Raw genomic sequence first — 201,059 nt, forward strand, 5'->3', positions numbered from 1 at the left:
TCTGCCATCCGCTGCCCTGGGGCACCGGCGTGGTGGGCGTGGGCGCGGCAGCCCCCGTGCGGTCGGCCGACGTCTGGTCGCCGCGAGCCTGCTGGGGCAGACCGATCGTGCTCTGCGACGCGGTGGGCGACTTCTTGGGTGCGGTGTGGTTCGTCCACGACACGCCGTCCCAATAGCGGAGCATGTCGGGTTGGCTCGGGTCGTCGTACCACCCGGAGGGCTGCTGGCTCATGACCCAACTCTGCCACGAGCGTGTGTGGTCTCCCGGAAGCGACCCCCCGGGCTCGTGTGCTGCCCGCCTTGCCCGGCGAATCACGCCTATCGGTGGATATCACGCAATCTCAACACAAGGTTTCCTCAAGGCCCTCTGACGACCATGAGCGTGCGGGTGGGCTCGTCGCCGTCGGGGGGACGAGCCGTGGCCGTGGCTCGACCCGCCACGGCGATGACACAGGAGGATGGCCATGTCGCGAAGGCGCCAGATCAGGTTCTTGACTGCAGTGACCGGATCGGTGGTGATGGCCGCGGGCCTCGGTTCAGCCTGGCCGGCGTTCGCCGCCGGCATCAACGAGCCCCCGGTGGCACCCCACTCGATCATCGTCTTCCCCGAGCGTGACTTCATCTCCGCGGCGGGCTATCCGCAGGGTCAACCCACGACGGTCAACGTGGTGCGGGCCGGCTTCGTGGTCGGCACCGCGGTCGTGGACCCACGGGACGACCCGACCACCGTCGGTTTCGACGGCATCGTCGAGGTCAACCACCCCGGTGGCGGCTGCTGGGCCGGGGTCACCCCCGACATCCGCCCGGGCGACGTCGTGCAGGTGCTCACGGCACCTGACACGGGTGACCAGACCACGACGGCGGACGTGACGATCACCCAGAAGGCGACCCTGAACCCGCTCGACGCCACGAGTGTCATCGTGAAGGGCACCGCCACCTCGGCGACCGGCGGCCAGATTCCCGTCGATCAGCTCGAGGCGCGCATCGTCGCCACCAAGCAGTCCTTCCTCATCAACGGCAAGCGGACCATCCGGGCCACCAGCACGGGCGGCGAGGGCACGCTGGCCTACGACGGACCGACGGTCAACACGTGGACGGCGACCTTCACCAACCTCGGACAGTTCGACCCGGTCGCGGGCCTCACCGACGCCCAGCGTGCGGTGGCCAACGAGACCCGCGGCATGTGGCTCGGGAGGATCCCTGCCGCGGCCGTTCCGCTCGAGTCCACGATCTTCGAGTTCGGCCAGGTGGGCGGCCCGGGCGCGCCGTGCACCGCACCGGCCGACAAGGGCCCGAGCACGCCTGACCTGGCTGCGGCGAGCGACACCGGAGCCTCCAACGCCGACAACGTCACGAGCAGCACGACGCCGACGTTCGGCGGTGTGCGGGGGCTGCCGACGGCCGACACGATCAACCTGTACGTCGACGGCGCGCTCGCGGGCACCACCGCACCGGCCGCCAACGGGACGTGGTCGATCACCCCGGCGATCCCGCTCGCCGACGGTCCCCACACGGTCACCGCCGGTGAGGTCTCGGGGGCGAGCCCCGAGACGATGGGCCTCGGCTCGCTGCCGATCACGGTCGACACGGTCGCTCCGGCGACGAGCATCACGTCCGGGCCCGCCGTGGCAGGAACGGCACGCACGGTCGTCTGGCGCTTCACGAGTGAGGCCGGGTCCACCTTCACGTGCTCGCTCGCGCCGGGTTCGGCAGCGCAGCCCTGCCTCACCGGCACGAGCTACGGTCCGCTCGCCGACGGGCGCTACACCTTCACCGTCGGCGCCCGCGACCTGGCCGGCAACGTCGGCCCGGACAAGTCGCTGGCGTTCGCCGTCGGTGTCGCCCCCACCGTGAGCACGCGGTCGCCCCTTCCGGGCCAGAGCCGCATCGCCCAGACGGCCAACGTCACGGCCACTCTCAGCAGTGCGGTGACCGGAGTCAGCGGCACGTCGTTCGTGCTGCGCTCGCCGAGCGGGGCGGTCATCCCGGCCGTCGTCACCTACAACGCGACCACCCACGTGGCCACCCTCGACCCGAGCGCCACCCTCGCCGCCGACACGCGCTATGCGGCGAGCCTCACGACGGCCGTCAAGAGCGCCGACTTCGGCGTGGCGATGGTCTCGACGACGTGGACGTTCCTGACCGGCCCCGCGCCGGTGGTCAACTTCCGCAGCCCTGCCTCGGGAGCGGTGGGCGTGAGCCGGGTCAGCAACGTGACGGTCGGCTTCACCGAGCCGGTCGCCGGTGTCAGCACGGCGTCGGTGGTCCTGCGCTCGCCGAGCGGAGCGACCGTCCCGGCCGTCGTCACCTACAACGCGACGACGCGGCGCGCGACGCTCAACCCGAACGCCACTCTCGCGGCTCGGACGCGCTACACGCTCGGCCTCACCTCGGGCATCCATGACACGGCAGGCAACATCCTGACGCCGAGCACCGCAGCCTTCACCACGGGAGGCTGATCCACGACCTGACCGGGACCGCGGTCGCCCCCCTCGCGTGGGACCGGGAAGAAGGATCCGCCCCCACGTCCGTCAACGGACGTGGGGGCGGACTCCTGTTGCGGGAGCGCTCAGAGGTTGCCGCGCTTGTCCTGCTCGCGCTCGATCGCCTCGAAGAGCGCCTTGAAGTTGCCCTTGCCGAAGCCGAGCGAGCCGTGCCGCTCGATGAGCTCGAAGAACACCGTCGGCCGGTCGCCGAGCGGCTTGGTGAAGATCTGGAGCAGGTAGCCGTCCTCGTCGCGGTCGACGAGGATCTTGCGGCTCTGCAGCTCCTCGATCGGAACGCGCACGTTGCCGATGCGCTCGCGCAGCTCGGCGTCCTCGTAGTAGCTGTCGGGAGTGTCGAGGAACTCCACACCGTTCGCACGGAGGGCGTCGACCGAGGCGAGGATGTCGTTCGTCGCGACGGCGAGGTGCTGCGCGCCGGCACCGCGGTAGAACTCGAGGTACTCGTCGATCTGGCTCTTCTTCTTCGCGATCGCCGGCTCGTTGAGCGGGAACTTCACGCGGTGGTTGCCGTTGGCCACGACCTTGCTCATCAGGGCGGAGTAGTCCGTGGCGATGTCGTCGCCGATGAACTCGGCCATGTTCACGAAGCCCATGACCCGGTTGTAGAAGGTGACCCACTCGTCCATGTGGCCGAGCTCGACGTTGCCGACGATGTGGTCGAGGGCCTGGAAGAGCCGCTTCGGCTGTCCATCGCGCTTGACGTGCGTGGACGTGGTCGGCACGTAGCCGGGGAGGTAGGGGCCGGCATACGTCTGGCCGTTCACGGTGCGCTGCACGAGCGTGTGGCGCGTCTCGCCGTAGGTCGCGATGGCGGCGGTGCGCACGGTGCCGTGCTCGTCGGTGTGGTCGGTCGGCTGCTCGAGCACGGTGGCACCGGCCTTGACGGCCTGGGCGACGCACTTGTCGACGTCGGGCACCTCGAGGGCGATGTCGACGACGCCGTCGCCGTGGCGACGGTGGTGGTCGGCGAGGGGGCTGTCGGGGTCGACGGCACCCTTGACGACGAAGCGGATCGAGCCGCTGCGCAGCACGAACGCCTTGTGGTCACGGTTGCCGTTCTCGGGGCCGGAGTAGGCCACGAGGTCCATGCCCCACGCGCTCTGGTAGTAGTGGGCGCTCTGGGTGGCGTTGCCGGCGACGAAGACGATCGCGTCCCAGCCCGTGACGGGGAAGACGTCGGTGTTCTCGTCGTACTCGACGAGGCCGACGAGCTGCTTGAGCTGGTCGAGGTCGAGGTCGGCCTCGCGCTCCTGGGCGGTGAGGTCGACGGCGCGGTCGGCGGCCTGAGACGGCATCGTGTCAGTCATGGAGCGAGAGTGTCCGACGCTGGTCCACTGTGCAACAGGACGAATTTCTGCTGGACACAGTGCGCAAAGTGTTGCTCGTATGCCGTCCGGTACTGGACACTTTGTTCATGACCTCGACCGCCGGGCTGGGATCGCGTGCCGCGGTCGACGCGCTCGACTGCCGCATCGTGCTGCTCCTGCTCACCGAGCCCGGCGTCGGGGTGCTCGGCGCCTCACGACGGCTCGGCGTGGCCCGCGGCACCGTCCAGGCCCGCATCGATCGCCTCCAGCGCACCGGAGTGCTGCGGTCGATGGCCCCCGACGTCGACCCGGCGGCGCTCGGCTATCCCGTGACGGCGTTCTGCACCCTGGAGATCCGCCAGGGCCGCGGCGGCCACTCGCCCGTCGTCGAGCACCTCGCCGCGATCCCCGAGGTGCTCGAGGCCCACACCATCACCGGGTCCGGCGACGTGCTCATCCGCATCGTCGGGCGCGACAACGCCGACCTCCAGCGCGTCATCGACCGGGTCGTCGACGACGCCCACGTCACCCGCGCCTCGACCGTGATCTCGCTCGCCACCCGACTCGACCACCGCACCGTCCCGCTCGTCGAGCACCTGCTCGACCTCGCCCAAGGAGACCCACAGCCGTGACCACCGAACCCGTGAGCGCCAACCCGTACGCCCCGAGGGCCGAGATCGAGCTGTCCCACCCCGAGTGGACCCGCAGCGCGACGATCTACCAGGTCAACCAGCGGCACTTCACCCTCGAGGGCACCTTCCGCGCAGCGGAGGCGCACCTGCCACGTCTGCGCGACCTCGGCATCGACATCGTCTGGCTGATGCCGGTGCACCCCATCGGCGAACAGAACCGCAAGGGCGTGCTCGGCAGCCCGTATGCCGTCAAGGACTACCTCTCGGTCAACCCCGAGTTCGGCACCCTCGAGGACCTCCGGCACTTCGTGGCGACCGCCCACGACCTCGGTCTGCACGTCATCCTCGACTGGGTGGCCAACCACACGGCCTGGGACAACCCGCTCGTCGAGGAGCACCCCGAGTGGTACGCCCGGGACTGGAAGGGCGACTTCCGCCCCACGCCGTGGTGGGACTGGGACGACATCATCGACCTCGACTACGGCAACGAGGACCTTCGCCGCTACATGACCGAGGCGATGGCGTACTGGGTGCGCGAGGTCGACGTCGACGGGTTCCGTTGCGACGTGGCTGGATTCGTGCCTGTCGACTTCTGGGACACCGTGCGCCGCGAGCTCGACGCGATCAAGCCGGTCTTCATGCTCGCCGAGTGGGAGGCCCGCGACCTGCACACCCGCGCCTTCGACATGACGTACGCGTGGAGCTGGAACGACACGCTCCACAAGATCGCCCACGGCAAGGCCGACGTCGAGGCGCTCAAGGTCTACTACGCCTGGAACGACCGCTTCTACCAGCGCGACGCCTACCGCATGCTGTTCGTCAGCAACCACGACAAGAACGCGTGGGAGGGCACCGAGTACGAGCAGTTCGGCGACGCCCTCGAGCCCGCCATCGTGCTGTCGGTCGTCAGCGAGGGGATGCCACTCGTCTACAACGGACAGGAGGCCGGCAGCGACAAGCGGCTGGTGTTCTTCGACAAGGACGAGATCGAGTGGCGCGACGACGAGCAGGGCGAGCTCTACCGTCGGCTCTTCGCCCTGAAGAAGGCGCACCCGGCCCTGTGGAACGGGGCGGCCGGCGGTCGCATGGTGCGGGTGCCGAACTCCGCCGAGACGGCCGTGCTCAGCTTCGTCCGGGCCGTGGACGACGACCGGGTCTTCGGGGCCTTCAACTTCTCGGGCGACGAGCAGACGGTGTCGCTGGGCGAGGGGCCCCAGGCCGGGTCGTGGCGCGACGCGTTCACCGGGGAGCCCGTGGAGCTGGCCGTCGGGCAGCCGTTCACGCTGCCGGCCTGGGGCCACCGGGTCCTCGTCGGTGCATCTGCCGCCGAGAGCAGCTGAAAAAAAACTCCCCAACCCGCGAATTCTCGGCCGAAACGCGCCGAAACCACGGACGCGGGAGGGGTCGATCGGCGAGGATGGAGCTGCGTACCCGTCGGTGCTCCCCTGTCCCGGCGGGTACGCCCACGTGCTCGTACGACGGCCCGCGGTCGAGGCATTCCTCGGCCGCGGGCCGTCGGCGCACCGGGCGCCGTCAGCCCGTGACGGTCACCGGGCTGCCGTTGCGGACGAGCTTCCAGTCGGTGCTGGAGAACACGGCCGGGTCGATGACCTTGTTGGCCGTGGCCCAGTCGATGAGCAGCTGGCGGATCTCGATCTGGCGGTTGTAGACGACCGGAGCCGTCGTGACGCCCGGGAATCCGCCACCGCCCGACTGCCGGTAGTTGTTGATCGCGACGACGAACCGTGCGTCCGCAGCGACCGGCGCCCCGCCGTAGGCCAAACCGGTGATGCGCGAGCCGACAGCCTTGGCGATGTCGATGTCGTAGGTGAGGTCGGCGTCGAGGCCGCCCATGATGTCGTAGTTGTAGTCGGGCGTGCCGCCCGCACCCGTGATGGCGTCGGCGGAGACCGGCCCGGTGCCCGAGTAGGTCTGGAAGTACGACGCGCTCTTCTCGAGGTAGTCCTTCACCTGGGCGCCGGTCAGCACGATGCCGAGCAGCGTGTTGTCGTAGATGTAGAGACCGGCGACGTCGCGGATCGTCACGTCGCCCTTCGGGATCGCCGCCAGCTTGTTGAACGGTGCGGCGATCGACAGCATCGGCAGGGCGCCCTCGGGCGTGCCGGCGAGGGCCTTCTTGACGGCGTCGGCCTGGACGTAGTTGATGAAGTCCATGGCCGGGGTGTCCTCGTAGCGCGAGGTGGCCGCGGACATCGCCTCGGTGCACGTGCCGATGACCCCGTTGACGTAGGCGAGCACCTTGTCGTGGGCGGCCTGGACCGCACGGGTGACGGCCGGGTCCTCGGGCACGGCGTTGGCGTTCCAGAGCCGCCCGGCGGAGTCGACGACCTGCCACTGGCCCCGGACCTTCTGCAGCGAGATGGTCAGCTCGGCCACGCGCATGCCCCAGTAGAGCGGCTCGACGAGGAGCACCGGCTTGCCTGTCTGGGCGTTCGTGGCCTTGTCGACGACCTCGACGTGCGAGTGCCCGACGAGGACGGCGTCGATGCCGGGCACCTGCTCGGCCATGAGCCGGCTGGCGTTCTCGACGTAGGGCAGGGCGTCGCCCCACGACGACTTGCCGTTGGTGCCGGAGTGGCACGACACGATGACGACGTCGGCGCCGGCGGACTTGAGGCGCGGCACGAAGACCTTGGCCTGCTCGACGATGCCGGGGAACTTCATGCGCCCCTCGACGTTGGCCTTGTCCCAGATCGCAACGCCCGGAGTGACGAGGCCGAGGATGCCGACCTTGATCGGCTTCTGGTCGGGCAGCTTGACGGTCTTGATGACCCACGGCTTGAAGGCGGGCGAGCCGGTCTTCCAGTCGACGGTGTTGGCCGACAGGAGGGGGAAGTCGAGCTGCTTCTCGAACGCCCGGAGCGTGTCGATGCCGTAGTTGAACTCGTGGTTGCCGAGTGCGGCCGCGTCGTAGCCGACCGCGTTCATGGCGGCGGCCATCGGGTGGGTCGAGCCGCCCGTGATCGGGTCGATCTTCGCGTAGTAGTACGCGAGCGGCGTGCCTTGGATCGTGTCGCCCGCGTCCAGCGTGAGGCACGAGGCGGCGCCGAGCTCGGCCCGCCGCATCTTGATGATCGAGGAGGCCTTTGCGACGCCGATGTCGTTGTGCGTCTTGTCGTCGTACTCGCGGTTGTTGAAGTAGTCCCAGTTGAAGACGTTGCCGTGGAGGTCGGTGGTGCCGAGCACGGTGAGGCGCACGGTCGCGCCGTTGGTGCCGGGGCCGGTGGCGGCCGTCGCGGGCGCGGCGGTGCGGACCGTGGCCAGGCCGACGCCGCCGACCGCGGCCAGTGAGAGCAGCTGGCGCCGGGTGGTCGGGGAGGTGAGGAAGTCGGGTGTGGAGGCGCTCATGCCGCAGACCCTAGCGGGATGAACCGACACGAATGGGCACAGAAGGGGCCCACTTCCGGGAACGGTCAGCGGCGGCCGACGAGCCAGAGGCGGATCTTGTCGATGCGCTCGCCGACCTGGTCGGAGGATGCCGCGGCGAGGTCGGGGCCGCCACAGACGCGGCGGAGGTCCATGTGCACGTTGGCGTGCGGCAAGCCCTTCTGCCGGGCGTACGTCGAGACGAGCGTGTTGAGCTCCTTGCGCTGGGCGGCGAGGGCCCGGTGCGCGGCGACCGGCGTCGGCCCCTGCGCCCCCTGTGGCGCCTTCTTCACCTGGCGGCTCTGGCGCTCGCGCAGCAGCGCCGACACCTGGTCGGGCTCGAGCAGCCCGGGCAGGCCGAGGTACTGCTCCTCGTCCTCGGATCCGACCTGCGCGTGCATGCCCCACTGCTGCTTGTCGAAGAGCACGTGGTCGAAGTGGGCGTCGGACTCGAGCGCCTCGAACGCGCCCTCGTCGAGGGCGCCGCTCGCCTTGTCGGCGCGGTTGGCCTCGTCGAGGAGCGACTGCTCCTCGGCCCACATCTGGCCGATGTCGTCGGGGTTCGGCTTGCGGTCGAGCGCGTGGTCGCGCTGCTCCTCGAGGCGCGCGGCATGGTCGAGCACGACCGGCACCGACGGCAGGAACACCGAGGCCGTCTCGCCGCGCTTGCGGGCCCGCACGAAGCGGCCGACCGCCTGCGCGAAGAAGAGCGGCGTCGAGGTCGACGTCGCATACACGCCGACCGCGAGCCGCGGCACGTCGACGCCCTCGGACACCATGCGGACGGCGACCATCCACCGCTCGTCGCTCGTGCCGAAGTCCTCGATGCGCTTGCTCGCGCCGAGGTCGTCGGAGAGCACGACCGTGGGAGCCTCGCCGGTCAGCTGACGGAGGATGGCGGCATACGCCCTCGCCTGGGTCTGGTTGGAGGCGATGACGAGGCCACCGGCGTCCTCGACGTGTCGACGCACCTCGGTGAGGCGCCGGTCGGCGGCGGCGAGGACCGCCGGGATCCACTCGCCCTTCGGGTCGAGCGCGGTGCGCCAGGCGTGCGCGACGAAGTCCTTGGTCATCGGCTCGCCGAGACGCGCCTCGAGCTCGTCGCCGGCCTTGGTGCGCCAGCGCATGCTGCCGCCGTAGGCCATGAAGAGGACGGGGCGCACGACGCCGTCGCGCAGCGCTTCTGCGTAGCCGTAGGTGTAGTCGCTCGAGCTGACGAGCGTGCCTTCGGCGTCGAGCTCGTAGGTGACGAACGGGATCGGCGAGGTGTCGGAGCGGAACGGCGTGCCGGTGAGGCTGAGGCGCCGCGTGGCAGGCTCGAACGCCTCGCGGATGCCGTCGCCCCAGCTCTTGGCGTCGCCACCGTGGTGCACCTCGTCGAGGATGACGAGGGTGGGGCGCGTCGTCGTCAGCTCGCGGTGCAGCGAGGGGCGCGAGGCCACCTGCGCGTAGGTGACGGCCACGCCGTGGTAGTCGTCGCTGTGCCGGCCGATGCTGTTGCTGAACTTCGGGTCGAGGCTGATGCCGACCCGGGCCGCTGCGTCGGCCCACTGCGTCTTGAGGTGCTCGGTGGGCGCGACGACGGTGACCCGCTGCACGATGCCGGCGCCGAGCAGCTCGGTGGCCACCCGGAGCGCGTAGGTCGTCTTGCCGGCACCCGGCGTCGCGACCGCCAGGAAGTCACGCGGCCCCTTGCCGAGGTAGAGGTCGAGCGCCTCCTGCTGCCAGGCGCGCAGCTTGCTGGCGGTACCCCACGCTGCCCGCTCCGGGAAGGCGGGAGGAAGGTGGAAGGCAGCCCCTGAACTCATAGGCCGCCCACGGTATCCGGTCGGTCTCCACGACATGCCGAGGCCCAGCCAAGTTGGCGGGGCCCCGACAGGTTTGGTATGGCTACCGAGTTCGTATGCCGCAGAGAGGTTTTCGCAGGTCAGCCGCCTGCGAGTCCGCTCACTTGCCGGCGCGGTAGGCCGTCCACTGGGCCTGCATGCGCGAGACCTGGCCGGCCGTGAAGGTGTTCATGCACGAGTCGTACGTGTAGTCCATGAAGTTCTTGATCGGGTCGAGTCCCGGGCTCGTGCAGGTGTCGCGGCCGGTCGGGCACTGGTAGGCCGCGCTCGCCTCGGCCGGAGTGTCGGAGACGTAGTCGCCGTTGCCGTTACAGCCGCCCTGGAACGTGTGGTAGAGCCCGGCCCAGTGACCGACCTCGTGGGTGGCGGTGTCGCCCTGGTTGTAGTTCGTCGCGTTGCCGCCGGGCAGCGAGCCGGTGAGCACCACGACGCCATCCATCACGTCGTAGCTGTTCTTCGGGAAGGTCGCCCAGCCGAGCAGGCCCTGACCGATGTTGGCCGAGTAGAGGTTGAGGTCGGCCATCGTGCCCTTGCGCAGCGCCGTCTTCATGCTGCGCTCGGCCGAGGAGCCCGGGGTGACGGTGTACCAGGAGGCGTTGCTCGTCGAGTCGCTGCCGACGAGCGTGAAGCTGAGGCCGGTGCCGGAGTAGGCGTTGTTGAGCACGGTGATCTGGCTGCTGATCTTGCTGGCGCTCACCGCGCCCTGCGAACCGTTCGTGATGGTGTGCCAGTAGACCTTGACGTTGGCCGCCGCGAACGCAGCGCCCGCGCCGGGCTTGCCGTTCTGGCCGCTCGCCTTGGCGAGCTTGCCGGAGGAGTCGCGCGTCAGTCCCTTGGCCGCGAGAGCCTTCGTCAGCGCCGCCTCGTTGGCGCGGACCTGGGCGTCCGAGAGCTCGTGCGGGTCCTTGGCCGTCCCGTGCGCGCCCCGGGCGCCCACCGCTGCAGGGTCGACGCACGCGGCCTTGTCGTGGCCGTCGGCGGCTGGGACCGCCTGGGCCGGTGACCCGAGTGCCAGGGTGGCGAGCGCGAGGGGTGCGGCAAGGGCCAGGGAGCGGAGCTTCATGGGGAGACCTTTCTCGTCCGACACGGCTCCCGATCGGGCGCCGACCCCAGCGACGATAGGTACGCGAGCGTCAGCGGCGGAGCCACCGCGAGTAAAGAAGCCGTAAGGAATCGCACTGCGAGCCGTGCTCGTCAGCAGCGCTGGCGAGGAGGTCAGGCGTCCCCGTTGTCGCCGTCGCCGCCGTCCTGGGGGTCGCGCAGACCCTCGTAGATCTCCTTGCAGACCGGGCAGACCGGGAACTTCTGCGGGTCGCGCCCGGGCACCCAGATCTTGCCGCAGAGCGCGACGACGGGCTCACCCGACAGGGCGCTCTCGAGGATCTTCTCCTTGCGCACGTAGTGCGAGAAGCGCTCGTGGTCGCCAGGCTCCTGGAGCTCCTCACGGACCTCCTCGCGCTCGATCGTGGCGGTGCTCGTGCGACGCAGCGGCTCCGGCTCGAAAGGGTCGGGAGGCATCGTGCTCATGACGAGAGTGTATGCCGCCCTGCCGCGCTCCCGAGGAGCCGCTCCCCCGCCGGGTAGGCGCGCCACGACGCAGGCATCGCGGCCGGTCTGCCACTCAGCAGCACCGCCTCCACACCGCCCCCGGCCCTCTCGGCACCGCCGGCACCTGCGGAGGGGTCGGGCTCGAGACCGATGCGGCGCAGGGTCTGTCGGGCGACCGCGACCGGGGAGTCGTGCACGACGACGCCCTCGCCCAGTGCGGCGACGATGCGGTCGACGACGAGCCCATAGTGGGTGCAGCCGAGCACGAGCGAGCGCACGCCCGCGGGAGTCTGGGACGCGGCATACGCGATGCACTCGTCGACGAGGTGGGCGTCGCCCGCCTCGATGGCCTCCGCGAGGCCGAGCGCAGCCACGGCATACGTCTCGACGTCGGCGGCGAACGCGTCGATGAGGCCACGCAGGTAGTCGCTCGAGGTCGTCGCGGCGGTGGACCAGACCGCGACCGGCCCGCCGGCGGCTGCGGCCGGGCGGATGGCGGGCACGGTGCCGATCACCGGCACACCCGGCTCAAGCTCCGCGCGCAGGGCGCCGAGACCGTGCACCGAGGCGGTGTTGCAGGCCACGACGATGGCGTCAGGGGCATACGGGAGGGTCGCCCGCGCCGACGCGAGGATGAGCGTGCGCACCTCGTCCGGCGTTCGCGGGCCGTAGGGCATGTTGTCGGGGTCCAGCGAGAGCACGAGCCCGAGATCGGGGCGCACCGAACGCAGCGCGTCGGCGTAGCCGAGGAGCCCGAGGCCGCTGTCGACGAAGGCAACTCGCCTGGTCGATGCTCGGGCCTCGGGCTGCCGCTCTGCCGCGGGCGCGGGTCCGGGGGTGACGCCCACCTCAGTTCATCGAGGGGTCGTCGGGGAAGTTCGCGACGTACGCGAGGCTGTCGCGCTGTCGACGGAGCACCTCGCGCCAGAGGGTCCCAGGGTGGGAGGTAAACGCGTCGCGCACCTCTGCGTCGACGACGTACCAGTCGCCGCGGGCGATCTCGTTCTCGAGCTGGCCGGCCTCCCAGCCGGAGTAGCCGGCGAAGATCCGCAGGCCGGCGAGCTCGGCCGCCACCACCGGGGTCGGCACGTCGAGGTCGACGAGCCCGATCGAGCCGAACAGCCGCTTCACGCCGAGCGGTTCGGGCTCGTCGCCGGGGACGGTCACGAGGCCCAGGGCCGACGAGGTCGACACGGGTCCACCCTGGAAGAGCACGTGCGGGGCCGTGACGACGCGCTGCCAGCCCGGCAGCACGGAGTCGACCTCAGCGGTCAGCGGCTTGTTGAGCACGACGCCCTGGGCTCCGCCGTCGTCGTGGTGCAGCATGAGGATGACGGACCGGTGGAAGACGTCACCCTCGACGGACGGTGTCGCCACGAGCAGGCGGCCGGTGTGGAACGTCGAGCTCACGGAGCACAGCCTTCCACAACGGCGACCCGTCAGAAGCGAGCGCCCCGGTGACCGCCACGGTCGTCGTCGCTCCAGCGAGACACGAGACCGTCGCCTCGCTCACCGCGACGACCACGACGGTCGTCGCGGCCGCCACCGTGGTGCGGGCGCGAGCCGCCACGCTGGCCCTGGCGCGGGCCGCGCGGGCCGGCCGGCCCTCGACGGTGCTGCTTCGGACCTGCGATGAGGCGCTGGAAGTCGTCCTCGGCGATGGCGACACCGCTGGGCGTCGTCGCACCGGTGGCCGCGATGATCGCGTCGCCGGGCGTGGCCCGGACAGGCGAGATCTCGAGCCCGGCGTCCTTGAGCTGACGCTCCATCGTCTTGCGCTGGTGCGGCAGCGCCAGGGTCACGACGGTGCCCTTGTCACCGGCGCGGGCCGTGCGGCCCGAGCGGTGCAGGTAGTCCTTGTGGTCGGCCGGAGGGTCGACCTGCAGGACGACCGACACGTCGTCGACGTGGATGCCGCGGGCGGCGACGTCCGTGGCGACGAGCACCGGGAGGGTGCCGTCACGGAAGGCGCCGAGGACGCGGTTGCGCTGGCCCTGGTTGAGCCCACCGTGCAGCGCGGCAGCCATGACACCCTGCTCACGCAGCTGCAGTGCGATGCGGTCGGCGCCCAGCTTGGTGCGGCAGAAGACGACGGTGCGCCCGTCGCGGTTGGCGACCTCGGCCGTGATGACCTTCTTGTGCTGCGGGTCGATGAGCAGGACGTGGTGGTCCATGCCCTCGACCGAGGCGGTGGCGTCGTTCGTCGAGTGCGTCACCGGGTCGGTGAGGTACTTCTCGACGAGGGCGTCGATGCCGCGGTCGAGCGTCGCCGAGAACAGCAGGCGCTGACCGTCGGCCGGGATCTTGTCGAGGGTCGTCGTGATCTCGGCCATGAAGCCCATCTCGGCCATGTGGTCGGCCTCGTCGAGCACCGTGATGGCGATGTCGTCCATCTCCACGGCGCCGCGCTCGAGCAGGTCGTTGAGGCGGCCAGGGGTGGCGATGAGGATGTCGACGCCCTTGTTGAGGGCGTTGATCTGGGTCGTGTAGCTGAGACCGCCCGCGACGAGCTTGTGGCGGAGGCCGACGACGTGCACGAGAGGCTCGAGCGCGTCGGAGATCTGCATCGCGAGCTCACGGGTCGGCGTCAGGATCAGGGCGTGGGGCTTGCGCGGGCGACGCTGCAGGTCGGCCTCGAGCAGCCGCGCGATGAGGGGCAGACCGAACGCGAGCGTCTTGCCGGAGCCGGTCTGGCCCCGACCGAGGACGTCCTTGCCGGCGAGGGCGTCGGGAATCGTCGCGGTCTGGATCGGGAACGGCGAGGTGATGCCTTCACGGGCCAGGCGCTCGACGACGCGCTCCGGGAGACCCAGGGCGGTGAAGCCGTTGTCGGCCTCGACGGCGACGGGGCCGTCGGAGATGTCGGCGCGGGTGGCCTTGGTCCAGTTGTCGGCGTCCATGCGCTCGGCCTCGGCGTCCTCGAAGCTCACCGGTGCGCGGTCATCGAAACGGGGACGGTCGTCACGACGCTGGAAGCCCCGGTCACCGCGGTCGTCACGACGCTGGAAGCCCCGGTCACCGCGGTCGTCACGACGCTGGAAGCCCCGGTCACCGCGGTCGTCACGACGCTGGAAGCCGCGGTCGCCGCGGTCGTCACGGCGGTCGAACGACGGGCGGTCGTCACGACGCTGGAAGCCGCGGTCGTCACGGCGCTCGAACGACGGACGGTCATCACGGCGCTGGAAGCCGCGGTCGCCACGGTCGTCGCGACGCTCGAACGAGCGACGCTCGCCACGGTCGTCACGGCGCTCGAACGACGGGCGGTCGTCACGACGCTGGAAGCCGCCACGGTCATCGCGACGCTGGAAGCCGCGGTCGTCACGACGCTCGAACGAGGGACGGTCATCACGGCGGTCGAACGAGCGACGCTCGCCGCGGTCGTCACGGCGCTCGAACGAGGCACGGTCATCACGGCGCTGGAAGCCGCGGTCGCCGCGGTCATCACGGCGCTGGTAGCCGCCGCGGTCGTCACGGCGGTCACCGCGGTCATCACGGCGCTGGTAGCCGCCACGGTCGTCACGGCGCTCACCGCGGTCGTCGCGGCGGTCGAACGAGCGGTGCTCGTCGCGCGGGGCACGCCACTCGCGACCCCCTACGTGGGAGGTGCCCGACGAGGTCGGGCGTGAGCTCTTGGGACCGGAGAAGGAGCCGGACTTCGGTCCGCCCTGGCCGCCTTGACCACGGTGCGGCTTCTTGGCCGCCGCGGACTTCTTCTCGGTGGACCAGCGGGCCTTCTTGGGCGCGCCGGAGGGGGTGTTCTTGGGCATTGCGTATTCAACTCTCTTGGACTCGATGCAGACTTCGCCTCGAGCCGTGAGTCACAACACGACCATGCAGACGAGCCTCAGGCGCAGAAGTGTCTGCGCCCCATGTGTACCGGTGCCCGGCATCTGTGCCGTCCGGTGTTCGGATCCGCTCCGCGTCGGTGCCGGGCCGCGCTGTCTGCGCGGGCTTCCGGTGGGGCGTCACCCCGTCGGACGAGCCTGCCCGCCGGGCATCCCCGGCGCCATCTCGTCCGTCGTGATCCGAGGAGACCTCGGAGTCGGATGCCCGCCAGTCTACCAGCGGCGCAGCCGCGCCCCGACCACGAGCGCTGCCGCGGCGACGCCCACCCCGACGAGGTCGACCACGGCGTCCCAGACGTCGCCGGAGCGTCCGGGCAGCAGGAAATGCTGCACGAGCTCGCTGACGGGGGCATGCAGCGCGAACGCGATGACCGCCGTGCGCACCGACCCGATGGCCCTGGCCACGGCATACGTCGGAACCGCGAAGACGAGCAGGTGGACCACCTTGTCGGTCCAGCTCACGGGCCCCTCGATCGTCACCACCGGCCAGTACAGGACGCAGAGCTGCACGACCACGGCCAGGCCCGCCAGCGTGACGAGCACCCGAGAGCCGCGCTCAGGCCCGCGCACCGCCAGGTCACGAGGGTCACGTCGAGGGCTCGTCATGTCTCCGGAGTCTAGGTAGGTTGCGACGAGGACCACGAGCCGCCCCGGCGGTCGACGAGAGGACAGCCATGGGCAAGCGCACGGTGACGGTCAACGGCAGCGGCCGCGCATCGGTCTCCCCCGACGTGGTGCGGCTCGACCTGCGCGTCGGCCATGACGCCGACGACGTCGCAGCCGCACTGGCCGGCGCCACCGACGGCATCAGGAAGGTCGGCGCCGTCGTGCGCGACCGCGGCGTCGCCGATGCCGACATCCGCACTCTCGACGCGGGCGTGAACCAGCGTTGGGACAACACCGGCACGGCAGTCGGATTCACCGCGCAGCAGCGGCTCGGCGTGACCGTGCGCCAGCTCGAGGCGGTGGGCGAGATCCTCGAGGCCGCAGCCGCCGCCGTCGGGAACGCCCTGCTCGTCGACTCGGTGCGCCTCGACGTGGCCGACCGTTCCGACGGACTCCGCGCCGCCCGCGACGGCGCGTTCGCCGACGCTCTCGACAAGGCGCGGCAGTATGCCGGCCTGTCGGGTGCCGAGCTCGGCGATGTTCTCGGGGTGGCCGAGGGCGGCGTGATGCCGTTCGAGGGGCGGCGGTCGAAGTTCATGGCCGTCGCGGCCGATGCGGCCGGCGGGATGCCGGTCGAGGGCGGCGACCTCGAGCTCGTGGCGAGCGTCACGGTCACCTGGCAGCTGGTCTGAGCCGGCGCGGGCCCGGCCACGCACGGAATACCCACCACCGCTGATCCGTTGGGAGAGACATGGCTACCACTGACCTGACCGCGCAGTCCTTCGAGAAGACCGTCCTCGACAACGACATCGTGCTGGTCGACTTCTGGGCGTCCTGGTGCGGCCCGTGTCGCCAGTTCGCGCCGGTCTACGACGCGGCGTCGCAGAGCGGCGACAACGACGGCATCGTGTTCGGCAAGGTCGACACCGAGGCCGAGCAGTCGCTCGCCCAGGCAGCCAACATCACCTCGATCCCGACCCTGATGGCCTTCAAGGAGGGTGTGCTCGTCTTCGCCCAGCCCGGCGCGCTTCCCCAGTCGGCGCTCCAGGACGTCATCGAGCAGGTCAAGAACCTCGACATGGCTCCGATCAAGGAGCAGATGGCCGCAGAGGCCGGCGCGGCCGCGACGGCCCCCGAGCAGGCCTGAGAGCGGGCTAAGAGCAGGCCTGACGGCAGGCCTGAGGCCGACGACGCTCGACGGCCACACGGCATACGCAAAGAGGGCTCCAGTCTGACAGTGCGCCCTCTTGGCGTACTCGGCCGTTTCGGCTGTGCGCCGACGCCGACGCCGCGATACTTGACTCCAGCGTGGACACCGGGTGGCGCGGGGAGGCACGGATGCGTGGGCGAATGCGGGAGTACGCGGTGGCCGTCGGCGTGGGGGCTGTCGGTGCGATGGCGCTCGGTGCCTGCGCACAGGGCTCCCCGAGCGCGGCGCCCACCGTCACGACGACGGTCACGGCTGCACCGTCCGTGGTCGTCTTCAACCCGGCGACGAGCGGCAAGGCCCTGGCTGCCCGAATCGTGGCGCGGGCCAAGGCCAACTCCCCGACCGACAAGGTCTCGGGCGTCACGTGCGCGAACTTCCCGAACCTCAAGGTGGGCACGCACACCGACTGCCACCTGACGCTCAACGGCGCGAAGGTGACGGTGCGGGCGACGTTCACCAAGACCGACGGGCACTACGTGCTGACGCGCGTGAAGTCGTGACGCGTCGGGTCGGCCGGATCGAGTCGTGACAGCGTGACGTGGCCACCACGAGGTGGTGGAGGTGGCGGGAATTGAACCCGCGTCCGATGACGAGAGACCAGGACTTCTCCGGGTGCAGTGCGCTATGGCTTTTCTCGGCCCCAGGGCTCGCACGCACGCGTCCCCTGACAGGCCCAGTTGAGTAAGAGTCCCGCGCAGCCCCCCAACATGACTGCGCAGCAAGTTTCCTAGCTGATGCCAGACACTGAGTCGGAAACTAGCTCAGGCTGACAGACTTCGAGGCTCGCTCAGGCGGCGAGGGCGAAGTCGGTGCGCGAAGAATTGGCACCTATTGTTGTGCAAGGAGCGTTTACGAGATAACCCTGCATCCTCGACCCGCTTCCCCTGATGTGTCGACCACCGTCGAAACCGATCACCCCCATGGGGGTGTCCACGTCACGCTGTTCACTTCTCAACCTGCAGCTCCACCGGAGTGGAGTCCACAGTATGCAGGAGAAACGCTCGGCCGGTCCAAGCCATTCCCCGAGCGTCCCCTGCGAGCCTCCCCTGCGAGCGTGCCCGCCACCGTCCCGCCCTGTGTCGCCCTTGTCCGTCGTCTCGAAGGCGCCACTAGGCTTCGGGACGTGGTCGTCGTGGACCACCGAGCAGCCCCGACCTGGAGGTCCGATGTTCCGCAAGGTCCTCGTCGCCAACCGAGGCGAGATCGCCGTCCGGGCCTTCCGAGCCGCGACCGAGCTCGGCGCCCGCACCGTCGCGGTCTTCCCCTACGAGGACCGCAAGAGCGAGCACCGCCTCAAGGCCGACGAGGCCTACCAGATCGGCGAGCCGGGGCACCCCGTCCGCGCCTACCTCGACCACGAGGCGATCGTGGCCCAGGCCGTCGAGGCCGGCGCCGACGCCATCTACCCCGGCTACGGCTTCCTCTCGGAGAACCCGCTCCTCGCCGAGGCGTGCGACGCCGCCGGCATCACCTTCATCGGGCCGCCCGCCTCGGTGCTTCACCTGACCGGCAACAAGGCACGCGCCATCGCGGCCGCTCGCGACGCGGGGCTGCCGACCCTGCGCGGTTCTGAGCCGGGCACCGACCTCGACGCCCTCGGGGCCGCCGCCGACGAGATCGGCTTCCCGGTCTTCGTCAAGGCCGTCAGCGGAGGCGGGGGCCGCGGCATGCGTCGCGTCGAGTCGAAGGCGGCGCTGCGTGACGCCCTCCAAGCCGCTCAGCGCGAGGCCGAGTCGGCGTTCGGCGACCCGACCCTCTACCTCGAGGAGGCGGTCGTCAACCCGCGGCACATCGAGGTGCAGGTCCTCGCCGACGGCACCGGCGAGACCGTCCACCTCTTCGAGCGCGACTGCTCGCTGCAGCGGCGCCACCAGAAGGTCGTCGAGATCGCGCCCGCACCCAACCTCGACGCGACGATCCGCGAGCGGATGTGTGCCGACGCGGTCGCCTTCGCCCGGTCCATCGGCTACGTCAACGCCGGCACCGTCGAGTTCCTGCTCGGCGAGGACGGGCGCTACGTCTTCATCGAGATGAACCCGCGCATCCAGGTCGAGCACACGGTCACCGAGGAGGTCACCGACATCGACCTGGTGGTGACGCAGATGCAGATCGCGTCGGGTGAGACGTTCGCATCGCTCGGGCTGCGCCAGGACGACATCCGCACCAAGGGCTTCGCGCTTCAGTGCCGCATCACGACCGAAGATCCCGCCAACGGGTTCCGTCCCGACGCCGGCACCATCACCGTGTACCGCTCGGCCGGCGGCAGCGGGGTGCGCCTCGACGGCGGCACCGTCTTCGTCGGCGCCGAGGTCAGTGCCCACTTCGACTCGATGCTCGTCAAGCTGACGTGTCGCGGCATGACGTTCCCGATCGCGGTGCGGCGGGCCCAGCGCGCGCTGGCGGAGTTCCGCATCCGCGGCGTCTCGACCAACATCCCCTTCCTCGAGGCGGTGCTCAGCGACCCGGTGTTCCAGGAGGGCCTGGCGACGACCTCGTTCATCGACCAGCGACCCGAGCTGCTGGCGGCCCGCGTCAGTGCAGACCGGGCGACCAAGCTGCTCAGCTACCTCGCCGACGTCACCGTCAACCAGCCCAACGGACCCGTGACGACGCGAGTTCGCCCACGCCACAAACTCCCCCAGCTGCCCGACACGCCCCTGCCGCACGGTTCGCGGGACCGGCTCGTCGCCGACGGACCGGCGGCGTTCGCGCGGGCCCTCCGCGAGGCGAACGACGTCGCCGTCACCGACACGACCTTCCGTGACGCCCACCAGTCGCTCCTCGCCACTCGCATGCGGACTCGGGACCTGCTGCACGTCGCCCGGCATGTGGCGCACCTGACGCCGCAGCTGCTCTCCATGGAGGCGTGGGGCGGCGCGACCTATGACGTAGCCCTGCGCTTCCTCGCCGAGGACCCGTGGGAACGGCTCGCAGCGCTGCGCGAGGCGATGCCCAACATCCCGTTGCAGATGCTGCTGCGCGGGCGCAACACCGTCGGCTACACGCCCTACCCGACCGCCGTCACCGACGCGTTCGTGCGCGAGGCGGCGTCCACCGGACTCGACATCTTCCGCATCTTCGACTCGCTCAACGACGTGTCGCAGATGCGCCCTGCCGTCGAGGCGGTGCTCGGGACCGGCACCGCGGTGGCGGAGGTCGCGCTCTGCTACACCGGCAACCTCATGTCGCCGGGCGAGAAGCTCTACACGCTCGACTACTACCTGCGCCTCGCCGAGCAGATCGTGGGGACGGGCGCCCACGTGCTGGCCATCAAGGACATGGCGGGGCTCCTCCGTGCCCCTGCCGCCGCACGGCTCGTCACCGCCCTGCGCGAGCGCTTCGACCTGCCCGTTCACCTGCACACCCACGACACGGCCGGCGGGCAGATCGGCACGCTGCTCGCGGCCATCGACGCCGGCGTCGACGCCGTCGACGCCGCCACGGCGACCATGGCCGGCACCACGAGCCAGCCCTCACTGTCGGCCCTCGTGGCCGCGACGGACGACACCGCGCGACCGACCGGCCTCGACATCGAGCAGGTCTTCGCGCTCGAGCCCTACTGGGAGGCGGTGCGCCACCTCTACAAGCCGTTCGAGTCGGGCCTCGACTCCCCCACCGGCCGGGTCTACTTCCACGAGATCCCCGGCGGTCAGCTGAGCAACCTGCGGCAGCAGGCGATCGCCCTCGGTCTCGGCGACCGCTTCGAGGCCATCGAGGACATGTACGCCGCCGCGAACCGCATCCTGGGCAACGTCGTCAAGGTGACGCCGAGCTCCAAGGTCGTCGGTGACCTCGCGCTCGCGCTCGTCGGTGCCGGGGCCGACCCGCAGGACTTCGAGGACGACCCGCAGAAGTACGACATCCCCGACTCGGTCATCGGCTTCCTCAACGGCGAGCTCGGCGACCCTCCCGGCGGCTGGCCCGAGCCGTTCCGCACCAAGGCCCTGGCCGGGCGGCAGTCCAGGCCGCGCCTCACGGAGCTGTCGGCGCAGCAGGAGCACGACCTCGACCAGGCGCCACGACGCACGCTGAACCAGCTGCTCTTCCCGGGCCCGACGTCGGAGTTCGAGGGATCGCGCGAGGCCTACGGCGACCTCTCCGTGCTCGGCACGGTCGAGTTCCTCCACGGCCTCGAGCCGGGCGAGGAGTACGAGGTCGAGATCGAGCAGGGCAAACGGCTGCTCATCGGCGTCCAGTCGGTCGGCGACGCCGACTCGAAGGGCATGCGCACCGTCATGTGCACCCTCAACGGCCAGTTCCGTCCCATCCAGGTGCGCGACCGGTCGGTCGAGGCCGACGTGAAGTCGGCCGAGAAGGCCGATCCCGGCGCGAAGGGTCAGGTGGCCGCACCATTCGCCGGTGTCGTGACCCTCGCGGTCGCCGAGGGCGACACCGTGGAGCCGGGTGGCGTCGTCGCCACCATCGAGGCCATGAAGATGGAGGCGAGCATCACCAGCCCCTCCGGCGGCACGGTCTCACGGGTGGCGATCGGCGCCCACCAACAGGTCGAAGGTGGCGACCTGCTGGTCGTCATCGGCTGAGGGGCACCATCCCGCCCGGCCCGCGCGTGGGGGCGGGCCGGCATACCCGCTGTTCACCTGTGGCGGCCGCCCAGGCGTGGGTACGCTCGAACGGTCGGGACATCTGGGCAGGTGCGTCATGGTCGGTCGGCAGCAGCCAGGGAGGTCCGCGGCCGGGTCGGGGCGCGGACCTGGACTCAGCGCGGCCGGCTGGGCCCTCGTCATGGCGCTGTGCGCGCTCGCCATCACGGGCGGAGTCAGCGTGCTGACCCGCCTGCTGCCACCGGCTGCCACCGCTCCGGACCTCCCACCGGGCGCCTCGTCGAACATCGCGGCCACCGCCTCGAAGCCCAGCACGACGGCCGACGACGCCGTCCTCACACCGGCGCCCGCGCCTGTGCCTCCGCCGAGGGCGGCAGCCCTCGAGCAGCTGGCCGGCACGTGGACCGGTCTCGCCCGGGTGGGTGCGCAGCGGATGCCCATCACCCTCGTCGTCACGGACTCGTGCTCCGAGGGAGAGCCCTGCGGCACCCTCTCGACCGACGCGCCCGCCTGCGTCGGCAACCTCACGCTCGTGAAGGTCACCGACGGTCCGGTCTTCGAGTTCGGCACCAGGACGTACGCACCCGGCAGCTCACCCTCGTGCGTGCCCCACGAGGCTGGCGAGCTCTTCGTCATGGGCGAGAACGTGCTCGCCTACCGCACGGAGCTCGGTGACGGAGCCTTCGGAAGGCTCACCCGCGTGCGCTGACGCCGTCGGGTGCGGCGTCGTGCAGGCGGCGGACGATCTCGATCGCGTCGCCGACCGAGCCCGTGATGTCGGGGATCGGGAACAGCGTCGCGCGCACGACGCGCTCACGGTCGACGACGAGGGTCTGCCGCTTGAGTCTCGTCGTGCCACCGGCTCGGAAGGTGGGCAGGCGCAGCGAGGTGGTCAGCTCGAGGTCGGCGTCGGACAGGAGCGGGAACCGGATGTCGTTCGCCGCGGCGAATTCCGCCTGCTCGCCGGGGCGCTGCGTGGAGACGCCGACGACACCGGCACCGAGGTCGGCCAGCTCGGCCAGACGGTCACGGTACGTGCACGACTCGAGGGTGCAGCCGACGCCGCCGGGGATCTCGTCGGCCCCGGGGAAGGCGTTGCCCGGATAGCAGTAGACGACGGTGAAGGGGTGCTCCGTCACGGGGTCGAGGGAATGGAGCTGCGGGATCACCTCTCCGACAAGCGATCTCACGCGTACGGCCTCGTTGGACTCCTCAGCTGCGTTCGCCCGGGCGCTGCCGTCACCGAGCAGCCAGGTGTCGCCGAACTCCTGCAACGCTCCCAGCACGGGCAGCGCGGCACGTCCCAGGTCGGTGAGGAGGTACTCGTTGCGGGGCGGCCGGTCGGAGTACGGCCGCCGCTCGAGCACCCCGTCGGCGACGAGCGCGGACAACCGCTGGGTGAGCACCTTGCGCGAGATGCCCGTCTCGCCCACCAGCTCGTCGAACCGGGTGCGGCCGCCCGCCACGTCGCGCAGCACGAGCAGGCTCCACGGGTCTCCGAGCACCCCGACGGCCTGCGCGATGCCGCACGGGTCGTCGGGCCGGGTCTGCCGTCTCGTCACCGTCCCAGCGTAACCGAGTTTCCAAAGGAGACTTACTGTGGTCGGATGGTCGCGTGCGAGAGCTGCGAGATCTCCCCCGCGTCGTCTGGGTGCTGGCCGCCGGCCGGTTCGTCAGCTCGGCCAGCGCGTTCCTCATGCTCTTCCTCGTGCTCTACCTCACCGGCCCGCGTGGACTCGACGTCGTGCCGGCCGGCGTCATCGCGGGGTCGAACGGCGTCGGCGCCCTGCTGGGCAACCTCACCGGGGGCCGGTTCGGCGACCGGCACGGCCATCGTCGTGTCCTGCTCCTCTCCGCCACCGTCGTTGGCGCACTCACCCTGCTCATCCCCTGGCAGCCCATGTGGCTGCTCGCGGCCACGATGCCGGTGACCGGCTACCTGGGCGCGCTGGCCTCCCTGAGCCAGGGTGCGCTCGCGGCCCTCGCCGTTCCGGCCGGTTCGCGACGGTCGTCGGTGGCCGTGAGCCGTGCGGCATCCAACGCCGGCTTCGTCATCGGGCCACCGCTCGGGGCGCTGCTGGCGAGTCGCGGCTACGACGCGCTCTTCGTCATCGACGGTGCGCTCACCCTGGTGCTGCGTCACGTGACCTCCCGCTTCCTGCCGGACGAGGTCCCGGTGCTGCGCGACCCTGCCACGCCGAGCGGCCTGTGGCGGGCCGTGCGCGCCGACCGCTCCCTCTGGCTGCTGCTGCCCGCTGTCGTCCTCGTCGACCTCGTCTACCGACAGCTGTACTCGACCCTCCCGCTCCACCTCCGCGACGCGGGTCAGCCCTTGGGTCTCTACACCGCCGTCATCGCCGTCGGCTCGGGCCTGATCCTCGCCCTCGAGATCCCGGTCGCCCTCTGGCTGCGCCGCCGCCCCGCGGTGCCCATCATCGCGACGGGCTACGCGCTCGTCGCGGCCGGCTTCGTCGTCTTCGGCCTCACGTGGCTCGGGGTCGGGGTCGCGGCGGTCGCCGGGATGGTCGTGCTCACGGCCGGCGAGATCCTCTACAAGACGACCGCGACGGCCCACGTGCTCGATGCCGCCCCAGCGCACCTCGTCGGGCGCTACCAGGGCCTCTACACCGGCGCCGCCACCAGCGGGAGCATGCTGTCTGCGCCGCTGGGTGGCATCGTGTATGCCGCGCGGCCGGGACTGCTCTGGCCGCTCTGCGGAGTCGTCGCGGGGGTCGGCGCCCTGCTCGCCCTGGCGTCACGACGCGTCGCCCCCGGCCCCCGCGTGGACCCGATCGGACTACCAGGAGCCGGAGGAGGAGCCCCCGCCGCCGCCGCCGGAGAACCCGCCCCCGCCAGAGAACCCTGACGAGCCGGACGAGCCCGGCGTCGACGTGAACGTGCCGGTCGAGGTCGTCGAGAACGAGTCGACACCGTTGGCGATGCTCGTGAAGTCGGGGAAGGTGCTGCCGCTCCAGACGTACCAGGTCGGCATGATGAGCGGCTGGTTCGCGGCTTCGGCCGCCCGCGCCACGTCGGCGAACGTCGTGGCCCACCGGTCGGCGACACCGAAGACGACGGCATACGGGAGGTAGCGACTGAAGATGTTGCTCGCCTCCTCGAACTCGATCTGCCCCGCCTCGGCGGTCGTGAGGTACTCCTTGAAGCCGAGCGACTGGGCCAGCACGGCCGAGCCCTCGGCCGTCTTGGCCGCCATCCGGCCCCCGAGGAGCCACACGATCAGACCCGACAGGACCAGGCCGACCCCGAGCGCGATGCCACCGGTGAAGCCACCGCCGAGGACCGCGCTGAGCGCGGGGCGACCGTAGAAGAGCACCAGACCACCGAGCACCGCGATGACGAGGCCGAGGCCCTGCCAGACACCGCGCTGCGTCTGCGGCGACGAGCGGAACCAACCGCGGGTGACGACCTCCTGGTACATCTCAGACTGGATGCGCTTGAGAGTGCTGGCGAACGTGTTCTTGAGCTCGGAGAGACGGACCGTGTCGCCACGGCTCGAGAAGACGCCGTCGAGCAGCTGGCGCTCGTAGGGCAGGAGGCGCTCGGTCGCCGGGGGCACGAGCCGGGTGAGTGTCCAGTCCGTGCGGCTGAACATGCCGCCGGCGTCGTTCTCCTCGATGCGGAGGAAGCCACGCACGGCGAGGTCGATGAGGGTCGCCGAGACGTCGATGGGGTTGGCGGTCTCGTCGATGATCGTGCCGACCATGCCCGGCTGCACGCCCTTCGGCGGCTGGAACTGCACGGCGATCGTGGTCGACCCGCCGCGGACCGTCGCGGCGCTCGGCGTGCCGTCACCCGTGGCTCCGGTGCCGAACGACGGGGTGAGCCCCGGCGTGACGTCGGCGTAGCGCTCGTCGCGGCCGCGGGTCCACACGAGGGTGCCCATCACCGCCAGCGCGAGCACCGGGGCGCCGATGCCGCCCAGCCACGCGGCCGCATTGGCGGCCGGCGCGGCGGCCGAGCCGACCGACGAGCCCGAGCTGCCCTGACGGACGTCGGCGCGCACGTCACCGAAGGCCGACACCGGGTAGGAGGCGAGCACCGACATGGCCTCGCCCGACGTCAGGCCCTGCGCCGAGAACTTCGCGGGGTCACCCGAGGTGGCCTGGCACGGGGTGTCGGACCGGGTGACGCCCTGGTAGCAGGCGACCTTCGTCGACCCGGTCGGGGCGTTGACCGTGATCGAGACGCGGTCGCGATCCGTGAGCTCGTTGGGGCCGAAGACGTTGTAGTAGAGCTCCACCGTGTCGGCGGGCGCTGTGCCCGTCGCGGGCTGGCCGTCGACGGTGATCGGGTTCAACACGTCGTGCAGCGTGTAGTGGATCTCGTACACCTGCGTGCCACTGGTGAACTCGTTGGACGAGCCGATGCGGATCTCCTTCGACGCACCGTTGTCGCTCACCCGGAACGCGGCGGGCGCACCGCTCGGGCTCGAGACGTCGACGTCGGTGAGGTCGAAGAACCGGTAGCGGTCGGCCTCGTCGTTCCAGCCCATGCGCACGACGATGTTGCGGAAGATGCCGTGCTTCTCGGTGCCGGTGGGAAAGCGCCACGTGATGGTCTCGGTGACCTTCATGCTGCCGTCGGGCTGGAGGTCGTAGACCGCGGCGAAGGAGTCCATGCCCTCGCCCCCGGCCGCCCGGGCGCTCAGCCCCGGACCGGCCAGCAGCACGGCGGCGGCCAGGAGCAACGCCAGGACTCCGAGGCGCCTGCCACGCCGCACGCTCGAACCGCTCGATCCGCTCGATCCGCTCATCGGGTCCCTCCAGGTCGTTGTCCCTGCATCCTCACACCGGACGCGCACCGGGCGCGCGAGGTTCCGACGGGCCGGGCAGACCGGGTCAGCGGCGGCGGTTGGCCGCGCTCATCGCCCGGTCGGCCTCGCGGTTGTCCTGCCGCTCACGCAGGGCGTGCCGCTTGTCGTACTCCTTCTTGCCGGTCGCGATCGCGATCTCGACCTTGGCGCGGCCGTCCTTGAAGTAGAGGGACAGCGGCACGATGGTGCGCCCGCTCTCACGTGTCTTGTGCGCGATCTTCTCGAGCTCGGCGCGGTGCAGGAGCAGCTTGCGCTTGCGGCGCGGTGCGTGGTTGTTCCACGTGCCGTTGAGGTACTCGGGGATGTGGACGTTCTCGAGGTAGAGCTCGTCGCCGGTGAACATCGCGAAGCCGTCGACGAGCGAGGCACGTCCCATCCGCAGCGCCTTGACCTCCGTGCCGGACAGCACGATGCCGGCCTCGAAGGTGTCGTCGATGAGGTAGTCGTGTCGGGCCTTGCGGTTGCTCGCGATGAGCGACCGCCCCTTCTCCTTGGGCACCGGACCGTCCTTCCGACATCGGGCTGCACTGGTCTGCCTGGCCGCGGGCGCGGTCGGCGCGACAACGCTACCCCGAAGGTGTGCTGTTCTCAGAGCCGGTTTCGGTGCCGGGAGGCACCACGGCTCAGAGCCACTTGCGCGGGTCGACCGGCGTGCCGTCCTCGTAGGTGCCGAAGTGCAGGTGGCAGCCGGTCGAGTAGCCGGTCGTGCCGGAGTAGCCGATGAGCTGGCCGCGCTGCACGCTGCCGCCGAACTTCACGATGCTGGTCAGGTGGTTGTAGGTCGTCACCAGGTCGACTCCACGATGCATGCCGTGGTCGATGACCACCTGGTTGCCCCAGCCGCTCGCCCGCCAGCCGGCTCGGATGACGTCACCCGGCGCGGCGGCATACACGGGGGTGCCGCAGGCGATGCCCCAGTCGAGGCCGTCGTGGAGCATCCACTTCTTCAGCACCGGGTGCCAGCGCATGCCGAACCCGGAGGTCGTCGGCCCGTTGGCGGGGTAGGTGAGGTAGTTCGACGGGGTGTTGTCGGTGTTCTGGACCGGCGGCGGCGTCTTCGGCACGTAGACCTGGCCGCGCTTCTTGGCCGCGGCCGCCTTGGCTCGCTCGGCGCGGATCTTGGCCGCCCGCTCGGCGCGGAGCTTGGCCAACCGCTTCTGCTCCGCGATACGGGCCTGCCGTGCGCGCTCGACGAGGACGGCCTGCAGGCGGGCCGACTCGGCGCGGGCGGCGGAGAGGTCGGCTGCCTCGCTCTTGCGCTGCACCGCGAGGTCGGCGGCGTAGGTGGACTGCTTCGACTTGAGCTGGTCGAGCTGCGTTTTGGCCGCCGCGGCGTTCTGGGCGGCGGTGATGGCGTTGTTCTTCGCGACGATCGCCTGGTTCTTGGCGTCGGTCGCCGCGGCTGCGGCCGCCTCGGCACCACGCAGGGCCGCCTCGGCCTGCCGCTTCAGCGCGGCGATCTCGCCGCGCACCGAGGTGAGGTAGGAGCGGGTCGAGGTGTTGTCGGCCGTCATGGCGGCGAGCGTGTCGATGGTGTCGCTCGCGACGGCGCTCGCGGTGTCGGCCATGACGAGGCGGTCGGCGAAGTCCTGCGGAGACGTCGACCCGAAGACCATGCCGAGCTGCGACTCCTGGCTGGAGCCCTGGAAGACCTCAGCCGCGTAGGAGTCGAGGGCGTCCTGGCTGGAGACGAGGTCGGTCGCGCTCTTCGCGAGGCGCTCCTTGGCGCGCTGCTCGTTGGCCTGGGCCACCGCAAGCTTCTGGGCGACGTCCTCGTTGTGCGCGCGGGCCTTCGCCTCGGCGTCGATCGCACGGGCCTCGGTGGCCTCGGCGGCCACCTGCGCGGCCTGTGCGCGCGCCTGGGTGGCCTGCGCGGAGACGACCCGTTGCTGCGCGACCGGGAGAGCGGCGTTGGTGCGCTCGAGGTTGACGTAGGCCCGGGCGAGGGCGGCGTTGGTGCCCTCGAGCTGCTGGCCGAGCGCGGCGATGCGCTTGTCGTTGCGCTTCTTCTGGTCGGAGACCGAGTCGGCGCGCGCGGCGAGTCCCGTGCCGACCGAGACGGTGCACGCGACGACGAGGCCGGCGGCCGTCAAACTGGTCGCTGGCCTGCGCAACGAAGAACGCCTCATGAGCCACATATGTGTCATTGGTACCACACGCCACTCGCGTTGGGGAGGGTTCGGGACGATTGCGCCGATCCGTCGGTTTGTTGGGTCTCGGGGTGGCTGAGTCGCCAGGTCGCCGGAGTCGGCCGGCTCGGCGGGGGTCGCCGGCGTCAGACGCGCAGGTAGCGCCGCAGCGTCACCCACGAGGTGAGGCTGGACAGCACGACCACGCCGAGCACGACGAAGGGCGCGACGTAGAAGACGTCGGCCACCCCGATGAAGGCCGTGTCGGTGAGGGTCTGGCTGAGGAAGCCGACGACGCCGTAGCGCACCGTGGCCCAGAGCATGCCCATGGCGAGCACCGCGCCGAGGACGCTCGAGAGCACGGTCTCCATGACGAACGGGAAGCGGATCGTGAAGTTCGAGGCGCCCACGAGGCGCATGATCCCGGTCTCGCGGCGTCGGCTGAACGCGGTCTGCCGGATCGTCGTCGAGATGAGCATGACCGCGGCGAGCACCATGAGCGACGACAGCGCGATGGCGGCCCACGAGACGGTGTTCATGAAGGTGAAGAACTTCTCGAGGAGCTTCTTCTGGTCCTGCACGTCGGCGACCCCGGGCATGCCCTTGATCGAGCTCGCGACGACGTCGAACTTCCCGGCGTCGTTGAGGTTCACACGGTAGGAGTCGGCGAAGTAGGACTCCCCCGCCCGCGCGAGCGGAGAGTTCTTGTAGGTCTGCTTGAACCGCTCGTACGCCTCGTCGCGCGACTCGTAGTAGACCTCCTTCACCGTCGGCTTGAGCGCCTCGAGCTCGCCCTTGATCGCCTCGCGCTGTGCCTCGGTGGTCGCCTCACCCGCGCAGTTGGTGAAGCGGGTCTTCTCGGCGCACAGCAGGACGGTGACCTGGACGCGGTCGTACCAGTAGTCCTTCATGGTGTCGACCTGCCGCTGCCCCATCAGGCCGAGGCCAAGCAGGTACATCGAGATCATCGTGACGATGACGACGGAGACGGCCATCGACAGGTTGCGCCGCAGGCCGTTGCCGATCTCGCCGAGGAGGAACTGGAATCGCATGTCGTGTCTGGCTCCGTCTCGCGGTCAGCGGTCGCTCGTCTGGACGGCCTTGTGCCGGCGGAAGATCCCGCCACGTGACCGCGGTGCGTCGGCGTCGCGGCCGATCGGCGGCAGGCCGTCGGGGTCGTTGTCGAGGCCACCTCCACCGCCGGCGTATGCCGTCGGGTCGGCGTCGTCGTAGCCGTCGGGCACCTCGGGGGCGTCGGCGACGAGGGGCCGGGGCGCCTCCGCCTCGTCGTCGAGCCGGATGCGCTGGATGGAGCCGGTGGTGTAGTCACCGGCCTCCATGTCGCTGACGAGCACGCCGCGGTCGAGGCGCACGACGCGCTTGCGCATGGCGTTGACGGTCACCGTGTCGTGGGTGGCCATCACGACCGTGGTGCCTGTGCGGTTGATGCGGTCGAGCAGCTGCACGATGCCGAGGCTCGTGTCGGGGTCGAGGTTGCCGGTCGGCTCGTCCGCCAGCAGGACCGGCGGCCGGTTGACGAAGGCGCGGGCGATCGCGACCCGCTGCTGCTCGCCACCGGACAGCTGGTGGGGCAGGCGCTTCTCCATGCCGGCGAGGCCGACCAGCTCGAGCGTCTCGGGGACCGTCTGGCGGATGCGGGCGCGGCTGCTGCCGAGCACCTGCAGCGCATAGGCGACGTTCTGGAAGACCGTCTTGTTCGGCAGCAGGCGGAAGTCCTGGAACACGCAGCCGATCTCGCGGCGCAGGGCCGGGACCTTGCGCTCCGGCAGGCGGTCGAGCTCACGTCCGCCGACGAGGATGCGTCCGCGGGTGGCGTCCTGCTCCTTCATGACCAGTTGCATCATCGTCGACTTGCCCGAGCCGGACGTGCCGACGACGAAGGCGAACTCGCCGCGCGGGATCTCGAGGCTGACGTCGTCGAGAGCCGGACGGGTCGTGCGGGGATAGGTCTTCGTCACGTTCTCGAAGAGGATCATGCGTCGGGCCTCGACTCGTACTGGACGGCAGCGGGACAGCGGCTGGGCTGGGCGGCCACCCGACGGCATACGTGGCGACGGCATACGCGGGCAGGGGCTCAGGACCGCCTCCGAGGCTACGGGCCGCGAGACGAAACCCGTGGAAAACGTGCGTGCCCGGCGTGGCGTCCCACGGGCCACGCGACGGTCAGCAGACGAGCGTCGTCAGCCCCTGGACGGTCTCCGCACCCGACCGGGCCAGCTTGCCCCAGCCCTGCGTGCACAGCGCGGTGGTGGGCACCGGCGCCGAGTAGCTCAGCTGCTGCCGGACGGCGCCGGTGGTGAAGCCGCGTGTGTCGGGCTCGCCGCGCACGGCGACCCCGCCCATGGACCGGTAGGCCGTGCCTCGGGAGTGGTACTGGTCCCACACGTAGACCGAGGTGAAGTTCATCCAGGACGAGCCACGGGAGTCGCGGCACCAGCCGATGTACTGGCGCACCGTGAAGGCCGGGATGCCGAGGTCGGCGACCACCTTCTTGTCACCGATCTGGCGCACGCTGCTGCACGGCGCGGACGTGGTGGAGACGACGCTCGGGGCAACCGGGGACGCGGGAGTCGCCGACGCCGGGACGGCTGGCGCGATCGTCAGCAGGGCGGTGGCGGTGACTGCGGCCAGGGCGGTGCAGGCGTGCCGGACAAGGCGGTGGAGGGAAGACATGGGCGGAGCCTCTCGGGTGGAGCCGATGACGCGACCCTACGAGCGAGAAGGTTCCTCCGCCCGCCGAAACGGACCTCCGGTGCTCAGTCCTGCCGGCGGTTCTCGCCGATCTGCCAGCGGATGCCCGCCTCGATGAAGCCGTCGATGTCGCCGTCGAAGACCGCGCTTGGGTTGCCGGTCTCGAACTCGGTGCGGAGGTCCTTGACCATCTGGTACGGGTTGAGCACGTAGGAGCGCATCTGGTCGCCCCAGCTGGCCTTGACGTCGCCCGCCATCTCCTTCTTCACCGCGGCCTCCTCGGCCTTGCGCTGCAGGAGCAGTCGCGACTGGAGCACGCGCAGGGCGGCGGCGCGGTTCTGGATCTGGGACTTCTCGTTCTGCATCGAGACGACGATGCCGGTCGGGATGTGCGTCATGCGCACGGCCGAGTCGGTCGTGTTGACGCTCTGCCCGCCGGGGCCGCTCGAGCGGAACACGTCGACCTTGAGCTCGTTCTCGGGGATCTCGATCGAGTCGTCGCTCTCGATGAGCGGGATGACCTCGACCGCCGCGAAGCTCGTCTGGCGGCGGCCCTGGTTGTCGAACGGGCTGATCCGCACGAGACGGTGGGTGCCGCCCTCGACGGAGAGGTGACCGAAGGCGTACGGCACGTTGACCTCGAAGGTCGCGGACTTGAGGCCGGCCTCCTCGGCGTACGAGGTGTCCATGACCTTCGTCGGGTACCCGTGCCGCTCGGCCCAGCGCAGGTACATGCGCATGAGCATCTCGGCGAAATCGGCGGCGTCGACGCCACCGGCTCCGGAGCGGATGGTGACGACGGCCTCGCGCTCGTCGTACTCCCCCGAGAGCAGGGTGCGCACCTCGAGCTCGCCGACGTCCTTGCGCAGGGCGGTCAGCTCGCGCTCGGCCTCGTCGAGGGTGGCCTGGTCGTTCTCCTCCTGGCCCATCTCGACGAGCGTCTCGAGGTCCTCGATGCGGGCGTCCATGTTGACGACGCGGTCACGCTCGGAGTTCGCCCGGCTCAGCGCGCTGGTGACCTGCTGGGCCTGGTCGGGGTCGTCCCACAGGTCGGGGGCGGAGGCCTGCTTCTCGAGGTCGGCGATGGTGACCCCGAGGGCGTCGAGGTCGGTGACCCCACGCACGGAATCCATCGTCGCGCGCAGTTCCTTGATCTCTTGCGTGAAGTCAACAGCCACGATCGAACAGCCTACGGCAGCACGGCGGGAGCCGTGCACGGCCACGGTGATCGCTCGGCGGGGACTGCTGCCCATTGCCCCCGGCGCCCTCGTGGGTCAGGATGCCCACACCGGGTGAGCACCGTGCCGCCCGGGGTATCAGGGGAACAGGGGAAGGACAGTGGTATGCGCATTCGTGCTGCGCTCGTGCGGCTCATCGCCGTCGTGGGGCTCGTCGCTCCGATGGGAGTGGTCACGTCGACCGCGTCGGAGGCCGCGGTGGTGTGTCCGCCGCGGCTGGGGCTGACGTGGTTCAACAACAACTTCGACGCGGGAACGACCATCCCGTACACGAACACCGACTACGTGTCGCAGGGCCTGGCCTACTGGCCCGCCAAGGACTGGCTCATCACCTCGCTGAGCGACGACACGTGGCTCCCGGGCCGAAACATCCTCGCGGTGAAGAACCGCTCGACCGGTGCGCTCGTCAAGAAGGTCTTCGTCCAGTACACCAACGGTGCCGAGATCGAAGGGCACATGGGCGGCGTCTCCGTCGCCGGCAGCAGCCTGCTGGTCTCGACGAGCTCCGGCGGCAAGAACCTCTTCCGGTTCTCCCTGCGTGCGCTCGAGCTCGCACCGCACAACACGGCGCTGAAGACGAACGGCAGCTGGTTGGTCAAGGCCAGCTCCTACAACACGGCTGCCGGCGGCTACCTCTACGTCGGCACCTTCAGCGACGCCCTCAACGGCAGCTCGACGATGTGGCGCTACAAGCTCAGCTCGACGCAGGCCCCGACCGGCACCCCGGTGGCGATCAGCACGCCCACTCGGGTCCAGGGAGCCGTCGTCGCCGACGGGCAGTACATCTTCAGCACCTCCTACGGCCGCAACTGCTACAGCCGCCTGAAGTTCAGGAAGATCGGCTCCTCCAGCTACGGGCGGCCCATCGAGATCCCGCCCATGAGCGAGGGCATCGTCAACGTGCCGCGAGGCGCGGCCGGCCCCGTCAGCGACTGGGTCTACGTCAACTTCGAGTCCGGCTCGGACCAGCACAAGGACGCGACGTTGCGCCAGTTCCGCTTCCAGCACGCGTACCTCACGGCGTTGACGCCGTGACGCGCTGACGGCGTACGCCCCTGTTTCGGTATGCCGGCACGTGACGACGGGCCCGCGGTGAGGATGTCGCGGGCCCGTCGTGGTGAGGGCACTCCCCCGTCGGGACTGCCTACCGGTAGTTGGCGCCCATCCACTTCAGGTCGTCCTTGGTCGGGCTCGACAGCGTCGACGACGAGCTGGTGTAGGCGTACATCGAGCTCTTGCTCGAGGTCGAGTGGGGCAGGCCCCCGCAGTGGCCCAGCTCGTGGATCGCCAGCTGCTGGCCGCCCTTCATCGTCGCCCACGACGGCGACAGGTGAACGGTGCAGGACGTGATGACGCCGCCGCTGCTCGCGGGGCTGGCGTCGCCGACGGCCCCGAAGATGGACGACTCCGCCTCCACGACGGTGATGTTGGCCAGCGCCGGGTCGCTCGTGGTGACGACGTTCCAGCCGGCGGTGCGCCACTCGCTCACGGCCTCGGCGACGCGGAACCAGTTGCCGCCGCCGGTCGAGTCGTAGACGACGGCCTGGGTGGCCCAGTGGCCCAGGTAGGCGGCAGTCGGGGCTGCCGGGGCCGGCTTGGCCGCCTGCGAGGGTGCGGCTGGGCCGAGGGCGATTCCGACCGCTCCGGCTGTCGCGAGTGCGACGAGGACGATCCGCTTCATCTAGGTGCTCCTGCTCGTGGACGCCGCGTGCGCCAGGTGGGATTGGCGCTGTTTGTCCAAATTATCGATTTCGCCCGAGCGTGAGGCATTTTTGACGATCTCTTGACCATTCCCGGTGGTGCCGCGCGTTGTCGGTGACGGCGGTAACGGCGAAGGCCCACCCCAGGGGATGGGCCTTCGTCCGTGTTGGCGTGCCGTTCGTCAGCAGAACTTGGCGCTGCCGGAGCTCGTCCACGAACAGGTGTGGACCGTCGTGCCCGCGGCGGTCTTGAGGTAGGCCGTGTCGCCGGAGTTGTTCCAGACGTACCACGTGTAGCCGAAGTAGCGGTTGGTCGCCGTGGCGGTGCCCCGACCGGTCCGGACCGTGACGGTGGCGCCGGCCTTGAGGGTGAAGGCGGGGAACTTGTACGTGTAGCCCGTCTTGTCCCGAAGGGTCCACCCGGTGATCGACCGGTTGCTCCGCGTCGTGTTCTTGATGACGACGTACTCCGCGTTGAGGCTCGTGTTGCTGCCGGTGTCGGAGCCCGGGGAGTTGTACTGGACCTTGTAGATCATGATCGCCGGCAGGGCCTGGGCCGAGCTCGCTGCGGCGATGGGGGCGCCGACTGCCAGACCGAGGCCGGTGGCTGCCACGAGGGCCTTCTTGACGTACGCGTGCATTCGATTCCTTCATCCGTGCGGCTCGGCGGCCGCGTCACATGCCAGTGGCGCCGTCCGACGGACGGCGCCACGGTTCCCTGTCCTGACGCACCGCACCGGCCGGCCTTGGACGTGCTGGGACGGCGCGGGCGTCGAGACGGAGATTACGGCCGGACCGCGTGCCCTGTGAGCGTTTTGCGCGAACTGCCCCCTTTTGCCCGGCAGGTTCAGCCCAGCGGAGCCCGTGCACGGGAGGTGACGGTGATCGTCACACTGCCGCCGAGCGACTCGAGGACCCATCCGCTCATGGGCAGCGTGGCGGTCCCTTGGAGGGTCACCACCGCGGTGGCGCCGTCGGAGGTACCCGTGTCGGAGACGACGCTCCACGAGGTGATGCCCGGCGGCAGTGGGGTTCGAGCCAGGTGCGCGCGTGCCGCGGTGGCGACGGACTCGTCGGTGACGGCGAGCCGGTCGAGAACACCCTCCTCGTAGGCGGCACGCTCGTCGAGGGCGTCGGCGGCATCGAGCGCCGCCGCGTCGGCGGTGTCGAGCAGACGCATACGCGCCAGCTGTGCGGCAGTGACGTCGATCCCGCCGAGGACGAGCAGCGCCACGAGGACGAAGAGGCCGAGCACGAGCACGCCGATCTGCCCCTCGTCGGCGCGACGCGGGAACCGGGGGCAGCGTGGAAGCACACGGCTGACGCGGGCCAGTCGGTTGGCATACGAGCTCGTCATCGCGCCACGAACCTGTCGACGGACGCGACGTGCGTCGAGGTGACCGTCACCGACGAGGGCACGTGGTCGGCGATGAAGTCGGGCACGAGGGGCAGCTGCACCTCGATGCTGGCCACTGACGTGACGGCCCCCTCGGGACGCAGGCACGGCGTGCCGTCGCAGGTCACCGTGACGCGCGCACCCTGGTCGAACGAGAAGTCGCCGAACGCCAGGGACGCTGCTGCCCGAGCCCGGGCCAGGCCGTCGTCGTCCGACGTGGCGGTCACGAAGGCCCGTCCTGCCTCGCGGCCGGCGAGCGAGGCCGAGAAGGACGCCGCCTGGATGCGCGCGACCGTGAGGACCAGGTAGGTCAACGGAAGCAGGAGCAGGATGCCGAGGAAGATGAACTCGATGATGGCCCGGCCGTCGTCGGCGACGGGGCCGCCCAGGCGGCGCTGGACGCGGGGCCGAGCGCGGCGGCGGGCCACGCAGGCGAGAAGGTGCTCGGCTCGGATCACGGCGTCGCTCCCGCGACAACCTGCTCCTCGCTGAACGCGCGACCCGACACCGTGAGCAGACCCGCCGGACCCACCGGTCCGATGACGGGCAGTGGCGCGGTCACCTGGACCTCGACGACGCGTACGCCGGATGCGGTGACCGACCGCTCCGCGCGCACGTCCTGGGCGAACGAGGCGCCCAGAGAGGTCGTGATGAGGGCCTCGGCGCGCGCGGCCCCGTCGCCGGGCGAGGCGTCGGCTCGCGCGCCGTAACGCGCCCCTTCGGACGCCGAGGAGATGAGCGTGTTGCGCACGTAGAGCGCGAGGCCGAGCTGGAAGACCCCCATCGCGACGAAGAGCAGCAGGGCTGCGACCATGACGAACTCGGGGATGGCGGACCCCCGGTCCCTCGGTTGGCACGGCCGGGCGCGCCGCCCGGCACGCGCGAGCAGGGCCGCCGGGGTCTGGAGCGTGCCCAGGCAGGGCAGCGTCACGGGCCCTTGACGTTGGAGATGGCGTCGCTGAAGAGCTGCCCGAGCTGCGGGCCGGCGATGGCCCAGAGGGCGGTGACAAGCCCGGCGGTCATGATCGTGATCAGGACCCAGCCAGGCACGTCGCCACGGTCTCGCGGGCCGGCGATGCGGTGCGCCACCGTGGTGAGCGCCGCGCGGGCCCGGGTCTGGGCGGCGATGATGCGGTTCATGTCGTTCTCCCTGTGAGTGGTGTGGTGGGTGCGCTGGGGTTCGCCGTGGGTTATGTGTTCGAGCTCAGAGCCGGAAGTGCAGGAAGCTGAGGCCCGGGTAGAGGGCGAAGAGGACCGTCACGGGCAGGGTGAGGAAGACGATCGGCAGTATGTTCTTCTAGACCTTCTTCCTTGGAGCGTGTCATGACTCTGCCGGCGGGCATCTACGTGCGGATCTCTCGCGACTCCGACGGTCTAGGCCTCGGAGTCAAGCGCCAGCTCGCCGACTGCGAACTGCTGGTCAAGCGGTTGGGTTGGACGGTCGCTGGCGTCTACGAAGACAACGACGTAAGCGCTACCAGGGGCAAACTCCGGCCGGCCTATGAGCGGATGATGGGCGACGTTGCGACGGGCCTCATCAAGGGTGTCGCGGTCTGGGACGTGGACCGACTCACCCGTACGCCAAGAGAGCTCGAGGACGTCATTGATCACGCGGACCGGCTTGGGCTCAAGCTCGCGTCCGTGGGCGGCGACATCGATCTGGCCACCGAGCAGGGCCGCATGATGGCGAGGATGAAAGGCACGGTGGCTCGGTACGAGGTCGAGCAGCAACGTCGCCGGCTCAAGGCGAAGCACCGGGAGCTTGCTGCCAGCGGCGCCCATATCGGCAAGCGACCGTACGGATGGGACTTCCGTCCGGACCGAACGCTCGCGATCAACCCGACGGAAGCAGAGATAGTCCGCGAGTGCGTCGACCGCGTCCTCTCCGGTCATGGACTCTGGAAGATCTGCAACGACCTGAACCGCCGCGGCATCGGCACCAGCACCGGAAAGCCTTGGCAGACCGTCGTCCTGCGCCAGATGCTGCTGCGCTGGCGCAACTGTGGCGTTCGGACCCACCTGGGCAAGGAGGTCGGACCAGGACAGTGGGAGCTCATCATTGACCGGCCGACCCACGAACGCGTCGTCGCCCTCCTCACCGACCCCGGACGGCGAAGCAACAACCGCGGCACTGAACCCAAGTACCTGCTTACCTCGATCGCATACTGCGGCGTCTGCGGCGGCCCGCTGGTCGGCACCAACGAGTACACCTACGTCCTCAAGTCTGGCCGCCAGCGCGTCTACCCCCACAGCTACACCTGCGCCCACGCCGGATGTATGAAGGTGCGCCGCCGCATGGCCAACGTGGACCAACTCATCACCGGCGTGGTCCTAGGCGTTCTCGAGCGTGACGGCGTCCGACTTCTCGGTGGAGATCCCACTGCCGCGAAACGCGCACGGGAGCGAATCGCAGCCCTCGAGGCAAAGCTAGCCCTCGCCGCCGACCAGTTCGCCGACGACGTGATTACCGGCGATCAGCTCCGCCGTGTTTCGGAGCGCCTCAAACCGCAGCTCGCCGAAGAGCGTGCCCAGCTGGCGGCGGCCCAACCCAACCCAGAGCTGGCCTCCTTCACCGGTACGACGGTCGAGGATGCCTGGAACGCAGCCGACGTCGATACGCGTAAGCGCGTCATCAGGCTCCTCGGCATGCGCATCACCGTCCGCCCGGTTGGTTCGGGGAAAGGACGCAACTTCGACCCTGAATCGGTGCAGATCGAGTGGTCGACTCCAGTCCTTGCGTAGGCGGCCCACTCAGCCCCCAGTCGGCGCGCACGGGTTCCTGCCTGTCAGCGCTGTCGCCGCGCAACGTAGCGAGGCTGTCGCGGCGGTGCCATTTGTCTAGTTTGGTTATCAAGACTGACGACGTACAGATGCTTGGCCTACCTCCGATCGAGGATGTCTCGACAGCGGCTGGACTGAAAGGACGGTTGCGAGGAACTTGTCGCCGGCGGGAATCGGCACTCCGAGGAAGACGGCTGCCAACCACGGTCTCAGGCGCGTGGTAGAAACGGGACCTGACGGCACGGAGGTGGCCGCGGAGATCGGAAATGGACGTGTCATGGTTGACACAGGGGGGAAGGGTGTTCGTGATCCAGCCGCTTAGGGCGCCAAGGTGACCCATGGGCTCCGCCGGCAACAACCCCGCCGCAGCGCGGGCTTCGCTCTCGATCCGGCCCCTTCACCCTTGTTGATGGGTGCGCGACCATGAAGTCAATCGATGCGCCGCCCGACCCTGCCCTACTTGAGTCCATGAGATCGATCGGCTACACCGTGGAATCGGCTGTAGCGGACGTGATCGACAACTCGATCGCAGCGGGTGCGAGCCAAGTGGACGTCCTCGTAAGCGCCGACGGTCCCTTCCATCTCGCCGTGGTCGACAACGGCCGCGGCATGACTCGTCCCGAGGCTGTGGACGCCATGCGCTTGGCGGCTGTAAGCCCGAGCAAAGCGCGAGGGCCTGAGGATCTTGGCCGTTTCGGGCTTGGGCTCAAGACCGCTTCGCTGTCCCAGTGCCGAACGCTGACCCTAGTGACGAAAGCGAAAGGAACTGTCACTGCCCTGCGGTGGAGCCTTGATCACGTCATGACCACGGGAAACTGGGCACTGATCGAGTTGGAGAGCGCCGAGATCACGGGCCTCTTGGGTTGGCATGAACTCCACGCAGCCAGCGCAGGCACGTTGGTGCATTGGGGAGACCTGGATCAACTCGCCATGACGGAGGGAAGCGAGCAGGAGGATCTGGACCGGGTCGCGCTGAGAGTGAGGGACCACATCGCGCTGGTCTTCCACCTGTTCATCGCCGGTGACGGGGCCCGGAGGGTCGCCTTCCGTATGAACGGGGGAGCAATTGCTCCACTCGACCCGTTCATGTCGGCCTCACCAAAGATCCAGCGCACTGAATGGGAGCCGATAGACGTCGAAGGGGAGACAGTGCGACTGATGGCGTTTACGCTGCCCTACCTCAATAGGCTTTCGGCAAAGGAGCGCGACAACGTCCTGAGGCTCGGTGGCCTGCGTGAAACCCAAGGCTTCTACGTCTATCGAGGTGGTCGTCTGGTGATCTGGGGAACGTGGTTCCGAGTGATGCCCCGGAGCGAGATGGCTAAGCTCACCCGCGTTCGGGTGGATATCCCTAACTCCTTGGACCACCTCTGGGCCCTAGATGTCAAGAAGTCGACAGCGGACCCGCCCCCGAAGGTGCGGAACCGTCTACGGGAGCTCGCGAGAACCATGACGCTTCCCGGGGAGCGAGTGCAGAGATTCCGCGGCCGCAAAGTCAGCACGTCGCTGGACATCGACTACCTGTGGAATGTGATTGAGGAAAGCACGTCTTTCCGGTACGAGATCAACGCGGCGCACCCGACGATCGAGGCCTTCAAACAAGGACTGTCGGAGGCTCAGCGCAGGCAGTTCGAACTGGTGCTCTGCGACGTCCAAGCTACCTTTCCGGTCATCGATGCGCACAACCGTATGAGCGGCGACCGGGTGCCCACGCTCACACCCAGCGACGAAGACCTGCTGAAGCGCGCGGAGAGTTCTTGGGAGCTCATCCGGCAGCACGGGCTTCCTGTGGACAGCTTTATCGCCGGGCTCGCCAGCGCTGACCCCTACTGCGAGGTCCCGAACTTTGCTCAGATCATGAAGGAGCGCCTTACCCCATGACCGGAACCGACCACAAGCATGAGTCAGGCCTACTGAGCCCCAACCTGGAGGGCGCTGTCACGATCTTGGTCGACACAATTGTCGTTCGGCATGGCAGCCCAGCTCCCCTTACCGCGGCTGAGGAAACCATCGAGGCAATGCGACCTGCTATCGAGAACATGTTTCCGGAGTCAGCCGATCCGGCGGTCTTCAAACTCCTGAAGCGCAAGGCGATCCAGCGCATTGCCGTGAACATCGAGCCACCGGTGGTGATCAAAACCCACTATCGTCCCTGGTTCGTAGACGCGGTGACTACGGGCGAGATCCAGCTCGCCCGTTGGTACTCCTACAAGCAGCACTTGATGATTGACAAGGGACTTCCCCCTCAGGTTCTCGACTCAATCGATCAGTCCAGCTCTGAGGTGGTCGACCTCCTAGGCGACCCCCGGCAACAAGGGAGTTGGAAGCGCCGGGGGCTGGTTATCGGCGAAGTTCAATCCGGGAAGACGGCCACGTATATCGCCATCGTAAACAAAGCCGCAGACGCAGGCTACAAACTGGTGGTCCTTCTGACGGGCGGAACTGAGTCACTGCGGAAGCAGACTCAGTTCAGGGTCGATGAAGGCTTCCTCGGCAATGACTCCTCAGTAGTCGGTCACGACAAAGTGCTGGGCGTGGGCCGCCACGCCAAGGAAAAATTCCTTCGGGGTCAGGGCATGACGACATACGCGAAAGACTTCGTCGAGACGTCCCTCGGAGGTCAGAACGTCCAGATCGATCCGAACGCGGATCACCCGTATGTGTTCGTGATCAAGAAGAACAAGACTCCATTGACAAACTTGATAAAGTGGCTGTCAGGACAGTTCCACGGGGCCCAGTTCGACATCCCTATGCTTGTCGTGGACGACGAATCTGACTATGCGTCGGTGAACACGAATTACGGCACGAGCGGAGAACAAAAGCCCACACTGATCAATCAGAAGATTCGTGAACTTCTAGCGCTCACCACCCGGTCTTCCTACATGGCGTTCACCGCCACGCCTTTCGCCAACGTCTTCATCGACCACGAGTCCTTCGATGAGGCCCTCAGGGACGATCTCTTCCCCCACCACTACATTTTCTCCCTCTCCGCACCGTCCAACTATGCGGGCGCCGAAAGGTACTTCGGAACAACGGAGATGGCACTCTCGGCGGCACTGGTGGACATCACCGATGCTCACGATGTGTTCCCGCCCAAACACAAGTCCACCTTGTCAGTGCCGAACCTCCCCGAGAGCTTGGAGGAGGCTGTACGGGGCTTCGTCGTCGCTAGCGCCATCCGCTTGGCGCGAGGAGACAAGGGAAGTCGCTCGATGCTTGTGAACGTGTCGAGGTTCAAGCATGTGCAGAGTCAGGTCCACGAGCTTGTGGCCGCCTACTTTGCGGCAATCAAGAACGCCATCGAGCTTCATGCGCAACCACCAGTTCGGGGCGCTGACAGTCACCCGCAGATCAGGGCGCTCGGCCAGACGTTTAATGTCCACTTCAGCGACGCGGGTGTCAGTTGGGAGCAGGCGCGGGACAAGCTCCTTGCAGTGGTCATCGATACCACGGTTGTGCTTGTCAATTCGTCCAGGGACAAGGCCAGCGACGACAAGCTACACAACATGATCGCGGTCGGCGGAGACGTGCTGTCTCGAGGGCTTACCCTGGAAGGCCTGACTGTCAGCTACTTCTTCCGGGTCGTCGGTTCGGCCGACACACTCCTCCAGATGGCCCGCTGGTTCGGTTACAGGCCCGGATACGAGGACCTGGTGCGCATCTGGATCACACCCGACGTGTCAGATCAGTTCCGCTTCGTCGGTGATATATGCCGAGAGTTGACGGATCAGGTCGCAACGATGCGCGACCTTGGGCGGACTCCTGCAGACTTCGGGCTCTTGGTCCGCAAGCACCCTGAGAGCCTAGCCATCACCGCCAAGAAGGGGGTGGCCGAGACGAAGTCATTGGTCATTTCGCTGTCCGGCCGACGTATCGAGACGACCAAGATTCCAGCCGCCGAAGATGTTCTCGAGGGGAATTGGGCAGCAGTTCTGAAATTCCTGAAGGAGATCGACTCGGCAAACCCCGGTGTCTGGGACCAGCCGGACCAGCAGTTCAAAGGCAAGACAGGCATCTCCAAGGAGCAGATTGCGCAACTGCTGGCTGAGTTCCGATACGACCGAGGCAACCTGATCATGGCGAATTCACTGGACAAGATCATTAAGAACCAGTCGGGACCGGCTTTCCAGAACTGGACGGTCGGCGTGGTCCACGGGAGTGGCCAGGACCTTCAGATGCTCCCCGGTTTGGCGGTGCGACAGCCGAGGCGCGCCGTTCGTCACTCGAACGACGGCGTCTCCAGTTCCTTCCGAGTCTCCGGGAGTTCTGCGCGCTTGGCCGGTAGCACCGACCTGGCTCGTACGTACAGTCATGATGGGAAATCCCTTACAGAGCCCGACGTGTATGGCGCCTTGCCCAACCCGACGCTTCTCATCTACCCTCTCGAGCCCAGTTTCGACGGCGTGCAAACGAAGGCGACACTCGGCAAGGCTGGCGCCGAGGAGGAACTGCAGCGCGCTCAGACGGTGTGGGCGTCGCTACAAGCGCGTGACGTCGCTGGACTCATGGCGCTGAAGCTTGCGATTCCTGGCAAGCCGGGTGCGAAGGCGGGCGATGTTCAGTATTGGCTGAACGGGCCCGCCATTGAGGAATTTGCAGAGGATTTCAGGGTCAGTACTTTCGACGCCGACGACTTGGACGAGTGAAATGACTCTGATCGACGTGTGGCGAGAGTATTTGACGTCATCCGAGCATGGTTTGCACCTCGCCGACGCCGGGCACCCACTGGAGATTTTCGTGGGCACGACTGAAGCCGGGGTGGCCCGCATGGTCATACGTTCCGAGGCGAAGCCGCCCAGGCCGCAACTTTCGGATGTGGTCCTCGTCGAGCGGCGCCAGGATCAAGGCAATAAGTGGAACCTTGTGTTTACACTGCAGGACCGAAAGTTCGACGAAGTACTCCTCCGCCTCGCAGACGACGTGCACGCTCGCTCGGCGGGCGCATTAAGCGAGGCGGCAGCGTTGGACCGTGTTGGAGTCGTCATCGGTGAGTGGCGTCGACTCTTGACGGCCCGCCCTACCAAACGACTGTCCATGGAGGAGCTGCGCGGCCTGATAGGGGAACTGTGGCTCCTGCTGAATCGCTTCACCGCGGACCACGGCCTTGCTGGTGCCGTCGAAGGGTGGCTAGGCCCGATGGGTCTCCCGCAGGACTTCTTCTTCGCCCCCGACACGTATCACGAAGTGAAGGCCATTGGTCCTGGCACCGTGCGACTAAAGGTCTCATCGGAGCATCAGCTTGACCTCGAGGCCATGCAACTACTCGTGCTGCGAATTTCGAACTCCGATGAAGGCGCCGTCGGGGCTCTGAACCTCGTACAGCTCGTGGATCGCGCTCGGAGTGGTCTGGCTTCCTCTGGCGACAGCACGGAGGGCTTCGAACAGCGTTTGTCTCGGCTCGGCGTGGACTTAACGGACACGTTTTACGAAGACACGCACTTCGTGGTTTCCCGAGTATCGTCCTACGCGGTCGCGCCGGACTTTCCGGCCCTCCGGGCGTCGCAGATCCCTCAGGGTTTGAGCCGTGTCAGATACCAGATCGAGCTCTCTGCAATCGAACAGTTCCGCACCCACGACGAGACGGTGAATTGACATGGACGTCGAGGAGTTCCGAGCCGACCTACTCAATCGTGCTGCCACACGCGCCTCTGTCGATGGGATCTTCACCTCAGACGCCTTCCTAGAGGAGGTCTGCGACCTGCTGGTCAGTGCAAACGAGGTCGGCTATGTCGATCGCCTATCGTTCACCGGTTGGGGTCGTCGTCGTCAATCCTTGGCAGTTCATGGGTATGCACATGACGAACAGGATCGGTCGATCTCCTTGTTCGTTCAGCACTTCACCGGAGGTGCCGCTGTACCCACCCTCACATACACCGATGCGGTGGCGTCCTTGCGCGCATTGGAGCAGTTCCTCAAAGAGGCGCTGTCCGGAGACTTCATCGTCGACCGCGAGCCGTCCTCGGCGGAGTACCAGCTGGCCCAGACTCTGCGCGAGCTGCGCGATCTCGGTGCAAAGCACGTCGAGCACAAGGTAAGCCGCTTTCGGCTCTACCTCCTCACGGATTCGGTTCTCAGTTCGCGCGCCAAGGCTGTCGAGTCGAGTTCCGCGGACGATACCCCTACCGAATCCCACATCTGGGACATGGGTCGGTTCCTTCAGATCCACGAATCCGCGCAAGGACGCGAGGCACTGGAGCTGCCACTCAAGGAGTGGGGTGTGACAGGCATCCCGGCTTTACGTGTTAAGGACAGTTCGCGCGACATCACGACCTACCTCGCCGCCGTGCCCGGTGGCCTCCTGGCCTCGTTGTATGCGAAGCACGGGAGTAGATTGCTCGAGGGAAACGTACGGTCGTTCCTTACGATCCGCGGCAAGATCAACCGCGGCATAAGGGAGACGGTTCTACAGGAGCCCGGTCACTTCCTTGCCTACAACAATGGGATCAGCGCCACTGCCTCAGGCGTCCAATACTGCGATGGTTTGATCACGGACATCACTGACCTCCAGATCGTTAACGGCGGACAGACGACGGCCTCACTCTTCTACGCGACCCAAGCCAACCGGGACGCCTCATTGACGGATGTCTTCGTGCAGATGAAGCTCGTCGTGGTGTCACCGGGAGAGGCCGTGAACATGGTCCCGCTCATCAGCCGGTACGCCAATAGCCAGAATGCTGTTCGCGAGGATGATTTCTTCTCGAATAGCCCCTTCCACGTCAAGATGGAGGGGCTCTCCAAGAAGGTCCTCGCTCCGGCGCGAACCGGTGTGAACTTCCAGACGAAGTGGTACTACGAGCGGACCCGGGGTCAGTACCTGAACGAGCGAAACCGTCGATCGCTGAGCGAGCAAAGGAAGTTCGAGGCAGAATTTCCCCGCAACCAGGTGATCACCAAGACCGACGCCGCCAAGTACGTCGTTTCTTGGGAGCAGCAGCCGCACCTCGTGAGTGCGGGCGCCCAGAAGAACTTCAAGGCGTTCGCGGGCGTCGTGGCCGATAAGTTCCAGAAGGACCCCGAGCAGTTCTCCGAGGGGTACTTCAAACGGCTCGTGGCCAAGGCGATCTTGTTCAACGCGGTCAGGTCGGCGATCGCGAAGGCGGACTGGTACGAGTCGGGTTACTTGGCGAACCTGACGGCATATACGGTCGCGAAACTGGCTCGTGAGATCGGACGTGAACCGCGCGCTTCATCCTTCGATCTCCTTATGATCTGGGAACGCCAGCAGGTGGGAACGGCCATGCTGGCCGAAGCGGTCTCCATCGCGCAAGTGGCCTTGGACATCCTCACGGGTGATGACAGGTTCGTTGCGAACGTGACCGAGTGGGCGAAGCGTGAGGCCGCGTGGAAGCGAATGGCAGATACGCCTTACCGGCTGAGCGAGGCGTTCTTGGGGGAATGCATTCCCATGAAACTCAATAAGCTTGGCGAGCGTGAAGTGACCATAAATTCTCGCTTCAACCCCGTTGTGGAGGCTTGGCTCCACGTAGAGGAGATCGAGGAGTCCACATGGCGGGACCTATACGCTTTCATGCGTGAATCGGCGTCCGGCAACCTGAATACTTTGGAGAGCCGCCTTCTGACAGAGATGACGAGGGGACGTCGCGCAGTCATGGACGCAACCGGCTCACGAGTCCTTCTCGGCGCCTATGTCAAAGGGCTAAACGCCGGCTGGCAGGAGCCGGCCTGACCCGACGGCGCGTGGAATCGAGGACGCGGGGTCACCCTAGATGACCCCGTGAGCGACATTCCGGGGCCCAACCAAGTGGTAGTCGAAGATTCCCCCCGCCGTTCGAGTCGTCGAGTCGTTTAGTGGCTCGCCGGCGCCAGTCGTATCGGTCGATCTAGTGAAACCTGCCTGCTGCATTACATCTCACAATCGGTCAAGACGACAGGTCTGCCCCGGAGCCCCGTCGAAGTGACTGCGCGAGTTCGGTTTAGGCGATCGTAGCGGCGTCGCACCAGACATCACTCTGGCGTCGGCGTCAGACGCCCAAGTAGACAGCACGAACCTGATGATCGAGGCGCATCCGGCGCATCTCCTACCCGGTTGGCTCTTCGTTACTGCCACCTGGCCCCGCTCGGGACTTACATTTCAGGTGGAGCGGACCCGAACTTGATCTTGCGCGCTGTTCGCACTACTTCACACACTAAGTCGGCGGCGTCATTAATTGGCATGTGTTCCCAGATGCGGAGCACTTCCCACCCCTGCTCCGTCAGAAGGGCGTTCGTTTCGGCGTCTCTCGCGCGATTCTGCTGCACCTTGTCGGCCCAGAAACCCACATTGGTTTTGGAGTAATTGTGGTGCAGTGGGCAGCCATGCCAGAAACATCCGTCTACAAAAACCGCCACTTTCAGACTTGGAAACACTAAATCGGCGGTGCGCCGCAGGCGCGGCAGAGGTCGACGGTTCACAAAGTAGCGCAGGCCTCGCCCGTGTACAGCACGTCGCAAGGCGAGCTCGGGCCCAGTGTCTCGACCACGGTTGGCCTGCATCGTCGCGCGTGCCGCTGGCGAGGAGGCCCACGACTCGCGTGATTTCATTGCCCGAGCCTAACGAAGCCCGGTGGCGCGAGTGCAACCGCGGCCGTGACGCGCAGGCGTACGAGGCGGCCACTGGGCGCCGAGGGTCGGTGGCAGGAGTGTGGGCGTCCACGGGTACCCTGGGGGCTGGCACTGCCGCCCGCTAGGCGGAATCACTGATAGAGAGGTGCACATGGGTGCGATCCCGGTTGTAGACGTCTTCGCGGGCCCCGGGGGTCTGAACGAAGGCTTCTCTGGAGTCACGGATCAGAGCGGGCGTGTCTTCAACACCGTCGCGTCCATCGAAATGGACAAGGAGGCGGTCGAGACACTTCGCCTCCGGGCGGCTCTGAGGAAGTCGATCGACCTAGATGGCAGAGTCCCCGAGATCTATCAGGACTTCGTCTCGGGTCACGAGACTCAAACTCGACTCACCTCTCACCCCTCGTTCAAGCCTGCCTGGGATCACGCTCTCGCTGAAGTGCACAAGCACGAGCTTAAAGAGAATACGCGTGAGGTCTCCGACCAACTGGTTAAGTCAGCCCTGAAGGACACGCTGGATAAGGATGAGCCTTGGGTGCTAATAGGTGGACCTCCCTGCCAAGCCTATTCACTAGTCGGACGGTCGCGGCGCAAGCATGACTCATCGTTCAAGGATGATCACAAGCACACTCTATACCGCGAATACCTGCACCTCATCGAGACGTTTCGACCCCACGTGTTCGTGATGGAGAACGTCAAAGGGCTCCTGTCCTCTCGGCATGGCGGCGGATCCATATTCAAGGCCATCGAGTCCGATTTGACGCACCCCGCCCCCGGCCTGACCTACGTCCTAAGGTCCTGTGTCGTTCAGGGAGATCCAGACACTCTCTCCCCCTCCGACTTTATCGTGAGGGCGGAAAAATTTGGCGTTCCACAGGCCCGACACCGCGTTATCCTTTTGGGCTTCCGAAGCGACATCGACACATCCATGTTCTCGCCTTTGTCGGAAATGCCGCCCGTATCGCTTGAGTCAGTCATCGGAGACATGCCTAGAATCCGATCTGGAGTAAGCCCTCGGAGTCGGGACAGCGATTCGGACTGGATCGAAGCGCTTAGGCTGGCTGGGAGGGAGGCGGAGGTGGACCTTCCCCGCAAGATCTCGGTGCCCGAGCTGTCACATGGACACATTAGCGCGTACACATCCCGCCTCGACGGTGAACTGGGTGATTGGCTCTCAGCGCATCCTATTAAGGGCATCTCGCAGCACGAATCCCGTCACCATATGCAACTCGATCTCGCGCGGTATGCATTCCTAGCCTTCAAGCTCCAGCAGGGAAAGAAGCTCCGTGTTGGTGAGTTCCCTACCAAGCTTGTCCCAAAGCACAGCAATCTCGACGCGGAGCGCGTGCCGTTCACGGATCGATTCAGGGTGCAGGCGCCAAAGGGCCCTAGTGCTACCGTGACTTCGCATATCTCCAAGGATGGCCACTACTTCATTCACTACGATCCACTGCAGATGCGCAGTTTGACCGTACGTGAGGCCGCCCGCTTGCAAACCTTCCCCGATAACTACTACTTCATCGGCGGGCGTACAAAGCAGTACCACCAAGTCGGTAACGCGGTACCTCCGTTTCTCGCCCGACAGATCGCAGAGATCGTCGCCAGGACTCTGGGAAGGTCCTCGCAGACCGCCAAGTGAGGCAATGCCCTGATGGCCGGTCTACATCGCCCGCCGTGCTCGCGAGACCCAACGGTGTTTAGCGAATCCCGGGCGCGCGTCCCCGCTCGCTCGGGCGTATGGCGCCGCCGCAGACGGTGTCATGGCCTCCGAGCGTTCGAGTTGCCCGACGCTGGTTCTGACCGCGGGAACGGTTGAGGGCATGTTGTGGCGGACTCAGACATAGAGATGTCGCGGTCGCGCCAGGAACTGGCGGCGTGGTTGTGCGCCGGGGGACGTGGTCGAGTGGACGATCCCTTCGGTTGCGGCAAGATCGAGGTATGGCATTCGAGGATCAGACTGACGTTGTGCCCCCCGGCCGGAAGAAGGGAGCCGGTCAACCCCGTAGTCAAGCGATGGTGTTGGCTGGCTACTTCCTCAGCCGCCTCACGGAGGCCGACGGAACCCCTCCAGCAATCCTTGGGGTGCAACGTTGGCACGAGGCGTACGAGCTGTTCCGGCTTTCCTGTGGGGAAGGAAGGGAGGCCACGCCGTTTGGGAGGTCGCTGAAGAACACTCGTGATGCTTTCGACAGTCACCTCGGCGGGATCAGGGTTGGATGGAGGCACCCTAATGGTGGACCCAACCAGCTGTCGGCTGTTGAGGACCACGTGCTATCTACTTGGGCTGTCCGCTCCGATGAAGATCTCGTGGAGGCGGTGGAGGAACTCCTGACAACACCTGTCGAGGCCGCCCCAGGTGATGCAGAGCAACTCAGCCCACTCCGCACGACGCACTTGGCTGAAGGCATCGTGCTGGTCGCCACTGACCCACATGGAAGTTCGGGCGACGTCCAACTGAAGTCGCCACGTCGTGCGGGTAGAGAGAAGCAAATCGGCGACCGAGCCGAAGCGCTCGTGAGGGACTACCTCCTTGAGACGCTGGGGTCGCCCGCTGACGCGACAGTCATTCATCACGCAGCGTTGGGCGAGACACCCGGCTACGACCTCTCATACGTCCGAGGCGGGATTATGCACTGCGTGGAGGTTAAGGGAACCGTCGGGCCAACCATGGCGTCCTTCGTGCTCACCAAGAATGAGTGGAACGCTGCTGAGAAGCACATGTCCCGCTACCTTCTCTACTTAGTCAGCGATGTCGAGGGCGACCGGCCTCGCCTCCAAATACTCGAAGGCCCAGCATGTGCAGGCGCCGACCTCGTGAGAGAACCGGTCGCTTGGCAAGTGCGGTTGCCTTAGTTGACAGCTTTCACGCCTAGAGCGACCTGGGGGCCCGCGTGCAGCATTCCGGGCCCGCCCAGTCTGCTCATCGAGCACCGCCAGATACAAGCCCCATTTGAGCGCTCGGTCGCAAAGTCGTCGGCGAGCGGGGACCACGGGGGGCGTGCTCATGCGAAGTAATCGCCTCGTTTGGCAGTACCCTGCCGGGGACATGGTGCGGCAGGTCGCGTGGCACATATCGGAGAGAGTCCGCAACGTCAAAAGGAGAAACTGCATGACCAAGAGCGCAGACGAGTTCTTCGAGTCACTCCAAGCTATCGCGCATGGCCAGGCAGCGATCCCGTTCGATCCTGAGACGGAACAAGCGCGGGACGAGGCCATCGCAGCCGCTCGCCCACGCACTCATGCATACATGCGCTCGCTCCTTGAGATCCATGATGCACACGAGGCGGAACTGTGTTCACGGAGTTGTTTGCTGCAGGGATGGCCGACACGATGACGCCTGCCGCGGTCCGCCAAGAGCTTTCACAGCGATGGGGCGTCTCAGATCTCCGGATGCTCGACTATCTCAGCGCCCTACCGCCCACCCCGTTCGCCGAACATGTCGACTTCCGCGAAGTGATCACCGAACGTCTCGACGCCGGCCCCGTGCAGAACATGTTGGTGAACCTGTGGGGCGAGGCAAATGGAGCATCAACGGCTTCGAATCACGCCAGCGCTCCCGAGTCGGTGTCACGGCCCCACCACCTTGTTGACCTCGCGGAGCAAATGCGGCTGTGCTTGGCGGTGGAGAGCAAGGCCAGGGCCATGCGTCGGCGCGCTCCATCCGGACACGAGTTCTTACCCGCCGTCGACTGCGCGATCGAGACTCTCGTGGGGCATCGGCAGCACCTTGCGAAGGTCATGACGGGCCTCAGCGCCTACGAGGTGAAATTCATCGAGGAAGAGCTGGTTCCTGCCTGAGACGCCTCCGGTGGGTACCTTGAACCGATGAGGGCCGCACTGTCCAATCACGGGGTAGGCCACGGTCACGTGTTCCTTGCGCAATCGCGTCTCGAGCACGTCGTCCACGACGCCGCCATAGTCCCGACCGACCGTCGTTTCAGGGTTCGTGAATACTGGGGTCCGGTGATCGGGGACGCACCTGAGAAGGCGAAGCCGCGTGAATGGCCAACTGAGTTCGCGCGCAGCTCAGCGGATGCGCCAGTCTGGTTCATGGATGTTGGAGACATCACCATGGGCGGCGGTGCCAGCACGTTGGCAGACAGGGCAGTCCGCGCCGTCGCGGCGATCAGCTCGAGTGGTTTACGAGTCGGTCAAGGACGGACCAAGCTACGGATCGCCATGCCAGTCCTCGGCGTCGCCGGTGGTGGTCTCGGTGATCAGCGTGGCGAAGTCATTAGAGCCCTCATCGACGCATTAGTCGATGCTGCGAAAGAACTCGAGATCGACGTCATGTTGGTGACTCCGAGCGCCTCTGTGTTCAGCGCCGCTCAGCACGTACGACGGGCGAAGCCGGCATGGCACTTGTCCCAGCAGGACCTCGCGCGTGCCCGTGATCTTGCCGAACTCATACAGAAGGGGCACCTGGCCCTGTTCTTGGGTGCCGGAGTCAGTGTCCCGGCGGGACTACCGACGTGGGGCCACCTCGTCGAGGAGCTCGCCGCCAGTGCCGGCCTCACAGCGCAGGACCTCAAAGACCTCCAAGACCTCCATGTATTAGACCAAGCAGAACTCCTGTCATCCCAAATGCGCGACTTAGGCAAGGCAGTCGCAGCGATCACGGCGCGAGCAACTCGGCCGTCGCTCGCTCATGCCCTCCTGGCTGGCTTCGGGTGTCAGGAAGTGGTCACCACGAACTACGATGCTCTTTACGAGACGGCCGTCAGGGCAAGCGGCCGACCTATGGCCAGCGTCCTTCCATGGCAACCCGCCGTTCCAGAGCATCCGTGGATCCTCAAGCTGCACGGAGACATCAACCGACCAGAAAGTATCGTCCTAACCCGTCGGCACTTTGTCGGCTACGACGCCAACACTCGGCCCGCTGGCGCGATGCTGCAGGCATTGCTGCAGACTCGGCATTTGCTGTTCGTCGGCGCGTCCCTGAACGATGACAATGTCTCACGGCTTGTCTATGAGGTAGACGGGTTTCGTCGCAAGCGTGGACTCACAGAAACCTTCGGTACATACCTCGACATCGACGGGATACCCGCAAGACAGGCCCTCTGGAGCAGACAGTTGGAATGGATAGAGGTGCCTGGAGAGTCCTTCGAGGGTCGCGCTCGGACAATGGAGGTGTTTTTGGACGCCGTGGCCGCCTACGCAGCAACCGACGCGCCGTGGCTCCTTGACAAGCGGTTCTCCGGTCTTCTTTCCGACGAGGAACGCACCTTGGTCGGCGAGGCCCGCGCACTGCACGTCCGCGCACGCAAACTAGGCAAGGCCTTCACCCCATTGACGGAAACCCTGAAGGATCTGGGAGCCGCAGAGGACCCGGGGGCTGAGACGATCCGACACTGACACGAGCCCGAGCGGGCAGGCCGTTGGAGACATACCGCTCGGGCGCCAAAGCCCCTTGCGTTGGGGCGTCCCCGCCAGGAAATTCGCGTCGCCAGACCGAAGTTAGCGGCCTGGAGGAATGGACGCCATAGTCGCGCGCCGCCCCGGCCACTCCGCCGCGCTGGTGTTCGGGCCCTGGCGATAGGGTCCACAGCGTGAACCACCCTGCACTTCTTGACTTGCCCTACGACGAGCGACGGATCGTCATCGTCTCGGACGAGGTGCCCGCCGCTCTGGCGAGGTCGGCCAAGGGAAAGCCCGACTTCCTCCACGTCGTGGGCCGCGTGGCACTCACCGGTGTCATGGGCGCGCCAGGGCTAGCGGCCGCAGTTCTAATCGACCAGTTGAACCGGTTCAAAGAGGACGGAGAGACGTTCTATCCGATCAGCTGGGAAACCGCACGGAGTCTCCGCTTCCCGCCCGGACACGCGCGCAAGAAGGTGGTGTACATCGGCCACCCAGTCGACGCCGGCTCATACATTCCCGCAGCCGACTTCCACCGCTTCTTGTTCGAACACAAGGTCGCCGAGGCACTGCGCCTGATCCGCTCACTCGCGGCCACCTCGATCAAGGTCATGCACATCGAGGGCTGGGACCGGAAGGCTGCCGCTAAGCTCGGCCTCGGACTTCCGCAAGCAGCGGCTGGGGTCGACATCAAAGCAAATGCGAACGCGGAACGAACCGAGGCGAGCAACCGTCAGGTGCTCACTGAGATGAAGCTAACCGCTGCGGGTGAACCGTACATCCCGTCCGACCTCGTTTGGATGGGACATGAGCCCCTCTGGGCTGAAGTTGCTGCAGCGCGGATGGAATCTGGCCTGAAGGAGTTCGTTATCGATGTCCGGTCAAGCGATGACTTCGGCGTAAACGCTGGCCTGAAACTCGTCATCGAGAAAGCAGGCTTGGAGGCGGGCGGCGACTTCGTTGAGCACCAAACCACGACTTGGCGGCTCGAAGGGACCTTCGCGTAGCAGCAGGTCACATGCGGCAGGATGGCCGGGTGGCTATCAAGACCTTCGGTCATCCTCAGCGCGCCCGGGTAGGCGCAACCTTCTCAAGCCGCGCGGCCCTACGCGATGCCGGCGTCCACGCCCCGCTCATGCAGGGCATCCACGGTCCGAAGGTGGATGGTGCCGACTCGATCGTCATCTCCGGCGGCTAGTCCGGCGGGGATCGGGACTCGCACCCCGACCGCGATTTGGGCGGCTACGCAACCGCCATTGTTCCGCAAGAGGCATACTCTCGGCCACGTCGAAACACGACGCGCACTTCCCGAGACAGGAGCAACCGGGGATGACGAGGCAGCTGGAGCACCGAGGGCGTGGAGCTTGCGGCATCCGGCAGCGCGTGACAGACCACGCCCCGCTCGCGAATCTCCCCTCACTGGCACGGAGGTGAGAAAGCGTGGGCGCTGGCCGGCGGGGGGCTCATGCGGGCGCTCGCTGGCGAAGGGGTGCAGGAGCGCCCTTCAGAGGCTGAACTAACGGGCGCCTACCCGTTACCCGCGCAATCTCGAGCCAGTCATGCTCGCGTGGGCGAGAATCATCGCGGACTTCCAGCGCAAGGGCTGGTGGCCACCAGGTAAGGGGATCAGGCATGGCTGCTGACAGGGTTGAGATCAACGAGGAAGGTCTGGGTGAGCTCCAGGCTGACCTGGCCGAAAAGTTGAAAGCCGCAGTGGCGAAGGGCGAGGCTGCTGCCCACGGGGATGGCCCGGATGAGGTGGCGGCGTCGGTCGCCAGCGAGTTGCGCACGCTGGGTGTCGAGGTGAACGAAGACGCTCTTCGGGCTGAATACCGCGCTCGGGTTTGACGGCCCTGGCCGGCGCGACGCTTCGATCGCGCCGGCCGGACTCGCCTCCTAGGTGTACCCGGCCATCAGGTTGGTAGCAGTCGGCTGATGGGCGGGTGACCTCTCAGGGCGCTGTGGTGGCGTTCAGTGTTGTAGTGCTCGAGCCATGGTGCAAGGGCAGCGACGCGTTCGTCGTTGCTGGTGTAGGCCTTGCGGTAGGCCCATTCGGTGGCCAGGGTGCGGTTAAGTCTTTCGACCTTGCCGTTCTGCCAGGGGCAGTGCGGCTTGATGAACTTCTGCACGATGCCGCGCTCGGCACAAACGGCTCGCAACGAGTGGCGGTAGGCCCAGGCGTTGTCGGTCATCAGCCTCTCGATCCGGGTGATGCCGCGGTCAGCGAAGTAGGCGATGGCGCGCTCGAGGAAGGCCGCGCAGGTGACGCCCTTCTCGTCGGGCAGGACCTCGCTGTAGGCCAGCCGGGAATGGTCGTCCACGAGCGAGTGCACGTAGTCGTAGCCGGGGCCGTTGACGCGGTTACGCGCAATGGTGCGACCGTGCACGCGCCAGCCTCCGCCATCGGGAATACGGCCGATCTTCTTGACGTCCATGTGCACCAGCTCGCCTGGCCGCTCGCGCTCGTAGCGGATCGCGGTCTGTTTCGAGGACCGGATCACCTCACCGGTGATCGGGTCGCACTCACGCAGGTAGGGCACGTGGTGGCGGCGCAGGATCCGTGACACCGTCCGGGCGGGCACCCCGACCTTCGGGCCGAGGACGTCGGGGCCGTCACGATGCGTGGCGCGGGCCGCCAGCACCCGCTGCTCGACCTCCTCGCTGGTCCTCGTGGGCATCGTGTGCGGCCGCGAGGACCGCGTGAGCAGGCCGGTTTCGCCCTCGGTGGCGTGGCGGTCGATCCAGGTCTTGACACACTTGCGGGATACGCCCATCGCGGCCGCGATGTGTGCTTGGGGCCAGCCGGCCCGGTGACGTTCAACGATCAGGCGCCGACCATGGACGGTCAGCCGGGCACTACCGTGGGACACGAGAACCTCCGGGTTGGAGTGGGCCTTAGACAAGCCACATCCCATTCGGAGGTTCTCGTTCGTTCAACCAGGCTCGCCGCTACCAACGTCGTGGCCGGGTACACCTAGGGCGTGTGTGCAGGAGGCCGCAACCCAGTGCATGCAACGCGCACATCTCAAACACCGAGCGCCTCACGGTCCTCGGCCGACAACACCACCGTCCGCGGTGCCCACACCTTCGACCGCTTCGGGCCCTGGTCCAGCCCGAGCAGCCGGCACCGAGCCATGATGACCGCGCGGACCTCGCGAGCCGCCTCCACGTCGCCTGCCATGGCCTTGTCCCACAGCGCAGCCTGCAGGGAGTCCAGCCTGGCCAGCTCGAGTTGATGGTGATCCTCCACCGCGTCCTTGCGGTCGCGGGCCAGGGCGTCGTGGACGATGTGGTGCACCGTGCCGCGGTTGGCATAGCCCAACTCGTCGGCGATCTGCTGATAGGTGCGCCCCTCGGTCGCCAGCTGGACAGCGCGGGCCTGCCGAGCGGCGGCGAGGGCGCGGTTGCGGTGCCGGCCGGTGACCAATGGGATCGCCGCGGGGACACTCATGGAAATCATTCTCACCTCGCGTTGTCTGGCAACGGAGCAGACACGCTTCGCATCCAGCCAGGTCGTAGATTCCCCGTTTGCAGTCCCTGGTCCAAAGGACCGCGAGTAGCGGCGCAGATCCTCCTTTTCCGCCACAGACCGACCAGCAGCGCTGCTACGTTCGCCAAAGCGAGCACGGGTGGCGTGCCATAAGAGGGGAAATCCATGGGGAACAGGGGCTCTACCGGCGCGCGCGCTCGCGACGCCTTGCGCAGGCTCGCGGCCACCGTCGCTGCGGTCGCGATGGTCGCAGCCGGGACGGTTGTCGCTGGTGCTGCGGTCGCGAATGCGGCGGCAAACGCGACCGTCATGGCAACGACGCAGCGGATGTCTGGTCCGGCGCTGACCTCGACACAAAACGGTTGGTACGACAAGGGCTCGGTGCTGTCGCTGGTCTGCCACCAGCGAGGGCAGGCGGTGAAGGGCTACTACAGCCAGTGGCTCCCGAACGGCGGCTGGGACGATCTCTGGTACGTCGTGTCGGACGGGTACTTCGTCGCCGACGTGGACATCAACACCGGCAGCGTCGACCCAGTCGTCCCCGTGTGTCCCTTGGAGTTCGGGCTTGCGCCGACCCCCGCCATGACGGGCACGGCACGAGTGGGCTCCACCCTGTCGGTGTCAACGGGCACCTGGTCGCCGGCCGCGAATCTTGGCTACCAGTGGAGACTTAACGGGACCGTCGTCTCCACTGCCTCCACGTGGGTCATCCCGGCCACCGCGAACGGTGGGGTGGTGGCCGTCTCCGTCACCGGCTCCCTCATCGGGTACGCCACCACGACCCGTGCCTCCGCTACCGCGAGGATCGCAGCGGGCGCGCTGACTGTCCCGACGCCAACCATGACAGGTACGGCCACCGTCGGCGTGACCTTGAGCGTCGTTCCCGGCAGCTGGGCGCCTGCTCCCGTCACCCTCCGCTACCAGTGGCTCCGTGGCAGCGCAGCCATCGGCGGCGCCACCACATCGACGTACAAGCTCGCGCCCACGGATGCCGGCAAGCAGGTCAGCGTCCGGGTCACCGGCTCCAAGAGCGGCTACACCACGGCCGTCCGGACGAGCGCCGCAAGGACCGTCGGCAAAGCCTTCACCAGCGCACCGGTGCCCGCCGTAAGCGGCTCCGGGCGAGTGGGTCAGACTCTGAACGCGGCGTCTGGCACCTGGTCGCCTGCACCCGTCGCCCTCACCTATCAGTGGATGCGGAACGGATCCGCGATCAGCGGTGCGACAGGCACCTCCCACAAACTCGTGACGGCCGACGCCCGCTCGAACATCACGGTCCGGGTCACCGGGACGAAGACCGGGTACACCACGGTCGCGAAGGTGAGCGTCGCCAAGACGATCGAAGGACTACTCGCGGCACCAGCACCCAAGGTCACGGGAACCCCTACAGTCGGCCGCACGCTGACCGCGGTGCCCGGCACATGGGGCCCGGCTCCCGTAACGCTCACCTACCGGTGGCTCCGGGACGGCGTAGCCATCACCGGCGCCACCTCGGCGAACTACATCGCCGCTAGTGCTGACGCCGCGAGGAGGATCTCCGTCCGCGTCAGCGGCTCCAAGAGCGGCTACACCCCTACTGCCCGAACAAGCGCCGCAGTCCTCCTCGGTAAAGCCCTATCCGCGACACCCGTCCCTACCGTGGCCGGGACAGCGATCGAGGGCCAGACACTCACCGCAAGGGCCGGCTCCTGGAGCCCGGCACCGGTCACCTTCGGCTACCAATGGTTGCGGCGCGGATCCGCCATCAACGGGGCAACCTCCACGACATACAAGCTGACCAGTGCCGACATCGGCCAGGCCCTCAGCGTCCGGGTCACCGGCTCGAAGAGCGGCTACACCACCGTCACGAGGACGAGCCCGACCGTCATCCCGGTCGGGTTGAAGATCACCGGCACCGCACCGACCATCACGGGCACCGCCCAGGCCGGGGCGACTCTCACTGCGCAACCCGGGACGTGGGCACCCGACCCGGTCACCCTCGGCTACCAGTGGGAAGTGGACGGGTCCGCCGTCAGCGGTGCGACAGCCCCAGCCTGGACCGTCCCCGTTTGGGCAGCGACACGGTCCGTCACCGTCACCATCACCGGTTCCCGCGCGGGCTACCCCAGTGCGACCTACCGGTCAGCGGCCGTCCGAGTCTCGGGCGTCATCGGGTCCGCGGTCGGACCCGACAACGTGATGCTCCCGGGCACCTCCCTGCACTCGGCCAACGGACAGTACGCGTTCGAGGTTCAGACGGACGGCAACCTCGTGGTCTACCGCGGCGCGACCGCGTTGTGGTCCAGCAACACCGGCGGTCAGGCGATCCGCTACCTCGCCGTCCAGTCCGACGGCAACCTGGTCATGTACCGGACCGACGGCGCCGTCGGATGGGCCTCAGGCACCAACGGCAAGACGTTGGGATACCTCGCCATGCAGGACGATGGCAACCTCGTCCTCTACAACAGCGGCAACGCAGCCATCTGGGCATCGAACACGACCCAAGGCGCCGGCGGGGCAGGACCGGGCGGCCCGGGAGTCAACGGCTGGGTGTACCCCATCCAGCCGCACTCGACCCTCACCACGTACACCGGACACAACGGAGACGACTTCCCCGTCCCCACCGGCACGCCCGTCTACGCGATGAGCGGCGGCACCGTCCGGATCAGCACATACGCCGTCACCAGTGCGTGGTGCCCGGTCCCGTCGGCCATCGGACGCATGCAGACGGACCTCGTCGTGACCGGCGGACGAGACGGCAAGACCTACGCCATCGACTACGCGCACCTGTCGTCGTTCGCGGTTCCCAACGGAGCCACCGTGCAACCCGGACAGTTGCTCGGCTACTCAGGGGCCAACGGCTGCGTCACCGGTCCGCACCTGCACGTCGACATCAAGGTCGACGGGATAGCCAACGTGCTTTATCCGCACAACCTCTTCGGGTGGAGCTACTAGCTTCCGGGCGCGCCGACGCCGGAGGTCTCCCGCGGCCGGTCCACTGCATCGCATCGCAGCGGACCGGTCCAACCGGCTGCCACCTCGGGAACAAGCCGAGTCGCTCGGTGGCCCACCGGACCTGTGGCCAACCACTTCGGACCGGGCGCAAATGCCCTCCCTTAGGTTCGCGCTCGCGGCGTGAAAATCCCATAACGACAAATCACCAGCTTCTGCGGTGCGACGATCAGTGGACAGGGGGCCAGGGATCTCGAGGCCCGGATTTGCCGTGTGGAGGATCTCGTGAGCACCAACCCATATCAACCCGCTCGCGAACCGGAAACGCTGAACGGTTCGTCGTTGCCGGAAACCCATTTCCTGGGGCCCGACCGAGGTCGAGGAAGAATCGCATCCTGGCTGGTCGCAGCTCTCCTGCTCGTCAACTTGGGAGCCTTGGGCTACGGCGTCGTGCAGCAACGTCAGGGCGATGCCAAGGTCAACGAGCTATCTGCGGCTCTGGCTCAGCAGGCCTCACTGGTCAAGGATCTGCGCACTGACCTCGGGACCGTGAGCAAGCGAGCCGCGGGAGCCGAGGCTGCAGCCAAGACCGCCAGTAACGACGCAGCGAGTGCGAATGACGCCGCGTCCAAGGCCAACAGCGAGGCCTCCAAAGCCAACGACCAGGCCTCGAAGGCGACCAAGGCGCAGCAGGAGGCAAAGGCAGCAACGCTCGATACGAAGAGCGTCGCCGGTAAGGCGACGCCCTCGATCGTCACCGTCCACTGCGGCACGGCCCTCGGGTCAGGATTTGCCATCAAGGCGGCGTCACCCGGCGGTTACCAGACGGCCATCCTGACCAATGAGCACGTCGTCGACGAGTGCACGCTCGTCGGCGGGCCCGACCCTTATGCCTCGCAGGGAGACACTAAGTTCGCCGGCACGCTGGGTGAGTTCGACACCTTCAACGACCTTGCGATCATGTACATCAAGCCGAAGCTCTCGCCACTAGAGGTCGCTTCCTCCGCGGCCGTCGGCGACCCCGTCGTCGCTATCGGCTCCCCCTACGGTCTCGAGGGGACTGTCACCACCGGGATCATTTCGCGCATCGAGCAGGACTGGTACCAGACCTCCGCGCTTATCAATCACGGCAACTCAGGCGGACCGCTGCTCGACCGGAAGGGTGACGTTCTGGGTGTGAACACGATTGACGTCGGGGGCGGGGGCACCGGGCTCGGTGGCTCGATCAGGTTCCGTCTCGTATGCCAAGTCATTGCCAAGTCGGCGTGCAGCTGACATGTGCAGGTCGTAGTGGTTCGACCTCCCAGATTGGCCACAGGCCAGGTGCTGGTGCGGCCCGACGGTCACTGCCTGAAAGGAGAGCCCAGTGGACGAGGTGAGCTACACCATCGTGGAATTGCGCGCCGAGTTGCGCCGATTCGAGACGGAGCTACGGGAGGCGGGCCTTCGGATGAGCACCGTGCAGACATACGTGGGGCGCAGCGCTACCTTCGTGGATTGGCTAGCCGGTGACTATGTCCCTCGAGGCCCGATCTCGAGTTGAGAGCAGAACAGCCTCTTGCAGACCCACCCCCACCGACGGCCCTTCGGCTCCTTCAGCCTCTCCCCGGTCCGGTGAACAGCTCCGTCGGCAGGCAAGCCGACCGCGTTGGTCTGGGGCGACCTCGAATCCCACGCCGTTGAGGAGTGGTGCCGAAGGACTCAAGTCATCAGAGTGCTGCCCGTCTAGAAGACGTTCCTACACGGAGTCGTCGATCACGTTGTCGACGCCGCTCGAAAACGAGGCCGTTCCGACGGTCGAAAACGAGGCCACCGGTTCGTCGGTTCTAGTCTGCCGGGTCTTGGGTTCTGATGCTGGGCAGAGTGTCGATTCCGCGGTTGCGTAGCCGGTAGCTGGCGCCCTTGAGGGTCAGCACGTCGGCGTGGTGGACGACGCGGTCGATCATGGCGGCCGCGACGGCTTGGTCACCGAAGACACCGCCCCAGCCGCTAAACGGCAGGTTGCTGGTCAAGATGAGCGAGGCGTGTTCGTAGCGGCTCGACACGAGCTGGAAGAAGAGGTTCGCGGCGTCTTGCTCGAAGGGCAGGTAGCCGACCGCGTCGACGATGATCAGCCCGTAGCGCCGCAGCCGTGCGAGCTCGTGCGGGAGCCGGCCGGCGCGGTGCGCGTCGCTTATCGCATGGTGGTGCGCGGCTCGCTGTGGCGGGCAAGGTCCATGACCTTCCTGAGCCACGGCCCGACCTCCAGGGCGTTGGTGATGGCGCTGTGTGGCAGGACGTGGGAGCTGATCCGGTGCTCGAGGCCGGCTCGACGGGCCATCGCGGCCACGTTGGTGTTCAGTCCCTGTCGGGTGAGCGGCCGGCCATCTCGGCGGAGCAGGATGGGTCCGTCGCTCCTGTCGTCGGCAGCTGCGTCGAGCGCCCGGAGCACGGGCACCGGAAGGGGCATCTGGGGGGGAGGCCTTTGCCGACGAACCAAGACACGGTGCCCGCGCGCGGTCTGCTGGTAGTCCCGGCCTCCAGGGAGCACGCCTCACTGGCCCGGATGGTCAGGCGGGGCAGTGCGACGGTGCGCACAATGGAGAGGGCACTCCCGACACGATCAAGGACGAGCTCGATGTACAAGACCACTTACACCGTCGCCGAATTGCAGGCGGAGCTGCTCCGGTTCGAGGCTGAATTGCGCAAGGCAGGCCTGCGTTCAACCACCGTCCAGACCTACGTCGGACGAAGCGCCACGTTCGTGGCTTGGCTCGCCGGCGACTACACCCCGAGGGGGCCCGTCAGTCGCTGAATCATCCCAGCGCGACGGCCGGGCGCAGACTTCTTGGGATGTCCGCGTGGTGTCCTCGCGAAGCGTGAGTGCGGACAGATTCGCGCAAGTTGCCCCATCTTTCCCATTTGCCACGGAAAATGGGCGATGCGGGGACTATGAGCACGTCCGAGATCCATGGTTGTCAGGGGAAGCATGAACGCAGGTTGGTACTACCAAGCGAACGAAGGGCGGCTCCGATTCTGGGACGGCCAGGCATGGACCGATCTGTATCGCAATTTGGATGAGCCCGCAGCTGAACCGGCGTCTGACCTGGCGGTGAAGAGGCCTCCAGCACCTCCAACACATGCCCGTCGTCGTCGTCGCTACCGGATACCGTTGCCTGCGGCACTGGGCTTGGCAGCGCTGTTCGGCACCGGTGGCATGTTCCTCTCCGGCGCATTGCACCGTAACGAGGGCCCAACCTCATTGGGCGTCGCCGGGGTTTCGGCCGCTTCTAACGGGCCGGCGGTGATGAGCCGCACTGGGGCCGTAGAGGTTCCGACTGAGGTCAGTCACTCGCCCGGAGCCAGTACCGCGGAGCCGAATAGCGCGCCTGCGACGTCGTCGTCAGCAACATTCTTGCCGGCGCCGATCGCGACGGCTCAGCCGCAGCCGCCCGTGATCACTGGCACGATCACGGTGATGAAGTGGTCGGGAGACACGCGAGGCGACGGATCCCCGGCCGCCCCGCCTGATGACTGCTCCCCTGGTGGCGGGTACGAAGACATCCGTAAGGGCGCGCAGGTGATCCTGTACGACGAAGCTCAGTCCGTGATCGGTTCTGGATCACTTCTCCGTGGCTATCTCGTTGATACGAAGCGAAGTTATGTGCCAGCGCAGGCCGGCCTATCAGGAGGCTTCGTCAACAATGGTTACTGCCAGTTCACGTTTGCCTTGACGGCCGTCCGGTCAGCCTCGTTCTACGGCGTTGAAGTCAGCCATCGCGGGCCAGTGATCTACCCCGCCGAGCAACTGAAGCGAAGCGGCAATCGAGTCGCGTTCACTCTCGGATAGCTGTCAGCTGACCCGCGCTAGATGCCAAGACGCTCGCCTGCGTCGGCGGACAAGACGACCGTACGAGGCGTCCAACCCACAGGCGCAAATGGCCGACTCTCTGAGCCCAAGCAGGCGGCACCGGGGGCGGTCCACCCGTTCGTGCAGCAGCAGACACCAGTCCTGAACTGATGGCCTCCGTCCGACCCCGACGGGACCCGAGCCTGCCCGGTCATCACGAAGTCATCTGCCCGGTGTGTCGCAAATGCCATTCATGCCCCGCTTCATGCGGATACCGTCGCTGACGGCGCAGGGCCATGTGCTTCCCTGATGACCGAAATCGAGACCCGAGCCCGGACGAAAGGCTAACCCGATGCTATGTCCCAAATGCGGACGAGGTGCTGCTGGCCAATTCTGCAGCAACTGCGGATCACCGACATCGCCTGCCGCCCAAGCGGCAGGTGTCACCACTCTGCCAAAAACCGGCGTGCCACAGCGGCCGCGGTCGTTCGCTACCGAATGGCGGTCGTCTAGGCGGTTCCGCATCGGGGCGCTGTCCCTCTTAGGCCTAATCATCATTGTGATTGGCGTGGCGATAGGGGCCGGCTCGTCCTCCAAGACCTCATCCAGCGACCTGACACAGAACAGCGGCGACGCCGGGTCGGAGAATTTCGCGCAAGGCTACGCGCTGCCGAGCGACGTAGACCGTGCCCTCACCAAGCATTTTGAGGACCGGGGAAGCACGGTCGAGTACCACAAGTGCTCCTACTTCGCTCCGAACCTCGGTGGTGCGCCCGTGTACAACTGCACGTTCAAGGTAGACAACGTTTGGCACGACGACATCCAGGGGACTGGCCACCCGGACGGCACGTTCTCGTGGGACGACTACACATCTGGTCTGCCTTCGCTCCGCTGACCCCTCCTCCTATGCCGGCAGCATGGCGGCGTCCGTCCGTGCTGCGGGCGCGTCAGAACCGGCCCCTCGCATCAGGGTCATGTTCCGCCGTCAAGGCCGCGACCGACTCGACGCTCGGCCTCGCATATTGCTGCAGCGTTGGGAGCGACGAATGCCGAGACTTGGCCGTCAACAGCGGCAGCGGCACTCCCGCTTTGGCCAACTGGGTGTTGCTGACGGGCGAAGCTGATGGGTCCGTCCCTCGCTGGCGTCCGAGAAGACCTCGGCGGCTCGCCGGTGGGACAGCCGTGCCCGCAGTAAGTCCGGGCCCGGTCCCCGACTTCCGGGGCGCGCGTCGGTGACGGAAGCCGGTCAGGGAGGAAGAGCGGCCCCCTCGTCCGCCCTTCGATCAACCTAGGCGCAGACGCGCCTACCCGGTCTGGAAGTGCAGCACGTCGCGGTCTCCCCTGGTAGGTGCGCCCCTCGGTCGGGGTCCTGTCGCAACGGTCCGACTAAGCGACCGTTAAGACAGAGGGGCTTGGCTCGTCAGCTGGCGCACACGGCATAGGCCTTTGGGCTGTACGACGCCGTTCGGTACGTGCGGCTATCGGTCGCGGCGTTGTAGGTTCCGTATATGCCCTTTCCCGTAACCCTCCACGATGTAGCGGAGTAAGGATAGGAACCAGTGACCACATACTCTGCACTTGAGCTATGGAAGTAGTCATAGCCAGCAGGCAGTGGGTAGAATCCACCGCCCGTTACTCTCCAGCCAGATGGACAGTAAGCAGTCCCAGTTCCGTTGACGATACGGGTCGTATCGAAGTAGTTCACAGCAGCCTGAACGGCAGCCGGCGAAATCAACATGCCCAACGACAGAGAGGCCACCGCGACAACTCCCAGCTTGAGGTGACGCTTCCTCACAGCCTTCACTGATACCCCCTGACCTAGCTTGAAATCGCCCCGGTCTCGCTATGTTGGGACGGGTCGGTAACCGGACTTTCTTGACGTCAGATGAACGCAGCCTGTCGCCGCGCTCGTCCCGTACGCTAACCGAAACGAACCGACCTTCGCTGGAGATCCTTCACATTTCGTCGCGTCGAGCGCAGAGACTGACCTATTAGGCATTCATTGGCTCGGCGGTGCAGCGGAGCCCCGGACCGAGCACGCCCTCAGACGCCGAGCACCTCGTGGTAGTCGGCCGTCAGCATCACGGTCCGCGGCGCCCACGCCTTCGACCGTTTCGCCCTGTCATCCAAGCCGAGTAGTCGGCACCGAGACATGATGACCGCGCGGACCTCGCGGGCCGCCTCCCCGTCGCCGGCCATGGCCCTGTCCCACAGCGCGACCTGCAGGGCGTCGAGCCGGGCTAATTCAAGCTGATGATGATTCTCGACGGCGTCCTTGCGGTCGCGAGCCAGCGCGTTGTGGACGATGTGGTGCACAGTGCCCCGGTTGGCATAGCCCAGCTCGTCGGCGATCTCCTGGTTGGTGTGGCCCTCGGCGGCGAGGGCGCGGTTGCGGTGCCGACCGCTGACGGGAGGGATTGCCGAGGAGACGCTGATGGAAATCATTCCCGCTTTGTGAGTTCTGCGGGACGACTCGCCTTGCAGCGACCTTGGCAGTGGAGCGGGGTGGTGACCCACCCCCCGGTGACACCAGCCCGCTCGACTGCCGACGCGACCGACGCACGGTCACAGACACGTCGGCCAGTCAGGTCAGCTGCATGAAGGGGCGGTTACGACGGCGGCGGCGCAAGTTGTGGTGTTGTCGAATTCACTGCGCTCCGCGATGACGTTCGAGGGGTCAACCGTTGAGGTAATCGCGTACTTCGTCGTGAGCGAAGGCGGCTGTGCCCTCATTGTGACGGCTGCGGCGACCCCGGTTGACGGCACGCTGCCGGTGCATGTCACCACATTCGCGCTCCGGCCACACAAGAAGCCGCTCTGGGCCCCGAAGGTGAAGTTCGACAGCGCGGGCGGTACGACGGTCCGGATGACAACGTTGCTCGCACTCGCCGGCACGAAATCCGTCACGTAGCGCCTGGTCTCGACATCGAACACCTGGACCCGACGATCCGCCTCAGCAGAGGCAGTCCACACCAGCGACCACGGGACGCGCCCGTCTGGAAACGGCACGGTGACGCTCAGTCCGGCTGTCAGGTTGAGGTCGGTGGCGGCGAGTGCGGGCGCTGGCGCGGCCATCGCGGTGATAGCTGCAACCACTACCGAGGCGGCGGCGAGTGCGGTTCTCTTGGCAACCGCGTTCGGGAGCCGCGCAGGCTGCGGGGCTCTGGTTGCGGACATCGGTGGTGCCGGGGTGCGGCCGGCGCGGCATGCGTGCCGGGCGGAACGGGTGCGGACTGAGCCGGTGAGCTCTGGGTCCCGGGTGCGGGCGAGCATACCGTTCAGGGCGGTGTTCATATACATGGCGGTGAGCCTCCGATGGGTGGTGCAGTCCTGTGGGTGACATGTGGCCAGCTGGCCGACGTCCTCAGGTTCCTGCGATGGCCCCTTGACCGGATCTGCGGAACTACGTATTCCGGATGTGCAGATATGCGTACTCCACCGACGAGGCTGGCGGCGTCACGCCTCGGCACCTCGGAAACCGGGAACGGGTGTGGGATGTGAGCCACACTGGTGCGGTGGCGTCCGAACCCACGGTGGGACTGGTCGGCCGGGACCGCCAGCTGGAGCAGCTCCGGTCAGCCTTGACGAGCCGCGTTTGCGCTGACCCTCCGTTCGGGTCGCCGGTGGTCGTGGTCCTTGGCGAGGCCGGGATCGGAAAGACCACCCTAGTTCGGGCCGTCGTCTCTAAAGCCGAGGGGGCTCTGGTGCTCACTGGCGCGGCGGTGACGATCCCCGGCCTGCCCGGACTGCACACCCCGTTCGCGGTCATCAACGAGGCACTCGGGAACGCGGTCCCGAGCGTCGGCCCCGGGTTGTCCACGGCGATCAGGACGTGGATCGAACCCGCGACCGACGACGGCTCTCTGGACCCAGCCCTGGCTCGGCACCGAGGGCTGCTCAAGATCCTCGGTCGGATCAGTGCCCATCGGCCCTGCGTGCTCGTGCTCGAAGACTTGCACTGGGCCGACCCGTCCAGCCTCGCTGCCCTTCTGCACCTGGCTCACCACGTGCGGGATGAACGGCTCGTCGTCATCGTCACCGGCCGGCCGCCCGAAGGCACGCCCAACGACCCCGCAGCCCAGGCCTACCCGGACGTTCTCGATCACCTGCGCCGCCGGGACGCGATCCGCCTCGAGCTGACCGGTCTGGACGACGCGGCCGCCTCGGCTCTCGCGCGATCCCGAGGACCTGTGCCCGAGCGCCGGGCCGCTGCGATCGTTGGCTTGTGCGAAGGGAACCCGCTGGCGATAGTGGAGATGGCGGCCGCCACAAGCCACGCGGGCTCGCTTCCGCCGGGCGTCGCCGCGGTCGTCGGTTCAGCGTGGCGGCGGACGAGCGGGGAGGGTAGGGCTGTGCTCGCCGCCGCTTCCACCATCGGGCTGCGGGTCCCGCACACTCTCCTGTTCCAGGTGATCCGCTCTGGCCTCGACCGACCCTCAACCGGCAACCGCGCACTGACCGATGCTGCCGGTGCCTACGAGCGCGGGGTGCGTGACGCGGTCGACGTCGGTCTGCTCTTCCATGACGGTGACACGTACAGCTTCCGGCATGCGTTGCACCGTCAGGCCATCTACGACGCAGTGCTACCCGCGGAACGGGCCGGCTGGCACCGCGGCACCGCGCTCGCCTTGCAAGCCCTCGCTAGCGCGCACGGCGACCGGTCCGCTGGCACCCTCGCCCAGGTCGCGGCACACTGGGCTGCCACTGACGACCACGCCCCCACTGCCGCGGCGTGCGCTGACGCCGGCTTGGTCTCCTTCGTGTCCGGGTCGTTGGCCGAATCGCTCAGCCTGCTAGAACAAGCCCTCACCAGCTGGGCGCTGCTCGGGGGTGACCCACCGGGTTGGGAAGGACGCTGGTCGCAGGTGGCAGAGCGCTACGGCGCGTGCGCCCGCAGTCAGGGCCAGGGGCGCAGGGCGCTGGACCGGCTCGAGGGCGCTCATAGCAGCGGCACCGCCGATGAGCGCGCTGGGCTGCTCGGGCTGCTGGGCTGGCTCCGATTCGAGGTCGGTGACCAAGACGGCGCCCGGGAAGCCGTCGACGCGGCCGTGGCCTTGGCCGATAGCGACATGGGCCGGGCCAAGGCCCTGCTGCAGCGCAGCTGGATCCTCTGGTGGACGGGCGCCACCGTGGACCGCGACCGCGACGTGACGGCGGCCCTGACTTTGACGGGAGACCTCCCGTCGGCCACCCGCGCCGGCCTGCTGGAAATGGCGGGCGCATGCTGTGACGACTACGAACGGGGCGTGCGCCTGATCGAGGAGGGCAAGGAGTGCGCACGCCGGGCCGGAGCCCAACCGGAATTCTGGGCCTCGTACACCCAGGCGATCAACGTACCTTTCCGAACAGGGCACTGGGCAGCGGCCGAGCGTGCCTGCCGAGAACTCATCGAGGAGGCCAGAAGAGAAGGCCTGATCGGCTCACCGGCATTGCTCACGCCCTTAGGGCAGGCCACTGGAATCCTCGTGGCCTTGGGCGCATGGGACACCGCCCTCGACGCGCTCGACGAGGCGGTCAGCCTCGGCGTGCCTCCGTCAAGGTTCGGCGGCTGGCTGCTGGGCAACAAGGCCGAGATCCACGTGTACCGCGGCGAGCGAGTGGAGCTGGACACCTGCCTCACCGAGATGCGCCGCCTCGGCCGGCACGAGGCCACCCTCGAGGCAAACGCCAGCCTCCATGAGGCGGACATGCTCACCTGGCGCGGCGACTACGACGGTGCGCGCTCGGCCGTGAGCCGCTGTGTATCGCTGATGCCGCCGACCCACGACATCAGCTTCCTGGACGATCTTCTAGAAGTCACGCTGCGCCTCGACGCCGACCAGGCGAACGACCCCGCCCGCCCCCACGTCCAAGTTTTGAGTGAGTCGCTCCTCGCGCGCAGGTCCGCAGAGGACTGGATGACCGTAGGCCTCGAGGAGACCATCATCGCCGAGACCGCCCGACGAAACGGCACGGACACCCCCGAGCAGTGGGCGGCCATCGTGGCCATACGAGACGGCATGCCCAGATCCCGCTCGTATGCGCTGCTGCGTGAGGGGGAAGCGTTCCTACGTCAAGGCGCGCGGGCTCCTGCGACGAGAGCCCTGCGGGAAGCGGCCGCCATTGCGAAGGCACTGCGTGCGAACACACTGCTCGACCCGATCAGGGCTGCTGCCGCGCGCGCCCGGATCAGCGTGGAGGGGGACCGGCCCACCCGCCCGTCCATCCCCGCAGGAGCGGCCGCTGCCGGCCTGACCGAACGCGAGACGCACGTGCTGTCCCAGCTGCTGCTGGGAAGGACCGATCGACAGATCGCCCGGCACCTCACGATCAGTGAACGGACCGTCCAGGTGCACGTCTCCCACCTGCTGGCCAAGCTCGGCGCCTCATCCCGAATGCAAGCGGCCGCCACCGCCCACCGACTACACCTCCTCGACAACGCCGATTCGGACCAGCCGACGCCCACGCCCTCCGGTAGGGCCTCACCGCGCTGACCGGTTCGGTCCCCGCCAACTTATATGTAGTGGCTTCGTGTCAACGGGAAGGGCTGAGGCTCCGCCGGGACCTAGGGTCTCCACGGCGCCCCTGCTTCGTCGTGTCGGTGGTCTGGCGAGCGTGTCCTTGGCGACGCCGGTCAGACGGATAAGCGCGGGTTGGGTAACGCGGCATCAGCTTGCACTCGTCCGGTGGCAGCGCCTCCCGGCGAATCGTATAGCGCTCGAGGCGCTGTCGGGACCCTCACCTGCCGGGCTCGGTGCTGGTAGGTCGCCTCCGGAGCGACGGTGTCGTGGCACTGCCGGGTGAGCTCGAACCAGGCTGCCTCGAAGGCACGGGCGCGGCTTACCAGGAGCGGGATCAGTCGCCGTTGCCACTCGCCGACGTCGACGTATCCGCTCGACATGCCGCCGAGCGAGCTCCTCCCGGTCGACCCGCTGGCTGCCTTCCGGAAGTGGTTTCTGCGTGACGTCGGACCCGACGATGGTCGAGAACGTGTCGGTGAGCAGTCGCTCCACCGCTCCGCGGCTCGAGGGGACGGGCGTCTCAGCGAGTTGGGAGCTCATCGCGGCCCACACCCACGGGTCGCCGCGCAGCCCCCACTGCTTTGGCTCGGCCGCGAACAGGTCACGCATCACCTTGGCCACTCAACTCTCCCTCCAGTCCGCGACTTGCCAACCCCTGAAGGTCAGCGTTGCCTCTAACGTGTCAGGCTGGGTTCGTCGGGACGCTGGGATCCGTCGGCGGATCCGAGGGGCTCGACGACCCCCTCTGCATGTCGTTGAAGGCGTAGCCCCAGTGCTGGCGGACCGCGTCCTCGTGCCAGCCGCCCTGGAGGCGGTTGTAGGCCCGGCTCGCCAGGACGTGTAGGGACCGCGCCACCTCCACAGGCGGGTTCGGGTCTTTGCCGGCGATATAGCTGATGACAACGTTCACTGCGGTGGCCTCCGAGGGCGTCATGCGTGCCATGTGCTCAAGGTAGGCGGCATGGATGCTGGGCCGGTGTCGAATTGCGCCCTTCCCGCACGACGGTGACCCTCGCCTCACACGTTCCGCCGCGGGCGACGTCTAGTACGAATGCGGAAGTTGTCGCTGAAAGCGATTACCGACGGAGTGCGATGAGCTCGTCCAGCGCTTGGGCGAACCTCCGCTTTACCTCGTCAGCGTGATCCAGACCTTCGCGCCGAAGGTACTTCTGAAGCAATACCTCCGGGACATTCTCTCGCGTGTTTGTGACGGCGTGCTCCTTGTCCTGCCCAGCTATTACGTCCGCGGTCCGCTGGCCCGGATAGCACTGGTGAAAGTACAGCAGGGTGAGTAGATCGAGCACGCAGTGCCACACCCAACGAGACGTGACTTGTTCGTCGCCCTGGTCAGTAACACGCAGTCGCGCCTCTATCGTGCGCGCAGCGACCCGAAACTCTTGATATGCCGACTCCAGGACCTCGAGACGCGGATCCGGCGTCCCATAGTGAACCCGCCGGCGTGCGTCTTCAATCGGAATGTAGAAGCCGTACGCGACCTGGAACATCTCAACCGTCAACTGATGACGCTCAACGCGAGTCTCACGGCGTCGCTGCAACCAAGACACAAGGCCGCCCACGGCCACGGTGCCGACGACCAACGTCAACGCGGGCCCGACAAGGTTCAGGACCATCTGTTGCGGAAATGAGAACGTGAGGCTCACCGCAGCATCATCCTCGATCAGGCCGTCGACGGGGGACGAAGTCGAGGACGGCGCGCGTGGCCAGGTCACCCGTGCTGCGTTCGATGAGTGCTCAGTAGGGTGGCTGTGCACCAGCCCCTCGCATCGGCACACCGATCAGTCAACCGGCGACCGGACTGGGGATGGGCGAAGCACGTGTGGCCCGGTGCTCAGCGAGTGTTGTTGGAGATGTCCGCCGAGGCCGGCGCAATGAACGACACAAGGGCGTGGACAGCGTGGTCGTCGAGCTGTGTGCGGTTGCGGTCGTAGCGCATGGTCGTCCTTGGCTCGCTGTGGCGGGCCAAGTCCATGACCTTCCTGAGCGACGCGCCTGCCTCCAGAGCGTTCGTGATGGCGCTGTGTCGCAGCACGTGGGAGCTGATCCGGTGCTCGATTCCGGCTCGTCGTCCAATCGTGGACACGATGGTATTCAGGCCGGATCGGCCCAAGGGCAGGCCGTCGAGGCGGAGCAGGATGTGACCGTCAGTTCGCTCGCCGACGGCGGCGTCGAGGGCGCGGAGCACGGGAACGGGGAGCGGCATCTGGGCGGGGAGGCTCGCCTTGCCGATGAAGTCGAGGACGCGGTGGCCGCGCACCGTCTGCTGGTAGTCCGCGACCTGGAGGGAGCAGGCTTCGCTGGCGCGTAGGGCCATGCAGCCGAGGAGGAACGCGGCCGCGTAGTAGCGCCCACCCATCGACGCCCCTGCAGTGAGGAACGCTGTGAGCTGGGTGCGCTCGAGCCCCAAGGTGTCGCTGGGGCGGTAGTAGTAGCGGGGGCGCCGGGCGTGGACGGCAGGGTCCCGGTCCATGGCGCCTTCGTGGTACCCGAAGCGGTAGAAGCCGCGGACCGGGGTGAGGCCGTCGCCACGGTCGAGGGCTTCAGCCCGAGCTCGACGTGGACGTGGTGGACGTAGCGCTCGACGTCCGCCCGCGTTACCGTCAACGGCTCGTACGCCTGGAGGTGACACCAGTCGAGATAGCGGTCGAGGTAGTAGGTGTAGAGCTCGCGTGTGTGGCCGGTGTAAGGCAGCAGGTACTCGTCGCGTAGCACTTGGACATCAAGGTTGAGGGTCATCTACCGATGGAACTCCTGACGGACCTCCCGAGCCAGACGCGAGCATCTCCAGAGCGAAGAGGGACCAGTGGACCGCTCAGCCTCTCTAGGCGGCGCAGCCCAAGGAGGCTTGCTCGTCAAGACCGGCGCGTGCAGGCCTTGACGAGGACCAGCACAGGCTCAGCTCCGGGACGCCACGTGGGTGTTCCTCCTCCTCTCCGCCGCACGTTCTTCCTCGACCATCGCCGCAACGGCGAGCGCTGCCCGGTCAGACCATCTCGACCAAGCTCGGCGCCATTGCTCCCACCGCTGTCTAACCTCACGCATGAGCCCACCGTAGAGGCACCTTGGTCGACTCAGGAAGCGGGCTCGCCACCGGACGCCAAACCCGAATCGCTCTGCGAGTCAACGGGATTGGGTGGTACAATAGGTGTCACGAGGAATGGGATAACCACGTCCACCGCCGGACTGGAGAAACCCCCTCGCACAGAGTTCACGAAGGGCCCGCCACAGTTCTGTGGCGGGCCCTTTCGCATGCCCGGAGCTTGCCGGGCCTCATCGAGAGGAAGATCATGACCGCACCGCCCGTCACCCTTCGCAGCCCCGAGGACTTGCTCGCCGTCATCCCGCACCTGCTCGGGTTCCAGCCGCAGAGCGCCATCGTCGTGATGGGACTGCGCAACCGCAAGCTCGGCTTGACCCAGCGGATGGATCTCCCCGAGCCCGTCCGGGTCGAGGAGGTCGCCGAAGCCCTTGTCCGGCACCTGCGCAAGGACGCTGCTGAGGCTGCCTTGCTCGTCGGCTACGAGGACACCGCCGGCGAGAGCCTGACCCTCATCGACGCCCTCAGCGAGCAACTCGTCGCTCGCGACGTTTCGGTCCGTGACCGGATCGTGGTCCACGGCGGGCGCTGGCGCTCCCTCGACTGTGACCAGCCGTCCTGCTGCCCACCCGAGGGGAGACCACTACCCTTAGCAGCGGAGGTTCCCTTCGCGGTAGCCGAGTTCATCGGCGTGGGTAGCGCGCCCCTCCGCGACCGGGAGGCTCTCGCGGGTCAGGTCGAGCCTGGCCCGGCCGCTGATGAGGTCGCTCAGCTGCTGCGCCGGGAACGGCCCGAGCCAACTTCCCTGACCGACAGTGCGGGCCGGGACCGACTTGCCCACACGTGGGCCCGGCTGCTCACTACCAGGCCAGGGTTGGTCACGCCGGCAGACGCAGCCGTCGCTCTGCAGTCTCTCGCGGACATCCGCACGCGGGACGGCATCACGTGGCTGCTCATCCCGGACAGCCTCGACCGGGCGGTGCTGCCTGCCGACACCCAGGCGCTGGTGCGCCGGGTCGCCATCATCCGCGCCGCGCGCGGATCCAACGACGCGGCGCCCAGTATCGGGGACGTCAAGGCCCGGCTCATCACCTTGTGCCAGCACGCCACCGACGAGCATGCCGCACCGGTGCTGACGGTACTTGCGACGTGTTCGTGGTGGCACGGTGACGGCGCGCTCGCCCGGGTCGCCCTCGACCGGGCGCTGCGGTGCGACCCGGAGTACCGCCTCGCGCGACTGCTGCGGTTAATGATCGACGAGGGCATCCGACTCGACCGCCCCTGACCAGCAACACCCACCAGACCCCCGGCCTGCCGCTCACCGCGGTGGGCCTTTGTCATGCCTGGACGCGACCCCGCGGCCGGCTCATCACCAGAAGGAGATCCAGCATGTCCGCTGTACCCATGGATGGGGGGCTCTACGCCGTCCCCGCTCCACCCCAACGGGAACGGTTCTCGCTCCTGCTCCGCCTTCGACGCGCTGCTCGGCAAGCCTTCGACACCATGCTCGCGCTGCCCCGGAGCGCCGCCGGCTGGGTCCTTCGCCAAGCCCGCATGGTCCTGTCCGCCCTCGGCAGCAACCCGTTCCTCAACCGGCTCGGGACGCGACTGGCGGGCCTTGCCGACGTTATCCGTGCGGTCGGGCCGGTAACGGTCACCGCAGCCGTCCTCAGCATCCCGAGCGTGTGGAACACCACAGTCCGGGCCGCACAATGGTTCGGCTCAAAGATCGCCGCAGGCGCAAGCGCCCTGTGGCGACACACCCATTCCCTGCTCGCGAAGTGCGGCCCGACCGGTACCCGCATCGCCACGGGACTCGCCACGGCCGGCGGGGCGTGCCGCCGACTGTTCGTTACCGTCTGCGGCCACCCGGCCACACAAGCGCTCGTTCGCGGTGTGGCCTCCCTGGCGGTCCTTGTCCGACCGGTCACCCACAGCACCGTCGTCCACCGGCTCTTGGGCCGGCTCGTCGGCGCCTCGTGGCTCCGGTGGAGCCTCGAGCTGCTGATCCTTCCCTTCGTCATGGCACCCAACCTGGTGGCCGACCTAAGCGGCGGACTGCGAACCGCGGCAGCATCGCCCGCCCGTCCGTCGTCGCCGCCAGCGCGGGGTGCCTCTGCCTTCGTCGTTCCGCCGGAGACGTCCGGGAGCGAGGCCAGCGAGGATCACGAGCCGGTCGGGCCCGACGACTGGACCGCCGCGTTCCAGCCAAGCAACCGGGCCGAACGTCGCGCCCAGCAGCAGGCCCGGGCGCACGCCAAGCGAGACCGCGCGCAGCGGTGACCGACACTCACGGCAGGAGGCTCGTCGCCCTTCGGCGGGCCTCCTGCCCTGTCTCAGAGGAGAACCCATGCTCATCGTTCTGTCCGTAGCAGCGGCCGCGGCCCTCATCGTCGTCGCCTACAGCAAGGTCCGGGAACACGAACCCGCGACTGCTACTGCTGGGCTCCGCGCCGTCCGCGACCTCGCAGACGTCGTCCTCGTCTGCGTCAAGGCCGTCGAAGGTGTCGTCGACGTCCTGTCACGCACCGCACGCGTGAAGTCCTCCACCAGCCAAGGGTGGGTTGACGACTCCGAGTACGAGATGGAATATGACGCCGAAGACGAGCCGCTGTGAACGGACCCAGCTCCCGGGGTGGCGGTGTCCAATGGGATAGACCCCAACGAGACACCACGGCACCACACCCGGCACGTCGGGTTGGGGTCCCCAATGATGTTGCTGGACACATTCGAGGCGGTGGTCTAGAGATGCTTGGACGGCTCTTGGCCTACGTTCGAGTCTCCCCCCAGATCAACACCTCGAACCGCAGATCACCGCCGTCCGTGACGCGCTTGGGGGCGACCCTGCCCCATGGTTCACCGACCACGTGAATCCGGATGGCAACTTCGACGACGAGTCCTCGCTGTGTCGTCCTCCCCACGCCGCGAGGCTGGAAGAAAGCGCCATTGCTAAACCGTCTCGGGAGGATCCTCCGAGCCGTCCGCTGAGAGCTGAGGGAAGTTCTTGCGCGCGTACCGGCCCACCATCCTCATGCTGGCGACGTTGATGGCGGAGCCAGCGCCGGCACCGGCCAGCGGGACTAGCTTGCTCATGTTGACCACGCCCTTCTCGCCGGCCTTGGTGACGAGTCGAAACCCAACCTTCTTGTTGATCTCGATGAACACCTTTCCTGGCACTCGTTTGAGTGCCTCCATGGCGGCCTTTTCCCCCAGTTTGATACCGAACTCGGCAGCGATCTCGGTTCCTGCCGCACCGAGGAGCGTTAGGAGCACAACACTGCGCACTTCCTCCGAGTGGACGTCGTACCCCCGTAGGTGAGCGGTAGCCGCGGCCAGTCGTCCCTCGTAGATATAGAGGACCGCCAGATCGCTAGGAATGGCTAAAGGAAGCGTCCACAGGCCGCCGAGGCCAGCGACAAAACCAGTCGCTCCCACCTTCCGGCAATGAGTGGCGGTAAGCCTCTGGATCGCGCGCTCTACGGAACCGTGGTGGCTTAGGTGTTCACGAGCGACTTCGACGGACCCCTTGATGGGTCCGAGTCCGTCCACCCCCGCGCCGAGGACGCGCCGAACGATCTCCTGTCCTACCGAGGCGGCGTCGGGAAACTGCACGGCCTCTCCGTTCTGTGAAGTTCGGGGCCGGTTGAGTTCTCAGCCCGATATGCCGAAAGTGTGTGCGCTACCCATCATGTCCGGTTCGCCGGGCCAGAGGGGGCAAGCCCGGTCCCACAAATCAGCGAGGTACGTGGCGGCAGCCGTGCCAACCGCAGCGTCCAGCAAACGAGCGTTTCTGAACACGCAGGTTCCCCCGCCTCCAAGCGAGGCGGGGGCGTCTGTCCTTTTCCCATGTCCACAAACAACGTCTCAGAAGGAGGCGCACCCATGAGTAGTGACACACCCATCGCTGGCTACCTGGTCGGGTACGCGCGCGTGTCCAGCCTTGAACAGGACTCGGCACTGCAGCGCGATGCCCTCGAGGCCGCTGGGTGCCAACGCATCTTCACGGACAAGGCCTCCGGCAAGCTTGAGCACCGGCCGGCGCTGGACACCATGCTCGACCAACTGCGATCAGGAGACACGGTGGTGGTGTGGAGACTCGACCGTCTGGGCCGCAGCCTGCGCCATCTCATCGACACGGTGCAGACGCTCGAGAGCCGGGGCGTGGCGTTCCGCAGCCTCACCGAAAGCATCGACACCTCCACCCCGGGCGGGAAACTCGTCTTTCACGTCTTCGGCGCTCTCGCCGAGTTCGAGCGTGACCTGATCCGCGAACGAACCTTGGCCGGCCTAGCAGCGGCCCGCGCCCGTGGCCGCAATGGCGGCCGACCGACCGTCTGGACACCAGAGAAGCTGCAGGTTGCCCGGAGCATGTACGACAGCCGCGAGCATGACGTCGCCTCCATTGCTCGCGTGGTCGGTGTCAGCCGGGCGTCGGTGTATCGAGCACTGTCGCAGTCCAACGCAGATGAACCCAGCCCATGACCAGCCCTGGCCGGCTCCTCTCGTCCTAGGGACGAGCGGAGCCGGCCAAGCCGCCCTTTTCTGCGTTCAGGTCCTCGTAGGCGCTTCGAGCCGAGCGCGAGGGGCCATGAGCGATGAGCCTCCGGGAGGCGGGCCGAGAAACTGTCGCTCTCCCGGGCCAGCGCCGGGGGTGCGGTGCAGGCGCGAGTCTGGTCGGCCTGGGACGCGACGTGCCGCATGCCTCGGGGGCACGCATGGCGACCGCGACCCCGACCGACCCCTATAGGGGATCGGGTCGTGGTCGTGGTCGCGGTCTTCGTCAACGGTGTCTAGCGCCCGGACACGCCGAATGACCGCGCGTCGCTACAAAGCGGGACGGGGGCAGTCTTCCGCTCATGCCGATGTCAGGAGGGAACGAAAGAGCTCGGCGGCCGTTGATCTGTGCAGGTCGTCCGTCGCGATAGCGACCACACCCGGGCTGAACCGATGGCGCCAACCGGGTCCGCGCCGGCCCCGGCTCTCCCGGACAGCGACGGTGCCGGTCGGTGTCGGTGTCGCATGCTTTCATCAGCACATGCCGCGCGACACGAACCCAGGTCCCGGGGCGTCGCATGCCAAGTGGCGGTGCCCCATGTGTGCCGAGCCCAATGTGCGGACGAAAGAGCACGTCTGGCCGCAATGGCTGCGAGAGCACCCCTGCGTCAAGAGCGAGCTCGAGCACTGGCATGGCGAGCGCGCGGAGCGGCCGCAGCCCATCACCACGCTGGGCGAAGACGGCCGCTACCGAACCGAGCTCAGCTCCGTGGAAAGCGTGGCCCGCTTCTTGCCACAGGTGACGGTCCCGGTCTGCGACCCCTGCAACACCGGCTGGATGAGCCGTATGGAGACCGAGGTCAAGACGCTGCTCGGTCCTTGGGTGTACGACGCTCAGCCAGTCCGGCTACGGCCGGAACACCAGCGCACCATCGCGACGTGGGCGATCAAGACTTTCATGACGTACGCGTTCACCCTGCCGCCCCAGAGCAACCCCTTCACCGCGGATGAGTATACCGAGCTGGTTCGCACCCAGATCGCCCCGTCGCGAGCCCACATCTGGATGTACGCGTCGACTTCCGTGCGGTCGGCAGTCGGCATGGGAATCAACCCGTACACCCTGTCGGACGGGTCGTTCGACCCGGCGACCGAAGCCGACAACGCGGCCGTGGGCTTTCTTGCCGCAGGACACGCCATGTTCCTCATGGTCCTTCTTCCCGACACCGTGCCCGAGGCCATGGTGCAGTCATGCTCACCGCCCCCCGCGCCTCGTCCCGCGTTGATGCGGCGCATCACAAAGCCGAAGAAGGGATGGCTCTTCCCCGCCGGAAAGTGCGACGAGCAGCACATGGACGCCGTGATGGCATGGATGGACCTGCCGAAGCATGTGGGCTTGCCCTTTGAGGGCTTGACCCCGCAGGAGAAGGAGCAGGTCGGCAAGCGATTCTTCGAGGGGGCATCTCCGGATGAGCTTCGTAGGGACCATTCGAGCCGCGTCACACCGCCGGCACCGTTGCCGGCCCAGTTGACCGCATCCCAGCGAAACGCGCGCCGCGACGCAAAGCGGCTGCAACGGCGGGGCCAGAACCAGGACGCTGCCGACGGGCTGCTCGAGGCTGCCGATCTGTTTAGTGCCGCGAAGGACTGGCAGAGCGCCCTCGATCTCATCGAGGAGGCCCTCGCCATCAAAGGCACGTCTCTGAGCGCGAACGCGAACGTGGCGTCGGCGCGCGGCGTGTGCCTTACCTACTTGGGCCGCTGGCCCGAGGCGGCCGTAGAACATCAGCGGGCCATTGACCTGGGCCGCGACACCCCCGAGGGGCGTGGCGACCTCGCGTACGCCTGGGCGAACTGCGGCAAGTACGCGCGGGCGTTGGACCTGTTGGAGGCGCCACAGCCAGACCCGGAAGTGCCGGAACTTCCCCGGTCAGAGCTGACCCGCGAAGCCTTGGCGTACCTGGTATACGAGCTTGGCGTCACCGAGCAGGACCGGCAAAGGGCGGCAACGCTGCCCAGTGACCTCGACGCTCTCAGCGACCAAGAGATCCGCGGGCTGCAGGTCGCGGTGGACGCACTTGCGCCGGAACTGTGGGCTCGGCGAGACAACACCGAGAATACGATCGGTTTCTATGTTGCGCGCGCCTGGTGGGGCGGCCAGGGGCACGACTGGTTTGGGGCCGCAGCTGTGCTGCACCATCACGGGTTCACCGAGCAGGCGCGGCACCTGATTCGTTTTGGCTTCGAGCTGAGTAGCGACATGGTGGATGCGCACGAGCAGTTCCTGGCGGCGATGCGATCAGCGGGCGCTCCCGACGTCGAGGACCTTACGGCGGCGTGGTCCGATGAGGCCGAGCGCGTTCGCGGCCGGTTCAAGGTCGGGTCTCAGAGCTGACTACAACCGGGGACGCGACGCCGGACTCCGGGAGCCTCCGACGAACGCTCGGTCATGCCGCCGCTCGGACGCCTCGGGGAAGCCTTCGCACCATTCATGCTTGCAGGCCCCGACCATCGGTGAGCTCAGCTTTGGCAACGCCGAACCCGGTGCCAAGCTCGAGGATGCATCTGCGGGTAGAGCCATCCCCGGTGGCGACGATGCCTCGGAGGAGGGCGGCGCCCCGACCTTCGAACAACTGCGAGACCAATACGAAGTGCTCCGTGGCGGCATCCGAACGGACGTGCGCAGGTCGCTGGGCCGTCGGAACTGAGCGACCCCATGCCCGGCGCTCTCGCCCCGCTGCGGGGGGACGTAATAGTGCAGGTCGCCTCGAGCTGCGGTGAGGTTGACCCCGTTCGGCGGACATCCTGACTGGCTCGGCCTTGGTGGGTCGGGCGGGAGAGGATGCCTTCATGGGTGCCAAGAGGAAGAGCTACACCCCGCAGTACCGGCGTGATGCCGCTCATCTGGTGATCGACTCGGGCCGCACCATCACCGCTGTCGCCTCCGAGATCGGTGTCGGGGAACAGCTGCTGGGGCGCTGGGTGGCCCAGGTGCGGGCCCAGATGGACCAGCCGCCGCCGGCGGTCGACCTCAATGAGCGGGCCGAGCTGGAACGGTTGCGCGCGGAGAACGCGCAGCTGCGGATGGACCGGGAGTTCCTGAAAAAAGCAGCGGCCTTCTTCGTGGCGGAGAACGCGTCGAACCAGACGCCGCGTTCGCAGTGATCCACGCGGAGAGGGCCAGCGCTGCCGGCACACGGGCGACGGTCGCGGGCATGTGTGACCTGCTCGGGGTGTCCCGCTCGGGGTTCTACGACTGGGCCAGACGCCAAGCCGGCGGACCGGGGCCGCGTCAGCGGCGGCTGCTCGAGCTGGCCGGGAAGGTGCTGGCCGCCCACCAGGACTCGGATGGCGTGTACGGGGCGCCGCGGATCACGGCCGAGCTGCGTGAGGCCGGCGAGGTGGTGTCCTGCAAGACGGTCGCGAAGGTGATGCGGGTCAACGGGATCGAGGGCATCAGCCCTCGCACCTGGCGCCCGGTGACCACGATCGTGAACCCGCCCCCGCACGCGATCCCGGACCTGGTCGAGCGCCGGTTCGACCGCGGCGAGCTGAACCGGGTGTGGACTTCCGACATCACCTACCTGGCCACCGGGGAAGGGTGGCTGTACCTGTGCGCCGTGCGGGACGGCTGCTCCCGCCGGGTCCTCGGGTACGCGTTCAGCGACAGCCTGCACACCGACCTGGTCGAGGATGCCCTGCGGCGCGCGGTCACCTTCCGTGCGGGTGACACCACCGGCGTCATCTTCCACGCCGACCGCGGCTGCCAGTACACCTCCGACCAGCTGGACCGGGCCGCCCGAGACCTGCGGGTGCGCCTGTCCGTCGGGCGCACCGGGGTCTGCTGGGACAACGCCCAGCAGGAGTCGTTCTGGTCGAGCTTGAAGACCGAGTACTTCCACCGGCACGCCTTCACCACGAGGGCCGCCGCCATCCGCGGGGTCACCGAGTGGATCGAGACCGTGTACAACCGACGCCGGCGCCACAGCGCGCTGGGCAACATCAGCCCCGTAGCCTTCGAGCACGGGTCCACAACGGCGGCACAAGCCGCTTAACCGATGTCCGCCGAACGGGGTTAACCCCAGCGGCCGCTGTTTAGGGACGTATTTGACTGGTTGCCACGACCTCCTTTCCCCCCGCCACAATCGCTGAGTGGTGTTGGGAACGCACGCTCATGGCACCCCTTTAGGTCAAGACCTGGCGGGGATCGGGGTTCTACGGTGGGTGGTGACGGGTCCGGGAAGAGGCTTCTCCGAAGAGCCGGTGTGGGGTTGTGAACCGGTCGCGCTGGAGCCAGAGTCGTTGCGCCGGTACCCTCCCCGGCCCGTCACCTCACCCGCCTGACGGGGCAGCTCGCGTCGAGTCTGGTCGGCGAGCATCCGCGTGTACACGATGTTGGACATGCGTCGTTTGAGGGACCGCATCGCCATCAGCGAGGGCGTCCCGCCACCTTTGCGGGGGTCGTAGAACTCCCGGCCGGGGGTGGGGTTGGGCAGTTGCACGACGGCCATGATGTTCAGCGTCCGGTTGATCCGACCGTTGCCAGCCCGGGACAGCCGGTGGCGTTTCTGCGCCCCGGACGTGGCGTCCAGCGGCGCGGTCCCGTTCCACGAGGCGAAGCGGTCCTTGTCCCGGAAGCGGTGGATGTCACCGACGTCTGCCAGCAGCCGGGCGGCACCGGTCGGGCCCATCCCGTTCAGCTCCAGCAGGGTCGAGCCACGCTCCAGGACCAGGGCGGCGAGCTCCTTCTCGCCGGCCTTGATCTTGCGGTCGATGCCCTCGAGCTCCGTGATAGCTCGACGACGAACCGGCGTCTGGTCTTGCCGACGAGGTCCCGCGGCTTCACCGAGGCGGCGAGTACGCGGGCCTGCGGCGCGGACAGGAACGTCTTCGCACCGCCCGGAATCAGTTCCAGCAGAAGCCGATGCAGCCGGTTCAGCGTCTGGGTCCGGGGTCGGCCCAGCTCGTCACGGCGGTCGACCATCAGGCCCATTACGACCAGGTCGTCCTCGACCACCAGGGGCCGAAGCCCCGGGTTGGCTGGCGCGTACAGGGCCGCCAACGCCCCTGAGTGCGCGTCGACGGGTGCGGAGGAGCGTCGCCGACCACTGTGCAGGCGCCATCGTCGTCGTTTGGCGGCGCCCCTCTGTTTCGCAGATGTTCGCGGAGCAGCGTGCACGAGAAGACGATCACATGCCGCCGTTCAGTGCCTGACGGTCGGAGGCAGAGTCGGTCAAGCAGAGGCCCCCGCCCACCGGGGAGGTGAGCGGGGGCTTGCTCCGGCCGTGTGCTGGCGCGGGGCGCCTGGCCCGGGGGTGTTGCGATGTGGCTGCAGGGGCGACGCTACGTCACCGCAGTGACCGCTCTTCTAGTGGGCGCTGCTCGCCCAAGGAGCGGGTGCGGCCCCACGTAGCCGATACTGTCGGGCGAAGCCACGGGCTTGCTTCGGCGTAGCTCGAGCCCTGCGGGAGGGCCAGATCGGAGCACTAGACCCTAGATGAGGTGTCGTCGCACTCGAGTAGTCCCTCGATCATGGACGCCTCGTCCTGGGTGAGCGTGGTCGGGAACGGCTCGCGCTTGTCGAGCAGTCGACCAAGGCTTGGCGGTCGGACACGGACGCATGTGACATCTCGTACTCCCTTTTCGTGGGCAACTTGGACTGGATCCCTGAGCAGTGACCGAGCACCGAGGGCCACACGGCTGGGAAGCTGACCAAACCACGAAGGACGAGCATGCGGTGCTCCGTTCATGGTGACTGCTCTCGGACCTGACGACGAGCACTTCCTTAAGACGACCTCGCCGGCCGCAGGCATCCAGCGTGAGCGGCGCTTGCAGGCCAGTGGCACTTATTGGAGAACCGCCTCGGCAGGGTCCAGGTCGGGCCGGGCGCGGTGCAGCCGGGCAGCATGGCGTAGCACCCCGGCGGCCGCCGACGCATCGGCCTCGACCTCGACGACGAACGGCGCCACGACCGTCACGAGGGTGGGCGCTGCTGACCCCCAGGCGAAGGTGCGCTCGAACGTCTCACCCGTAGGGTGCAGCAAGGGCGACAGCGATCTGCTGACGGCCTTCGGCAGGGATGTCGTCGAGCCGGCCGTGACCGGGTGGCCCTCCTCGTCGACGTCACTCCGGAACGCGAGCACCAGGGCGGTGGGCGTGGCCCGGTCACCCGTAAACCCGATCGCGAGCATGTCCAGCGTCCGCTTGGCCTTGACCTTCCACCACACCCGTTGACCGGGCTCGGTCGGGTAGGTGCCGCTGGCATCCTTGATGATCAGACCCTCGATGCCGCCAGCCGTGAGGGTCTGGAACCACTCCCTGGCTAGGGCCACATCAGCGGTCTGCTGGCACAGCACGATGGGCGACGCCATCCCGGCAAATGCCTTCTCGAGCACGGCCCGGCGCTCCCGCAGCGGTTGCCCCCGTAGGTCCTCGGATCCGGCCGCGAGCACGTCGAAGACGACGAGCTGGGCGGGGCGTCGGGCGGCGACTGCGCGGATCCGCCGGCCGGCGGTCATCCGTGCCTGCAGGCCCTCGAAGTCGAGCCGGCCGGCAGCCGCGTCCCACGCGATGACCTCACCGTCGAGCACCAGGTCGTCCGGCAGCCGCGAACTCAAGGCGGGCGTGAGGTCGGGGAACAAGGGCGTCAGGTTGGTGCCGTTGCGGGAGAAGATCCGTCCGCCGCCGACGAGCGCGCGGTACCCGTCCCACTTCGGTTCCCACACCGGGTCCTTGACCCCAAAGAGGGTGAGGTCATCGACGGGCCGCGCGAGGGCAACCGGTGCGTGAAGGGACACGACAGCCATGTAGATCACCTTGCACTACTTCGGTGGCAGGGCAGGAGGATGCGAGTCGCGCCCAGCCCGGACGCCTCCTGGGCGTCCATCGGCGACATGGGGTCCGCGCGTTGGAGCAGGTGAGCGCCATGCGGGCGGTACGGACGACATCGGACGCCTTTCGACCAACTTGGGGCTGGTTCCTGCCATGGCGCGACCGACGGTTTGAGCTTCCCGGCGACACAGGAGGACGGGCCCGTTCTGGATGTGGTCCTCCTCCCCCACTGCCTCGTTGGCGCCCTTCAGGATCGCGAGGATGTACTGAGAGAGCTGCGTGGCTGACGCCGCAGCGGGCCAGACTTCGATAGATGCGCCGCACGCAGCTCCGAGCTGGGAGCAGGACACGCCCTTGTCCTGCAAGGTGGCGGCCGAGACGTACCCGCTCGGACGACCGATCTTGTTGTTTTGGGTCGTTGTCCTTGGTGATGGTGACGACCTTGCTCACGGACGGCACCGCCGCCTTCAGCACGGCGCGTCGTAACCGATCTTGCGTTCCGCGCTCGATTCCTTCACCGGAACCGGAGGAGCGAACGTTCCACGCGATCGGCCGAAGTGGAAGTCGTTACGGGTGCTGGATTCTCCAACTCAGCCATTCCGCACGACTATTTACTTGATCGATGGGGATGTTCTTCACAATGAATTCTCGAAGCTCTTCCTGCGTTGCAGCGAGTGTTTCAAATGACCGTTCAACCTCCGTCACGAGATCACGCAAACCTTCAGGGCCATCTCTGTCATACCTGTCCTGCGCGGTCCTGACCAAGTCCTTGACTAGTACGCGTCGATCAGAAAAGGCCCTTTCGAAAGCATCCGCGAACTCTGGGGCGTAGACCTGAAAGAGACCGACCACTGCCGGCACGCCTATGTCCCTCTTCCCTGCCTTCGTCATCGCTTCAAGGCTGGCGAGTTGGTTGCGGGAAACCATCCGGACGCGTTTGCCTCCAGAAGCAAACAGCCTCCGGCGTTTAGCGTCATTGTCAGCGTCGAGAAGTTCGGTGACCCAGGCGGCAAAGCTCGCGTTGGTCGCTTCTGCCCTGTACTTCCAATCCGCAAGCCCGTGGAAGAGAGCCAGTAGGCCCCGCACCGCGGTGCCGTCGCCCTTCACCTTCTCCCGGCGGGCGGACAGAACCTCGAGAAGCAGGCTCACCCCGCTCACGACAAGCCCAAAGATCTCGACCATGAAGCCATCATGACTGCTCCGGCGGCTGAAGTTGGAGCGCTATTGGCCAAGCTCTTCGCGTGCCTCGGCCGAGAGATCCTCGATTCGGGGGACTCGCCTCATGCTGGCGCCTCGAGCCGCACATAGCACCCGCCCATGTTCGACCTGCGAACCGGCCTCCAGGGCAGGAGTTTCCGTTCCGCCGCCCCTACCTGCAGTTCTGCTCAACAAGATGTGTTGACTGCGGAGGGATCTCCCGGCCACCTTCTAATCTCGCGGCTGGTACCAACCTCCGGGAGGCCTGCGGGTGGCGCATCGACGGCTGCTGCGACGCGTTATCGGGCGTCACGGTTCTGACGGGCCCGGGCGGCCATGTCTCAATCGGTCCTCGTCGCTCCACTCCGGCACGTCGTCAGCCGGCAGCGTGGCGGTCAGAATCGGGTGGGCGCCGCTTCCTTGACGAGCGTGTGCAGAATGAGCTGGCACCGACGCCCATGCGGTCGTGGAGGCGGGGCAGGCCTCTGGATGACTTCGACGACGACACGGTGCTGTCGACGTAGTCATCGACATTGGCAGTGGCGGCACCCGTTCCTCCTGTTCATCGTGCGTTGGGCGTGGCAGCGGCGGTGTCGGGGCCGCCGGCGTCGGGCGGTCAGGTCCGCGCCGACCGGGGCGAGTCGGAGCGGACGTCGTCCGGTAGTCCCCGTGCTGGAGGAGGTGGAAACCCGCGTGGGTGACAGCGGCCGTCCAGACGCCGCCAGATCGGCGCACCTGCAGCAGGCCGCATGACCTCAAGGCTGCGGCCGAGATCTTGTCGCTTCCGATGGTGGATGCCCTGCGAGCCGGCTGCGACCCGCGCCAGCACGGACTTCTGAGCCTCGTTCAAGGGTCGATTCATGGCCAAGACGCTAAGTGCACGTATGGACACTGGCGCCGACCTCGACCACGACCGACCCCTAAAGGGGCTCGGGTCGTGGTCGACGTCGAACCTCCCGCGTCGCTCAGGCCGGGTGGTACATCTTCGAACTACGTGGACCTGCTTCCACCCGCAACTGGCCTTGTGCCTCGAGATGGTTAAGCCGCGCGGTCGACGTCGGGCGGTTGCCGCCGAGACGCTTAAGGAGTTTGGTCTGTGTCAGCCCCGGATGGGTCGAGACCGTATCCAAGATGGACTGGTCGACGTCGCGGTCGCCGTCGCCGCTGCTGGTTGAGTGCTCGTCGTGCCCGGGTGGCTCGAAGTCAACGGCCAAAGTCCTTTCCAGGCCTGCCTCGGCATGAGGAGTGATCCGGGCTCGGGCAATCATTGGCAACCGGCCGGTCCCCGAGAGCGCATGCCGGACAATACCTCCCGGGCGGTCCTTCGCCATCCGCACCAAGAACTCGCCATGGCGGCCTCCGACGAGCCGCTGGGTTGTCTGGACCGAGTAGGCGGCACCGGTGATGGCCGAGAGCTTCGCCTGCGCCCCCACCGGAAACCGGCCGCGGCCCTCGCGCGACTTCGTAACGTGATCGATGAGGGCGACCGCTGCCCCGGTCCGCGCGGCCAACTCTCTGGGGACCGTACGCATCCACCTGGCCACATTGTCGTTGTCGGTCGACTTGAACCCGAACAGGTCTAAGCTCTCGGTCACTCCGTCGATGACTGCCAGGTCGAACGACCGAGCCAGCAGCTGTTGCCACATCTTGCTGTCCTTGTCGCTGGACAGATCGGCCTCCGGCCGGACGTAGGTGAACCGCTTCTGGATACGTTTCGGCCTGGCCCGCAACGCCATGAGTCGACGCAGGATGGACTGCTCGTCCGACTCGAAGTCGATGTAGAGCACATCCAGTCCCCCCTCGAGCGCGTCCACACATGCCCACTGCAGTAGAAGTGACTTGCCGGACTCCGGTTCGCCGAAGAACGTGTGCACCATCCCGGGGTACAGCAGCCCCACTCCGTCCGTCCGCCTCATGAGCGAGGCCTCAAGCGGTTCGAAGGCGCCTTCGACGAGACTTGAAAGCTCCTTCGGCGCCCAAGTGGAACCCTGGTGCACCGGCGCCCTCAGAGCGTGGCGTCTGGGTGCCCGCGCCGCTGTGGCACTTGCACCTGGGGCATCTCGCTCAGCGGCCACATGTTTGTCGGGGATCGGTCTCCGTTGCTCGCCTGCGGCCAGAAGCGCCCTCTCGAGATCCTGTGGCAGGGCTTCCAGTCTTCCCGCGGGGCGCCACCGGTAGACCTCGTCATCACCGAACCCATCGGTCGACGGCAGCGTGACGATCTCCCCAGCACACAACACCGTGGCCTCGCCCTCGAATGGACCATAGTCACCGCTCTGCAGGGACAAGTCCCCTTCTAGCGCAAGGACATGCGTACTCTGGTCGCACCCTGCAGCCCGGAGACTGGACGCTCTGGCCATGATCATGAGGAACTCCACCGATGGGGGTTCCGGGGCGTCATCGAGGGGCCTGAACGCCACTGCACGCGAGCGGGCGAGGTCGAGAGCCAGACTAGCGTCAGGCCACTTTGCCCACCACTTCCGCACTTTGCTTGGCTTCCGCGTCGACCGCTTCGCCCAGTCCGGTCCGAGCAGCGATGCCGGGTCACTCGACCCAGCAGCGACGGGCAGCACATACCACCCTGCCTCGATGTACAGATCAGCATTCTCCAGTACCGAGTGACTCAGCCTCCGAGGAAGTGACAAACGGCGCCGCTGAGTGGCTTGGCCGGGGCTGCCGTCGGATGACCCTGAGTCGTTGGGACCGTCGCTTTTGCGTGGCCGTCTTGGCGTCACGGTTGGTCTTCTCTCCAACAGGTGTGGCGGCGCGGCACGAAGCGGTCGGCCAGCTCGACCGGCACCGTGTAGAAGCCGCCGCTGGCCCAGTGCCGAGACATGGCCCGAACGCGCCCCGCCTGCAACGCGGCACAGTCCAGACTGCGATGGCTCACCTGACCTCGTCCCGCCACGACGACGTCCCCTGACCGGGCCTCCTCCCCGAGGTAGATACGGAATCCTCCGTTCCACGACCAGCGAGTGTGAGACGGCGGAGCTCCTCCGCGTGTCATGAGCGCTCCCCTGTTTCAGCCACACCTGACGCTTCGGGGTGCGGGGGGTGCTGGCGGGACCATGGGGATGATGGGTGACGTTGCAGATGCGAGAGGCGGGGTCGGAGGCGGTCCAACACTGTCTTGTCGATCTGACGGATGCGTTCTCCGGTGACTCCCAATCTCCGTCCGACGTCGTGCCGGCTCAGCGGACGGTCGTCGTCGAAGCCGTATCGGAGCCGAGTGACCTCTGTCTGCCGGGGTGTGAGCACTGACATGGCGGCACGAACGTCCGGGCGGCCGGAGACCACTTCGCTCGGAACAGGATCGATGTTGCGTTCGATAATCAGTTCGTGGAGCGGCGCGAAAGTCTCCCCGTGCTCCCCCTCGTCGTTGGAGGGCTCACGCAGCGTCCCGTTAAATGGCCACAACACGTCAAGAGACGCAACAACGGTGGGCAGGCTGAACAATGCGTCCAACTCCCGGCGCGAGCGCCCCACGCGTTCAGCGAGCTCCTGACGTGACGCGGTTCGGCCCAGCTCCTGCTGAAGCGACTGTTCGGTTCGACGGATCGCCGTCAGGGCTTCATCGACATGGTGCGGGAACTGAATCAGACGCTTCTGTCGACCACCTCGCTGCAGGGACAAGCGGATCCAGTTCGTCGCGTACGTCGAGAACCTGTAGCCCTTCGTGTAGTCGAACTTCTCGACCGCATGGATGAGGCCGAGATTGCCTTCCTGAACGAGGTCGACGAGGTCCATGCCCGCGCGGGGGTACCGCTTGGCCAAGTGCACGACTAGCCGAAGGTTCGCCTCGATGATGCGCGCATTGGCAGCCTGGCCCTCCTCGGCGATCCGCGAGAGGTCCCGACTGAGGTCCGGGTCGATATCGCAGCCGACACTCAGCTTCTTCTCCGCGAACAGCCCAGCCTCGATGCACTTCGCCAGGTCGACTTCCTGCTCGGCATCGAGCAGGTCAACCTGGCCGATCTGCAACATGTAGAGGTCCAAGGCAGACTGGGTCCGCTCGCCCACCGTTCCGCCTGTGGTCACACCGTGGCGTCGTACTGACCTTGGGGTAAGCGCGAGGTTGGCGGCCGAGTCACCCTGCAGCGCGACTGATTTGGGTCCGGGGTAGGCCCGCATCTCCCTCATCCTCGACCACCGTCGCCCACGCGGCCCAGCCGCGAAGGTTCCGAGGGTTGCTCGGCCGGCGCGCCGCCGAACAGCGCCTGCAGCCGATCGATCCGATCTGGCGACAACGTCGGCGCAGCGGCGACAACGCGCCGGATGTACGCGTCTAGCTTGGTCTCAGCCGGATCCTGGCGTGCGGCGACAGCCTTCGGCTCGGTCGGCGGGTCGAGAGCTCGTCGACGGGCCCGAAACTCTTCTTGCGTTCCGGCGTCGAGTTCCACCTCCGACACTGGCCTGTCCACCAACTGACGGTCGAACTGGTCTTCAGCCATCCGGGGATAGCGCTTCAGGCTGACTCCCCGGGCAATCGCGGAGGGGGGCTCTGGGTCAAGCACTTCGTCCATGAACTCGCTGACTCGTCGTTCGACGACCCTCTTTGCCTGTCGCCCGCCCACGTCGTTGGCCGCCGTGGTCGGCGGAACCCTTGTGGTGCGCGTTCTGGGGTTTCGGTCCTTCCGGCTCATCCGTGTCCCCCGGAAGAACCAAGCAGCGTCAGTACCCACTCCTGCACTCCGTCACGGGGATAGAGCACGTGGCGTCCTGCCTTGAAACTCGGAGGCCCATATCCAATGTGGCGCCAGTAGCGAAGGGTCTGCCGGTTTGTTCTGAGCAACGCGGCCGCCTCCGCCCCCGTCAGGTAGGGGTTGTGGGCCGCGTCCTCCGGCCCTCCTGGGGGCGGCGGGTTGGTCATGGTTGAACACTGACCACTGATGGTCCATAGTGGCAAGAAACACGAACCCGGATTGGAACGGACCATGCCAAAGACAGGACCTCGCTCTTCACGCTCAGAGGAGTCCACCGTCAGACGACGCTTGGAGTGGGAGCTGCGCCATCGGAATCTCTCCTACGGAGCGTTGGCTGCCCGACTGACCGCGTCTGGTCATCCGACCCATCCCTCGGCGATCAACAAGCTGCTTCACGGCCGGCCCCGCCGCCGAATCACCGTGAACGAATTGGCCGCCTTGGCCGACGTGCTCGAGATCTCGCTCACGGACCTGCTCACCTCGCAAGACGTCGTGCTGTCGGAACAGGCAAACAAGTTGCTTCAGGAGTTGGAATCCGGATCGGAGGACCTCGGGGGAGCCCTTTCGAGGTACGAGGGAGTACTCAGTCGGATAGGCGCCTACGTTGAAGATGGTGACCTCATGGACGAGGGGGCACAGGAGACGTTGGCCAATCTCAGGAACGCCGTCGTTCAGGTGGCCGCGCTGTATGAGGCGGCCGTGGACAGGATCTATGGGCTCGACGACTTTGAGGCGGGGCACTCGAACCCTTCGGCACTGAGACCGCGGAAGGCCGCTGTTCCGCGGAGCCGACGACACAGCAGACCTGAATCCACCGATTGACAGCGCCAGCATGGGCTGCGCCCCTACGCAAGGCCGCCGCCGCAGCGCGAGCGGCAGTGAGCTCTATCAGCTGCCCGCGGGCGGGCCCCTACGTTGCCTCCACATCGCCCGCCATCGCATGGTCCCACCAGCGCAGCGTGCAGCACGTCCGGCCTGGCCAACTCCAGCTGCCGGTGATCCACAACCGCGTCCTCGCGGCCTTGGAGGAGGGTGCCGCGTTTGAGCCCGATGCCCTCACTCGCGCCGCGGCATGACCGGGCGATACCCGTATTTCCTCTGTGAGTTGTGGTACACCGTGTGGGGTGTGGCATAGAACGACGTCATCACTCGCGAAGACGTCGAGGCTGTACTGCCGCTCAAGAAGGCAAGCTCGACCCCTCCTTCTTCAGAGTGCACCTAGACCGCGCGACCGAGATGCAGCGGGTCTACCTGCCCGCCATGGCAGGCCTGCTGCTGGCCGGGGCCTCCGAACTGCGGGTGTTAGCGGGCAAACTCGGAGCCGGAGGACACCACGCAGGTGCCTGAGATCAAGGGTTCCCGCCGACTCGCTACGGATTCGTCCATCTGCCGCCTTTTAGGGCGTAAGTGACGGTCACCTTGGCGTACGGATCGCCGCCCACTTGCTCCGGCGTGTACTGCTCGTTGTAAATGATGTACTCGGTCGTGACAATCGTGTTGCCTCGCAGCCTCACATCGGAAATGCCTCGCTGCGCAGGTCCGTACTGGTCCCCGGGCAGGGAAGCGCCGCCGAAGATCATGGGCGCAATGCGTTTCAGAGCGCCGCCCCGTTGAGTCTCGAACACTCCGACGAAGGTGAGCGCCGATGATCGTCCGGCGCAGCACGACTCGGGTGCGCTGCCCGAGCAGACCATGCGCAGCACCACGTCCGCTGCACCGTCGCCGTTGAAGTCGGCTCGCCCAACGACAGAGCTTTCGATGACACTCGAGCCTGCGAATGAACCATCTTGATTACGTTCGATCCCGGTCCCCTTCACCAACCGGATCGGCCGCTTGTTGTACCAGCCAAAGTCTCCTTGGGTGCCGCAGGCGCCCGGAGGTATTGAGGAGTCAAGCAATTGAGCGGTCGTCAGGGTGGGGTTGATGTCGTCGTCGACGAGGCCTACGACCTCGTTCGTGAGCTCGATGCTGCGCATGAGACTTGTGTGGAAGCAGGCACCCGTGAAAGACGCGAGTGGTTGTTGCGCTACGTCGTTCTTGGCGGTCAAACGGACCCACATGCCAACTGTGTCTCCTACCCCGCGCACCGCGCTCAGCTGGTACTTGCAGGTCACCATCTTTGAGGTTTGGGAGCCGAACACGGCTGAGTCCCGCGTAACTATTACGTCGCCTACAGGCACGGGAGTCGTCGACAGGCCGAACCAGCCGATGGGCGCCATGAACGTGACGTCGCCAGCCAAGGCATGGACCGGGATTCCTTGCGGCACTGCTTTGAGGGCGCCGAGTTGTGCGGACCCTGCCCGAAGTGCCCCACCGGCCGAACCGTAGAAGGCCGCCGCGAACGTCGGCAGCGTCGCGCAGAAGCCCCCAGCCTCCATCGAGTTGGTGGTCACTTGGCCGCAGGCCGACAGCAGGAGACGCAAGATGGCTGTCGGTTTCGACAGCGCCGACGAGGTATCGATCCCAGCAGCTGCGAGCCCGGCTGCCAGAGAGCCGGTGTTCGGAGTGCCAAGTGTGATGATCCTGCTGATGGACCTGCTCCGGTCTGGCATCGCTGCGGCATATCGTGCGGCGAGACCTCCCATGGAGTGTCCGACAAGTATGACTTTCTGACCCGAGGCCGCCGCGAGACAGTCGATCACCTTGCCCAGAGCTGGACCGATGTGCGGGTCTGTGACCCACCGGCCGGAGTAGGAGTGATAGTCGAAGGTAAAGACCGCGGCTCCGGGAATGTCTTGCAGTTGGCCGATGAGGGACCGGGGAACGGTGGCCATCCCCAGCCGGTTCGCCGTCAAGTCGATGAGGTGTGAGAAGGCTCCTTCGGTGCCATTGGTGCCGTCAGCGTTAGGGTGGGTGGATCTGCTCGTCCACCCATGCACCAGGATGACCGGCACCCACAGTCCTCGAGCCGGTTTCCGAAGTACTGGACCGCCGTTGGGTGCGCGTTCCGTCGAGGCAACTGGTGCCCACTCCACGCGATCCTTCTCAAGACCGAGGCGAGCGCTAGAGCAATCCCACAAGGCGGGCCCGGACGCAGCCGCACTTGGGCCCGTGGGTGCTACAACAGCCAGAGCCGCGATCATGACGGCCACCATGGCGCCCCCACTTAGCTTGATCGCCTTCATGGAGTGTTTCCAGCGGCCGAGGGCTCTGCGACCGGCACCGTTGCCATGACCCGCCATAATCCCGACTCCTTTACCATGATGGCGAGATAACTCCTGGGTCCACGTCCCGGTGGTGTCACGGTCACCTGAATAACCCCCCCGGATCCGGTCCCGTCCGGCGCCCAGGACTGCGGATGGGCCACAACGCGGGTCGCCCCTGGAAAGACTTGGCGTGCCTGCTTCGCAGTGATGCCGGCGCCCGAGGCGATAAGCGTTTCGGGGCTGGTTGCTAGGGCAGAAAGCGCGTTCGCCACATCGTTGGACTCCGTTGCAGGAGTCGGTGGTGTCGTGGTCACCACTTCCGACCGAGTTGCTGGTGCCGGGGCCGGGGCGTCCCCACCCGTGCATGCCGTCAGAACCCCACATACGAGGATTACATGGGCCGCCGCTTGCGGTCTAAGCATGTTCAGTGACGTCTCCTAGCGCTCGTCGTGGAACATCGGGCGGTCGAGAGTGGATGCAGGAGTATTGGGGCCGCCTCCCGGAGGCTCGGACTTCACATCCATCTCGCCGGCTGGGGCGCCGCGTGCTGTACGAATCTGGACGCCAGATGCCCGTACAGTCGAGGTCCAGTGGTGCGCCAACTCCGTTGACGCGCAGGCTCTTTCATGGCTATCCCCGTGCGATCCGACGCGTTCTGTGGCGACATAAGCTCAACACCGGGTACCGCGCCCGTCGTGATTTCTGCTGGGCCGACTGTCACGGTTTTGCGTGCAGCCGCGATGGCCACTAGCCAAGAAGGATTCACCCCTGCCGCTCCCAACTACCGCCTCCAGATACCCGCAACTACGGGCCCGGGAGCCGCTCAATGTCTACCCCGATCTCGAGTGGCACAGCAGTTACCCCTTCGTCGCAGGGGACAAAAATAAGCCTTGCACCGTCTCGATGGCGTTGAATGTCATCCGCGGCGCGTCTTAGCAGCGACAGGTCGATGACCGGCGATCTCGCCAGTAGCCCGAGTCTCGTCATCAACGCCAATATTTCGTCGTGCCGAGACGCCCCCAGCACGCCGACACGGCGGGCGTAACGTACGCACCAAGCGATCTCGATGGCCACCGCCTCGCCATGCGTAAGGCGGGGCCTGACAACCTGTTCAAGATACCGGCTAAGGGTATGTCCGAGGTCTGTAGGGCTGGGTCCCAGCAATTCGAACGGGTCCTGCTCCAGATGACTCACCATTGCTCGGGCGGACCGCGCGAGCAAGTGGATGCCCCCGGGATCCTGGAACTTCTTGGCGAGGATGGCTGGCCCGCGCTCCACCAAGGCGCCATAAACTTTTGAGTCCAGGGCAAGCCCAATCTTGAGAATCTCGGCCATTCCCGCGACAAGGTGCCGACGCGGTACCGAGGCGAGCCAGTCCACGTCAGAGTAAACCGATACGGGAGGACTAAAGGCGCCGACCAAATTCTTCCTTCCGTCGAGGTTGATGGCTGACTTGAGACCCACGCCAGCATCCACCATTGCTAAGGGCGTTGTGGGAATGCGCGCGAAGGAGATACCTCTCCTGTACATAGAGGCCGCCAATGACGCCACATCTGAGACCGCTCCCCCGCCCACAATGACAAGACACTCGGATCGACGGCCAACCTTTCGAGAATCCAACCAGCGGAGGATTCGAGACAACGTCCCCAACGACTTTGCTCGTTCTCCACCCCCTAGAACCAATAGATCCCTATCGTCCTCGAGAAGACCCCGCAATGACTGCATCTTCTTGGGATGGCTCACAGCCGCTTGACGGTCAACAATGATCCGCAAACGGCGATTACCAAAGAGATCGGTCCTGGACGGGGAGTCCCGGCCAAGGAAGAGCCCGCGCCCCGTGGTAACCGGAAAGGAGATCCGGTTTGCACCGAAGTGGACGGTTTGCGGCAGGGAGATCATGGTGCTCATCCGTTGTGAACCAACTGGTGAGCTAGTCGGAGCCGCGCCGCGCACGTGACTCCCTAGCGCTCCAGAAGCCGCGCATGCTCTCAAGGATGACCCAAGGCATCACTTTGACTCCGCCGGCCACGTAATGAATCGGCTCAACGTCCACTGGCGACCTCCCAGCTCCACTTCGATGCTGATACAGAACATGCGTATCTATGTCCGCGCGCGGGATTCCCAGGGCAACCAGATGATCCACGCATGCCTCAAGACTTTTTCCCGTATACGACTGATCATCAACCACCAATATGCGCTTACCCGCGAGGTCCCACCCGGTCGCATCGAATTTGTCTTGAACACGCTTTCCGTCAACATATGATGGCAGAGCAGCCAAGAACCGGAGTTCGTTAACGCGCAAATTCAGGGCCATTATCGATGCGGGCACGATGCCGGAGTTCACTCCAATAATCACATCAGGCTTAACATCCTTGGCAGCCAACTTTGTGACACTACGGCGCACCGTCGTGCCAAATGCCCTCCAGGTGACGCGTCGACGCCAGCGCTCTATTCGGTCCTGACCTGGCTCGCTCAGAATGTAGGACACGACAACGCCTGCAAGAAAGAACATGATCTCGCTCACTCGAACCGCTTTCCTTGCCGTAAGAGGATACCTTTCAAGTCATTAAGGTTCACAACCGTATGCAACGCACCGCTCGCCCTTAACTCATTAGAACCGAAGTCGCCAGTCTCAACTCCGATAGGAGTCAGACCTGCTCGCGTCCCGGCAGTCATGTCATCGACTGAGTCACCGACCACGAAACCCCAACTTGAGGCGTCTACATGGAGCGCTTTCAGAGCAGCCACTATGGGACACGGTGATGGCTTCATGCGTTCGGTTTCGATGGGAACAGATCGGCCGATGATGACGTCAACATTGCTCAGAAGACCATGCATTTCCAACGCCTTCGAGGCCGGGATCGGATGGTTCGACGTCACAACCCCAGTCGGCACGGACAAGGCTGTCAAAGCAGAAAGAATTTCCCTGGCTCCAGCTTTCAGCTCCGAGCGTCCGACTGCGTTTATTTCTGCTTCGAGGAAAACTTGGTCCAAGTCAGACAAGGTGCTAGAAAGCGGCGATGCCTGCCACGCAGATGCGAGTTTCATCCAAAGCGTGTATCCATCTTGGATGGGGAAAAAGGGTTGGAGATCCTCTTGGCCGACACCTCGTTCTTCAAGTATGCGCAGGACCGTGTGCCGCATCGCTAGCGGAGTTTGCCTATCGGGAAACAAGTCCACCAAGGTGCGATCAAGATCAAACAGCACCACTCGAGGCCGCTGAGCACTCAAAGACGCGACTGACGCTAGGTCGCTCATAGTGCTAAACCCAATCGAATTCGGCCCGAAGCTGCTGCAAGATCTCGCCGTTGCTGGGGCCGCTCACGATGGCGACCAGATCAGTGCCCGCGAAGCGTCCGAATTGGGATGCAGTAAGATCGAGAGCGAGCCAAAAGTCCTCTTGGCGAAAAAGCGAAATTCGGTGTTCGATGTAGTCGCCCGGCCCTAACCGGACCTCACCCTCGACGATTGCTGGAACGTGCTCCCCACCCATCAAAGAGTTCTTCAACATACGCGTCGCCGTGACACATAGACCGTGAGGTTGGGCTAGTCCCAGACGACTCATCTCAAATCTCAGAAACAGTTGCACCTCGTCCAGATGAGGGATGACATCCTGTAGCCCAACGTCTCGGAGGAGAGGGTGGACCTCATCCGATCCGACAAATAGGCCGCGCTTGATCAATGACATCGTCTACCAACGTTTCTAAATAACGAACCAAGAGGCGTGCTCGACGCGGGACGGTGTTGGATACCCCGTCAGAGTCCGACCCTCACTCACGTAAGACTGTATCCGCCGTCCATTAGGAGTTCTGCGCCGACGAAGTAGCCGGACTCTTCGCTGAGCAGGAATGACACTGCGGCCGCCACCTCTTTTGGTTCTCCCATGCGGCCGAGAGGTGTAAGAGCGGCCCAAGTACTCAAAAGATCTGCGCGGGCTCTGGTCATCGGCGTGCTGATGTATCCTGGCGCAACGCTATTAACACGCACTCCTCGCGGGCCCCATTCCGTCGCCAGGGTTTTCGTCATGGCCCCCATCGCGGCCTTGGAGACGTTGTAGGCAATCTGTCGCTGGGGGACGTTGACGACGTGGTTTCCCGACATTGACGTGATGTTCACGATATCGCCCTCGCCTCGGTCGAGCATGTATCGCCCAAAGACGCGGCAGGCACGAAATGCCCCAGTTAAATTTACTGCCATGACCCGCTCCCATGCGGCGTCGGTCACATCCTCTGCGGCGGTATCTGCATCTACCACTCCTGCGCAGTTGACCAGGGACACTCGAGCCCGCGACTCCGCGAAGATCGACGCAGCCAATCCTTCGAGGGCACTGAGGTCTGTCACGTCCACTTGGCGTAGCTCGTATTCCGTCGACCCTGCGACTTTCATCCGGGGCCCGCATCCAACAACGTCTGCCCCCTCCTGCGAGCATCGCTCCGCAATCGCGGTTCCGATCCCCCCCATAGCTCCCGTAATGACGATCGTCCTTCCCTCCAACGCTGGCATTGAGGCCCTCCGATCCCATGGACGGCCCTCGATGGGTCCCCCGTCGTTGGTGGAACACTACTTGGCGCAGCCCACCGCTCTGGGCAAACACGCGGCCGTGGATCTGCAGCGACCTGGCCTAGATGGACGCGGAGGTTTCCGGAGCACCAGACCTTCGTGCCCTCATGGGAAGCTCGGAAGACCGGGTAGGCCGCCGGACCGATTGACTATGTCGAAGGCGGCTCTGCGTGAAGACTCCTGTGCGATTCGATTTGACCCCGTAGCCCGCCCACCGGGAACCAACCGCGCTCAGTCCGGTTTGTGGCGATTCGTATCGTGCGAGATCGCCAGTCGACACCCGCGCGGCGTGTGTGCGCGGGTCTGCGACCGCATCGTGGGATGCCTGCAGGAGGTTTGCCCGGAGCGACGACGCCAGTCGACTCGCGGCCCGAGCCCCTGACGCTCTCCGTGCTTGCACCGCCCCTTGCTGCGCCTAAGCTCAGGCCCTCGGACTCCACGCTTCGGCGGAGGCCGTACCTACGCCAGGCACCTCGCCACCTCTCGTTGGCGATCGCCCCCGGGTGGAGTGCGACCAAGGTCCCCGCCAACCTAGACGTGCGCTAGCCTCTGGCGAGTCCGCGATCGAGAGCAGGGTGCCGTCAGTGCCACATGGTCCTAAGCAAGCAATGAGCGATGGCCTCTGGGCGCCATCACGGCCTCCGGCGTCTCCCGAAGCCGACCCCTCAGATATGGCCGGCGCCATATCAGCACTGCCCCGACAGTTGCGCTTGGGTCAAGACATCGGTGCACAGGCAGGAAGCCGACTGGCGAAGCCCTCCGGAATTGTCATTGCCGGCATGGGGGGCTCGGCTATGGGTGGCGAGCTCCTAAGAGCCATCGTGGCCAACGACTGTGACGTGCCCATCACCCGCGTTCGCGGTTACAGCATTCCACGGTGGGCCAAGAGCGGAACGCTGGTTGTGTGTGTGAGTTACTCAGGGGAGACCGTCGAAACTTTGGAGTGCGCTCACCAAGCCGTGAGGCAGGGAGCCTCCGTCCTCGTTGTGACGTCCGGTGGCAAGTTGGCCGACTTCGCCCAGGATCGTGGGCTGGCGTGCGCGTTGGTTCCCGGCGGGATGATGCCCCGCGCTGCTCTAGGCTATTTGTTTGGAGCCACGGCCGGCGCCTTTGCGGCCCGGGGTCTCGCCGACCCCGCGATCGTCGAGGAGTGCGCACGGGGCGCCGAACTCTGCGACATAAGCGCTGCGGAGAAGTTGGGCAGGTCGCTAGCTGAATCGATTCCGCTGGTTGCGGGGGCAGGGCCTCTAGCTGCTGTTGCTTATCGTTGGAAGACTCAGTTCAACGAGAATGCGAAGATCCACGCTTTTAGCCATGCGTTTCCTGAACTGGCTCACAATGAAATTGTGGGCTGGGAAGGCTCTGAGGGCCTGCCATTCGCCATGGTTACGTTGACCGATCCGTCAGATGGTCCGGATGTAGTGAAGACGATCGCGGCCACACTGGGCATCGTACGTGGACTAACACCAAGAGTCAGCGTCGTGGAGGGGCAAGGCTCGACTCGGAGCATGCGCGCCTTCAACCTTGTTGCGGTAGGAGATTGGGTTTCCTACTACGCGGCCTTGGAACGGCGTGTCGACCCCACCCCGATCAACTCAATCATGGCCCTTAAGGGCAGCTAAGTCGTTCTGCTCACTCGCCCCACCCCTTGGATTCGTCCCGAAAACCGCGCTCGCGGCGTGGCCAAGGACAGCGAGGCCGACACGGGCGGACTGACCCAACCTCCACCTCTCGCGATCGGCGACCTGCTCCGTTTCGCGCCCAGATCTTGGCGGGACGGTGCACGGGAAGAGGGGTCTATGCAATCATGCTCGGCTCGTTGATCCAGATCTCCTCGACCGTCGGGTCGTCGAAGTACTGCTGGAGCGGGCCGTAGCCCGCGACGACCGCGAGGATGGAGTGCACCGCGAGGCGCTGGTCCCCGAGGGAGGGCAGGCCGCCGTGGAGCGAGCGCTCGTCGTAGTCCTGGACGGCGTCCTGCACCAGACGGCGTACGGCCTTGGCGTCGCTCGCGGGGTCGAGCCCCGAGCGGCGGATGAGCTCGCGGACCTCGCCCTCGACGTGGCGCACCGCTTCGTGTGTCGACATGCGTTCCCCTGAAACCCTGTGAGTTGCTTCGCGGCCATCCTGCCCGGACTCTCCGGATCTGGCGCGTCCAAGCTAGGCGACCCGGGCGGACGGCCGCTCCGGTCATCCACAGGCGGGGCCAGCCCGGCCAAGTCTGGCAACCGGACCCTCGGCCAGGCCCGGCAACCTAGCCCCTCGCCTTGATGCGTGGCCGGCGTCGTCCACAGCTGTGCATGAGAGAGCGGGCACCAGCCGCAGAAGCGGTGTCATGGGTGCCGACACGAGGAGGCACCCGTGCACCTGACGGTGACCGTCATCGACCCCGAGTACCTGGACCCGGCGCCACGCCACGTCACGATCGAGGCTGCCGAGGGCACCCCGTTCGCCGAGGTGCGCGGTCCGCTCCTCGCTGCCGCCGGCTGCGCGCCCGCATGCGAGCAAGGGGCATTCAGCGTCGACGGGGTCGCCGTCTCCGACCACGACCGGGTCGGAGACCTCCCGCTGGTCCGCGGAGCACTGATCACCGTCAGCAGGAAGGGAACGGGCCCGAACCCGAGGCAGGAGAGCCGCGCGGTCGAGCTGCGGGTCGTCGGGGGCAACGGCGCCGGCCGGCTCATCCGCCTTGGCCGAGGCGAGCACGTGCTCGGACGAGCCGCCTCGGCACACGTCCGCCTGGACGACCCCGGCATCTCGCGAGCCCACGCCGTCGTCGAGGTGCGAGCCGACGGCATCCTTGTGCGCGACCTCGGCACGACGAACCCGTCCCGACTCGATGGGGTCGTGCTCCCGCCCGAGGGCGCCGCTCTCGGAGCGGGCCAGCACCTTCGCCTGGGCTCGACCACGCTAAGGCAGGGACCCGTCGACGTCCGCGCCGGTCACCACGAGCTGACCGGAGGCCAGGTGCGGATCCACCGCCAGCCCCGTTTCGTCGACACGCGGCCTCCCGCAAAGGTCACGTTTCCCGCGGCGCCCACCCGGCCCGACCACGGACGGCTGCCACTCCTCGCCTCGTTCGCACCCCTCGCGCTCTCAGCAGTACTGGCGCTGGCCCTCTCCTCCCCTGCACTGCTCCTCTTCGCCCTCATGTCGCCGGTGCTGCTGCTCGGCCAGTGGTGGAGCGACCGGCGGGCCGGGCGCACCTCATACCGTCGCCAGGTCCGCGAGCACGTGGCCGCGCTCGAGCGCGCCCGGGGCGCCCTCGACGAGGCGGCGGCCGAGGACGTGCTGCGACGGCGCCGGGAGCATCCCGACCTCGGTCACGTCGAGGCGTCCGTGCGCAGGCGTGCCACGCGCCTCTGGGAGCGGCGCCCCGGCGACCCCGACCACCTCGTGCTGCGTCTCGGGTCGGCCAGACAGCCTGCGCGGGTCGAGCTCGAGGGGGAGGTCGTGGACGCCCTTCCGGAGGTGGAGGACGTCCCGGCCCTCGTCGACCTCGGCCGGTCCGGGGTGCTGGGCATCGCTGGACCCCGCGAGCACGCCTTGGCCCTGGTCGGGGGCCTGGCCGTGCAGCTCGCTGCCTGGCACACGCCGCGACGGCTCGGCCTGCACGTGCTGGCCGCGTCACCGCAAGCGGCTCGCGACTGGGAGTGGGCTGCCCAGCTGCCGCATGTTGCCGACGCCGACGAGGCGGCGCCACGGATCATCGGCGGCGCTCGCGCGGTGACGCAACACGTGGAGGCTCTTCGGCTCATTGTCGAGAGCCGTCGAGCGGCTCGCGACGGACAGCGGCCCACCGACGCCCGCCCGGCCGACATCGTGGTCGTGCTCGACGGTGCGAGCGCGCTACGGTCCGAGCCGGGCGTCTCGGACCTTCTGGCTGAGGGGCCGGGCTGCGGGCTTGCCTTCATCTGCCTCGACGACGACCCGACCTCCCTGCCGACGGAGTCGCGGGCCACGGTCGAGATCGACCCGACGGGGCTTCGTGCCACCGTCCGCGGCGACTCCGGAAGCCTCGACGGTGTCGTCCCCGACCTGCCGTCCCTCGGCTGGCTCGAGGCGGTGAGCCGCGCCATGGCGCCACTCGTCGACGCGACCCCCGATGCCGGGGTGGCCGCACTGCCACGCGAGGTGTCGTTCGTCGAGCTCCACCGCGAAGCTGGAGTCGACGCCGTGAGCCCCGCGGGACTGGCCGCCTCCTGGGCCGGCGGGCGACGGCGTCCGGTCGCTCTCGTGGGTCGCGCACCGCAAGGTCCGTTCCGCATCGACCTCGCCGCCGAAGGGCCCCACGTGCTCGTCGGCGGCACCACGGGATCGGGCAAGTCCGAGCTGCTCCAGGCGCTCGTCACCGGTCTGGCGGTGACGAACAGGCCTGACGACCTCACCTTCGTGCTCGTCGACTACAAGGGCGGGTCCGCGTTCAGCGACTGCGCGCGCCTCCCGCACACCGTCGGTCTGGTGACGGATCTCGACGCCGTCCTCACCGCCCGGGCCCTCACCTCCCTCGACGCCGAGATGAAGCGCCGCGAGCGCCTCCTCGCCGAGGCCGGTGCGAAAGACCTCGACAGCTATCGTCGAACCGCTTCGGTACGCGGGCAGCTACCTTCGCTGGGGCGCCTGGTCATCGTGGTCGACGAGTTCAAGGCGCTCGCCGACGAGTTCCCCGACTTCGTCAGCGGCCTCGTGCGAGTGGCGGCACTGGGGCGGTCGCTGGGGCTGCACCTGGTCCTCGCGACCCAGCGCCCGGCCGGCATCGTCTCCGCCGACATGCGGGCCAACATCTCGTTGCGTGTCGCCCTCCGGGTGCGCGACCGCAGTGACAGCACCGATGTCATCGACAGCCCCGACGCAGCCGGTCTCGACCCGCGCGCCCCCGGGCGGGCCTGCGTCAGGGCCGGCGACCACGCGCTGACCGCGGTGCAGGCTGCGCACCTCGGTCGGCGGCTCCGTGACCCGAACACGTCACCAGAGCGCACGCGTGCGGTCCCTCGCGACCTGCTCGCCGAGGCGTGCTTTCCCTCCCTCGGTGACGGGCCGGGCAGCGCCGCCGCGTCCGAGCTCGAGGCGGTCGTCGATGCCGCGGTGGCGGCGGCGCGCAGCCTCGGCATCACGCCGCCACCTGCGCCGTGGCTGCCCCCGCTCCCGCTGACGCTGCCCGTCGCCGAGCTCGGCGACGATGCGGGMAGCGGCGATCCACTCGGCCCGACCGTCGTGCCGATCGGTGTCGTCGACCTGCCGGTCTGCCAGCGCCGCGAGCCCTACGTCTGGCGACTGGGGGACGGCCAGCACCTGGGCCTCGCGGGTGGCCCCCGTAGCGGGAGGTCGACGATGCTCGTCACCCTGGCCCTCGGTCTCGCACAGCGCATTTCGCCGGCGGACGCCCACATCCATGTGCTCCAGGGCGTGGTCGGCCCGTGCTCAGCGCTGCGTCGCCTCCCCCACGTGGGCACGGTCACCGATGCGACCGACCCGGCGCTCTGCCGTCGGCTCATCGCCCGCCTCGGCCGGCTCGTCGACGGCGACGAGGCAGGGCCTCGCCACACGGTCGTGCTCGTCGACGGCTGGGAATCCCTCGAGGAGGCCCTCTCGGTCATCGACCACGGCGCCACCGTCGATGTCCTCCACCGGCTGTTGCGCGACGGCCCCTCGGCCGGCATGCAGTTCGTCGTAGCCGGTGGGCGGGCCGTCGTCTCGGGTCGCCTACCGGGTGTGCTCGCCCGGCGGCTCGTCCTCAACCTGCCCGACCCACTCGACCTCACGCTGGCCGGAGTGGCGCCCGCGCAAGCTGCGGCCGCTCGCCCCGCTGGCAGAGCCGTCGACGTGCTCACGGGTCACGAGGTACAGCTGGCTCACCCCGGCCCGGGCCCATCGACCGGGGAGACGACCGATGCCGTCGTGCGGGCCGCCGGCGCGATGCTTCGGGCCGAATCCCCAGCGGTTCACCCGTGGCGCATCATTGCCCTTCCCGTGCGCGTCGACGCGACCCCCTTGCGCGGCGGCCCCGACCAGCTCGTCATCGGTGTGGGCGGCGACGAGTCGGCCCCGCTGCCCATCGCGCTCGGGTCGGTCGACCGCTTGCTCGTCGCCGGCCCGAGCCGGTCCGGGCGCTCCTCCGCGTTGGTCACCATCGGCGAGGCGCTGCTCGCCCGCGGGCGGTCGGTGCTGACGGTCTGCCCACGCCGCTCCCCCGTGTCGGCCTGGGCCCTGAGCCGCGGGCTGCCCCACCTGTCGCAGCAGGACGCCAAGGAGCTGGTGGCGGCACGGCGCCTCGATCCCGACCTCTGCATCCTGGTCGACGACGCGGAGTCGGTCGATGGCAGCGCCGTCGAGCCCGCGCTCCTCGAGGCTGCCCGACTCGTCGAGAACACGGACGGGTTCATCGCCGTCGCCGCAGACCTCGCCCGGGCCAACGCGGCCTTCCGGGGTCTCGTCCCCGAGGTCTCTCGGGATGGGTGCGCCCTGCTGCTCCAGCCCGTCTCCCCCACCGACGGCGACGTCGTCGGCGCTCGCCTCGACCTGCCCGTCGAGCGTCGACCGGGTCGCGGCTACCTCGTGCTCGACGGGGTCGCCGAGCCCGTGCAGGTCGGCCTGGTCGGCGCGACCGGCGCGCTGGGCCCGGTCAGCCCGGTCAGCCCGGTCAGCCCGGTCAGCCCGGTCAGCCCGGTCAGCCCACTCGGACCCGAGGTGCCGGCCGCCACCCTCACAACGGCGACACGCCTGTAACGGCGGCAGACCCGCGCGCGCCCACCGGCTCGGGGACCGGACGCGCGCGCAGGCAGGCGTCCCGCTCTGCCAGTGTTTCCTCATCACCGTTCCCCATCACCCGGCTCGAGGAGGACCACCATGCCCCGCCGTGCCCGAGAGATCACGCTGCGCTTCCTCGCCGCCCCCACCGACGCCGGCTACTCGGGCACCGTGGGCGGCGGCCGCGTGCTCGAGTGGATCGACAAGGCCGGCTACGCGGCGGCCGCGGGGTGGAGCGGCACCTACAGCGTCACGGCATACGTCGGCAACGTGCGCTTCGCGCGACCGGTGGACGTCGGCGACCTCGTCGAGGCCACGGCGCGGGTGGTGCACACCGGGACCACGAGCATGCACATCCTCGTGACGGTCGCGGCGGGCAACCCGAAGGACGTCGACCTGCAGCCGACGACCGACTGCATCATGGTCTTCGTCGCCGTCGACGAGCACGGCAAGCCCACCCCGGTGCCGCAGCTCGTCGCCGAGGACGACCACGACCGCGAGTGGCAGGAGAGCGCGGTCACGCGCATCGGGCTGCGCAACGAGATCGCCGCCGCCATGGCCGCCCAGACCTACAGCGCCGCTGGCACCGCGCCACGTGCGGTGCTGCGCTTCCTGGCTGCCCCGACCGACGTCAACTGGGGCGGCAAGGTGCACGGCGGCATCGTCATGCGCTGGATCGACGAGGCCGCCCACGTGCTGGCAACGCAGTGGACCGGCTCGGCGGCCAACGTCGCCGTCTACGCCGGCGGGGTGCGTTTCTACCGTCCGCTGCGCATCGGCCACGTCGTCGAGGTCGAGGCACGGCTGCTGCTGACCGGCACGTCCAGCATGCACATCAGCGTGCACGTGCGTTCGGGCAACCCGGCGACGGGCGAGCTGGCGCTGACCACCCACTCCCTCATCGTCTTCGTCCCTCTCGACGGCGACGGCAACGCCGTGCCCGCGAGGCCCTGGACCCCGGTCAGCGACGAGGACGTCGCCCTGCGTGACCACGCCCTGGCCCTCGTGGAGATGCGCAACCGGGTCGACTCCGAGCGCCACATCCCCTGAGCGGCAAGGCGACTCAGACCGGGTCGCCGACCGCGAGACTCTCGACGCGAGCAACCATCTCGGCGACGTCCGGGAGGGCTGCGACCTCGTCGGCAAGCCGCCCGGCACCCGCCCGCAGACTGTCGTCGGCGAGCACTCGACCGACCGCCGACGCCAGCCGGGCCGGGGCCTCCGTCCTCCCGTCCAGCCGGATGCCGGCGCCCGCCGCCTCCACCTGCGCCGCGTTGACCTGCTGGTCGCCCGCGAAGAGCGGGATCACGACCTGCGGCACCCCAGCGGCGATCGCCGACATCGTCGTGCCGAAGCCGCCGTGGCCGACCATCGTCGCGGCGAGCGGCATGACGTCGTCCTGGGGCCACCACGTCTCGACCCGGGCGTTGGCCGGCCAGGGCCGCAGCGCCTCGGGATCGCCGGCGTGGCCCGTCGTGAGCAGCACCCTCACCGGCGAGCCGGCGAGCGCCTCGAGTGAGCTCCTGAACACGGCTGCGAGGCCGTCGAACCCGGCCGTGACCGACCCGAACGTGACGTAGACCAGGGGGTGCGACGGGTCACCCCACTCCCCCGGTAGGGAGCCGCCTCGGCGGGAGGCGTTCCCGTCACGGAACCGCATGATCGCTGGATCCGCTTGTGGCACAGTGGCGCTCGCAGTTCCGCCACCGAGAAAGGCCCCGTCGGGTATGCCGTCGAGCGAGGCGGGGACGCACGTGAAGACCGGCGCGGTGGCCATCGCCTGCGCACAGGCCCCGACGGACAGGCCCGCGAGCTCGTCGAGCTCGACGAGCGGCTCTGCGAGCTGGGCTCCCGTCCACTGCGCCACACGCCCCATCCCGATCGCCACCTCGGCGTGAGGCACACCGGAGGCCAGGGCCGCCGCGAGCGAGCCGAGTTCGCAGGGTTCGCGCAGCACCACGTCGGGCCGCCACTCGTCGACGATCCGGCGCACCCCCGGCCACGCCGCCCGCGCGTCGAGCCTGCCGAAGACCTCCCGGATGACGACTCCGTCGGCCTCCTCGGGCGACATCGAGCTGAGAGAGGCGAACAGCGCCCTCATGACCTGGGGGTCGGCGTCGTCGAAGGGGGCGTGAACCAGCCCGGTGCGCGTCACGTGGTTGGCGAACGACTCGGGAGCCGCGACCCTGACCTCGTGCCCGGCGGCAGCGCAGGCGCGGGCGAGCGGAACCATCGGCGTGAAGTGCCCAGTGCCCGCGGTCGTCGAGAAGAGCAGACGCATGTCAGCCAGCGTGCCACCGCGGCCGCACCCTGGCGGAGCTTCGCTCTGGAAGACCGCGACGAGCAGACACGTGGAGTTCACCGGATGGCCACCGGAGCAGCACCGGCGGGCGCCCCGGACACGCCTAGCGTCACGAGCGGTCGACGCGGTGCCGAACCCGCGTCCCTCGACCCACCTGCTGAAGGAGCACTCACATGACCCCCAGGCTTCTCCCCCTGGTCGCGACGCCGCGCCACGGTTCGCGCAGCCGCATGACGTGTCACTACCGCTGCAACGACGCGTGCGACGCTCCCGTGCCCAACGAGTCCGAGAACCCCGCCATGCGCGACCTCGTCGAGGGTGCCCTCGGCCGCCGCTCGATCATCAAGGGCGGCATCGGCGCCGGCGCCCTCGTCGTCGGCGGTCTCACCGCGGCCGCGACCCCGGCTGCCGCCGCGCAGGGCACTGCCGCCCAGGGCGTGGCAGCCGCCGCCGGCGGCTCGGCAGCCCGGTCGCGCCACGTCGGTCGCGCCGCCTTCACGCCGGTCGCCCCGAACCGCGCCGACGCGATCACCAACGCGCCCGAGTTCACGCACAACGTCGTCATCCGCTGGGGTGACCCGGTCGAGGCGTGCGCACCGCGCTTCGACGTGCACGCCCAGACGCCGGAGGCCCAGGCAACGCAGTTCGGCTACAACAACGACTACGTCGGTGTGCTCCCGCTCAGCGGCCGCAGCGCCCTGCTCGTGACGAACCACGAGTACACGGACGAGAACCTCATGTTTCCCACCGGCGAGTACGACGACGCCAGGATCAAGAAGATCGCGATGGCCGCGCACGGCATGGCCGTCGTCACCATCGAGCGGGGGCGCGCCAAGGGCTCGTGGATCCGCTCGGACCACCGCAAGGCACGCCACAACCGCCGCATCACCGTGCACACCGAGTTCGCCTTCCACGGCCCGGCCGCCGGGCACGAGCTGCTCCGCACGGCGGCCGACCCGACCGGCACCCGGGTCAACGGCACCTTGGGCAACTGCGCCGGCGGCACGACCCCCTGGGGCACCGTCCTGTCGGGCGAGGAGAACTTCAACGGCTACTTCGACGCCTCCGGCGCGGTGGACCCGGCGAACGCGACCTCCTTCAAGCGCTACGGTCTCGCCACCGCGGCCGCCACGAACCGCGGCTGGTCGACCGTCGACGAGCGCTTCGACCTCGCCAAGCACCCGCACGAGGCATACCGCTTCGGTTGGGTCGTCGAGATCGACCCGTTCGAGCCCGACTCGACGCCGGTCAAGCAGACGATGCTCGGCCGCTTCAAGCACGAGGGCGCCAACGTCACCATCTCCAAGGGCGGCCACGCCGTGGCGTACATGGGCGACGACGAGCGCGGCGACTACCTCTACAAGTTCGTCTCGGCGGACCGCTTCCGCAAGGGTGAGTCCCGTTCGGCCCGCTCGCACAACAAGACGCTGCTCACCAAGGGCACGCTCTACGTCGCGAAGTTCACCGGCGACGGCACCGCCGACGGCGAGTTCGACGGCGCCGGCACGTGGGTGGCCCTCACGTCCGACACGACGTCGTTCGTCCCCGGAATGAGCGTGGCCGAGGTGCTCGTCAACACGCGCCTCGCCGCCGACACCGTCGGCCCCACGAAGATGGACCGCCCCGAGGACGTCGAGCCCAACCCGGTCAACGGCAAGATCTACGCCGCCCTGACGAACAACTCCGACCGCGGCGTGAAGTACCCGACGGACGAGACGAACCCGCTCGCCTCGAGCCTGGTCCGGTCGGCCCTCGGCGCCCCGCTCACGAGCAAGTCGGGCAACCGCAACGGCTACGTGCTCGAGCTCAGCGAGCGCCGGGACGACCACACCGCAACGACGTTCACGTGGGATCTCTTCCTCGTCTGCGGCGATCCCGAGGCCCCCGAGACGTACTTCGCCGGCTACGACAAGGCGAAGGTCAGCCCGATCAGCTGCCCCGACAACGTCGCGTTCGACGGCGTCGGCAACCTGTGGATCTCGACGGACGGCAACGTGCTCGGCTCCAACGACGGCCTCTTCCGCGTGCCCGTCGCCGGCCCCCACCGCGGCAGGGTCCAGCAGTTCCTCACCGTGCCGTTCGGCGCCGAGACCTGCGGCCCGCTCGTGACCGACGACCAGCTGTCCGTCTTCACCGCGGTCCAGCACCCCGGCGAGACGGACGGCGCCACGTTCGAGACGCCGTCGAGCACGTGGCCGCACACCGACGGTTTCCCGCGCCCGAGCGTCGTCGTCTCCTACCGCAGGTGAGCCACCGGTCCCGGTTCGCCTGACTGCGGACGGCCCGGCACCTCTGGGGGGTGCCGGGTCTTCGCACGTCCGGGGGCGTATGCCGGCAGCCTCAGCGGGTGCGCGTCGGCAGGTGGGTGCGCGGAGCCATCCGCGGCCCGCGCCGTGGCCGGTGGCGACCGGCCATCCCGAGCAGCTGCTGCACGCGGTAGCGGTGCCCGCGGTAGGGCTCGAGGAGCTCGGCGAGACCGTCGTCGTCGACCGGCGAGCCGGTGAGGGCCCAGCCGATGTCCTTGGCCACGTGGTAGTCGCCGAACGAGACCGAGTCGGGGTCGCCGAGCGCACGCTGGGCCACCTCGGCGCACGTCCAGACGCCGATGCCCGGCAGGGCACGGAGGCGCCGGTGCGCCTCGGCGACCGAGGTGCGCGCGCCCTCCTCGAGCCGGCCGGCATACCCGGCGGCCCGGACGACGGTGCGGGAGCGCGCCCCGTCGACCGATGCCTGCAGCCACGCCCACGACGGGATCGCCGCCCAGCCGGCCGGCGTCGGCGGAGCCATCAGCCCCGGGAACGGGCCCGGCGCCACCTCGCCGAACCGCAGCACGAGGGCCCGGTAGCCGGCGAAGGCCTCCTGCCCGGTGACCTTCTGCTCGATGACGGCGGGAGCCAGCGCGTCGAAGACCAGGCCCGAGCGCGGCACCCGCCAGTGCGGGAACCGGCGCCACGCCTGCGCGACGAGCTCGTGGTGCGGCACGAACCCGGACGGGTCGTCCTCCTCGCCGAGAAGGGCCGGCACCGACTCGAGCAGCCAGGGCCCGCCCGGACCCCAGGCCCGGGCCTGGACCTCGGAGTCGCCGGGACGGCACACGAGGTGCAGGGTCCCCACTCCCTGCGGCGTCTGGACGGCCCGCGTCGCCGAGCCCTCGCGGCCGAAGCGCGACGTCGGGTCGCCGCCCCCGCGACGGAACGCACCGAGCTGGCCGCGCAGGGAGATCTCACGCTCGCTGCGCCAGGCTCGGGTGACGGGTGCGGTCACGGGTGCGGTCACCACAACATCCTCGCCTACACTCGGCTCGGTCGTTGAACGCGACGACACCGGCACGACACACGGCCCGTCGGCACCCGCAACTCACTCCTGCACCGCCCGACCCCGGCCCCGCGCCGGCTGGCCCCAGGCCAGCAGACCGAGAGCCCCACAGGAAGAGGAACGATGGCCCGCGAGACGAGCCGAGACCGCCGCGAACGCGTCGCCCAGATGCAGGCAGCCCAGAAGAAGTCGGAGCGCCGCCGGCTGTTCGTCGTGATCGGCGCCTGCATCGCCGTGATCGCCATCATCGGCGGCGCCGTCGCCTGGGCGATCGTCGGCGAGCAGAACAAGAAGGCAGAGGCCCTCCAGAGCATCAGCGGCGACGTCGCCGCGGCCTCCTGCGACCCGGTCACCGACGACGCCGCCAGTGGCTCCAGCGACCACGTCGGGCCGGGCACCAACCAGGCCGGCGTGACGAAGATCCAGTACTCCACCGTGCCGCCGTCGAGCGGCCAGCACTTCGCCGTCCCGGCCGTCGACAAGCGCCGTGTCTACACGGTGGCCGACGCCCCCAAGATCGAGACGCTCGTGCACAACCTCGAGCACGGCTACACGATCCTCTGGTACGACCGCTCGGTCGAGAAGGAGCAGGCCGCGACCTTCGAGGCTCTCGCCACCCGGATCAACGCGATGAAGGAGTCGGCGAACAAGTTCATCATCAGCCCCTGGGACCCGGCCTACGGCGCGTTCCCCGCGGGCAAGAAGTACGCCCTGTCGCACTGGTCGGCCGACTTCGACCAGGCGAGCGGCAAGATCTCGAACCAGAAGGGCCACCGCCAGCTGTGCGGCGGCCTCAACACGGCCGTCGTCGAGGGCTTCGTCAAGACGCACCCGTGGAGCTCGGCTCCCGAGCCCGGTGCCGCCTGACGCTCGGCCTCTGGCGTCCCCCGCAGGCCCCCTGTCACCGACCGGGGGCCTGCGGCGTACCCCCACCCGGGAACAGCCAGGCCGGGGATTTGGTTGTCGCACGCATGACCATCACCGGCGACTACGCCCCGAGCCCGAGCGACTGGGTGCGCAAACAGGTCGAGGAGATCGAGCGCACCGGCACCACCGACTCCGTGCACATCATGAACCTCCCCGTCGTGCTGCTGACCATGCGCGGCAAGAAGAGCGGGAAGGTGCGCAAGGTGCCGCTCATGCGGGTCGAGCACGACGGCGACTTCGCCGCGGTCGCGAGCAAGGGTGGGGCGCCCGAGCACCCGAAGTGGTACCGCAACCTGCAGGCCCACCCCGACATCGACCTCCAGGCCGGCACCGAGACGTGGGCGGCCCGGGCCCGCGAGCTGTCCGGCGAGGAGCGCGAGCAGTGGTGGGAGCGGTGCGTCGCGGCCTACCCGCCCTACGCCGAGTACCAGACCAAGACCGACCGGCTCATCCCCGTCTTCGTGCTCGAGCGCGTCTGACGCACGCCCTCACACCGACAGGTCGTCGACCTGCTCGGTCTCCGTCTGGCGCGCGCGGAGCAGGTGGTGCGACCGGGCGTACAGCCAGCCGCCGAGGGCGGCGAGCACGTCGACCACGGTGACGATGAAGCGCGACATGATCGCGACGGCGGCCGCCGCGGGCGTCGGGATCGCCGTCGAGAGGATCAGCGTCAGCAGGCCCTCACGGGCGCCCAGCCCCGCGGGGAGCACGACCGTGAGCATGCCGAGTGAGACCGACAGGGCGTAGCCGGTCATCGCCGCCGTCGTGAGGTCGGGGTGCGCACCGTCTCCGGCCACCGCCCGCGCGAGCAGCAGCGTGTGGACGCCGAAGGCGACCCAGACCAGGACGAAGATCACGACGGCGCGCAGCACGGCGCCTCCCGACAGGTCGTGCTCGAGCGGATCTCGTCGCAGCGTCCTCAGCATCCGGGCGATGAGGGCGTTGAGCAGCCGCGGCACGCAGAGCACCACGAGGATCGGGATGCCGAGGAGCAGCCACCAGTCGAACCCCGTGGACGCACGCGTCAGCAGGTAGGACGCGGCTGGCAGCCCGACGAGGAAGCCCGTGGCCAGCGCGAGGCCAAGGGCGAGCAGGCCCGTGACCGCCGTGCGCCGGCGCGGCACCTTGAGCGCGCTCGCCATGTCGGCCTGCACGAGCACCGACCACAGCGAGCCGGGGAGGTACTTGCCGAGCTGGCCGACGAAGTAGACGCCTGACGCGGGCGCCAGGTGCAGGTCGGAGCCGAGGTCGCGCAGCAGGGTCTTCCAGCCGATCATCGTCAGCCACGTGCCGACTCCGGCCGCGAGGGTCGACCAGGCGAAGGTCGACCACGAGATCTTGTCGAGGTGGACCGACATGTCGGCCCAGTTGCGCACGACGGCGTAGACGACGGCGGCGAGGGTGATGACGGCGATGCCGACACGCAGGACGGTGAGGATCTTCTGTCGGGTCATGTCGCCACCATCATCGCAGTGTCTGCAGGTCGCTCAGCGCCGACGCAGGGTCAGGCGCACGAGGCCGTATGCCGCGTCGTCGGCCCGGGCGCGCGCCGCGGCGTCGCGCATGCGGGCGTTGACGTCTCCGTCGAGGTCGCCGATGAGCACGAAGCCGAGGTCGTGGGCGCGCGCCAGGATGCCGCGCACGTCGGCCGGCCCGACCGCTCCCTCGGCCGCGCGCGGCCCGATCGGGATCGTCACGACGAGCAGTCCACCCGAGCGCAGCGCCCAGGAGGCCTGCTCGAGCACGTGGTCGACGTCGCCACCGTCGCAGCCGTCGGGGTGGATCCGCACGATGACGTCGAGCGAGCCGGTGTCGACGTCGAGCGCGGCGACGCTGGGGTGGGTGCCGGTGAAGTCGATCTCGACCGGGGCGAACCCCACGGCCCGTGCCCAACGGGACAGCAGGGACCGGGTGCCGCCCTCGTCGACGATGACGGCGCTGCGGCGTCCGTCGTCACGCACCCTGACGATCGCCGCGAGAGCACCGAGCGCCGCCCACGCGGAGACGCTGTCGAGCGAGCGCGGCAGCCCGAGCAGGCGGGCGAGGCGGCGGGCGTCGTCGGCCTCGTCGGGCTCGCCCAGCACGTCGGTGGCGAGCACCCAGTCGGGCAGGTCGTCGGGCCGCAGCCCCACGAGGGGTCGACGGGCGACCACGGCCCGGGAGGCGGTGTGCCGGACGCGTCGCACGAGACCGGCGGCCCGGGCGCCGACGCGGACAGCGGCTCGCCGGGCCGTCGAGGAGCCGCCCGTGGCCCTGGCCCTGGTCTCGTCGGGCTCGTCGGGCTCGTCGGGCTCGTCGACGTCCTCGAGGTCGTCGGTCTCGTCGTCCGGCGGGTCGCCCGCCCTGCGGTCGGGCTCTCCCGGCGCGACGGCATACGGCCCCGGCTCGGCGAGCAGGACGCTCTCGTCGAACGACAACGCCTCGACCGTGCCGAGGTAGTGTGCCCACGGACCGGAGAGGTCGGGCGTCTGCACGCCCTCTGCGAGCCGCCGGCGCACCTCGGGGTCGCCGAGGCGACGCAAGGCGCCCGCGAGCGCCCGTTCGTCCTCCGGCGGCACGAGCAGACCGTTGACGCCGTCGTCGACCTGCTGCGAGAAGGGCGAGATGTCGGAGGCGAGCACCGGGAGCCCGTGGGCGTGCCCGAGGATGACGTTCTGCGAGGCCGTCGCCGAGCGGTACGGCAGGGCGAGCACGTCGTGGTCGGCGAGCAGCGAGGCCAGGGCGTCGGCCGGGACGTAGCCGTCGCGGATCTCGACCCGGCCCGCGAGCGCCGGGTCCGAGGCGAGCCGCCCGATGACGCCGCGGTTGGCGCCCCAGATCTCGCCCGCGATCGTGAGGGTCACCTCCGGCACCGTGCGCATCGCGCGAAGCAGCACGTCGATGCCCTTGTACTCGCGGATCAGGCCGAGGGCGAGCAGCCGGGTGGGGCCGGTGCGCGGGTCGCGCGAGATCGGGTCGCCGCCGGGCAGGTGCGGGGGGAGGTCGGCGACCGACACCCGGCGGGCGCCGAGGTCATGGGCCACCCGGGCCTGGTCGGTGCTGTGCACCAGCACCGAGTCGACGCGGGCGAAGAGCAGCGACATCAGGCGCGCGTCACCGGCGTGCGCCTCGTGCGGCAGCACGTTGTGGCACACGACGACCGACTGCGGCCGCGGACGGGCCGCGCCGGGCACCGCCCCGGCCGCCCGCAGCAGGGCCAGGTGCGCAGGGACCACGGCTGGCATGACGTGCACGACGAGGATCGCGTCGACGTCACGCAGCCGGCGACCCGCCCGCACCCACGTGTCGGGCCTCGCCCAGCTGAGCGCCCGGATCGTGCGCGGGAACGGCGGCACCTCGGGCACGCCGTCGGGCACGGTGGCGTCGGCATGGTGCAGCTTGGAGGGGTAGAGGTGCGCCCACGACACGAGCGTCACGTCGTGGCCGGCGTCGGCCAGGTGGTGCGCGAGCATCGTCGTGTGGGCGGCGACCCCACCCTTGTGCGGGTGGCTGGGGCCGACGATCGCGATGCGCAGCGCAGCCGACCCCGTCGTTCCTGCCGCCTCGTCCGAAGCCTGGCTGGCCCCCGGCTGGGAGCCCTGTGACAACGCGTCCGTCATGGTCCCCCGACTCTAGTTCCACGCGTACGCGCTTCGGCGTGCTCCCACGGCCACGTCGCGTGTCGGGCGGGGCACGCCGACCGCTCTAGGCTGGACGCATGCAGAACGAGGACGTGTGGCTGGTGGTGCCGCTCTACGACGAGGCCGCCGTCATCGCCGAGGTCCTGGGCGAGGCCCGCGCCGTCTTCCCCAAGATCGTCTGCGTCGACGACGGTTCCCGCGACGCGTCGGCCGACCGCGCCGAGCAGGCGGGCGCCGCGGTCGTGCGGCACCCGGTCAACCTCGGCCAAGGCGCCGCCTTGCAGACCGGCTTCGAGTACGCCCTGGGCGACCCGGCGATGCGCTACGTGGTCACCTACGACGCCGACGGCCAGCACCAGCTGCACGACGTCGAGGTCATGCTCGACCGCATCCGCCAGGGCGACGTCGGCGTGGTCTTCGGCTCGCGGTTCCTCGACGAGCGCACCGACGCCTCCGCCCTCAAGAAGCTCGTCCTGCGCGCGGCGGTGGCCTACACCAACCTGACGACCGGGACCCGCCTGACCGATGCCCACAACGGTCTGCGCGTGCTGAGCCGCGACGTCGTCGAGCGTCTCGACATCACCCAGAACCGGATGGCCCACGCCTCCGAGATCGTCGCCCAGATCGGCTCGATGCGCTTCGACGGCGCCCGGGTCGCCTATGCGGAGGAACCCGTGCACATCCTCTACACCGACTACTCCAGGGCCAAGGGCCAGTCGCTCTGGAACGCCGTCAACATCCTCGCGGAGCTGATCTGGCGATGAGCCGGCAGAGCGTCATCCAGATCCTGCTCATCGCAGCGGTGCTCGTCATCGCCTGGCGGCTGCTCATCGGCTCGGGGCAGCGCACCCAGGCCCTCCGCCGGCTGGGGCTGCTCTTCCTGCTCGGCCTCGTCATCTACTCGATCATCGACCCGAGCAAGACGTGGACCAACCTCGCCAACGCGCTGGGGATCGGCCGTGGAGCCGACCTCATCCTCTACGGCCTCGTCGTCGCCTTCCTCGGCTTCGTCGTGACGACCTACAAGCGGTTCCGGGCGATGGAGACCCGCTACACGCGCCTGGCCCGCCGCATCGCCCTCGACGAGGCACGGCCCGTGTCGGCACACGGTGGTTCGACAGGAACTCCTGACACACTGACCGGCGACGTTCCCCCGACCCCGAGCGTGAAGGCAGCCGATGCCGACTGATCCGACCACTCCCCGCCGCCCGGCGCGCGACGACTCCTACACCGTCGACACCCGGCGACGCGTCAAGAGCGCCGGAGGCGGCGGCATCTCCGCGCCGCCGCGACGCGACGCCGGCGACGGCCGTCGCGACGAGCGCCACGACGACACGGGTGGTCCGGCACGCGGCCGCGGGCCGCGCTACCGCTGGCGCAGAGGCCGCATCGCCCTCGTCGTGCTGCTCGTGCTGCTCCTCGCCTGGGTCGGCTTCCTCGTGTGGGTGCCCATGCAGGCGTGGGGCGCGGTCAACAAGGTCGACAACATCCCGTCGGGCGATCGGCCCACCGACACGTCCGGCTACAACTACCTCCTCGTCGGGTCCGACAGCCGTGAGGGCCTCACCCAGGCGCAGAAGAAGAAGTACGCGACGGGCAGCGCCGAGGGCAACCGCACCGACACGATCATGCTCGTGCACGTCTCCGAGAGCGGCGGCAAGCCGGTCATGGTCTCGCTGCCGCGCGACTCCTACGTGCCCATCCCGGGACACGGCTCCAACAAGATCAACGCGGCGTACGCCTTCGGTGGTCCGAAGCTGCTGACGAACACCGTCGAGCAGGTCACCGGCATCCACGTCGACGGCTACATCGAGATCGGCCTCGGCGGCTTCGCTGGCGTCGTCGACAGCATCGGCGGCGTCGACCTCTGCGTGGCACGCGACATGAAGGACAAGCTCGCCGGGATCGACCTCAAGAAGGGGTGCCAGACCCTCGACGGCGGCAACGCCCTCGGCTACGTCCGCTCCCGCCACGAGGACCCCCTCGGTGACATCGGCCGCGCCGCCCGGCAGCGCCAGTTCCTCGGTGCGCTGATGAAGAAGGCGGCCACGCCGTCGACGATCCTCATCCCCTGGCGCTACAAGAGCTTCGCCGACGCCTCGGCCGCCGGCCTGGCCGTCGGTCGCGAGACCGGCATCATGGACGCGGTCCGCGTGCTGCAGGCGATGCGCTCCGTGAGCAACGACCAGGGCCTGTCGCTGACGGTGCCGACCTCCGACCTCTCCTACCGCACCAGCGGCGGCGCGCTCGCCATCAAGTGGGACACAGAACGGGCGAAGGCGCTCTTCAGGTCGCTCAAGGACGACGAGCCGCTGACCGAGGCGCCGGCCGGCACCACGGTCGAGGGCGCGAAGAACAGCTGATGACGGCTCCCCTGCTGCCGGCCGACGTGCTGGCCCGGATGCTCGCGGCCGACCCCGGCCGGCCCCGCCTGACGTGGTACGACGACGAGCCGGGTCCCACCGCGGGCGAACGCATCGAGCTGAGCGCCCGCGTCCTGGCCAACTGGGTCTCCAAGGCCGCGAACCTGCTCCAGGACGACGCCGCCGCCGGCCCCGGCACCACTGTCGGCATCGACCTCCCCGCGCACTGGCGCTCGCTCTACTGGGCCCTCGCGGCGTGGTCGGTCGGCGCGACCGTCGTGGTCGGCGACGAGGCTGCCGGCGCCGACGTCCTCGTMACCGGGTCACCGACGGCTGCGGGCGGGCACGGGGGCGACACGGTGCTCGTGGCGCTCCCCGCCCTCGCCCGCAGCCACCCCGAGGCGGCCACCGCGCCTGGCGCCGTCGACGAGGCGCGCGAGCTGTCGACGCACGGCGACCTCTTCTCCCCCATGGCCGACCCCGAGCCGGGCGACGTCGCACTGGTGGGCCCGGGCTCGCGACCGCGCGAGACGGCATACGGCGACGTCGTCGTGGGTGACCCGTCCTGGGGTGGGGCGCCACGCGTCGTGGTCGGCGGCGCGCTCGAGCGGGTGCTCCGCCAGAGCCTCGCGGCGTGGTCGGCCGACGGGTCGGTCGTGCTGGTGCGCGGCTCGCGTGACGACCTGTCCGACCGTTTCGCCTCGGAGGGCGTCACCCACGACGCCCGCGAGGACGCCTGAGCCGCAAGGGACTACGCAGACAACCGGTCGAAGAGCGACCACGTGCGCGACGCGACGACCCCGGTGCTGGCCAGGCCGGCGCGTGCCTGCGCCGACTTGACGGCCTCACGCGTGGCGAGGTCGAAGACCCCGGTCTGGTCCACCCCGAGCAGGCGCTGCACGGCGACGACCTGAGGCCCGGTGTCGCCGGCGCGCAGCACGGTCGAGCGGTCCGCGACGAACGGGAAGTCACGCGCCTCGAGCACGTCCCACAGCTCGGGCGTCACGACGCCGGTCTGCGGCAGCGCGAGCGAACGCTGGAGCGAGGCCACCTTGCCGCGCGTGACCGAGCCGAAGACGCCGTCGACCGCCAGGCCTCCGAGCGCGCGCTGCAGCACCCGCACCGCGGCGCCACGGGACCCGGTCGCGAGCGTGAGGCTCTTGTACGCGGTGTAGCTGGTCGCGACGTCGACCCTCGCGATCGCGGGACTGGCCTTCGACGACGTGCTGGCGTAGGCGGTCATGGCGGTGTCCCTCCCAGAGGTGGTGCGGGTGGTGCGCAGCTCGGCAGTGGCGAAGGTGGGTGCTGCCGCTGTAGTCGGCTCGGTCAGCGCGACCGGGCGCGCCGTCGCCGACCAGCCGTGCGTGAAGAGCGCCTGCTGCGTGCGCGCGTCGGCCACGCCCGTCTGCGGCAGGCCGGCGAACGTCTGGTAGGCCGTGACCCTCGCTCGGGTGAGGGGGCCGAAGTAGCCGGTGACGGGTAGCGCACCCAGCCGGGTCTGCAGCACGCGGACGGCTGCGGAGGTCGTGCCGAACCTCAGCGTCGGGTAGGTGGTCGTGCCCGTGCTGCCGGGCGTCGCGGTCGCTGCAGCGGCGCCGGTCCAGCCGCGCACCCAGAGCCTCGCCTGCGTGACCGGGTCGGCGACTCCGGTCTGTGGCAGGCCGGCGTACTTCTGGTAGGCCGTGACTCTCGCGCGCGTCAGGGTGCCGTAGTAGCCCGTGGTGGGCAGTGAGCCGAGCTTGCCCTGGAGGGTGCGCACGGCGGTGGAGGTCATGCCGAACGACAGGGTCGGGTAGGCGGCGGTGGCGCTCTTCCAGCCTCGCGTCGCCAGCAGCTCCTGCGTGTGCAGGTCGGCGACGCCGGTCCGGGGCAGTCCGACGAACGTCTGGTACGCGATGACCCTCGCCTTGGTCTGGTCGCCGAAGAAACCGGTCGTCGGCAGGTTGCCGAGCCGCGCCTGCAGCTGGCGCACGGCCTCCGAGCGCATGCCGTTGGAGAGCGATACCGGGGTGGTCGGCACGGGGGTCGTCGGTGCCGGTGCCGGCGGGGTGGCGGGGGTGGCGGGGGTGGCCGGCGTCGTCGGGAGGGACGTCCCGGCCCGCGGCAGCGTGGTGAGGTAGCTGTGGGTCGGTACGCCGGTCCACCACGACGTGCGGCCGGCCGCCCCGTCGTAGTTGAAGCTGAAGTGGATGTGGTCGGTGTGCGGCGAGACCCCGGAGTAGGGCGCCCAGCCGCGCTCGGTCGCATAGGCGCGCCACATCTTCCGGTTGTGGATGATGTACATGATCCCGAAGCGCCGGGCCATGGCGCCCTCGACCCCGTTGGCGTCGGGGGCCGTCAGCCAGTTGAGCACCGACTGGGCGACCGCCTCCTGGGCCGGGTTGTTGACGTTGAGCATCCAGTCCCAGGCTCGGCCGTCGTAGTGCTCGGACGGACCGCTGCCACAGGTGCGGCCGATGAGGCCGGTCGAGCCCATCCCGTAGTGGGAGGTCATCAGGTGCGCGAAGGCCAGGACGCCGGGGCGCGCAACGGGGTCACAGACCGTCTGGCCCTGGTAGGGCACGTACACGTCCAGACCGATCGGGAGCGGGCGGGTGGGAGGCGCTTGCACGGCCGCCGCGGGCGTTGCGGCCATCGGCACGGTCAGGGCCGGGAGGGCGAGGACGAGGCCCAGCGGGCGTCTGCGCAGGGCCATGGAGAACCTCTTGTCGTAAGGGAAATGGAGGCGGAATCAACAACTCCCGCACCATTTAGACACTCCAGTCACACGCCTCACAAGTTGGTTGGCCGAATTACATCCCTGTTCTTTTCGGCGCCGAGGAAATCACACCGATGTCATTTCCGTGGCCAATGTCAACAGGCCCGAGGGTGAGGTCGATGCAGCTGTCGTGACCCGGCTCACGTGTGCTGGGGCCACAGGTCCGCCGGCCCTGTGGGGCGACCCCACGGCACCGGCGCAGGGCAGCGCGGATAGAGTCCGACGCATGGACAAAGTCGTCTCCTCTCCCCAGGAGGCCATCGCCGGCATCAGTGACGGAATGTCGCTGTCAGTCGGCGGTTTCGGCCTCTGTGGCATCCCCTCCGTTCTCATCGCAGCGATCCACGAGGCCGGGATCAGCGACCTCGAGGCCGTTTCGAACAACTGCGGCGTCGACGACTGGGGCCTCGGGATCCTGCTGCGCGACAAGCGGATCCGACGGATGGTCAGCTCGTACGTCGGCGAGAACAAGGAGTTCGAGCGGCAGTACCTCTCCGGCGAGCTCGAGGTCGAGCTGACCCCGCAGGGCACGCTGGCCGAGCGCCTGCGCGCCGGAGGCTCGGGCATCGGCGCCTTCTTCACCATGACCGGCGTCGGCACCCAGATCGCCGAGGGCGGGCTGCCCTGGCGCTACGACGACGCCGGCGCCATCGCGGTTGCCTCGCCCCCGAAGCAGACCCAGGACTTCGAGTGGATGGGCGAGACCCGGACCTTCGTGCTCGAGCAGGCCATCACCACCGACTTCGGCCTCGTGCGCGCGGCGAAGGGCGACCGCCACGGCAACCTCGTCTTCAACCAGTCGGCCCGCAACTTCAACCCCCTCTGCGCCATGGCCGGACGCGTCACCGTGGCCGAGGTCGAGGAGCTCGTCGAGCCCGGCGAGCTCGACCCCGACCAGATCCACCTGCCGGGCATCTTCGTCCAGCGCGTCCTGCCGCTCTCCCCCGAGCAGGCCGCCGAGAAGCGCATCGAGCGCCGCACCGTCCGACCGCGCCCCGACGCCTCGGCTCCGGGCGACCAGAGCATGGAGGCCTGAGATGGCACTGACCCGTGAGCAGATGGCGGCCCGTGCCGCGGCCGAGCTCTCCGACGGCGCCTACGTCAACCTCGGTATCGGCCTGCCGACCCTCGTGCCGAACTACGTGCCCGAGGACGTCGAGATCGTGCTGCAGTCCGAGAACGGCATCCTCGGCGTCGGTGCCTACCCGTTCGACGGCGAGGAGGACGCCGACCTCATCAACGCCGGCAAGGAGACCGTCACCCTCCGCAAGGGCGCCGCGTTCTTCGACTCCGCCACCAGCTTCGGCATGATCCGCGGCGGCAAGGTCGACGCCGCCATCCTCGGCGCCATGCAGGTCTCGGCCGGCGGTGACATCGCCAACTGGATGATCCCCGGCAAGATGGTCAAGGGCATGGGCGGCGCGATGGACCTCGTGCACGGCGCCAAGAAGGTCATCGTGCTCATGGAGCACAACGCCAAGGACGGCTCGTACAAGATCGTCAAGGAGTGCTCGCTGCCCTACACGGGCCGCGGCGTCGTTCAGCGCATCATCACCGACCTCTGCGTGCTCGACGTCACCGAGTCCGGCCTCGTGCTGCGCGAGCTCGCACCCGGCGTCACCGAGGACGAGGTGCGCGAGAAGACCGAGCCCGAGATCACGGTCGAGCTCACCGCCTGAGCCCACCGACTGAGCCCACCGACCGAGCCCACCGACTGAGCCCACCGTCTGAGCCCACCGACCGAGCCCACCGACTGAGCCCACGCGACATCCCAGCGGGGCGGCCGGCGCTGAACCCGCGCCAGTCGGTCGTGCCGATGAGCTGGCTGGACTGCAGCGTCCCGTTGCCGAGGCCGGCGTAGAAGTACAGGCGTCCGTCGCTCGACCGGACTCCCGCCACGTCGGTGCGCCCGTCTCCGTCGAAGTCCCCCGCCGTGATCTGGCTGAACATCTGCCAGCCGGTGGTGAGCTGGCGCGAGCCGGCGAAGCCGCCAGCGCCGTTGCCGAGGTAGAGCATGAGCGTGCCGCTGGTGGTGCGCGCCAGCAGGTCGGTGTGGCCGTCGCCGCTGAGGTCGCCGGCCGGCACGAGGAGGTTGAACCCGCCCCAGCCGGTGCCGATGCGCACCGGCGCCCGGTCGAGCACGCCGGTGGCGCTGCCGGACCACAGCCACAGCGAGCCGTCGCTGCGTCGCGCGACGACGTCGGCGATGTTGTCGGAGTCGAACGGACCCACGCCCGTCAGCAGGCTCGTGCCCGAGAACCCGGTCGTGGTGAGGGTCCTGAGGGTGAAGCCCTTGTTGCCGGAGTACGCAAGTGCGGCTGCCCCCGATCCGCTCGGGGTCAGCGCGTCACCGAGCGAGTCCGCCGTGAGGTCGCGCGGCAGGGTCCGGCTCGACACGGCCGGCGCCGACGTCACCGTCCACCAGGTGCTGCGCAGCCCCATGACGCTGCGGAACGAGTCTCCGCTGACGGTCACCGAACCGGTCGACCCGGTGACCCGCACCGAGACGACGCGCCCGCCCCAGTCGCCGCCGCCGGAACGGCTGAGGACGGCCAGTGACGCCAGGGTGCCGGTGGTCGGGTAGGCGGCCTCGATGCGCGAGATCGCGAGGGTCCCGGTCCACGAGTGGGTGTTGCCCGTCACGGCGACCTCGTCGTAGGGGTCGACCTTGGACACCTGGTAGGGCAGCGACGACGCCACGGTCATGCCGCCGTTGGAGGCACCGAACTCGGTGAGCGCGGGCGAGCCGCTGTAGCGCACGACCGAACCGGCCGTGGCGGTCGTGGCCGCGGTCGAACGTGAGTCGAGCCGCGCCGTGCGAAGGGTGCCTGCGGAGTCGTAGTCGGCGATGCCGCGGTAGACCTGGCAGCTCGAGGAGTCGCACGTGTCGTAGGAGGCCGAGAGGGGGTGCGCGCGGGCGTATGCCGCATAACTGCGGGCGGCGATTGCCTGCGCCTGCAAGGCCGCCGCAGGCCAGGAGGGCGACATCTCGTTGGGCACGACGGCCCGGGCGTGCGACTCTGCGGTGGTCGTGTTGACCGACCGGGCGGCGGTGCCCCAGGCGTGCGTGGTCACCGAGCCCGCGTAGTCGCGCTGCAGGCCGGACGGCAGGACGACCCGCAGGACGCCGGTGGTGGGTCGGGACAGCACCAGCGGCGCCGTCTTCCAGGCCTTCCAGTAGCCGCTCGAGGTCCAGGTGGTCCCGGTGCGCCACTGCAGCGTGAGGCCACCGGCCTCGGGCACGATCCGCCAGGACGTGGCCCCGCTGAGGACGCTCGTGGCCTTCCCGTCGAAGAAGGTGAGGCCCGCCTGCGGCGGCACCGTGGTGCCACTTGAGCCGAGATCCGACAGGTAGACGCGCAGCTGTGGGTCGCCCTGCGAGGTCAGCGTGGTGCCCGGGTAGTAGAAGGCCGCGATCTGGGCGGCCGTGAGGCCGGCGCGGGCGGCACCGTAGGCGCCGTACTGCGACATGCCTCGACCGTGCCCGGACCCGTGGCCCGACAGCGAGAAGGAGGTGCCGGCGGGGCGCGTGAAGGTCTCGACGACCGGGGTCGGCGACATCGCCGAGAAGGACTGCTGCCCGGCCGACCACGTGCTTGCGGCGGCGCTTCGGATCGCGGCGAGCTGGGCGTAGCCCGCGTCGCCGGGGCAGTCGGTCTGGCCGTAGTCACGGTGCGCGCTGACCCGGCTCTTGGTGACCACGGTGCCGGCGGCGTACTTCGAGTTGCCTGCCGACGTGAACGTGGTGGTGGTCGACGGGTCGAAGTGGGCCCGGTCGGCCAGCCATGCGATGGTGTTCGATAGTGCCGCGGCCGTCGCCGACGTGAAGGGCGTGGTCGTGTGGTCGCCGATGACCGAGACCCCGACGGTCTCGGTGTTGAAGCCCGCCGTCTGGGCGCCCTGCACGAACGAGGTGAGGCTGCCGAAGCGACCCTCGTAGACCGTGCCGAAGCGGTCCACGAGGAACTGGTAGCCGATGTCGCACCAGCCGTTCGACTGGACGTGGTACGCGTAGATGCCGCGCACGAGCGACGCTGCCTGCGCCTGCGTGTAGGTGTTGGAGTTGACCGTGTGGTGCACGACGGCACCCTTGACGCCGGTGATCGTCTCGGGGGTGCAGGTCCTGATGCTCTCGTCGGCGCCCCACTCGGTGCGTGTGACGATGGTCGGCTGGCGAACGGCCGCCTCGGCCGAGGCTGTGCGCGACCCGAGCTGGCTGTCGGCGGACGAGGACCCGGCGTCGACGAGCGAGGCGGTCAGCCCCGCCGGCGCCGCCGTGCCGTCCGTCGCGACCCTGACCTCCAGGCCGGTGGCACCGGCGGCGGTGATCGGCTCGGTGCCCTTGCGTGCACGCCTGGCGTCAGCGGAGCCGGCGTCGGGGCCGTCTGCGTCGTCGACCGCGAGCTCGAGCCACGGGCTCCATCCGGCACTCGTTCGGGTGCGGGCCTCGACCGTCATGCCGGCCGGCGTCGCACCCGTGAACGTCACCCCGGCGACGTCGAACGGCGTGCCCGTGGTCGTGAGGGCTGCCACGACTCGCCGGTCGGCGCCCCGGGCGGCGGTCGACCTCGGCGTCGTCCCGGCGAGGGTCCGCTGCTGCGCGACCGGCACCGCGGGGACCGCGACGCGGACCACCTTCGGCTTCACCGGGGCGGGTTTGGCGCTCACCTCGACGGTGGGGAGCACGACGGACGCACCGGTCAGGCCGAGCACGGCGACGAGCGTGAAGAGGCGTTTTCTGGCAGCCAAAGGACACTCCTTGTTACTGGAGTGACAAATGTCGCAAATGTCGAGGCGTTCGGCAAACAGTTCGGGAAAAGTGTTCGCAACGTGACCTTTGCGGTCATTTCGGCACGCTCAGAGTCAGCCTCGGGAAAGCAGCGTCCCGACCTTTTCCGAAAGGGCCTCAACCGGCACCGTCCCCGGCAGAAAGCTGTCGAGCAGCCTGCGCTGGCGCTGCGTCAGCGCAGCCTCGAGCGGAGCGAGCTCGGGCGCAGTCACCCGGAGCGCCGGAGTGCCGTGCACGGCCGAGAGGTTGAGCAGGGCGGTGCTGTTGGAGCCGATCACCATGCGAGAGCCGACGACCTCACGCGCGAGCTCAGCAGGGGCGTCGCCCGGCAGGACGTCGAAGCCGCCATAGCGTGCGAGGTCCTCGCTGGGGTGTGGCCGCAGCACGAGCCCGATACCGGCAGCGGCACACTGCTCTCGCACCGCCTCGAGGTGGGCGAGGTAGCTCGCCTCCGACATGACACCGATGTCGGGCCACGGCTGCGTCAGGTAGACGGCCCGCGCCGTCGAGGGAGCGCTGCCCGAGAGCCGGCGCCGGAACTCGTCGGCCACGTCGTCGCGCACGAACCATCGCGCACCCCGGGGCTCGTAGAGCGACCAGTGGACGTCGGTGAGCACCGTGCCCGCCGCGCTGACCACCCCGGCCCGCACCAGTGTTTGCAGGGCGCCACCACCCTGACGGAGGTACGCGTCACGCCTGCTGCGCAGGTTGCCGAAGGACCCGATGCCCTCGTCGACGACGACGACCCGCGGCCGGCGGCCGCGGCCGGCCAGCACCAGTCGGGTCCACGCGCGGGTGCCGGGCAGCCCGATGGACAGCAGCGTGAGGTCGACCTCTCGCGGCGCCCGCCAGTGGTCCTCGCGAACGACGGTCTCGACGCGCAGCCGGGGGTCGGCGGGGAGGTACGCGCGGACCTCCGACTCCCCCACCCGGGCGTGGCCGAAGCCGGCGCCGACGTCGAGGACGACAACCTCCACCACACCGTCTGCCTGCTCCACGTGGTGACGCAGCCAGGAGGTGGCGTACACCAGGTGGGTGACGCTGCGGACGCCCGTCAGGACGACCCGCGACGCAGGCGCGAGATCGGTCATGGCCCTCAGACGATCGGCGGCCGGCCGGCGCGCGAGAGCCTCGCCACGGTCGACCAGGTCATCGGCCGCCGGGCGCCGGCGTCCTCACGGACGCCGTCGCGCAACCCGCGGAACCACACGCCGAGCTTCTCGCGGTCACGCACCCGGGCCACCGTGATGGCCGACCAGACGGCGACGTAGACCTCGGCCACCGGGTGCGGGAGGTTGCGCTTGGCCACCCAGACGCGGTTGCGGGCGTTCATCCGGTAGTACACGGCGTGGCGCGTCGGCTGTGTCGCGGGATGGTTCACGACCACGTCGGGTCGGTAGCGCAGGCGCCAGCCGGCGTCGAGCAGGCGGTAGGCGAGGTCGATGCCCTCGTGGCCGTACCAGAAGTGGCCGGGCCAGCCGCCGACCTCCTCGAACGCCGAGCGACGGATCGTGCACACGCCCTCCCAGAAGACGACGACGTCGCCGCTTGCTCCTCCGCCGCCCGTCTTGAGGTGCGGCACCCAGCGGCGGGGCGTGGGCAGCCCGGTCGGGTCGGCGCCCCGCGGCTGCACGACGGCGATCCGGTCGTCGACGGCATACTCGGCCGCGAGGCGGGCCAGCACGTCAGTGGTCGGCAGGAAGGCGTCGTCGTCGTAGAAGAAGAGGATGTCGCCGCGGGCCTCGCGGGCACCGATGTTGCGTCCCTCGGGGATGCCGACGTTCTCCTCGAGGTGCACCGTGCGCACGGCCTCGGGGACGCCCTCGGGGCGCCAGCCGTTGCCGACCAGCACGACGTCGAGCTCCACGCCCTGCTGCGCCAGCAGCGTGTCGAGCGCCTTCTCCAGCTCGGCCGGGCGGTTGCCCATCGACAGGACCACGGCGGCCACCTTGGTCAGCGCGGGCATCGATGCTCCTTGCAGGCGTCAGGCACCTCGGGGGTGCGGGAGTCGGGGGCGCGCCCGCTCCCGGACGGCATCGCTATTGTAGTCGGGTCATCCGGACAGCCCCGCGGCCGCCGGAGACCCACCACGAGAGGACCATGTGTGACCGCCCACCTGAGCGAAAAAGACATCCAGCGCGACGCCATCTCGGGGGCCCGGATCCTCGTCGGCGACATGCTGATGTGGTCCGACCTCGACTCCCTCGACGTCCCACTCGCGGCCCGTGAGGTCGTCCGCGCCGCCATCGCATCCCAGCGCCCCCGCCGCGTGCTGCTGGCCGGCCCGCGTGCCGGCCTCCTCGTCGACGCCGTGCCGACCGACGTTCCCGTCGACCTGCTCGTGCGCGCCCTGCCCGACGCCCGCGTCCTCGGTGACCACACCGGGCTGCACAAGTCGGCCGACCTCTACTGCGGCGGCCTCGACGTCTTCGAGCCCGCACACACCTACGACCTCGTCGTCGCGCTCGGCGGCCCCGAGCGGCTGCTCGGCCCCGACTCCGAGGGGCTCACCGAGGCCCAGGCCGTGGCGCGGCTCTCGGCGCTGCTCGACGACGGCGGCCGCCTCGTGGTCGACCTCGCCAACGAGCTCGGCTTCACCGACCTCGTCTCGGCCGTGCCCGACGAGACCCTCGAGTCGGACGCGGGGTGGCACATCGGGGCGCAGGGCTTCGCCACCCGCCACCTCTTCGCCCGCGAGCGCGGCGCGATCCTCGAGGGTGAGGGCCTCCAGGTCGAGGCGACCTTCGCAGCGATGCCCTCGGTCGACCAGCACCGCGTCCTCGTGCACGACGGCGCGCTGGGCGACGGCTCACTGCGCGACCAGGTCGGCTTCCACTCCGGCAAGGCCATGGACGAGCACTTCGCGACGACGCCGATGCTGCGCGAGCCCCGCAACGTCGTGGAGCGCGCCGTCGAGGCCGGGATGCTCGACGAGCTGGCCCCCGGCTGGCTCGTCGTCGCGACCAAGGGCACACCCAGCGGTGGCGCGAGCGGCGCCGCGAAGGGCAACGCCAAGAGCAACGCCAAGAGCACGGCCAAGGACGCCACCCCGGCCGCCCCTGTCTACCCGGCGCTCGTCGTCGCCGAAGCAGACGCCGCGAGCCCGTGGAGCACCGTGGCCGTCATCGCCCCCGACGCCTCGCAGTCGGTGTCGTGGGCCGGCTCGCGCACCGACGCCGAGACGAGCGAGGGCACCGTGTCGCGCAGCCTGGCGCCCCTGGCCCCTGGCCGCTCGTTCGAGCTCGACCTGCGTCGTGCCTGCGCGACCCGACGCCACGCCGCCATCCGCTCCCGCGTGCGCCAGTACGCCGCGTGGCTCGCCGACGGCAAGGTGTGGACCACCCAGACTGCCGAGCAGCGCTTCTTCGCGACGCCGGCCAACACCCTCGTCGACGGCGACCGGCTGCGCCTGGCCGACCCGTCCTGGCGACGCACGGGCGTCGTGTCCGCCGACGACGCCCTCGTGCGGGGCCTGCGTGACTTCGCGCGGCGGCTGCTCGCCTCCGGCTCGGCACACCCGTGGCGCGTGACCGTCACCCCCGACGAGCTCACCATCACGCTCGCCTCGATGGCCGGCCTCACGGTCACCGAGCCGATGATCGCCCGGGTGGCTCGCATCGAGGCCGAGGTCGCCTCCACCGTCGCCGGTCGCCCGGAGGAGATGGGCGAGATGCTTGAGCACAACCTCGAGCTGGGACAGTTCGCCCGCGACCTGCCCGCTCCGGACGAGATCGGCTTCCGTGAGCTGCTGACGCACCACCGCGTCATCTCCCGCGAGCTGCGCGAGAAGCAGGGCCAGGTCAAGTGGCTCGAGGGCACCCTGCGCCACCGCGACCGCTACATCCGCACCCTCGAGCGGGTCATCGAGCGCTACGAGGACACGCTGACCTACCGCGCGGTCGAGGCCATGCGGGCGCCGCGGCGCATCGCCACCGAGAAGGCCGTGGCGGCTGCCAAGTCGACGGCCCAGGACGCCCTGCCGCCCGGCGCGCTGAGCAAGGCGCGCCAGCTGGCCGCCCGCGTGCTCAAGTAGCGCGAGTCTGATCGACGACGGTGGCCCACGAGAGTCCGTGGGCCACCACGACGTCGTCGACGCGGTGCACGAGCCAGTGCACCTCGATGCCCGACCGGGTCACGGGGCTCGCTGTCACCGGGGCCCCGTGGGCCAGCAGGACCATCGGCACGTCCGCGAGCTTGGCGAGCACCTCGGTGGCGCACCACAGCGCCCAGAACCGGTCGGTGCCCTCGGTGAGGGCCCCGGACCAGCGCTCCCGCAGACGCGGCGGAACAGGCTGGAGCGACAGCTCGGCGTCGACGGCGTGGGCCCTGGCCGGGTCGTCGGCCGAGGGACGCGCAGGCAGCACCCAGCAGACCGCCCGCCCGTCGGCGAGGTAGGAGTGGGCTCCTGCCACGCACCGGTGGTCGGTGCGCTCCTCGATGACGAGCGGGTGGTCACGGACGGCCCTGACGAGCCGATCCGCGCGGGTGTCCATCAGATGCTGTTGCCGCCGTCGACGGTGATGACCTGACCGTTGATGTTGGTGTCCTGGAAGAGCAGCGTGTGCACGACCGGCACGATGTTGTCGGGCTCGACGAGACGCCCCGACGGGGTGCGGCGGGTGATCGTGTCGAGCTGCGTCTGGCCGAGCACCGAGCTCATCTCGGACGCGAAGAAGCCCGGCGCGACGCTGTTGACCAGCGCGCGGCCGTGCATCTCGCGGGCGAGGGTGCGCATGGCGCTGTCGAGCCCACCCTTGGTGGCGGAGTAGGCGACGAGCCCGGAGTAGCCGCGCTGCGCGCAGACCGAGGTCACCATGACGATGCGGCCACGGTTGCCCTTGGCCATGATGCGACGCAGCACCGCGCGGGCCAGCAGCAGCGGAGCGGTGAGGTTCGTCTCGATGATCTTGGCGATCTGCTCGGGCGAGGTGTGCACGTGCAGGCTGTCCTGGCCCATCGCGGCGTTGTTCACGAGCGCGTCGATGGGGCCGAGCCGGCTCTCGGCGTCCTTGAGGAAGGCGTTGATGGCCTTGACGTCGGTGACGTCCACCGAGGCGGCGACGACGCGGTCGGGGTGCGCGGCGGCGACGGCCTCGAGCTCGGGCGTGACCGTGCGGGCGAAGGCCGCGACCTTGGCTCCCTGCGCGAGGATGTCCTCGACGATGGCCAGGCCGAGACCGCGGGAGCCGCCCGAGACGACGACCACCGTTGCGGGGCCGATGGGTTCGGTCTTGTCAGACATCGCTCTTCAGGGTCTCCTTGATCGGGATCTGGTCCAGGAACCGCACCCGTCGGGGCACGGAGTAGTCGGGAAGGCGCGCGGCGCACCAGGCGGTGAGCTCGGCGTCGGTGACCTCGCCCGACAGCACGACCTCGGCGGTCACGATGCTGCCGACGATCGGGGCCTTGCGTCCGCGGACGGAGGCCCACGCCACCGCCGGGTGGGCCTGCAGCACGTCGCGGACAGCGGAGGCGGACGCCTTGGCACCGCCGACGTTGATCTCGTCGAACGCGATGCGGCCGGTGATGAGGACGCGGCCGTCGACCACCTCGACCCGGTCGCCCGTGCGGAGCACCTCGTCGATGCCCTCGCCGCGCTTGGGCGAGGCGATGAGCAGCTCACCCTCGTCGATGGTGAGGGTGGCCCGGCCGTCCATCTCGCGCCCCAGCCACGGCTCGGGGAAGCCGGCTCGCCCGTCGTGGACGGCGATGGTCGCGCCCGCCTCGCTGGAGGCGTAGATCCACGAGACGCGCGCCTTCGGGAACATCTCGGTGAGGCGGGTGAGGATGGCCTGGTCGACCGGCTCACCGCCGAGGGTCACCTGCTCGAGCGGCAGCGCGGCCACGCTGTCGGGGTCGCGGTAGAGCGCCTGGCGCCAGAACGTGGGCGTGCCCGAGGCCGCAGTGACGCCGACCTCCAGTGCCCGCGCCGGCCAGGTGTCCAGCTCGTCGGGCTCGATGAAGAGGACGTCCTGCCCCGGGTGGGCGATGCTCAGCGTCACGACCTGCCACCACGCGTACGCGCCGTGGGCGTACGGGCACAGCCAGGTGCGTCGCGGCTGGTCGCCGGCGACGGTCGTCAGCGACGCGAGCGTGTGGGCGACCTGCTTGGGGCGTCCGGTGCTGCCGCTCGTGAGCAGCCAGACACGGCCGGCGGTCGCGTCGCGCTCGGTCGTGGCGGGTGCCACGTCGGCGCCGTCGACGACGGACAGTCCGGCGGCGCGCAGGTCGTCGGCGAGGTCGGGCGTGACGCGGGTGCGCGAGGCCACCAGCACCTCGGTGCCTCGGGTCGCGGCCGCCCACACCGCGCGGGCGGCGTCGTGGTTGTCACGGACGAGCACGGCTGCGGCGTCGGGAAGCTGCAGGTCCTCGAGCTCGTCCCAGCGGCCGTCGAAGCCGCGGGTGATGATCCGGTTGGCGGCGCCGGCGAGTCCGCCAGCTCCCGCGCTCACGCGGCCTGGAGCTGCTCGAGGAAGTCGAGCACGTCGGAGATCGTGGCGATCTGGCGCAGCTCGGGGGCGTCGAAGTTCAGCTCGTCGCCGATCTCGTCCTCGACGCGGAGCGCCAGCTCGGAGAAGTCGAGCGAACGGAAGCCGATCTCCTCGAGGTTCGCCGAGTCGTCTGCGGGCATCGACTTGCCCTGGGCCTGAAGGACCTCGGCCATCATCGTCCGGATCGCGTCACGGCTCAGTGCGCTCATGCTTGTTATCCGCCTTGGGCTGGGGGTTGGGGGCGTCCGGTAGTCTAACAACGAATCCCCCACCGACCGCCGCGGCCCCATGGAGCCCGCGGCGTCCTCATGAGGAGGGCCAGATGCTCCGCCCCGCAACCGATGCCGACAGCGAGAACGTGCTCCGGTGGCGCAACCACCCGGAGGTCCGCGCCGTCTCGCTGACGCAGCACGAGATCACCGACGAGGAGCACGCCGCCTTCTGGGCGGCCACGCGTGACAACGACGCCCGCGAGATCTGGATCTACGAACGCCACGACGTGCCGTCGGGTGTCGTCACCTACTTCGACATCGACCGCGATGCCGGCAGTGCGTGGTGGGGCTACTACCTCGACAACGACGGTCTCAAGGAGCGCGGCGAGCTGCTGCCCGCGTGGATCGAGATCCAGCGCCAGGCCAAGCGGCTCGCCTTCGACGAGCTGGGCCTCTCCACCCTCGAGGGCGAGGTCCTCGAGGCCAACGAGGCCGTGCGCCGGTTCAACCGCCGAAATGGTTTCGAGGAGATCGAGCGTTACACCCAAGACATCGACGGCACCCCGACACCCGTCCTGCGGGTTCGAGCCACGAAGGACTGAACGACAATGAGCACCCCGGTCGAAACCCCAGCAACGACGTCCCTGAACATCGGCGGCATCACCGTCGGCCCCGACGCACCGCCGTTCATCATCGCCGAGATGTCGGGCAACCACGACGGCAGCCTCGACAAGGCCCTCGAGATCGTGCGGATGGCCGCCAAGAACGGCGCGCACGCGATCAAGCTCCAGACCTACACGGCCGACACGATCACCATCGACGTCGACAAGCCCGAGTTCCGCCTCTCCGAGGGGCACGAGCTGTGGGGGTCGCGCCGCCTCTACGAGCTGTACGAAGAGGCGCACACCCCGTGGGAGTGGCACCAGCCGATCTTCGACCTCGCCCGTGAGCTCGGCATCCTCGCCTTCTCGAGCCCCTTCGACCCGACTGCGGTCGAGTTCCTCGAGGGCCTCGAGGTCCCCGCCTACAAGATCGCCTCGTCCGAGATCGTCGACCTGCCACTCATCCGGCTCGCCGCGCAGACCGGCAAGCCGCTCATCATCTCCACGGGCATGGCGTCGGTCGGCGAGATCGCGGCAGCGGTCGAGGCCGCCCATTCCACCGGCAACCGCCAGGTCATGCTCCTCTCCTGCACCGTCAGCTACCCGGCTGACCCCGCCTCGTCCAACCTGCGCGGCATCCCGGTCATGCGCGAGGCGTTCGGCGTGCCCGTCGGCCTCTCCGACCATACGATGGGCATCGGCGCCGCCGTCGCCTCCGTCGCGTTCGGCTCGGTGCTCGTCGAGAAGCACGTCACGATGTCCCGCGAGGAGGGCGGCGTCGACTCCGCCTTCTCGCTCGAGCCCGACGAGCTCGCCGCCCTCGTGCGCGAGACCAAGGTCGCCTGGCAGGCGCTCGGCGAGCCGCGCATCGGCGCGCGCGAGGCGGAGCGCGAGGGCCTGCGCTTCCGTCGCTCGCTGTTCGTCGTCGAGGACGTCAAGGCCGGCGACCCCGTCACGGCGGCCAACGTCCGCTCGATCCGTCCCGCGAACGGCCTTGCGCCCGATGCGTTCTCGCTCGTCGAGTCCAAGCGGTTCACGCGCGACGTCGAGCGCGGCACCCCCATGTCGTGGGATCTCGTCTGACACGTCGGACCCAACCCCGCGAACCCAGCCCGGCTCAGCACGACGAAGGGCCCCGACCGCAGTGCGGTCGGGGCCCTTCGTCACGCGGGGTCAGTCCTGGCCGTCGATGGCGGGGTCCTGGGCCGCGTCCGAGACCGGCACGGCCGCACGGGCAGGCTCCTTCTCCGTGTCGACGCCCGACGGCTCCGCCTTGGCGGGCGTCTTCGACGACGCGCTCGGCTCGCGGTCGTGCTCGTCGGCGGCGGCATCGACGGTGGCGTCCACCGAGACCAGCTGGTCGGAGGGGTCACCATCACCCGGGGCGCGGTGGCTCTCGGAGCGGTGCCGGCGCCGACGCCGGCGGTCGAAGGCCGACGGCTCCTCCTCGAGCGGGGGGGCGGGCGGCGGCGTGCCCGGCGTGGAGATCTCGGGCGCCCAGCCGAAGGCGTCGATGACCTCGGCCGGCGACAGCATCTCGTCGGCGCCGAGCTCGCGGTTCGCGACCTGCGCCGCGTAGTCCATCGGCACCGAGAACTGGTGCATCTCCGGCCAGATGCGGCGCGGCTTGTTCACCCCGCCGAGCACCGCGTGGTCGGACTCGAGGGCCATCGGGTCGCCGTAGATGCCGACCTCGACGCCGGCCGAGGCGGCATACAGGATGGCGCTGCTCATCCGGTTGCTGACGACGCGCTTGTGCTGGCGCATCTCGTGCAGCTGGCGGTAGAGGAAGGCGACGTCGGTGTCCTGCCACAGGTAGCCGCGCTGACCGTGGGTGACGACGCGGACGCCGGCCTCCTCGTACTCGCGGCGCACCTTCGGGTTGTCGTACTCGTTCCAGTGCAGGCAGACCGTGATGGGCACGTCGCCCTCGGCCTCTTTCACCTCGTCGATGTAGGCCGTGTGGCTGCCGAGGACCTGCTGGCCCTCCCACCCGTGGAACGGGTAGACGATCGTGCCGGTGCGCGGCTCGGTCGTGGCCAGCCACTCCTTCTGCCGCTCGAGCTCGAGCAGGTAGAGCCACGGGGCGGCGACGACCATGTAGTTACGCAGACCCGCGGCCCAGCCGCGCCGGGCGCAGGCCTCGGACCAGACGAACTTGGGGTACTGCGGCGTGAAGACCGTGCCTACGGCGAAGCCGTCGTGCATGTTCCAGCCGTGCTGGAGGTAGCCCCAGATGCGCGGCGGGTGCTCGAGGCCGACGTAGCGGGCCATGATGTGGGCATGCCCGTAGAAGTGGTTGGCGTGGTGCATGGGATCAGCTCCCGACGGCGGCGCGGACGGCGTCGATGACCTTGTCGACCTGGGCGTCGGTCAGCTCGGCGTGCATGGGCAGCGAGAGCTCCTCGGCGTAGAACTGCTCGGCGTTGGGGCACATCCCCCGCTTGAAGCCGAGGTCCTCGAACAGTGGGTGCCAGTACACCGGCATGTAGTTGACCTGCACGCCGACGCCGTCGGCGCGCATCGCGTCGAACACCTCGCGGCGGCGGCCATCGAGCACCCGCAGCGGGAAGAGGTGCCAGATCGGGTCGACGTGGTCGCGCTGCGTGGGCAGCCGGATGCCGTCGACGCCGGCCAGGCCGTCCTGATAGCGCGTGAAGATCGCGGCGCGACGCTCCTTGAAGGCACTGAGCCGCCGCAGCTGGCTGATGCCGAGCGCTGCGAGGACGTCGGGCAGGCGGTAGTTGAGGCCCCACTCGTGGACCTCCTGGTGCCAGGGGCCCTCGTCGGGGTAGCGCATCCGCGCCTGGTCGCGCACGAGACCGATGAAGTGGAACTCGTGCGCGCGGCGTCCGAGCTCCGGGTCGAGCGTCGCCACAGCGCCGCCCTCGGCGGTCGTCATGTTCTTCGTCGGGAAGAACGAGAAGGTCGTGAGGTCGGCGAGCGAGCCCACCGGGCGACCCTTGTAGGTCGAGCCGATCGAGTGTGCGGCGTCCTCGACGACGAGCGCCCCGACCCGGCGCGCCGTCTCGGTGATCGCGTCGATCTCGATGGGGTGGCCGGCGTAGTCGACGCCCGCGATGACCTTCGTGTCGTCGGTGACGGCGGCGTCGAGGGCGACGGGGTCGATGTTGGCCGTGTCGTCCTCGACGTCGACGAAGCGGATCTTCGCCCCGAGCGCGACCGCGCACGATGCCGTTGCGACGAAGGTCATCGGGGTGGTGACGACCTCGTCGCCGGGACCGACGCCGGCAGCGGCATACGCGATGTGCAGGGCGGCGGTGCCGCTCGTCGCGCTGACGCAGCGGGTCGCCCCGGACAGCGCCGCCAGCTGCTCCTCGAACGCCGTCACGGTCGGGCCGGTGGTGAGCCAGTCACCCCTCAGCACCTGGGCGACGGCTTCTATGTCGTCCTCGTTGACCGACTGGCGTCCGTAGGGGATCACCTCAGATACCCGCCTCGAGCATCTTGCGGATCTCGTCGGCACCGATCCAGATGTCGTTCTTGTCGGACGCGCAGTGGAAGCCCTCGGGAACGGGCTTGCCGTCGGTGCGCGGCACGTAGCCCCACGTCGCCAGCTCGGGCTCGAGCACGTAGTACTTGCCGTCCATGATCATGATGGCGCGGCGACCCTCCTCGGGGCTGATCATCTCCTCGTGGAGCTTCTCGCCGGGGCGCAGCCCGATGTCATGCATCTTGGCGCCGGGGGCGATCGCCTGGGCGAGGTCGGTGACCAGGTGCGAGGGGATGTGCGGCACGACGAGCTCGCCACCCTGCATGAGCTCGAACGTGTCGAGGACCATCTGGACGGCCTCGGGCAGCGTGATCAGGAAGCGCGTGCAGCGCAGGTCGGTGATCGGCAGCGACTCCCCGGCCTCGTGCAGGGCACGGAACTTGGGGATGATCGAGCCGCGCGAGCCGGTGACGTTGCCGTAGCGCACCACGGCGAAACGGGACGGGTACTGCGCGGCGTAGTGGTTGCCGAGGATGAAGAGCTTATCGGCGGTCAGCTTGGTGGCGCCGTAGAGGTTGATCGGCGAGCTCGCCTTGTCGGTCGAGAGCGCGACGACCTTCTTGACACCGGCGTCGATGCACGCCTCGATGACGTTCTGGCTGCCGAGGACGTTGGTCTTGACGAACTCGTGCGGGTTGTACTCGCCGGTGTCGACCTGCTTCAGGGCGGCGGCGTGCACGACGTAGTCGGTGCCGTGCATGGCGCGGCGCAGGCGGTCGAGGTCGCGGACGTCACCGATGAACCAGCGCAGGCGGGGGTCGTCGTTGAACAGCTGACGGACCTCCCACTGCTTCAGCTCGTCACGGCTGTAGATGATGACCCTCTTGGGGTTGTGGTTGTCGAGCACCTCACGGATGAACGCCTTGCCAAAGGACCCGGTCCCACCTGTGACGAGGATCGACGACCCTTCGAGAATGCTCACCCTTTGACCTCCTGGTCATGTTCTTGACTACGTGCTGCGGGCGCCGCTCAGAGGGCACCACGCACTGAGACGCTCGACCAGCGCCGACGGCGAGATTAACACCTTCGAGGTGCCGCCCGCCCCTCCCCGAGGCCCGGGCGAGGGGCTCGCGGCCGTCCCGACGGCGCCTGCGGCAGACTGGGCGCATGCCCGTGCACATCGCCCTGCGCTGCGACGCCAGGCCCGAGACGGGCACCGGCCACGTCGTCCGCGCCCTCGCCCTCGGCGACGAGCTGGCCTCCCGGGGCGTGCACGTCACCGTCTTCGGCGAGGTGACGGGGGTGCCCTGGCTCACCGACCAGATCGAGCGCCGTGGCCTGTCCGTGGTCGCTGCCCCCGACGACCCCGAGGCGCTCGCGGGCCTTGCGCGCGACGCCGCGGTCGATGCCGTCGTGCTCGACGGCTACCACCTCGACCCGGCTTGTGGCCGGGCCCTGCACGACGCCGGCATCACCGTGCTCTCGGTCCTCGACGACACCTTCGGGGGCGGCCAGGAGGCCGACCTCTACCTCGACCAGAACTTCGGCGCCACCCCTGCGCCAGGGGTCGATCCGGACCGACAGCTGCTCGGCCTCGACTACTCCCTCTTCCGCGACGAGGTGCTGCGGCACCGCCCGACCACCTCGCGGCCCGCGCCCAGCGCCACCCCCCGCGTGCTCGCGGTGTTCGGGGGATCCGACCCGTATGCCGCGGCGCCCGTCGTCGTCCCGCTGCTGCTGGCGTCCGGCCGGCCCGCGCACGTCGTCGCGGTCGCCGCCCGACCTGAGATCGCGACCGCGCTGGAAGCACTCCCGACGGCTCCGGGTCAGCAGGTCGAGGTCGTCGCACCGACGCCCGATCTTGCCGCTCTCGCCGCCACGTGCGACGTCGCCGTGACGGCCGCGGGCAGCTCGGTGTGGGAGTTCCTCTGTCTCGGTCTGCCCTCGATGCTCGTCTGCGTCGTCGACAACCAGGCCCCCGGCTACGACGCCGTGACCCAGCGCGGCCTGGCCGAGCCCTTCGGCCACCTCTCCCGGCTGCGGGGCGACGAGGCGGTGCGGTCGGCGGCCGTGGCCGTCGCCGAGGCGCTGCTGTCGGACCCGGAACGGCAGGAGTCCCTCGCAACCGCCGGGATGTCGCTCGTCGACGGGAGGGGCCGCGCCCGCGTGGCCGATGCGCTCCTCGGCGCGGTCGCGGCTCGTCGCTAGCCTGTTCCCACACCACCATGGAGGTCTCCACCGTGCCGCGCACCCGCGTCGTCATCCAGTCGCGTCTCAACTCGTCCCGCCTGCCCGGCAAGGCCATGCTGACGATCGCGGGGATGCCGCTCATCGAGCTGGTGGCGCGCCGCGCGAGCCGCAGCGGCCACGAGGTGGTCGTGGCCACGAGCGAGGAGCAGTACGACGAGCGCATCGCGGGGCACCTGTCCGCGGTGGACATCCCCGTCGTGCGGGGCTCGCTCGACGACGTGCTGGGACGGTTCGTCCAGGCTACGGCCGACCTCGCGCCCGACGACCGCGTCGTGCGCCTCACCGGTGACAACCCGGTCGCCGACGCCGACCTCGTCGACGAGCTGCTCGCCGCGCTCGACGCCAGCGACCACACCTACGGGCGGGTCGACATCGACCAGGTGCCCGAGGGTCTCGGGGCCGAGGCCTTCAGCGTGGCCGCCCTGCGTGAGGCCGCCGACACCGCCACCGACGCGTACGACCGTGAGCACGTGACCCCGTGGCTGCGGCGTACGTTCGGTGAGCTGCTCTTCGTGCCGCAGGGGTGCCCGGGCGACATCCACGCCTACCGGGCCACCGTCGACACCCTCGGCGACTACGTACGCGTGTCGTCCCTCTTCGACGACGTGAGCGACCCGATCGGGCGGCCCTGGCTCGCGTTCATGGAGGACCTCGCTGCCCGGGTGGACGCAGCCGGGGCCCGCATCCCGGCCACCTCCTCGGCCGCGGGCCGGGTCTCGCGAGTGGTCCTGTCAGCTCGCGCGTTCGACGACGGCGAGGCCGGCGGCGACAAGCCGGCCGAGCGCGCCGAGCGGCTGCGGGCCCTCATCGCCGACGCCATCGAGCGCGGGGTGACGCACGTCGATGTCGGCCGCGCCGACGGCCGCAGCGAGGAGCTGCTGCGCAGCTGCGCCGAGCCGGCGCTCGTCAAGCGCTTCGGCGTGATCTCGCGTCTCTGGGCGCCCGCGCTCGAGGACCCGTCCGCCACGGATGCCCACGACCTGGCGGTCGAGGCATCGGCAGAGCGCAGCTTCGCCAACCTCGGACGCCGCGGCGTCGACGCGCTGGTCTTCCCCGACTCGCTCACGGCGGCACGCGGCTGGGCGCGCGCGCAGCGCTACCGGAACGACGGAGTGGCGCGGTCGATCGGGCTGGTGGCGCGGTCGGAGGCCGACCTCGAGTGGGCTGTCGCCACCGCGGACGTCGGTTTCGTCGAGGTGCACACCCCGTCGAGCCCCGCCACCGATCGGTTGCTCACCGAGCTGGCGGCCCGAGGCGCGACCCTCGTCGCCGGCGACGACGCCTACGCGGGCTCCCACTCGGACTCGCCCGGCCTGCCGTCGTGGGCGGCCGCGGTGCTCGTCACCGCGCTCGAGCCGGCCGCCTTCGACGACGCCGTGGCGGCCGTCAACCGCTGATCAGCTCGACGAGCTGTTGTACTGCTCGAGGATGTCGTCCATCGACCCGTCGGCGACGAGACGACCCGACTGCAGGTAGAGGCCGCGCGTGCAGAAACGTCGCAGGTCGGCCTCCGAGTGCGACACGAGGAAGAGGGTGCGACCCTCGGCCAGGAGGTCCTCCATCCGGCGGTAGCACTTCTCGCGGAAGTCCTTGTCGCCGACCGCGAGCACCTCGTCGACGAGGACGATCGGCTCGTCGAGCGTCGTGATCAGGGCGAAGCCGAGGCGCACCTGCATGCCGGAGCTGAAGTGCCGGAAGGGCATGTCGAGGCCGGCCCGCACCTGCGGGCCCGCGAAGTCGACGATCTCGTCGAAGCGCTCGGTGATCTGGGACTTGCTCAGCCCGTGCAGGCCTGCAGTGAGCAGCACGTTCTCGCGCGCGGAGAGCTCGCCCAGGAAGCCACCGGTGAGCTCGATGAGCGGGGCCACGCCGCCGTTCACCGCGACCTTGCCCTCGTCGGGCAGCAGCACGCCGGCGATGGCCTTCAGCAATGTGCTCTTGCCACCGCCGTTGGAGCCGACGAGGCCGACCGCCTCGCCGGGTCCGACGCTGAACGACACGTCCTTGAGGGCCCAGAAGGTCTCCTTGGGCGCGGTGTTCTGACGGCGCAGCACCATCTCGCGCAGCGACAGCTTGCGGCGGCGGGACCGGTAGAACTCGACGCCGAGCCCCTCGACCTTGATGACGTCGGCGGTGCGTCTGGCGTCCCAGACGCGATCGGCAACAGGTGCCACGTCAGATCTCCTTCAGGACTGCGCGCTCCATGCGCGCGAACGTGACGGCACCCCAGGCGAGGAAGGCGAGCGACATGAGCGCGCCCACGACGAGCGGCGCGACCTGGAGCTTCTGGGGGAAGAACCCGGCCCGGTAGAGCTCGAGGATGCCGCTCATCGGGTTGAACCACAGTGCCGTCTGCAGCCAGTCGGGAGCCTTGTCGAGCGTGTAGATGATCGGGGTGCCGTAGAAGAGCATGCGCAGCGCGATGCGGACGACGCGGATCGTGTCGTCGGCGAGCACCGTGGCCGGGGCGAGCAGCAGCCCGATGCCGGTCTGCAGGATGAACTGCAGTGCGAGGCCCACCGGGAAGAGCACGATCCGCCAGTTGAGGGTCGTCTCGCCCCGGATCACGTAGATCAGGACGAACGCGAAGAGCACCGGCAGGGAGAGCAGGAACTCGATGCCCTTGGCGATCACGACGCGGATCACCCACAGCTCGCGGGGCAGGTTCGTGGACCTGACGAGCTTCGCCTCGGAGACGAGCGCTCGGGCCGTCTCGTTGATCGACGCGTTGAACCACTGCCACGGCAGCAGGCCGACGAGCAGGAAGAGGAAGTACGGCTTGTGGCCCGCGTCACCGCGCTGGAAGATCACCGCGAAGACCATGAAGTAGATCAGGGCCATCGCCAGGGGGTCGATGACGGTCCACAGGTAGCCGAGCCAGCTCCGTGCGTAGCGCACGCGAAGGTCGCGCCGAACCAGAGTCAGCAGGATGCCCCGCTGGCCCCAGATCCGGGAAAAGCGCTCCACCATCAGAACTCGTCTCCTTCGGGGACCAGCTGGTCCGGCCTGCTGGTGAGGAAGCCCCAGCCCCAGCTCATGTGCATCGTCGCGAGCACCGCAGGCACCCGCATCGCCACCTTCGCACCCTCGCCACGGGCGATGGCCACTCCCCCGACACCGACGCCGGCGGCATACGCAGCCGGGATGGCCCAGAGGGGCCGCCACACCAGCCCGCCGACCACACCGGCGGCCACGGCCACGAGGGCCGTTGGCGGGGCGAGGTAGCGGGCGTTGATGGAACCCTTGTGGCGCGTGGCGACGACCCGGCGCCAGCGGCCGTAGTCGCGGTACTGCCGGCCGAGTGCGCGAAGGCTCGGCCGCGGGCGGTACTCGACCGTGAGCGCCGGGTCGAACCACACGACACCGCCGGCCTGGCGGATGCGGTAGTTGAGCTCCCAGTCCTGGGCGCGGGTGAAGCGGGGGTCATAGCCGCCGGCCTTCGTCAGCCACTCACGGCGGAAGACGCCGAGGTAGACGGTGTCGGCCGGTCCCGCCTCTCCCCCCGTGTGGAACCGCGCGCCGCCGACGCCGAGCGGCGACGTCATGGCCGTGGCCACGGCCTTCTCGAAGTCGGTGACGCCGGTGGCGTGCATGACTCCGCCGACGTTGGCGGCGCCCGTCTCGACCAGCACGCGAACGGCACGCTCGATGTAACCCGCACTGAGGAAGCCATGGCCGTCGACGCGCACGATGATGTCGTGCTCGGCAGCGGCCACTGCGAGGTTCAGCGCCTCGGGGGTGCGGCCGGAGGGGTTCTCGACGACGGTGATCCGCGAGTCGCGCTCGGCGAGGCGGCGGGCGACGCCGAGGGTGTCGTCGTGGCCGGGGCCGACGGCGAGCACGACCTGGATCTGCCCGGGGTAGTCCTGGGCGACGACCGCAGCGACAGCGTCCTCCAGGTGCCTCTCCTCGTTGAGCAGCGGCATGATGACGCTGACCGGAGGTGTTGGGTCCACGCGTTCGGATCCTTCTCGTTCGGGTCGATGAGTTGGAGCAGGCGATCGCGACCCGCACCGGGCCGGGCCAGCCTACCGCCCCGAGAACCTACCCCTGCCACGGCGGAAGTCGCTGGGAGGGCGATGAAGGCCCGCCGGAAGAGACGCCACCGCAGCGGCCACCCGCGTCTACTTGAGCAGCTGGCGGGCCATGACGACGCGCTGGACCTGGTTGGTGCCCTCGTAGATCTGGGTGATCTTCGCGTCGCGCATCATCCGCTCGAGCGGGAAGTCGCGCGTGTAGCCGGCACCGCCGAGCAGCTGGACGGCGTCGGTCGTGATCTTCATGGCCGCATCGGAGGCGTAGCACTTGGCAGCTGCGCCGAAGAACGAGAGGTCCTTGTCGCCGCGCTCGGACTTGGCGGCCGCGACGTAGACCATCTGGCGCCCGGCCTCGAGCTCCATCGCCATGTCGGCGAGCATGAACTGGATCCCCTGGAAGTCGGCGATGTGCTTGCCGAACTGCTTGCGCTCCTTGACGTAGGCGAGAGCCTGGTCGAGCGCGCCCTGGGCGATGCCGACCGCCTGCGCGCCGATCGTGACGCGCGTGTGGTCGAGGGTGCGCAGCGCGATCTTCAGGCCGTCGCCGACCTGGCCGACGACGCGGTCGCCGGGGATGCGGACGTTGTCGAAGTGCAGCTCGCGCGTCGGGCTGCCCTTGATGCCGAGCTTGCGCTCCTTCTCACCGAACGTGAAACCGTCGTCGGACTTCTCGACGACGAACGCCGTGACGTTGCCCCCACGGGGGCCCTCGGGGTCGGTGACGGCGAGGACGGTGTAGTACTCGGAGACGCCGGCGTTCGTGATCCACGACTTCTGGCCGTTCAGCACCCAGCCGTCGCCGTCCTGGCGGGCGCGGCACTTCATCGACGCCGTGTCGGAGCCGGCCTCGCGCTCGGACAGGCCGTAGGAGAAGGTCGTCTCGCCCTTGGCGAGCGGGGGCAGGTAGCGCGCCTTGACGTCGTCGCTGCCGTCGAGGATGAGGGGCAGCGAGCCGAGCTTGTTGACCGCCGGGATGAGCGAGGCGGACGCGTCGACGCGGGCGATCTCTTCGATGACGATGCACGTCGCCAGGGCGTCGGCGCCCATGCCGTCGTACTGCTCGGGCACGTGCGGTGCGAAGAAGTCTGAGGCGACGAGGGCGTCGTGCGCCTCCTGGGGGTAGCGCGCCTCCTCGTCGACGGCGGCGGCGTACGGGGCGATCTTGTCCTCGGCGATCGCCCGGATCGCCTCGCGCAGGGCCTCGTGGTCCTCGCTGGTGCGGAACAGGTCGAAGGCGTCATTCGTGCTCACGGCGCGATCCTACTCGCCAGTTCGGATTAGTAGGACGTCCTAGTGATCGACGCCACGGAGTGGTGCGGACGAGGCCGTGAGATGCTCAGAAGGGCGGCGGTTCGGGGCCAGGTGGCGGCCCGGTGTCGGGTGGCGGGCCGAGTCCTTCGCGCCAGTCCTTGGGGTAGGTGGTGTAGCTGCGGCCGGTGAGGGTGGTCCACTCGAGGCCGTCGTCGGCGACGGGGGTGCTGGTCCAGATGCCGTGGGTCTTGACGTTGTGGTGGCGGCGTTCCTTGGCGTAGAAATTCGTCACCGAGGTCTCGCCSGCCGGCCACGGGATCTCGTGGTCGAGGTCGCACCGGGTSGCGGGGACGTGGCAGTCGGGGCCGCGGCAGGTKCCGTCGACCGCTCGGACGTGCTCAACCATCGCGAGTGTGGGCCGGTAGGCCCTGGTGGGGCGGGTGATCGCGTGGCCGTCGCGGATGTCGACGGGAAGGGTCTGCCAGACCGAGCCCGGGCGGGTCATGATCTCGCGGGCGTGGGCGGCGGTGACCCAGCGGTGCCCGGGCAGCTCGCACGCCGCGTCGCTCTGGCCGGTGGCGACCTCGAACGGCACGACGAGCCACACCCGCGCCGCCGCGTCACCGGTGGCCGGCGCAGGCGCAGGCCCGTCACACGCGTCGGCGAGGACGTCACGCAGCAGGGCCTCGGTGGCCAGGTCGCAGCGCAGCTGGTCCAGGGTCCGCGRGTCTCCTCCGCCTCGCGCGGCGCGAGCACGGGTGTCGAGCCGGTCCAGGATCGCCGCGACCGTGCCCGCATCGGCCGTCAAGCTCAGACACCCCATCCCGTCACCGACCATCCGCCCGAACACCCCACGCCGCGCTTTCGCGTGCGCCCGCCGCTCCCCCGCGCCCCTCGTGTCCACCGACGCGATGGCGCGAGTCAACCGGGTCGTGAAGGTCCGCTGCCCCACCACCCGCCCGTCCCGCGACGGAGCCAGCACCGACTCCTCCACCACCGCGACATCCACATCCGACAGCTGAACCGTGTCGCAGGCGAGCTGCACCGCCCGGTACAGCGACGTGCCACCGGCCCGCAACGCGGCCAGGACGCGCCGGTGCCGCCGCGGTGCCGTCGCCAACGCCAGCCGCCGCGACACCTCACCGACCCCGACCCCGGTCGCCAGCGCGATCTCCTCCGCGACGAGCCGCTCCGGCGAGGCCAGTGCCGCCATCCGCACGGCACTCCCACCGGCTGGCAAGGCGGCGACCTGCTGGGCCTCGATGGTGTGCAACGCCCCGTACGCAGCGAGCAGGTCGGCCTCGACGCGCGCCTTCGCCACCTCGAGCGCCTCGACCTGCGCCATCACCCGCTCACCGTCCCGCAACAGGCCCTCGGTCACCTCCACCGACCGCGCCCGCTCGATCTCTTCGGTCAGCACGCACGAGTGAGCGACGTCCGTCGCCTCGTACAACACCTCGCCGGCAAACCGACTCGACAGCACGGACACGACCCGCCGCGCGCGACCACCGGACGCCCCTGGATCGTGGACCCAGGTCACGTCGACCACCCGCGGCGGGCGGCCACCGAGCAGCCCGAAGGAGCCTCGTGACGACGCGACGTACGGCATACGTCCCCTCCCTCAGCAGCACTTTGGACTACTCCAGTAGAACATGTGTTCGACTCGATGGGAAGGGCTCGCGCGCACCTGTGGACAACGAATTGCTCTGCGCAACAGCAGGGTTCACCTGAGGCATCACGAACCCAGAAGCGGAACGACCCCCAAGCACGTCCACCATGAGGACACGCGCTCCCATCTGCCGGACACGCGTACGTACACTCGCGAGTAGGTCATGAGTGCCAGCGCCAAGCCCCGGCTCGCTGGCCGGCAACCCTCCCACCGCGGCGGGGTGCCCCGGGTGAGGACCTGGCCCGTCGACGCCCTCGGCGCTCGGGCAAGCGCGGAGAGCTCCTCTCCCGCACCGACCCGTCGGTGCGCCGGCCGGTCACCTCGACGCAGGCCCGGTCATCGACACGACTGAGGAAGAGCACACGAGAGATGACCGAACCCAACTGGTCCTTCGAGACCAAGCAGATCCACGCCGGCCAGAGCGCCGACAGCGCCACCGGGGCCCGCGCCCTGCCTATTTACCAGACGACCAGCTACGTCTTCAACGACACCGACCACGCGGCAAACCTGTTCGGGCTCAGGGAGTTCGGCAACATCTACACCCGGATCATGAACCCGACGACCGACGTCGTGGAGCAGCGCATCGCCGCGCTCGAGGGCGGCGTGGGCGCGCTCCTGGTCGCGTCGGGACAGTCCGCGACGACGCTGGCCCTGCTCAACCTCGCCGAGGCCGGCGACCACATCGTCGCCTCCCCCAGCCTCTACGGCGGCACGGTCAACCTGCTCAAGTTCACGCTGCCCAAGCTCGGCATCGAGGTGAGCTTCGTCGAGGACCCGACCTCGATCGAGTCCTGGCGGGCCGCCGCGCGCCCCAACACGAAGGCCTTCTTCGGCGAGACCATCGCGAACCCGAAGGCCGAGGTGCTCGACATCGAGGCCGTGGCGGCGCTCGCCCACGAGCACGGCGTGCCGCTCGTCGTCGACAACACCATCGCCACCCCGTTCGTCATCCGCCCGATCGAGTGGGGCGCCGACATCGTCGTGCACTCCGCGACGAAGTACCTCGGCGGCCACGGCACGTCCATCGCGGGCGTCATCGTCGACGCGGGCCGGTTCGACTACGCGAAGGACCCGGAGAAGTTCCCCAACTACAACACTCCCGAGGAGAGCTACCACGGTCTCGTCTTCGCACGCGACCTCGGCGTCGGCAGCGCCCTCGGCGCGAACCTCGCGTACATCCTCAAGGCTCGGGTCCAGCTGCTGCGCGACCTCGGGCCGTCGGCGGCGCCCTTCAACGCGTTCCTCATCGCGCAGGGTCTCGAGACGCTGTCGCTACGCATCGAGCGCCACCTCGAGAACGCCGCCAAGGTGGCCGCCTACCTGCAGGGCCAGGAGCAGGTGGAGCGCGTCGTGTGGGCCTCCCTGCCCGACAGCCCCTCGTACGCCACCGCCCAGAAGTACGCGCCCCGCGGGGCGGGTGCCGTGCTCTCCTTCGAGATCGCTGGCGGCCTCGAGGCGGGCAAGAAGTTCGTCGAGGCGCTGACGCTCCACAGCCACGTCGCGAACATCGGCGACGTGCGCTCGCTCGTCATCCACCCTGCATCGACGACGCACTCGCAGGGACCCGAGGAGGACCGCGTGGCGGCCGGCGTGACCCCGGGTCTGGTGCGCCTGTCGGTCGGGATCGAGAACATCGACGACATCGTGGCCGACCTCGAGCAGGGATTCGCCGCGGCGAAGGCCTGACTCCTCGGAGTGCACGAACGGCACGGTCGGCCTGCGCCGGCCGTGCCGTTCAGCGCCCGGCCGCGGCTGGGGTGCAGCCCAGAACGCACGTCTAGGACGTATGCCGAGGACGTATGCCGCCCGCCGGGGCACGCACCCCCGGCTGGGTCAGCCGACGACCTCGTCGACGAAGCACCACCGCCACGACTCGCCCGGCTCGAGCGAGCGCATCACGGCGTGGGAGGTCTCGGCGAAGTGCGCGCTCGCGTGCTTGAACTCGGAGGAGTCGCAGCAGCCGACGTGCCCGCACTCCAGGCACATGCGCAGGTGCACCCAGGTCGTCCCGTCGCGCAGGCACTCCTCGCACCCTTCCGGAGTGCGGGGCTCGGCGCACGCGCCACTGTCCTGCAGGTGCTCACAGGGAGCCTCGATGGTGTCCACGGGCAACATCTCACTTTCTGCCAGTCGGGTCTCCTGGTCCTCGAGACGGTCGAGCATCGTCTCCTCGAGGTCGAGCGCGCCGAGGACGGTGCGCAGCACGACGTCGTCGGCGCGTCCTTCGTTGCGCAGTCGCAGCACCTCGCCGCGCTCCGCTTCGAGCATCGTCAACCGCGCTCGCCGGTACTGCGTGCTGGGGGTCTCCGCCCCGTCGAGCCCACGAGGGCCGAGCCGCTCCCACAGCTGGTTGACCCGGTCGGAGGCACGTTCACGGAGCATGTCCTTCGTGGACTCGTCGACGTCGGGCATCTGCGCGAGCACGTCGAGCCCCGACCGGGTGGCGGCCTGCAGCACGGTGGCGGCCTGCAGCGCGTCCTCGCGCGGGTCGGGCCCGCGCACCCCGAGTCGGTGGGCGACCCACGGCAGGGTGGTGCCCTGGATGAGGAGCGTGCCGATGGTGACCACAACGGCGATGAGGATGAGCACGGCGCGCACGGGCGTCTCGGGCAGCAGCAGCGCGGCCGCGAGCGTGACGACGCCGCGCATGCCGGCCCACGACAGCACCGCGGAGTGCGACCAGGGAGCCTCGGCCTCGGCGCGCATGACGTGCGTGCGCAGGTAGCGGAACGGGAAGACCCACAGCGGGCGGAGCAGCAGCACGGCCACGAGGGTTCCCACCGCGGCGAAGGCGATCCGTCCCGCCGAGAGCTCGGAGCTCTGGACGTTCCGGACGACGTAGAACACCTGCAGCCCGATGAGCAGGAAGACGGCGTTCTCGAGGAGGAACTGGATCGATCCCCAGTTGATCCGCTCGCTCAACCGCGATGCCCCCGACTGCGTCGTGGGCGACTTGTGACCGAGGATCAGTCCGGCCGTGACGACGGCGATGACGCCCGAGGCGTGCGCCTCCTCGGCGGGCACGTACGCCGCGAAGGGCACCATGAACGAGAGCACGGTGTCGAAGGCCGGCTCGGTCGAGAAACGCTTGCGCAGCACGACGACGACCAGTGAGACGACGAAGCCGATGACCGCCCCACCGAGCGAGGCCCAGAGGAAGTCGAGCACCACCCCGCCGAACGTCACCTCGTGAGTGGCAGCGGCCGACGCCAGGCCGGTGGCCGCGAGCGCCGTGCGGAGGGCGACGAGGGCGGTGGCGTCGTTGACGAGCGACTCGCCCTCGAGGATCGAGACGAGCCGGCGTGGCAGGCCGATCCGGCGGCCGACCGCCGTGGCCGCGACGGCATCGGGAGGTGCCACGACGGCACCGACGGCGAACGCGAGCCCGAACGAGATGTCGAGCACCTGGGTGAGGAAGAGCGCGACCCCGAGGGCGGTGAAGAGCACGAGCCCGACCGAGAGCCCGAGGATGGTGGCCCGGTTGTTGCGGAAGTCGACGAGCGAGGTCTGGATGGCCGCGGCATACAACAGCGGCGGCAGGATGCCGAGCAGCACGACCTCGGGACTCAGCGCCACCTCGGGGACGAAGGGCAGGTAGGACCCCGCGATGCCGACGACGATGAGCACGAGCGGGGCCGGCAGCTCGAGGCGGTCGGCGAGCCACGCGCCGCCGAGGACGGTGGCCGCGATGGCGAGCAGCCCGATGGYGATCTCCACGACGCCATCCTGCCGTACGCCGCGCCCGGGCAGCTGATGCCGTTCGCGTCAGGCGAAGAAGGAGCGGACGGCTTCGATGACGCGCTGCTGGTCCGGCTCGGTCAGGTCGGTCGCGCACGGCAGCGACAGACCACGTGCGAAGAGCCCCTCGCCGACCCCGCCGGCCAGGACCGGGTCGCCCATGAAGGGCGGCTGCGCGTGCAGCGGTCGCCAGAGTGCCCGCGCGCCGACGCCGCGCGCCTGCAGGTGCGCGAGGAAGCCGTCGCGCCCGCGGCCGTCGCCCTCTGGCACGAGCACCGAGTAGAGCCAGTACGTCGCATCGAGCCCCTCGACGCGGGGGGGCAGCACGAGCGGCAGGTCGACGAGGGCCGCGTCGTAGCGAGCTGCGATGCGGTGCTTGGCCGCGACGAACTCTTCGAGCCGCTCGAGCTGCGCGAGGCCGAGGCCGGCCGCGATGTTGGTCAGGCGGTAGTTGTAGCCGACCTCGTCATGCAGGTAGCCGACGTCGGGCACCTTCGCCTGGGTCGTCAGGTGCCGGGCCCGGGCGGCGAGGTCGTCGTCGTCGGTGACGATCATGCCGCCACCGCCGGTCGTCGCGATCTTGTTGCCGTTGAAGGAGAAGCACCCGATGCGGCCGACCGTGCCCGTGTGCCGGCCGGCATAGCGCCCCGTCGACCAGGTGGCCCCGAGCGACTCCGCGGCGTCCTCGAGCACGGGTATGCCGTGCCTGTCGCAGGTGTCCATGAGCGGTTCCATGTCGGCGGGCTGGCCGAGCACGTGGACGATCTCGACGACCTTCGGCTGGGCCTCCCCCGCGGCGGCGCGGCGGTCGAGCTCTGCGGCGAGCAGGGCCGGGTCGAGGTTCCAGGTCGTCGTCTCGGAGTCGACGAGCACCGGACGGGCGCCGCAGTAGGCGATCGGGTTGACCGAGCCGACGAACGTGAAGTCCGAGCAGACGACGTCGTCGCCGCGCTCGACCCCGAGCAGCAGCAGCCCGACGTGGATCGCGGCGGTGCCGGTGGCGCAGGCGATGGCATGCTTGGACCCGACCCGTTCGGCGAAGCGGCGCTCGAACTCCGAGACGAACGGTCCGACCGACGAGACGAACCCGGACTCGACGGCCTCGAGCACGTAGCGCCGCTCGAGCTCGCCGATGTTCGGGACAGCCAGCGGGATGGTCCCTTCGGGACCGCGCGCGCCCGGCGCGTGCGCCTCGCTTGGCTGGGTGGGCTGCGCCTCGGCCGTGCCACTCACCGGTGGTACCGCCCGGCGGTCTCGGGGTCGACCCGCGGCCGCAGCCACTCGGCCGTTGCCGACAGGCCCTGCTCGAGCGAGACGGTCGGCGCCCAGCCGAGCACCTCGTTGGCGCGCGAGGGGTCGGACAGCAGGATCTGAACCTCCGAGCCCTCGGGCCGGATGCGGGCGCTCTCGGTGACGATCTCGGCGTTGCTGCCGGTCACCTTGCGGCACAGCTGCACGACGTCGCCCACCGAGACGGTGCGTCCGGTGCCGAGCTGGATCGTCGTGCCGGGAGCGACGTCGGCCAGGGCGGCCCGCACGAACCCGTCGGCCGTGTCGGTGACGAACGTGAAGTCGCGCTTCGGGCTGACATCGCCCAGCTTGAGCTGGGACGCGCCCGCCAGCAGCTGCGAGAGCACCGTCGGGATGACCGCGCGGGTCGACTGCCGCGGCCCGAACGTGTTGAACGGGCGCAACGTCGTCACCGGCGTCTCGAACGACAGCGCGTACGACTCACACAGCTTGTCCGCGGAGATCTTCGTCGCCGAGTAGGGCGACTGCCCGCGCAGCGGGTGCTCCTCGGTGATCGGCACCGACTCCGGCGTGCCGTAGACCTCGGACGTGGACGTGTTGACCATCCGAGGCGTGCCGTGCCGACGGACCGCCTCGAGGACATTGAGGGTGCCGATGACGTTCGTCTCGACGTAGGAGCGGGGCGCCACGTAGGAGAACGGGATCGCGATCAGCGCCGCCAGATGCAGCACCACGTCGACACCCTCCGTGCTCGCCATCACGTGCTCGGGGTCGCGGATGTCACCGAGCACCACCTCAGCCTGCCCGTCACGCACCGCCTCCCGGAACGTGTCGGACTCGTCGAGCCAGCCGGTCGACCCATTGGAGTTGTAGAGGCAGAACGCCTTGACCCGCGCACCGTCGGCGACGAGCCGCTCGACCACGTGCGACCCGATGAACCCGTCAGAGCCCGTCACGAGGACCGTCTTGCCGGCCATGGACCCGGCCATCGGCTTGGGCGTGAGTTCTGTTGTCACATCTGCCTTTTCGTCATGGTTTGCCATTTTTCGTGAAGCCGTCCGCGCCGTCCTCAGAGGAGACTTCCTCGCCGCTCACGCCTCACCTTTGGCGCGGGCCAGGTCCGTGGGCGTGCCGACGTCGATCCACTCGCTCTGGATCGGCCACGCCGTGACCCGCTCGTCGCGCTCGAGGCACATCTCGACCAGGCCCGGCATCGTGCTCGCCCGCCCCGCCGGCAGCCACGCCAGCGCGCGCGGCTCGACGGCATACACGGCGGCGTTGATGTCGAAGCTCAGCGTCGGCTTCTCCGAGACCCCGGTGACTCGGCCACCGCTGCTCTCGACGACACCGAAGGGCACCTCGTGCTGGTAGGTGCGCGTCGCCACGGTGACAGCCGCACCCGTGCGCCGGTGCGCCTCGAGGAACGCGGCCGCGTCGAACTCGACCATCAGGTCGCCGTTCATCACCAGCACCGGGTGCTCCAGGTCGGGCCGCTGCTCGCGCAGCAGCGTCAACGAGCCCGCGGTCCCGAGCGGAAGCTCGGGGTCCTCACGCAGGTAGCGCACACTCACCCCGAGGCGCGAGCCGTCACCGAGGTGCTCCTCGATCTGCTCGGCGAGGTAGTTGACGCTCACGTAGACCTCACGGATGCCGTCACCGACCAGGCCCAGGACGATCCACTCGAGGATCGAGCGGCCGGCCACCGTCATCAGCGGCTTCGGGGTGTCCTTCGTCAGCTCACCCAACCGGGTGCCCCGACCACCCGCCATGACCACCGCCACGTTCGGCAGCGGCGCCGAACCGACCACGTCGGACAGCGTGTGCAGGTTGACCACCGTGCCGTCCTCGTCGAGCTCGGGCACCGCCGAGATGCGAAGCGCCTGCATGAGGTCGAGCACCAGGGCTCGCGGCGACCCGGCCGCGACGAAGTGCGGCGAGCGGGTCGCGTAGTCCAGGGCCGGCGCGTCGAGACCATCGCCCTTGAGCACCGCCCGACGCAGGTCACCGTCGGTCAGCAGCCCGGCAAGGTGCAGGTCGTCGTCGACGAGCAGGCACACGAGGGTCGCGCTGCGGTCGACCACCTCGAGCGCGTCACGCACGGTCGCCGTCGTCGGCGCACACGCCGCGCGCAGGTCTCGCGCCGTCACTCGGGCCCTTCCTCTCCGTCGTCCGCGCGGACCGGCAGGTCCACGAACCGCTTGACCCGGCTCTCGCGGGCCGCTGACCGAACGATATCGAGGATGCGGGCGCTCGCCTCACCCGTGCCGTAGGGGTTGGCGACGGCAGCCGCACGCTCGCGCCAGCTCGGGCTCAGGGCGGTGCGCACGGCAGCCTCGACCGCGGCGCGCCCCTCGTCGGCGTGCACGACGTTGTCTCCGCGCAGCCGGCCCCGCTGGCGTTCGCCGATGTCGACCGCCGGCACGTGCACCGTGGCCGCCTCGATGACCCCGGAGCTCGAGTTGCCCACGACGACGTCACTGGTCGCGAGCACCCGGGGGTAGTCGCGTCCGAGCGCCGGGACCAGCCGCAGCCGGGGCTCGTGACCCGCCAAGCCGGTGAGGGCTGCGAGCACCTCGTCGCGCCCCTCGTCCATGCCGGGGTGCGTGGCGACGACGGTGCCGCACACGGCCAGGGCGGCCTCCGCGGCCTCGCGCGCCCACTCTCCCACCGGCGCACCGGGCTGGGCCGTGGGCGGGTGGTAGGTGAACAGGCCGATGGGCCGCCTCACCGACGGCACCCCGAGCAGCGTCGCGAGCTCGGAGTCGGGCATCGGCTCGGCCCCGGCCAGACGGTCGAGTCCAGGCGCGCCGGTGACGTGGATGCGGTCGGCCGGCTCGCCGAGCTGGCGCAGCCGGGCGGCGGCGTCCTCCGACGCGACGCAGTGCTGGTCGGCCAGCTTGGTCACCGCGTGGCGCACCCGCTCGTCGACGGCGCCCTCGGTGACCTCTCCCCCGTGCAGGTGCACCACCGGGACGCCGAGCACGACAGCAGGCGGAACGACGTAGAGCAGCTCCCACCGGTCGCCGAGCACGACGAGCACGTCGACGTGAAGCTCGCGCAGGACCTGCCCGGTCGCCCGCGCGAGCAGGGCCCCCTGCTCGACCTGGGCTGCTGCCGTGACCCCGCCCATCGGGTCGGCGAGCGGCACGACGGCCTCTCGCCACTCGTCTGCGGGGACGCTCGCCGGCAGGGCAGCCACGAGGTCGTCGGCGGCATACATCACCCCGGTCAGCACGCGGAGGGCCACGTCGTCAGCGGTCTGCAGCGCCTCGAGCACCGGCGAGAGCGGGCCGAGGTCGGCGCGGGTGCCGACGAAGACGGCGACAACACGTGGCTCGTGCGCGGTGGTCATCGACGGACGCCTCAGCGGGCGAGGTCGGCGTCGGTGACGGGAGCGCCCGCCTCGACCGCTCGGGCGAGCACCCGCCCGCGGATGTCGACGGCCGGGCTGACACCACCCTCGGGCCGCAGCAGCTGCAGGTCGGCCCCGGCCAGCTCGGCGCCGGCCGGCAACGCACGCGCGGCGTGCCACGAACGGCGGACGAGGACGGCGTTCTCCTCCTCGGACGGCATACGCACCTTGACGCCGTCGCCCAGGGCACGGGCGAGCTGCTTGGTGGCGGCGACGTACTCCGTGAGGGCGTCGGGCTCGAGGCTGGCCAGGTGGTCGGGGCCGGGCAGGGTGCGGTCGCTCGTGAAGTGCTTCTCGAGGATGGGGGCGCCGAGCGCCACCGCCCCCAGCGCGGTCGTGAGGCCAGGCGTGTGGTCCGACCAGCCCACCGGTATGCCGTGCAGCTGGGTGAGCCGCGGGATGACCCGCAGGTTGCACTCCTCGACGGGCGCCGGGTAGGCCGAGACGCAGTGGAAGAGCACGAGACCGGGGGCTTCGGCGCACGCCTCGACGGCTGCCTCGACCTCGTCCTCGGTGCCCATGCCGGTCGAGACGAGCAGCACGACACCGAGGCGCGACATCTCGCGCAGGTAGGGCAGGTTGGTCAGCTCGCCGGAGCTGACCTTGAGCGCCGGCAGACCGAGGTCGACGAGCATCTCGGCACTGTCGAGGTCGAACGGCGTCGACAGGAACGTCGTGCCGGCCTCGGTCGCGTGGTCGCGCAGCTCGACCCAGGCCTCCTTGGGCAGGGTCAGCGCCTCTAGCAGGCTGCGCTGGTCGGCGCTGCCGCCGCGGTCGCGCTGGTAGGGCGTCGTGGCCGCGGCCGACGAGACGAGCTTGTCGGGCGAGAACGTCTGGAACTTCACGGCATCCGCGCCCGAGGCGACCGCGATGTCGACGAGCCGGTGGGCCAGCTCGATGTCGCCGTTGTGGTTCACTCCGGCCTCGGCGATGACGTAGACGTCGTCGGGGGTCGGCACCGACGCGGCGCCGATGCTGACGGGGTGGACGGCGTTCAGGGGGTCGATCACGGGTTTCCTCCGGTTCGGGAGGCACGGCCGACGCCTCGGGTGACGGCGGGGACGCCGATGACGGTCTGGCCGTCGGCCACGTGTCCGGTGACGACGGCGCCCGCACCGATCGTCGCGCCGGCGCCCACCGACACACGGGGCAGCACGCGAGCCCCGCTGCCGACKAGCACGCCCCCGCCGACGGAGGCCCCGCCGAGCAGGACCGCGCCGGGCGCGACGTGCGTGCCGGCACCGACGCGGCAGTCGTGCTCGACGATGGCGCCGGTGTTGACGATGACGGCCTCACCGACGCGCGTCGCCGGACCGACGTGGGCGTGCTCGAGCACAACGGTGCCGGGACCGAGCACGCTGCGCGGCGACACGGTGGCGGTCGCTGCCACGACGGGTGGTGCAGCGAGACCGCGCTCGAGCAGCTCGTGCACGAGCGTGCTGCGGGCGTGACCGGCTCCGATCGCGACGACCGCTTTCAGGTTGCGGGCGGCGATGAGCTCGAAGGCCTCGCGGTCGTCGGTGAGCACGTCGACGTGCCACGGCTCGCCGCCCGTGTCGGCGCCGCTCACCGCGACGACGGTGTGGCCGGACCGTTCGAGCACGTCGACGACCGAGCGCGCGTGGCCGCCGGCGCCGAGCACCACCCAGCCGGGTGAATCGTCAGCCATCTCAGGCCTTCCCGGCCGTCGCGACACCGGACCGGTGCCCGAGGGAGGCAGCCGCCTCGCGCAGTGCGCCGCCGACCTTGCGGATGTTGTCGGGCTCGAGGACCGCGGGCACGCGCGGCGGGTCGAGCACGAGCCCCTCCCACGAGTTGCGCACGTAGTCGTTCACGAACCACTCGTCGATGTCGGCCCGATCGGCGCGCAGCGACTCCCAGCCGCGGTCGGTGACGAACCGGGTCAGGTCGTCGGGGGTGTCGAGCCGGGCGATGTTGCCGAGGCCGCTCCAGGGCATGTCGGCGCCGGTGACGACCGGCAGCCCGAGCAGTCCCGCCTCGAGACCGACGGTGCCGGTCGCGGTGACGGTGAAGACGGCCTGCTTCATCAGCTCTCTCGAGTCGGCGAACGGGTCGATCGTCGCGATGTTGGGGTGCGCGTCGAACTGCGGCCAGTAGTCGGGGTCGCGCCGCCACATGAAGTGGGCGTGCTCCTTGACGGCGACGCCGATGCCGAGCGGCGAGAGCGCCTCGGCGAGGACGCGTGCGGTGTAGGCCTGGTCGCGCCACTCCTGACCCATGACGTCGGCGCTCGACTCGGGCTGGACCTGCAGCGGCAGGAAGACGAACTTCTCCGGCACCGGGTCCCACCGGCGCGACTGGTACTCGCGCAGGTTGAGCCGCGCCTTGACCGGGTTGAGCCACGGCAGGCGGGCGTAGTCACTCGGTCGCGGCAGCTGCAGGTTGGCGCCGCGGTCGACGGCGAACTCCTTGATGCGGTCGCTGGCGAGCCGCCAGATCTCCTGGCCCGTCTCGACCTTGAGGTTGCGGGCGAAGCCCATCGGCCGGCCGTGCTCGGCTCGCCAGGTGTCGATGAAGTCCTGACCGGCCGCGAGCGCGGAAGGGTCTTCGACCTCGCGCTTCCAGAGCGTGGTGCCACGCGGTGCGCCGATGAGGCCGAAGCGGTCGGACGGCAGCCGTATGCCGCGGGGCCAGGTCGCGAGGCCGCCGTGGTGGGCGACGAGACCCGCCGTCAGCAGCTCGGACGTGACGGTGAACTCGACGAGGGCGAGCACCGGGCCGCGCCCCTCCAGGGCCGCCTCGAGCTCCTCCGCCGCGAGGTTGAGGAAGTTCATCGCCGTGTCGACGCGGTTGCGCCGCAGGGCGCGCTCGGAGACCAGGAGGTCCAGCACGTCGAGCCCGACGCCCGCGCAGGCCCGCTTGAGGGCGGCGTGCGGCGCGAGGCCACTGACGACGTTGGCCTTGCGCGCAGCGGCATACGGAAGCCGGACGGTCGTGGCTCGCGGGGCGTGCTTGCGCACCCACGCGAGGTTGGCGTCGGTGCGCACGACGAGGACGAGGTCCTTCGTCTCGAAGCCGGCGTGGACGAGCGCCGGCACCAGCAGGTCGTCGTAGCCCAACCCCATGTGGACGAGTGGTGTCACCACGAAAACGTGTCTCCTGCGTGTCGTTCGGTCGGGTCTGCGGCGGGCGAGCGGTCCATCCTATCGACGCAGCGTGTGCAGCACTCTCGGCGCGATGATCGCCCCACCGATGAGCAGCACGGCAGCGACGCCGATGCCGAGGTCGGGCCCCCCGACGGTGGACACGGACGTCGCGACGACCGCCACCCCGAGCGCGACCCACGCCGCGACAGGCCAGCGGAGTGTGCGGCGCGAGGCGACGACCGTGGCACCCGCGAGCACGGCATAGCCGGCGAGCTTGGCGACCGCGACACCGGCGAAACCGAACCTGGCCGCCAACGGGGCCGAGACGACCACGAGGACGACGACGCCGGCGAGCGCCGCCAGGGCCAGCCGACCGGTGCGCTCGCTGTCGAGGACCGCGAGCGAGGAGCCCTGGTAGAGCATGTAGAGCACCGCCACCAGACTCAGGACGGCCACCGTCGCACCGATGCCGTCGATGTCGAAGGCGCCGCCCGCGACGACGCGCGCCAGCCAGGTGCCGGTCGCTCCGACGAGCCCCGACCCGACGACGACGACCGCGAGCAGTGCGGTGCCGGTGCGACCGGTCCACTCCCAGCGCTGCTCCTTCGGGTGCGAGAGCACGAGCGGACCCCAGCCGTTGAAGAGCGCGACGGCGAGGACGAACGGGATGTTCCCGAGCTGCAGCGCCACCTGGTAGTTGCCGGCTGCGGCATTGCCGAGCAGCCGGTTCGCGAGCAGGACGTCCCCCATGAGCAGCCCGAGCATCGCCACGGCCTGCGGCAGCAGCGGGGCCGCCAGCCGAACGCCTGCCCGCACCCGCTCACGCGCGGCCGTCGGCGGCAGCGGCCGTCCCACCACGACCGCGAGCACCCCGGCGAGAACCAACGCCGTTGCGTATGCCGTCAGGTACGTCCGCGAAGACCGGTCCCCTTGCGCTGCAAGTAGACCCGACAGGTGGGCGACCACGGTCGAGGCGACCGCCAGGAGGAGGAAGTGCAGCGGCCGCAGCCGCGCCCGCGAGAGCGACTGCCCGGCCACCACCGTCGTCAGGGCGGCACTCGCGACCACGACGAGGCACCACTGCACCAGGTCGACGCGGCCGGCTGCGGACAGCACGACCCCGAGCACGACCCCGACGACCCCGAGGGCCACGGCGAGCCCGACCATGGTGCCGGCCAGGGCTCGGCCGGCGGTCGGCCCGTCGTCGCCGCGGTGGTACTCGCGGAGGATCACCTGCGGCAGTCCGGCGGCCGCCACGGTGCCGATCATCTGGACCACGACGAGGGCGGTGGCAACCTTGCCGTACTCGACCTGGCCGAGGAGCCGGGTGGCGAACGGCAGCACGAGCAGCACACCGAGGCCCTGCAGGGCGGTGCCGACGAGGTAGACCACCGAGTGCGCCCCGAGCGAACGAGACCCCTGTGGAGGGTTCGCGTCGCCCTGACGACCAGAAGGCTCCACGCGGCCGGTGTCGGGCGCGGGAGGGTCGGGGTGATCTGCCACGATGGTGAACCTACTAGGACGAAGGAGGGCCGGGTGAGCGCGTCGTGAGCGCGAGCGTCGTCGTGCGCGGGTCCGGCTCGATCGGGCAGCGGCACGCGCGCGTCTTCCGCCAGGTCGGTGCCGACGTCGCCCTCTGGCCCGTCCGCGACCGTGGCCCCGCGGGTGCCGGCACCGTCGACGAGGCGACGGGCGCGCGTCTGCTCGACGACACCACCGGCCCCGATGCCGTGCGTGGCGCCGCCCTCGTCGTCGTCGCGACCGACACGTCGCGGCACGTCACCGACGCGCTCGAGGCCCTCGACGGAGGCGCCGAGAAGGTCCTGCTCGAGAAGCCGGTCGCGCCCACGGCCGCCGAGGCGACCGCCCTGTCGGAGCACCTCCGGCACACCCTCGTCTGGGTGGCGGCCCCCCTTCGCGCCCAGGAGGGCTTCCGCCACCTCCGCCGCCTCGTGCGCCACCTCGACGGGCCCGCCTCGGCGCACGTGTGGTCGCAGTCGTGGCTGCCCGACTGGCGACCCGACCGCGACTACCGCCAGTCCTACTCCGCGCGTCCCGACGAGGGCGGCGTCCTTCGCGACCTGGTGCACGAGATCGACTACGCCGGCGTCCTCTTCGGCGCGCCGACCCTCCTCGGAGCCGCGGTCGAGACGAGCGGGCCCCTCGACATCGAGGCCGACCAGGCGGCCACCCTCCTGTGGTCGACCGACCGGTCGTTCACCGTCACGGCCCGCCTCGACTACACGACGCGCCCGACGAGCCGCGGCGTCGTCGTCCGCGCCCCCGGTGGCAGCCTCGAGTGGGACGTCGTCCGCGCGGCCGTCCGCCACACCACGCCCGAGGGCGACACCACCGAGCAGGTCTTCGACCTCGACCTCGACCGAGACATCGTCATGGGCACCCAGGCCCGGGCCGCCCTCGACCTGCTGCCGACCGCTCCGGCCGACGAGCGCGTCGCCCGCGGTGCCCCGGCCACCCTCGCCGAGGGGGTGGCGGCCCTACGCCTGTGCGACGCCGCTCGGGCCGCCGGCCACTCCCCCGGCGACGAACCCCGCCCCCCAGAGGAGCCCACGTGACCGACTCCCCCCACCGCATCCTCGCCGTCATCCCGGCACGCGGAGGCTCGAAGGGCTTGCCCGGCAAGAACATCCGGCCGATGTGGGGTCTGCCGCTCATCGTCCACAGCGTGCGCGCAGCCGCGTTGACGCCCGAGGTGACCCGCTGCATCGTCACGACCGACTCCGCCGAGATCGCGGGCATCGTGCGCGAGCACGGTGGCGAGGCTCCGTTCCTCCGGCCGGCCGAGCTCGCCGCCGACGACACCCCGATGGCTCCTGTGGTGCGGCACGCGCTCGAGTGGGCCGAGCGCGACGAGGGCACTCCGTACGACGCCGTGCTGCTCCTCGACCCGACCAGTCCCGCGCGCGTGCCGGAGCAGCTCGCCGAGGCGGCGCGGCGCCTCGCCGCGAACCCGGCCCTCGACGGCGTCATCAGCGTCTCGGAGCCGACGTTCAACCCGGTCTGGGTGGGCGTGCGGCCCGACAGTGGGCGTGGGGGCGCGCTGGGTCGCTACTTCGAGGCCGGCACCGGCGTGACCCGACGCCAGGACGTCGACCGGTTCCTGCGCATCAACGGCAACTTCTACCTCTGGCGGGCCGACCTCGTACGCCGCCTCGAGGCCTCGTGGTTCGACGAGGGCACGCACGAGGGCCTCGAGATCCCTGAGGCCCAGGCCTTCTCGATCGACGACGAGTACGAGTTCCGCCTCATCGAGGCCCTCATCGGCGCCGGGCTCATCACGCTGCCGTGGCTCGACGCCGTCACCCCCACGAAGGAGCCCGTCCGATGACGCCCGCGCTGCCCGCCCTCGCCGACCTGTCGAACCTGTCCGGGCGCACCGCCGTCGTCACCGGCGGCGCCGGCCCCCTCGGTCGGGTCCTCGCCGACGCGCTGGCCACGGCGGGCGCGCGCGTCGTCGTCGTCGACGTCGACGGGGCGGCCTGCTTCGCGACGGCGGCCGCGCTGCCCGGCTCCGGACACGTCCCGCTGGGTGCGAGCCTCCTGTCCCCCCACGGGGTCTCACACGTGGTCGAGACCGTCACCGACCTCGGCGCGTGCGACGTGCTCGTGAACAACGCGGCCTTCACCGGCACCTCCGGTGTGCCCGGCTACGCGGTGCCCTTCGAGGAGCAGACCGACGAGGCCTTCACGATGGCGCTCGCCCTCAACCTCACGGCGCCCTTCTCGCTGACCCGCCGCCTCGCGCCCCTCCTGCGCGCGACCGGTCGCGGCAGCGTCGTCAACGTGTCGAGCATCTACGGGCTCGTCGGTCCCAACATGGGCCTCTACGAGGGCACGCGCATGGGCAACCCGGCGGCATACGCGGCCAGCAAGGGAGGGCTCGCCCAGCTGACCCGCTACCTGTCGACGGTGCTCGCGCCCGAGGTGCGGGTCAACGCGTTCGCGCCGGGCGGCATCGCACGCGGCCAGGACGACGCGTTCGTGGAGCGCTACGAGCGCCTCACGCCGCTCGGCCGGATGGGCACCGAGGACGACTTCCGGGGAGTGGTCACCTGGCTCGCGTCGGACGCGTCGGCGTACGTCACCGGGCAGGTCGTCGCCGTCGACGGCGGCTGGACCGCCTGGTAGCCACCCTCCCGACCCCGGGTCGGTGTAGCTGCCGGTCACCGGTGACCGGCAGCTGCATCGAACCTAGCGTCAGTCCTTGAGCTCGGGGGCGACCTTGTCCTCGAAGAGCTCGATGCCCGAGCGGTCGTACGCCGCCTCACCGAAGTAGGTGATCGCGTACGTCATGCCGCGGGCCTTCATGTCCTTGAACATCTCGACGACCTTCTCGGGCGTGCCGACCGCGGGCTGCTTGCGGAGGCTGTCGACGTGCTCGGCGACCTTCTTCTCGGGCACTCCGCCGCGGCGGAGCAGCTCGCCGTTGAAGGCGAGGCGGTCCTCGACGTCGGCCTCGGTCTCGCCGATGACGACGTTGTAGTTGCCCGAGCGGACGATCGAGTCGAAGTCGCGGCCGAGGTCGTCGCAGTGGCCCTTGAGGATCGCGCTCTTGTGGTCGAAACCCTCCGGGGAGCCGTCGAAGTTCGTGTAGTCGGCGTACTGGGCGGCGATCTTCAGCGTCACCTTCTCGCCGCCGCCGGCGATCCACATCGGGATGCCGTTGTCGGGGCTGCCCGGGTGGCTGGTGCCCTGGAGCGGCCGCGGGGCGCAGAGCGCGCCGTCGACCTGGTAGTACTTCCCGTCGAGGGTCGCGGACCCCTTGGTCCACATGTCGCGGAAGATCTGCACGCCCTCGCGCAGCGCGCCGAGCCGGTCACCGGCCTTGGGGAAGCCGTAGCCGTAGGCGCGCCACTCGTGCTCGTACCACCCGGCGCCGATGCCCATCTCGGTGCGGCCGCCCGAGATGACATCGACGGTCGCGGCGACCTTGGCGAGGTAGGCGGGGTTGCGGTAGGTCATGCACGTGCACATCTGGCCGAGCCGCACCCGGCTCGTCGCGGCGGCGAAACCGGCCATCAGGGTCCACGCCTCGTGCGTCGCCTCGTCGGAGGGCTGCGGCACGGTGTGGAAGTGGTCGTAGATCCAGATGGACTCGAAGACGTCGCCGTCGTCGGCGTGCTTGGCGAGGTTGACCATGGCCTCCCACTGCTGCGCCGGCTCGATGCCGACGAGATCCATGCGCCAACCCTGGGGGACGAACATTCCAAATCGCATCCGACCATCCAACCACGCCCTGCTGGACTGCCTCTGGACGCGATCGCGCAAGGCCTGCGTGTGAGGATGGGTGCCATGAGCCAGCACCACAACGACCCAAATGTCATCCGTGACCTGCTGCACACGCCGGCGGCCTGGGCCGTCGTCGGTCTCGGTGACAACCCCGACCGCACCGCCTACCGGGTCTCGCTGTGGCTCCAGCGCGAGCTCGGCATCCGGCTCGTGCCGGTGCATCCGACCGCCGCGACGGTGCACGGCTGCCAGGGCTACAAGTCCCTCGCCGACGTCCCCGACGGCACCGTGGTCAAGGTCGTCGACTGCTTCGTCAACAGCGAGCGCGTGGGCGCCGTCGTCGACGAGGCGATCTCCGAGAGCGCGCGGCTCGGCATCGAGGCGCTGTGGCTCCAGCTCGGGGTCATCGACGAGGCCGCCGCCGATCGTGCGGAGGAGGCCGGCCTCTCGGTCGTCATGGACACCTGCCCGAAGATCGAGTACCCCCGCATCCAGCCGGGTGACGGCGCGTCCGCCGTCACCGACTGACCCTCGGTGGGCGGTCTGCTCCTGCACGAACGCCACTGGGGCGAGCCCGGCTCCCGGCCCGCGGTGGTCCTCGTCCACGCCACCGGCGAGACGGGCGCCGACTGGGCCCAGGTCGCGCCGGCGCTGGCGACGAACCGCCTCGTCGTGGCCGTCGACCTGCGCGGGCACGGCGACAGCCCGTGGCCCGGCAGCTACGCTCTGACCGAGCTCGCCGACGACCTGGCAAGCACCGTCGAGAGGCTCGTGGCTGCCGACCCGGCGGGCCGTCCCGTCGACGTCGTGGCCCACTCGCTCGGCGGCCTGGTCGCCTGTCTGGTGTCCAGCGGCCGACCCGAGCTCGTCCGCCGCCTCGTGCTCGAGGACGTGCCGGTGCCCCACCCGCGCGAGCCCCGACCGCCCACCCGCCCTGAGGGCGAGCTCACCTTCGACTGGGAAGCGGTGACACGGGTGCGGGCCCAGATCGATGACCCGGACCCGGCCTGGGCCGGCGTCGTCGCAGGCATCACCGCGCGCACCCTCGTCGTCTGGGGTGGCCCAGCCAGCCCGATGCCAGCGGAGCACGTTCAGGAGATGGCCGACTCCGTCGCGGACGGTCGGCTGACCCGCATCGACGCCGGGCACCTCGTGCACGCCACCGAGCCGCAGTCGTTCACCGCGGTCGTGCGCGACTTCCTCGACGCGCCCGACTGAGCAGGTCGCGTACGCGGGAAGCCCGGTTCTACGTCGCCGCCGGGTCGCCGCCTGGTCGCTGCCGGTCAGTCGGCTCAGCCGTGCCGTCCGGTCAGTCGGACTGACCGCGCCCGACCTGTTCGCGCAGGGCGGCGCCCTTCGCGTGCGCCTGGTCGCGCAGGTCGGACTGGAACTCGACCATCCGCTCACGCACGTCTGCGGCGAGCTCGTCGGATCCCGTGCCCACGATCCGCGCAGCGAGCAGCCCCGCGTTCCTCGCCCCACCGATCGACACGGTCGCCACCGGCACGCCTGCAGGCATCTGGACGATGGAGAGCAGTGAGTCCATCCCGTCGAGGTACTTCAGCGGCACCGGCACGCCCACGACCGGCAAGGGCGTCACCGACGCGAGCATGCCGGGCAGGTGGGCGGCTCCACCGGCCCCGGCGATGACGACGCGCAGGCCTCGGGCGGCGGCGCCCTGGCCGTAGGCGATCATCTCGTCGGGCATCCGGTGCGCCGAGACGACGTCTGCCTCGTAGGGGATGCCGAACTCCTCGAGCGCCTGGGCGGCCTCGCGCATGACGGGCCAGTCGCTGTCGCTGCCCATGACGATGCCGACGACGGGCGCGGCGCCCTCGTTGGAGGGCGGGGTCGCTGCGGTCGCGCTCATTCGGTGATCACTCCTCGGAGGTAGTCGGCGGCGTGGCCGGCGCGGTCGCGCGCGTCGGCGAGGTCGCTCGAGCTGACGTTGACGTGTCCGATCTTGCGGCCGGGGCGCACCCCCTTGCCGTAGACGTGCACCTTGGCGCCGGGGTCGCGGGCCATGATGTGGCGGTAGGCGGAGTAGAGCTCCTCGTGCTCGGGCAGGTCGCCGCCGAGCACGTTGGCCATGACGGTCCACGGAGCGCGGGCCCGCGGGTCGCCGAGCGGCAGGTCGAGCACGGCCCGCAGGTGCTGCTCGAACTGCCCGGTGACGGCGCCGTCCATGGACCAGTGACCGCTGTTGTGCGGGCGCATCGCGAGCTCGTTGACGACGTATGCCGCCTCCCCGCCCTTCCCGGGACGCAGCTCGAACATCTCGACGGCGAGCACCCCGGTAACGCCGAGCTCGCCGGCGATGCGCAGCGCGGCCTCGGTGGCGACCGACGCGAGGTCGGGGTCGAGGGTCGGGGCCGGGGCGAGCACCTCGGTGCAGATGCCGTCGGTCTGCACGGTCTCGACGACGGGCCATGCCGCGGCCTGGCCCGACGGGCTGCGCGCGATGAGCACGGCGAGCTCGCGGACGAAGTCGACCTTCTCCTCGAGGAGGAGCCCGTCGGCGAGCGGTCCCGGCTTACCGACGCGGGCGAGCCAGTCGGCGAGGTCGTCGGCCGACGACGCGACGGCCACGCCCTTGCCGTCATAGCCCCCGCGGGGGGTCTTGGCGATGACCGGCCAGCCGACCTCGTCACCGAAGGCGGTGACCTCGTCGGCGGTGGTGGCGCGGGCCCACCGCGGGCACGCGATGCCCATGGCGCTCAGGCGCTCACGCATGGCCAGCTTGTCCTGGGCGAAGCGCAGCGCGGCGCGCGTGGGGTGGATGGCGACGCCGTCGGCCTCCAGCGCCTCGAGCACGTCCGGCGGCACGTGCTCGTGGTCGAAGGTGACGACGTCGCAGTGCTCCGCGAACGCCCGCACCACGTCGAGGTCGGTGTGCTCGCCGACCGGCGAGCTCGGCACGACGAGGGCAGCCGCGGCCATGTCGCTCTCGGCGAGCACCGAGAGCTGGAGGCCGAGCTCGACCGCCGGGCCCTGCATCATGCGGGCGAGCTGGCCGCCGCCGACCACGCCGACGACGGGAAATCCTCCGGGGGCGCGCTTCGGCTGGCTCACGTCGCCCAAGCGTAGTGGGCCTCAGGCGAGCCGGTCGGGGCGGCCCGTCCCGGACCCCGCGGCCTGCTCGGCGCCCAGCCCGGCGTCGGCGGTCTCGTCGTGGAGCACCGCCTCGGCATGGCTCGGGTCGGCGAGGTCGGGGTGGTGGCTGCGCACCGCGGCGAAGGTCCAGATCTTGTTGAGCACGAAGGAGATCGGCGTGACGACGGCGATGACGATGAGCYGGGCCCAGTAGAGGCGCGTGCGGAAGCCGGTCGAGTCGTCGAACACCGACGTCGGCAGGTGCAGGGGCGAGCTGAGGTGCATGAGCATCGTCAGCAGGAGCAGGCCCACCACCTGGCCCAGGAGCCCGACGACGAGGAAGGGCCAGTACTCGTGCCACCAGCGGGCATGCGCGGAGGTGCGAAAGGTCCACGTGCGGTTGAGCTGGAAGTTCCAGAGGTTGGCGACGACGAAGGCGATGGTCGAGTAGACGTGGTACCAGCGCACGTTGTAGTCGCTGCCGGGAAGTCCGACGATGGCCTGGTTGAACCCGGGTCCGAGCTTCTTGACCACGATGAGCGTCAGCAGGTTGACGAGCACGCCGGAGGCGCCCACGACCCCGAACCGGAGCAGCAGCACCCAGTTGTGGCGGTGGCGCACGAACAGGAACTCATGCAGGCGCCTCACGCGGGAACCCTACCCCGCTCGACCGGGCGTTCCTGGCGCCTTCAACCGGTCTCGTCGGCCCGGTCTCGTCGGCCCGGTCCGGTCAGCCGGTCCCGTCAGCCGGTCCGGTCAGCCGGTCCGGTCAGCCGGTCCGGTCAAGCGGACGCGTCAGTCGGTCTCGGCCTCGGAGAGGAACAGCGCGAAACGGGCCGGCTGGGCCTGGACGAGGTCGAGGCGTCCGCCGTTGGACTCGGCGAGGTCACGCGCGAGGGCGAGGCCCAGACCCGTGCTGCCCCCCGCCCCACTGCTCACCGAGCGCTCGAAGATGTGCGGCGCCATCGCGGCCGGCACGCCGTCGCCCTGGTCGCTGACCTCGACGATGACCGAGGGGCCGGACCGGCGCGCGTGCACGTCGACGGTGCCGCGCCCGTGGACGAGGGAGTTCTCGAGCAGCGTCGAGAGCACCTGCGAGAGCGCGACCGGGGTCGAGCGCACGAAGAGGCCACGCTCGCCGCGGACGCGCACGGAGCGCCGCGCCTGCTCGAACGCGGGCTGCCACTCGCGCTGCAGGGCGGCGATGACCGAGTCGAGCGACACCGCCGGCGAGGGCCCACCGGCGCCGCGGGTGCGCCCGAGCAGGTCGTCGACGACGCGGGTGAGCCGCTCGACCTGCGCGATGGCGATGTTGGCCTCCTCCTTGACGACGTCGGCGTCGTCGGTCTCGGAGATCTCCTCGAGCCGCATGAGCAGCGCCGTGAGCGGGGTGCGGAGCTGGTGTGAGGCGTCGGCGGCGAAGTCGCGCTCGGCCGCGAGCGACTTCGTCATGTCGTGGGCGCGGCGCGTCATGACGCCCGACACGTGCTCGATCTCGTCGATCTCGGAGTGCACGGGGGTCAGGCGCGCTTCGCCGGCAGCAAAGCGGGTGGCCAGCTCGACGAGCTCCTTGGACGAGCGCTCCACGCGGGTGCGGGTGCCGAGGGTCACGAGGTATGCCGTCACGCCGCCGATCGCGCCCACCACCAGCATGGCCGTGCCGAAGCGGGCGACGCCCGCGGACGGGTCGGCCGCCAGCCAGTCGGTCATGACCTCGCGACGGGTCGCCAGGACGAAGGCGACGACGGCGGTGGCCAGCAGCACGCAGGCGCCGGCGCACACCGCCGCCACGACGAGTGCCATCCGGTCGAGCATGCGCCTCACGGTCAGTCGGCCTGAGGTCGCTCGAAACGGAAGCCGACGCCACGGACGGTGGCGATGTACTGCGGTGAGGTGGCGTCGTCGCCGAGCTTCCGGCGCAGCACCGAGATGTGCATGTCGAGAGTCTTGGTCGACCCGAACCACGCGGTGTCCCAGATCTCGCGCATCAGCTGCTCGCGCGAGACGACCTTGCCCTGCTCGCGCACGAGGACGCGGAGCAGGTCGAACTCCTTGGCCGTCAGCTGCAGCTCCTCGCCCTTGAACCAGGCGCGCCTGCCGTCGGAGTCGATGCGGACCAGCTCGCCGGAGGCAACGACCTCGGTGGGCGTGCGACGCAGGAGCGCCCGCACCCGGGCGAGCAGCTCGGCGAGCCGGAACGGCTTGGTGACGTAGTCGTCGGCGCCGGCGTCGAGCCCGACGACGGTGTCGACCTCGTCGGCGCGTGCGGTGAGGATGAGCACCGGGATGGTGCGACCCTCGGCACGGATGCGGCGGCACACCTCGAGGCCGTCGATCTTCGGCAGGCCGAGGTCAAGCAGCACCAGGTCAGGGTTCTCCTTGGCGCCGTCGAGGGCAGCCGCGCCGTCCTCGCGTACGTCGACGTCGTAGCCCTCGCGCCGCAGCGCGCGCGCCAGCGGCTCGGAGATGGCTGGATCGTCCTCCGCCAGGAGCACTCGGGTCATGTCACGTCCTCAGGATCTGCCGGCGAGGGGGCGCACCGACCGACGTGAGCCTATCGACATCCGCCCGGTTTGCACCCCGAGCCGCCCGCGACACGGAAACGGTTGCGACACGGCGGCGATTCGTGCGGCGCTCACCGTCCCGGCCAGACGGGCCGGCGCTTCTCCGCGAAGGCCGCCACACCCTCGCGTCGGTCACCGGAGAAGGCGGTCGCCCGCCAGCAGCCGTCCTCGATCTCGAGCCCGGCCGCCAGGTCGACGTCGGCACCGAGACGCATCGCCCGCTTGGCGTTGCGCAGCCCGACGGGCGAGTTCGCCGCGATGGCGCGGGCGATCTCGAGCGCACGCTCGCGTGCCGTGCCGGCAGGCACCACCTCGTCGACGGCGCCAAGGTCGAGCGCCTCACGAGCCTGGAGCCGGGCGGCCGTGAAGATCGCGCGGGCGGCGCGGGACCACCCGACCCGGCGCACGAGCAGCTGCGTGCCGCCGCCGCCGGGGATGACGCCGACGCTGACCTCGGGCAGGCCGACGAGGGCGGCGTCGCCGGCCACGACGATGTCGCACGAGAGGGCCAGCTCGAAGCCACCCCCGAGGGCGAACCCGTCGACGGCCGCGATCGCGGGCACCGGCAGGTCGAGCACGCCACCGTATGCCGCCCGCGCGACGGGGCGCTGCTCCATGAGGTCCGCGTCGGTGAAGGAGTTGCGCTCCTTCAGGTCCGCGCCGACGCAGAACGCCTTGGCGTGGCTCGAGGTGAGCACCACGCAGCGCACCGACTCGTCGGCGGCGACCTCTGCTGTGGCTGCTGCGATGGCCCTCGCCATGGCCGTCGAGACGGCGTTCATGGCCTCGGGCCGGTCGAGCACGATCTCTGCCACGTGAGCGAGCTCCGGATCGTCGAAGCGCTCCACCCGCACGAGGGCGGCGTCACCCGTCGCGTCGGTGAGGGGGGTGTCTGTGGCAGGTGGCGTTGACGGCATACGTCGGTCTCCTTCGAAGGTCACGCGTCGCTGCGTGACCCGGTTCGGTGGCTGGGGTCGGGGACGGAGGCGTTGGTGGCCTGCCGACGACCGGTGGCGGCGGCACGGCGCAGCACCGACGGGGTCACGGGCCCGACACCGCGCAGGATGCGCCGGCGCTGGCCGGTCAGCTCGAAGCCCGAGAGGCTGGCGAGCTCGCGGGCCATCGTCGCGTCGACGAGGACGGTGCCCGCCTGCGCGACGGCGGTGAGGCGGGAGGCCCGGTTGACGGTCGTGCCGAAGACGTCGCCGAGCCTGGAGATGATCGGTCCGCGCGCCATGCCGCAGCGCACGGCCGGCAGCACGTCGTCCTGGGTCATCGTGTCGACGAGGTCGAGGGCGATGGCCGCCGCCGGCGCGGCGCCCATCGTCGTGAAGAGCACCTCGTCACCCACGGTCTTGATGAGACGGCCGCCGTGGGCGGTGATGACGTCGGCCGACAGTGCCTCGAACCGTGACACGAGCCGGGCGAGGTCGCGCTCGGACAGCCGCCGCACGAGGGCGGTGAAGCTGACGAGGTCGGCGAACCCGACCGAGCGCATCTTCGTCATGCCGTACGACTCGGGGTCGGCGTCGGCCAGCATGCGAGCCACGGTCGCCGACAGGTGCCGTCGCCACGCGTAGACGAGGAGCGGCTCCAGGCGGTCGGTCAGCTCGGCGAGCCGCCGGGCCGTCTCGGTGGCGGTCTCGACGGTCGGCACCGACCGCGTCTCGTGCTCGTCGTCGTCCTCGTGGGCCATCGCGGCCGACATGTGCTCCTCGACCGCCTCGGCGATGAGCTGCGACTGCCAGCCGGCCAGTCGGTCGGACGACCGCGCGAAGGCCCGCGTCATCGCGAGCGCGACCTGCTCGTCGAGCAGCCCGTCGCGCACGATGCCGGCGACGGCGGCCAGCGCCTTCTGGTCGGCCGCCGTGAACAGCTGGTCGTCCGTGTCGACGACGGGAAAGCCGAGCGCGTGCCAGAACTTGCGGGCCGAGAGCAGCGAGACCTCGGCCCCGCGGCTCACGTCGCGTCGCCGCAGCTCGAGCGGGCGGCCGAGCAGGGCCTCCGTGTAGTCCTCGCTGGCCCGCGCTGCGGGCTCGGCGGCCGGCGCGGCGGCCGGCGGGGTGGCCCGCGTGCTGCCGCGGCCACTGCCGGGGTCGGCGCCGGGGTCTGTGCCCGGTTCGGTGCCCGGCTCGGTCATGGCCCGATCATGCCAGCCCGTCCTCCGCGGGTCGGACGTGGACGACGTCACCGGCCGCGAACGTCCGGGTGCCGCCGTCGGTGCGCACGACGAGCGCTCCGTCCTCGTCGACACCGACGGCCGTGCCGACGACCGCGTCACCCGTCGGGAGGTGCACGCGCACGGCCCTCCCGATCGTCGAGCACGCCTCGCGGTAGGCCGTCCTCACTGCTGCCGCGTCGGGACCCGGTGAGCCACCCGCTGTCGCACCCGGGCTGCCGCGGAAATGCGTGATCCCGGCCTCGGCGAGGACGTCGGCGAGGTGGTCGAGGTAGGCGACGAGCAGGTCCTCGCGACGCACCTGCACACCGGCCAGCGCCAGCGAGGTCGCGGTGTCGACCGGCAGCTCGTCGCGGGTCTGGTCGATGTTGACGCCGGTGCCGACCACCACCGCCTGCCCTGCGCCCACCGTGACGAGCTCGCAGAGGATGCCGCTCAGCTTGCGGTCACCGTCCTCGGCGACGAGCACGTCGTTGGGCCACTTGAGCCGGGGCGTGACGTCACGACCGGCGCCGCGCGACACGACGCCGACGGCCCGCGCCAGGGCGAGCCCGGCGAGCAGCGGCAGCCACCCGGCCTGGGCCGGGTCCGCGACCGGGACGGCGACACTGACGGCGAGCGAGGCACGGTCGGGCACCGTCCAGGCCCGGCCCAGCCGACCTCGTCCCCCGGTCTGGTGGTCGGTGGCCACCACCCACCAGAGCGCGTCCTCCCCCGGCGTGGGCGGGCCGGCATACGCCCCCGTGGGCCCGGGAGTCCCCTTCCGTCGGGCTGTCAGCAGCTCGCGCAGGCGAGTGTTCGTCGAGCCGAGGGCGGGGTGGAACTCCACTCCGCGCCACGGGCGCCCGGACGTGACCAAGGCCGCACTGACAGAGTCCGAGTCCAGCGAATCGCGCACGTCTCCAAGGCTAGGCTGCGCAGCATGGCAAGCGAACACGCCGTGGCGGAGCAGCCCACCAGCACGTCCGACGGTCCCGATCTGACCACGACCGCCGGCAAGCTGGCCGACCTCAAGAGGCGGGTCGCCGAGGTGGCCCACGCCGGCTCTGACCGCGCCGTCGAGAAGCAGCACGCCCGCGGCAAGAAGACGGCCCGTGAGCGCATCGCGATGCTGCTCGACGAGGGCACCTTCATCGAGATGGACAAGTACGCCCGACACCGCAGCAACAACTTCGGCCAGGAGAAGAACCGGCCCTACGGCGACGGTGTCGTCACCGGCTACGGCCTCGTCGACGGCCGGCAGGTCGCCGTCTTCGCGCAGGACTTCACCGTGTTCGGCGGCTCCCTCGGCGAGGTCTTCGGCGAGAAGATCGTCAAGGTCATGGACTTCGCCATGAAGATCGGCTGCCCCGTCATCGGCCTCAACGACTCCGGAGGCGCCCGCATCCAGGAGGGCGTCGTCTCCCTCGGCCTCTACGGCGAGATCTTCCACCGCAACGTCCGCGCCTCCGGCGTCGTGCCGCAGATCAGCCTCGTCATGGGCCCGTGCGCCGGTGGGGCCGTCTACTCCCCCGCGATCACCGACTTCACTGTCATGGTCGACCAGACGTCGCACATGTTCATCACCGGCCCCGACGTCATCAAGACCGTCACCGGTGAGGACGTCGGCTTCGAGGAGCTCGGCGGTGCCCTGACCCACAACAGCAAGTCCGGCGTCGCGCACTACATGGGCACCGACGAGCAGGACGCCATCGACTACGTCAAGGCGCTGCTGTCCTACCTGCCGAGCAACAACATGGACCAGCCCCCGGCCTACGACGTCGACGGCGACCTCACCGTCACCGACGACGACCGCTGGCTCGACACGTGCATCCCGGACTCCCCCAACGTCCCGTACGACATGAAGCAGGTCATCGAGCACGTCGTCGACGACGGTGACTTCCTGGAGGTCCAGCCGCTCTTCGCGCCGAACATCCTCACCGGCTTCGCCCGCATCGACGGCATGTCGGTCGGCATCGTCGCCAACCAGCCGCTGCAGTTCGCCGGCTGCCTCGACATCGACGCCTCCGAGAAGGCCGCCCGGTTCGTGCGCACCTGCGACTGCTTCAACGTGCCCGTGCTGACCTTCGTCGACGTGCCCGGCTTCCTGCCCGGCACCAGCCAGGAGTGGGACGGCATCATCCGCCGCGGCGCCAAGCTCATCTACGCGTACGCCGAGGCCACCGTCCCGAAGATCACCGTGATCACCCGCAAGGCCTACGGCGGCGCCTACGACGTCATGGGCTCCAAGCACCTCGGCGCCGACATCAACCTCGCCTGGCCCACCGGGCAGATCGCCGTCATGGGCGCCCAGGGCGCCGTCAACATCCTCTACCGCAAGGAGCTCGCCGCCACCGCGGCCGAGGGCGGCGACGTCGAGGCCCAGCGCGCCGACTTCGTCGCGCACTACGAGGAGACGCTCGCCAACCCCTACATCGCGGCCGAGCGCGGCTACATCGACACCGTGATCAGCCCCTCCAACACCCGGATGAACGTCACCCGCGCGCTGCGGGCGCTGCAGAACAAGCGCGAGACCCTGCCGCCCAAGAAGCACGGGAACATCCCGCTGTGAGCGCCGAGACCGCTATCGACGTCGAGAACGCTGTGGGGAACCACACGTCGGCGGCAGCACCCGCCGCCACGATCCGGGTGAACGGGAACGCGACCCCAGAGGAGATCGCTGCCCTCGTCGCCGTGCTGTCCGCGCTCGGCGACGGGGCGGAGCCGCCTGCCCCACACAGCCGTTCCGCCTGGTCGGACCCCTCGTGGCGCCTCGTGGGTCCCTCGCGGGCCCACGGCGGCTGGCGCTCCAGCGGCCTGCCCCGCTGACCTGCACGGGCGGGCCGACAGCGCCATCGGCCCGCCGCTGCGCGCCCCAGGTGACCCAGTTCCGGTTGGGCGATCAGGGGCCCGCACCCTTAGGCTGTTTGCCCATGTCCGTCGACTCCTCCGCAGCCGTCCGCCTGGCCCAGCGCTACACGCTGCGCGAGCGCATCGCCGTCGGCGGGATGGGAGAGGTCCACCTCGCCACCGACGACCGGCTCGGTCGAGTCGTGGCGGTGAAGGTGCTCGCGCCCGCCGTCGCCCACTACCCGGACTCCGTCGAGCGGTTCCGCCGCGAGGCCACCACGGCCGCGGCGCTCTCGCACCCGAACATCGCCCAGGTCTACGACTACGGGGTCGACGGCTCCTCGCACTTCATCGTCATGGAGCACGTCGACGGCTCCGACCTCTCCCGCCTGCTGCGCCAGGTCGGGCGGCTCACGCCCAGCGACGCGGTGCGCATCGCCGAGCAGGTCTGCTCGGCCCTCGCCGCCGCGCACCGGGCCGGCGTGGTCCACCGCGACATCAAGCCCGGCAACGTCATCGTGCGGCCCGACGGCACGGTCAAGGTCACCGACTTCGGCATCGCCCAGGCGCTCGGCCAAGCCTCGCTCACCGACACCGGCACCGTCATGGGCACCGCCGCGTACGTCTCTCCCGAGCAGGCGAGGGGGCAGGCCACGAGCCCGGCCACCGACATCTACTCGCTCGGCATCCTCCTGTTCCAGATGCTGACCGGGTCGGTCCCCTTCGATGGCGACACCCCGGTCGCGATCGCGATGCGCCACCTCGACGAGCCGGTCCCGCTGCCGAGCTCCCGGGTGCACGACCTGCCGGCCAACCTCGACGACGTCGTCGTACGGGCCACCGCGAAGGTGCCTTCCGAGCGCTACGCCGACGCCGACGCCATGGCGATGGCCCTCGCCCGCCGCGAGTCCGGCGCCGATGCCGCGACCCGGGCCCTCCCGGCCGGCGAGGCGACGTCCGTACTTGCGGTCGGCGCCCACACGGCGAGGATGCCCGCGCTCGGCGTCCCGGCAGCTCCCCTCGCAGCGGCCGGCGCGTCCGCCACCTCGTCCGTCGACACGACCCTCGCCACGGGCGCCGCCGGCGACCCCGCACCGACCGGTCTGCTGCCCACCGGGGAGCAGGCGTCCGTCGACACCAGGACGGAGCCCCGGCGGTCCCGTCACCAGCGTGGCCGACGCGGCCCCGGCGTCCTGGTCTGGGTGCTCGTCGCGGTCGTCGTCGCCCTTGTGGCCACCCTCGGCTTCGTCCTGCTCTCCGGCTCTGGCACCGACGCCGCAGGCACCACGCCTCCGAAGCCCAAGCCGTCCGCCAGCACCACCGCGGCCCCCTCGCCCACCTCCACCGACCCCCAGCCGAGCGTCGGCGGCACCGTCCCGACCGGCCTGGTCGGCGCGCAGCGGGGCGCGGCGGTCGACGCCATCATCAAGTCCGGCTTCAACGTGCGCTGGGTGCTCGTGCGCTCGACGAAGCCCGAGGACGCCGTCCTGGGCACCTTCCCGGCCGAGGGCCAGTCGCTGGGCAAGGGATCGACCGTCGCCCTCGTCGTCAGCCGCGGCCACGCCCCCGCCGACAGCAACACCTCCTTCGTCGTGCCCGGCGACCTCGTCGGCACCGACGTGAAGCAGGCCACGGCACGGCTCGAGCCGGACGTCCGCGTGACGCGCGTGACCGTGCCCGGTGACGGCAAGGACCAGCTCGTCGGCACGTGGCCCAGCGCGGGCCAGCCCACGGCCGACGGAGTCGTCGTGCTCGTCGTCTCCGGCGGGAACGACGGCGGCACCGCTGCGGCCACGAGTACCGCCACTGGTGCCGGCACCGGCAAGGCCAAGGGCAACGACAAGGCGAAGGCCAAGGGCAACGGCCACGACTGACCACGGTCAGCCACCGGGCGCCCCGCCGTCAATGCACTGGCACGCGTCGCCACGCTCTAATACGTTCGCCGGGTGACTGCCAACACCCAGACAGCGCGACCCCGGACCGACGTGGACCGCATCGCGGAGACCTACTTCGACGCCGCCGTCGCCCTCAGCCCCATCAACGCGACCTTCCTCGGGGTCCCGGGCGCCGAGGAGGACCTCGACGACCTCTCCCCCGCCGGCAACGCGGCCGCCTCGCAGCTGCGCCGGGCCACCCTCGCCGAGCTCGGCGACGCGACGCCCGCCGACGACGTCGACCGGGTCACCGTCGACGCCATGACCGAGCGACTCCAGCTCTCCGAGGACCGGTATGCCGCCGGGCTCGACGAGATGTCGCTCAACGTCCTCGCGTCGCCCCTCCAGGCGGTGCGCGACGTCTTCGACCTCATGCCGCAGGACACCGAGGACAACTGGAGCACCTTCGCGGCCCGCATGGCCAAGATCCCGGCCGCCCTCGAGGGCTACAAGGAGTCCCTGCTCGTCGCGCGCGAGCGCGGCCAGGTGTCGCCGCGCCGGCAGGTCGAGGCGTGTGCCGAGCAGTCGCGCGACCTCGTGGCCGACGACGGCTACTTCGCGAAGATCGTCGCCGACGCCACGGTCGGAGACGCCCCGCTCGACGGCGAGGTCAAGACCCGGCTGGCCGACGCCGCAGCGGCGGCCGCGGCGGCATACGGCGAGATGGCCGACTGGCTGGAGCGGGAGCTGCTGCCCCACGCCCCCGACGCCGACGCCTGCGGCATCGACCGCTACCGCCTCGAGTCGCGCTACTTCCTCGGCGCCGCCGTCGACCTCGAGGAGACCTACCGCTGGGGCCAGCAGGAGGTGGCGAGCCTCAACGCGCAGATGACCGAGATCGCCGAGGGGCTCGAGTCGGGCGCCAGCGTGCAGCGCGGCGTCGAGATTCTCGACGCCGACGAGAAGTACCAGCTGCACGGCACCGACGCCCTCAAGGCATGGATGCAGGAGCGCGCCGACGAGGTGATCGAGAACCTCAAGGACGTCCACTTCGACATCCCCGGCCCGGTCGAGACCATCGAGTGCATGATCGCCCCGACCCAGACCGGCGGCATCTACTACACCGGCCCGAGCGACGACTTCAGCCGCCCGGGGCGGATGTGGTGGTCGGTGCCCAAGGGCAACACCGAGTTCCGCACCTGGAACGAGCTGACGACCGTCTACCACGAGGGCGTCCCGGGCCACCACCTGCAGGTGGCGCAGACCGTCTACCGCTCTGCCCTGCTAAACAAGTGGCGTCGCCTCGAGGCCTGGACCTCCGGCCACGGCGAGGGTTGGGCCCTCTACGCCGAGCGCCTGATGGCCGAGCTCGGCTACATGGACGACCCGGGCAACCGCATGGGTTGGCTTGCAGGACAGTCACTTCGGGCCGCCCGCGTCGTCATCGACATCGGCGTGCACTGCGGGTTCGACGCCCCCGACGAGGTCGGCGGCGGAGCCTGGGACTACGACAAGGCGTGGACCTACCTGACCCGCTACGGCTTCATGGACGAGAAGATCCTCCGGTTCGAGCTCAACCGCTACCTCGGGTGGCCGGGCCAGGCCCCGAGCTACAAGATCGGCGAGCGCCTGTGGCTGCAGCTACGCGACGAGGTGCGTGAGCGCGAGGGCGACGCCTTCGACCTCAAGGCCTTCCACCGCCGGGCCCTGGACATCGGCGGTGTCGGCCTCGACACGCTGCGCGCCGCGGTGCTCCAGGAGATCTGACCCGGGCGCACCGTCACCGGCACACCGGAAGGCCCCCGACCACCACGGTCGGGGGCCTTCCTGCTCCCCACAGATGGGTACTGATCCCCATCGCCGGGGGCCTCTCCCCACACCTATGCTGTGCTCGCGCCGCCGACTCGACGCAGGCGCTCACACCACAGGGGAGAAATCGTGTTCCGCCACCGCACCGCGGTGGGCCGGACCCAGGGGACGAACACGCGCCGTGCTGCGCGCCGTCTCCTGACCGCGCTCACCGCCGCCACCGTCGCCCTCGGGCTGCTGCCACTGGCCGCCCCGTCCGCCGACGCCGCCACCTACACCATCACCGGTCGCGTCACCGGCCTCGACGCCAACGGCACCGCAGTCGGCGTCGGGGACGCAGGCCTCTGGATCTACGACTCCAGATACCAGGACGCCGGCTCGGTCACGTTCAACTCGGACGGCACCTACTCGGCCACGTTCGCCTCGCCCGGCCCCTACAAGATCGAGGCCGGCTGCTGGGGCACGATGACGTGCGCCTCGCAGTGGGGCATCGAGTGGTACGCCGACAAGGGCGACTTCGACGCAGCGACCCCCGTCACCGCCGGCGTGACGCCCGCCGTCGCGAACATCCGGCTCGACCGCCGCTCGACGCTCAAGGGCACCGTCAAGAACACCGCGGGGCAGCCGGTGAGCGGCTTCAGCGTCGCCGCGTCCAAGACGACCGGAGGCATGCAGGTCGACACCACGACTGGCGCTGACGGCAGCTTCACGCTGACCGGCGTCGAGTCGGGCCCGAGCACCGTCCAGGCCTTCGACCCGGCCGACCAGCACGTGTACGCCTCGGCCACCTGGGACGGCACGAAGAGCACCAGCGACTACGTCGACTGGACCATCCCGGCGGGCACGACGATCACCGGTGTCAACTTCGTCCTCGACCCGTGGACCGGTGTCGTCGTCAAGGTGACCGACGCGGCAGGCAAGCCGCTCGAGAACATCAACTGGAACCTCTACGAGTACCGCCCGACCCAGGGCGACTGGTTCGGACGCCAGTACGGCCCGCTGCTCACCGGCGCCGACGGCACCTTCGCCGAGCAGACCGAGGTCGGCAAGACGTACAAGATCTGCGTCTACGACACCTGGTACGACAACGGCTGGGCGCCTGCCACCCGCTACCAGGACCGGTGCTACGACAACGCGACGACGCTCGAGACCGCAACGCCGTTCGCCGTCACCTCCGACACCCGCAAGCGCGATCTGACGATGGTGCTGCCCGCCGCGGGCAACGGCCTCTCGGCCCGCGAGCCGTTCGTGAGCGGATCGTCCACGGTGGGCAGCACGCTCAGCGTCGACGCCGGTGCCTGGAGCCCGTCGGGCGTCGCCCTGACCTACCAGTGGATGCGCCAGGGCACGGACGGGCTGGTCCCGATCGCGGGCGCCACGAGCTCCACGTTCACCACCACCAGCGACCTCGTCGGCGCCTGGGTCACCGCCAAGGTGACCGGCACCCTCGCCGGCTACMGCCCGGCCGAGATGTACTCCAACGGTGTCGAGGTCAAGAGCACCGGACCCGCGCTGTCCAGCCCGCTGACGATCGCCGGCAGCGGGGTCGTCGGCACCACGCTGACCGCGACCCACGGCACCATCACCCCGGCCGGCGACTGGAGCCCCTCGTACACCTGGGTCGTCGGCGGCGTGCCCCAGGACTCGGACTGGGGCACCGCAGAGCCGCTCACGCTGACGAGCGCGATGATGGGCAAGCGGATCACCCTGCGCATGACGGCATACGGCCCGACTGGCGCCGGGAGTCTCCAGCAGGCCGCCACCGGCCCCGTCGTGGTGGGTGCCCTCACCGCGCCGACACCGACGATCAGCGGCACCAAGGCCGTCGGCTACACGCTCACCGCCGTCCCCGGCACGTGGGGGCCGGCCCCGGTCACGCTGGCCTACCAGTGGTACCGGTCCGGCGTCGCCATCACGGGAGCCACCGCGAGCACCTACAAGCTCACGACGACCGACCAGGCCAAGACGATGACCGTCCGGGTCACCGGGGCCAAGTCCGGCTACCTCACGGTGGCGAAGACCTCGACGGCGACCACCGCGGTGCTGGGGGCCTTCACGGCTCCGACGCCGACCATCTCGGGCACCCGCAAGGTCGCCTACACGCTGACGGCCGTGCCGGGCACGTGGAGCCCGGCGCCCACCACGTACGCCTACCAGTGGTACCGCTCCGGCGTGGCCATCTCGGGGGCGACCGCGAGGACGTACAAGCTGACGAGCCTCGACAAGGGCAAGTACGTCAAGGTCCGCGTCACCGGCGCGAAGACCGGCTACCTCACCAGGGCCGTCTACTCGGCGCAGACCGCGGCGATCGCCTGACACCGGACCACACCCGTCACTGACGACCGACGGCACCGTCCCGATGGGGTGGTGCCGTCGGCCGTTCCGGGCCGAGGCTCGGCCCCTACGATGACGGGATGTCGACCCCCCTCCCGGACGCCCCCGACGCCCCCGCGGTCCCCCTCGTCCTCGCCTCCGCCTCGCCCGCGCGCCTCACGACCCTGCGCGCGGCCGGGATCGAGCCGACCGTCGTCGTCAGCACCGTCGACGAGGACCTCGCCGTGGCCGAGGCCACCGAGCGCTACGGCCCCCTCGAGCCTGCCGACATCGCGCTGCTGCTCGCCCGGGCCAAGGCCGAGGACGTGGCGTCCGGCCTCGAGGCCGGCGCCGTCGTGATCGGCTGCGACTCGGTGCTCGAGCTCGACGGGGAGGTGCACGGCAAACCGGCCGATGCGGCCGAGGCGATCAGCCGCTGGCACCGCATGCGCGGGCGCTCGGGCGTGCTCCACACGGGCCACTGGCTCGTCGACGACCGAGGCCCCGGCGGCGCCACGCTCGGCGCGACCGCCTCGACCACGGTGCACTTCGCCACGCTCTCCGACGCCGAGATCGACGCCTACGTCGCGACGGGTGAGCCACTCACCGTCGCGGGCGCGTTCACGATCGACGGCCTCGGCGGCGCCTTCGTCACCGCGGTCGAGGGCGACCACCACAACGTCGTCGGCCTTTCCCTGCCCCTGCTGCGCGACCTGCTCGGTGACGCCGGCATCGGCTGGTTCGACGTCGCGGGTGGCGCAGCGGCAGGCGCGGCTCAGGGGTAGAGGTCGTCGGTGAGGTTCTCGATGACGAGGTAGTGCTCGGTCCACCACCACATCTGGGCCGCGCCCACGACGACGATGAGCCCGAGCACCCAGTAGCGGTAGCGCCGCCACCAGGGCAGCTTGAGGAACCAGGCGATCACGAGCGTCATGGGGAACGCGAGCAGGGCGTACCGCACGCGGCTCGGCGTCGTGCTCGTGACGAGGATGATGTATGCCGGGTAGGCGCCCGCCCAGCCCCAGATCTCCGGGCCCCAGCGCCACGAGTGCTTCGACAGCATGAACCACGCGAAGGCGGCGACGCCGACAACACCGCCGACCTGCCCCAGGACGCCCCAGTACTGGTACAGCAGGTCCCACCACAGGTAGAGCTTGATCTTCGTCTCGATGTTCCAGGCGAGCATCGTGTCGTTGTAGGCGTTGGGGGTGTCCGTCGCGATCGTGACGATGGTCGGCCAGAGCCAGGTCAGAGCGCCGGCGTATGCCGCGAGCGCCCCCAGGCCGACGCGAAGGCGCACCGGGTGCTCTCCCTCGTCACCCTGACGCCAGGGCACGACCCAGTGGGCGACGATGACCGGCACCATGGCGATGACGACGTTGCGGCTCAGCGAGAGCACGAGCAGCGCGAGGACGACCCACCAGTACTTCCGCTTCCGCATCAGCCACAGGACCGTGACGACCCCGAGCAGGGCGGTCGACTCGGTGTACGACGCCGAGAAGGCAGGCGAGGCGATGAAGAAGCTGGTCGCCACGACCGCGACGATCGCCTCCCAGCGGCCCACGGCCTGGTCGACGAGCTTGAAGAGCATGTACATCGCGGCGAACCCGATGACGGTCGAGAGCGTGGGCGCGACGAGCGCGAACGGCAGGCCGGTGACCTTCATGATGAGCCCGACGGTCATCGGGAAGACCGGGAAGAAGGCCCACGGGTTCATGTCGATGCCGCCCCACCCGACCCGGGGCAGCACGGCGGGATAGCCCTGCTCGGCGATGACGCGGTACCACTGGCCGTCCCAGCCGGTCATCACCGCGTTGTAGCCAGGGTCGGCCGGAGTGGGGTAGAAGATGCGGATGTTGGCGGTGCCGATGGGCAGCGGGATCTGGTACCTGGACAGGTAGGTGGCAGCGAGCCACACGAACAGGCGGGAGACGGCGAAGACGGCGAAGGGGAACCAGACCGGGAAACGTCGCCAGAACGGCAGCTTCAGCTCGGCCCGGCGGTCGGGGTGCTCGAGCCTGTGACCGAGGCGCAGCTCAGACCGGCGGGACGGCGCGGCGGCGCTCGCTGAAGTGACGGTCACGCCGGGAAGCATAAGCCAGTCGGCGCACGAGGTCCGAGCGCAGCTCATCCGCCTCGATGATGGAGTCGAGCACGAGGTCGGCCGCGAGGCGTTCGATGTCGACGTCCTCCTCGTACTCGCGGCGGCGGTCGGCGACGAACCGGGCCTGCTCGTCGGCGTCGGTGATCTCGGCGATCTTGTTCGCGTAGACGGCGTTGACGGCGGCCTCGGGCCCCATGACCGCGATCCGCGCGGTCGGCAGGGCGATCGTGGCGTCGGGGCCGAAGCCGGGGCCGCCCATCGCGTAGAGCCCCGCACCGTACGCCTTGCGCACGACGACACAGAACTGCGGCACGGTCGCTGACGAGACGGCGCTGACCATCTTGGCGCCGTGCCGGATGATGCCGCCGCGCTCGACCTCGGAGCCGATCATGAAGCCAGGCACGTCGGCGAGGTAGATGAGCGGGATGTTGAAGGCGTCGCAGAGCCAGATGAACCGCGCGGCCTTGTCGGCGCTGTCTGTGAACAGGACGCCGCCCTTGACCATCGAGTTGTTGGCGACGAGGCCGACCGTCTGGCCGTCGAGCCGGCCGAAGCCGATGACGAGCTCAGCCGCCCAGAGCGGCTTGAGCTCGAAGAACGAGTCGTCGTCGACGAGGCCGTCGATGACGTCGTGGATGTCGAACGGCACGGACTCGCGCTCGGGCACCGTGTCACGGGCCAGCGGCGACGCAGGCTCCTCCGCGGCATACGTCGGCGGGTGGTCACGCCACGTGCCGGGCACGTAGGAGAAGTAGAGCTTGGCGAGCTCGATGGCCTCGGCGTCGTCGTGGGCGAGCAGGTCGCCGACGCCGGAGACGGTGCAGTGCATGCGGGCGCCGCCCATCTCCTCGAGCGACACCTTCTCGCCGACGACCATCTCGGCCATGCGGGGGCTGCCGAGGTACATCGAGGCGTTGCCCTCGACCATGATGATGAGGTCGCAGAAGCTCGGGATGTAGGCGCCGCCGGCCGCGCTCGGGCCGAAGAGGCAGCAGATCTGCGGCACCTTGCCCGACAGGGCGACCTGGTTGTGGAAGATCCGGCCCGCTCCGCGACGGCCCGGGAACATCTCGACCTGGTCGGTGATGCGAGCGCCGGCGGAGTCGACGAACCAGAAGACCGGCAGCTCCTCGCGCAGCGCCATCTCGGTGGCGCGCACGATCTTCTCGACGGTGCGCGAGCCCCAGGAACCGGCCTTGACGGTCGGGTCGTTCGCGATGACGATCGCGGGCCGGCCGTCGACGGTGCCGCGGCCGGTGACGACGCCGTCGGCGGGCAGACCGGGCTGGAGCGCGTTGGCGTAGCGGCCGTCCTCGACGAAGGAGCCCTCGTCGAAGAGCAGCGCGATGCGGTCGCGGACGTAGATCTTGCCCTGCGCGTCGAGCTTCGCCTGTGCCTTCTCGGGCGCGCTCGCGGAGGCGGCGTGCGCCGTGGCGAGGCGCGCGCGGACATCGGCGACCCTCGGGTCGGAATCGCTCATGCGGGCAGCCCCAGGCCACGCGCGATGAGCATCCGCTGGACCTCGGAGGTCCCCTCGCCGATCTCGAGGATCTTCGCGTCGCGGTAGAAGCGGGCCACGGGGAACTCCTCCATGAAGCCGTTGCCGCCGAAGACCTGGGTGGCGATGCGGGTCGCGGTGACGGCGGCCTCGGTCGAGTACAGCTTGGCGATGGCCGCAGCCTGCTTGACCTCCTTGACCGAGCGCTTGCCGGCGTGCAGCTCGTCCTTGAGCCAGGCCGCCTTGTAGGTCAGCAGTCGCGCGCCCTCGACCATGACGGCGAGGTCGGCGAGCTGGAAGGAGACACCTTGGTTGACGCCGATCGGCTTGCCGAAGGCGGTGCGCGTCTTCGCGTAGTCCGTGGCGAGCTCGAGGCAGGCCTGGGCGCACCCGACGGCGAGCGCGGAGATCGCGATGCGGCCGTCGTCGAGGGTCTTGAGGAACTGCTTGAATCCCTCGCCCTCGGCGCCGAGCAGGTTCTCGGCGGGGACGCGGCAGCCCTCGAAGGTGAGGCCGTGGGTGTCGGAGACGTGCCAGCCGAGCTTGTGGTAGGCCAGCTCGACGACGAAGCCGGGCGTGCCGGCGGGGACCATGATGGCCGAGATCTTCGGCGACCCGTCCTCGTTGCTGCCCGTGCGCGCGGTCACGGTGACGACGGAGGTGATGTCGGTGCCGGAGTTGGTGATGAAGGCCTTGGCGCCGTCGATGACCCACTCGTCACCGTCGCGGACGGCACGGGTCTTCGTCGCGGCGGCGTCCGATCCGGCTTCGGGCTCGGTGAGACCGAAGCCGGCGAGGGCCTGCCCGGAGACGAGGTCGGGGAGGAAGCGCTGCTTCTGCTCCTCGTTGCCGTAGGTCAGGATCGGGTTGATGCCGAGGCCGACACCGGCGGAGAGCGTGATACCGATCGACTGGTCGACTCGACCGAGCTCCTCGATGGCGACACAGAGGCTGGTGAAGTCGCCGGCCTCGCCTGCGCCGCCGTACTCCTCCGGCACGACCAGACCGAACAGGCCGAGCTCACCCATCTTCGGCACGAGGTCTGCCGGGAAGTGGGAGGCGGCGTCCCACTTGGCGATGTGGGGGGCGACCTCCTTCTCGGCGAAGTCGCGGACGACCTTGCGGAAGTCCTCGTGGTCCTGGCTGAGCTCGAACATCGCTGTTCTCCTGAAGGGGGTTCGCGGCCGTCACGCGCTCGTGACGCGTGCTTGACGTTGACGTAAACGTAAAGCATGATCGACGCCATGACAAGTGCGCCGACGTGGACCATCGCCCAGGTGGCCGACGAGTTCGGCGTGACCCACCGCACGGTCCGCCACTACGAGGACCTCGGCCTCATCTCCCCCGAGCGGCGGGGCACGCAGCGGATCTTCCACCGCCGCGACCGCACGCGCCTGAGCCTGATCCTGCGCGGCAAGCGCCTCGGTTTCCCGCTCGAGGAGATCCGCACGATCATCGACCTCTTCGACGCACCCCGCGGGCGCCGCACCCAGCTCGAGTACGTCCTCGGCCAGATCGACGAGCGCCGTTCGGACCTCGACCAGCGGTTGCGTGACATCCAGGACGCCATCGCCGAGCTCGGCGAGTTCGAGCGCCGATGCCGTGAGGACCTCGACAAGCTCGCGTGACACGATGGGCCACATGAGCGCTGACGACACGAAGATCTCCGCGTACGCCCACCCCGAGCGCCTCGTGACCACCGACTGGCTGGCCGAGCAGGTTGCGGCGGGTGCCGTCGGAGGTCCCGATGGCATCGTGGTCCTGGAGTCCGACGAGGACGTCCTGCTCTACGACACCGGCCACATTCCCGGCGCGGTCAAGATCGACTGGCACGTCGACCTCAACGACCCGATCTCGCGCGACTACGTCGACGGCGCCCGCTTTGCCGAGGTGATGGGCAAGCGCGGCATCTCGCGCGACACGACCGTCGTGCTCTACGGCGACAAGAGCAACTGGTGGGCGGCGTACGCCCTGTGGGTCTTCAGCCTCTTCGGCCACGAGGACGTGCGGCTGCTCGACGGTGGCCGGGCCAAGTGGATCGCCGAGGGGCGCGAGGTGACCCGTGAGGTGCCGACCCCGACGACGGTCGACTACCCCGTGGCCGAACGCGACGACGCGCCGATCCGCGCGTTCAGGGACGACGTCTTGGCCCACCTCGGCAAGCCCCTCGTCGACGTCCGCTCCCCCGGCGAGTTCTCCGGCGAGCTGCTCCACATGCCCGACTACCCCCAGGAGGGGGCGATGCGCGGCGGCCACATCCCCGGCGCGAAGTCGGTGCCGTGGGCGCGTGCAGCCAACGAGGACGGCTCGTTCAAGTCCCGCGAGGACCTCGAGGCGATCTACCTGACCGAGCAGGGCCTGGCTCCGAACGACGACGTCGTCGCCTACTGCCGCATCGGTGAGCGGTCGTCGCACACGTGGTTCGTGCTCACCCACCTGCTCGGCTTCGACACCGTGCGCAACTACGACGGTTCGTGGACCGAGTGGGGCAACTCCGTGCGCGTCCCGATCGAGCGGTGAACACATGAGCGACACCACGCTGCCTGCATCGCTGTCCGAGATCGCCGACGACTTCCGGTCTGCGAGCAACGAGCTCAAGCTGCAGCTGCTCCTCGAGTTCAGCGACGAGCTGCCCGCCCTTCCCGAGCGGTATGCCGGTCACCTCGACCAGCTCGAACGCGTCGACGAGTGCCAGTCGCCACTCTTCCTCACCGTCGAGGTCGCAGACGGGACGTCCCTCGACGACCGGGTAGTCCGCCTCTTCTTCGACGCCCCCGCCGAGGCTCCGACGACCCGCGGCTTCGCCGGCATCCTCCACGAGGGCCTCGACGGGCTCAGCGCGGCGGAGGTTCTGGCGGTCCCCGACGACGCCCCGATGCGGTTCGGCCTCGCCGAGGCGGTCTCGCCCCTTCGCATGCGCGGCATGGTCGCCATGCTTGGTCGCATCAAGCGTCAGGTCCGCGCCAAGACCGCCGCCTGACCACCTGATCCGGAGGTCACTACGTCACTGCTGCGCCCCACGCAACAGTGACGTAGCCGCCCGGAAGTGTCGCTCGCCAGGTGACTACACCCATCGCGTACGTCACTGCTGCACCCCACGCAACAGTGACGTAGCCGCCCGGAATGGTCGCTCGTCAGGTGACTAGAGGAATCGCGTACGTCAGTGCTGCACCCCACGCAACAGTGACGTAGCCGCGCGGAAGGGTCGCTCGCCAGGTGACTAGACGAATCGCGTACGTCACTGTTGCGCTCCGTGGAACAGTGACGTAGCGGTCAGGGGAAAGAATGTCGCTCGGCGCGCCTGTGGACGATCCCAGCGCGACTCCGCTTGCGGGCTGCAGGCTGTGGTCATGGCGAGAACCGGGGGTGCGAGCGGAGGCGACGACCGGGTCGGCCGCTATGTCGTCCGGGTTCGTCGCCTCGCCGACCTGAGCCAGCGCGACCTGGCCGCTCTCGTGGCCACGAACGCCAGCACAGTGTGCCGCATCGAGTCGGGTGCGTCCGTGCCGACGGTGGCGCTCTTCGAGCAGATCCTCGCCGTGGCCGGCCTGCGCCTGGCGGTCGTCGATGCCGAAGGCCGCCTGGTTGCACCCGTGGCAGAGGACCTCGTACGCGACAACCAAGGTCGCCGCTTCCCGGCGCACCTCGACGTGGCGCCGCCGGACCAGGTGCCCTACGAACGAGAGTCGCGTCCGCGCTACGACAGACCGGCGGCGCGTGCATGGTTCAGGCACAGGGAATTCCGAGACCAGCAGGCAGCAAAGACGCCTCACCATGACCGACCCGAGGACCATCCAACCCACGCGGACCTGCGCAAGCGGGTGCGACTCATGCGCGGGCGCCAGCCGACCGTCGACACCGCCCCGCCGACCGACGACTGCACCTGCCCGGACGCCTGCTTCGAGGCGTTGTGCGTGGCCGGCTGCCCGTGCCGGTGCGAGCCGGGCCGCGACCGGTTCGGCAGGGCCTGAACGTATTGGGCCCCTGCACTGCGCAAACGTCACACGCGTTCGGTCAGTCGCTGGAGCGGCGGAACACGGCCCGCCAGCGCTCGCCCTCGATGGCGGTCAGCTCGACCTCCTCGAGCCCGTCACCAGCGAACGACCGCATCCGGCCACGGCTCAGCGCGAACGGCGGCCCGCTCGGCGAGTCGGACTCGCCGTCCGCCCTGAACTCCACGGCGAACAGCGTTCCGCCAGGAGCGACGAGGCTGCGCACTCCTTCCACCGCGGCGGAGCGAGGCGGGTCGGGCAGCGCCTGGACGGTGTAGATCTCGACGACCAGGTCGAAGGCGCCGAGCCACTCCCCCGGCAGGTCGAGCAGGTCCGCCACCCGGTAGCCGACGGCAGTCCCCGGATGCCGGTCCTGCGCCACCCCGACGGCGGACGGTGCGACGTCGAACGCCACCGTCTCGAACCCGAGGCCGGCGAGGTGCTCTGCATCGGCACCGAGGCCACAGCCGACGACGACCGCTCGCAGACCGTCGCCCACAGCGCCGCGCTCCTGCAGCCAGTCCCGTAGCGGCGGCGCGGGCTCCGACCGGTCCCACGGCATGGTGACGACGCCCGCCGATCCCTCGGCATAGAGCCGGTCGAACCACGTGGTCGGCGCGCCATCGGAGATCGCTTGCGCCGCAAGCACATCCGCTCGCTCGTGCCAGTCCTGTGCCATGGTCAGCCGCCGATCCGGGTCCGCACCTCGTAGAGCTCGGGGAAGAAGGTCAGGTCGAGCGCACGACGCAGGAAGTCGACACCCGTCGACCCGCCCGTGCCGGTCTTCTGGCCGATCGTGCGCTGCACCACCTGCAGGTGACGGAAGCGCCACTGCTGGAAGTTGTCCTCGAGGTCGACGAGCTCCTCACACGTCTCGTAGACACCCCAGTGCTCGTGCGGCTCGGCGTAGACCCCGGCGAAGACGTCGACGAGGCCCTGGTCGAGACGGTAGGGCTGGGTCCAGTCACGGTCGAGGAGGTGGGTCGGCACCGCGTACCCGCGACGGGACAGGTAGGCGAGGAACTCGTCATAGAGGCTCCGCTCGTGGAGCAGCGCATCGAGCTCGGCGCGGGCGGCCTCGTCGTGCGAGAAGACCGCGACCATGTCGGCGTTCTTGTTGCCGAGGAGGAACTCGACCTCGCGGTACTGCGCCGACTGGAAGCCCGAGCTCGTCGCGAGGAACGGGCGGATCTCGGCGTACTCGCTGGGCGTCAGCGTCGCGAGCACCGACCACTGGTCGGTGAGGGTGTGCTGGATGTGCTTGACCCGCGCCAGTCGCTTGAGGGCCGGCGCGAGCTCGTCCTCACCGAGAAGTCGTCGGGCAGAACGCAGCTCGTGGATCATGAGCTTCAGCCACAGCTCGGATGTCTGGTGCTGGATGATGAAGAGCAGCTCGTCGTGCTGCGGCGGGTCGCTGAGCGGCTGCTGCGCGCTGAGCAGCGTCTCGAGACGCAGGTAGTCGCCGTAGGACATCTTGCGCCTGAAGTCGCGTTCGATGCCCTCCTCGAGCTCGCGCGTGACGCGCCGGTCGTCCGTGGCCATGCCAGAGATCCTAGGAGGCTCCTCAGCTGGGCCGCGGGCGGATCCTCACGAGGTGGGACACGACGCCCGGGATCCACCCGGTCTCGCCGCGCATCCACCGGGCCCCCACGAGGTTGTGCGGGACGACCACCGTGTCGGCACGGGCCGCGACGAGCCCGAGGTCGGTGCCGAAGACGTCGGTGACGACGGCCCACTCGCGGGCGCTGTGGCGAGCCAGGTGCTCGCCGATCGCCGTGGCGAAGGTGTCGACGATGACGTCGGAGCCGTCGCCGTCTGCACCATCGCTCGCAGCCCACTGGCGGTACGCGTCGTCGTACCGCTCGCCGATGGAGGCAAGGCTGTCGACGTCGACCCCGACCTGCGCCGCGCGCGCGAGGGCGGCATCGAGACGGCTGCGCTCGGCCTCACCGAGCGGCCCCGTCACCGGACGCCCGGTGAAGTCGGACGCGATCGGGTCGTCGCCGACCTCGTCCACGTCGGCGGCGGGGGTCGGGTCCGAGGACGACTCGACGTCGCTCTTGCTCTTCCGCGAGAACAGTCCCATGCGAGCCAATCTAGTGTCTGGGGCAGGGGCCGGCCCTGATGTGCCGGACCTCACTCCATGACGGCCCTGAATAGGCCTGCGGAGGCGGAATTGACGCGGCGTCAGCCCGATAGAGTCCGAGCCATGGCATCCATCAGCAAGGTCCTGATCGCAAATCGTGGTGAGATCGCGGTCCGCATCGCGCGGGCGTGCGCGGACAGCGGCATCGCCTCGGTGGCGGTCTACGCGGACCCCGACCGGGATGCCCTGCACGTCAAGGTCGCCGATGAGGCGTACGCCCTGGGTGGTTCGACCCCCGGTGAGAGCTACCTGCTCGTCGACAAGGTGCTCGAGGTCGCGAAGCAGTCGGGCGCCGACGCCGTGCACCCCGGCTACGGCTTCCTCGCCGAGAACGCCGGCTTCGCCCAGGCCGTCATCGACGCCGGCCTGACGTGGATCGGCCCCGGGCCCGAGGCCATCGACTCCCTCGGCGACAAGGTCAAGGCCCGCCACATCGCCACCAAGGCCGGCGCACCCCTCGTGCCCGGCACGAAGGACCCCGTCGGCGGCGCCGACGAGGTGGTCGCGTTCGCCCAGGAGCACGGCCTCCCGGTGGCGATCAAGGCGGCATACGGCGGCGGCGGGCGCGGCCTCAAGGTCGCCCGGACGATGGAGGAGATCCCCGACCTCTACGAGTCGGCCGTGCGCGAGGCCGTCACGGCGTTCGGCCGCGGCGAGTGCTTCGTCGAGCGCTTCCTCGACCGCCCCCGGCACGTCGAGACCCAGTGCCTGGCCGACCAGCACGGCAACGTCGTCGTCGTCTCCACCCGCGACTGCTCCCTCCAGCGGCGCAACCAGAAGCTCGTCGAGGAGGCGCCCGCGCCGTTCCTCACCGACGAGCAGCACGCCGAGCTGCTCCGCGCCTCCAAGGCCATCCTCAAGGAGGCGGGCTACGTCGGCGCCGGCACCTGCGAGTTCCTCGTCGGCCCGGCCGGCGACATCAGCTTCCTCGAGGTCAACACGCGCCTGCAGGTCGAGCACCCCGTCACCGAGGAGGTCACCGGCATCGACCTCGTGCGCGAGCAGTTCCGCATCGCGAACGGCGAGTCCCTCGACTACTCCGACCCCGAGCCGCACGCCCACTCCATCGAGTTCCGCATCAACGGCGAGGACGCCGGCCGCGGCTTCCTGCCGGCGCCGGGCACGGTCTCGAAGATGGTGGTGCCGCACGGTCCAGGCGTGCGCTGGGACGCCGGCATCGTCGAGGGCGACACCGTCGCCGGCGCCTTCGACTCGATGATCGCCAAGCTCGTCGTCACCGGCCGCACCCGCGAGCAAGCGATCGAACGCTCCCGCCGGGCGCTGGCCGAGCTGACCATCGACGGCATGCCGACCGTCGTGCCGTTCCACCGCGCAGTCGTGGCCGACCCCGCCTTCGCCCCGGTCGACGGCACCCCGTTCACGATCCACACGCGTTGGATCGAGACGGAGTGGGACAACACCGTCCAGCCGTATGCCGGCGGGTCGGCTGACGGGGCCGAGTCCGAGGAGCGCCAGACGGTCGTCGTCGAGGTCGGCGGCAAGCGTCTGGAGGTGTCGCTGCCCGGTGGCCTGTCCCTCGGCGGTGGCGGCGGCTCCGCCGCGAAGAAGAAGGCGCCGAAGCGCTCCGGTGGCGGCAAGTCCGGCGGCGCCGCCTCCGGCGACTCCCTCACCGCCCCGATGCAGGGCACCATCGTCAAGATCGCCGTCGACGAGGGCACCACCGTCTCGGCCGGCGACCTCGTCATCGTCCTCGAGGCGATGAAGATGGAGCAGCCCATCACCGCCCACAAGGACGGCGTCGTCACCGGCCTGACCGCCGCGGTCGGCGAGACGGTCACCTCCGGGGCCGTCCTCGCCGAGATCAAGGACGCCGAGGCCTGAGCCGCCGGTAGCACTGCCGCAGCCGCGTCCTTACGCGTCGAGAGCCGCCCCACCATCGTGGTGGGGCGGCCCTCGTCAGCGCGGCCGAACCGGGTCAGGTCCTGGGCGGGTCGCCCAGGGTGATGTCGCCGCCCTCCTGGGTCCCGGCTCCGCTCGGGTCGGGCGACCCCGGCAGGTCCTGCTCACCGGCCGGTGAGCCGCCGGGCGGGATCTCCGACGGGCCGGGGCCGCCGGGCAGGTGCGGGTCGACCGGAGCCGGGTCGTTGGGGTTGACCGGAGGCGCCGGCTCGGGAGTCGGCGCAGGCTCAGGCGTCGGCACAGGCTCAGGCGTCGGCGCAGGCGGAGGCGTCGGCGCAGGACCGGGCCCCGGAGCCGGGGGCGGCGTCGGTGTGGCCGGAGGCTGGGTGGCGTCGTCAGCAGGCAAGCCCAGCTGCTCGCGTACGGCGTCGGCGCCCTTGTCGAGCTGGTCGGCGTACTTGCCACCGGTGCGCTCGTTGATGATCTCCTCGGCCTTGTCGAGCCCCTGCTCGGCCTGATCGGGGTGGCCCTTGATGAAGTCCTTGGCCTTGTCGATCCAGTCGCTCACTGCGTGCCTCCACGGTCAGACCAGGTCAGGGGCACTGCCGACAGCACGTTTCCCCTGACGTGCCGGCGACGCCGCCACGGGCCTGACGTTACGCCTCTGGCACACTGCTCATGTGCTTGCGACCCTCGCCACTGCGACATCGAACCAGCCGACCTTCTCGGCGACCAACCTGATCATCCTGCTCGTCGTGGCGGCGGTCGTCTACCCGCTCCAGAAGAAGCTGCGCCAGGTGGTGTCGCGCCGCCGCAAGGAGCGGTGGGCCGAGGAGGACCGACTGGCTGAGCTCGAGCGCGAGCAGCAGGACCGACCGCAGCCCCCCGACGAGACGCCCTGACGCCCTGGCCGACGTATTCCGTTGCGGCTCAGTCGGACTGGTGCAGCTGCCGCGCAGCCTCGGCAATCGAGCCGGAGAGCGACGGGTAGACGGTGATGGTGCTGGAGACCTGGTCGACGCTGAGGCGGTTCTGCACCGCGAGCGCGACCGGGAAGATGAGCTCGGAGGCCTTTGGCGCGACGACGACGCCGCCGAGCACCGTGCCGTAGACCTTGCGGCAGAAGAGCTTGACGAAGCCGTCGGAGATGCCCTGCATCTTGGCCCGGGGGTTGCGCGCGAGGGGCAGCATGACCGCCTCGACGTCGGGCGACTCGTCGGCGGCGCCCTGGCTGATGCCGACCGTCGCGATCTCGGGCTCGGTGAAGATGTTGGCGGCGACCCCACGCACGTTGAGCGGGGCGACGGCGTCGCCGAGGGCGTGCCACATGGCGATGCGGCCCTGCATGGCGGCGACGGACGCGAGCGGCAGCACGCCCGTGCAGTCGCCGGCGGCGTAGATCCCGCCGACGCTGGTGCGCGAGACGCGGTCGACCTGGATGTGGCCCGACGGGCTGAGCTCGACGCCGACCTCCTCGAGCCCCATGCCGGCCGTGTTGGGCACCGACCCGACCGCCAGCAGGGCGTGGCTGCCCTGGACGGTGCGTCCGTCGACAAGCGTCACCACGACGCCGTCGGCGGTGCGCTCGACGGAGGCCGCGCGCGACTTGTTGAGCACCTCCATGCCGCGTTTGCGGAAGACGTCCTCGATGACGGTGGCGGCGTCGGCGTCCTCGCCGGGCAGCACGCGGTCGCGGGAGGAGACGAGCACGACCTGGGAGCCGAGGCCGAGGTAGGCCTGCGCCAGCTCGGCCCCGGTGACACCGGACCCGATGACGATCATCCGTTCGGGCAGCTCGGCGAGCGAGTAGATCTGCTGCCAGGTCAGGATGCGCTCGCCGTCGGGGCGCATCGTGTCCATGACGCGGGGCGCGGCGCCGGTGGCGACGAGGACGACGTGCGCGGTCAGCTCCTGCGTCGTGCCGTCGGCGAGCTCGGCGACCACCCGCTCGCGACCGGTGACCCGGGCCGTGCCGCGCAGCACGGTCACGCCGACCTGCTCGAGGCTGCCCTGGATGTCGGCGCTCTGGGCGGCGGCCAGCTCGAGGATGCGGCCGTTGACGGTCCGGGCCTGGGCGACGGCGTCGGACACCTCGTCGCCGTCGTCGTCCTGGAGCCGAACGCCGAGGTGTGAGGCGGTCTGGAAGTCGGACATGTAGTCGGCGGTCGCGATGAGCGCCTTGCTCGGCACGCAGTCGGTGAGCACCGCGGCCCCGCCGAGCCCGTCGCGCTCGACGATGGTGACCTGGGCGCCGAGCTGGGCGGCGACGAGGGCCGCCTCGTAGCCGCCGGGGCCGCCGCCGATGATGACAACGGATGTCTCGCGCGTGATCACGGGTTCCATCCAACCATCCCCCCGAACGGCGCCAGGGCAGGGCTCCTGACCCGGGCGGGACCGGTGCGTCGCCCCGGACGACCTCGCTAGAGTCCACATCGTGAACAGCTCCTCCCGTGACCTCAACGACCCCTCCACCGACCCGTTCGCCGTCGCCGCCGACGCGGCTGCCGTGATCGCCGAGCGCACGGGGGCGGAGCGCCACGACGTGGCGCTCGTGCTCGGTTCCGGTTGGGGGCAGACGGCCGACCTCATCGGCGAGACCCTCGCCACCGTCGACAACGCTGACGTGCCCGGCTTCCACAAGGCCGCCGTCGTCGGCCATGCGGGCAGCATGCGGTCGGTCGCGATCGGCGACACCGGTCGTCGGGCGCTCGTCTTCGGCACCCGCACCCACTTCTACGAGGGCCGCGGCGTGCGGTCCGTCGTCCACGGCGTGCGCACGGCGAAGGCGGCCGGCTGCTCGACGATCGTGCTCACCAACGGGTGCGGCGGGCTCAACCCCGCGTGGTCGCCCGGCACGCCCGTGCTCATCCGCGACCACATCAACCTCACGGCGCACTCCCCCATCGAGGGCGCCAACTTCGTCGACCTCACCGACCTCTACACGCCTCGGCTGCGCGACATCGCCCGCGAGGTCGACCCCGATCTCGACGAGGGTGTCTACGTCCAGTTCCGCGGACCGCACTACGAGACGCCGGCCGAGGTGCAGATGGCCAGGGTCATCGGAGGTGACCTCGTGGGCATGTCGACATCGCTCGAGGCCATCGCCGCGCGCCAGAGCGGTCTCGACGTGCTCGGCATCTCGCTCGTCACGAACCTCGCCGCGGGCATCTCGCAGACGCCGCTGAGCCACGACGAGGTGCTCGAGGCCGGTCAGCTCGCGGCCGAACGGTGCGGGCGCCTGCTCGCGGCCGTCGTGGGGCGCCTGTGATGACCACCGTCGACACCACCGAGACCATGTATGCCGCCGCGCGGGCCTGGCGCGACGACGACCCCGACCCGACCACCCGCGCCGAGCTCGACGCGGTGCTCACCCGCGCGACCGGGGGCGACGCCGAGGCCCTGGCTGACCTCACCGACCGCATGTCCGGCCTGCTCGAGTTCGGCACCGCCGGGCTGCGCGGGGCGCTCGGGGCGGGCCCGAACCGGATGAACCGCAGCGTCGTCATCCGTGCGGCGGCCGGCCTGACGGCATACCTCCGGGCCGAGGGCGGTGCGGGAGAGCACCCGACCGTCGTCATCGGCTACGACGCCCGCTACAACTCCGACGTCTTCGCCCGCGACACGGCCGCGGTCGTCGTCGGTGCCGGCGGACGCGCCATGCTGCTGCCCCAGCCGCTGCCCACCCCGGTCCTCGCCTTCGCGATCCGCCACCTCGGCGCCGACGCCGGCGTCATGGTCACCGCGAGCCACAACCCGCCCCAGGACAACGGCTACAAGGTCTACCTGGGCGACGGCAGCCAGATCGTGCCGCCGGCCGACGGCGAGATCGCGGCCCACATCGGCCGCGTCGAGCGGGTCGCCGAGGTGCCGCGCGCGGCCGACGGCTGGGACACGCTCGGCGACAACCTCCTCGAGAGCTACGTCGACGCCGTCGCCACAGTGGTCGACCCCGGCTCGCCGCGCGACATCAGCGTCGTGCACACGAGCCTGCACGGGGTCGGTCACGGCACCGTCCACGCCGCCTTCGTCAAGGCGGGGTTCCCGGCACCCGTCCCGGTCGACGAGCAGGCAGTGCCCGACCCCGACTTCCCGACCGTCGCCTTCCCGAACCCCGAGGAGAAGGGCGCCATCGACCTCGCCCTCGCCCGCGCCCGCGCGACCGGGTGCGACCTCGTCATCGCGAGCGACCCCGACGCCGACCGGTGCGCGGCAGCCGTGCTCGACCCGGCCCTCGGCGACTGGCGCATGCTGCGCGGCGACGAGGTCGGTGCGCTGCTCGGGGCGCACGTCGTGCGACGCGGGGTCTCGCGTCGCGACGTCTTCGCCAACTCGATCGTCTCCTCGCGGCTGCTCGCCTCGATCGCCAAGGCGGCCAAGCTCGCCCACGAGGAGACCCTCACTGGCTTCAAGTGGATCTCGCGTGTGCGCCGTCTCCGCTACGGCTACGAGGAGGCGCTCGGCTACTGCGTCGCGCCGCAGCTCGTGCGCGACAAGGACGGCGTCAGCGCCGCACTGCTGCTCGCCGAGCTCGCCGCGACCCTCAAGGCCGAGGGCCGCACGCTCACCGACCTGCTCGACGACCTCGCCGTCGAGCACGGTGTGCACGCCACCGACTCCTTCTCGGTGCGGGTCTCCGACCTCGCCCAGACGGAGGAGCTGATGGGGCGCCTCCGCGACGAGCCGCCGGCCGCGGTGGCGGGCATCGAGGTCACCCGGGCCGACGACCTCGCCCGTGGCGACGGCGGCCTCCCGCCGACCGAGGGCCTTCGCTACCACCTGGCCGACCGGTCCCGCATCATCGTGCGGCCGAGCGGCACCGAGCCGAAGGTGAAGGTCTACCTCGAGGTCATCGAGCCGGTGGTCGACGCAGCGGGCCTGGGTGAGTCCAAGGCCGTAGCCGAGACACGGCTGGCCGAGGTCCGAGCGGACATGGAGCGCCTGACGTCGCTGTGAGGACGCAGGCGTCCTCGGCTGTGCTGCTCAGACGACGAACGTCGCGATGACGAAGAAGGCGGTCGCGGCGAGCAGCAGCCCGACCGCGACGGGGTCCCACACACGCGTCTCGATCCGAGGAGTGCGGCCGTCCTTGCGCTTGCGGTCGGCGGCGATGCGCTCCTCGACCTCCGCCGCGACGATCTGCGCCTGGACCTTCGACTTGGCCGGCAGCTCCGACGTGCCCCGGCCGCGCACCTGGTTCGCGCTGAACGTCAGCAGGCCACGGCCGTAGCGGGGCCGGCCGGGGTCGGCCGGCACGCCCCAGGCCGTGTAGCGGGTGCCACCGGCGACCAGCTCGAGGGCCCAACGGGAGCGCACCTCGGTGATCACCGGCCAGGTGAGCTCGGTGGTGCGCATCGGGTTGACGACGCGTACGCCCTCGGCGTGGATGACGACGCACGGGCGTACGACGAAGAGCCACACGAGCACGAGCACGAGCACGATGGCCGAGATCAGGGGCCAGCTGCGCGGAGACGTCAGCAGGACGGGCACGAGCAGCCCGAGACCGGCCAGACCGGTCACCGCCCCGACCACGACGGACGAGCCGGGCCGGAGCGTGCGGGACTCGGGGCTGCCGGTCTCAGGCGACGGCGCGGCCGGCTCGGGGTGCTGGGGATCGGGACTCACGCTGGCACTCTCTCACGCGTCACGGCCCGTCTCGAATGGTGGATAGACTCCCGTGGTGACTGTTAGCACCACGACGCGCTCCGCGCACGAACTCACCGCCCAGGCGCGTGACGTCCTCGGGGTGTCGCGCCTGACGAACCATGCCCTCACCTCGTGGCTCCACGGCCTCCCCGGCGTCGACCAGGTCGGCTGTGAGGGCCGGGCGGCGTCGCTGGGCACCCGGTCCATCAAGACCACGGCCAAGGCCTGGGCCATCGACACGGCGATCGGGATGATCGACCTGACGACGCTCGAGGGCTCCGACACCGTCGGCAAGGTCCGGTCGCTGTGCGCCAAGGCGCTCGTGCCCGACGCCCTCGACCCGACCACTCCACGACCGGCCGCCATCTGCGTCTACGGCGACATGGTCGCGACGGCGAAGGCGGCCCTCGGTGACAGCGGCATCCATGTCGCCGCGGTCGCGACGGCGTTCCCGTCGGGCCGCGCGAGCATGCCGGTCAAGCTGGCCGACACCCGTGACGCCGTCGAGGCCGGCGCCGACGAGATCGACATGGTGATCGACCGTGGTGCGTTCCTCTCCGGCGACTACCTCACCGTCTTCAACCAGATCGCCGAGGTGAAGCAGGCCTGTGGCGACGCGCACCTCAAGGTGATCATGGAGACCGGCGAGCTCGTCACCTACGACAACGTGCGCCGCGCCTCCTACCTCTCGATGCTCGCGGGGGGCGACTTCATCAAGACGTCCACCGGCAAGGTTCAGCCGGCGGCGACCCTGCCGGTCACGCTCATCATGCTCGAGGCGGTCCGCGACTGGCGCGAGCTCACCGGCGTGCAGGTCGGCGTCAAGCCGGCCGGTGGCATCAAGACCACCAAGGACGCCATCAAGTACCTCGTCATGGTCAGTGAGATCGCCGGCGACGACTGGATGAGCCCGCAGTGGTTCCGGTTCGGCGCCTCGAGCCTGCTCAACGACCTCATCCTCCAGCGTCAGAAGCTCGCGACCGGTGCCTACTCGGGCGCCGACTACGTGACCATCGACTGACGGCGTCCACACGTCAGCCGACCGCCTTGACTGCCCGCTTGACTGCACAGACTGAGCTCACGAAAGACACCCTGATGCCCACGTTCGAGTACGCCCCGGCGCCCGAGTCGCGCGCCATCGTCACGATCGAGAAGTCCTACGGCCTCTTCGTCGACGGCGCCTTCACCCGCCCCAAGGCCACCTTCGCCACGATCAACCCGGCCGATGAGACCGTGCTCGCCGAGGTCAGCCAGGCCGGCCCCAAGGACGTCGACAAGGCCGTCGCAGCGGCACGCCGGGCCTACGAGGGCGTGTGGGGCAAGATGTCCGGCGCCGAGCGCGGCAAGTACCTCTTCCGCATCGCCCGCATCCTGCAGGAGCGCGCCCGCGAGTTCGCCGTCCTCGAGACCCTCGACAACGGCAAGCCGATCAAGGAGACCCGCGACGTCGACGTGCCGATCGCCGCCGCGCACTTCTTCTACCACGCCGGCTGGGCCGACAAGCTGGAGTATGCCGGCCTGTCCGCCTCGGGGGCCGAGGCCCCCCGGCCGCACGGCGTCGTGGGCCAGGTCATCCCGTGGAACTTCCCGCTGCTGATGCTCGCGTGGAAGATCGCCCCGGCCCTCGCGACCGGAAACACCGTGGTGCTCAAGCCCGCCGAGACGACGCCCCTGTCGGCGCTGCTCTTCGCGGAGGTCTGCCAGCAGGCCGACCTGCCTGCGGGTGTCGTCAACATCATCACGGGTGACGGCCGCACCGGTCAGGCACTCGTCGAGCACCCCGACGTCGACAAGGTGGCCTTCACCGGCTCGACCGAGGTCGGCAAGATGATCGCCCGCTCGATCGCGGGCACGTCCAAGAAGGCGACCCTCGAGCTCGGGGGCAAGGCCGCCAACATCGTCTTCGACGACGCCCCGATCGACCAGGCCGTCGAGGGCATCATCAACGGCATCTTCTTCAACCAGGGGCAGGTGTGCTGCGCCGGCTCGCGCCTCCTCGTGCAGGAGAACGTCCACGACCAGGTCATCGCCAAGCTCAAGCGGCGCCTCGGCACCCTCCGGGTCGGAGACCCGATGGACAAGAACAGCGACCTCGGCGCCATCAACAGCAAGGCCCAGCTCGACCGCATCACCGCGCTCGTCGAGGCGGGCGTCGCCGAGGGCGCTGAGCGCTGGAGCCCCGAATGCTCTTTGCCTGCAAAGGGATTCTGGTTCCCGCCGACCGTGCTCACCGGCGTCTCCCAGACGCACCGCGTCGCGACCGAGGAGATCTTCGGCCCGGTCCTGTCGGTGCTGACCTTCCGCACGCCCCAGGAGGCGGTCGCGAAGGCCAACAACACGCCGTACGGCCTCTCCGCCGGTGTCTGGACCGAGAAGGGCTCGCGCATCCTCTGGATGGCCGACCAGCTCAAGGCCGGCGTCGTCTGGGCCAACACCTTCAACCGCTTCGACCCGACCTCGCCGTTCGGCGGCTACAAGGAGTCGGGCTACGGCCGCGAGGGCGGCCGCCACGGCCTCGAGGCCTACGTCACCACCGCCCCTGCGAATTCCTCCACGAGACTGACGGGAGCCGCCCGATGAGCCGCCTCGACGTGCGCAAGACCTACAAGCTCTACATCGGCGGCAAGTTCCCGCGCAGCGAGTCGGGCCGTTCCTACGAGATCGTCTCTGCCAAGGGCGAGTTCCTCGCGAACGCCTCGATGGGCTCGCGCAAGGACGTCCGTGACGCCGTGGTCGCGGCACGCTCGGCCCTGGCGGGCTGGTCCGGTGCGACGCCCTACAACCGTGGCCAGGTGCTCTATCGCGTGGCCGAGGTGCTCGAGGGGCGACGTGCCCAGTTCGTCGACGAGGTCGCGGCCGGAGAGGGACTCTCGGCGCGGTCGGCCACTGCGGCCGTCGACGCCGCGATCGACCGCGTCGTCTGGTACGCCGGCTGGACCGACAAGATCGCCCAGGTGCTCGGCAACCTCAACCCGGTCGCCGGTCCCTTCTTCAACGTGTCCGCCCCTGAGCCGACCGGGGTCGTGGGCGTCCTTGCCCCGCAAGGCTCTTCACTCCTCGGACTGGTCTCGGTCATCGCGCCGGTCGTCGCTTCGGGCAACACTGCGGTCGTCGTGACGTCCGCAGACCGCCCGCTGCCGGCCGTCACCCTCGGCGAGGTGCTCGCCACCTCCGATGTGCCCGGCGGCGTCGTCAACATCATCACCGCCCGCACGGCCGAGGTCGCCTCGTGGCTCGCCGCGCACCGCGACGTCAACGCCATCGACCTCACCGGCGTGGCTGGCGCCGAGGGCGTCGACTGGGCGACGCTCGAGGCCGATGCCGCGGGCAACCTCAAGCGCGTCTACCGCCCCACGCTGGTCGACGGTCAGCCCGTCGAGCCCGACTGGAACGCCGACCCCGGCCTCGGCCGCATCAAGGCGTTCGTCGAGACGAAGACCGTCTGGCACCCCAAGGGCCTCTGAGCCACGGATGCGGAGCGGGCAGGAAGGACGCCAGGTGTCCTCGGTCGGCGACGGGTCCGGCGGTCGGCAACGCGTCATCCTGCTGACCGGACCGAGTGGGTCGGGCAAGAGCAGGCTCTCGGAGCGGCTCAACGCCGCCCACGGTTGGCCTGTCGTGCGACTGGACGACTTCTACAGAGAGGCGAGCGACCCTGCGCTGCCCCGCTCCCCGCTCGGCATCGCCGACTGGGACCACCCCGACTCCTGGGATGCCGGGGCGGCGGTCGCGGCCCTGCGCTCGCTCGTGGACGACGGCTCGGTCGAGGTGCCGGTCTACGACATCGGCGCCTCGGCGGTGACCGGGCGGCACACCGTCACCGCGCGTGCGCACGACTACGTGCTGGCTGAGGGACTCTTCGCGGGACGCCTCGTGGCAACCCTGCGTGCCGAGGGGCTGCTTGCCGACGCGCTGTGCGTCCGCCAGAACCGCACGCTGACCGCCCTCCGGCGGTTCGTGCGCGACCTGTCCGAGCGGCGCAAGCCACCGCACATCCTCGTGCGCCGGGGCGTCACCCTGTGGGGCGACGAGCCGTCCGTGATCGCCCGGGCCCGCGCCGACGGCGCCCGCTGCGTCCATCCCCGCGAGGCCGAGGCCGAGCTCGGCGCGCTCCTCGGGGCCGGTGCCGGGCGGTGAAGCTCGTCGGGATGCTCGGCGGCATGAGCTGGGAGTCGAGTGCCGCGTACTACCGGCTCGCGAACGAGCTGGTGCGAGAGCGCGTCGGCGGGCTCGCCTCCGCCCGCCTGCTGCTGCACTCCGTCGACTTCGCGGAGGTGGAGCGGCTGCAGGCCAACGGCCGCTGGGACGAGGCCGGCGAGCTGCTCGCGGCGGCAGCAGCGGGCCTCGAGGCCGGTGGCGCCGAGCTGCTGCTCATCTGCACCAACACCATGCACAAGGTGGCCGACGCGGTCGAACGGGCCGTGTCGATCCCCCTGCTCCACATCGGCGACGTCACGGCCGAGGCAGTGCGTGGTCGCAGCCTGTCGAGGGTCGGCCTGCTCGCCACCGCCTACACGATGGAGCAGCCGTTCCTGCGTGAGCGGCTGGCCGCCCACGGCCTCACCGTCCTCGTGCCCGAAGCGGACGACCGGGCGCTCGTGCACCGCGTCATCTACGAGGAGCTGTGCCTCGGTGTCGTGAGCGACGAGTCCCGCCGGGCCTACCGGGAGGTCATCGGGCGGCTCGTGGCCGCCGGCGCCGAGGGTGTCATCCTCGGCTGCACCGAGATCGAGCTCCTCGTCGACCAGTCCGACTCCGCCGTGCCGGTCTTCCCGACCACCCGGCTGCACGTCGAGGCCGCTGTCACGGCTGCCCTCGCGGCCGACTGACTCCGGCTTAACCCGGCAGACGCCGCACGCGTGCGCTCCGCGCGCTTCCCGGGGCCGCACGCGTGCGCTCCGCGCGCTTCCCGGGGCCGCACCCGCCCGGTCAGCCGATCGGGGGCGCCTCGTAGCCGAGCTCGGCGTAGCCGGGCTTGATGACCCCGTCGATGAGCGCCAGACGCTCGTCGAACGGGATGAAGGCAGACTTCATCGCGTTGATCGTCACCCAGCGCAGGTCCTCGAGGGTCCAGCCCGCCTCGTCGCGCAGCAGGGTCGCCTCGCGGCTCATCGACGTGCCGCTCATGAGACGGTTGTCGGTGTTGAGTGTGACGCGGAAGCGCAGTCGGCGCAGCAGCGTGATCGGGTGCAGGGCGATCGACGGGGCCGCCGAGGTCTGCAGGTTGCTGCTGGGGCACATCTCGAGCGGGATGCGCTTGTCGCGCACGTAAGCCGCCAGGCGCCCCAGGCGTACGCGTTCGAGCTCGAGCGTGGTCAGGGCAGCGACGTCGTCCGTGCTGCCCTCGAGCCACTCCGCGAACGGTGAGCCGTCGATGGTGATGTCGTCGACGATGCGCACGCCGTGCCCGAGGCGGTCAGCCCCACACCACTGGATGGCCTGCCAGATGGAGGGCAGCCCGAAGGCCTCACCGGCATGGATGGTGAAGTGGAAGTTCTCGCGCTGGAGGTACTCGAAGGCGTCGAGGTGTCTGGTGGGCGGGTAGCCGGCCTCGGCGCCGGCGATGTCGAAGCCGGACACGCCCTCGTCGCGGTAGCGGATCGCCAGCTCGGCGATCTCGGTGGACTTGGCCGCATGCCGCATGGCGGTCAGCAGTGAGGTGACGCGGATCGGGTGGCCTGCCTGCGCCGCCTTCGCCTCACCGTCGCGCAGGCCGGCGTTCACGGCCTCCACGACGCCCTCGAGGGTGAGCCCCCGCGTGAGGTGCTGCTCGGGGGCGTAGCGGCTCTCGGCGTAGACGACGCCGTCGGMTGCGAGGTCCTGGGCACACTCGCTCGCCACGCGGAAGAGCCCCTCGCGTGTCTGCATGACGGCCAGGGTGTGATCGAACGTCTCGAGGTAGCGGGGCAGCGAGCCGGAGTCGGCGCTCTCGCGGAACCAGGTGCCGAGGGCCGGCCCGCTGGTCTCGGGCAACCCGTCGTAGCCGCAGTCCCCCGCAAGCTCGAGAATCGTCTGGGGGCGGAGGCCGCCGTCGAGGTGGTCGTGCAGCAACACCTTCGGTGCCCGCACCAGCTGGTCGCCGTCGTCGGGCGCGGCGACGCTCACTGGCCCTCCCCCGCGGTCAGCCCGTTCTCGTCCCGGTGGACGGTGTCAGGGCTGAAGGCAGGCAGGCACACCGCGACGTACTCGGCTCCCTCGGGGCCGCACGAGTAGCGGATGCGCTCACCGCCGCGGGTCAGCACCGACTGGCCGGCGCCGACCTCGATGGTGCCGCCGTCGTGGTCGACGAGCACCGTGCCGGCCAGGACGAGGGTTATCTCGTCGAACTCCGGGGTCTGGAACGGCTCGGACCAGCCGGCCGGTGCCACCATCCGGGCGACGGAGACGGAGGACTGGAGTCCGGCGTTCGGGGTGTTGACGGCACCGACATGCTCGTCGATGACCTTGCCGCCGGGAACGGGGATGCGCGTCGGGGAGGGAATGAGTTCAGGCACGAACCAAATCCTAGTGGACGCGAAAAGGCCCGGAAATGCGACAACCCCGCCGGTTACCCGGCGGGGTTGTCTGAAAGTGTGTCCGGCTGCGTCCTACTCTCCCACACCGTCACCAGTGCAGTACCATCGGCGCTGAAGGGCTTAGCTTCCGGGTTCGGAATGGAGCCGGGCGTTTCCCCTTCGCTATGACAGCCGAAACTCTATGGAGATATCAATCAGTGG

174 protein-coding genes, 1 rRNA gene, 1 other RNA gene, 3 pseudogenes and 1 riboswitch (1 of these 180 only partly in view) are annotated in these 201,059 nt (G+C 69.3%); of the genes and pseudogenes, 78 read left to right on the plus strand and 101 right to left on the minus strand.

From position 1 onward, the window contains the following. Positions 1-232: the 5' end (the start) of an RDD family protein gene (locus AC1DE0_RS15680; protein WP_478102178.1), read on the minus strand. 587 nt of this gene lie to the left of the window's left edge; 232 of the gene's 819 nt are visible here — the first part of the coding sequence; the start codon lies at positions 230-232; its stop codon lies off the left edge, out of view. Positions 233-500: 268 nt separating this feature from the next. Here AC1DE0_RS15680 and AC1DE0_RS15685 point away from each other — a divergent pair, with 268 nt between their 5' ends. Then, on the plus strand, positions 501-2,459 hold the full coding sequence (locus tag AC1DE0_RS15685; protein WP_478102562.1) for an Ig-like domain-containing protein: 1,959 nt from the start codon (positions 501-503) through the stop codon (positions 2,457-2,459). A 110-nt stretch (positions 2,460-2,569) separates the two neighbouring features. Here the strand turns inward: AC1DE0_RS15685 and hppD are convergent, their stop codons facing one another. Further along, entirely contained in the window at positions 2,570-3,814 is a 1,245-nt protein-coding gene (hppD, locus tag AC1DE0_RS15690) for a 4-hydroxyphenylpyruvate dioxygenase (protein ID WP_478102181.1), read from the minus strand. Between the two features lie 107 nt (positions 3,815-3,921). Here hppD and AC1DE0_RS15695 point away from each other — a divergent pair, with 107 nt between their 5' ends. Then, the gene (locus tag AC1DE0_RS15695) at positions 3,922-4,446 is read left to right on the plus strand and encodes an Lrp/AsnC family transcriptional regulator (RefSeq protein ID WP_478102183.1); all 525 of its coding nucleotides are present in this window, start codon (positions 3,922-3,924) and stop codon (positions 4,444-4,446) included. After that, positions 4,443-5,786, plus strand: coding sequence for an alpha-amylase family glycosyl hydrolase (locus AC1DE0_RS15700; protein ID WP_478102186.1), 1,344 nt, complete (start codon positions 4,443-4,445; stop codon positions 5,784-5,786). Before AC1DE0_RS15695 ends, AC1DE0_RS15700 begins: the two co-directional genes overlap by 4 nt. 193 nt (positions 5,787-5,979) lie before the next feature. Here the strand turns inward: AC1DE0_RS15700 and AC1DE0_RS15705 are convergent, their stop codons facing one another. From AC1DE0_RS15705 to AC1DE0_RS15740, 8 genes are all read right to left on the minus strand, one after another. Further along, the gene (locus AC1DE0_RS15705; protein WP_478102188.1) at positions 5,980-7,815 is read right to left on the minus strand and encodes a bifunctional metallophosphatase/5'-nucleotidase; all 1,836 of its coding nucleotides are present in this window, start codon (positions 7,813-7,815) and stop codon (positions 5,980-5,982) included. Between the two features lie 65 nt (positions 7,816-7,880). Continuing rightward, positions 7,881-9,641, minus strand: a complete 1,761-nt coding sequence (locus tag AC1DE0_RS15710) for a DEAD/DEAH box helicase (RefSeq protein WP_478102190.1) — start codon at positions 9,639-9,641, stop codon at positions 7,881-7,883. 139 nt (positions 9,642-9,780) lie between these two features. Further along, positions 9,781-10,743 carry a zinc metalloprotease gene (locus AC1DE0_RS15715; protein ID WP_478102193.1) on the minus strand — a complete coding sequence of 321 codons (963 nt, stop codon included), beginning with the start codon at positions 10,741-10,743 and terminating at the stop codon, positions 9,781-9,783. Between the two features lie 152 nt (positions 10,744-10,895). After that, entirely contained in the window at positions 10,896-11,207 is a 312-nt protein-coding gene (locus AC1DE0_RS15720; RefSeq protein WP_478102195.1) for a DUF3039 domain-containing protein, read from the minus strand. Continuing rightward, entirely contained in the window at positions 11,204-12,076 is an 873-nt protein-coding gene (locus tag AC1DE0_RS15725) for a glutamate racemase (RefSeq protein WP_478102197.1), read from the minus strand. The genes AC1DE0_RS15720 and AC1DE0_RS15725 overlap by 4 nt, the downstream gene beginning before the upstream one ends. 1 nt (position 12,077) lies before the next feature. Next, positions 12,078-12,638 (minus strand): YqgE/AlgH family protein, encoded by a 561-nt coding sequence (locus AC1DE0_RS15730; protein WP_478102199.1) that lies wholly within the window; start codon positions 12,636-12,638, stop codon positions 12,078-12,080. Positions 12,639-12,667: 29 nt separating this feature from the next. Beyond that, the gene (locus AC1DE0_RS15735; RefSeq protein ID WP_478102201.1) at positions 12,668-14,995 is read right to left on the minus strand and encodes a DEAD/DEAH box helicase; all 2,328 of its coding nucleotides are present in this window, start codon (positions 14,993-14,995) and stop codon (positions 12,668-12,670) included. 291 nt (positions 14,996-15,286) lie between these two features. Beyond that, positions 15,287-15,679, minus strand: a complete 393-nt coding sequence (locus AC1DE0_RS15740) for a VanZ family protein (protein WP_478102203.1) — start codon at positions 15,677-15,679, stop codon at positions 15,287-15,289. 68 nt (positions 15,680-15,747) lie between these two features. Between AC1DE0_RS15740 and AC1DE0_RS15745 the strand changes: the two genes are divergently transcribed. From AC1DE0_RS15745 to AC1DE0_RS15755, 3 genes are all read left to right on the plus strand, one after another. Continuing rightward, positions 15,748-16,371, plus strand: a complete 624-nt coding sequence (locus AC1DE0_RS15745; protein WP_478102205.1) for an SIMPL domain-containing protein — start codon at positions 15,748-15,750, stop codon at positions 16,369-16,371. Between the two features lie 59 nt (positions 16,372-16,430). Beyond that, positions 16,431-16,826 (plus strand): thioredoxin, encoded by a 396-nt coding sequence (gene trxA / locus AC1DE0_RS15750; RefSeq protein ID WP_478102207.1) that lies wholly within the window; start codon positions 16,431-16,433, stop codon positions 16,824-16,826. Positions 16,827-17,017: 191 nt separating this feature from the next. Next, positions 17,018-17,389, plus strand: coding sequence for a DUF4333 domain-containing protein (locus AC1DE0_RS15755; RefSeq protein ID WP_478102209.1), 372 nt, complete (start codon positions 17,018-17,020; stop codon positions 17,387-17,389). A 53-nt stretch (positions 17,390-17,442) separates the two neighbouring features. On the opposite strand, the gene ssrA is transcribed toward AC1DE0_RS15755, so the two are convergent. Beyond that, positions 17,443-17,809, minus strand: a transfer-messenger RNA (tmRNA) gene (gene ssrA, locus AC1DE0_RS15760). Between the two features lie 246 nt (positions 17,810-18,055). Here ssrA and AC1DE0_RS15765 point away from each other — a divergent pair. Both AC1DE0_RS15765 and AC1DE0_RS15770 read left to right on the plus strand, forming a co-directional pair. After that, entirely contained in the window at positions 18,056-21,430 is a 3,375-nt protein-coding gene (locus AC1DE0_RS15765; RefSeq protein ID WP_478102211.1) for a pyruvate carboxylase, read from the plus strand. A gap of 118 nt (positions 21,431-21,548) precedes the next feature. After that, on the plus strand, positions 21,549-22,160 hold the full coding sequence (locus tag AC1DE0_RS15770) for a hypothetical protein (RefSeq protein WP_478102213.1): 612 nt from the start codon (positions 21,549-21,551) through the stop codon (positions 22,158-22,160). Here the strand turns inward: AC1DE0_RS15770 and AC1DE0_RS15775 are convergent. Next, positions 22,144-23,013, minus strand: coding sequence for a winged helix-turn-helix transcriptional regulator (locus AC1DE0_RS15775; protein ID WP_478102215.1), 870 nt, complete (start codon positions 23,011-23,013; stop codon positions 22,144-22,146). The two genes, AC1DE0_RS15770 and AC1DE0_RS15775, sit on opposite strands and share 17 nt — an antisense overlap. A gap of 53 nt (positions 23,014-23,066) precedes the next feature. On the opposite strand from AC1DE0_RS15775, the gene AC1DE0_RS15780 reads away from it, so the two are divergent. Beyond that, entirely contained in the window at positions 23,067-24,317 is a 1,251-nt protein-coding gene (locus AC1DE0_RS15780; protein WP_478102217.1) for an MFS transporter, read from the plus strand. On the opposite strand, the gene AC1DE0_RS15785 is transcribed toward AC1DE0_RS15780, so the two are convergent. From AC1DE0_RS15785 to prfB, 7 genes are all read right to left on the minus strand, one after another. Then, positions 24,249-26,225 (minus strand): DUF2207 domain-containing protein, encoded by a 1,977-nt coding sequence (locus AC1DE0_RS15785; protein ID WP_478102219.1) that lies wholly within the window; start codon positions 26,223-26,225, stop codon positions 24,249-24,251. The two genes, AC1DE0_RS15780 and AC1DE0_RS15785, sit on opposite strands and share 69 nt — an antisense overlap. Before the next feature lie 85 nt (positions 26,226-26,310). Further along, positions 26,311-26,784 (minus strand): SsrA-binding protein SmpB, encoded by a 474-nt coding sequence (gene smpB / locus AC1DE0_RS15790; RefSeq protein ID WP_478102221.1) that lies wholly within the window; start codon positions 26,782-26,784, stop codon positions 26,311-26,313. A 124-nt stretch (positions 26,785-26,908) separates the two neighbouring features. Continuing rightward, the gene (locus AC1DE0_RS15795; protein WP_478102223.1) at positions 26,909-28,399 is read right to left on the minus strand and encodes a peptidoglycan DD-metalloendopeptidase family protein; all 1,491 of its coding nucleotides are present in this window, start codon (positions 28,397-28,399) and stop codon (positions 26,909-26,911) included. Between the two features lie 161 nt (positions 28,400-28,560). Beyond that, positions 28,561-29,466, minus strand: coding sequence for a permease-like cell division protein FtsX (ftsX, locus tag AC1DE0_RS15800; protein WP_478102225.1), 906 nt, complete (start codon positions 29,464-29,466; stop codon positions 28,561-28,563). Positions 29,467-29,490: 24 nt separating this feature from the next. After that, positions 29,491-30,411 carry a cell division ATP-binding protein FtsE gene (ftsE, locus tag AC1DE0_RS15805; protein ID WP_478102227.1) on the minus strand — a complete coding sequence of 307 codons (921 nt, stop codon included), beginning with the start codon at positions 30,409-30,411 and terminating at the stop codon, positions 29,491-29,493. A 187-nt stretch (positions 30,412-30,598) separates the two neighbouring features. Beyond that, on the minus strand, positions 30,599-31,108 hold the full coding sequence (locus tag AC1DE0_RS15810) for a hypothetical protein (protein ID WP_478102229.1): 510 nt from the start codon (positions 31,106-31,108) through the stop codon (positions 30,599-30,601). 83 nt (positions 31,109-31,191) lie between these two features. Beyond that, positions 31,192-32,304 (minus strand): peptide chain release factor 2, encoded by a 1,113-nt coding sequence (prfB, locus tag AC1DE0_RS15815; protein WP_478102231.1) that lies wholly within the window; start codon positions 32,302-32,304, stop codon positions 31,192-31,194. Between the two features lie 165 nt (positions 32,305-32,469). On the opposite strand from prfB, the gene AC1DE0_RS15820 reads away from it, so the two are divergent. Further along, positions 32,470-33,399: a hypothetical protein gene (locus tag AC1DE0_RS15820; protein WP_478102233.1), complete on the plus strand. Its 930-nt coding sequence runs from the start codon at positions 32,470-32,472 to the stop codon at positions 33,397-33,399. 109 nt (positions 33,400-33,508) lie between these two features. Here the strand turns inward: AC1DE0_RS15820 and AC1DE0_RS15825 are convergent, their stop codons facing one another. From AC1DE0_RS15825 to AC1DE0_RS15850, 6 genes are all read right to left on the minus strand, one after another. Further along, entirely contained in the window at positions 33,509-34,045 is a 537-nt protein-coding gene (locus AC1DE0_RS15825; protein WP_478102235.1) for a matrixin family metalloprotease, read from the minus strand. A gap of 201 nt (positions 34,046-34,246) precedes the next feature. Continuing rightward, entirely contained in the window at positions 34,247-34,705 is a 459-nt protein-coding gene (locus tag AC1DE0_RS15830; protein WP_478102238.1) for a lamin tail domain-containing protein, read from the minus strand. Between the two features lie 206 nt (positions 34,706-34,911). Continuing rightward, complete coding sequence (locus AC1DE0_RS15835) at positions 34,912-35,421, minus strand: pilus assembly protein TadG-related protein (RefSeq protein ID WP_478102240.1); 510 nt, start codon at positions 35,419-35,421, stop codon at positions 34,912-34,914. Next, positions 35,418-35,918: a pilus assembly protein gene (locus AC1DE0_RS15840; protein WP_478102242.1), complete on the minus strand. Its 501-nt coding sequence runs from the start codon at positions 35,916-35,918 to the stop codon at positions 35,418-35,420. The genes AC1DE0_RS15835 and AC1DE0_RS15840 overlap by 4 nt, the downstream gene beginning before the upstream one ends. Beyond that, positions 35,915-36,391, minus strand: a complete 477-nt coding sequence (locus AC1DE0_RS15845) for a TadE family protein (RefSeq protein ID WP_478102245.1) — start codon at positions 36,389-36,391, stop codon at positions 35,915-35,917. The genes AC1DE0_RS15840 and AC1DE0_RS15845 overlap by 4 nt, the downstream gene beginning before the upstream one ends. Further along, the gene (locus AC1DE0_RS15850) at positions 36,388-36,600 is read right to left on the minus strand and encodes a hypothetical protein (protein WP_478102249.1); all 213 of its coding nucleotides are present in this window, start codon (positions 36,598-36,600) and stop codon (positions 36,388-36,390) included. The genes AC1DE0_RS15845 and AC1DE0_RS15850 overlap by 4 nt, the downstream gene beginning before the upstream one ends. Before the next feature lie 183 nt (positions 36,601-36,783). Here AC1DE0_RS15850 and AC1DE0_RS15855 point away from each other — a divergent pair, with 183 nt between their 5' ends. From AC1DE0_RS15855 to AC1DE0_RS15875, 5 genes are all read left to right on the plus strand, one after another. Next, positions 36,784-38,202: a recombinase family protein gene (locus tag AC1DE0_RS15855; protein ID WP_478102251.1), complete on the plus strand. Its 1,419-nt coding sequence runs from the start codon at positions 36,784-36,786 to the stop codon at positions 38,200-38,202. Between the two features lie 462 nt (positions 38,203-38,664). Beyond that, complete coding sequence (locus AC1DE0_RS15860; protein WP_478102253.1) at positions 38,665-40,122, plus strand: ATP-binding protein; 1,458 nt, start codon at positions 38,665-38,667, stop codon at positions 40,120-40,122. Then, entirely contained in the window at positions 40,119-42,887 is a 2,769-nt protein-coding gene (locus AC1DE0_RS15865) for a Z1 domain-containing protein (protein ID WP_478102255.1), read from the plus strand. Before AC1DE0_RS15860 ends, AC1DE0_RS15865 begins: the two co-directional genes overlap by 4 nt. A 1-nt stretch (position 42,888) precedes the next feature. Then, a complete protein-coding gene (locus AC1DE0_RS15870; protein WP_478102257.1) occupies positions 42,889-43,833 on the plus strand; it encodes a PD-(D/E)XK motif protein in 945 nt (314 codons plus the stop codon). Between the two features lies 1 nt (position 43,834). After that, positions 43,835-45,928, plus strand: a complete 2,094-nt coding sequence (locus tag AC1DE0_RS15875) for an AIPR family protein (protein WP_478102259.1) — start codon at positions 43,835-43,837, stop codon at positions 45,926-45,928. 398 nt (positions 45,929-46,326) lie between these two features. On the opposite strand, the gene AC1DE0_RS15880 is transcribed toward AC1DE0_RS15875, so the two are convergent. Continuing rightward, positions 46,327-46,782 carry a very short patch repair endonuclease gene (locus AC1DE0_RS15880; RefSeq protein WP_478102261.1) on the minus strand — a complete coding sequence of 152 codons (456 nt, stop codon included), beginning with the start codon at positions 46,780-46,782 and terminating at the stop codon, positions 46,327-46,329. Between the two features lie 172 nt (positions 46,783-46,954). Between AC1DE0_RS15880 and AC1DE0_RS15885 the strand changes: the two genes are divergently transcribed. The 7 genes from AC1DE0_RS15885 (at position 46,955) to AC1DE0_RS15915 (ending at position 54,009) form a co-directional block, all read left to right on the plus strand. Next, entirely contained in the window at positions 46,955-48,442 is a 1,488-nt protein-coding gene (locus tag AC1DE0_RS15885) for a DNA cytosine methyltransferase (protein ID WP_478102263.1), read from the plus strand. Positions 48,443-48,741: 299 nt separating this feature from the next. After that, positions 48,742-49,656: a protein NO VEIN domain-containing protein gene (locus tag AC1DE0_RS15890; RefSeq protein ID WP_478102265.1), complete on the plus strand. Its 915-nt coding sequence runs from the start codon at positions 48,742-48,744 to the stop codon at positions 49,654-49,656. Positions 49,657-50,121: 465 nt separating this feature from the next. Continuing rightward, positions 50,122-50,601: a hypothetical protein gene (locus AC1DE0_RS15895; protein WP_478102268.1), complete on the plus strand. Its 480-nt coding sequence runs from the start codon at positions 50,122-50,124 to the stop codon at positions 50,599-50,601. 27 nt (positions 50,602-50,628) lie between these two features. Further along, the gene (locus AC1DE0_RS15900; protein WP_478102270.1) at positions 50,629-52,158 is read left to right on the plus strand and encodes an SIR2 family protein; all 1,530 of its coding nucleotides are present in this window, start codon (positions 50,629-50,631) and stop codon (positions 52,156-52,158) included. A gap of 194 nt (positions 52,159-52,352) precedes the next feature. Next, positions 52,353-53,168: a hypothetical protein gene (locus AC1DE0_RS15905; protein ID WP_478102272.1), complete on the plus strand. Its 816-nt coding sequence runs from the start codon at positions 52,353-52,355 to the stop codon at positions 53,166-53,168. 29 nt (positions 53,169-53,197) lie between these two features. Beyond that, positions 53,198-53,359, plus strand: a complete 162-nt coding sequence (locus AC1DE0_RS15910) for a YDG/SRA domain-containing protein (protein WP_478102274.1) — start codon at positions 53,198-53,200, stop codon at positions 53,357-53,359. Positions 53,360-53,793: 434 nt separating this feature from the next. Next, complete coding sequence (locus AC1DE0_RS15915; RefSeq protein ID WP_478102276.1) at positions 53,794-54,009, plus strand: hypothetical protein; 216 nt, start codon at positions 53,794-53,796, stop codon at positions 54,007-54,009. Positions 54,010-54,074: 65 nt separating this feature from the next. Here AC1DE0_RS15915 and AC1DE0_RS15920 read toward each other — a convergent pair whose 3' ends face one another. Both AC1DE0_RS15920 and AC1DE0_RS15925 read right to left on the minus strand, forming a co-directional pair. Then, a complete protein-coding gene (locus AC1DE0_RS15920) occupies positions 54,075-55,031 on the minus strand; it encodes an IS481 family transposase (protein WP_478102278.1) in 957 nt (318 codons plus the stop codon). 155 nt (positions 55,032-55,186) lie between these two features. After that, positions 55,187-55,612 (minus strand): hypothetical protein, encoded by a 426-nt coding sequence (locus AC1DE0_RS15925; protein WP_478102280.1) that lies wholly within the window; start codon positions 55,610-55,612, stop codon positions 55,187-55,189. A 348-nt stretch (positions 55,613-55,960) separates the two neighbouring features. On the opposite strand from AC1DE0_RS15925, the gene AC1DE0_RS15930 reads away from it, so the two are divergent. Continuing rightward, on the plus strand, positions 55,961-58,585 hold the full coding sequence (locus tag AC1DE0_RS15930) for a peptidoglycan DD-metalloendopeptidase family protein (RefSeq protein WP_478102282.1): 2,625 nt from the start codon (positions 55,961-55,963) through the stop codon (positions 58,583-58,585). A 282-nt stretch (positions 58,586-58,867) separates the two neighbouring features. Continuing rightward, positions 58,868-59,857: a S1C family serine protease gene (locus tag AC1DE0_RS15935; RefSeq protein ID WP_478102284.1), complete on the plus strand. Its 990-nt coding sequence runs from the start codon at positions 58,868-58,870 to the stop codon at positions 59,855-59,857. Positions 59,858-60,408: 551 nt separating this feature from the next. Here AC1DE0_RS15935 and AC1DE0_RS15940 read toward each other — a convergent pair. Together AC1DE0_RS15940 and AC1DE0_RS15945 are read right to left on the minus strand one after the other, a co-directional pair. Further along, positions 60,409-60,750 (minus strand): annotated as a pseudogene (locus AC1DE0_RS15940) (ATP-binding protein); the annotation flags it as partial. Positions 60,751-60,755: 5 nt separating this feature from the next. Next, positions 60,756-61,031, minus strand: a complete 276-nt coding sequence (locus AC1DE0_RS15945; RefSeq protein WP_478102287.1) for a tyrosine-type recombinase/integrase — start codon at positions 61,029-61,031, stop codon at positions 60,756-60,758. A 168-nt stretch (positions 61,032-61,199) separates the two neighbouring features. Here AC1DE0_RS15945 and AC1DE0_RS15950 point away from each other — a divergent pair, with 168 nt between their 5' ends. From AC1DE0_RS15950 to AC1DE0_RS15960, 3 genes are all read left to right on the plus strand, one after another. Next, the gene (locus AC1DE0_RS15950) at positions 61,200-61,376 is read left to right on the plus strand and encodes a hypothetical protein (RefSeq protein ID WP_478102289.1); all 177 of its coding nucleotides are present in this window, start codon (positions 61,200-61,202) and stop codon (positions 61,374-61,376) included. Positions 61,377-61,550: 174 nt separating this feature from the next. Next, complete coding sequence (locus AC1DE0_RS15955) at positions 61,551-62,411, plus strand: hypothetical protein (RefSeq protein ID WP_478102293.1); 861 nt, start codon at positions 61,551-61,553, stop codon at positions 62,409-62,411. A gap of 466 nt (positions 62,412-62,877) precedes the next feature. After that, the gene (locus AC1DE0_RS15960) at positions 62,878-63,306 is read left to right on the plus strand and encodes a hypothetical protein (RefSeq protein ID WP_478102295.1); all 429 of its coding nucleotides are present in this window, start codon (positions 62,878-62,880) and stop codon (positions 63,304-63,306) included. A gap of 1,148 nt (positions 63,307-64,454) precedes the next feature. Here AC1DE0_RS15960 and AC1DE0_RS15965 read toward each other — a convergent pair. Together AC1DE0_RS15965 and AC1DE0_RS15970 are read right to left on the minus strand one after the other, a co-directional pair. Further along, positions 64,455-64,856 carry a hypothetical protein gene (locus AC1DE0_RS15965; RefSeq protein ID WP_478102297.1) on the minus strand — a complete coding sequence of 134 codons (402 nt, stop codon included), beginning with the start codon at positions 64,854-64,856 and terminating at the stop codon, positions 64,455-64,457. A 144-nt stretch (positions 64,857-65,000) separates the two neighbouring features. Continuing rightward, positions 65,001-65,711: a hypothetical protein gene (locus tag AC1DE0_RS15970; RefSeq protein WP_478102299.1), complete on the minus strand. Its 711-nt coding sequence runs from the start codon at positions 65,709-65,711 to the stop codon at positions 65,001-65,003. A 215-nt stretch (positions 65,712-65,926) separates the two neighbouring features. On the opposite strand from AC1DE0_RS15970, the gene AC1DE0_RS15975 reads away from it, so the two are divergent. Beyond that, positions 65,927-68,884, plus strand: a complete 2,958-nt coding sequence (locus tag AC1DE0_RS15975; RefSeq protein WP_478102301.1) for a helix-turn-helix transcriptional regulator — start codon at positions 65,927-65,929, stop codon at positions 68,882-68,884. Between the two features lie 709 nt (positions 68,885-69,593). Here AC1DE0_RS15975 and AC1DE0_RS15980 read toward each other — a convergent pair. The 4 genes and pseudogenes from AC1DE0_RS15980 to AC1DE0_RS15995 all read right to left on the minus strand — a co-directional run. Beyond that, positions 69,594-69,854: a hypothetical protein gene (locus AC1DE0_RS15980; RefSeq protein ID WP_478102303.1), complete on the minus strand. Its 261-nt coding sequence runs from the start codon at positions 69,852-69,854 to the stop codon at positions 69,594-69,596. Positions 69,855-69,987: 133 nt separating this feature from the next. After that, entirely contained in the window at positions 69,988-70,572 is a 585-nt protein-coding gene (locus tag AC1DE0_RS15985) for a hypothetical protein (protein ID WP_478102306.1), read from the minus strand. A 188-nt stretch (positions 70,573-70,760) separates the two neighbouring features. Next, entirely contained in the window at positions 70,761-71,399 is a 639-nt protein-coding gene (locus tag AC1DE0_RS15990; RefSeq protein ID WP_478102308.1) for a tyrosine-type recombinase/integrase, read from the minus strand. A 59-nt stretch (positions 71,400-71,458) separates the two neighbouring features. Continuing rightward, positions 71,459-71,665, minus strand: a pseudogene (locus AC1DE0_RS15995) (phage integrase N-terminal SAM-like domain-containing protein); the annotation flags it as partial. Positions 71,666-72,216: 551 nt separating this feature from the next. Here AC1DE0_RS15995 and AC1DE0_RS16000 point away from each other — a divergent pair. The 3 genes from AC1DE0_RS16000 to AC1DE0_RS16010 all read left to right on the plus strand — a co-directional run bounded on the left by AC1DE0_RS16000 (position 72,217) and on the right by AC1DE0_RS16010 (position 74,583). After that, positions 72,217-73,251, plus strand: coding sequence for a DUF4192 domain-containing protein (locus AC1DE0_RS16000; protein WP_478102310.1), 1,035 nt, complete (start codon positions 72,217-72,219; stop codon positions 73,249-73,251). Between the two features lie 104 nt (positions 73,252-73,355). Further along, the gene (locus AC1DE0_RS16005) at positions 73,356-74,249 is read left to right on the plus strand and encodes a hypothetical protein (protein ID WP_478102313.1); all 894 of its coding nucleotides are present in this window, start codon (positions 73,356-73,358) and stop codon (positions 74,247-74,249) included. 67 nt (positions 74,250-74,316) lie between these two features. After that, the gene (locus AC1DE0_RS16010) at positions 74,317-74,583 is read left to right on the plus strand and encodes a hypothetical protein (RefSeq protein WP_478102317.1); all 267 of its coding nucleotides are present in this window, start codon (positions 74,317-74,319) and stop codon (positions 74,581-74,583) included. Between the two features lie 332 nt (positions 74,584-74,915). On the opposite strand, the gene AC1DE0_RS16015 is transcribed toward AC1DE0_RS16010, so the two are convergent. Continuing rightward, on the minus strand, positions 74,916-75,578 hold the full coding sequence (locus AC1DE0_RS16015; RefSeq protein WP_478102321.1) for an EcsC family protein: 663 nt from the start codon (positions 75,576-75,578) through the stop codon (positions 74,916-74,918). A 270-nt stretch (positions 75,579-75,848) separates the two neighbouring features. Between AC1DE0_RS16015 and AC1DE0_RS16020 the strand changes: the two genes are divergently transcribed. The 4 genes from AC1DE0_RS16020 to AC1DE0_RS16035 all read left to right on the plus strand — a co-directional run bounded on the left by AC1DE0_RS16020 (position 75,849) and on the right by AC1DE0_RS16035 (position 80,512). Further along, on the plus strand, positions 75,849-76,448 hold the full coding sequence (locus AC1DE0_RS16020; protein WP_478102324.1) for a recombinase family protein: 600 nt from the start codon (positions 75,849-75,851) through the stop codon (positions 76,446-76,448). A 610-nt stretch (positions 76,449-77,058) separates the two neighbouring features. Beyond that, positions 77,059-78,852, plus strand: a complete 1,794-nt coding sequence (locus AC1DE0_RS16025) for a tetratricopeptide repeat protein (RefSeq protein ID WP_478102326.1) — start codon at positions 77,059-77,061, stop codon at positions 78,850-78,852. 455 nt (positions 78,853-79,307) lie between these two features. Next, positions 79,308-79,622: a transposase gene (locus AC1DE0_RS16030; protein ID WP_478102329.1), complete on the plus strand. Its 315-nt coding sequence runs from the start codon at positions 79,308-79,310 to the stop codon at positions 79,620-79,622. Continuing rightward, positions 79,619-80,512 carry an IS3 family transposase gene (locus AC1DE0_RS16035; RefSeq protein WP_478102331.1) on the plus strand — a complete coding sequence of 298 codons (894 nt, stop codon included), beginning with the start codon at positions 79,619-79,621 and terminating at the stop codon, positions 80,510-80,512. The genes AC1DE0_RS16030 and AC1DE0_RS16035 overlap by 4 nt, the downstream gene beginning before the upstream one ends. A 135-nt stretch (positions 80,513-80,647) precedes the next feature. Here the strand turns inward: AC1DE0_RS16035 and AC1DE0_RS16040 are convergent, their stop codons facing one another. From AC1DE0_RS16040 to AC1DE0_RS16075, 8 genes and pseudogenes are all read right to left on the minus strand, one after another. Further along, positions 80,648-81,148 (minus strand): transposase, encoded by a 501-nt coding sequence (locus AC1DE0_RS16040; RefSeq protein WP_478102333.1) that lies wholly within the window; start codon positions 81,146-81,148, stop codon positions 80,648-80,650. Positions 81,149-82,303: 1,155 nt separating this feature from the next. Next, positions 82,304-83,263, minus strand: a complete 960-nt coding sequence (locus AC1DE0_RS16045; protein ID WP_478102335.1) for an ATP-dependent DNA ligase — start codon at positions 83,261-83,263, stop codon at positions 82,304-82,306. A gap of 592 nt (positions 83,264-83,855) precedes the next feature. Further along, positions 83,856-84,470, minus strand: a complete 615-nt coding sequence (locus AC1DE0_RS16050; protein ID WP_478102337.1) for a hypothetical protein — start codon at positions 84,468-84,470, stop codon at positions 83,856-83,858. A gap of 980 nt (positions 84,471-85,450) precedes the next feature. Further along, positions 85,451-86,773 carry an AAA family ATPase gene (locus AC1DE0_RS16055; protein WP_478102564.1) on the minus strand — a complete coding sequence of 441 codons (1,323 nt, stop codon included), beginning with the start codon at positions 86,771-86,773 and terminating at the stop codon, positions 85,451-85,453. 138 nt (positions 86,774-86,911) lie between these two features. Further along, positions 86,912-87,517: pseudogene (locus AC1DE0_RS16060) on the minus strand (bifunctional DNA primase/polymerase); the annotation flags it as partial. Beyond that, on the minus strand, positions 87,489-88,481 hold the full coding sequence (locus AC1DE0_RS16065) for a sigma-70 family RNA polymerase sigma factor (protein ID WP_478102339.1): 993 nt from the start codon (positions 88,479-88,481) through the stop codon (positions 87,489-87,491). The gene AC1DE0_RS16065 and the pseudogene AC1DE0_RS16060, both read right to left, overlap by 29 nt. A 140-nt stretch (positions 88,482-88,621) precedes the next feature. Beyond that, positions 88,622-89,008: a hypothetical protein gene (locus tag AC1DE0_RS16070; protein WP_478102341.1), complete on the minus strand. Its 387-nt coding sequence runs from the start codon at positions 89,006-89,008 to the stop codon at positions 88,622-88,624. A gap of 116 nt (positions 89,009-89,124) precedes the next feature. Next, a complete protein-coding gene (locus tag AC1DE0_RS16075) occupies positions 89,125-89,421 on the minus strand; it encodes a helix-turn-helix domain-containing protein (protein WP_478102343.1) in 297 nt (98 codons plus the stop codon). On the opposite strand from AC1DE0_RS16075, the gene AC1DE0_RS16080 reads away from it, so the two are divergent. Next, positions 89,420-90,010 carry a helix-turn-helix domain-containing protein gene (locus tag AC1DE0_RS16080; RefSeq protein ID WP_478102345.1) on the plus strand — a complete coding sequence of 197 codons (591 nt, stop codon included), beginning with the start codon at positions 89,420-89,422 and terminating at the stop codon, positions 90,008-90,010. The two genes, AC1DE0_RS16075 and AC1DE0_RS16080, sit on opposite strands and share 2 nt — an antisense overlap. 548 nt (positions 90,011-90,558) lie before the next feature. On the opposite strand, the gene AC1DE0_RS16085 is transcribed toward AC1DE0_RS16080, so the two are convergent. The 5 genes from AC1DE0_RS16085 to AC1DE0_RS16105 form a co-directional block, all read right to left on the minus strand. Next, positions 90,559-92,082, minus strand: coding sequence for an esterase/lipase family protein (locus AC1DE0_RS16085; protein ID WP_478102347.1), 1,524 nt, complete (start codon positions 92,080-92,082; stop codon positions 90,559-90,561). Between the two features lie 1,056 nt (positions 92,083-93,138). Beyond that, positions 93,139-94,242: a 3-dehydroquinate synthase family protein gene (locus AC1DE0_RS16090; protein WP_478102349.1), complete on the minus strand. Its 1,104-nt coding sequence runs from the start codon at positions 94,240-94,242 to the stop codon at positions 93,139-93,141. Between the two features lie 22 nt (positions 94,243-94,264). After that, positions 94,265-94,858, minus strand: a complete 594-nt coding sequence (locus tag AC1DE0_RS16095; protein ID WP_478102351.1) for a phosphoribosyltransferase — start codon at positions 94,856-94,858, stop codon at positions 94,265-94,267. Continuing rightward, positions 94,855-95,592: an HAD family hydrolase gene (locus AC1DE0_RS16100; protein WP_478102353.1), complete on the minus strand. Its 738-nt coding sequence runs from the start codon at positions 95,590-95,592 to the stop codon at positions 94,855-94,857. The genes AC1DE0_RS16095 and AC1DE0_RS16100 overlap by 4 nt, the downstream gene beginning before the upstream one ends. 516 nt (positions 95,593-96,108) lie before the next feature. Next, on the minus strand, positions 96,109-96,837 hold the full coding sequence (locus AC1DE0_RS16105; protein ID WP_478102355.1) for an SDR family NAD(P)-dependent oxidoreductase: 729 nt from the start codon (positions 96,835-96,837) through the stop codon (positions 96,109-96,111). Positions 96,838-97,565: 728 nt separating this feature from the next. On the opposite strand from AC1DE0_RS16105, the gene AC1DE0_RS16110 reads away from it, so the two are divergent. Continuing rightward, the gene (locus AC1DE0_RS16110) at positions 97,566-98,516 is read left to right on the plus strand and encodes a bifunctional phosphoglucose/phosphomannose isomerase (RefSeq protein ID WP_478102358.1); all 951 of its coding nucleotides are present in this window, start codon (positions 97,566-97,568) and stop codon (positions 98,514-98,516) included. Positions 98,517-98,691: 175 nt separating this feature from the next. Here the strand turns inward: AC1DE0_RS16110 and AC1DE0_RS16115 are convergent, their stop codons facing one another. Next, the gene (locus AC1DE0_RS16115) at positions 98,692-98,982 is read right to left on the minus strand and encodes a hypothetical protein (RefSeq protein ID WP_478102360.1); all 291 of its coding nucleotides are present in this window, start codon (positions 98,980-98,982) and stop codon (positions 98,692-98,694) included. Positions 98,983-99,255: 273 nt separating this feature from the next. Here AC1DE0_RS16115 and AC1DE0_RS16120 point away from each other — a divergent pair, with 273 nt between their 5' ends. Beyond that, complete coding sequence (locus AC1DE0_RS16120; RefSeq protein ID WP_478102364.1) at positions 99,256-103,620, plus strand: FtsK/SpoIIIE domain-containing protein; 4,365 nt, start codon at positions 99,256-99,258, stop codon at positions 103,618-103,620. A gap of 120 nt (positions 103,621-103,740) precedes the next feature. Continuing rightward, on the plus strand, positions 103,741-104,691 hold the full coding sequence (locus AC1DE0_RS16125; protein WP_478102366.1) for an acyl-CoA thioesterase: 951 nt from the start codon (positions 103,741-103,743) through the stop codon (positions 104,689-104,691). A gap of 13 nt (positions 104,692-104,704) precedes the next feature. On the opposite strand, the gene AC1DE0_RS16130 is transcribed toward AC1DE0_RS16125, so the two are convergent. After that, on the minus strand, positions 104,705-105,922 hold the full coding sequence (locus AC1DE0_RS16130) for a glycosyltransferase (RefSeq protein ID WP_478102368.1): 1,218 nt from the start codon (positions 105,920-105,922) through the stop codon (positions 104,705-104,707). A gap of 194 nt (positions 105,923-106,116) precedes the next feature. On the opposite strand from AC1DE0_RS16130, the gene AC1DE0_RS16135 reads away from it, so the two are divergent. Beyond that, positions 106,117-108,192 carry a PhoX family protein gene (locus AC1DE0_RS16135; RefSeq protein ID WP_478102370.1) on the plus strand — a complete coding sequence of 692 codons (2,076 nt, stop codon included), beginning with the start codon at positions 106,117-106,119 and terminating at the stop codon, positions 108,190-108,192. Positions 108,193-108,283: 91 nt separating this feature from the next. On the opposite strand, the gene AC1DE0_RS16140 is transcribed toward AC1DE0_RS16135, so the two are convergent. After that, positions 108,284-109,219 carry a DNA-3-methyladenine glycosylase family protein gene (locus AC1DE0_RS16140; RefSeq protein WP_478102372.1) on the minus strand — a complete coding sequence of 312 codons (936 nt, stop codon included), beginning with the start codon at positions 109,217-109,219 and terminating at the stop codon, positions 108,284-108,286. Between the two features lie 162 nt (positions 109,220-109,381). Here AC1DE0_RS16140 and AC1DE0_RS16145 point away from each other — a divergent pair, with 162 nt between their 5' ends. Then, positions 109,382-110,125 carry a DUF3105 domain-containing protein gene (locus tag AC1DE0_RS16145; RefSeq protein WP_478102374.1) on the plus strand — a complete coding sequence of 248 codons (744 nt, stop codon included), beginning with the start codon at positions 109,382-109,384 and terminating at the stop codon, positions 110,123-110,125. Between the two features lie 104 nt (positions 110,126-110,229). Then, complete coding sequence (locus AC1DE0_RS16150) at positions 110,230-110,664, plus strand: nitroreductase family deazaflavin-dependent oxidoreductase (RefSeq protein WP_478102376.1); 435 nt, start codon at positions 110,230-110,232, stop codon at positions 110,662-110,664. A 9-nt stretch (positions 110,665-110,673) separates the two neighbouring features. Here AC1DE0_RS16150 and AC1DE0_RS16155 read toward each other — a convergent pair whose 3' ends face one another. Both AC1DE0_RS16155 and AC1DE0_RS16160 read right to left on the minus strand, forming a co-directional pair. Then, a complete protein-coding gene (locus tag AC1DE0_RS16155) occupies positions 110,674-111,639 on the minus strand; it encodes a lysylphosphatidylglycerol synthase domain-containing protein (RefSeq protein WP_478102378.1) in 966 nt (321 codons plus the stop codon). 33 nt (positions 111,640-111,672) lie between these two features. Continuing rightward, positions 111,673-113,784 carry a glycosyltransferase gene (locus tag AC1DE0_RS16160; RefSeq protein WP_478102380.1) on the minus strand — a complete coding sequence of 704 codons (2,112 nt, stop codon included), beginning with the start codon at positions 113,782-113,784 and terminating at the stop codon, positions 111,673-111,675. 98 nt (positions 113,785-113,882) lie between these two features. Here AC1DE0_RS16160 and AC1DE0_RS16165 point away from each other — a divergent pair, with 98 nt between their 5' ends. From AC1DE0_RS16165 to AC1DE0_RS16180, 4 genes are read left to right on the plus strand one after another with little or no spacing between them, the layout of a single operon-like run. Continuing rightward, positions 113,883-114,569, plus strand: a complete 687-nt coding sequence (locus AC1DE0_RS16165) for a glycosyltransferase family 2 protein (protein WP_478102382.1) — start codon at positions 113,883-113,885, stop codon at positions 114,567-114,569. Next, positions 114,566-114,994, plus strand: coding sequence for a DUF2304 family protein (locus tag AC1DE0_RS16170; protein ID WP_478102383.1), 429 nt, complete (start codon positions 114,566-114,568; stop codon positions 114,992-114,994). The genes AC1DE0_RS16165 and AC1DE0_RS16170 overlap by 4 nt, the downstream gene beginning before the upstream one ends. Continuing rightward, on the plus strand, positions 114,984-116,168 hold the full coding sequence (locus AC1DE0_RS16175; RefSeq protein ID WP_478102385.1) for an LCP family protein: 1,185 nt from the start codon (positions 114,984-114,986) through the stop codon (positions 116,166-116,168). Before AC1DE0_RS16170 ends, AC1DE0_RS16175 begins: the two co-directional genes overlap by 11 nt. After that, entirely contained in the window at positions 116,168-116,908 is a 741-nt protein-coding gene (locus AC1DE0_RS16180) for a TIGR03089 family protein (RefSeq protein WP_478102387.1), read from the plus strand. The genes AC1DE0_RS16175 and AC1DE0_RS16180 overlap by 1 nt, the downstream gene beginning before the upstream one ends. Positions 116,909-116,919: 11 nt before the next feature. Here AC1DE0_RS16180 and AC1DE0_RS16185 read toward each other — a convergent pair whose 3' ends face one another. After that, complete coding sequence (locus tag AC1DE0_RS16185; RefSeq protein WP_478102388.1) at positions 116,920-118,863, minus strand: peptidoglycan-binding domain-containing protein; 1,944 nt, start codon at positions 118,861-118,863, stop codon at positions 116,920-116,922. Between the two features lie 289 nt (positions 118,864-119,152). Here AC1DE0_RS16185 and AC1DE0_RS16190 point away from each other — a divergent pair, with 289 nt between their 5' ends. Next, on the plus strand, positions 119,153-119,962 hold the full coding sequence (locus AC1DE0_RS16190) for a CoA transferase subunit A (RefSeq protein ID WP_478102390.1): 810 nt from the start codon (positions 119,153-119,155) through the stop codon (positions 119,960-119,962). Between the two features lies 1 nt (position 119,963). Then, positions 119,964-120,605, plus strand: a complete 642-nt coding sequence (locus tag AC1DE0_RS16195; protein ID WP_478102392.1) for a CoA transferase subunit B — start codon at positions 119,964-119,966, stop codon at positions 120,603-120,605. Here AC1DE0_RS16195 and AC1DE0_RS16200 read toward each other — a convergent pair. The 3 genes from AC1DE0_RS16200 to AC1DE0_RS16210 form a co-directional block, all read right to left on the minus strand. Further along, positions 120,595-123,675, minus strand: coding sequence for a SpoIID/LytB domain-containing protein (locus tag AC1DE0_RS16200; RefSeq protein WP_478102394.1), 3,081 nt, complete (start codon positions 123,673-123,675; stop codon positions 120,595-120,597). The genes AC1DE0_RS16195 and AC1DE0_RS16200 overlap by 11 nt on opposite strands. Positions 123,676-123,789: 114 nt before the next feature. Then, the gene (locus tag AC1DE0_RS16205; protein ID WP_478102396.1) at positions 123,790-124,806 is read right to left on the minus strand and encodes a hypothetical protein; all 1,017 of its coding nucleotides are present in this window, start codon (positions 124,804-124,806) and stop codon (positions 123,790-123,792) included. 5 nt (positions 124,807-124,811) lie between these two features. Then, a complete protein-coding gene (locus AC1DE0_RS16210; RefSeq protein WP_478102399.1) occupies positions 124,812-125,681 on the minus strand; it encodes a glycosyltransferase family 2 protein in 870 nt (289 codons plus the stop codon). Positions 125,682-125,819: 138 nt separating this feature from the next. Between AC1DE0_RS16210 and AC1DE0_RS16215 the strand changes: the two genes are divergently transcribed. After that, positions 125,820-127,748, plus strand: coding sequence for a hypothetical protein (locus AC1DE0_RS16215; RefSeq protein ID WP_478102403.1), 1,929 nt, complete (start codon positions 125,820-125,822; stop codon positions 127,746-127,748). Here AC1DE0_RS16215 and AC1DE0_RS16220 read toward each other — a convergent pair. From AC1DE0_RS16220 to AC1DE0_RS16235, 4 genes are read right to left on the minus strand one after another with little or no spacing between them, the layout of a single operon-like run. Further along, a complete protein-coding gene (locus AC1DE0_RS16220) occupies positions 127,741-128,208 on the minus strand; it encodes a hypothetical protein (RefSeq protein ID WP_478102405.1) in 468 nt (155 codons plus the stop codon). The two genes, AC1DE0_RS16215 and AC1DE0_RS16220, sit on opposite strands and share 8 nt — an antisense overlap. Continuing rightward, entirely contained in the window at positions 128,208-128,957 is a 750-nt protein-coding gene (locus AC1DE0_RS16225) for an SDR family NAD(P)-dependent oxidoreductase (RefSeq protein WP_478102407.1), read from the minus strand. The genes AC1DE0_RS16220 and AC1DE0_RS16225 overlap by 1 nt, the downstream gene beginning before the upstream one ends. Beyond that, entirely contained in the window at positions 128,950-130,167 is a 1,218-nt protein-coding gene (locus AC1DE0_RS16230) for an AMP-binding protein (RefSeq protein WP_478102409.1), read from the minus strand. The genes AC1DE0_RS16225 and AC1DE0_RS16230 overlap by 8 nt, the downstream gene beginning before the upstream one ends. Further along, the gene (locus AC1DE0_RS16235) at positions 130,164-130,415 is read right to left on the minus strand and encodes an acyl carrier protein (RefSeq protein WP_045192194.1); all 252 of its coding nucleotides are present in this window, start codon (positions 130,413-130,415) and stop codon (positions 130,164-130,166) included. The genes AC1DE0_RS16230 and AC1DE0_RS16235 overlap by 4 nt, the downstream gene beginning before the upstream one ends. A gap of 113 nt (positions 130,416-130,528) precedes the next feature. Here AC1DE0_RS16235 and pseH point away from each other — a divergent pair, with 113 nt between their 5' ends. Further along, positions 130,529-131,020 (plus strand): UDP-4-amino-4,6-dideoxy-N-acetyl-beta-L-altrosamine N-acetyltransferase, encoded by a 492-nt coding sequence (pseH, locus tag AC1DE0_RS16240; protein WP_442294607.1) that lies wholly within the window; start codon positions 130,529-130,531, stop codon positions 131,018-131,020. 6 nt (positions 131,021-131,026) lie between these two features. Beyond that, positions 131,027-132,103: a pseudaminic acid synthase gene (pseI, locus tag AC1DE0_RS16245; protein ID WP_478102412.1), complete on the plus strand. Its 1,077-nt coding sequence runs from the start codon at positions 131,027-131,029 to the stop codon at positions 132,101-132,103. A gap of 90 nt (positions 132,104-132,193) precedes the next feature. Here the strand turns inward: pseI and AC1DE0_RS16250 are convergent, their stop codons facing one another. Genes AC1DE0_RS16250 through pseB form a run of 3 tightly spaced genes read right to left on the minus strand, consistent with a single transcriptional unit; the run spans position 132,194 to position 135,456 of the window. Beyond that, positions 132,194-133,333: a hypothetical protein gene (locus AC1DE0_RS16250; protein ID WP_478102413.1), complete on the minus strand. Its 1,140-nt coding sequence runs from the start codon at positions 133,331-133,333 to the stop codon at positions 132,194-132,196. A gap of 4 nt (positions 133,334-133,337) precedes the next feature. Continuing rightward, a complete protein-coding gene (gene pseC, locus AC1DE0_RS16255; protein ID WP_478102415.1) occupies positions 133,338-134,465 on the minus strand; it encodes a UDP-4-amino-4,6-dideoxy-N-acetyl-beta-L-altrosamine transaminase in 1,128 nt (375 codons plus the stop codon). 1 nt (position 134,466) lies between these two features. Then, positions 134,467-135,456 carry a UDP-N-acetylglucosamine 4,6-dehydratase (inverting) gene (gene pseB, locus AC1DE0_RS16260; RefSeq protein WP_478102417.1) on the minus strand — a complete coding sequence of 330 codons (990 nt, stop codon included), beginning with the start codon at positions 135,454-135,456 and terminating at the stop codon, positions 134,467-134,469. Between the two features lie 185 nt (positions 135,457-135,641). Here pseB and AC1DE0_RS16265 point away from each other — a divergent pair, with 185 nt between their 5' ends. Together AC1DE0_RS16265 and AC1DE0_RS16270 are read left to right on the plus strand one after the other, a co-directional pair. Further along, positions 135,642-136,682: a PseG/SpsG family protein gene (locus AC1DE0_RS16265; RefSeq protein WP_478102419.1), complete on the plus strand. Its 1,041-nt coding sequence runs from the start codon at positions 135,642-135,644 to the stop codon at positions 136,680-136,682. A 17-nt stretch (positions 136,683-136,699) separates the two neighbouring features. Next, complete coding sequence (locus AC1DE0_RS16270; RefSeq protein WP_478102421.1) at positions 136,700-138,121, plus strand: cytidylyltransferase domain-containing protein; 1,422 nt, start codon at positions 136,700-136,702, stop codon at positions 138,119-138,121. Here the strand turns inward: AC1DE0_RS16270 and AC1DE0_RS16275 are convergent, their stop codons facing one another. The 5 genes from AC1DE0_RS16275 to AC1DE0_RS16295 form a co-directional block, all read right to left on the minus strand. Beyond that, positions 138,122-138,898 carry an ABC transporter ATP-binding protein gene (locus AC1DE0_RS16275; protein ID WP_478102423.1) on the minus strand — a complete coding sequence of 259 codons (777 nt, stop codon included), beginning with the start codon at positions 138,896-138,898 and terminating at the stop codon, positions 138,122-138,124. Position 138,899: 1 nt separating this feature from the next. Further along, positions 138,900-139,694: an ABC transporter permease gene (locus AC1DE0_RS16280; protein WP_478102425.1), complete on the minus strand. Its 795-nt coding sequence runs from the start codon at positions 139,692-139,694 to the stop codon at positions 138,900-138,902. Beyond that, positions 139,694-140,680, minus strand: a complete 987-nt coding sequence (locus AC1DE0_RS16285; protein ID WP_478102428.1) for a glycosyltransferase family 2 protein — start codon at positions 140,678-140,680, stop codon at positions 139,694-139,696. Before AC1DE0_RS16285 ends, AC1DE0_RS16280 begins: the two co-directional genes overlap by 1 nt. 168 nt (positions 140,681-140,848) lie before the next feature. Further along, positions 140,849-142,012: an acyl-CoA dehydrogenase family protein gene (locus AC1DE0_RS16290; protein WP_478102430.1), complete on the minus strand. Its 1,164-nt coding sequence runs from the start codon at positions 142,010-142,012 to the stop codon at positions 140,849-140,851. Positions 142,013-142,097: 85 nt separating this feature from the next. Beyond that, complete coding sequence (locus AC1DE0_RS16295; RefSeq protein ID WP_478102434.1) at positions 142,098-143,621, minus strand: 13E12 repeat family protein; 1,524 nt, start codon at positions 143,619-143,621, stop codon at positions 142,098-142,100. Positions 143,622-143,840: 219 nt separating this feature from the next. After that, a riboswitch (SAM riboswitch) is annotated at positions 143,841-143,959 on the plus strand. A 91-nt stretch (positions 143,960-144,050) separates the two neighbouring features. On the opposite strand from AC1DE0_RS16295, the gene AC1DE0_RS16300 reads away from it, so the two are divergent. Next, positions 144,051-145,367 (plus strand): bifunctional o-acetylhomoserine/o-acetylserine sulfhydrylase, encoded by a 1,317-nt coding sequence (locus tag AC1DE0_RS16300; protein ID WP_478102438.1) that lies wholly within the window; start codon positions 144,051-144,053, stop codon positions 145,365-145,367. Positions 145,368-145,514: 147 nt separating this feature from the next. On the opposite strand, the gene AC1DE0_RS16305 is transcribed toward AC1DE0_RS16300, so the two are convergent. From AC1DE0_RS16305 to AC1DE0_RS16345, 9 genes are all read right to left on the minus strand, one after another. Beyond that, positions 145,515-147,398: a Na+/H+ antiporter gene (locus AC1DE0_RS16305; RefSeq protein WP_478102440.1), complete on the minus strand. Its 1,884-nt coding sequence runs from the start codon at positions 147,396-147,398 to the stop codon at positions 145,515-145,517. Positions 147,399-147,446: 48 nt separating this feature from the next. Further along, positions 147,447-148,652 carry an aminotransferase class I/II-fold pyridoxal phosphate-dependent enzyme gene (locus AC1DE0_RS16310; protein WP_478102442.1) on the minus strand — a complete coding sequence of 402 codons (1,206 nt, stop codon included), beginning with the start codon at positions 148,650-148,652 and terminating at the stop codon, positions 147,447-147,449. Beyond that, complete coding sequence (locus AC1DE0_RS16315) at positions 148,649-149,686, minus strand: SDR family NAD(P)-dependent oxidoreductase (RefSeq protein ID WP_478102444.1); 1,038 nt, start codon at positions 149,684-149,686, stop codon at positions 148,649-148,651. The genes AC1DE0_RS16310 and AC1DE0_RS16315 overlap by 4 nt, the downstream gene beginning before the upstream one ends. Before the next feature lie 75 nt (positions 149,687-149,761). Next, positions 149,762-150,817 (minus strand): nucleotidyltransferase family protein, encoded by a 1,056-nt coding sequence (locus AC1DE0_RS16320; protein ID WP_478102446.1) that lies wholly within the window; start codon positions 150,815-150,817, stop codon positions 149,762-149,764. Next, complete coding sequence (gene neuC / locus AC1DE0_RS16325; RefSeq protein WP_478102448.1) at positions 150,814-152,022, minus strand: UDP-N-acetylglucosamine 2-epimerase; 1,209 nt, start codon at positions 152,020-152,022, stop codon at positions 150,814-150,816. The genes AC1DE0_RS16320 and neuC overlap by 4 nt, the downstream gene beginning before the upstream one ends. A gap of 11 nt (positions 152,023-152,033) precedes the next feature. Further along, entirely contained in the window at positions 152,034-153,092 is a 1,059-nt protein-coding gene (locus tag AC1DE0_RS16330; protein ID WP_478102450.1) for an N-acetylneuraminate synthase family protein, read from the minus strand. Further along, positions 153,089-153,751 (minus strand): NeuD/PglB/VioB family sugar acetyltransferase, encoded by a 663-nt coding sequence (locus AC1DE0_RS16335; protein ID WP_478102455.1) that lies wholly within the window; start codon positions 153,749-153,751, stop codon positions 153,089-153,091. The genes AC1DE0_RS16330 and AC1DE0_RS16335 overlap by 4 nt, the downstream gene beginning before the upstream one ends. A 1-nt stretch (position 153,752) precedes the next feature. Beyond that, on the minus strand, positions 153,753-155,189 hold the full coding sequence (locus AC1DE0_RS16340) for a hypothetical protein (RefSeq protein WP_478102457.1): 1,437 nt from the start codon (positions 155,187-155,189) through the stop codon (positions 153,753-153,755). A 57-nt stretch (positions 155,190-155,246) separates the two neighbouring features. Further along, complete coding sequence (locus AC1DE0_RS16345; RefSeq protein WP_478102459.1) at positions 155,247-156,692, minus strand: lipopolysaccharide biosynthesis protein; 1,446 nt, start codon at positions 156,690-156,692, stop codon at positions 155,247-155,249. Between the two features lie 44 nt (positions 156,693-156,736). On the opposite strand from AC1DE0_RS16345, the gene AC1DE0_RS16350 reads away from it, so the two are divergent. From AC1DE0_RS16350 to AC1DE0_RS16360, 3 genes are read left to right on the plus strand one after another with little or no spacing between them, the layout of a single operon-like run. After that, positions 156,737-157,765, plus strand: a complete 1,029-nt coding sequence (locus AC1DE0_RS16350) for a Gfo/Idh/MocA family protein (protein ID WP_478102461.1) — start codon at positions 156,737-156,739, stop codon at positions 157,763-157,765. Continuing rightward, positions 157,762-158,538 (plus strand): acylneuraminate cytidylyltransferase family protein, encoded by a 777-nt coding sequence (locus AC1DE0_RS16355; RefSeq protein ID WP_478102464.1) that lies wholly within the window; start codon positions 157,762-157,764, stop codon positions 158,536-158,538. Before AC1DE0_RS16350 ends, AC1DE0_RS16355 begins: the two co-directional genes overlap by 4 nt. After that, entirely contained in the window at positions 158,535-159,338 is an 804-nt protein-coding gene (locus AC1DE0_RS16360; RefSeq protein ID WP_478102467.1) for an SDR family oxidoreductase, read from the plus strand. The genes AC1DE0_RS16355 and AC1DE0_RS16360 overlap by 4 nt, the downstream gene beginning before the upstream one ends. 69 nt (positions 159,339-159,407) lie before the next feature. Here the strand turns inward: AC1DE0_RS16360 and AC1DE0_RS16365 are convergent, their stop codons facing one another. After that, positions 159,408-160,427 (minus strand): LLM class F420-dependent oxidoreductase, encoded by a 1,020-nt coding sequence (locus tag AC1DE0_RS16365; protein WP_478102469.1) that lies wholly within the window; start codon positions 160,425-160,427, stop codon positions 159,408-159,410. 75 nt (positions 160,428-160,502) lie between these two features. On the opposite strand from AC1DE0_RS16365, the gene AC1DE0_RS16370 reads away from it, so the two are divergent. Both AC1DE0_RS16370 and AC1DE0_RS16375 read left to right on the plus strand, forming a co-directional pair. Then, positions 160,503-160,967, plus strand: coding sequence for a CoA-binding protein (locus AC1DE0_RS16370; RefSeq protein ID WP_478102471.1), 465 nt, complete (start codon positions 160,503-160,505; stop codon positions 160,965-160,967). A 6-nt stretch (positions 160,968-160,973) separates the two neighbouring features. Continuing rightward, positions 160,974-161,657: an alpha/beta fold hydrolase gene (locus AC1DE0_RS16375; protein ID WP_478102473.1), complete on the plus strand. Its 684-nt coding sequence runs from the start codon at positions 160,974-160,976 to the stop codon at positions 161,655-161,657. Positions 161,658-161,748: 91 nt separating this feature from the next. On the opposite strand, the gene purE is transcribed toward AC1DE0_RS16375, so the two are convergent. The 8 genes from purE to AC1DE0_RS16415 form a co-directional block, all read right to left on the minus strand. Further along, the gene (gene purE / locus AC1DE0_RS16380; protein WP_478102475.1) at positions 161,749-162,309 is read right to left on the minus strand and encodes a 5-(carboxyamino)imidazole ribonucleotide mutase; all 561 of its coding nucleotides are present in this window, start codon (positions 162,307-162,309) and stop codon (positions 161,749-161,751) included. Beyond that, positions 162,306-163,511: a 5-(carboxyamino)imidazole ribonucleotide synthase gene (locus AC1DE0_RS16385; RefSeq protein WP_478102477.1), complete on the minus strand. Its 1,206-nt coding sequence runs from the start codon at positions 163,509-163,511 to the stop codon at positions 162,306-162,308. Before AC1DE0_RS16385 ends, purE begins: the two co-directional genes overlap by 4 nt. 21 nt (positions 163,512-163,532) lie before the next feature. Then, positions 163,533-164,180, minus strand: a complete 648-nt coding sequence (locus tag AC1DE0_RS16390; protein ID WP_478102479.1) for a GtrA family protein — start codon at positions 164,178-164,180, stop codon at positions 163,533-163,535. 147 nt (positions 164,181-164,327) lie between these two features. Then, a complete protein-coding gene (locus tag AC1DE0_RS16395) occupies positions 164,328-165,347 on the minus strand; it encodes a sensor histidine kinase (protein ID WP_478102482.1) in 1,020 nt (339 codons plus the stop codon). 11 nt (positions 165,348-165,358) lie between these two features. Then, complete coding sequence (locus tag AC1DE0_RS16400) at positions 165,359-166,036, minus strand: response regulator transcription factor (RefSeq protein ID WP_188031287.1); 678 nt, start codon at positions 166,034-166,036, stop codon at positions 165,359-165,361. 131 nt (positions 166,037-166,167) lie between these two features. After that, on the minus strand, positions 166,168-167,013 hold the full coding sequence (locus tag AC1DE0_RS16405) for an enoyl-CoA hydratase-related protein (protein WP_478102484.1): 846 nt from the start codon (positions 167,011-167,013) through the stop codon (positions 166,168-166,170). A gap of 20 nt (positions 167,014-167,033) precedes the next feature. Beyond that, positions 167,034-168,236: an adenylate/guanylate cyclase domain-containing protein gene (locus AC1DE0_RS16410; RefSeq protein ID WP_478102486.1), complete on the minus strand. Its 1,203-nt coding sequence runs from the start codon at positions 168,234-168,236 to the stop codon at positions 167,034-167,036. A 7-nt stretch (positions 168,237-168,243) separates the two neighbouring features. Then, positions 168,244-169,173 (minus strand): biotin--[acetyl-CoA-carboxylase] ligase, encoded by a 930-nt coding sequence (locus AC1DE0_RS16415; RefSeq protein WP_478102490.1) that lies wholly within the window; start codon positions 169,171-169,173, stop codon positions 168,244-168,246. Positions 169,174-169,197: 24 nt separating this feature from the next. On the opposite strand from AC1DE0_RS16415, the gene AC1DE0_RS16420 reads away from it, so the two are divergent. From AC1DE0_RS16420 to AC1DE0_RS16445, 6 genes are all read left to right on the plus strand, one after another. After that, positions 169,198-170,826 carry an acyl-CoA carboxylase subunit beta gene (locus AC1DE0_RS16420; protein ID WP_478102492.1) on the plus strand — a complete coding sequence of 543 codons (1,629 nt, stop codon included), beginning with the start codon at positions 169,198-169,200 and terminating at the stop codon, positions 170,824-170,826. Beyond that, complete coding sequence (locus AC1DE0_RS16425; RefSeq protein WP_478102494.1) at positions 170,823-171,083, plus strand: acyl-CoA carboxylase subunit epsilon; 261 nt, start codon at positions 170,823-170,825, stop codon at positions 171,081-171,083. The genes AC1DE0_RS16420 and AC1DE0_RS16425 overlap by 4 nt, the downstream gene beginning before the upstream one ends. 104 nt (positions 171,084-171,187) lie before the next feature. Beyond that, a complete protein-coding gene (locus AC1DE0_RS16430) occupies positions 171,188-172,978 on the plus strand; it encodes a protein kinase domain-containing protein (RefSeq protein ID WP_478102496.1) in 1,791 nt (596 codons plus the stop codon). Between the two features lie 72 nt (positions 172,979-173,050). Continuing rightward, positions 173,051-174,745 carry a DUF885 domain-containing protein gene (locus AC1DE0_RS16435; protein WP_478102499.1) on the plus strand — a complete coding sequence of 565 codons (1,695 nt, stop codon included), beginning with the start codon at positions 173,051-173,053 and terminating at the stop codon, positions 174,743-174,745. A gap of 171 nt (positions 174,746-174,916) precedes the next feature. Then, positions 174,917-177,103: a carboxypeptidase regulatory-like domain-containing protein gene (locus AC1DE0_RS16440; RefSeq protein WP_478102501.1), complete on the plus strand. Its 2,187-nt coding sequence runs from the start codon at positions 174,917-174,919 to the stop codon at positions 177,101-177,103. A gap of 98 nt (positions 177,104-177,201) precedes the next feature. Then, positions 177,202-177,885 carry a Maf family protein gene (locus AC1DE0_RS16445; protein ID WP_478102503.1) on the plus strand — a complete coding sequence of 228 codons (684 nt, stop codon included), beginning with the start codon at positions 177,202-177,204 and terminating at the stop codon, positions 177,883-177,885. Here AC1DE0_RS16445 and AC1DE0_RS16450 read toward each other — a convergent pair. The 3 genes from AC1DE0_RS16450 to AC1DE0_RS16460 are packed head-to-tail and all read right to left on the minus strand — an operon-like array spanning position 177,876 to position 181,859. Then, positions 177,876-179,183, minus strand: coding sequence for a hypothetical protein (locus tag AC1DE0_RS16450; RefSeq protein ID WP_478102505.1), 1,308 nt, complete (start codon positions 179,181-179,183; stop codon positions 177,876-177,878). The genes AC1DE0_RS16445 and AC1DE0_RS16450 overlap by 10 nt on opposite strands. Further along, on the minus strand, positions 179,137-180,684 hold the full coding sequence (locus tag AC1DE0_RS16455) for an acyl-CoA carboxylase subunit beta (RefSeq protein WP_478102507.1): 1,548 nt from the start codon (positions 180,682-180,684) through the stop codon (positions 179,137-179,139). The genes AC1DE0_RS16450 and AC1DE0_RS16455 overlap by 47 nt, the downstream gene beginning before the upstream one ends. Continuing rightward, complete coding sequence (locus AC1DE0_RS16460; protein ID WP_478102509.1) at positions 180,681-181,859, minus strand: acyl-CoA dehydrogenase family protein; 1,179 nt, start codon at positions 181,857-181,859, stop codon at positions 180,681-180,683. Before AC1DE0_RS16460 ends, AC1DE0_RS16455 begins: the two co-directional genes overlap by 4 nt. A gap of 87 nt (positions 181,860-181,946) precedes the next feature. Here AC1DE0_RS16460 and AC1DE0_RS16465 point away from each other — a divergent pair, with 87 nt between their 5' ends. From AC1DE0_RS16465 to AC1DE0_RS16480, 4 genes are all read left to right on the plus strand, one after another. Continuing rightward, positions 181,947-182,330, plus strand: a complete 384-nt coding sequence (locus AC1DE0_RS16465) for a MerR family transcriptional regulator (RefSeq protein WP_478102511.1) — start codon at positions 181,947-181,949, stop codon at positions 182,328-182,330. 13 nt (positions 182,331-182,343) lie between these two features. Then, positions 182,344-183,222: a sulfurtransferase gene (locus AC1DE0_RS16470; RefSeq protein WP_478102513.1), complete on the plus strand. Its 879-nt coding sequence runs from the start codon at positions 182,344-182,346 to the stop codon at positions 183,220-183,222. A 4-nt stretch (positions 183,223-183,226) separates the two neighbouring features. Beyond that, positions 183,227-183,682 carry a SufE family protein gene (locus AC1DE0_RS16475; protein WP_478102515.1) on the plus strand — a complete coding sequence of 152 codons (456 nt, stop codon included), beginning with the start codon at positions 183,227-183,229 and terminating at the stop codon, positions 183,680-183,682. 370 nt (positions 183,683-184,052) lie between these two features. Beyond that, positions 184,053-184,673, plus strand: coding sequence for a helix-turn-helix domain-containing protein (locus AC1DE0_RS16480; RefSeq protein WP_478102518.1), 621 nt, complete (start codon positions 184,053-184,055; stop codon positions 184,671-184,673). A 43-nt stretch (positions 184,674-184,716) separates the two neighbouring features. On the opposite strand, the gene AC1DE0_RS16485 is transcribed toward AC1DE0_RS16480, so the two are convergent. The 3 genes from AC1DE0_RS16485 to AC1DE0_RS16495 are packed head-to-tail and all read right to left on the minus strand — an operon-like array spanning position 184,717 to position 186,780. Next, a complete protein-coding gene (locus AC1DE0_RS16485; protein WP_478102520.1) occupies positions 184,717-185,373 on the minus strand; it encodes a class I SAM-dependent methyltransferase in 657 nt (218 codons plus the stop codon). A 2-nt stretch (positions 185,374-185,375) separates the two neighbouring features. Further along, on the minus strand, positions 185,376-186,236 hold the full coding sequence (locus AC1DE0_RS16490) for a tryptophan 2,3-dioxygenase (protein WP_478102522.1): 861 nt from the start codon (positions 186,234-186,236) through the stop codon (positions 185,376-185,378). Between the two features lie 22 nt (positions 186,237-186,258). After that, entirely contained in the window at positions 186,259-186,780 is a 522-nt protein-coding gene (locus AC1DE0_RS16495) for a DUF3806 domain-containing protein (protein ID WP_478102524.1), read from the minus strand. Between the two features lie 123 nt (positions 186,781-186,903). Between AC1DE0_RS16495 and AC1DE0_RS16500 the strand changes: the two genes are divergently transcribed. Beyond that, positions 186,904-188,682, plus strand: a complete 1,779-nt coding sequence (locus AC1DE0_RS16500) for an acetyl/propionyl/methylcrotonyl-CoA carboxylase subunit alpha (protein ID WP_478102528.1) — start codon at positions 186,904-186,906, stop codon at positions 188,680-188,682. A gap of 94 nt (positions 188,683-188,776) precedes the next feature. Here AC1DE0_RS16500 and AC1DE0_RS16505 read toward each other — a convergent pair whose 3' ends face one another. Continuing rightward, on the minus strand, positions 188,777-189,268 hold the full coding sequence (locus AC1DE0_RS16505; protein WP_478102530.1) for an antitoxin: 492 nt from the start codon (positions 189,266-189,268) through the stop codon (positions 188,777-188,779). Positions 189,269-189,380: 112 nt separating this feature from the next. On the opposite strand from AC1DE0_RS16505, the gene AC1DE0_RS16510 reads away from it, so the two are divergent. Further along, positions 189,381-189,602, plus strand: a complete 222-nt coding sequence (locus tag AC1DE0_RS16510) for a hypothetical protein (RefSeq protein ID WP_478102532.1) — start codon at positions 189,381-189,383, stop codon at positions 189,600-189,602. Between the two features lie 28 nt (positions 189,603-189,630). Here AC1DE0_RS16510 and AC1DE0_RS16515 read toward each other — a convergent pair whose 3' ends face one another. After that, positions 189,631-191,043: an NAD(P)H-quinone dehydrogenase gene (locus tag AC1DE0_RS16515; protein ID WP_478102534.1), complete on the minus strand. Its 1,413-nt coding sequence runs from the start codon at positions 191,041-191,043 to the stop codon at positions 189,631-189,633. A 91-nt stretch (positions 191,044-191,134) separates the two neighbouring features. Here AC1DE0_RS16515 and AC1DE0_RS16520 point away from each other — a divergent pair, with 91 nt between their 5' ends. Further along, positions 191,135-191,968 carry a purine-nucleoside phosphorylase gene (locus tag AC1DE0_RS16520; protein ID WP_478102536.1) on the plus strand — a complete coding sequence of 278 codons (834 nt, stop codon included), beginning with the start codon at positions 191,135-191,137 and terminating at the stop codon, positions 191,966-191,968. After that, positions 191,968-193,653, plus strand: a complete 1,686-nt coding sequence (locus tag AC1DE0_RS16525) for a phospho-sugar mutase (RefSeq protein ID WP_478102538.1) — start codon at positions 191,968-191,970, stop codon at positions 193,651-193,653. Before AC1DE0_RS16520 ends, AC1DE0_RS16525 begins: the two co-directional genes overlap by 1 nt. 27 nt (positions 193,654-193,680) lie before the next feature. Here AC1DE0_RS16525 and AC1DE0_RS16530 read toward each other — a convergent pair whose 3' ends face one another. Next, on the minus strand, positions 193,681-194,322 hold the full coding sequence (locus tag AC1DE0_RS16530; RefSeq protein ID WP_478102540.1) for a PH domain-containing protein: 642 nt from the start codon (positions 194,320-194,322) through the stop codon (positions 193,681-193,683). Between the two features lie 55 nt (positions 194,323-194,377). On the opposite strand from AC1DE0_RS16530, the gene deoC reads away from it, so the two are divergent. The 5 genes from deoC to AC1DE0_RS16555 all read left to right on the plus strand — a co-directional run bounded on the left by deoC (position 194,378) and on the right by AC1DE0_RS16555 (position 199,172). Next, the gene (deoC, locus tag AC1DE0_RS16535) at positions 194,378-195,364 is read left to right on the plus strand and encodes a deoxyribose-phosphate aldolase (RefSeq protein ID WP_478102542.1); all 987 of its coding nucleotides are present in this window, start codon (positions 194,378-194,380) and stop codon (positions 195,362-195,364) included. A 74-nt stretch (positions 195,365-195,438) separates the two neighbouring features. After that, the gene (locus AC1DE0_RS16540; RefSeq protein WP_478102566.1) at positions 195,439-196,923 is read left to right on the plus strand and encodes an aldehyde dehydrogenase family protein; all 1,485 of its coding nucleotides are present in this window, start codon (positions 195,439-195,441) and stop codon (positions 196,921-196,923) included. After that, positions 196,920-197,807, plus strand: a complete 888-nt coding sequence (locus tag AC1DE0_RS16545; RefSeq protein WP_478102545.1) for an aldehyde dehydrogenase family protein — start codon at positions 196,920-196,922, stop codon at positions 197,805-197,807. The genes AC1DE0_RS16540 and AC1DE0_RS16545 overlap by 4 nt, the downstream gene beginning before the upstream one ends. 34 nt (positions 197,808-197,841) lie before the next feature. Then, positions 197,842-198,480 carry a uridine kinase family protein gene (locus AC1DE0_RS16550; RefSeq protein WP_478102547.1) on the plus strand — a complete coding sequence of 213 codons (639 nt, stop codon included), beginning with the start codon at positions 197,842-197,844 and terminating at the stop codon, positions 198,478-198,480. Beyond that, entirely contained in the window at positions 198,477-199,172 is a 696-nt protein-coding gene (locus AC1DE0_RS16555; protein WP_478102549.1) for an aspartate/glutamate racemase family protein, read from the plus strand. The genes AC1DE0_RS16550 and AC1DE0_RS16555 overlap by 4 nt, the downstream gene beginning before the upstream one ends. A gap of 100 nt (positions 199,173-199,272) precedes the next feature. On the opposite strand, the gene AC1DE0_RS16560 is transcribed toward AC1DE0_RS16555, so the two are convergent. The 3 genes from AC1DE0_RS16560 to rrf all read right to left on the minus strand — a co-directional run bounded on the left by AC1DE0_RS16560 (position 199,273) and on the right by rrf (position 201,034). Beyond that, complete coding sequence (locus AC1DE0_RS16560; protein ID WP_478102551.1) at positions 199,273-200,448, minus strand: adenosine deaminase; 1,176 nt, start codon at positions 200,446-200,448, stop codon at positions 199,273-199,275. Continuing rightward, positions 200,445-200,837: a cupin domain-containing protein gene (locus AC1DE0_RS16565; protein ID WP_478102553.1), complete on the minus strand. Its 393-nt coding sequence runs from the start codon at positions 200,835-200,837 to the stop codon at positions 200,445-200,447. The genes AC1DE0_RS16560 and AC1DE0_RS16565 overlap by 4 nt, the downstream gene beginning before the upstream one ends. An 80-nt stretch (positions 200,838-200,917) precedes the next feature. Continuing rightward, a 5S ribosomal RNA gene (gene rrf / locus AC1DE0_RS16570) occupies positions 200,918-201,034 on the minus strand. Positions 201,035-201,059 lie beyond the last annotated feature (25 nt).

The sequence above is a fragment of the Terrabacter sp. 05T424 genome (assembly GCF_056396225.1).

What these genes read in the sequence shown, in the direction of transcription:
- AC1DE0_RS15875 (WP_478102259.1), top strand. Translation starts at nt 43,835, where the DNA reads ATGGACGTCGAGGAGTTCCGAGCCGACCTACTCAATCGTGCTGCCACA.
- AC1DE0_RS16155 (WP_478102378.1), bottom strand. Translation starts at nt 111,639, where the DNA reads ATGACCCGACAGAAGATCCTCACCGTCCTGCGTGTCGGCATCGCCGTC.
- AC1DE0_RS15810 (WP_478102229.1), bottom strand. Translation starts at nt 31,108, where the DNA reads ATGTCTTCCCTCCACCGCCTTGTCCGGCACGCCTGCACCGCCCTGGCC.
- AC1DE0_RS16400 (WP_188031287.1), bottom strand. Translation starts at nt 166,036, where the DNA reads ATGACCCGAGTGCTCCTGGCGGAGGACGATCCAGCCATCTCCGAGCCG.
- AC1DE0_RS15720 (WP_478102195.1), bottom strand. Translation starts at nt 11,207, where the DNA reads ATGAGCACGATGCCTCCCGACCCTTTCGAGCCGGAGCCGCTGCGTCGC.
- AC1DE0_RS16135 (WP_478102370.1), top strand. Translation starts at nt 106,117, where the DNA reads ATGACCCCCAGGCTTCTCCCCCTGGTCGCGACGCCGCGCCACGGTTCG.
- AC1DE0_RS16150 (WP_478102376.1), top strand. Translation starts at nt 110,230, where the DNA reads ATGACCATCACCGGCGACTACGCCCCGAGCCCGAGCGACTGGGTGCGC.
- AC1DE0_RS15715 (WP_478102193.1), bottom strand. Translation starts at nt 10,743, where the DNA reads ATGAAGCTCCGCTCCCTGGCCCTTGCCGCACCCCTCGCGCTCGCCACC.
- AC1DE0_RS16225 (WP_478102407.1), bottom strand. Translation starts at nt 128,957, where the DNA reads ATGTCTGACAAGACCGAACCCATCGGCCCCGCAACGGTGGTCGTCGTC.
- AC1DE0_RS16250 (WP_478102413.1), bottom strand. Translation starts at nt 133,333, where the DNA reads ATGCACCACGCCAACCACTTCTACGGGCATGCCCACATCATGGCCCGC.
- AC1DE0_RS16430 (WP_478102496.1), top strand. Translation starts at nt 171,188, where the DNA reads ATGTCCGTCGACTCCTCCGCAGCCGTCCGCCTGGCCCAGCGCTACACG.
- AC1DE0_RS16165 (WP_478102382.1), top strand. Translation starts at nt 113,883, where the DNA reads ATGCAGAACGAGGACGTGTGGCTGGTGGTGCCGCTCTACGACGAGGCC.
- AC1DE0_RS16410 (WP_478102486.1), bottom strand. Translation starts at nt 168,236, where the DNA reads ATGACCGAGCCGGGCACCGAACCGGGCACAGACCCCGGCGCCGACCCC.
- AC1DE0_RS16485 (WP_478102520.1), bottom strand. Translation starts at nt 185,373, where the DNA reads ATGGCACAGGACTGGCACGAGCGAGCGGATGTGCTTGCGGCGCAAGCG.
- AC1DE0_RS15765 (WP_478102211.1), top strand. Translation starts at nt 18,056, where the DNA reads ATGTTCCGCAAGGTCCTCGTCGCCAACCGAGGCGAGATCGCCGTCCGG.
- AC1DE0_RS16130 (WP_478102368.1), bottom strand. Translation starts at nt 105,922, where the DNA reads ATGCGTCTGCTCTTCTCGACGACCGCGGGCACTGGGCACTTCACGCCG.
- neuC (WP_478102448.1), bottom strand. Translation starts at nt 152,022, where the DNA reads ATGACCACCGCGCACGAGCCACGTGTTGTCGCCGTCTTCGTCGGCACC.
- AC1DE0_RS16360 (WP_478102467.1), top strand. Translation starts at nt 158,535, where the DNA reads ATGACGCCCGCGCTGCCCGCCCTCGCCGACCTGTCGAACCTGTCCGGG.
- AC1DE0_RS16145 (WP_478102374.1), top strand. Translation starts at nt 109,382, where the DNA reads ATGGCCCGCGAGACGAGCCGAGACCGCCGCGAACGCGTCGCCCAGATG.
- AC1DE0_RS16115 (WP_478102360.1), bottom strand. Translation starts at nt 98,982, where the DNA reads ATGTCGACACACGAAGCGGTGCGCCACGTCGAGGGCGAGGTCCGCGAG.
- AC1DE0_RS15710 (WP_478102190.1), bottom strand. Translation starts at nt 9,641, where the DNA reads ATGAGTTCAGGGGCTGCCTTCCACCTTCCTCCCGCCTTCCCGGAGCGG.
- AC1DE0_RS16075 (WP_478102343.1), bottom strand. Translation starts at nt 89,421, where the DNA reads ATGGTCCGTTCCAATCCGGGTTCGTGTTTCTTGCCACTATGGACCATC.
- AC1DE0_RS16300 (WP_478102438.1), top strand. Translation starts at nt 144,051, where the DNA reads ATGACCGAACCCAACTGGTCCTTCGAGACCAAGCAGATCCACGCCGGC.
- pseH (WP_442294607.1), top strand. Translation starts at nt 130,529, where the DNA reads ATGCTCCGCCCCGCAACCGATGCCGACAGCGAGAACGTGCTCCGGTGG.
- AC1DE0_RS15770 (WP_478102213.1), top strand. Translation starts at nt 21,549, where the DNA reads ATGGTCGGTCGGCAGCAGCCAGGGAGGTCCGCGGCCGGGTCGGGGCGC.
- AC1DE0_RS16490 (WP_478102522.1), bottom strand. Translation starts at nt 186,236, where the DNA reads ATGGCCACGGACGACCGGCGCGTCACGCGCGAGCTCGAGGAGGGCATC.
- AC1DE0_RS16100 (WP_478102353.1), bottom strand. Translation starts at nt 95,592, where the DNA reads ATGAGCGACCTAGCGTCAGTCGCGTCTTTGAGTGCTCAGCGGCCTCGA.
- hppD (WP_478102181.1), bottom strand. Translation starts at nt 3,814, where the DNA reads ATGACTGACACGATGCCGTCTCAGGCCGCCGACCGCGCCGTCGACCTC.
- AC1DE0_RS15965 (WP_478102297.1), bottom strand. Translation starts at nt 64,856, where the DNA reads ATGATTTCCATCAGCGTCTCCTCGGCAATCCCTCCCGTCAGCGGTCGG.
- AC1DE0_RS16265 (WP_478102419.1), top strand. Translation starts at nt 135,642, where the DNA reads ATGCCCGTGCACATCGCCCTGCGCTGCGACGCCAGGCCCGAGACGGGC.
- trxA (WP_478102207.1), top strand. Translation starts at nt 16,431, where the DNA reads ATGGCTACCACTGACCTGACCGCGCAGTCCTTCGAGAAGACCGTCCTC.
- AC1DE0_RS16465 (WP_478102511.1), top strand. Translation starts at nt 181,947, where the DNA reads ATGACAAGTGCGCCGACGTGGACCATCGCCCAGGTGGCCGACGAGTTC.
- AC1DE0_RS16070 (WP_478102341.1), bottom strand. Translation starts at nt 89,008, where the DNA reads ATGGACGAAGTGCTTGACCCAGAGCCCCCCTCCGCGATTGCCCGGGGA.
- pseI (WP_478102412.1), top strand. Translation starts at nt 131,027, where the DNA reads ATGAGCACCCCGGTCGAAACCCCAGCAACGACGTCCCTGAACATCGGC.
- AC1DE0_RS16045 (WP_478102335.1), bottom strand. Translation starts at nt 83,263, where the DNA reads ATGGCTGTCGTGTCCCTTCACGCACCGGTTGCCCTCGCGCGGCCCGTC.
- AC1DE0_RS15745 (WP_478102205.1), top strand. Translation starts at nt 15,748, where the DNA reads ATGGGCAAGCGCACGGTGACGGTCAACGGCAGCGGCCGCGCATCGGTC.
- AC1DE0_RS15835 (WP_478102240.1), bottom strand. Translation starts at nt 35,421, where the DNA reads ATGACGAGCTCGTATGCCAACCGACTGGCCCGCGTCAGCCGTGTGCTT.
- AC1DE0_RS16160 (WP_478102380.1), bottom strand. Translation starts at nt 113,784, where the DNA reads ATGACGGACGCGTTGTCACAGGGCTCCCAGCCGGGGGCCAGCCAGGCT.
- AC1DE0_RS15870 (WP_478102257.1), top strand. Translation starts at nt 42,889, where the DNA reads ATGACTCTGATCGACGTGTGGCGAGAGTATTTGACGTCATCCGAGCAT.
- AC1DE0_RS16405 (WP_478102484.1), bottom strand. Translation starts at nt 167,013, where the DNA reads ATGCCGTCAACGCCACCTGCCACAGACACCCCCCTCACCGACGCGACG.
- AC1DE0_RS16205 (WP_478102396.1), bottom strand. Translation starts at nt 124,806, where the DNA reads ATGACCGATCTCGCGCCTGCGTCGCGGGTCGTCCTGACGGGCGTCCGC.
- AC1DE0_RS16175 (WP_478102385.1), top strand. Translation starts at nt 114,984, where the DNA reads ATGCCGACTGATCCGACCACTCCCCGCCGCCCGGCGCGCGACGACTCC.
- AC1DE0_RS16170 (WP_478102383.1), top strand. Translation starts at nt 114,566, where the DNA reads ATGAGCCGGCAGAGCGTCATCCAGATCCTGCTCATCGCAGCGGTGCTC.
- AC1DE0_RS15735 (WP_478102201.1), bottom strand. Translation starts at nt 14,995, where the DNA reads ATGCCCAAGAACACCCCCTCCGGCGCGCCCAAGAAGGCCCGCTGGTCC.
- AC1DE0_RS16185 (WP_478102388.1), bottom strand. Translation starts at nt 118,863, where the DNA reads ATGGCCCTGCGCAGACGCCCGCTGGGCCTCGTCCTCGCCCTCCCGGCC.
- AC1DE0_RS15915 (WP_478102276.1), top strand. Translation starts at nt 53,794, where the DNA reads ATGGCTGCTGACAGGGTTGAGATCAACGAGGAAGGTCTGGGTGAGCTC.
- AC1DE0_RS15955 (WP_478102293.1), top strand. Translation starts at nt 61,551, where the DNA reads ATGAACGCAGGTTGGTACTACCAAGCGAACGAAGGGCGGCTCCGATTC.
- AC1DE0_RS16455 (WP_478102507.1), bottom strand. Translation starts at nt 180,684, where the DNA reads ATGAGCGATTCCGACCCGAGGGTCGCCGATGTCCGCGCGCGCCTCGCC.
- AC1DE0_RS16280 (WP_478102425.1), bottom strand. Translation starts at nt 139,694, where the DNA reads ATGGTGGAGCGCTTTTCCCGGATCTGGGGCCAGCGGGGCATCCTGCTG.
- AC1DE0_RS16190 (WP_478102390.1), top strand. Translation starts at nt 119,153, where the DNA reads ATGGACAAAGTCGTCTCCTCTCCCCAGGAGGCCATCGCCGGCATCAGT.
- AC1DE0_RS16515 (WP_478102534.1), bottom strand. Translation starts at nt 191,043, where the DNA reads ATGGAACCCGTGATCACGCGCGAGACATCCGTTGTCATCATCGGCGGC.
- AC1DE0_RS16420 (WP_478102492.1), top strand. Translation starts at nt 169,198, where the DNA reads ATGGCAAGCGAACACGCCGTGGCGGAGCAGCCCACCAGCACGTCCGAC.
- AC1DE0_RS15865 (WP_478102255.1), top strand. Translation starts at nt 40,119, where the DNA reads ATGACCGGAACCGACCACAAGCATGAGTCAGGCCTACTGAGCCCCAAC.
- AC1DE0_RS16210 (WP_478102399.1), bottom strand. Translation starts at nt 125,681, where the DNA reads ATGCCCGCGCTGACCAAGGTGGCCGCCGTGGTCCTGTCGATGGGCAAC.
- AC1DE0_RS16000 (WP_478102310.1), top strand. Translation starts at nt 72,217, where the DNA reads ATGACCGCACCGCCCGTCACCCTTCGCAGCCCCGAGGACTTGCTCGCC.
- AC1DE0_RS16525 (WP_478102538.1), top strand. Translation starts at nt 191,968, where the DNA reads ATGACCACCGTCGACACCACCGAGACCATGTATGCCGCCGCGCGGGCC.
- AC1DE0_RS16040 (WP_478102333.1), bottom strand. Translation starts at nt 81,148, where the DNA reads ATGGGCCCGACCGGTGCCGCCCGGCTGCTGGCAGACGTCGGTGACATC.
- AC1DE0_RS16080 (WP_478102345.1), top strand. Translation starts at nt 89,420, where the DNA reads ATGCCAAAGACAGGACCTCGCTCTTCACGCTCAGAGGAGTCCACCGTC.
- AC1DE0_RS16220 (WP_478102405.1), bottom strand. Translation starts at nt 128,208, where the DNA reads ATGGACACCCGCGCGGATCGGCTCGTCAGGGCCGTCCGTGACCACCCG.
- AC1DE0_RS15820 (WP_478102233.1), top strand. Translation starts at nt 32,470, where the DNA reads ATGCGCATTCGTGCTGCGCTCGTGCGGCTCATCGCCGTCGTGGGGCTC.
- AC1DE0_RS16105 (WP_478102355.1), bottom strand. Translation starts at nt 96,837, where the DNA reads ATGCCAGCGTTGGAGGGAAGGACGATCGTCATTACGGGAGCTATGGGG.
- AC1DE0_RS16270 (WP_478102421.1), top strand. Translation starts at nt 136,700, where the DNA reads ATGGAGGTCTCCACCGTGCCGCGCACCCGCGTCGTCATCCAGTCGCGT.
- AC1DE0_RS15980 (WP_478102303.1), bottom strand. Translation starts at nt 69,854, where the DNA reads ATGGCACGCATGACGCCCTCGGAGGCCACCGCAGTGAACGTTGTCATC.
- AC1DE0_RS16545 (WP_478102545.1), top strand. Translation starts at nt 196,920, where the DNA reads ATGAGCCGCCTCGACGTGCGCAAGACCTACAAGCTCTACATCGGCGGC.
- AC1DE0_RS16110 (WP_478102358.1), top strand. Translation starts at nt 97,566, where the DNA reads ATGGCCGGCGCCATATCAGCACTGCCCCGACAGTTGCGCTTGGGTCAA.
- AC1DE0_RS15885 (WP_478102263.1), top strand. Translation starts at nt 46,955, where the DNA reads ATGGGTGCGATCCCGGTTGTAGACGTCTTCGCGGGCCCCGGGGGTCTG.
- AC1DE0_RS15890 (WP_478102265.1), top strand. Translation starts at nt 48,742, where the DNA reads ATGGCATTCGAGGATCAGACTGACGTTGTGCCCCCCGGCCGGAAGAAG.
- purE (WP_478102475.1), bottom strand. Translation starts at nt 162,309, where the DNA reads ATGAGCGCGACCGCAGCGACCCCGCCCTCCAACGAGGGCGCCGCGCCC.
- AC1DE0_RS16445 (WP_478102503.1), top strand. Translation starts at nt 177,202, where the DNA reads ATGTCGACCCCCCTCCCGGACGCCCCCGACGCCCCCGCGGTCCCCCTC.
- AC1DE0_RS16475 (WP_478102515.1), top strand. Translation starts at nt 183,227, where the DNA reads ATGAGCGACACCACGCTGCCTGCATCGCTGTCCGAGATCGCCGACGAC.
- AC1DE0_RS16470 (WP_478102513.1), top strand. Translation starts at nt 182,344, where the DNA reads ATGAGCGCTGACGACACGAAGATCTCCGCGTACGCCCACCCCGAGCGC.
- AC1DE0_RS16030 (WP_478102329.1), top strand. Translation starts at nt 79,308, where the DNA reads ATGGGTGCCAAGAGGAAGAGCTACACCCCGCAGTACCGGCGTGATGCC.
- AC1DE0_RS15740 (WP_478102203.1), bottom strand. Translation starts at nt 15,679, where the DNA reads ATGACGAGCCCTCGACGTGACCCTCGTGACCTGGCGGTGCGCGGGCCT.
- AC1DE0_RS16395 (WP_478102482.1), bottom strand. Translation starts at nt 165,347, where the DNA reads ATGCTCGACCGGATGGCACTCGTCGTGGCGGCGGTGTGCGCCGGCGCC.
- AC1DE0_RS15825 (WP_478102235.1), bottom strand. Translation starts at nt 34,045, where the DNA reads ATGAAGCGGATCGTCCTCGTCGCACTCGCGACAGCCGGAGCGGTCGGA.
- AC1DE0_RS15705 (WP_478102188.1), bottom strand. Translation starts at nt 7,815, where the DNA reads ATGAGCGCCTCCACACCCGACTTCCTCACCTCCCCGACCACCCGGCGC.
- AC1DE0_RS16370 (WP_478102471.1), top strand. Translation starts at nt 160,503, where the DNA reads ATGAGCCAGCACCACAACGACCCAAATGTCATCCGTGACCTGCTGCAC.
- AC1DE0_RS16460 (WP_478102509.1), bottom strand. Translation starts at nt 181,859, where the DNA reads ATGTTCGAGCTCAGCCAGGACCACGAGGACTTCCGCAAGGTCGTCCGC.
- AC1DE0_RS15695 (WP_478102183.1), top strand. Translation starts at nt 3,922, where the DNA reads ATGACCTCGACCGCCGGGCTGGGATCGCGTGCCGCGGTCGACGCGCTC.
- AC1DE0_RS15860 (WP_478102253.1), top strand. Translation starts at nt 38,665, where the DNA reads ATGAAGTCAATCGATGCGCCGCCCGACCCTGCCCTACTTGAGTCCATG.
- AC1DE0_RS15785 (WP_478102219.1), bottom strand. Translation starts at nt 26,225, where the DNA reads ATGAGCGGATCGAGCGGATCGAGCGGTTCGAGCGTGCGGCGTGGCAGG.
- AC1DE0_RS16010 (WP_478102317.1), top strand. Translation starts at nt 74,317, where the DNA reads ATGCTCATCGTTCTGTCCGTAGCAGCGGCCGCGGCCCTCATCGTCGTC.
- AC1DE0_RS16020 (WP_478102324.1), top strand. Translation starts at nt 75,849, where the DNA reads ATGAGTAGTGACACACCCATCGCTGGCTACCTGGTCGGGTACGCGCGC.
- AC1DE0_RS16050 (WP_478102337.1), bottom strand. Translation starts at nt 84,470, where the DNA reads ATGGTCGAGATCTTTGGGCTTGTCGTGAGCGGGGTGAGCCTGCTTCTC.
- AC1DE0_RS16195 (WP_478102392.1), top strand. Translation starts at nt 119,964, where the DNA reads ATGGCACTGACCCGTGAGCAGATGGCGGCCCGTGCCGCGGCCGAGCTC.
- AC1DE0_RS15755 (WP_478102209.1), top strand. Translation starts at nt 17,018, where the DNA reads ATGCGTGGGCGAATGCGGGAGTACGCGGTGGCCGTCGGCGTGGGGGCT.
- AC1DE0_RS15900 (WP_478102270.1), top strand. Translation starts at nt 50,629, where the DNA reads ATGAGGGCCGCACTGTCCAATCACGGGGTAGGCCACGGTCACGTGTTC.
- AC1DE0_RS15850 (WP_478102249.1), bottom strand. Translation starts at nt 36,600, where the DNA reads ATGAACCGCATCATCGCCGCCCAGACCCGGGCCCGCGCGGCGCTCACC.
- AC1DE0_RS16480 (WP_478102518.1), top strand. Translation starts at nt 184,053, where the DNA reads ATGGCGAGAACCGGGGGTGCGAGCGGAGGCGACGACCGGGTCGGCCGC.
- AC1DE0_RS15930 (WP_478102282.1), top strand. Translation starts at nt 55,961, where the DNA reads ATGGCAACGACGCAGCGGATGTCTGGTCCGGCGCTGACCTCGACACAA.
- AC1DE0_RS16495 (WP_478102524.1), bottom strand. Translation starts at nt 186,780, where the DNA reads ATGGGACTGTTCTCGCGGAAGAGCAAGAGCGACGTCGAGTCGTCCTCG.
- AC1DE0_RS15945 (WP_478102287.1), bottom strand. Translation starts at nt 61,031, where the DNA reads ATGCCCCTTCCGGTGCCCGTGCTCCGGGCGCTCGACGCAGCTGCCGAC.
- AC1DE0_RS16005 (WP_478102313.1), top strand. Translation starts at nt 73,356, where the DNA reads ATGTCCGCTGTACCCATGGATGGGGGGCTCTACGCCGTCCCCGCTCCA.
- AC1DE0_RS16365 (WP_478102469.1), bottom strand. Translation starts at nt 160,427, where the DNA reads ATGCGATTTGGAATGTTCGTCCCCCAGGGTTGGCGCATGGATCTCGTC.
- AC1DE0_RS16235 (WP_045192194.1), bottom strand. Translation starts at nt 130,415, where the DNA reads ATGAGCGCACTGAGCCGTGACGCGATCCGGACGATGATGGCCGAGGTC.
- AC1DE0_RS15990 (WP_478102308.1), bottom strand. Translation starts at nt 71,399, where the DNA reads ATGGACCGGGACCCTGCCGTCCACGCCCGGCGCCCCCGCTACTACTAC.
- AC1DE0_RS15950 (WP_478102289.1), top strand. Translation starts at nt 61,200, where the DNA reads ATGTACAAGACCACTTACACCGTCGCCGAATTGCAGGCGGAGCTGCTC.
- AC1DE0_RS15895 (WP_478102268.1), top strand. Translation starts at nt 50,122, where the DNA reads ATGGCCGACACGATGACGCCTGCCGCGGTCCGCCAAGAGCTTTCACAG.
- AC1DE0_RS15855 (WP_478102251.1), top strand. Translation starts at nt 36,784, where the DNA reads ATGACTCTGCCGGCGGGCATCTACGTGCGGATCTCTCGCGACTCCGAC.
- AC1DE0_RS15830 (WP_478102238.1), bottom strand. Translation starts at nt 34,705, where the DNA reads ATGCACGCGTACGTCAAGAAGGCCCTCGTGGCAGCCACCGGCCTCGGT.
- AC1DE0_RS16500 (WP_478102528.1), top strand. Translation starts at nt 186,904, where the DNA reads ATGGCATCCATCAGCAAGGTCCTGATCGCAAATCGTGGTGAGATCGCG.
- AC1DE0_RS15880 (WP_478102261.1), bottom strand. Translation starts at nt 46,782, where the DNA reads ATGAAATCACGCGAGTCGTGGGCCTCCTCGCCAGCGGCACGCGCGACG.
- AC1DE0_RS16540 (WP_478102566.1), top strand. Translation starts at nt 195,439, where the DNA reads ATGCCCACGTTCGAGTACGCCCCGGCGCCCGAGTCGCGCGCCATCGTC.
- AC1DE0_RS16025 (WP_478102326.1), top strand. Translation starts at nt 77,059, where the DNA reads ATGTGTGCCGAGCCCAATGTGCGGACGAAAGAGCACGTCTGGCCGCAA.
- AC1DE0_RS16090 (WP_478102349.1), bottom strand. Translation starts at nt 94,242, where the DNA reads ATGAGCACCATGATCTCCCTGCCGCAAACCGTCCACTTCGGTGCAAAC.
- AC1DE0_RS15925 (WP_478102280.1), bottom strand. Translation starts at nt 55,612, where the DNA reads ATGAGTGTCCCCGCGGCGATCCCATTGGTCACCGGCCGGCACCGCAAC.
- ftsX (WP_478102225.1), bottom strand. Translation starts at nt 29,466, where the DNA reads ATGCGATTCCAGTTCCTCCTCGGCGAGATCGGCAACGGCCTGCGGCGC.
- AC1DE0_RS16125 (WP_478102366.1), top strand. Translation starts at nt 103,741, where the DNA reads ATGCCCCGCCGTGCCCGAGAGATCACGCTGCGCTTCCTCGCCGCCCCC.
- AC1DE0_RS15970 (WP_478102299.1), bottom strand. Translation starts at nt 65,711, where the DNA reads ATGTATATGAACACCGCCCTGAACGGTATGCTCGCCCGCACCCGGGAC.
- ftsE (WP_478102227.1), bottom strand. Translation starts at nt 30,411, where the DNA reads ATGATCCTCTTCGAGAACGTGACGAAGACCTATCCCCGCACGACCCGT.